A 194,615-nucleotide genomic window follows, 5' to 3' on the forward strand; every position below is an offset into this window, starting at 1 on the left:
ACGTCGTGAGACAGTTCGGTCCCTATCCAGCGTGGGCGTAAGAAATTTGAGAGGACCTGTCCTTAGTACGAGAGGACCGGGATGGACATACCACTGGTGTACCAGTTGTTCCGCCAGGAGCATAGCTGGGTAGCTAAGTATGGAAGTGATAAGTACTGGGAGCGTCTGAGTGAGAAGTTTAAATAAAGATAAGATTTCTTAAAGTACGTAAAGAAAATACGTTTGATAGGTCCAAGGTGTAAGTGCAGTAATGCATTTAGCTAATGGATACTAATACTTTTAATCTTGACTGGAAATATTGTTGAGAGACCTAACCCAATTCATCAAAAATGAATTGATGGTAGGTCCTCGTTCAGAGTGTCCCAATGGTTAAGACCAAAAGTCTTAAGCTTGGCAGACACTTACGAACCAATCGTATGGATAATCAATCCGTATGATGGTAAGTTTAACTGAGCGGCTATTTAATAGGTTCAAAATATTATATAGTGACAATAACAATGAGGATACACCTGTTCCCATACCGAACACAGAAGTTAAGCTCATTAACGCCGATGGTACTCGGAGGGTGACCTCCCGGTAGAGTAGGAAGTTGCTAAACATCTAATACATACTAGCCAATATGGCTAGTAAAGTATTAAATGTAAAAAATGAAATTTAAATTAAGTATAAATATATATGCTTAGGTAGCTCAGTGGTAGAGCATCCGGCTGTTAACCGGCAGGTCGTGGGTTCGAATCCCACCCTGAGCGCCAAAAATCGCCTATCAGGCTTGATACGAAATCTATTTATGAAATTATGGTATTGATTAAGAGTAAACTATTTGCTAGTATAGTTTATTGTAGGTGATTAAAATGTTATTTATGCCGGGGTGGCGGAACTGGCAGACGCACAGGACTTAAAATCCTGCGGTGGTTAAACACCGTACCGGTTCGATTCCGGTCCTCGGCACCAACTTATATGGTTTGTTACTTTATAATGACTATATGACGCGGGATGGAGCAGTTTGGTAGCTCGTCGGGCTCATAACCCGAAGGTCGTAGGTTCAAATCCTGCTCCCGCAACCAATAATTACATAAATTTAAAAAAAAGACTTGCAATAAGAAATAAAATATGTTATACTTATTAAGTCGTTTAATAAGGCCCTATGGTCAAGCGGTTAAGACACCACCCTTTCACGGTGGTATCCCGGGTTCGAATCCCGGTAGGGTCACCAATAAGCAAGCCCCTCCGGCTCATGGAGGAGTCGTGCAACAGCACGAAATACCGCAGGACGAAGTCCGAGGACTACAAAAAGTTCTGTGAGTATTGCCTATATGGAAGTATAGCTCAGTTGGGAGAGCATCTGCCTTACAAGCAGGGGGTCACAGGTTCGAGCCCTGTTACTTCCACCACTACTTAACTTATGTAGTTAAAAATATGGCTCGGTAGTTCAGCTGGTTAGAATGCCGCCCTGTCACGGCGGAGGTCGTGGGTTCGAATCCCATCCGAGTCGCCATTTGGATTGCAATAGTGATCCAATGTGCTGATGTAGCTCAATTGGCAGAGCAATTGATTTGTAATCAATAGGTTGTAGGTTCAAGTCCTATCATCAGCTCCAATTAATTATTTAATAGTAATTAATCAAAAAAATCATATATGGGGATGTTCCAGAGTTGGCCAAATGGGACGGACTGTAAATCCGTTAGCTTTGCTTTCAGTGGTTCGAATCCGCTCATCCCCACCATTTAATTTTTATCTATTACATAAAGATGAAATTTGTTTTACCATTATAATCCGCATAATGCGGGTGTAGCTCAGTGGTAGAGCCCCAGCCTTCCAAGCTGGTTGCGAGGGTTCGATTCCCTTCACCCGCTCCATGCGCCCTTAGCTCAGCTGGATAGAGCAACGGACTTCTAATCCGTGTGTCCCAGGTTCGAATCCTGGAGGGCGCGCCACTAACAAATCTTTTTTTAAGAATTGTTAAAAAAACCTTACAAAAAATTTGGTTATTTTATAAAAGTGTGGTATAATATATTTTGTTACTGCACAAAACAACTAATATTGGGATATAGCCAAGTCGGTAAGGCACCAGACTTTGACTCTGGTATGCGTAGGTTCGAGTCCTGCTATCCCAGCCAATATGATCCATTAGCTCAGCCGGTAGAGCACCTGACTTTTAATCAGGGTGTCCGGAGTTCGAATCTCCGATGGGTCACCAAATTAGAAAAGCCTATTTCATTTGAGATAGGCTAATCTAATACAAAATAATAGGCGAAAGTCATTAAATTGGCTTTAAAACTTTTAGCCATTTGATTACTTACAATATAATAAAAATCTTATTTAAAAATATAAGTACATATGGAGAGGTACCGAAGCGGTCATAACGGGGCGGTCTTGAAAACCGTTAGAGTCTTTCGGCTCACAAGGGTTCGAATCCCTTCCTCTCCGCCAATGGAGAAGTACTCAAGTGGCTGAAGAGGCTCCCCTGCTAAGGGAGTAGATCCTTTCAAAAGGGATGCGAGGGTTCAAATCCCTCCTTCTCCGCCAAATTAATATATATGCCCAGATAGCTCAGTCGGTAGAGCAGAGGACTGAAAATCCTCGTGTCGGTGGTTCGATTCCGCCTCTGGGCACCATAACTAGTCTGTGCGACTGATGGATTACTCTCCATGAGATGGTCGTCGCAGACGATGCAAAGCCTGTCCGGCTTAAGGAGGACTCGTGCCTAAGCACGAAATAACCGCAGGTCCTAACGGACCGAGGACCCTCTATAGGGTCTTATTTTTTTCAAAATTATAGGGGAGTAGTTCAGCTGGTAGAACGTCGGTCTCCAAAACCGGATGTCGCGGGTTCAAGTCCTGTCTCCCCTGCCAACAAAATTTTATACTATAATTTATTATGGACCTGTAGCTCAGGTGGTTAGAGCGCACGCCTGATAAGCGTGAGGTCGGTAGTTCGAGTCTACTCAGGTCCACCAGCAAGACCTAGCCACATTTTGCATAGCAAAATGTCTGGCAGGTCGGCCGTCAGGCTTTCCCAAGAGCACGAAGTGCGATTGGTTAGAAAGCTACGACGTTGTTAATAATTCGTGGGCCTCTAGCTCAGTTGGTTAGAGCGCCCGGCTCATAACCGGTAGGTCCAGGGTTCGAGCCCCTGGAGGCCCACCAGACTAGCACCACATTAGTGGTGCTTTTCTTTTATTTAAATTTAATACTCCGTTTTAGGAACCGGTTATGAGTATCTCATAACAGTTTTTTGGGTTCACTATGTTCACCACAAAAATTTTAAATGCGATGCATTTAAAACCCCTCGGGGGACTTTGCCACAGGGTTCGAGCCCCTGGTGGCCCACCATGTTTAGCACCCCATTAGGGGTGCTATTCTTGTATATAGAATTAAATTCATTGTTTCAAGAACCGGTTATGAGCCTTTCGGCTCCTAACAGCTCTTTGGATTCGCTATGCTCATCTCAAAGTTTTCAAATCCTCTGGATTTGAAACCCCAAAGGGGGCTAGGCCACAGGGTTCGAGCCCCTGGTGGCCCACCAGACTAGCACCACTAATGTGGTGCTTTTCTTTTATTTAAATTTAATCTTCCGTTTTAGAAAGCGGTTATGAGTACCTAATAATAGTTTTTTGGGTTCACTAAGTTAACCACAAAAATTTTAAATGCCATGCATTTAAAACCCCACGGGGGGACTTGGCCACAGGATTTAATCTTCTAAATGTATAGCTAACTACCATTCCTTATATAGTGATTTTTTCGCTCAAATTTATTTTCTTATGTGAGAATATAGTTAGAAGTTTTTATAATAGATTTTATGGCTTACTAGGTTTACTCCAAAGTTTTAAATGCAATATTTCCAAAATTTATATGCTCATAAAAATATGCTTCTAACTAAACGCTCATATGCTAGGTAGTGAATTTTAGGGTTTTATTAGATTATAGAGTTCATGCCTCTGGAAATCCCTAGAATAACTTTATCTTTGATTGTGTTTTTTATTTCAATTCTTAATACCTTTTAGATTTTCTATACTATTTATAAGATTTAAAATTTAAACTCTGTTACTCAGCATAGTACATAAAAATATGCTATTATTGATGCTCTTACTTGCTTTTCCCTTATAAAAATGCTCTATTCTTATATATAAAATTACATTTATTATTTTAGGAACTAACTATAGTTACTCATAACAGATTTTTCTGTGTATCATTCAAAAGTTTCAAGCAATTTTATATTTAAAACATCGCACACATCTAAAAGTTTAAATAATATAGTAATTCTCATTACCCACCTTTAAAAATACTGGTAGCTATATTAAAATAATTGTATGAATTTATTTCTATTTATTAATTTTAATGAATTTAATGTTTCTTAAAATGGGAGTTTTTATGGATAAATTTGATTATAAAAGTGCTGAAGAATTTATTTTACAAAGGCCACCGGCTAAGGGTGAGCATAGCTTAGAAAAAATTAGAAGGTTATTAAATCTTTTTGATAATCCCCAGGATAAGATAAAGGCCATCCATGTAGCGGGTACGAACGGAAAAGGGTCTACTAGCAAAATGTTAGCTAAAGCCTTCTCTAGCCAAAATAAGGTGGGTATCTTTACTTCTCCTTATATAAGTAGAATAAATGAAGCTATTGCAATTAATGGCTGGCAGATTAGTGATAAAGATTTTGCTGATTTAGTTAGTAGAATCAAAAATCCGGTAGAAAATTTAGATAAGGAAGGTGTTTACTTAACCTATTTTGAGGTCCTTACAGCTATAATGTATATATACTTTTACGAGCAAAATGTAGATATAGCTATTGTTGAAACTGGCCTTGGAGGCTTACTAGATAGTACAAATATTATCAGAAAACCTATAGCATCTGTAATTACTACTATATCCATGGATCATACAAACATACTAGGTAATAGCATAGAGGAAATAGCCTACCAAAAAGCTGGAATAATAAAAGAAGGTGTACCCGTTTTTATTTATCCTCAGACAAAAGAAGCAATGGATGTATTATTAGACAAAGCTAGAGAAACTAATAGTAAGGTCTATACTTTTAATAAAGATGAAATAGAAATAGAACGAGCAGATGAAAAGGCTAATATATTTAACTTCAGGACCTACAAGGATGTCCATCTAAGATTGCTAGGAATTCATCAAATATATAATGCCTCTTTGGCCTTAATGATTTTAGATTATTTTAAAGATGAGTTTTCCTTAGATGAAGATACTATTAAAAAAGCTTTAGCAAAGGCAGAAAATATTGGGAGACTAACTGAAATTAGCAAGGAACCTAGGGTTATCGTAGATGGCAGTCACAATAAAGAGTCTATAGATGCGTTAAAAGAAGCTTTAAAAACATTTACTTATAAAAGACTCATTATAGGTTTTTCAGTATTAAAGGATAAGGACTATACTTATATAATTGATAGCCTTAATGACCTGGCGGATGAGCTTGTAGTTACAAGTATTGATAATCCTAGGGCCTTTAGCTTAGAAGAACTTAAGGATATTGTAGGTCAAAAAAGAAAAGATTTTATAGCTATTAAAGACAATATTAAGGCCTATGAATACTCTAAAAGTCTATATCAAAAGGGCGACTTGATAGTGTGGTGTGGGTCCTTATATTTAATAGCTGACCTTATAAACTATGAAAATCAGACAAAAAGTCAGGAGCTATTAAAATAATTTAAATTTCATCGGGAAAAAACTCCATATTTTTCTATATATAAGTGTAGGGCCCCTACAAAAGAAAAATTTTAAACATATGGAGGATATATGAAATTACAAATCAAATTTAAAGCACCATCTGCTGATGGATCTGATAGAAAAGTTACTAAAACTTTTTCTAAAATCAATGAACTAGCAACAGAAGATCAACTAAAAGATTTTGCCCTTGCCTATACTTCACTTTCTGAGGCTAGCGATATCGAAGTTTATCTTGTAAGATTGGAACAATTATAAGGAGGATATAAATGGCTAATAGAAAATTAAAATTATACTTTAAAGACGCATCACAAAACCAAAAATCAGTTTCTGTAGACTATCCAAAAACTGACTACACTCCAGCTGAGTTAAAAGCTACTATGGATAGGATGCTTGCATCAAATGTTCTTATCACAAAATACGGTCCTGTAACATTAAAAGATAAGGCAGAACTAGAAACTGTTACAAAAAGAGAATTAGAAATAGCCTAAGCTTTATAATAACCCCAAAGTCCCATGTGGATTTTGGGGTTATTTTTGTATTAGTTTATAAGTTTTCTCTTAAAATCTTAAGGGCGATGCTAGCTTTGTTGGCAATAGTCTTATAGGAAAGACCTGTTTTTGTGGCAAGCTCATCATTGGTCATAGCCAAAAAATACTTACCTACAATTATTTTTCTTAAATCATCAGGCAAATTTTCTATAGCTTCATAAAGTTCTTTATATTTTTGTCTATCTTCTAAATCTTTTCCCAAATCATAGTCATCCTTTAGTGAATCTATCAAGGGGGTACCTTCCTTATCAAAATCATCTAAGGAAGATATTTGCTCTTTTTTACATTCATCTAAAAAGTGGTAGTAAAGCTTTTGTTTTAGGTAGTTACCAAAAGTTCCTTTACTATCATCATATTCTAAAATTGCATCTATAAGGATAATTCTTGACTCATCTACTACTTCCTCATAGTCTAGGGCAGAGAATTTTCTGGCATTGGCTATGATTAGGGGCATATAAGCATCCATTACTTGCTTTGAATTTTCTAAACTTATTTTCATAATAAATCCTTTCAAAGCGCGCGCTTATTATTTTATTTTGTCGACAGGATTATCATAAGATAAAATAGCAAAAAAGTTTAATTAGCTAAAGGGCAGAAGATATAAGAAAAATTTGTATATTTTAATTTTGGCTAAGGCTTAAGAAAGGGTAAAAAGTAAATGGCAAAAAGCTTTCAGTTATAGGCAATAAATAGTATAATTTAGTTATTATTGTCTTTTTTAAGTCATGATTATGATAAAAAAAAACCAAGGAGGACTTATGAAAAAATTTGGAAAATTCCTACTTGCTCTTATTTTAGTAGCAGGGGTAGGATTTACAGGTTTTACTCTCGGTCAAAATGCTAACTTTACGAGTCAAACATCTACTCGTGATGCTGAACATATTGCTGAGATGGAGGGGCTAAAAAGTCTCTTAGACCAAAACTTTCTTTTTGATTATGAAGAAGATCAAATATATGAAGGTTCATTAAAGGGTATGTTTGCAAACCTAGGCGACCCATATACTTCTTATTACACACCTGATGAGTTTAAAAAACTTATGGAATCTTTAAATGGTCGTTATTCAGGTATTGGCCTATCTGTGCAAGCTAGTAAGGAAGGCTACATTAAGGCAGTATCTGTGTTTGATAACTCTCCAGCTAAAGAAGCGGGTATCCAGTCTGGTGATTATATTGTTAAAGTAAATGGCGAATCCTTTGGTGCTAACCAGCTAGAAGAAGCAGTAGCTGAAATTAAAGGAGAGCCTGGAACTGATGTAACTCTTACTGTTTTAAGAACAGAAGAAGGTAAGACTGATAGTAAAGAATTTGATGTAAAAGTAACCCGTGCGGATGTAAATGTAGATACTATAGATGATGATATCCTTGAAGTACGTGGCAAAAAAATAGGTTACATCCACATCAAAGCCTTTGATGATATAACTTGGCAAGACTTTTCAGATAGCTATAGTAAGTTAATGGCCCAAGATATCGATGGCTTAGTTTTAGATGTAAGAAATAATCCGGGTGGAGCCTTAGATGTAGTTATAAATGTAGCTGATAACTTTTTAGATGAAGGTGTTATTGTAACTACTAAAGATAAAAATGGCAAGGAAGTAACAGAAAAATCTGATGCCTCTGCCAGTGATATCCCTATGGTAGTTTTACAAAACGAAAACTCAGCATCTGCTAGTGAAATCTTAGCTGGGGCTATGAAAGATCGTGGACGAGCTAAAGTTATAGGAACTCAATCCTTTGGTAAGGGTGTTGTTCAAAAAGTATTTAACTTAGATAATGGAGCTGGTGCAAAAATCACTATTAGTGAATATTTCACACCAAATGGAACACAAATAAATAAGGTTGGGGTTACTCCTGATATAGAAGTAGAAAGTGATGAAGACCTAGACCTAAGTAAGATGGACTTTAAAAACGATAAGCAATTTGTAACTGCCCTTAATGAATTGCTTAAAGAATTAGACTAATGAGGTGATTTATGGATCAATATAAATCAAGAGAAGCTAGAATAGAAGAACTTAAATATCTACTAGCAGATAAAAAGTTAGATGAATTATCTGACCTCCTTAATAGGACAAATCCAGTTGATATCGTAGAGTGCATCGAAGACCTAACTGCTGAAGAGGCCTTAGTTTTATTTAGGCTATTAAAAAAAGAAGATGCAGTGGAAGTATTTGCTGATCTTGACCAAACAGAGAAAGAAAAGCTTCAAGAGGGTTTAAATGAAGATGAGTTTAAAGAACTTTTAGATGACTTAAACTTTGACGATATGATCGATACCCTAGAAGAGATGCCAGCTACTATGGTCCAAGAGATTTTAAAAACTTCTGATAGCGAGACTCGTGACCTAGTAAATGAATACCTACAATTTCCAGAAGACTCTGCTGGTACCTTGATGACCACAGAGTTTGTGGAAGTAACAGCAGATATGACTGTAGCAGAAACCCTAGCTATGTTAGAAGAAGTTGGTAAGGATAAGGTAACAGTTTACACTTGCTATGTTACAGATGGCACTCACAAACTTTTAGGTTATGTATCTTTAAGAATGATAGTGACTCGTGAGCCAGATACAAAAATTTCTGAGCTTATGTATGAGGATGTAATTTATGTTCTAACTACAGATGACCAAGAGGATGTAGCCCATACTTTCCAAAAATATGGGTTTACAGCCCTACCTGTTGTAGATAATACCAACCGCCTAGTTGGAATAATTACAGTAGATGATATCATGTGGATTATCGAACAAGAGGATACCGAAGACTTCCAACGTATAGCAGGTACTACTCCAGAAGAAGAAGACTATTCAAGAATGTCTCCTTGGCAACTGGCAAAAAACAGGATTCCTTGGCTAATGTTTTTGATGATTTCAGGTGCCTTTACATCTACTATTTTAAGACGTTATGAAGATGTCATCCAAACAGTTATAGCCCTAAATATGTTTATTCCAATGCTAACAGGTTCTGGTGGTAATGCTGGTAGCCAGGCTTCAACCCTTGTTATTCGTGCTATGGCAACCCATGATATAGAACCAAGTGATTGGGCAAAGGTTGTTATAAAAGAAATCACAGTAGGGCTTATCTGCGGGCTGGCCCTAGGTGCTGTTGCGTTTTTAAAATGTTATTTCTTTGATAAGGTAGCTGTAAATGTAGCCCTAGTAGTAGCTCTTACAATACTTGCTATAGTTGTTCTTGCTAAGGCAATCGGTGCACTTTTACCAATTGTTGCAGAAAAATTAGGCGCAGACCCAGCTATTATGGCAAGTCCACTAATTACAACTATTGTAGACTCACTTGGACTTATTGTTTACTTTAACATCGCTCAAGCAATCTTGCCTGGGCTTGGCGTTTAAGAAGGGAGGCAAAAATAATGTACACTTACAAATCTAGTGAAAATAGGTTAACAGAACTTCATTATCTTTTAGATAAAAAAAGACCAAATGAATTATCTCAACTACTAAGACGTACCAACCCTGTTGATATAGTAGAATTTATAGAAGAACTATCAGCAGAGGAAGCCCTAGTTGTCTTTAGATTACTTAAAAAAGATGATGCAGTAGAAGTTTTTGCCGAACTTGAAACTGAAGAAAAAGAAAAACTCCAAGCAGGATTGCAAGAACGTGAGTTTAAAGAGCTTTTAGAAGACCTAAACTTTGATGATATGATTGACACCCTGGAAGAGATGCCAGCGGCTATGGTCCAAAGGATTTTAAAATCATCTGATAAAGAAACTCGTGCCTTAGTAAATGAGTACCTAAACTTCCCAGAAGATTCTGCGGGAAGGCTAATGACTAATGAATTTGTAGAGTTAAAACCATATATGACAGTAAAAGATGCCCTAGCCCATATTAAAAAGGTAGGCCATGACATGGTTACTTTATACACTTGCTATGTTACAAGCCCTACAAAAGAGATTTTAGGCTATGTTTCCCTTAGGTCTATTGTAACCAATAAACCAGATACTCTAATAGATGATTTGATGTTTCAAGATGTTATCTATGTCCATACAACAGATGACCAAGAAGATGTAGCCCACACCTTCCAAAAATATGGGTTTACAGCCCTACCAGTTGTAGATAAGACTGATCGTTTAGTTGGATTAATAACAGTAGATGATATCATGTGGATCATCGAGCAAGAGGCTACAGAGGACTTCCAAAGAATCGCAGCAACCACACCAGATGAGGAAGCTTATTCAAAAAGAACTCCCTTATCACTGGCAAAAAATAGAATTCCTTGGTTAATGTTTTTGATGATTTCAGCAACCTTTACCTCAACTATTTTAAAAAATTACCAGCATGTAGTTCAAGCAGTTATTGCTCTAAATATGTTTGTACCAATGCTAACTGATAGCGGTGGAAACGCTGGTAGCCAGGCATCAACCCTTGTTATCCGTGCCATGGCAACCCATGATGTGGAGCCACATGATTGGGCAAAGGTAGTTTTAAAAGAGGTAACAGTTGGTTTTATCTGTGGACTAGCCTTGGGTATAGTAGCATTTTTAAAATGTTATTTCTTTGATAAGGTGGCTATGGATGTATCTTTAATAGTAGGACTTACTATTGTATTTATAGTTGTGTTAGCTAAAGCAGTTGGGTCACTTTTACCAATGGCAGCAGAGAAGCTAGGCTTTGACCCAGCTATTATGGCAAGTCCACTTATTTCAACTATAGTAGACTCCCTTTCATTAATAGTTTATTTTACAATTGCTCAGATAATTATTCCTGGGATTTAAAAAGTAATAATTAAAGTAAAATAAATCGCTGTACCGACTTCAAAATTGAAGAATTCATAATTTTGAAATTCTAAAAATTGCAAACTCGCTTGCGCTCAAACAGTGCAATTTTTGATCGAATTTCTTCAATTTGAATTCTACTCAATTTTTGCGAACGGATGCTTATTTATTTTATTTTTAATATATAAGTAAAAAACAATCACACCAAAACTGGTGTGATTTTCTTTTGCAAAAAAATAGCTTTAAAATATAATAACTTCAGAAAGAAGGGTTTTTATGTCATATAGTAAAAAAATTAAAGTTCCATATATGCTATGCGATAGATATGAAAATTTATCTATGAGAAATTTAGTTAGTATTATAGGTGATGTTTCTTTAAGTCATTCCTACATATTAGAAAAGGGTTTTGATATGGCAAAACTTAGGTGGATAGTTTATTCTTGGGATATAGAAATTTTAAAAGTTATAAATGAAAATGATGAACTAGAGATAAGCACCTATGTAGTAGATATGAATAAATTTTATGCTTATAGAAATGTGATTGTAAGACGAGATAATGAAATAGTTGTAAAGGCCTATGGAGTCTTTTTATTAGTTGATATCGATAGGATGCGCCCTGTAAAGATGCCAGCTGCACTTTTAGAAGCTTATATCAAAGATGATCTAATTTATAAAAAGCCTAAGTTAACTTATAAAAAAGATTTTGCTAATTCTAAAGAGATTATGATAAGATATACAGACATTGACAGTAATTTTCATGTAAATAATGCTGTTTATTTTGACTACATTATTGACCTATGTCAGATAGATACAAAAGATATCAACTTTTTTAATATAGTCTATAAACATGAGATTAGAAATAAAGAATCTATTATTGGAGAATACACAGAAGAAGATGGTCAAATAGATTATAGGCTAAGGTCAGTAGATGGTAAAACAATTTATACTTATGGAAAGATTATAAGAAATGTATAAGGAAAATTTTGGAAATATACCTAATAAAGATAAGATAGTTTCATACTTAGAAGAAGGATATAAAAATAATCCCGGTAAGTGGGTTTTGCATTTATGGATTATAGGAAAGACTGCCCAAAATATGGCAGAAGAACTGGGCCTTGATCCTGATATAGCTTTTGCTTGTGGAGCCCTTCATGATATAGGAAAATCTACTGGAGCAAAAGATGCTAAGCACTTTTATGAAAGTTATAAGATTTTAAGATCTGATTCTTATTTTTTTCCAGCTCGTATAGCTTTAACCCATAGTTTTCAGATAAAAAATGTGGATGCCTATGTAGGGGAGTGGAATATAGCAGCTGATAAAAAGTCTTTTGTGGCTGACTTTTTAAAGTATAACAAGTACACAGACTATGACCTGCTAATCCAATACCTAGATGGAATTATAAAAACAGAATACTTAGGCATAGAAAAGCGCGCGGAAAAAACAGCAAAAAAACACGGAACAAATCCATATTTTGACCAAAGAAAGCAAAGACTTTATGAACTAGAAAAATATTTTACTAGCAGATTAGAAAAACCTGTAGAAAAATACTTGCCAAGACCAAGGTGGTATAAGTTTCCTTATAATCTTTTTAGAGAAAGTGGTAACTAGACTTGCAAAACAAATGCTGAGGTGTATATTATAAGTGAATTTATTTTACCACCCGTTGGAGGCTCACATGCCTCCAACTTTTTTATAGTCAAATGAATAAAATACATTTTTTTCTATAAAATTTAAAAAAGTATTTGACAATTATTTTAAGGCGTGGTAATATTTACTTATCGAATAGTTTTACAAAACCATATGAGAAGAAGAGTAGTCTAGATGGATATTCTACAGAGAGCCCAGTTTTGGTGAGATGGGCGAATAAAAGTTTAGATGAAGATGGCCTTTTCTTGGGGTGAGTCGATAGTTAGACTTGCACGGGACTTCCCGTTACAGAAGTAGAGTATGGAAGTACTTGATGAGTGTATGTATGCGTGAGTATACATAAAATAAGGTGGTAACGCGAATAATATCGTCCTTAAATTCTAAAAAATAGAATTTAAGGGCGTTTTTTTATGGCCTATTTTAGAAAGAGGACTAATAATTAATGAGTAGTAATGAACTTATAAAATCAAAAATAGAAGAATATTTTGAGCAAACAGTAGACTGGAGAACTTACTTACACGAAAACCCAGATGTAAGTGATAAGGAATACGAAACTGCAAAATATTTAAAAAATGAATGTGAAAAATTAGGGCTGCTTGTAGAAGATGCAGCAAATACAACAGGTTTTACAGCCTTACTAGATACTGGTAGACCTGGAAAAACTTTAGGAATTAGAACAGATATAGATGCTTTACCAATCCATGAGAGCGAGTACAATAAAAAATTTAAAAAATCTGTTATTTCAAAAAATGATGGTGTAAGCCACGCTTGTGGTCATGACTCACACATGGCAACCCTGCTAACCACTGCAAAAATTCTGACTGATTTAAAAGATGAAATAGACGGCAAAATTTATTTTATCTTTGAGGAAGGTGAAGAAACAGGCGGTGGTATCGAGGCAATGGTAGAACATTTAAGAGATAAAGGACTAGATGCTTGCTATGGTAACCATCAAGCTTCATTTTTAGAAGTTGGAGAAATTAGAGTTATTAAAGGACCATCCCATGCAGGTTGTGCTGGTGTAGAATTTGATGTCATCGGCAAGGGAGGACACGGATCTCGTCCAGACTTATGTATCAATCCACTAACTGCTACTGCAAATATTGTAACAGCCCTTACAACTGCTTGGGTTAACCAACTAGATGTAAAAGAAAAAGTTACCTTTGGACTGGGATCAATAAATGGTGGAGCTGCTTCAAATGTTATTCCAGATAGATGTAATGTAAAAGGTACATTAAGATTTTTTGATGATAAGGCAGGAGAAGATGCCTTAGAAGTCTTAAAGGAAGTAACAGAAGCAACTGCCAAGGCTCATAAGTGCGAAGTAGAGTTTTCTGATTATACAAGAATAGTTGCCTATCCAACTATAAATGATCCAGACCTTGCTGAAGAAGTTATAAAATCTTTAAATGATATTTATCCAGGCTCATATAGAGATGGTAAGCCAACCTTTGGATCAGAATCATTTTTCGGTTATTCTAGACTTTGCCCCTCAGTTTATACTAAATTTGGCGTAAGAGATGAAGAAAATGGAATCACAGCAGGAGCTCACACACCAGAGTTTGACCTAAACCCAGAAGGCCTCAAATATGCAGTAGGATTACAAGTAAAATTTGCCACCGATTTTTTAGGAGGGGCCAATGATTGATTTAAAAAATATAACAGTTGACTTTGACGGATTTAAAGCTGTAGATAACGTAAACTTAAGGGTTGAAAAAAATGATATCTACGGCATTGTAGGATTTTCCGGAGCTGGAAAATCTACCTTAGTTAGAACAATAAATCTTTTGCAAAGACCATCAGCGGGAGAAGTTCTAATAAATGGAGAAAACCTCCTAGACCTATCAAACAAAGAACTTAGAGAAAAAAGAAAAAATATAGGGATGATCTTCCAACACTTTAACCTTTTAAACAATATCACAGTCTTAGATAATGTAATCTACCCTATAAAAAAACTTAATATCTCAAAAGAAGAGAAGGAAAAGAAAGCTCGTGAACTTTTAGAAGTAGTAGGTATAGGTGATAAGGCAGATAATTATCCTCGTGAATTATCAGGTGGTCAACAACAAAGATGTGCAATAGCTAGAGCGCTTGCATCAGAGCCAGAAATCTTACTTTGTGATGAGGCAACCAGTGCCCTAGACCCAAAAACCACCAAGCAAATTTTGAAACTTTTAAAAGAGATTAACCAAAAATTGGGACTTACAATAGTAATCATCACCCACCAAATGGAGGTTGTAAAAGACCTTTGCAATAAATGTGCGGTAATGCAAGATGGTAAGGTTGTAGAAAATGGATCTACTCTAGAAATATTTGCCCATCCAAAAGATCCGCTTACAAAAGAATTTGTCGAAACTTCTACAAATGTTGCTGAAACTATAGAGGAAGTTAAACAAAATATTGGAATCTTAAAGGAAAATGAACTTTTAGTACAGCTAAATTATATTGGTGAAGCTACTACAGAGCCTCTTATAAATGATTTATATGAAAGATTTGGAGTAAAAACCAATGTCCTTGCTGGGAATATAGAATTTATTACTGGAGTACCAGTAGGAAACCTTATAGTTACTCTATCAGGAGATAAGGAAAATTTAGGAAAAATTGGAGATTATCTAGCAGAAAAAAATGTTGATACAGAAGTTTTAGGAGGTAAAGATGGGATTTTTTGATTATTCCTGGTCCATAAAAGATAGGATATTTGATGATTTTAAAACTACCCTTTACATGTTGTTTTTTTCAGCCATATTTGCAGGATTACTTGGTTTAATCTTAGGAATTATAATGGTTGTCACAGATCGTGGGAGAATACTCGAAAACAAGGTGGTTTATAGTATCCTTGATAAACTTACAAATATATTTAGGTCCATTCCTTTCGTTATTTTATTAGCTCTAGTAGCACCACTTACAAGATTTATTGTAGATACTAGGATAGGACCAAAGGCAGCTATAGTTCCTCTAGTAGTTTCTTGTGTGCCATTTTTTGCAAGACAAGTTGAACAAGCTCTTGCAGAAGTAGACCCAGGGGTTATAGAAGCAGCAGAGGCTATGGGGAAATCACCTTTTGAAATTATTACTTCAGTTTATTTAAGAGAAGGACTACCAAATTTAATTAGGGCTGGATCTATTACACTTATTTCACTTTTAGGATTAACAGCAATGGCAGGATTAATAGGGGGAGGAGGTATAGGTGACCTTGCCATATCAGTTGGTTACAATAGATATAAAGATGATGTTGTACTAGTATCAGTAGTTTTAATTCTACTTGTAGTATTTATCATCCAAGCTATAGCAAACTACCTAATAAGAAAAACCAAACACTAAAATATAAGGAGAAACAATGTCACAATTTAGGAAAATTGCCCTAAGTCTAGGACTTTTACTAGGATTAACTGCTTGTGGAGGAGCAAACACAGGTAATGATGCTCCAGCTAAAGAAGCAGACACTGCAAATAATACTCAAGTAGAAGAGAAAGCTGAGCCTAGAACTTTAAAACTTGGAGTAGTTGGAGAACGTAACGAGCCTTGGCAAGAGGCTATCAAAAAATATGAGGCAGACTCAGGAAATAAAGTTGAACTTGTAAGATTTTCAGACTATAACCAACCAAATGATGCCCTAAAAGATGGAGACATCGATTTATCATCATTTGCAACAAGAATATTTATAGAAGATTATAACAAAAATCAAAATGCAGGTTTTTACTATATTGCAGATACAGTTATAGCTCCAATGGGAATTTATTCTAGCAAGCTAGAAGATTATAAAGATATCCCAGATGGAGGAACAATAGCCATTCCTGTAGAAGTTTCAAATAACTCTAGGGCTCTATACATACTAGATGCCGCAGGAATTATAAAGGTAAGAGAAGATGCAGGAGATTTCATCACCCTAGATGATATAGCAGAAAATCCAAAAAATATAGAATTTATAGAATTACCTGCTGACCAAGTATCAAGATCTCTAGAAGATGTAGATGCAGCACTTATAAACTCAGACATGGCCATGGAAGCAGGATTTATCCCAACTGAGGATGCTATATATCTAGAAGATCCAGAACATGAAAGATCTAAAAACTTTATAAACGTAATAGCAGTAAAAGAAGAAAACAAAGAAGACCCAGATATCTTAGACCTTGTTAATAATTATTTCTTAACAGATGAAACAAAAGAAGTATATGAAAGAGAATACAAGGGATCAGTAATTTGTATGTGGTAATAAAAACAATTAAAGGAGAGAAGAAATGAATATCATAAAAAAATCAGCTTTAGCTTTAAGCTTATTAGTAGGACTTGCAGGATGCTCATCAAATAATGAGCAAGCAGCAAACAAGGATGCAGCAGATACAGCCCCAGAAACAAAAGTAGAGGAAAAAACAGATAGCGAGCCAATCAAAATTGGTGTAGTAGGTGAGAAAAACGAAGTTTGGGAAGAAGTTATCAAAAGATATGAAGAAGGAACTGGCAAAAAAGCAGAGCTAGTAAGATTTTCTGACTACACTCAACCAAACGAAGCTCTAGCAAGTGGAGATATAGATGTGAATAGTTTTCAACACTACTTATTCTTAGGAGAATACAATAAAGAGCAAGGCGAAGAAAAACTAGTAGCTATTGGTGATACAATGCTTGCACCAATCGGATTTTTCTCTAATCAAATAAAAAGTCTTGATGAACTAGAAGACGGCGCAAAAGTAGCTATACCAAATGACCCAACAAATGGACCAAGAGCTTTATTCTTACTCCAAGAACAAGGACTTATAAAAGTAAACGGTGAGCCAGGAGATTTAATTACAGTAGATGATATAACAGAAAATTCAAAGAACTTAGAATTTATAGAAATGGATGCTGCTCAAACAGCAAGAGCTCTAGATGATGTAGCAATAGCAGCTGTAAATGATAACTACGCTCTAGATGCAGGATTAAGTCCAAGTCAAGATGCTATCTGCCTAGAAGATCCTTATGGTACAGGTACAAAAATTTATGTAAATGTTATTGCAGCAAGAAAAGAAGATGCAGATAACGAAGATTATAAAGAGCTTGTAAAATATTATCAAACAGAAGAAACAAAAGCAGATTACGAAAAATACACTAACGGAGCATGGATCCCAGCTTGGGAAGATTAAGAGGAGAATATAAATGAAAAGTATTAGCAAAAAATTTAGCCTAGGTCTAGCATTAATTTTAGGACTTAGTGCATGTGGAGCAAATAATAACGAAACTGCAAATAACGAAGCACCAGCAGAAGAAAAAGCGCAAACAGAAGTTGTAGAAAAAGCAGAAGAAACTGAAGATACAGAAAATTCAGAAGACCCATTAGCAGATAAAGATGTAATAAAAATCGGTGTGGTGGGCGAGAAAAACGAAGTATGGGAAGATATCATCCAAAGATTCGAAGAAGGTACAGGAAAGAAAATTGAGCTTGTAAAATTCTCAGAATATAGAGAACCAAATGAAGCATTACTAGCAGGCGATATAGATGCAAATGCCTTCCAACACAAAAAATTCTTAGAAGACTTTAATGAAAGTTCAGGATCAGATATCGTTGCTGTAGGAGATACTTTAATCGCACCTTTAGGAATTTACTCATCAAAAATAGAAAATATTGAAGACCTAGAAGATGGAGCAAGAATTGCTATCCCAGATGACCCAACAAATGGTGCAAGATCACTTTTCCTTTTACAAACAGCAGGACTTATAGAAGTAAATGGTGAAGAAGGAGATGCTATAACCGTTGATGATATAACATCAAACCCACGTAACTTCGAAATTATTGAACTTGCAGCAAGTCAAACAGCAAGAAGTCTTGATGATGTAGATATAGCTTGTGTAAACTCAGGTATAGCTGTAGATGCAGGTTTAGTGCCATCACAAGATGCAATCTTCCTAGAAGATCCAGAAGATACAGATAAGCAAATTTATGTAAATATAGTAGCAACAACTCAAGATAAAAAAGACAGTGCTACACTAAAAGATCTTATAGACAATTACTACCATACAGACCAAACTAAAAAAATCGTAGAAGAAACATCAAAGGGATCAGAATTCCCAGTTTGGTAAAATGAATTTTCATAATACCCTTCCTTATAGTTAACATAGATAAAAAGCAGGAGCTAAGTCCTCCTGCTTTTTACGTGGATAAGTATTTTAAAAGTCTCAAATACCTTTAAATGTTATAAAAATAACGTATAATAAATGTATAATAAAAGGAGTTTTTATGACTACAATTTATGATTTTATAGTAAAAGATAACCAAGGAAATGATGTTAGCCTTGATAAATATAAAGGAAAAGTTCTTCTAATAGTAAATACAGCGACAGAATGTGGCTTTACCCCTCAATATGATGGTCTAGAAGAAATTTACAAAAAATATAAAGACCAAGGATTTGAAATCTTAGATTTTCCTAGCAACCAATTTGGAGGCCAAGCTCCAGGTACAGATGCTGAGATAGAAAATTTTTGCACAGCAAGATTTGGCACAACCTTTGATAGATTTGCAAAAATAGATGTAAATGGCGAAAACGAAGATCCACTTTATACCTACCTTAAAAAATCCCAAGGAGGACTTTTGGGCGATAAAATTAAGTGGAACTTTACAAAATTTTTAGTGGATAGAGAGGGTAATGTAGTAGAACGCTACTCATCTCAAAAGAAACCAGAAAATTTATCAAAAGAAATAGAAAAATTATTGGATAAATAAAATGAGTGATTTAGTAAAACTTGCCAAAGAGTCCATAAAACATTACTTGGAAACTGGCAAATACCTAACAGAATATGATGAGAGTTTAAAAAATAATAACAATGGAGTTATTGTAATAGTAAATAAAGATGGAAAAACAGAAAGGAGTGGATCTATCTACCCAACTAGATCTGATATAGGCCTTGATGTTATTCATGAAGCAGTAAACGTGGCCGTTTTTAACAACGCCATAGACCTATCAGATATAAAAATAGATGAGCTTTATATTTCTGTTTATGAAGTTACAAAAATTAAGCAAATCCAATATATGGAAGAATTTGGTATGTACCATGGTCTATATTTAAAATACAATAACAATTCTGCTCTCGTTTTTAGAAGCGACTATGAGTCAGACTATCAAATGTTTGAAGATGCTATAAAAATAGCTAATGTAGATAGCCATGATGTATTTACTCTAGAGAAATTTAAGGTAAATAAACATATCTAGCTTGACTTAAAAAAATTAATAAGTATTATAAAAATATAAATATTATACAAATGTTATAAAGACCAGTAACTTTTATGGAAGCTTTAGAGAGGCACGATTGGTGGGATGTGCTAGTGAAAATAAAAGTGAATATCATCTTTTAGTTTAGTAAGTGAAAGGTAAGTAGCTTATTACGAAAACCAATCGTTAAGAGTAAATTTAGGAAATAAGTGGACCGTCTATATGGACGGTCCCTTTTTTAGTAAGGAGAAGAATATGAGTGAGTTTAAATCTTTAAATACTAATGACACAAAAAGCCGTGAGGCTGATGTAGAAAAATATTGGCAAGAGATTGACCTATTAGATCAAACTTTTAAAACTCGTGAAGATGCTGAAGAATACATAATCTATGATGGTCCTCCAACAGCAAATGGAAAACCAGGTATCCACCATGTTATAGCAAGAACACTAAAGGATATGACCAGCCGCTATAAAAATATGAAAGGATATAAGGTCCTTAAAAAAGCTGGTTGGGATACTCATGGTCTTCCAGTAGAAATTGAAGTTGAGAAAAAGTTAGATTTTCACGATAAAAATGATATTGAAAACTTTGGTATAGAAAAATTTAATAAATTATGTCAGGAGTCAGTGTGGACTTATTCTGATATGTGGCGCGATATGTCAGACCGCATGGGATTTTTATATGACATGGACCATCCATATGTAACAATGGATAATGACTATATTGAAACAGAATGGTGGCTATTAGATAATGCCTTTAAAAAAGGATACATCTATGAAGGTGCAAAAGTTATGCCATACTGTCCAAGATGTGGAACAGGGCTTGCAAGCCACGAGGTAGCTCAAGGTTACCAAATGGATAAAACCATTACCCTTACAGTTAAATTTAAGAAAAAAGATACTGAAAATGAATATTTCCTAGCATGGACAACAACACCATGGACCCTACCATCAAACGTGGCTCTTTCAGTAAATCCAGACCTTGATTATGTAAAAGTCTATGACAAAACAGATGATGCTTACTATTATATGGCTAAGTCCCTTTGTGAAAAACTTATGGAAGATCACGATTATGAAGTGGTAGAAACTCTAAAGGGTGCTGATATGGAATATATGAAATATGAGCAATTACTTCCATATGTTGATGTAGATCCAGACCATGCCTTTATAATTACCTTAGCTGATTATGTTTCTGCAGAAGATGGTACAGGTATCGTTCACTCTGCACCAGCCTTTGGTGAGGATGACTACCAAATCGGACGTAAATATGACCTAGCCTTCATCCAACCAGTAGATTTAAAGGGTAACTTTACAGAAACCCCTTGGGAAGGCCAATTTATCTTTGATTCAAACGAAGATATATGGCATCACCTAGCAAATGAAGGCAAAGTATTTAAAAAACAAACAATTGAGCACAATTACCCACACTGTTGGAGATGTAAAACTCCACTTGTTTATTATGCAACACCATCTTGGTATATAGAAATGAGCAAATTCTCAGACCAAATGGTAGAAAATAACAATAGTGTAAACTGGTTCCCAGAAACCATAGGTGAAAAACGCTTTGGCAACTGGATAGCAAATGTTAAAGATTGGGCAATATCTAGAAGCCGTTACTGGGGAACACCTTTAAATATTTGGAGATGTGATGATTGTGATCACACTCGTTCAGTAGGCTCTAGAAAAGAATTAGCAGATCTTGCTATAGAAGATATAGATGAAAATATCGAACTTCACAGACCATATGTAGATAATGTATCTATAAAATGTGAAAAATGTGGTGGTACTATGCACAGAGTTCCAGATGTAATTGACGTTTGGTTTGATTCAGGAGCTATGCCATTTGCCCAACTGCACTATCCATTTGAAAATAAAGAATTATTTGAAAACTACTATCCAGCAGACTTTATCTGTGAGGGAATCGACCAAACTCGTGGATGGTTCTATTCATTAATGGCTATTTCTACAATCACTATGGGAAAAGCACCATACAAAAATGTACTTGTAAATGACCTAGTAGTAGATAAAAACGGTCAAAAGATGAGTAAATCTCGCGGTAACACCCTTGATCCATTTGCTCTATTTGATAAATACGGGGCAGATGCAGTTAGATTTTATTCTTTATATGTATCACCAGCTTGGATGCAAACAAAATTTGATGAAGCTGGCCTTGTAGAAGTAAAAAATAACTTCTTTAGAACTTACGAAAATGTATATAACTTCTTTACCTTATACGCAAATACAGATGGTTTAAGTGTAGAAGACCTACAAAATATAGGCGAAGTAAGACTTGAAAAAATCGATAAATGGTTATATTCAAGACTAAATACCCTAATCAAAAATTACTATGAAGAAATGGAAATATTTGAATTCAACAAAGTAGTTCATATAATTTCTGACTTTGTAGTAGAAGACTTATCAAACTGGTACATCCGTCGTAACAGAAAAAGATTTTGGAATAGTGAACTTACTGACTCTAAAAAAGCAGTTTACAAAACTACTTATGATGTGCTAACAACTCTTGCAAAATTAATAGCACCAATTACACCATTTATAGCAGAAGAAGTTTATAGAAACTTAACTGGTGCAAAAACTGTCCACACAGAATTACTACCAGAAGTAAATGAAAACTTAATTGATGAAAACCTAGAAGCTGACATGGAACTAGTTAGAAAAATAGTTAACCTAGGACGTGCTTCTCGTGAGAAAGAATCTATCAAAGTTCGCCAACCACTAGCTAAAATCATCGTTGATGGAAGCTACAAAGATCAAATTTTAGACCTTGATGGCCTAATCAAAGAAGAGTTAAACGTAAAAGAGATAGAATTTGCAGAAGACCTATCAGAATTTATGGACTACTTCTTAAAACCAGATTTCAGAGTAGTAGGACGTATTTTCCAAGCAAAAGTAAATGACTTTGCAAAATATCTAGTAAATGTTGATGCCAAAGACTTTGTAGCAAGCGTTGAAGATGGCCCAGTAGAGATAGATTTAGATGGCGAAAAATACGAAGTATCTAAAGACTACCTAGATATCAGAATCTCCGCTAAAGAAGGTTTTGATGTAGAAATAGATGGCAATGTTTTTGTGGTACTTGATACAGAAATTACAGAAGACTTATTAGATGAAGGATATGCTAGAGAATTTATCTCTAAAATCCAAAATCTAAGAAAAGAAAGTGGATTTGAAGTAACAGACCACATCGAAATAGCTTATGAAGCTGATGAGGACTTAAACAAAGCTATCGAAAAATTTGCTGATGAAATAAAAGCAGAAACATTAGCAGATAAATTAACAAATGAAAATGTAGATGCTAGTCCAATAGAATTAAATGATAAAAATATAAGTGTAAAAGTTACACGTATCTAAGAAGTAAAAGAGTAAATATCTAATATTTACTCTTTTTTTAAAGGTGAATTATGAAAACTAGACTGATGAATATGATAAAAATAACAAATCCTCATACAAATGAAGTAGTAGTCCTAGATAAGGTAAAAAAAGAAGGTTGGGAGGGACTTACTTTTCCTGGTGGTAAGGTAGAAGAAAACGAATCCTTAATGGCTGCAGCCATTAGAGAGGCCAAAGAAGAAACAGGTCTTGATATAAAAAATCTAAAATTTGTAGGCTTTATAACTTGGCTTGGTAAAGAATATAAGGATACTGGCCTTCTCTACGAAACAAGTGATTACAAGGGAGATTTAGTAGCTGAAAATCGTGAAGGAAATCTTTCATGGATAGACTATGAAGATTTTAAAAAAATGGATGGAATGAGCCTATCTATGGATAAGATTTTAAAAATTTATGAGGGTGAATACAAAGAAATATTTTGGGATATAAACACTGACCAAATAACTTATATTAAATAAAGAAACTTTAAGCAGATTTTTATCTGCTTTTTTTTATTGTCTTATTAAATATATATAAAATATAGATTTGATTGCAAATCTAAATGCATGATGATATAATCCTCTACAAATAGTGTGTGGTGATTTCTATAACACTATTTATAATATATTTTGAAAGCAGTAAATATACATAAATTATGGAGTCCACATGGCACTTATTGAAGTACGCGATTTAAAAAAATACTATAAGGTTGGCGGCAATGTTATAAAGGCGCTAGATGGGATAAATCTCGATATTGAAAAAGGAGAATTTATTGCCCTACTGGGTACAAGTGGGTCTGGTAAATCAACCCTATTAAATATGCTAGCAGGCCTAGAATATCCCAGCAAAGGATCTATAAAATATGGCAATATAGTTTTAAATGAGCTAAAAGAGACTGATATTACAAAATTTCGTAATTTAAATATAGGTTTTGTCTTTCAGTCCTATAATCTCTTGCCATATCTTACAGCCTGGGAAAATGTGTCTTTACCTTTAACCTTTAAAGGGATTGATAAAAATGAACGCAAGGAAGAAGCCTATAAAATTTTAAAACAAGTAGGCCTTGAAAACAGGATGAATAATAGGCCCAACGAATTATCCGGTGGCCAGCAGCAAAGAGTATCCATTGCTCGTGCCTTTGTAGGTACACCAAAAATAATTTTTGCCGATGAACCTACAGGAAATCTTGATACTAAAACAAGTTTTGAGGTCATGCAGCTAATAAAGGATATCACAAGAAAGAACAAACAAACTTTTATCATGGTAACTCATGATGATGAAATGACAGAATTTGCTGATAGAACACTTTTTATGAGAGATGGAAAGATAAGAAAGATCCACAAAAATTTAACTATTGATGAGGTTTTAGAAGATGACATACTACCAACAAATAAATAATGGCGATCAAAATACAGGGGCGGATGCAGCTACTGAGGTAAACGACTCCCCAGTCCAAGTTAGAAATCAGCCTAAATTAATAATTTCAAACTATACAATAAGCCCAAAAACTGTTGAGGCAGGCGAAGACTTTAACCTAGCCTTTACCCTTTATAATACAAATAATAAAAATACTATTTATAACCTGAAAGTAAGCATCGACCAGCAACTAGCAGCCCAACCTCAAGCCAGTGGTGAAAATAATGCTCTAGTAAGCGATGGATCAGTTTTTGCTCCAGTGGATACATCAAATAGTTTTTATGTATCAGCCCTTTACCCACGGAATACTACAACTAAATATGTAAATATGAAAGTAAATCCAAATGCGGTTGCAGGAAACTATGTCATAGGCCTAACCTTAGAATATGAAGACTATGATGGTAATCAATACCAAACTAAAGAATCAATTGGCATCCCAGTTGTCCAAAGGGCAAATGTAACTATTGGCGAAGTAAAGCATGAAGACTTAATGGCAGGCGGACAAACCCAAGTAAGTGTAAATATTTATAACACAGGAAAAGATAATTTAAACACCTTTATGTGTGATGTAATTGGTAAGGGTTTTACTATAGATAATGATAGAAAATTTATAGGAAATTTTAATTCTGGAACTACAGAAACTTTCACCTTCAATGTAACCCCAGAACGTGAGGGAGAAGTAGAAGGTAAAATTATGCTAAGTTATGCAGATTCTGCAGGAAATATGCACACCCAAACCAAAGATTTTTATGCAGATGTAACTGGTATGGGAGCAGAAGATATGGAGGGCGGCATGATAGAAGATCCTGAAACTGGAGAAATGATTCCGGTTGATCAAGGGATGAATCAAGATGCAAATGAAAGCGGTAGCTTACTATCATCTCCATTTTTATGGATTGGATTAATAATTATCCTAGCCTTAGTTGCACTTTTACTTAGAAAACGCAATAAAAATAAAAAAGATGAGGAGCTAATAATAGACGATGAGGATATCTGATAGATTTATCATGGCCCTTAGAAATCTGTGGCGCAGGAAATCTAGGACGATCCTTACTATCTTATCAGTAGTCATAGGCTCCACATCCATAATTTTGATGCTAGCCTTTGCGCAAGGAATTTCTAATTCACAAAAAGAAATGATAGAGTCTTTTCAAGGGCTTACTTCTATAAATATCATAGATGAAAGTGGTGCCGGCTTAGATATAAATGATTCAGTTATAAACAAGCTAAAAAATATTGAGAATGTAAAGGCAGTTGTTCCTAGTAAAAATATTTATGCAGATTTTAAAATAGTAGATAATGATGAATATGAAATAGATGGTTCAATAAATGTCGTACCAGATAATATTTTTTCCTTGCTAACAGATGATATGTTAGAAATGGGAAATATACCTAACCCATCCGAGAATGACACCATTCTTTTAGGACCAAATATTGCAGCAAGTAAAATGACTGACACAGGTGATGGCGGATTTTATGCAGAACCTGTGGAAGACTTTGACTATCTAGATAATGAATATTTTATCCGCCTAGGATACAAAGATGAAAGTGAAGATGATGGGGTAAATTTTGGTAAAGAAGAAAATCCTTTAGATAGCGAAGGTAAAGAAATAAACAAACCCCAAACTGTGGATGTACCTATAAAAGTTGCAGGTAAATTAAATAACACTTCAATATTAAATAGTTGGGGATCATATATTTCAGAATCTACCTATAAAAAACTAAAAGAAGAAGATGATAAATTAGCCACTCCAACCCTAAACCAAGACTTTGATGAGCAAGGAAATCCTATCCAAACAACCGATGATAAGATAAAATATGACAATCTCCAAGTTGTAGTAGATAAGCCTGAAAATGTAAAACAAGCTGAGCAAGACATCAGAAAACTAGGTTATCAGACAAATTCTATGGCTGAAGCGAGTAAAGAGATAGAAAGTCAAACCAATACTATTATGATGATTTTAGGTGGTATAGGATCCATTGCCTTTATAGTATCTGCCATAGGTATTATAAATACAATGCTTATGAGTATCTATGAACGTCAAAAAGAAATAGGGGTTATGAAAGTAATAGGAGCCTCCATTTCTGATATCCAAACCATGTTTTTAATAGAATCTGGTTTTATAGGATTTTTTGGAGGAGTCCTTGGCCTTTTAATTTCTCTTTTAGTGGGTAATATAATTAACAACGCCTTTGCAGGCATGAATCCTGATATGGTAAGTAAAATAATAATCATACCAGCATGGCTAGCTTTAGTTGGAGTAGGATTTTCAGCCTTAGTTGGAGTACTCGCAGGATATCTACCAGCTAGACGAGCTACAAAACTATCTGCCATTGATGCTTTAAGGGCAAATTAAGGAGGATATTATGAAAAAATTTGTACCAATCATGGCCTTATCATTGGCCCTAGTCGGGTGTAACAATACTGATGCCCCAGCTAATGAAGTAAGCCCACAAGAAAAAGTAGAAACAAATGAAGATAATGATAGTACTCAAGTAATAGATGTAAAAAAAGCAGAAGATAATAAAGAAAATAGCGAAGAAGCTGAAAATACAGATAGCAAAGAAGTAGAGCAAACAGAAGACTCCGAAAACGATCAAAAAGAAGAAGATGAAGAAAAAACAGAGGAAGAAACTGAAGATAAAGAAGTTTCTGATGAGGAAGTCAATAAAGATGACTTATTCTTTAACCCACTAGGACCATTTTCAAGCGTAAATGAGAATGGAGTACTTGTAGATGAAAATGGAAATGAAATAACAATTGATAATACAGACCATTATGATTATGTAAAATACACTAACAATGTCTTTGTAAAATCTAAAAGTGATATTTATGACCAAGTCTTAATTGTGAGAATGAATGATAAAAATGTAGAGACCCTATTTGAATTCCCTGGAGTTGATGATTTTAGACCACTGGGTATGATTGGTGATAGGATTTATGGTTTTCATCAAAAGCAAAGTAAGGCTGAGATAAATGGAACACCTACCTTAGATACAGAAAAATCTGCAATTGGTTATGTAGATTTAGCTACTGGTGAAGTACACGATTTTGAAGCAACAGTTGATGAACTAACAGGTGGGGCTGTAGTAATTGATGGCGAATTACAATTTACCAAACCTGGTGATAACAGCGAGCAAGATGCTTATAATTATGATTTGTACAAGCTAGATTTATCAAAAGGAGATGACCAAGAAGCAGAGTTGGTTGAAAAAGATTTTAATCTGCAGTATTTATTTGGACAAAAAAGATTTGAAAATGGTAATCCAGTTTGGAAAATATATAGGGCAGATAACGATAACCTTTATGCCAACGACCAAGAGTTTCCATTCCTATGGGCAGAACAAGGTATGCAAGAGATTATAGGAAACAATATCTTTTATTATGAGTCAAGTGAATCTGAAGATAGATTATCTAGACCAATTAAGGTCATAAATATGACAAGTGGAGAAACTGTTTTAGACACTCAAATTAGGGGTTTAAAAATTTCAAACAATAAGCTTTATTATATAAATACAGACAATGAGCTAGAGTCAGTTGATATAGAACTTTAAATATAAAATGAAAATTAGAACCACAAATGTGGTTCTTTTCTTATATTTCATAGTATAATGAATTTATGAAAAGATTTAAGATTTTGTTGGGATTTTTATTTGTTTTTCTTGTAGGATGCCAGACTACTACTCCAAATGTCACCCTTACAGGAGATCCTATGGATACAAACAAAGTGCAAATATACTATGACCCAATTGATAAAAAACTAGTAAAATTTAATCCAAATGGCAATCAAAGTGAAACAATCAATAAAGCCGATAGCGATTTTGCCTATGATATAAATAATGCAGACAATCTTTTTGTTATGGGTGATAGTGCAAATCATAAATACAAATTAGTAGAAATCGAAGAAGAAGAGGTTAAGACCCTTCACGAATTTAACCAAGGGGAGGAAATATTTCCAATAGGTTATAATAATGGAAGTATTTACTTTATCCATAGTTTCTATGATAAAAATGGTGAAGATAAAGATAAACGAACCATAAGTCTCATTGACCTGAAAGAGTTTAACATAGCTGATATAGAAAGTGTTGGAGGATTTTTGACAGATGGGATTGTCAGTCCAAATAATATTTATTACACAGTTTTTAATAGCGAAAATAATTATTATGAACTTCACAGAAAATCTATCGAAGAAGGCAAAAAGGGCGAGGCTCCTGAGCTAATTAGTGTGGGTTATGAAACTCCAGAAGTTTATTTATCCAAAGACTTAGAAAATGAAAAGGAAATTATAAGTCTTTATGCTTCTGATAAAACCAGGATATATTCTAAAGATGAGTCGTGGGATAAGCACCAGGCCAATTATTTTACCCCAACTTCTGTAATAGGAATAGATAAAAATCCAGATGGAACTATGAAAATTACCTTTATGGATAAAAGAACTCGCGAAGAGATTAATGAAGTAGAGGATGTAGTTGGCATCCGTTTTGAAAATAATACTATAGTTGTAGCAACTTCAAAAACTGGAGCAAGCAAGTATTAAAAAAAGACCACAAATTAGTTTTTGTGGCCAACCACCAAGACATAGGGTGGGTTGTTGATTTTATTTACAAAATTCATTTTTAAAACTGTATATTTCTTATAATCAAGATTTGCTGAAAATTCAGTGATTTTTTCAGATTCTAGCTCACCTGCTGGATGACCTGGATAGACTGTTATAAAAATTTTGCCCCTAGGACTTAAAATTTCTAGGGATTTTTTTATGGCAGTAATTGTGCTATCCCATGTTGTAGTAATATTTTTATCACCCTTGGGTAAATAACCTAGGTTAAAGATTACTAAATCAACTTTTTGCTTTATATATTTATCTATATTAGCGTGGCTATCTAGGATAAAGGTAAAGTTTTCTTTATCACCCAGTAAATTTTTTGTACTTTCCTGAGCCATTTTTTGGATATCAAAGGCAAAAAGTTTTTTTGGCTTTAGCTTATCTAAAATAAATTTAGAATCGTGTCCGTTTCCTGCGGTCATATCTACTGCTATATTTATATCTTTTTCTCTTAAAAACAATTCTTTTATTATTTCTGTTGCATGATCTATCATTCTAAGTTCCCGTAAAATTCATCTCGTCCGTCAATTTTGGTGAAAAATTTGGAATCAGCTATATTTTTATTTACCGGCAGTCCCATCCTGTGCATTTCATTGAGCTTAAAGACCATGAGATTTACATTTACATCATAGAGGCTAGCTAGTTGGTGGTAGGTGTAGCCTTCTTTGATGTCTTCCATTAGTTTTTTTTCGTCTAAAAGCAAGTGGGCTGCAAAAATATTGGCCTCAATTTCCATTTCTGTATTGATGTCAAAAAGTTCGTACTCTGCAAAACCATCTTTGGCCTGACTCTGGTGGTAAATATCATGGCCTAGTTCGTGGGCTAGAACCATATTTATTATTCTTTCATCTACAAAAGGATTGTAAAATACAAAACGGTTTCGCATAATTATCTTATACATACCTAATATAGTTGTAGGGGATGAGAAAGGAATTATAAAAACACCACGACCTTCTAATATTTCCTTAGGATCACGAGTTTTGTATTTTTCTATCAAATTTTGACTATCCGTATAGATTTTATCATAAGAAGATAACATTATTTTCTCTTACCTGCTCCATACTTTTTATTTTCATTTTTTGCTATATAGTAAGCTTCGCTAATAGCATCAAGGATTGCTTTTTTATCCTTTTCTGGTAAGTCTCCACCAGCCATAAGCCCTATGACGCCTTGGACTAACTCTTCAGCATCACGACCAGCAGCATTTCCATATCTTTCTCTAGCTGATAAAACAAAGTCTTCTTCATCAGTTACTAAATAATCGTGGCTAGTATCGAGTGCTTCTGCTAGGGCATCGTAAGTTTTTCTATATCTAGGTTTAGATTGGCCAGCCTCATAGCGGGATATGGTTTTTAGGGAAACATCACACATGTTTGCAAGTTCTTCTTGGGTTAGATTTTTTGCTTCTCTTAGATCTCTTAATTTGTTAGCAAATGCCATTATATCTCCTTTAGTCAGTAAGTGACTGTTAATTTTATAATTTTCCTTGACATAAGACTTCTAATGTCTTACAATAATTCTAAAGTCATTTAATGTCTTAATTATACATTAATAGTCATCTAAAATCAATAGGAGTTTTTATGAAAAGAGTAATACTACATTCTGATATGAACGCTTGCTATGCATCTATCGAAGCAAAACTAAACCCAAAATTAAAGGGCATACCCATGGCCGTTGCAGGCAGTCCAGAAAATCGCCATGGCATTATCCTTGCTAAAAGTGAAGAAGCAAAAAAAATGGGAGTTAAAACTGGAGAGCCAATCTGGCAGGCCCAAGCCAAGTGTCCAAATATAACCCTAGTGCCACCTCATTATGAAGAATATTTAAAACATTCTAAAATGGCTCGTGATCTTTATTACGAATACACCAACCAAGTAGAACCCTTTGGCCTTGATGAGTGTTATCTAGACGTGACAGGCACTACCCATCTTTTTGGGTCTGGAGAAGAAATTGCTAATGAGATTAGAAAACGAATGAAAGAAGAATTAGGGATATCAGTAAGCATTGGAGTTAGTTTTTGTAAAATATTTGCAAAACTTGGCAGTGATATGAAAAAACCTGATGCAGTTACGATAATAAGCGAAGATAACTTTAAAGAAAAAGTCTGGCCTTTAGGTGTCCGTGAAATGGTAGGCATAGGTAAAGCTACAGAAAGCAAATTAAATAAAATTGGTATTTTTACTTTAGGTGACCTAGCCAAAGCTCCAGTTGATATGTTAAAAAATCTTTTGGGAATAAATGGTGTCTACCTCTGGCAATATGCAAATGGCCTAGATGTCCGCCCAGTAGTAGACCGCGATCACACAGAACCTATAAAATCTATTGGCAATAGCTCAACTTGCAAACGAGATTTAAATAATAATAAAGAAGTTTTTAATGTCATGCAAGAGCTTTCCTTTTCTGTTTCTAAAAGATTAAGAGAAGCAAAACTTGAAGCATGCGGGGTAGAAGTTTATGTTAGAAATAATGAATTGCAAAGCTGGAATTTTGCGGCGCCCTTGGAAATGGCTAGCCAAAGCTCCATTATTCTAGTAAAAAGTGCTATGGAAACTTTTAAAGAAAAATACAAGTGGGCCCTGCCAGTCCGAGCTGTAGGTATAAGGGCTATCAAATTGCGAAATGAAGGTGGAGGCAGCCAAATGGATGTATTTTTAAACCACGAAAATTTTAAGAAAAGCGAAGACATAGACACCACCCTTTATAATATAAGAAAAAAATACGGTAAGGATTCTATAACTTTTGCAGCTCTCAAGCGTGATATAGGACTTCCAAGTGATCTTACAGAAATAGTCACCCTACCAGCCCGTCATTATAATATGTAAAATGGGTAAGAGTATATAAAGAAATAAAAAAAGAGGTGAGGTCATGCCCTTTGATAGAAGAAATTATCCAAACTCAATGAAAAATTTGGACAAAGAAGTCCGCGATAAGGCAATTGATATAACAAATGCTATGCTTAAAGAAGGTTATGATGAAGATAATGCTATCCCTATAGCTATTTCTCAAGCCAAAGATTGGGTAAATGATGCCAGCAATGAAGAATTAAAAGAAATTCGTAAAAAAGATTTAAAAGACCATAAAAAATCTGCTAGCAAATCCGGTGCCCGCTTGCAAGATGCTGATGTAGAAGTTTCTTACAATTATGATGAAGAAAAATGGCAAGTAAAATCAAAAAAAGCTAGCCAGGTAGAAGGTTATTATGATAGCAAAAAAGAAGCCATAGCTAGGGCGGAGGAAATTGCGGAAAACAGAGAAAGTAAGGTAATCACAAAAACCAAGGAGGAGTCAAAGTGAGTGAACTAAGTAGAAAATTATTAGAAGAATTTGAAAGCCAAGGTTACGATATAAATCAAATAGCAGCAGAAATTGATAAATTAAAAGTAGAAGTAATTAGAGATTTTCTAAAAAAATCAGATGATAATAAAGTATACGTAATAAAAAGAAGTGGGAACTTAGAAGAATACATTCCAGACAAAATAGCAAGGTCAATTAAAAATGCAGCAGACCGCAACGGCAAGCAAATAACCAGCTCAGATGTTGAAATTTTAATGCAAGATATAGAAAAAAGTATTGAATCTTTAAATAGAAAAGTATTTAGAACAGATGAAATCAAGGAATTTGTAAAAAATGCCTTAGTAGAGGAAGGCTATAGCCAAATTTATGATTCATACGTATCATATGTACAAGCACAAAACTAAACTCAATCGCAAGATTGAGTTTTTTTAAGGAGAAAAAATGGACATAAAAATAATAGCAGTAGGGAAAATCAAAGAAAAATTTTACAAAGAAGCCATAAATGAGTACCTAAAAAGAATGCAGGCCTATAATAAAATAGAAATAATAGAAGTACCCGACGAACAAGCTCCAGAAAATTTATCAGATAAAGAAATCGAACAAGTAAAAGAAAAAGAAGGGGAAAGAATACTAGGAAAAATAGAAGATAGCGACTATGTGGTAAGTCTAGAAATCCTAGGCAAACAAGTAGATAGTGTAGAATTTGCAAAATTTATAGAAAATGAGATGCAAGAGGGTTTTGGTAGAAACCTAGTGTTTGTAATAGGTGGTTCAAATGGACTTTCAAAAGAAGTAAGCAATCGTTCAAACTACAAATTATCATTTTCAAAAATGACCTTCCCCCATCAGTTAATGAGAGTTGTTCTAATTGAGCAGATTTATAGGGGTTTTAGAATAATAAACGGGCATCCGTATCATAAGTAGTCCCACCATCATGGGTGACAGAGCTTTGCTCTGTCATCTGCGAGATGAACGTAGAAGCTTTGCTTCAAGTGAGTCCGCAGAACTAAGCGAGGGCGCAAGCCGAGCGCACTACATTTTATATGTGGGTGGCAGAGCTTTGCTCTGTAAAGTAAATAAGCTTATAAATATTAAATTTTAGATTGAATTATGTAATAATAGATACTTCCCAACGAGCAACGCAAGTTACCTCATTGTCATCTCGACCGCAGCGAAGCGGAGTGGAGAGATCTATCTAAGAGTCAGACATTCCAAACCGTGGTTAAAAAATATATTAAATTAACATCTTAAGGCTATAAAACACATAAGTCAAAGAAAGATTTCTCCATTCCGAAAATCAAAGATTTTCTCCAGTCGAAATGACAATGGCGAGAACCTAGATTTATTTAGTAAATAATCTTACCAACTGAGTACTTTCCAACCAGTAAGTAAGGCTATAACAATAGAACAAATAAGATACTCTATTGAAATCTCGACCACATAAAAGCCCATTGATTTTGGGCTTTTATGCCGAAAATCTAGTGCGGTAGCACAGAGGAGCTTCTTTGAAGCGAGTTTTCGTAGCGAAGCGAAGTGGAGAGATCTACCAGAGAGCTAAACATTCCAAATCACAGTTAAAAAAATATATCAAATTAACATCTTAAGTCTATAAAACACTTAAGACAAAGAAAGATTTCTCCATTCCGAAAATCAAAGATTTTCTCCAGTCGAAATGACAAAAGGGAGAATAAAGTCGATTCAGAAATTAATCTTACAAATATCCACTACAAGTTCTAATGCAAGTTAAAGTAAATAATAAACTTTCCAATAATAAACGAATACCACCACACAGTGATTTCGAGTACATAAAAAGCACATAAGTATTACCTATGTGCTTATTATTTATCTTCTTAGTAAATTTTATATCTATACCTACTCAAACAAACTTAAATACTTTCCGTATCCTTCTTTTTCCAAATCTTCTTTAGGCACAAATCTTAAAGCAGCACCATTAATGCAATATCTTAACCCACCTAATTCTTGTGGGCCGTCTGGGAAAACATGACCTAGGTGGCTGTCGACATTTTTACTTCTTACTTCTGTTCTTACCATGCCGTGGGATAGGTCTTCTTTCTCATTTATTTCTGTCCCCTCAACTGGTTTTGAAAAGCTTGGCCAACCGCAGCCTGCATTGAATTTATCCTTGCTTGAGAAAAGTGGCTCCCCAGATATTTTATCTACATAAATCCCTTCTTCATAAAAGTCATCATATTCTGATGAGAAAGGTCTTTCTGTGCCTGCATTTTGGGTTACTTCATATTCTAAATCTGTAAGTTTTTCTCTAAGTTCTTCATCACTTGGTTTTTTATACATATTATTCTCCTTCATCTTTTTATTATTTTTACCCATTTTATAGATTTGATTTTTTAACTAAAGGTAGTACATTATAATTGTAATTAGCAATTAGCACCATCGAGTGCTAAGAGTATTAAACTAAGGAGTTAAATATGCAATTAAAACCTATCGGAGATAGAGTAGTTATAAAAAAAGCAGAAGCTGAAAAGACAACTCAATCAGGTATCGTGCTTCCAGAAAGTGCTCAAGAAAAACCTGTTTATGCAGAAGTTGTAGCTATTAGTGAAGATATTTTAAATGATGAAAAGAAAAAAAATTCTCTTTCTGTAGGGGATAAGGTAATTTATTCTCAATATTCAGGAACAGAAGTTAACTTAGATGATACAGATTATATAGTTGTAAAATATATTGATATTTTAGCAGTTGTAAAATAGTTTATAGGAAGGATAGATAATTATGGCAAAAGAAATTAATTATGGAAAAGATGCCCGTGATGGTTTAGAACGTGGTATTGATAAACTTGCAGATGCTGTAAAAGTTACTCTTGGACCAAAAGGACGTAATGTAGTTATAGATAAGTCTTATGGTGCACCAACAATTACAAACGACGGTGTAACTATTGCCCAAGAAATCGAACTTGAAGATAGATTTGAAAATATGGGAGCTCAACTTGTAAAAGAAGTTGCTACAAAAACAAACGATGTTGCAGGTGATGGTACAACAACAGCTACTGTTCTTGCTCAAGCAATTATCAAAGAAGGTCTTAAAAACTTAGCAGCAGGTGCAAACCCAGTTGTTTTAAATAAAGGACTTAAAAAAGCGACAGATGTAACAGTTGATTACATCAAAGAAAATAGCCGAGACATTGTAGATAAACAAGCTATCGAAAATGTTGGTACAATCTCATCAGCAGACCCAGAAATTGGTAAATTTATTGCAGATGCTATGGAAAAAGTAGGCAATGATGGGGTAATTACAGTTGAAGAATCAAGAACAACTGATACCTACTTAGATGTTGTTGAAGGTATGCAATTTGACAAAGGATATTTATCACCATACATGGCAACAGATAATGAAAAAATGGTTGCAGAACTTGATGATCCATATATCTTATTAACAGATAAAAAAGTTTCAAATATCCAAGATTTACTACCATTACTAGAACAAATTGTCCAAGAATCACGTCCATTATTAATTATTGCAGATGATGTAGATGGCGAGGCACTTACAACCCTTATCTTAAATAAATTAAGAGGAACATTTAACGTTGTAGCAGTAAAAGCACCAGGCTATGGTGATAGACGTAAGGCAATGCTTGAAGATATTGCAATTCTTACAGGTTCAACAGTTATTTCAGAAGACTTAAACATGGACCTAAAAGATACAGATATTTCTATGCTAGGATCTGCTAAAAAAGTTAAAGTTGATAAAGATAATACAACAATTGTTGAAGGAAAAGGCGACAAAAATGCCCTAGAAGAAAGAGTAAGCCTAATCCGCCAACAAATTGAGTCTGAAGAAAGCTCATATGAAATAGAAAAACTACAAGAAAGAGTAGCAAAACTTGCAGGTGGTGTTGCAGTAATTAACGTAGGTGCAGCAACAGAAACAGAAATGCAAGAAAAGAAATACAGAATCGAAGACGCTTTATCAGCAACAAGAGCAGCAGTAGAAGAAGGTATTGTTGCAGGTGGTGGAGTAGTTTTAATCGGAGCTATCAAAAAAGTTGCAGATTTAAAAGAAAACTTAGAAGGTGACGAAAAAACAGGTGCAGCAATCATAGAAAAAGCCCTAGAAGCACCACTAAGACAAATAGTAGAAAATGCAGGAATGGACGGATCAGTTATAGTTCAAAACGTAAAAGAATCCGATAAAGACCAAGGTTACGATGCATATAACGATGAATATGTAAATATGTTTGATGCAGGTATCGTAGAACCAACAAAAGTAACCAGAAGCGCCCTACAAAACGCAGTAAGCGTATCAGGAATGATACTAACAACAGAAGCAGCAGTGGCAGATATACCAAAAGAAGAACCAGAAATGCCACAAATGCCTATGTACTAAGAAAGCCCGTCCGGCCAGGAGAGGACCCTCCATGGAATGGTCGCAGGAGCGAAGCGACGAGAAACGCCTGGCCGGCTTCCCTAGAGGCCTCGCGAGTTTTCTGGATTCGCAAAGCTCATCTCAGAAATGAAAAATACTTCGTATTTTCCACCCGAAAATTCCGGGACTAGCGCGAAACAACCGCAGAAGCGAAGCGCCGAGGACAAAAATTCAAGCGGTGCCTGAGTGATTAAAATCCTGCCCGGCGTCCTTAGAGCACCCGTGAGTTTTCTGGATTCGCAAAGCTCATCTTAGAAATGAAAAATACTTTGTATTTTTCACCAAAAAATTCTGGGACTAGCACGGAAAACCGCAGCGAAGTAAGGACAAAAAGCCCAACGGCGTTTGAGTGATTAAACTCCAAAAGCTTAGTTTTCTATAAGACTAGTGAGTTTTAAAATTTACTAGATTACTATAACTAAGCAAATGAAATCATAATAAAACACACAAAAAAACACCCTAACTGGGTGTTTTTATTTTGCCTGTAAATCAGTTATCTTATAAGGCAGTGACATTTTATATTTGTTATAAATATGTTATAATAACCATGGTACATAATAGTGATTAAGGATATAGTAAATCATTTTACCATATTACTTTATCACACTATCTTGTATATCTATGCTAACAAACGTTTTCTAGTTTGTTATAGTTAGATAAAATATTTTATAGGAGGAATTTATGGAAAAAGAACTTTCTAGCAAGAAACCCTTTGGGTTTTATGCGGCGTGTATTGCTTTTTCACTGGAACGCTTTGCCTTTTACTCAGCAAAATGGTTGATGACAGTTTTTGTTGCTGCATCTATCATGGATGGTGGGCTAGGTCTTAGCACTGGTGAAGCTGCAAGAATGAGTGCAAACCTTGTTGCATTTACTTATTTATTGCCACTATTTGGTGCTTACATATCAGACTATCTAGTAGGAGCTAGATATTTAATACCTATTGGTTTATCCCTTATGGGAGCAGGATATTTAGTGGCATGGCAGGCAACTAGTGCCACTGCAATAAATATCATGGTTATTTTAGTTTCTATAGGTACAGGACTTTTTAAATCACAAAATAATGCGATAATCGGTAGATTATTTACTGATAAAAGCAAGCTTGATGAGGCCTATTCTACCCAATATTCTTTTGTAAATATTGGATCTTTTATAGGAACTACTATAATTGGTATCTTAGCGGCTAAATACGGCTACAGATTTAGTTTCTTAGTTTGTGCGATTATTGTATTTATAGATGCTATTTGGTACATAGTAAACTACAAAAACTTTGGCAATGCTGGTAAAAAACCATTTAAAATTAATGAAAATGCTGATCCAAATGAAGCTGTAAATGAGGAAAAAGTACCTTTAACAAAACTTGAGAAAAATAGAATTTTTGCTATTATCCTAGTTTCATTTTTCTCAATCATTTTCTGGATATTCTGGTACTTAGCATCCCTACCAGTATTATTCCACTGGGCTGGAGAAACTGCAGCAGCAGATTGGACTATAGGTTCATTTGAAGTACCAACAGCTTGGTTTGACTCCCTAAATGCTATTTTATGTATCATCCTTGGACCAATCCTTGGAGCTTATTGGACTAAAAAAGCAAAATCTCCAAAAGGAGACTTTAATATGTTCCAAAAAACAGCCCTAGGTATATTTTTACTAGGTTTATCTTATATAGTTTTTGGTGCAGCAGAAGTAGTACGTGGTAATAGCCAAGCGTCACTAATGTGGATTATAGTTTTTGGTATATTACTAACTCTTGGAGAAATGGTATTTTCACCACTTGGGAACTCATTTATAGCTAAATATGCTCCACCAAAACTTATTACAACCATGATGAGTGTATGGGTTGTAGCAGTATTTTTCTCAGGAAAATCTTATGGTGCTATTTATGAATTTACTCAACAATTCCCATTTGATAAGGTAATGTTTACTATTGCTGCAATTGCAATTATATCTGCAGCTATTCTTTGGATATTTAGTAATAAACTACAAAGACTTGTAGAACCAAACGAAGCTGATAGAAGAGAATATGCAAAGCTTCATGGCAAAGAAAATACCAATAAAGACCAAACAATGACCTTTGAATCAGAAGATAAAGATAACTAAGGAGTTATAAAATGACTGATAGATTTAAAAGAGTTTTAGACAAGATGGAAACAGAGGGTTTAGAGCAAATTATTGTTACAGATCCTATTGCTATTTATTATTTAATCGGCAAAAAAATTAATCCAGGCGAAAGAATGCTCGCTCTTTATCTAAATACAGATGGGGATAAAAAGCTTGTTATAAATGAACTTTTTCCTCAAGAAGGAGACCTTGGAGTAGATTTAATCTGGTATAACGATATAGAAGATCCAATTGATTACCTAGCCAAAGAAATAAAAGATTATGAAAAAATAGGTATAGATAAAACTTGGCCATCTGGATTTTTATTAAGATTACAAGAAAGATTTCCAGATAAAAAGTATGTAAACTCATCCCTTTTAATCGATGAAGTGCGTCAGATAAAAGATAGCGAAGAAATTGATTTGATGAGAGAATCTTCTAGAATCAATGATGAAGTCATGGATGAAGTTATTCCTTGGGTTACAAAGGGGCTTACAGAAAAAGAACTATCAGCAAAGGTAAAAGAAATTTATAAAAATCATGGCATAGAAGAAGTTTCCTTTGAGCCAATAACAGCCTACGGAAAAGGCGGAGCTGATCCTCACCATGAAACAGATAATTCTAAAGGAAACCTAGGCGATAGCGTAGTTTTAGATATCGGTGGCTTTTATAAGGGCTATGCCTCAGATATGACAAGAACAGTTTTTATCGGAGAAGTATCTGATAAAGCGCGTGAAGTTTATGAAATAGTAAAAGAAGCTAATCTTCGCGGTATAGAAGCAGCAAAACCTGGCAATAAAATGAGTGATGTAGATAAAGCCTGCCGTGATTATATAGAAGAAAAAGGCTATGGAAAATATTTTACCCACAGAACAGGCCACTCAATAGGTCTAGAGGACCACGAATATGGTGATGTTTCTAGTGTAAATGATGCAATTATAAAACCAGGACAAATTTTCTCAGTAGAACCAGGCATTTATTTAATGGATGAAGGCATTGGTGTAAGGATAGAAGATTTAGTAATCATCACAGAAGATGGCAATGAAGTTATAAATCACTATACAAAAGATTTAATTGTGGTAGATATAGATGATTAATGAAGGCTATATGTCTTTTAAGGATTATAAAACTTATTATAGAATTGTAAATCCGGAAGGCAAGAAAACTCCACTGATATTAATCCACGGAGGACCAGGGTCAACCCACAATTATTTTGAAGTTTTTGATGACTTTGCCTATAAAAATGACAGGCCAATAGTAATGTATGATCAAATTGGCTGTGGCAATTCTTTTGTAGATGGTGATGAAGATTTATTTAATGCAGATGTTTGGATGGAGGAATTAATTTCTCTAAGAGATCATCTAAAATTAGATGAGGTTCACATCTTAGGCCAATCTTGGGGTGGCATGCTTTTGATTTTATATGCCTTAACTAAACCAAGGGGTGTAAAATCAATTATTTTATCATCCACCCTTTCTTCTGCAAAACTTTGGAGAAGTGAGCAGCTTAGAAGAATATCTTACATGGATGAAGAGTACAAAATTCCGCTTTTAAAAGCAGAAAAAACGGGCGACTATGATTCAAAAGAATATCAAAAAGCCCTGGATGTTTTCATGGAAAAATACTCAGCAGGCCCATACGGGGAAAATGATCCAGAATGTCTTACTAGAAAAAAGAAATCAGGAGCAAAATCCTATGTAGTAGGATGGGGAGAAAATGAATTTTCTCCAACAGGAACTCTAGCAGGTTTTGAAGTGACAGATAGGCTACATGAAATAGCAATCCCAACTTTAATTACAAGTGGGGCAGAGGACTTATCTTCACCAATCATTGCAAAAACTATGCACGATGAGATTAAAAACTCAAAATGGGAACTTTTTGCCAATTCTCGCCACATGCCCTTTGTAGATGAGCATGACAATTACAAAAAAGTATTAGAAAAATGGCTTTATAAAGTAGAAAGTTAAAAATATTAAGCAGGTAATTGATAAAATTGCCTACTTTTTTGTGTTATAATCGTAAAAAAGGATGCTTTAAAAAGAAGGAGAGATTTATGGATGTTTACGAAAAAGCCTTAGAAAAACACAGAGACTGGCAGGGGAAAGTAGGGACTGATGTAAAGGCAAAAGTTACAAACCGAGAAGAATTAACCTTTGCCTACACGCCAGGAGTTGCAGAACCTTGCAGAGAAATTGCCAAAGACGAAACAAAAGCTTATGAATATACATCAAAAGCAAACACAATTGCAGTTATTTCTGATGGATCTGCAGTATTAGGATTAGGTAATATCGGGCCAAAGGCTGCCCTGCCTGTTATGGAGGGAAAAGCAGTGTTATTTAAAGAATTTGGTGGAGTAAATGCTGTGCCAATAGTGCTTGATACCCAAGATGCAGATGAAATTATAGAAACCATAAAAAATATTGCTCCGGGATTTGGCGGTATAAACCTAGAAGATATTTCATCACCTAGGTGTGTGTATATTGAAGAAAAGTTAAAAGAAACCCTAGATATTCCAGTATTTCATGATGACCAACACGGTACAGCCATTGTAACAGTTGCAGCTTTGATAAATGCCCTAAAATTAGTTGATAAAAAGCCTCGTGATATCAAACTTGTAGTAAGCGGGGCAGGAGCAGCTGGATTTTCTTGTGCAAAACTTATCCATGATTTGGGAGTGAAAAATATAATAGTTTGTGATTCACGCGGGGCCATTAATAAGATGATGCTAAATTCTGGTAACCCAGTTAAGGCGCAAATTGCAGAAATGTTTAATCCAGATGATATAGAAGGGTCTGTAAGCGATGTTATAAAGGGAGCGGATGTTTTTATAGGGGTTTCTGCACCGGATATATTAGATGAAGAAGATATCAAAAACATGAATAATGATGCTATTGTATTTGCTATGGCAAATCCCATTCCAGAAATTGACTACCATGTGGCAAAAAAAGCTGGGGCAAGGATTGTAGCTACAGGTCGTTCTGATTTTCCAAATCAAATTAATAATGTCCTAGCTTTTCCAGGTATATTTAAAGGAGCCTTAGAAGCTCGCGCTCCACAAATAACAGACCAAATGAAAATGGCAGCAGCAAAAGCCCTAGCAGCCTTTGTTAAAGATGATGAATTAAATGAAAAATACATCATCCCTTCAGCCTTTGAACAGGGAATTGCAGAAGCTGTAAGTGATGCTATTAAGACTTTAAAATAATTGAAATGATAAGATAATTATAACGATAGATGTTTTTTAGAAAAATTGCGTGTTTGTTATTTACAAATATTGAGAGTGGTGATATATTTATTTTGTGATAGTTATCATTATGAGTTTATTAATTAGAATACTTTATTAGCTAGTAATTATAAAAATCATAAATTTATCTATGGGGAGATGATTGTTGCGTATTATAATTTGGATATCAAGTAATGCCATTATATTATAAAAAATAGGATGACACTATTAATAAAATGTAAATTCATAACAATTGGGATATTAATATCAATAAAAAAATAAAATATATTATGGTTTTGTAATCTTAATCTTGCTCCCTAAAGTTTCATATGCTCAAGAATCTTATAATGTCAGAATGAAAGTTAATAACAAAGATGGAGCAATTATTAATGTAGCTTCACAAGCTAATGCTCTAGATTCTCTAAGTCAAGCAGAAATAAAACAAATGCTTGACAGCAATAATTTAAGAGATGGTGGTACAATAACAATTCATAAAGTAAGTGATGGTATGAACCCTTGTATTCTAAATAATAATATAAGAAATATTAGTACGTTTAACAATGTGAGTACAAATTTATTCAGCGGATATAAATATAAAACTTCTAAAGTTTTAAGTTCAGAATATGCTGCTAATAATACTAGAGAGTTTAGAGTGCAATTTTACGCGAAAAAAGTATCATTCACTCAATATAAACTAAATAGTTCTAACAATCAAGTAATTGCTACTAAATCTGGAAAAGCTGCTGTACCTACACGTTTTGCTTTGTACGGTATTGATAGAAAATTAAAATGAGAGGTTCTCAAATGAAAAAAATAATAAGTATTCTTTTTATTATTTTATTCATATTTGGTTTGTATATGATAATTGAATCAGGCAGTGGAATGTTTGGTGATCATATATCATCAATAATATCTGGTGGTATACTTTCTGTATTTTCGGGTATATGGATCACTATTACACTACACTCTTTATTCAGAAAAAGTAATGATAAAAAAATTGATTAAAATAGATATGAAAGTAAAATAAAAGAAGAATGTTAAGGGACTGGTTATTACAATCAGTCTTTTTTGTATGTAAAAACAAATGAGGTCTTATGAATAAAGATATAAAATTAGTTGCTATTGACTTAGATGGGACACTTTTAGGATCTGATGAGAAGATAGTAGAAAAAAATATAGATGCAATAAAGAAAATAAAAGAGAAGGGCATCGAGGTTGTAATAGCTACCGGGAGATGTTTTAATGGTTTTTGGTGGGTCCGCCAAGAGCTTGGCCTAGAAGGTTTTGATGATTACTCAATTTGTAATACTGGAGCCTTTGTAAGATGCAATGCAACTAGCAAGGCCATTATAGAAAATCCCTTAGAAAAAGAAGATTACGAAAAAATCACCTCCTACCTGGGGGACTATGATTTGCAAGTAGGAATTTTTACCAAGGATGTTCTTTATAATAACGAAGAAGTAGTCAATGATGGATTTAAAAAAGACCAAGAAGTTATGAAACTTCCACGTTTAAAATTTAAAGATTTTGATGAGATCGAAGAAAAAGTAGCTCGCATCAATTTTATGGGGAATCAAGATGAGCTTGATAAGTTTTATGAAGAAAACAAAGAAGCTTTAGAAAAAGACTATATGACTATGAGAAATGAAACATATTCTCTAGAAGTTCTTAAAAAATCTTCTGGAAAAGCCAATAGTCTAAAAAAGCTTTGCGAATATTTAGATATAGATTTAACAAATGTTGCCTACTTTGGCGATGGAGCAAATGATATAGAGGCTATAAAACTTGCAGGACTTGGTATAGCTATGGGAAATGCAAAAGAAGAAACTAAAGAAGCTGCTGACTATGTAACATCAACTAACGATGAGGCAGGTCTAGCAGAATTTTTAGAAAAAATATTTGATTAGAGGTTTTAATGGATAAATTTGCAATCCTTTCATCAGGATCGTCAGGAAACTGCTTATTTATCGAATATAAGGGCAGTAAAATCTTGGTGGATGCAGGATTTTCAGCGCGAAAAATAGAAAATTTATTAAAAGAAATAGGTAAAGATGCCAACGAATTAGATGCCATTTTTCTAACCCATGAGCATGCTGACCACACAAAAGGGGCAGGAACTCTATCCCGCCGCTACAATATTCCTATATTTGCCAATGGAGGCACATGGAAGGGCATAGAAAAATGTGTTGGCAAGGTGAAAGATGAAAATATAAGAGTTTTTGATAGTGGCAAGTTTTTATCCTTTGGGTCAATGGATATTATGCCCATAAAAGTCCACCACGATGCCAATGAGCCGGTGGGTTTTGTTCTTTATTTAGGCAATCAAAAAATATCAATTTTGACCGATACAGGCATAGTTGATGAAAATATGGCCTATGAGATAAAGGGATCTGATGTTTATTATATGGAGGCCAACCACGATTTAGAAGCTCTAAAACGTGGACCATATCCATATCCTCTAAAACTTAGAGTAATGAGCAATATGGGACATTTATCAAATGACCAATCAGCAGAAGTTTTAGCAGATGCCTTAGAGGGTAAAAGAGAAAAAGTTTTTTTAGGTCACCTATCAGAAACAAATAATACACCAGAATTATCAAGGCTTACAGTAGATAATTATCTAACAAGTCTTGGTTTAGATACAAGAAAAGATATACTTTTAGAAGTGGCAGATAGGTATGTACCTTCTGGCATAGTAGAATTATAGAAAGTTAAATTATGGAACTAATAGATATTGAAAGATCAATTATAAAAAAATATAGAAAACAAATTTGGTCCCCCTTTATTAAAGCAATCAAAGAATTTGAATTGATAAATGATGGGGACAAGGTAGCAGTTGCAATCTCTGGGGGTAAGGATTCGCTATTACTTGCAAAAGTAATTGAAGAACTTCATAAGCATAGCAAGGTAAACTTTGATGTAGTATACATATCAATGGACCCAGGCTATGACCCTAGAAATCGTGAGCAATTAGAAAAAAACTTAGACTATTTAGGAATAGATGGGCAGATATTTGACACAGAAGTATTTAAAATAGCAGAAGAAGTTTCCAAAGGCGAATATCCTTGCTATATGTGCGCAAGAATGCGTAGGGGTAGCCTTTATGCCAAAGCCCAAGAGCTAGGATGCAATAAAATCGCCCTAGGTCATCATATGAATGATGTTATAGAAACTATAATGTTAAATGTCCTTTATGCAGGTAAGTTTAATACAATGAAACCAAAGCTTAAAGCACAAAATTTTGAAAATATGGAACTAATTCGTCCATTTTATTATGTAAAGGAAGAAGATATCATAAAATGGCGTGATCATGTAGAGCTATTTGCCCTAAATTGTGCATGCACAGTTACAAAATCACAAGAAGCTTATACAAGAAAAATGATAAAGCAAATGATAGCTCAAATGAAAGAAAACAATCCTGAAGTGGAGATGTCTATTTTAAGGTCTGGAGAAAATGTAAATTGTGATATGGTTGTAGGTTATCAACTCCATGGACAAAAACATTCGTTCTTGGAGGAATTTGATGATTGAGTTTTTAAAAGTTTTAATCCTCTCCATAGTAGAGGGTGTAACAGAATTTTTACCAGTATCATCCACTGGCCACCTTATTTTGGTAAATGAATTTGTAAAACTAGATCCGCCAGAATTTTCAAACGCCTTTAATGTAATTATTCAATTAGGTGCCATTATGGCAGTTGTAGTCTTATATTTTAAAAAGCTAAATCCTTGGGATCATGAAAAGACTTACAAATATTATCCAAAAAACTATGATAAATTAAATGGACAATCAAGATTTTACTATAGGTTAACCCACCCAGATGAAAGAACAATAGAGCTTTGGAAAAGAGTAATAGTTGGGGTAATCCCAGCAGGGGTTTTAGGTTTGCTATTTGATGATTATATAGATGAACATTTATTTAACCCAATGGTAGTTGCAACCATGCTACTTGTTTGGGGTGCTATAATTATTTTTGTTGAAAAAAGAAATAAAAATAAAAACAAAAACGGTTTTGTAAATGATAATATAATAAATGTTTCCTATAAAACTATAATTGCCATTGGATTTTTCCAAGCCCTTGCGATGATACCAGGAACATCTAGATCAGCTGCAACTATTATGGGAGCTATGATTTTAGGGCTTAGCCGTGAAGCTGCTGCAGAATTTTCTTTCTTTTTAGCGATTCCAACCATGCTTGGAGCAACTTTATTAAAAGTAGTTAAAAATGTTCATGGTTTTACGGGAAGCCAATGGTTATTGATTTTAGTCGGTATGGTTTTAAGCTTTATAGTAGCTTACATAGTTATTAAAAAATTTATGGAATACATCAGCAAGCACGATTTTATTCCATTTGGAATATATAGGATAATCTTATCTATCATAGTATTTTTATACTTTGGGATTATAAAATAAAAAAAGAGTCTAGATTTTCTAGACTCTTTTTTAAAGTGAAAAAGTAAATCTAACTAAAACGCCCGGATAAAGATTTTCAATATCCATTGTTCCATTGTGAAGCTCGCAAATTTGCTTAGAAATAAACAAGCCAAGACCATGAGTTTCAATATTTGAGATATCGGATTTAAATAATCTTTGTATTATTTCATCAGAGATATGACTATCTTGATTTATTACTTCAACTATAAAATTTTCTTCATTATTTTTAGTGTGTATTGCTACTTCACCTTTAGAATATTTTAAACTATTTTCTACAACATTAAAAAGCATCCTATAAAATAAATGTTCATCCATTTTTAATTTAATAGAAGTGCTTGTTAAATTTTCAAAGTTTAAATCTTTATTTTGATGTTCATTTAATTCATTAACTATTAATTTTCTTATAATAATTAAGGGATCTGTATCGACAAAGTAATCTTTATTTATAGTATCTAGTCTTTCTGTAAGGTTAAGATCTTCTATGATTTTACTTATACTTTGGATTTGATTATTCATTATCAAGATTTGCGCTTGATTTTGATTGGTTTTTATTTCTTCTAGCCCCCAACTTAATTTTGTAAGAGGTGTCCTTATATCATGGCTTATACCTCTTAACCAATTTGTTCTACTATTTTTAATTTTCATATATTTTTTATTAGCCTCATTTATAGTCTTTGAAATCTCTTTTAATTCTCCATTTTCATCTAATCTTGCATAATCATCTTTAAATAAGTTATTTATAGAATCTAGGAGAGGGTTTAAATTCTTATACAATTTCTTTATTTCGAAAATATAAAACAAATAAATTATAATCAAAAATATTAATACAGAAAATATGATTATATAAAAGTTATTTATAAAGACATCATAATTGTAATAGTTAAAGGGCAGTTTATCTAATGATTTCTTAGGATAAGCGAAAACTATTAGTCCATCACCAGCTACAAAAGTAAAGACAGGATAATCATCCAGGTAATATCTTGTAAATTGACCAACATCTGCAAGAGTAAATTTACTTTTTACTTCTGCTGGCTTATTAAAGCTTTCTACAACTTCTCCGTTCTCATTTAATCGTATAGCCCATATATTTTTGTTTTTTAAATATTTGCGGTTATTATCTGTTAGATAGGTATTATCTTTTTTGTTTTCTATTATATAATCATATATCAGATTTGGATTATTATATTGTTTAAATAGTTTGTAACTAGTATATAAAATAGCACTGATGGTTACAATAGTAACCAAAATAAAAGCTAGACACAATTTTATAAATTTTTTATATTCTTTTAATAAATAGTTTATCATAGCACGCCTTTAAGTTTGTAACCTAGACCTTTTATAGTCACTAGTATTTTAGGGTTGGATGGATCATCTTCTAATTTTTCTCTTAGTCTATAAATATGAGTAATAAGAGTATTCTCATATCCAAATGTGTCCTCCCAACACTGTTCTATAATTTGATCAATGGATACTATTTTATTTAAATTTTCAGACATATAATCTAGTATTTTAAATTGCTTAGCTGTAAGTGGTATTTCTGTAGTTTCTTTAATTAATATGGCTCTTTCTCTATCGAATATCACTCCGTTAAGATTAATTTTATCTTTATTATATTGTTTATAACTTCTTCTAAGTACTGCCCTTATTCGCCAAAGTAAGTCTTCTGGTAAGAATGGTTTTACGATATAATCATCTGCCTCTAGGTCAAAACCGGATTTCATATCATCCCTGCCATCAAGTGCAGAAAGCACTATCACTGGTATTTTAGAAGTTTTTCTAGTCTCGCTTAATAAATCAAAGCCACTACCATCAGGTAGCATTATGTCTAAAACTATTAGGTCCACTTTATTATTATCTAATTTAAATTTTGCTTCTTTTATATTTTTTGCTGTCAGTACATTGTGGAAGTTATTTTTTATTAAGAATTTGTACATACTTTTTAAAAGCTCTATTTCATCATCTACAATTAATAGACATACATCATCATATGAATTCATTATTTACCTCTTTTCCTATTAATTGTATCAAATAAAAGTTTAATTTGTTATTTTGTGATGTAAAAGTGAGGATAGTAAAATATTAGATTCATCTAAATATTCTATACTTATATCAGTAAAACAAAAGGAGCTTAAATGAAAAATATATTAGAGATTGAGAACTTAAAAAAATCTTATAATCAAGTTCTCGTTTTAGATGAAGTTAGTTTAGAAATTGAAAAAGGAACCATATATGGACTTATAGGAAAAAATGGTGCAGGAAAGTCTACCTTAATGAAGACAATTTTAGGATTAGTTAAGAAAGATTCTGGAGCTATATCATTATATGGCAAAAAAGTAAATGAAAAAAATCAAAAAGAAATAAACAAGAGCATTGGATCTTTAATTGAAAATCCTTCGTTTTATGACCATCTGACAGCCTATGAAAATTTAGAAATTATTTGCAAACTAAAAGACATAAGTACAAAGGATATAAATAGAATATTAGAATTAGTTAATTTGAGTAAGCACACAAATAAAAAAGTCAGAGAGTTTTCACTAGGAATGAAGCAAAGATTAGGAATTGCTATAGCCATTATAGGTAATCCTAAGCTATTAATTCTTGATGAGCCTATTAATGGACTAGATCCTTATGGTATAGAAGAGATGAGAAATTTATTTATGAATATAGTAAAAAATAGTGAAACAAGCATTTTAATATCTTCTCATATCCTTGATGAGATTGAAAAAATTTCTACTCATATAGGTATATTAAGAGATGGCAAACTAGTATACAATGGATCACTTGATGATTATAGGAAACTTCATCCACCAGTTATATCAATTGTAACTTCTGATAATATCCTTGCTGCTGAATTATTAGGTATGGATAAATCTAATATTATAAATGAGAAGTTGGTCCTTGGTAACAAGCCTAAGGAAGAAGTTTCTAGAATCATAAAATTTATAATAAATAACGTAAGCGTATATAGGGTGGAAGAAGAGAAAGAAAGCTTAGAAAAATTATTTATAAGTGAAACAAATTAAGGTATTGATATGAAGAATTTAGAAATAAAAAAGAATAAGGGTTTAGGCTTAAATTTTATGCTATTGATTGAATTTACAATTCATATGTTATTTATTTTAGTTGCAGTTTTAGGAAAAAGTTTTGGAAAAAGCTCTTATCCCTTATATATGATTTTAGATAATTATTTTATGACTTGCCTATTAATAAATCCTATTATTATCTCTACAATTGCAAAAAAGGTAATTGAGATGGAAGAAAAAAATAATATGTGGCAGCTACAGACCAGTCTTGGTGAGTATATTTCAAATATTTTGGTAAACAAAATTGCCATTTTAGCTATAAAAATTGGTACTTTACAAATTATTGAGTGGATAATCATTTTGCTTTTAGCAAACCGAAATCCAAATTTAATTCTTGGTACCAGTACAATCAAAAGATTAGTTATTTATTTTTTTAGTGAATATTCTATAAATTTATTTTTATTAAATTTATTTATGATAGTAGAAATGAAGAGTAATAAAGTGTATTTCTCTTTATTTTTCTCAATAATAGGAGCAATGACTGGTATTATTTGTATGCTAACTTCTAAAGTTTTATCACAGATAAATCCATTTGCTTGGTTTGTAAGTATGCTTAATATATCTTATACAAAACAAGGCGGTGAATTTATTCAAAGTGTTAATGATATTAATTACTTAACTTTTATAATTAGTTTAATATGTATAATAGTTGAATTTATGATTTTGAAAAATATTAATAGCTATTCGCTAAATAAGGATTTGTAAAGGAAGTAAATATGTTAAATATAGAAATGAAAAAATTAAAACTAAGAAGATTATTACTAACAATCCTTATTATTCCACTATTGGCAAATATATTTGGGGTAATAAATTATAAAGGTAATATTGAAGTTTTGACTAATGAGTGGCAAAGTTTGTGGACTCAGGTATCTTTATTTTACTTCATGTTCTTTCTAATACCTTTAATTGGGATAGTTGTATCAAGTTTATGGTCTGTGGAGCATAAGGCTGGATTAAAATTAATTAGAACAAGCCCTAAAAAAAATATAAATTTTGTTGTCATTAAGGCTTTTATTACCTTTGTAATTGTTGCTATAGCTCAGTTATACTTTCTAGGACTATTCATATTTTTTGGGAAAATTGCCTGTAATCTTCCAACAACAAATTTTAAACTCTATTTCTACTATGTAGGATTTAGTATAATTTTGTCCGTTCCTATAATTTTTATAATGTCAGCCCTAAGCGTAAAAATAAAATCACTATCTATAGTAGTTTTAATATCAGTGGGAATTTCAATCTTAGGATTTATGCTATGTGCTCAAAATATATTTCCCCTTTTGAACAATATAATTGCTATTAGTAATTTAGCTTTAAAAATGAATAATTTTAGTTATATGTATATAGATGAAGTATTTTATATATTGCTAGTAGGTATAATTGAAATTATAGTATTTTTAAAAATGTCTAGAAAATTTTTAAAATATGAAGGCTAAATCTAATTCATATATATTAAAACAATGCCTTAGTAAATAAAAAGTACCTCATTTCATCTTTCTGAAATGAGGTACTTTTAAGTCTTTTTACTTTAAGAAATTTATAAAAAATGTAATCACTATGGGGTTAAATAAATTAACTGCAATGGCTAAAACTATTGGAAAAATAAACATTGCCACATCTGCTGGACCTTCTTTTTCTATAATCGCTTCCATATTTGCAATAGCATTTGGTGTTTGACCAAGGCCTACTCCGCAGTGGCCTGCAACCATTACTGCTGCATCATAATTTCTTTCTAGTAGGTTAAAGGTCACAAGGGAAGTATAGATAGCAATAAATATTGCCTGAGCAACCATTATTACAAGCATTGGTAAGGCTAGATTTAGCATGGCACTTATATTTAGATTGATTAAAGCCAAGGATAAAAATAAATTTAGGGAAATATTTCCTAAAATATCAATGCTTTTTGTATTTATATCTTTTTTTGCTATATCTAATATATTGCGAGTTACAAGACCTCCAAATTGACAGCCTACATAGTAGGGAAAATTTAGAGAAGTAAGGGCTAGTAGGCGGTTAATAAAGGTTCCTAAAAATGATGCTAGGGCAATGATTACAATTGCCTCCATTAAAGTTTTTTGGTTGATAAGGTTTATATTTTTACCATCTTTATTTGCAATTTGTACGCCAGTTGACTTTAACTTATGAACTCTTATTAGCCTACTTGCAACAGGACCGCCTACAAGAGAACCTATTAGCATACCAAAAGTTGCTGCTGCTACTCCTATGGAAGTATTATTTAAAGCTCCATAGCCTTCCATAATTTTTCCAAAACTTACAGCAGAGCCTATGCCACCTGTCATGGATGTAGATCCCATAGCTACTCCATGGAGAGGATTAATCCCCATTGTTTTTGCAAGACCAACGGCTAATGCATTTTGCAAAGGTAAAAGCAAAATAATGGCAATGGCAAGTTTTATACCAAGCCAACCACTTTTTTTAAGGACCTTAAAACTACATGCAAGACCAATGCAAGTGAAAAATATATTCATGAAAAAATCTTGAATAACATCATCAAACTTAAAAAATCCTAAACCACTTTGATTTAAAATAAGATTTATAAGACTTATAATAAGCCCACCAATTACAGGTGAGGGGATAAAGAATTTTTGAAAAAACTTTACCCTGTTTTTTATAAAGACTCCTAGCATATAAGCAATGATTGCTACACCCAAGGATTCTAAAATATCTAACTGTATTTCCATAATTACCTCAATTCAAATTATTTACCTATCTATTATATAAGAAATATTGCTATAATCATAGATTTTTTATATAATACTGACAGAATAGAGGAAAAAATGAAGATAATATTTTTTATAGCAGGATTTGCAATTTTTTATGCAATGGTTGGTTACCCGATTACTCTTTTGATTTTAGAAAAAATCTTAAAGAGAAAAAATACCAAGGACTTATCCTATAAGCCCTTTGTTTCAGTAATCATATCAGCATATAACGAAGAAAAAGTAATAGAAAAAAAATTAGAAAACATAATAGCAACAAGCTACCCATCCTATGAGGTAATAGTTGCCAATGATGCATCTAGTGATAGGACTGTGCCGATTGTCGAAGATTTTATAAAAAACCATCCAGATAAAAACATTAGACTAAATACAGTTGAAAATCATCTGGGAAAAACTAATGCCCAGGATGAGGCAGTAGAGGTAGCAGAGGGAGAAATAATTGTATTTTCAGATGCTAACTCCATGTTTAAGACTGATGCCATAGATGAGCTAGTAAGCTTTTTTATAGATGATAATATAGAATATGTCTGCGGATCATTGATATATAGTAAAGATGATGATATAGCATCAGTTGTGGCAGAAAATTCTTACTGGGATGTTGAGCTTCTTATGAGAAAAATTGAATCGGAAATCTCAACTATAGCTGCTGGTAATGGTGCTATATATGCAGTAAGAAAAAAAGATTATAGGCATTATAATTTGGTATCAAGTCATGATTATGAGATGCCACTTGCAGCAGGACTAAATCACAAAAGAGCCCTTTATAATCCAGCTGCCATAGCAGTTGAAAAAGCTGGCGCAACAACCAAAGATGAATTTAAAAGAAAAGTTAGGATGCAAAGAAGAATCCTTACCAATCTTTTTACTAACCTTCGCCGCTTAAATATTTTTAACTATGGTTGGTTTAGCTTTTTTCACTTTAACCACAAGACCTTAAGATTTTTACAAGCCTTTAACCATATAGTCTTATTTATTACAAACCTAGCTCTTTTAAACCACGGTTTATTTTATAGGTTATTTTTCCTAGGCCAAGTTGCCTTTTTTACCCTAGCAGCTATAGGAAAACTTACTGAGTCAAAGGCAAAAGTATTTTATTTCCCAAGATACTACACTATGATGATGCTAGCTCAAATAAAGGGAGCTATCAATGAAGCGACTGGAAAAAGTAAGCCAACGTGGGAAAAGGCAGAGACAACTAGGATGTAAGATGAATATTGAAGTACTAATTTCAACAATGAATGAAAATTCCATTGATTGTTATAAGAGATTTAATTTAGAAACAGATGCCCTAATTATAAATCAAACTGACCACAATAACTATGAAGAAAAAATAGTAGCTGGCAATAAAATCAGGATGATTTCTACTGATACTAGGGGCTTAGGTGTTAGCCGTAACTTAGCTTTATTAAACTCAAAGGCTGATATATTAGTTTTTTGTGATGATGATGAAGTTTTCGAAAATGGCTATAAAGATAAGATTTTATCAAGCTTTGAAAAGCATCCAAATGTGGATTTTTTCGTATTTAAAACTATAATATATCAAGATGGCAAAGAAATAATTAAGGTAAAAGAAGAAAAAGATTTATCTATATATAACTCGCTAAGATACGGGTCAGTGCACTTTGCCTTTAAAAGAGAAGTCCAAAGAAGAGAAAATATTTGGATTTCTACTTATTTTGGGGCAGGCACACCAAATGGATCTGGTGAAGATAGTATATTTATAAGCGACTTTATAAGGTCTGGTAAAAAAGTGCGTACCAGCAACAAGCTTATTGCCAAAGTTTATAACGATGGGTCAACTTGGTTTGAAGGCTTTAATGAGAAATTTTTCTATGATAAGGGAAAATTATCCAAGGCCCTTTTCCCAAAAACCTATAGACTATATATAGAACAATTTTTAAGACGCCATAAGGAAATGACAAGAGAAATAGATTTAAAAACAGCCCGCAAACTTATGCTTGCTGGGGCGAAAGATTTTGGAGGAGAAAATGGAAAATAGAAAGTCATTATTTTCAGCAATACCACCTGCAATTATTGCTGGAATAATTATTGGGATGATTACTTATTTTGGCCTAAATTTTGGAGGCTATAAGGAATACCAAGCCCAATCAAAAGTAGTAACAACAAATATAGAAAACTTAGATGAAGCAAGTGGAACAGCTGCAACCTATGCTGCAACTATTAACAGCCCAAAAATCAAACAAAAAACTCTAGAGACTTTAGGAATAGATTGGAATGTTGGTAAACTTGACTCAAAACTAGAAATTAAACCAATCGAAAATACTTCTATAATAGATATTGTAGTTACAGATACTAACAAATTAAGAGCAGAGGACTTAGCTGACCAATATGCTGATTATACAGTAAGAGTTATCAATAATATTTATAATTCTGGTGCCAAGGTTATGGAATATTCCTACGGATCTGCGAGTGCTATTGATAATACATTAAGATATGCCCTAATTACAGGTGGACTTGGATTTATTCTTTGGACAATTATAAAAATGATTAGAATAAATTCCTACAATAACAAACTTGCAAGATCTTATGCAAACACAAAAGCAGAAAATGAAGTAGGAGAAGTAAGAGAAGTAAAAGAAAAACCAGCCCAAAAAATTAAAAAGTCAGCTAGCAAATCAGCTACAAAAAAAACTAGCAAGGTAGATAGTAATAGCATGGCCTTTGAAAGTGGATCTACAAAGGTAGTTAATAGCAAAGAAGTAAACAGACAAGCTGACCTAACTGAAACTTCATCAAGCAAATACGAAGTTTTAGGTAGAATTCCTTCTTATGATAAAGGAGACTTAGATGTTTAGAAAAAAAACAAATGAAAAAAGAGAAATTGCCCTTCAATCTTTTTATAACTTAGAAGATAGGCTAACAGAAAAATTAGGTACTAACCTAGTAACTGTTGCTTTTACTGCATCAAGTAATAATACAGATAAGACCCTCCATATTTTAAATATGGCTAAGCACCTAGCAGAAGATGGGGATAGAGTTTTAATTATCGATGCAAATCTTAGAGAATCTCATCTGCCAGCTGTTACAGGCAAAAGCAAAGAACGTGGTTTTGTAGATATAATCCTTGGAGACTATTCTATAGATGATGCCCTTATACATGATGATAGCTATGATGACTTATCCTACATTTTTGCAGGAGAAGTTGCTGACTATGCTGATAAATTTTTAGAACCAGAAGCTATTAAGGCCTTTTATAATGATGTGCGCGATAGATATGACTATGTATTTATAGACCTATCACCAAATATCGATATTCCAGAAGCAAATATGTTTGCAGGCAATGCCGATGCTGCAGTTGTTTTTTCAACCTATGATAAAAGCAACAACCCAGTTACTCGCGATAGCTTAAAACAACTTGAAAAAGCCAATGCAAATATTCTTGGAATAATCATCACAGATTATTTATATGCAGAAGAAGAACTTGATGAGCTATTTGGAGGAGAAGATGAATAAGAGAAAATTATTATTAGCCTTAACTCTAACTCTTGCTCTAACTGGTTGTAGTGATGATAATTATGTATCAAAAAGACATCCAGAAGGAGAAGTAAGGGAAGTAACAGAAGAAGATATGCAAGAGCAATCTGAAAATCCAGAAGAAACACAAACTGATAGTCAAGATACCGAAGATACTAGCAACGAAGAAAATCAACCAGAAGAAGCGGTAGATGATGGTATCAACTACACAGTAGAAAATACTGTAAATGTTAGGGTAGCCCCAAGTGAAACCTCAAATGTAATGACAACTGTGGAAGCGGGAGATGATATCTTAAAACTAGGAGAGTCTGATAACTGGACTAGAATAAGTATAGATGGTCAAACAGGCTATATTAGAAGCGACCTATTAGTTGCAAAATAAAATAAAGAAGACTCTAGGAAATTATTTCCTAGAGTTTTTTTGTGTTATAATAATAAAAATAGAGGGAGGATAGAATATGGAAGCTTCATTATTATTAAGCAATATGATATGGCCAGCTTTACTAACTATAGGAGTTATTAGTTTATTAGATTATATACTAGACCGCAAAAAAGCTAGTCGCAATTGTTCATTAGTATTTATGATCCTAGGTCTTGGAGCACTTGTTTATTTTATTATAAATAGAAGAGGATACATGTTCCTTCAAGTTTATTTATTTATGTTTTTACTTTCCATATCTTTAGTTATCCTTGCCCTAAAAAAGAGAATAGACGCCTTTACCATAATTGGTATTATTCTTATGGTTATCATGCTTATCTTACTTTTAAGATTTACTTTAATAGAATAAAAAAGCTAGGAAAAATCTCCTAGCTTTTTTAGTACTTATATTTATTTGTTAATTGGATTTTCAACTGCATCTATGATTAGTTGTAGATAGTGAGCTGTATCAACTAAAGTAGCTCCAGAAACTGCATCTATTGCTTCGCCTTCTTTGGCACCTTCAATAGTTTCTTTTATTTCATCAATAGTTTTGCCAGCTACGAAATTTTCTATAGCTTCAAAGTTTTCTACGATAGTTGTTGTAGATCCAGCTTTTTCTGCCATTAAGTCAGAATAAAGATCATTATTTTCAAGCTTACTTGCTAAAACTGTCTTGCTATCAGCATAGTCTTTTGCAAAGTCGCTTCCTTCACCTTGTTTTGTAATTCCTTCTTCAATGTATTGGTATTCATCAATACTTGCAGCAACTATTTTATCACCTTCTACAGCTACAACTGCATTAGCAAATGATTTTTCACCGTGTGGCGCGCCTAGTACATATCTTAATTCGATATCTTCAGGATTTTCCGCATTACCAGAGATTGCAAATGCATCATCTTTTGCTGCTTCTACTACGTATTTTAATAAGTTTGGTGTTGATTTAAATGTTGCACCACTTAAAGCATCGATGATTTGTTCATCATCGTTTTCATTTAAGAAGTCTTCAAGTTCTGCAATTGTTTTACCCTTTACAAAATCAGTTACTGCGTTGTAGTTATCCATTAGTGTAACTTCACCACCAGCTTCTTGCATAGCTTCAGAGTATAAATCTTTGTTAGCAACTTTAGAAGCTAGAACTCTACCTTCTTTAGCACCCTTACCAAATTCTGTATCAGAGTTTGGTACTGCTTGGTAGTTTTCATCTTTATCAAAGTATTGGTACTCATCGATAAAGGCACCTACAATTTTATCACCACTTGTAGCTACAACTACATTTGTAAATGATCTAGAAGCTTCATCTGGATAAGCTCTGTGTAAAACTACATTTCCTTCTTCAGCATTATCATCACTTGTTGCTGATTGCTCATCTTCTTTTTCTCCCTCATCAGATGATTCAGTAGTTTCTTCAGTTTTTTCTTCTTTAGTATCAGCTTCTGTATCTGTTTCTTCAGTTTCTGCTGTTTTATCAGCTGTATCAACAGTTTCCTCAGCCTTTTCTTCTACTACTGCTTCTTCTTTAGTGTCAGCTTCCTTAGTTGTATCGTTTGCACAACCTACAAAAGCTAATGATGTTGCAAGCATAAGTGTCGCAATATTAAACTTTTTATTCATATATTCTCCTCCATTAATTATATAAATATTATCGTTATTTAAATAACTTGTTTAGAATCATTATAATATATATGATAAATTTTGGCAAATTTAAAATTTTATCCTCAATTTATAATACATGGGTATAATCTTGGTATATAAAAATTTAAGGAGACTTTATGCAAGTTAATGTTGATAGAAAATTAGCCTTTAAAATAGCAGGTAAAGGTTTTACTATAAAAAATAGGGAAGATGTTAGTGAAATAAGATCAAGTTTTTTAAAAGAATATAAGAATATTTTAAAAGAACATGGGGCGGCTTATGGTCTTATGGAATATAATGCGCTAGAGCAAAATTATAATTACTTTATCGGTTTTGAGATAGCTGATAAAGATACTATAAATCAAAATGATTTTATAGTTTACGAAGTAGAAGAGTCTGATTACTTAGAAGTACCAGTTGAAAGTTTAGATGGCTTAAAAGAGGGCTACATCTATACTTATAAAGAGTATTTTCCAAACAAAAAATATTTCCATGGTCTAGGTCCAGATATAGAATTCTACCAATATGATCAAGATAATGATAGTATTGCTAGTGCAAAATTATTTATTTGCCTTAGAGAAAATCCTCACGCCTAAGTCTTAGAAAAGCTAAGATAGGGTATCAATAATATAAGTAAAAATATAAGACTAGATATTGCTTTATTGATAATTTAGGTCAAAATTTTAAATGTGAACTGAGGATCATATGAAAAAATTATTATTAATTGCTCTTATGGGCCTAAGTCTTAGCTCGTGTATGATGTTTCCTGATAAGTACTCAGATCAGGAAATAATTTATGGAGATAGCTTAGCGGAAACTCGTGAGATACCAAAATATAAACGCATCAACTCATCTTTTACTTACAATCCTGAGGATGATGAAGAAGAATGTGAAGAATGTCAAACTTTAAGATAAAATGGGTATATAACTAAAATAAAAGGAGATTATTATGGGAAAATTAAAAACAATTGCAAAATTAGCACAAATCAATAACAAACTTGGCTTACTAGATGCAGGTGATATTATAGGACTAGCAAGCACAGCTCACAAAGTAAGAAGCTTTAGTCCAACAGATCACTTACCAGATTTCGAACTAGACTTTTGGGAAAGAGAAGAAATAGAAAAAGCACAAAGAAGAAATGCTATCCTAGCTGCAGCTGCAATCGGTGCAGGTGCTTATCTACTAACTAAAAACCGTGATAAAATCGCAGATTTAGCTGGTGATGCTAGAAGTAAGGGTAGAGAAATTGCTAAAGATGCTCAAAAAAAAGGTGAAGAAGCTCTAGAAGTTGGTAAAGACCTTGCAGAAGAAGCATCTGATAAACTAGACAAAAATGGTAATACAATTGATGCAAAAGAAGTAAAACACAGTTTTTACGACAATTACTAAAATAAAAAATAACCCAAAGTTTTAAAACTTTGGGTTATTTTTTATATATTAGCTAAAAATCCTTTAATATCTTCTTCATTAGTTCTATAAGTTGTAACAAAACGTGCAATTTTTTTATTATCCATATCACCCATTAGCTCAAAGGCTGCAAAATCTTTAAATTTTTCGACTTCACTATCAGATAATTTTACAAAAACTTGGTTAGATTCGAAAGGATAGGCTAACTCATAGCTCTTAGTTAAAAATCCATTTGCTAAATTTTCAGCCATTTTATAGGCGTGGTCAGCACCAGCTGTATAACCATCTTCCTTTGAAAAAATTGTTTCAAACATTATTCCAGGTATAAATCCTTTTGCTAATAGATATCCCTTTTGCTTTTGTAAATTTATAAAGCTTTTCTTTAAATCATCATTTACTATTACAAGTGCTTCTCCAAACATCAAGCCATTTTTGGTACCACCTAAATAAAAAACATCGCATAGCTTGCAAAATTCAGATATATCATAATCACATTTTTCGCTAGCTAGGGCTGCTGCAAGTCTTGCCCCATCTATAAATAAGTAAAGGTTATTTTCCTTACAGAAATTATAAATATCTTCTAACTCTTTTTTAGTATAAACCTCTCCAAGTTCTGTAGTGTTTGATATATAAACTTTTTTAGGAACTGTAACTAATTCTGAGTTAAAGTTTGCTAACTTTTCTTCCAATAGCTTTCTTGTGAGTTTACCAGTTGGAGTTTTTATAGTTTCTATTTTTATACCGGTAGCTTCGATAGATCCTGCTTCATGGCCTTGTATGTGGCCACTTGTAGCAGCTATTACAGAATTTTCTTGTCTCATACCACAAGTAACTCCCAAGACATTTGCAGGAGTACCACCTGGCACAAAATGAATATCTACATTTTCGTTTTTTAAGGATTTTTTTATTAAATTTCTAGCGTTTTCACTATGGCTATCAAAACCATAGCCAATATTGTATTCGTCTTTAGCCTTTAAAATAGCTTCTAAAATTTCAGGTCTGCCTATATCGTTATAATCATTTAAGAAAAAATACATATTAGTCTCCTTTCGCTGTATTTAAGAGTGACTTATCAATGGCTTCATTTAGTAACTTTAAGTAAGCTTCATAGGCCTTAGTTTGTCCGTAAAAATGAACTCCGTCGGTACCTTCATAAAAGCTTGGATTTTTTATAGCATAGTCTTCCCACTCCATAAGGGTTACAAATTCATATTTTTTGGCTATTTCTTGCATAGCTTGACTTACTGGATGAGGCTGTGGATATCTGTTGTCATAGCATGTCACAAGTATAAGCCTTTTACCTTCTGGAAAATCATTTATAATTTTTTTAAGACTTGACATCGGAGATTTTTCTGCATTTGTCCCTAGGGCAAGGATTACAATATCACCTAGGTTGCCAGTATTTTCCATCTCAGCTATAATTTTTGCCCCATCTTCTAGCGGTCTGCTGCCTTCGGCGTTAATATATAAATTGGAAATATTATTTGCTAAATATTCACGAGGCCCCAGCATTACGCTATCTCCGATTAGAGTTAGAGAAGTTTCTTCTTTAGCTTCTTTTACAAATTCACTATTATTTTTATTTATAAAATTATCCAGTTCTTTTTTGTCGAGTTTTATCTTTTCTAAATCTTGATTTACTGATTCTTTTAAGATTTGCTTTTCTAAACTCATCATGGCACCAGCATTATCTCCTATAGCATAACTTAGAGAAAAGCTTGTGATAATCATAAAAATAAGGCTGGCTTGGAAAAGAATACCGTATTTTTTGTAGTTTATTTCATATTTTTTATCCATGTATTTAAGAGGAATTAAGTTTTTACCTTTAAAAATAGGTTCAAAAACATGGTGGTTAAATAAAACTAAAATTATGGTAACTAAAATTGCTATTATAAGTCCCTTGCTAGTTTTATTAAAATTGCTTACCAAAACCCACACTGGCCAATGGAAGATATAAAAACCGTAGGAATATTCAGCAAGCCTACTAACAAATTTATTTTCCATAAGATTTGGATTGGCAAAACCTACTAAAATTAAAAATCCTGTTATAAGATCTGTAAGTAAAAATCCTAAAATATAGGTGATTTTGCTATCATAAGTCATGGTAAGAGCCATTAAAAATATAAGACCAATGCCCACCAAAGTTGGTTTATTATAAGGAATTTTCTTAAAGGAAAATCTTTTTACAAAACTTGCTAAAAAGCTACCTAGCATAAAAGAAGCCATACGTGTGAGGTCAAAAAAGTAGACAATACCTGTATCAACTTTTTTAATAAGGGTTAAAATGAACATTAAAACAAAACCTATAATAGCTAAGTAAAAGGTGATTTGTAAAAATAAATCGGAAAATCTGCGTTTTATAGCGCGTTTTTGCCTAGCCTTTTTATATAAAAAACCCATAACCCATGGCCATATTAGATAGAAATGAATTTCTAAGGCTAGCGACCAGGTATGCATAAAAATCCCCCTGATAAATTGACCTTCATAGGATCCGCCTCGTAAAATTTCATAGAAATTATAATTAAAGGTAAAGGCTGCTAAAAATTGGTCAAAAAACCCTACACTGTAATCATCATTTATGCTAGGAACAAATAAGGTAGATAAAAACATCATTAAAAGAAGGGCTGGAAATATCCTAACAAAACGTTTGGTATAAAATTTTTTGTAATCAATATTTCCAGTTTCAAATAATTCATCAATTAAGTGGTAGCTGATTAAAAAACCTGAGATGACAAATAGGATGCTAACCCCGAGGAATCCGCCAGGCAGAGCAGCAGGGAAGTAATGGTAGCATAAAACTAAAATCATCGCATACACTCTTAGAAAATCTAAACCCTTAATTTTCATTTTTTTCTACCTCATTAAAACCATCACTAGTTTTTTCATAAACTTTGTCATTTTTCAGTTTTATTTTTATATCACTATTACCAGATTTATGGTTAAAGTTTGCCACATAGGTGTAATCATCATTTATAAAGCCACCCGACCCATCAAATCTTGAGTTTTTAAAAGAACCCTTATAAATACCATCAGGACTTGTTAATATACCCTCACCCTCTAATTTATTTTCCCTAACAGTACCGGTGTAGTAGGTATTATCATCAATTTTATAGTCTTTGACATCCTTACTAGGCCCCTTACTTACAAAGTAAAGTAGGGATATAGCCATCAAACCAACAAGACTTAAACCCATATAAGAAATAAATTTTTTATTTTCCATAATATCCTCTCAATATATTCTGTTTATATTATATCAAAAACTTAAAATTTGTAGATAGCTTGCCTATAATATAACTTTTAAATATTAGCTAATAATTTTGTAAAATATTGGGATTATAAAAAATATTTTGAAAATTTTGCGTATTCTAAATTATAAATATGAGTAAAGTAAGTTTATTTGTTGATATATACAAGTTTTCGTGTATTAGTATTATTACAAATTTTTATAATATGATATTGATTATCATTACTTTATGTGTTATACTTTAATCACATTAAAAGACCATCGGTTTTGTAGAAATATTTTAATAAAATATAAAAACTGTTGTTTTAAGAAATTAAGTAGCTATAGTCTACTTACATATACGCAATTAGTTGTCACGGAGGAAATTATGAAATCTTTAAAAGAAGCGCAAGTTGGCGAAAATCTAAAGATAGTAAAAATCAATGGGCAAGGTCCCATAAAAAGAAGAATAATGGATATGGGTATTACCAAAGGAACGGATGTTTTTGTAAGAAAAGTAGCTCCTTTAGGAGATCCTATCCAAATAAGCCTAAGAGGTTTTGAACTAACTATTAGAAGACATGATGCACAAAATATCTTAGTGGAGGAAGTATGAGTTTTAAAGTAGCCCTAGCGGGCAATCCCAATAGTGGTAAAACTACACTTTTTAATGCTCTGACAGGATCTAATCAAAGAGTAGGTAACTGGCCTGGAGTAACTGTTGATAAGAAGGAAGGAAATCTAAAAGGTCACCAGGATATAATTCTCCAAGACCTACCTGGTATTTATTCCCTATCACCATATACCCTAGAAGAAAAGGTTGCTAGAACCTATCTAGTAGATGAAAAACCAGACTTATTAGTAAACCTAGTTGATGGATCAAACCTAATAAGAAATCTATACTTAACCAGCCAGTTTATAGAGCTAGGTATTCCTACAATCCTTGCACTAAATATGGTAGATATAGTAAGGGATAGGGGAGATGATATTGATAAAGATGCCCTAAGTGAGCTAGTAGGGTGTCCTGTAGTAGAGATAGTAGCAAGCAAGGAAGAAGGGATAGATGAATTAATCAATGAGATTAACCATGCTAAGGATAATATTTATTATCCAATACCCCTAGAATATTCTTATGATTTAGAAAATAAGCTTGCTGATATTAGAAATATAATAGACCCTTATGTAGAAAAGGACCTTAGAAGATTTTATACTATAAAGACCTTTGAAGATGATAGGGCCATGATAGATAGGATTGGCCTATCCAAAGAAGATGAGGAAGAGATAGATAAAATTCGCGAGGCTTGCGAGAAATTCTTTGATGATGATGCTGAGTCAATCATTACAAATGAACGTTATGAAAGACTTGATGCTCTAGAAGATAGGGTTTTAAAAAAGGGTGGACCAAAAATATCTACCACAGAAAAAATAGACAATATAGTTACATCAAGGCTATGGGGACTTCCTATTTTTGCCCTAGTGATGTTTTTAGTTTATTCCCTATCAGTATTTAAGTATTCACCTGGAACCCTTGGTACTGACGCTGTAAATGGATTTTTTGGAGATACTCTAGTACCAGCGTCTGCAAGCTTTTTAGAAGCAATAAATATAAATGAAATGCTAATCGGTCTTGTGACTGATGGTATGATAGCAGGTGTTGGGGCGGTATTAGGATTCTTACCACAAATGATGGTATTATTTGCCCTACTTTCAATCCTTGAAGATGTTGGATATATGTCTAGGGTTGCCTTTATTATGGATAGGCTCTTCCGTAGATTTGGCCTATCAGGTAAGTCCTTTATACCAGCAATGATTTCAACAGGATGTGCAGTACCAGGGATCCAAGCATCCCGTACCATAGAAAATGACAGGGATAGAAGGATTACTATAATGACTACATCCTTTATGCCATGCTCAGCTAAACTTCCGGTAATAGCCCTTATAGCTGGGGCATTTTTCCCAAAAAACAGGGCCCTAATTACCTTTAGTTTTTACTTTATTGGTATAGCAGCTATCATAACAAGCGGGGTCATCTTAAAGAAATTTAAGACACTCCAATCAGATCCATCTCCATTTATTATGGAACTACCTCCATACCATGCCCCAAGAGGCAAGTCTGTGCTTACAGATGTATGGAATAAGACAAAATCATATGTAAGACGTGCAGGAACAGTTATCTTACTATCTGCAGTTCTAATATGGTTTTTAATGAACTTTGACTTTAGTTTAAACCTAGTAGCAGAAGATTCACAAGACTCAATCCTAGCAGTACTTGGTTCCCTTCTTGCCTTTATCTTTAAGCCACTTGGTTTTGGTACATGGAAAGCAGTTGTTGCTACCATATCAGGCTTTATTGCAAAGGAAAACATAGTATCAACTATGGGAGTATTACTAGAACTTGGAGCAGAAGTTACAGAAGAAAGTGGAGCACTGCTTACTGCCTTTGGTGGAGCTATAGGAAGCCCTATAGCAGGATATTCCTTCCTATTATTTAATATGCTATGTATGCCATGTTTTGCAGCAGTTGGTGCTATCAAGACAGAAATGGGAGATAACAAGTGGACAGCCCTTACAGTAGCATATCAAATGGGATTTGCATGGGTAATAAGCTTTATATTTTATCAATTTGCCAATTATATTGCTTATGGGGAACTTACAACAGCAACATTAATAGCAGGAATTTGTTTTATAGGTCTTTTATACCTAATATTTAGACCATCTCACCAAATTAAAGAAAATAAGTCATATAGGACTGAACTTGCATAAGGAGCATTATATGAATATACAATCATGGATACTTTTAATCCTAATCATCCTACTTTGCTCATACATTGTTTATAATAGATTTATAAAAGATGATGCAGTAGGTGGATGTAAGGATTGCCCAGGTCATAATCCTAAAAAGGGATTTAATAAAAATAAAATATAAGAGTTTCTAGAAAATATATGAAAGCTCGTATAAATTATTACGGGCTTTCAAAAAATTTTAATTAATTTATGATATTGATTATCACTATTGTATAGTTTGATAATAAAAAAAGAAAAGGAGAAATAATATGTCAAAAGTAGCAGTAATTTATTGGTCAGGAACAGGTAACACAGAAGAAATGGCAAATGCTATAGTAGATAGACTAAAAGAAAAAGAAATTGATATAGATATATATCAAGCAAGTGGATTTGATGCTTCAAAGCTAGCTGATTACGATGGATTTGCCTTTGGTTGCCCAGCTATGGGAGATGAATCATTAGAAGATGGTGAATTTGAACCTATGTTTGAATCGGTAGAAAGCAAATTAGATAGTAAGCCAGTAGTAATATTTGGTTCATATGAATGGAATGATGGACAATGGATGCTAAACTGGCAAGAAAGATGCAAAAAGCATAATATTAATTTGGCAGCAGACGGTCTTGCTGTATACGATAGTCCAACAGATGGGGATATCAAATCTTGTCATGATTTAGCAGATGAGCTAATCAAACACTTATAAAGATGGGATACGAGTTATTATCCCTTTATTGTAGCCAAGTTTTAGCAAATATCAAACCATCAAACTTATTTACTGTATCTAATATAGTTTATGATGTGGATAAGCTTATTGAAACTTGGAATGATGATTTTAATAAGTACGGAATCTATTTTCATATTATAGCAAAAAGAGAGAGAACATCTTCAATTTTATGTTTTAGAAAAGATTTATTGCAAAAATCTCTTAGTTATGAAAAGACAAAGTGTTTTTTAAAAACTTGTGGTTATGATATAAGTAATATCGATTCTTGTACTAGCTGCTTAAAAAAGAGATTTTTAGAAGATGAATTTCCACATGAAATAGGCTTGATTCTCGGTTATCCCTATGATGATGTAAAGGGATTTATTGAAAATAAAGGAAGAAATTACCTTTATAGTGGTTATTGGAAAGTTTATAAAGGTAAGGAAGATAAGTGTAAATTATTTAACTTATATGATAAGATTCGACGTATCTATATAGAGGCTAATGGAAATAAGTATAAACTTATGAAATTAGTAGAAATAGATACTTCATAAGTAAATCTATTTTAACAATTATTCTAAAGTCTATCAAGTTCATGCAAGATCTCCTAAAAAAAATATAGACTTGGTAGATAAATGCGTAAACATACCGAAGTAATTTTATAATTACTCAAAAAAAGCAACCAAACCTGGCAAATCTAGGATGGTTGCTTTTTAATTTAATATTACTTGCATAATACCTAGCTTTGACTATAATGATATAGATAGGTAGCGCACAGAAAGTTTATGTATATTTAACTACAAATATATTAATAAAAGGAGAGGAATATGACTATTAAAAACAATGCTAAAGAATTGATAGGAAATACTCCATTACTTAAGCTAAATTCCCTAAAAAAAGAGGGTAGAGCTGATATCTATGTAAAAGTAGAAAAAAATAATGTAGCAGGATCTGTAAAAGATAGAATCGCCCTTTATATGATAGAAGAAGCAGAAAAATCTGGAAAAATCAAACCAGGTGATACCATTGTAGAGCCAACAAGTGGTAATACAGGTGTAGCTCTTGCAGCGCTTGCAGCAGCAAAAGGATATAAATTAATATTAACTATGCCTGCATCAATGAGTGAAGAACGTGAAAAACTAGCAAAAGCTTACGGCGCAGAAGTTATAAGAACAACAGAAGGAGCTTTAAAAGGAGCAGTAGATAAGGCAAAAGAACTAGCAGAAAAAGAAGGATATTTCTTCCCAGACCAATTCTCAAACCCTGCAAATATTAAAGCACATTATGAAACCACAGGTCCAGAAATACTAGCAGAAATAACACCAGATGCCTTTATAGCAGGAGTTGGTACCGGCGGAACAGTATCAGGAGTTGGTAGAAAATTAAAAGAAAAAGATAGTAATATAAAAGTATATGCTATCCAACCAGCAGAAAGTCCACTCTTATCAGGTGGTGAAGCAGCAGGCCACAAAATCCAAGGTATAGGTGGTAACTTCATCCCTAAAAATCTAGATTTTGATGTAGTAGATGACATTGTAAGCGTATCAAGCGATGATGCAATAAAAATGAGCAGACAAATTGCAAAAGATGAGGCTCTTGCAGTAGGTATATCTTCAGGAGCAAATGTTGTAGGTGCTATAGAAATTGCAGACAAACTAGGAGAAGGCAAAACAGTGGTAACAGTATTGCCAGATACAGGAGAAAGATACCTATCTACAGACCTATATCCTAATGATTAGTTATGAAAAATATAAAGAAGAGCTTTTAGAAGCTGCCCTTAAAAAAGATCCAGCACTAAAAAGTAAAGAAGAAGCCATTCTTTACTCGCCAGGGATTAAAGCACTTTTAAGTCACTTTAGGGCCCACAAATTGTGGCTTTTAGGCAATCTATATGAAGCAGATGAAATCGCCTATAAGTCTAGGATAGAAACAGGAATAGAAATCCATCCTGGAGCAAAAATAGGCAGAAGAACATTTATCGACCATGGCATGGGCATTGTAATTGGTGAAACTGCAGAAGTAGGCGAAGACTGTTTAATATATCACGGTGTAACCCTAGGTGCAGTTGAAAATAAAAAAGGCAAAAGACACCCAACAGTAGGAAACAATGTTATGATAGACGCAGGAGCGGTAGTCCTTGGTGCTATAAACATAGGTAATAATGTAAAAATAGGGGCTAATGCAGTTGTTTTAGAAGATGTGGTAGACAATGCAACAGCAGTAGGTGCTCCTGCTAGGGTTATAAAAAATAAATGATTTTTAAAAACTTCTAAGTGAGACTTTAAATTCTTATTTAGAAGTTTTTTTATATAAATTTGTGGGGTATAAAATGTTAAGAGGATAGATAAAGGGAGGTTTATATGGCAAAGAAAACTCAGTTTGCATTTTTTTTCGCATTTGGTATCTTGCTTTATTTTTTGCTTTATCAAAGTCAGATAGTTTTTAAAAATACTATTCCATTACTGATAATACTTGGAGCAGGATTATATTATAATGATAAGTTAAAGATGAAGAGAAATGGTAACATCTTTTTGTTTCTGCTAATGATAATTTTGTCAGGCTCAGTTATTTTTAGAGATACTCATAATTTAACTTACCTTACAGCAAGTCCAATAATGGATGGGATAATTTTAGCCCTTATAACTTTTGTGTTTCATAATTACTTCATTTATGAATAAATTTACAACAAAAAAAGGGGCAAGTTCGCCCCTTAAATTTTTATCCTAAAAGTATTCTGTGGAAATTTTTCTTTCCTTTTTTGATTATTATTTTATCATCTTTAAATAAATCTTCTGTAACTTCAAGGCTTGGGTCAGATACTTTTTCATCATCTATAGAAACTCCGCCTTGTTTGATAAGTCTTCTTGCTTCACCATTTGACTGAGTAAGCCCTACATCTGTCATTAGTTGTAATAAACCAATTGGTAGATCAGCTTTTGAAATTTCTGTTGTTGGCATAGCATCTTCGTTACCCTTTCCTGCAAATAGTGCTTTTGCTGCATCTAGAGCTTCTTTGGCTTTTTCTTCACCGTGGATTAGTTTTGTAACTTCAAATGCTAGTACTTCTTTGGCATGGTTTATATCTGCTGCATTAGTTGCAGAGCCTAGCTTTTTACATTCTTCAGTTGGTAGGAAAGTAAGTTGGAGTAAGAATTTTGTAACATCCCTATCATCAACATTTCTCATATATTGGAAAAGTTCGTATGGGCTTGTTTTTTCTTCATCTAGCCATACTGCACCTTTTTGAGATTTACCCATTTTTACCCCATCTGCAGTTGTAAGTAGGGAGAAGGTCATACCGTAGGCTTTGTCATTTTCTTTTTTGCGAACTAAGTCTACTCCACCGATGATGTTTGACCATTGGTCAGATCCACCGATTTCTAAAGTACAATTGTGGCGGCGGTAAAGTTCTAAAAAGTCATAGGATTGTAAAAGCATGTAGGAAAATTCGAAAAATGTTAGTCCACCTGCTGCCATACGGTTTTTGTAGGCATCTTTTTTAAGCATTTCTCCTACTAAAAATTCGTTACCCACATCGCGTAAAAATTCTAGAAATTTTAGTTCTGTAAGCCATTTTTTATTGTTTTCTACTATGGCTGCATCCTCGCCAAATTCTAAAAATCTTTGGAATTGAGAATAAAATCTTTCTGCGTTGTTATCAATTGTTTCTTCTGTCATTACCTTTCTCATGTCAGAACGACCAGATGGGTCACCGATTAGAGTTGTTCCACCACCTAAAAGGGCAATTGGTTTGTGACCGTAATTTTGCATACGAATCATAACCATAATTTGGATAAGATGGCCTACTGTTAGTGAATCAGCAGTTGCATCAAAACCACAATAAAAAGTTAGTTTTTCATTTTTTAATTTTTCTTTTAGTTCAGCCTCGTCAGTAGCTTGCTCGTAGTAGCCACGTTCTACTAGCTCATCAAAAACATTGTCGTATTCTTTTTCGTAAGTGTATCTCATAATCTCCTCCTAAAAATTGGCATAAAAAAAGAGTATAAGAGGGCAGAAATCTGCGGTACCACCTCTTTTTATACTCGGTTTCTTTTACACAAAGAATAGTGTTAAACTCAATGAAAGTGTAATTCGGGATATAAATCCTTACTGGGTTTTCATTATCAAGTTTTATTTAATTAGTTTTAATATACCTTTGTTTTGATAAATCTTCAATTAAGATAGGTGCTAACAAAGGAGCCAATTTCTGCTATTAGCATTAAGCTATAGCAAATAATAAAAATAGTTCCCAATTTTTTACTAAATATTTTTCCAGAATAGATGCTATAAATAATTAATATGTATCCAATAACTTGCGAAATGAAATAGTCAGTACCTGCTAAAAACCTGTTTCCAAGTACTAGGATAAGAGCAGATATGGAAAATAGTACGGTCATTGCTTTTTGTGGGTGTCTATATCTTTTTTCATATCCTATGGCTTCCTTTTTAGTTACATTATATGTAAATGTAAAAGTTAATCAATACTTAACTATGAGTATTATAAGATTTGAAGTATGATATATTTATATATTTTCTAAAAGAAAGGATAGCTTATGACAGAAAAAAAACCTTATTATATAACAACTCCAATATACTATCCTAATAGTAACCTGCATATTGGAAATACTTACACATCAATAATTGCTGATGTTTTAAAAAGATACAAAAATTTAAATGGCTATGACACCTACCTTGTAACAGGCACTGATGAGCACGGGCAAAAAATCATGAGAACTGCAATTTCTCATGGTACTAGCCCTCAAAAATTTGTTGATATCATAGCTGATGAAACAAAAGTACTTTGGAAAAAACTTGAAATTGACTATGATACCTTTGTTAGATCTACCGATCCACAACATGAGGAAGATGTAAAAAATATCTTTACAAAACTTTATGAAAAAGGGGATATCTATAAAGGTGAGTACAAGGGGTATTACTGTACACCAGATGAGACATTTTGGACTGAAAGCCAGCTAGTTGATGGTAAGTGTCCAGAATGTGGTCGTGATGTAGAATACCAAGAAGAAGAAACTTACTTTTTTAGACTATCAAAATATGAAGATAAGCTAAAAGAATTATTTAAAGACCATCCAGACTTCCTTGAACCACAATTTAGACAAAAAGAGATGCTAAATAACTTTATTGATAAAGGACTTTCTGATCTTTCAGTTACAAGAAATACTTTTGATTGGGGAGTAGATGTTCCTTTTGATAACGAACATGTGGTTTATGTATGGATAGATGCCCTATCTTGTTATCTATCTGCAATTGGCTATGGGGATAATAAAAAGAAATTTGAAAAATACTGGCCTGCAAGTGTGCATTTAATAGGAAAAGATATTGTAAGATTCCATACTATTATCTGGCCTGCCCTTTTAATGGCCCTTGATTTACCGATTCCTGAAAAAGTTTTTGCCCATGGTTGGATACTTTTTGATAATGATAAGATGAGTAAGTCAAAAGGAAATATTATGTACCCAGAACCACTTGTAGAACTTTACGGTGTGGATGCTTTAAAATATTTTGTTCTTCGTGAGTTCCACTTTGGATCAGATGGAAATTTCTCTAGTCAAAAATATATGGAAAGATATAATTCTGACCTAGTAAATGACCTAGGAAACCTAGTTTCTAGAACTACATCAATGATAGATAAATATAATGGTGGTCTAGTTGCTAAAGGAAGTGAAACTGATACTTACGATGAAGAATTAAAGGCCCTTGCAAAAACAACCTACGATGACTTTGTAAGCCAAATGGATGACTTTAAGTTTAATGAAGCTTTACAAACTGTATGGACATTCATCAGACGTGCTAACAAATACGTAGATGAAACTGAACCATGGATTTTAGGCCGCGATGAAGCTAACAAGGATAGATTAAACACAGTTTTATATAACCTAGCAGAGTCACTAAGAATAGTTGCTCAACTAATCGAGCCAGTGATGAAAAATACCAGCAAAGAAATTCTTAAAAAACTTGGTACAGACAATAAAGGTTTTGCATCTGCAGGAGAATTTGGTCTTTTAGAAGAAGGAGCAAAAGTTACTAAGGGAGCAAACCTATTTGATAGATTAGATGTAGAAGTAGAGCTTAAAAAACTTCACGACCGTAACAATGAATTAATCGCCCAAAGACTAAAAAATAGCGATGATAAAAAAGAAGAGGAAGAAAGTAAGGCAGAAATAAGTTTTGAAGACTTTACTAAAGTTGAAATGGTTGTAGGTAAAATTCTTGAAGCTAAAGAACACCCAGATGCTGACAAACTTTTAGTCTTTACTATAGATGTGGGGGAAGAAAATCCTCGTACAATTATTTCTGGTATCAAAAAATGGTATGAACCAAGTGATTTAGTTGATAAAAATGTAATAGTTGTCAAAAACCTTGCCCCAAGAAAAATGCGCGGAATCGAATCCCAAGGCATGATTTTAGCAAGTGATTTTGAAGATGACCTATCACTTTTAACAACTCTTAAAGATATGAAACCAGGAAGTAAGGTTAGTTAATGAGATTAATAGATTCACACTGCCACCTTACAGATGAAGCTTTTGATGATGACAGGTTATTTATTTTAAATGACCTGTCTAATTTTGGTATAAAGGCAATCATAAATCCTGCTACAAATCTAGCTGATAGTAAAATGGCAATAGAACTTTCTGAAAAATATGATAATATTTATGCCATGGCAGGCATCCACCCAGAAGAAGTAGATGAAATTACTGAAAAAGACCTGGATGAGTTAGAAAAACTTGCTCAAAATGAAAAAGTAGTTGCTATTGGCGAAATAGGCCTTGATTATTATTGGAAAGATGATAATAAAGCCCGCCAAAAAGAAATCTTTATCCACCAACTAGAATTAGCTAGAAAATTAGCAAAACCTGCTGTAATCCATGTTAGAGACAGTAAGGATGATGTAATAGAGATCTTAAAAGACTTCCAAGATTTAAAAATTCAAATCCATTGTTTTTCAGATGACCTAGAAACGCTAGAAAAATATATAGAAATGGGTTTTTATATTTCAATTGGGGGAGTAGTAACCTTTAATAATGGTACAAATGAGCAAAATGCAGCAAGAAATGTGCCAATTGAAAGGCTTATGCTAGAAACAGATAGTCCATATCTAACCCCAGAGCCTTATCGTGGCCTTCGCAATGATCCTCGTAGAGTAGTAGAAGTTGCTAGAGTTGTTGCAGAATTGCGAGATATGAAAATAGATAAGCTTGCCAAAAGGACCTACAACAATACCAAGGAGTTTTTTAACCTATGATAAAAGAAACTATAGTTGTTGAAGGAAAAGATGATATAGCCAATGTAAAACGAGCTGTTGATTGTGAGATAATTGCAACTAATGGCCTTGCCTTTGGCAAAGAATTGATAGACCGTTTAGAAAAAATAAATGAACGCACAGGTATTATTATCCTTACAGACCCAGACCATGCTGGCAAAAAAATTAGAGAAAAAATTGCAAGGCACATCCCAGATGCCAAGCACGCCTATATAGACAGAAAGCTTGCCATAAAGAAAAATGACCTTGGTGTAGAAAATGCTGACCCTGAGGTTATTATAGAAGCTTTAAATAATGCAAAAGCAGAAACGGTTGAAAAAAGAAATGAATTTGTCATGGCAGATTTGGTAAATAATGGTCTTTCGATAGGAAAGGGTGCCAAAGAAAAAAGAGAGAAACTTGGAGATATCTTAGGCATTGGCTATTATAATTCTAAGCAGCTTTTAAGTAAACTAAATTCTTTTGCCATCAGCCGCGAGGAATTTGAAAGGGCGGTGGAAACTTTATGAAAAAACTATATTCACCAAAAGTGGTTAGAGAAATAATCGACCTTTATGACTTCAACTTCAAAAAATCACTTGGCCAAAACTTTTTAATTGATAAAAATTTTGTAGATAAAATTGTAGATGCCGCAGATATAAAAAATCAAAATGTCCTAGAAATAGGGCCAGGTATAGGAACTATTAGCTATGAAATGGCAAAGCTTGCAAAAAAAGTGGTTGCCATAGAAATAGACCAGACTCTAATACCCATACTTGATGAAAACCTAGAAGAATTTGATAATGCAAAAGTAATCAACCAAGATATTTTAAAAACTGACCTTAAAAAATTAGTAGAAGAAGAATTTGATGGGGAAAGCTTTAAAGTAGTATCAAACCTACCTTATTACATCACCACCCCTATTATAGAAATGCTAATTACAACAGGTCTTCCTTGTGATGATATGACTATTATGGTCCAAAAGGAAGTGGCTGAGCGCATGGTTGCAAGTGAATCTGACAAAGAGTACAGTTCATTATCGGTATTTATAAAATTTTATACTGAGGCAGAAGTTATTACAAACTTGCCAAAATCAGTATTTATGCCCCAACCAAAGATTGACTCAACTATTTTAAATCTGAAACTAAGAATTTATGATGAAAATGTCAACCAAGACCTACTATTTAAATTAGTAAGGGCAGGCTTTAATAAAAGACGTAAGACTATTCTAAATTCATTATCAGATGTAGTAGAAAAGGATAGATTAAAAGAGGCCCTTGCAAAAGTTGATTTGGCAGAAAATCTTAGGGCAGAAAATTTATCTATCGATGATTTTATAAATTTAACTAATGAATTATCCTAAATGGGTATAAGTATATAAGTAGAGTAAAAGTGAAGGAGTTAAAGATGGCAGATATTAAAATTTATACATCAAATACTTGTGTTTTCTGTAAAGCAGCAAAACAATATTTCAATGATAATGACATTGAATTTACAGAATTAAACATAGATGAAAATCCAGATGCAGTAGAATACCTAGTATCTAAAGGATACAGAGGAGTTCCTGTTATCAATATCGATGGCGAAGACATCGTAGGATTTGATAAACCAGCTATTGAAGCTAAATTAGGTTTATAATAAAAAAAGGGCGTTTAGCCCTCTTTTTTTATGCATATTTTAAGTGCAGGTAAAAATTTATATTACTTATAGCTAGATAAGCTTTCATTAGGGATTATCTCTACTCCAGCAAGTTTGCCCTGGTACATGGTAAAGATTGCTACATATTGTCCGTTTAGATACATATAGTACTGGTCGTTTTGAGCATCCTTAGTATTTTGCCTTAGTTCTATAATTTCTTTATCAGCAACTTTTGTTTCTATTTCATAAAGAGCATCGCCAAATTTTATATCCCCTAGGCTAAAATCCATATTAGTTAGTTCAAAGTTTGAAATTTCTATATAATTAATCTGTGCATCTAAGATATTTATATCAGATCCGCTAGTATTTGTAGCTTTTACATAAATTTGATTATCATCTTTTTTTAAGTAAATATCAGCAGTCTTGCCAGCTGGGATGGTTTCTAAGTTTTCTCTTTGAGCTTCTCCATCGAGGCTAGCATTATAGGTAAAGCCATTTTGTACAAAACGTCCTACATTCGGTGGGAAAGTATAACCAAAGTCATCTAGTTTAAAGTCTCCTTCTATATTTTTTCTACTATTTTCATCGGCCATATCTATATTTTTTTGTAAAGAAAAATTTTCATACATAAAATCTTGAGCTGTTTCACATGAGTTAAGGGATAGGGCCACCAATATTATCAAAAGTATCTTCATTTCTTCCCCTTTCGTTGCTTCTATTTTATCAAAGTTTACTCCATTATAAAACTGTTTTATATTTGTCAATAAATTGTTATAATCATCTATGAAAGGAAGTGTATTATGTTTGATTTTAATAATGCTAAAAAAAGACTAGATGAGGTTATAAGTCCAACCCACTTATTTTATTCAGAATATTTTTCTGATATTGCTTCTAATAACGTTTACATAAAACCGGAAAACTTACGAAAAACTGGTTCCTTTAAAATAAGAGGAGCCTACAACAAATTATCAAAACTAGATGATGCTTCAAAAGAAGTGGGTATTATTACAGCTTCTGCAGGTAATCATGCCCAAGGAGTAGCTTATTCTGCAAACAAACTAGGAATTAATGCAACTATTTGCATGCCAGAGCAAACCCCTATGATAAAGGTAGATGGTACTTTAAAATATGGTGCTAATGTAGTTTTATACGGAGAAAACTTTGATGCTTGTAAGGACCATGCTATAAAGCTTGCTGAGGAAAATGGCTACACCTTTATCCCTCCTTTTGATGACTTGGATGTTATAGAAGGCCAAGGAACTATAGGGCTAGAAATAATAAATGAATTAGAATACGTAGATTATGTAATTGTACCAGTTGGTGGAGGAGGACTTATTGCAGGAATTGCCAAATGTATTAAACAAATAAGTCCACTTATAAAAGTTATTGGAGTTGAGCCATATTCTGCTCGTTCTATGCAAGAATCTATCAAAAAAGGTAAAATAATTAAGTTAGAAGGTGTTGATACAATAGCTGATGGTACAGCTGTTGCAGAAGTTGGATCATATACATATGACATTGCCAAAGACTATGTGGATGATTGGATAACAGTAACTGATGAGGAAATCCTAATGGCTTTTATAAACCTAATGGAAAAACATAAATTAGTTGCTGAACCATCTGGGGCCCTAAGTCTTGCAGCTCTTAATAAACTTAATTTTTATAATAAAAATGTAGTTTCTATTATAAGCGGGGGCAATATCGATATGAGCTTTATTTCTCAACTTATAAATCGTGGACTATACGAAACAGGTCGCATAACAAGAATAAACTTAGAAGTACCAAACATACCAGGTAAACTTCAAGCGCTTCTTGCAGATATTGCTTATACTAAGGCAAATATCATATCCATAGACCATGATAGTCTAAAAGAAGCCAGCAGATTTAAAAATATAAATGTAGAAATCACCCTAGAAACAAACGGTCCTGACCATGTTAAAAAAATCCACGATGTCATAGCTAAGAAAGGATATATAATACATTGACCTTTGATAGTTTAGTAGAACAAATTGACTATATAGATATTAAAAAACAAAATGATAATGAAATAAAAAGTGTAAGCAATAATTCAAAATTAGTAGAAGAAGGGGATATATTTGTAGCTGTTTTAGGGAAGCTAAGCGATGGCCACAAGTATATCGACGATGCCATAAAAAATGGAGCAAAGACTATAGTTTACCAAAATGATATAGACTTTAAAGATGAAATAAACTATATAAAAGTAGCAGATAGTAGGTATGCCCTAGCCCAAATATCAAATGTCTTAGAGGGTTATCCATCAAAGAAAATGACCGTTGTAGGAGTAACAGGAACAAATGGTAAAACTACAACTGCAACTACTATTTATTATTTGATGAAAGAAATCTATGGCAATGCTACAAATATTGGTACTGATGGTACATTTATAGGTGATGAGAGATCAGATACTGCCAATACTACTCCTGATATTTACCTTTTAAATAAAATATTTAATCAGAGTTTAGAAAAAAATATCGACCATGTAGTCCTAGAAGCATCTAGCCACGGCCTCATCCAAGACCGCCTAAACGGTATAGATTTTAACTATGGAATATTTACCAATCTTTCCACAGAACACTTAGACTACCACAAAACAATGGATGAGTATTTTGCTGCAAAGATGATACTTTTAGAAAACTCAAAAAAAAGAATTGTAAACATAGATGACCCATACGGCAAAAAAGCCAAGACGAAATTTACCGATTGCCTCACTTTTGGTAAAGAAAAAGAAGCAGACTACAGGGCAACTGATATAGTAAAAAATGAAAAAACTACTGATTTTAAGGTAAATGGAGTAGATTTTACTATAAATTCTATAGCAGATTATGAAATTTATAACAAACTTGCTGCTATAGCAACCTTAAATAATATGGGAGCAAGCCTTGAAGAAATTTCTGAAAAACTAAAGTCATTTAAGGGATTGCCATCCAGATTTCAATATGTAGAAAATGATTTAGAAAAAAATATTATCATAGACTTTGCCCACACACCAAGAGCCTTTGAAGCTATTTTTGAATCTATACCAAAAGATGTAAAAACTTATGCAGTTTTTGGCATCAATGGAGATAGAAATACAGAATTTAGAAGACTTATCGGCAATGCTTGTGCAAAGAATGATGTTTTTGCAGTAATTACAACTGATGATCCAAAATTTGATAACTATGAGCATATCACTGATGAGATTGTAGCAGGCATTGATGAAATCGGTGGAGAATACGAACGCATAGAAGACCGTTTAGAAGCGATGACCTTTGCTATAAAAAAGGCAAATCCTGGAGACTATATCCTTATGCTTGGTAAGGGTGAAGAGCACTTTATGAAATTTCATGGAAATGAAAAAACTCCTTACAATGAAATGGAAACAGTAAAAAAGGCTATTGATAGGCAATGAAAATTTTAGTAATTGGGGCAGGTGTGGCAGGCTTGTTTTTTGCCTCCTTTATGGATAAGCATGAAGTAATAGTTCTTGATAAAAATGAATTTGCAGGCAGAAAACTTCTTGCAACTGGAAATGGACGTTGCAATTTTACCAACCTAAATTTTGATAGGGAAAATTTTAAGGCAAATAACCAAGAATTTATAGACCGTACAATAAAATATTTTACTAATGAGGATTTGATAAAATATTTTAATGAAATAGGCATAGCTACAACCAACCTACCATCTGGCAGGTGCTATCCAAAAACTATGAGCTCAAAGACTGTAAGAAATGCCCTCTTTTTAGAAGCTAAGGAAAATGCTGATTTTATCTTTGAAGAAGATGTATCAGATATTGACTTTAAAAATAAAAAAGTAAAAACTAAGGGCAAAACTTATGCTTATGATAAATTAGTGATAGCAAGTGGGGGTATTACCCTGAAAAATTCTGGATCTGACGGTAAAATTTTGGATTTAATAAAAAAAGAAATTCCAATAACTCAAATGACCTATGCTATAACAAATTATGAAACACGCGAAAAACTTTCAAAAAAAGCCAAGGGAACCAAGGTTACTGCCAAAGCTAGTCTATATGTAGATGGTAAATTTATAAAATCTTCTATAGATGATGTAATTTTCCAAGATTATGGGTTAACTGGAACTGCGATTTTAGATATATCAAACGACTTATCTCAAAATCTTATGGAGCAAAATTCCTCTCATATATATATAGACTTTTTCCCAGAATATTCCCGAGAAGAGTTTGCTGGTTATCTAGCAAGCCTTATCACAAAATTTGCTAAAAGGTCCATAAAAGATATACTAATTGGTGTAATAAATGAAAAATTACTAGATGATATACTAAAAATATCCCATATAAAGTCTCATAAAAAAGGCTTTGAGATTAATGAAAGGGATTTTGAAAGTTTAGTAAGTACTTTAAAAGAGTTAAGATTTGAAGTTTTAAAAATCCATGATATAGAAAATGCCCAAGTAACTCTTGGTGGGGTTGATAGTAATTTTATTAATCCTAAAACTATGGAATCTACAAAACAAAAAGATGTATTTTTCATAGGCGAATGCCAAGATGTAGCTGGTGATTGTGGGGGATATAACATTTCCTGGGCAGCCTCCAGTGCAAAAGTAGCCAGTGATTATTTAAGGAGCTTAGATGTTTAAAATAAGTAGAGAACTAAATGAAATGAAATATAATGGAGAGTCAATCAAGCTTGCCATAATGGGTGCTGGAAAAATGGGTACTAGCCTTATTTCCCAACTATCTAATATGGATGCTATGGAAGTTAAGCTTGTTTTTGATAGAACTCCTCAAAAAGCAATCGAAGCTTTGAAAAAAGCAGGTATTGCTGAAGATAAAATTATTTATACCGATGACTATAACGAAGGTTATGAAGTTTTAGAAAAAGGCTATGTTTGTGTTTCAACTAACTATAGACTTTGCTACAAACTTTTACAAATAAATGCTGTCATAGATTGTACAGGCAACCCAGCTTTTGGAGCAGTAATAGCTAGAAAAACTATCCAATACCACAAGCACATGATTTCCTTTAATGTAGAGTGTGAGGCAACAGTTGGTCCAGTTTTACATGATATGGCCAAAAAAGCTGGTGTAGTTTACACAGGAATCCTAGGTGATGAACCAGGTGCGATTATAGATCTTTGCGAAGATGCCTTTGGTATGGGATTAGATGTATTGGTAGCTGCTAAAGGTAAAAATAACAGACTTGATGAGTACGCTACTCCAGAAACATTAAAGGAAGAAGCAAGAGAAAAACAACTTTCTCCAAAAATGCTAACAAGTTTTGTGGATGGTACAAATACTATGCTTGAGCTAACAAGTGTTTGTAACGCCTTAGGATTTTTACCAGATACCTTTGGCTGCCACGGTATAGAAACCAGTCCAGAAAAAGCAGTAGAAGATTTTAAGCTAAAGCAAGATGGCGGAAATCTTGATAACTACAAGGTTGTAGAATTTTCAAAAGGCATGGCACCAGGAGTATTTATCATAGTAACAAGTGATAAAGAAGATGTCCGTGACTTGATGAAATTTTTAGGATTTGGAGATGGGCCAAACTATCTAATGTATAGACCTTACCACCTCACAAGCCTAGAAGCGCCAATTACTATTTATAAGGCAGTTGTAGAAAATGAAGCAACGATAGCTCCTATCCAAGGGCAAGTAGCAGATACAGTCACTATTGCAAAACGAGATATTAAAAAAGGTGAAACACTTGATGGTATAGGAAGTGAAAAAGTCTACGGGAAAATCACTAGCCACACCAGATCTATCCAAGAAGCCCTACTACCAATAGGTATGATAACAGAAAAAACAGTAGCAACAGTTGATATTCCAAAAGATACGCTAATAGATATGACGATGGTAGAAGTAGATGATAGGGCAACTATAACAAGACTAAGACATAGACAAAACTCAATGAAACTGTAATTAAAAAAATCGAAATGGAAGGTCCATTTCGATTTTTTTGTTTGGGTTTATAAATTAAAATTGACAAGCAATTTATATAGTCAGCTACAAATTGTAAAATAGATTAATAAATTTTTCTATTTAAAAAGTTCTCCAAGTTTTGTCTCTTCCAAGTCTTTTCCATTAAATACAATATCTTTCACATCATTTTGATACTTGATATCTCCCCAAAGGATACCACCTACAAATGTATCATCTAATTTAAATAACTTGTAGATATTACCGTCTCTTTCAACTTTTAATTCCTCAATACCTTCTGCTGAACTAAGACCTGCTGAAAATATTTTTGTATCTCCTATGGTAAGTAATGAGAATGGTTTTGGTTTTTCGTAAACTTGGCTATCTCCAACCATATTATTTCCGGCAATTTTTCCCATTTCCATACTGCTTGTCCAAAGACCTATAGTAAAATCACCTATTTGTGCACAGTCTCCTGCTGCGTAGACATTATCATATTTTGTTTTTAGACTATCATCTACAATGACACCACGTTCTACATCTAGGCCAGATTCTTTGGCTACATCAACGTTAGAACGAATACCAGCTTGGACCATAATTGCATCTGCTGGGATTTCTGTACCATCAGCAAGTTTTATTCCCTTTACAATTCCATCTTCTGCTAGGATTTCTTCTGTAAATTTACCAGTATAGGTTTTAATGCCCATATCATTTAAAGTTTTTTCTAACTTTTCTGATAGGTCTTGGTCTAACTGGCGAGAAAGTAGGTAGTCAAAGCTTTCTATAACTGTTACATCTTTACCCAAAAGTAGGGCAGCGTGGGCTGCTTCAAGACCTAGTATCCCACCGCCGATTACTACAACCTTATCTTTGCCATTTACATAGTCTTTAAAGTTCATCAAGTCATCAATAGTTCTAATAGCGAAAACACCCTTGCTATCGATATTTTTAATAGGTGGCACAAATGGTCTAGCTCCAGTTGCTAATAAAACTTTACCATATTCTATTTCTTCTTCATCACAAAGAATGGCAACGTTTTTTTCTGTATCAATTTTTTTAATGCAACATTCAAGTCTTTCGTCTATCTTTCTTTCATCATACCAAGGTTGTTTTTTTACAAATAAATCATCTTTATTAAACTCTTGGCTAATTAGATGAGAAAGTCTTGTTCTCCAATAGGTGCTAGATTTTTCTTCTGAAACTATAAGTATAGTAGCATCACTGTCTTTTTTTCTAATTTCTTCTGTCGCTGAAAGGCCGGCTATACCGTTACCTATAATTAAATAATCGTACATAATAATCCCCTTTATAAGTAAGTTTATAATCTATATGTACTAATACCCGATTTAATAGAAAATATATAAACTAATAAAAAGGTATAATATTTGTATGAAAAAAGCAAGTTTAAAAGATTTAAAAAATATTATTAATATAATTGATCAAGCAAAAGAAGCTCTAAAAAATGATGGAGTTGACCAATGGCAAAATGGAAGCCCAGATAATATGCTAGTAGGCAGGCAAATTACTAGTGGAAATTCCTATGTCTATGAAAGGGATGAAAATATCCTAGCCTATGCCTATCTTTCAGAAGAATATGAACCAACCTATGCTTCTGTTATGAATCTAGTAAAAGGAAATAATGCTTATACCATTCATACTTTTTGTGTAGCAAATGAAGCTAAGGGCAAAGGAGTTGCTAGTAAATTTTTTGATGAAATAATAGCTTTTGCTAAGGAAAATGGAAAAGACTCTCTAAGAATAGACACCCATGAGGATAATTTTAAAATGCGTGGATTAATTGAAAAAATGGGTTTTGAATTTTTAGGTCAAATTTATATCAAAGATAATGGTAAGACTAAACCACGCCTAGCCTATGAATTATTGCTATGATAAATGAAGCTCAAAAACTAATTATAGAAGAAGGAAAGACTCCAGCTGCAGTTATAGCAGGACCTGGAACTGGAAAGACTTTTACCATTGTAAAAAAAGTTGTAGACCTAGTAAAAAACCACAATATCCCTGCCAATAAAATATTGATAACTACCTTTACAAAAAAGGCTGCAGCAGAGCTTAATACTAGGATAATTACAGAATTTAAAAAAGAAGGAATAAATACAGACCTTGCCGATTTAAAAATTGGCAACTTTCACAATTTGGCCAATATTTTTCTAGCAAACTATAAAAAACTTGATGATAAATTTTTTGATAATAAGGTAATAGAGCCTCAAATGGAGGGTTATTTATTAGAAAAAAATATAGAAAAGTTTTATCATATAAAAGGCTTTAAGGACCTAATAAATGGCTATGAGATTTATACTATCCAAGATATTTTTGCAAAAATAACCAATAACCTCATAGATGTTAAGATCTTAGAAAATTCATCTAACAAAGATGACAAGCTAGCCTATGAAATTTATAAAACTCATTTAAAAATTTTAGAAGAAAACCACCTTTTAAATTTTCAGATGATTTTAAAAAACTTTTACGATTTACTTTCTGATCCTAAAATAGGTCCTCAAATACGAGAAAATATTGATTATGTAATCATTGATGAATACCAAGATACCAACTATATCCAACAGGAAATAGCCTTTAAGCTATTAAAAAATAAAAATATTATGGTATTTGGAGATGATGACCAGGCTCTTTATAGGTTTAGGGGAGCAGATCCAAAAAACTTATTAAATTTTAATGAAGTTTGTAGAGAAAAATTGGGAGAGCCTGCAAATTTTTACAAGCTAAATGTAAATTATAGGTCAAACCAAGCAATTATAGACCTTGCCCAAAATTTTATAAATAATAACGAAAAAGAAAAAGAATTTACTAAAAATCTAGTGGCTGCAGAGGGTGAAAAAAATCAAAATACTATAGTAAGGGCCAAGGCAGAGAATCTAGAAAACCTTACAAAAATAATAAAGATTTTAAATAAGGATATAAATCTTAATCAAATAGCCTTTCTATTTCCCACTTTAAATAATACCTATGCTAAAAATTTACAAAATTATTTGGAAAAACAAGGTCTACCAGTTATAAATAAATCCAGTACCAATTTTTTTGACTCCTATGAGATAAAAATTTTAATGTATATCTTTGCTAAAACTTTTACAGCCTACCCATCAAACTTAGGCTACCAAAAAGATTTGTCCAAAGATGAGCTAGATAAGCTTTATTTTAGAAGATACATAGCAAATTTATTTGATGACCAATCTTTCAAGTCTACTAGGATGGATAAATTTATAGCAGCTTTTCAAAACGCAAAAGATATTAGCCTTAGTGAAGTTTTATATAAGTCTTTTAATTTAGATATTTTAAAAGAGATTTTAAATCAAAAATTAGACAGTCTGGGAAGCCAAAAAGCCTTAAACAATATTGCGATTTTTAGCCAAAAAGTAAGCGAATATGAAGAACTTTTTGATAAAAAAAGTGATACTTACTACATAGAATTTATCTATGGCTATTTATTCTACCTTTATAAAACCAAGGCCATAAAAGAATTTGAAGACCAAGCAGAGGCAAGTGATGCCATAAACTTTATGACTATACACAATGCTAAGGGACTAGAATTTGATGTAGTATTTGTATCTGGGCTAAATGACTATCCAAGACCTGATAGAAAATCTTTTTTATCAGCCTATGAAAAAACAAGTGCCAATGATGATAGCGGCGAGCGTGACTTTTATAGGAAGTACTACACAGCCTTTACTCGCGCTAAAAAGCTTTTAGTTGTTTTAGATAATTCTAGAAATATTAATCTAATTAATTTTGCAAATACTCTGCCAGATAGCTCGGCACTTAAAACCATAGATTTTAAAAAAGATGAGCCAAAAAAGGAAAAACCAATCCTAGCTTATACTACAGATATAGAAGTATATGCTGCTTGTCCTTTAAAATACAAGTTTTTAAGGAAATTATCCTTTAGGTTGCCCTTAAGTAAAAGCCTAGAATTTGGTACAAATGTCCATAAGCTTAGCGAATATTTAGCAAAAAATCCAGAAATAGATTTAGAAAATAAGTTTTTTAAAGACTTATTTAAAAATAATCCTGCCTACAAGGATCCCTTAGAAAACTTTAAAAATAAGGATTTTGCTGTAAAGGCAAGTGAGGTAAATTTTAAGGCTGATAGAAATTTTTATATCCTTCAAGGTAATGTAGATATTATCCTAGAGGATGGTTCTATTTTAGATATAAAAACTGGAGATTATGATATAAATACCTTAGAAAAATACCAAAACCAAGTCCTTACCTACAAGTTTTTAATGGAGTATAATAGGGAAGATATAAATAAGCTTTACCTATATTTTGTAAATAAGGATGAATTGAAAGTAATAGAAGACACGAGTTTTGCTATTGATTTTATAGATGATATTGCAAAATCAATCATAAATGATGATATATATAGGAAAACTTCTGACAAGAATGAATGTAAGTACTGTCCTATGAAATATTATTGTGATAGATATTGATAAAATCCTACTATGTTATACAATATAGTTAGGTGATAATATGATAGAATCTCAAATGTTAAAAGGCGTTATAGAAGGAGTTATCCTTCATATTATAAAAAATAATGAAACCTACGGATATGAAATTGTAGAAGAGCTGAAACGCAGTGGTTTTTATACTATGACTGAGGGAACAGTCTACCCAATTTTGACCAGACTTACAAAAAAAGGTTATATTTTAGGTGGCTACAAAAAATCAGAAATAGGTCCCAAAAGAAAATATTATTATATTACAGCAAAGGGTAGAGAATATCTAACAAATTTTTATGTAAACTATGAGGAACTTAACCAAGCAGTTTATAAGGTAATAGAAAAGGGGAACAAATGAGAGTAGATAAGATGATAGGCAATTCCAAGCTAGATACTAGACGCAATATAAAAAGAAATGCAAAAAAGGGTGCCCTAGTTATAAATGGTGAGATTGTAAAAGATACATCAACTCAAGTTGACCCAAATGTTGATGAAGTTTACTACCTAGGTCAATATGTAGAATACTTTGAAAATATTTATATAATGATGAACAAACCAGCTGGAGTTTTATCAGCTACAGTAGATCAAGATGAAACTGTGATAGATTTGCTAGATGATTTTTACCAAATGCTTGACTTATCTATAGCTGGTAGGCTTGATAAAGATACAACAGGGCTTTTGCTTTTATCAACTGATGGAAAATTTGTACACACTATTACTAGTCCAAACTCAAATATAGAAAAAACTTATGAAGTAGACACACGTGATCCTATAGATGAATCTTTTATAGAAGCATTTAAAGAAGGTGTGGAAATAAAAGAAGAAGGCTATATAGCCCGTCCTGCCAAACTTGAAATAATAGATGAGAAAAAAGCAATCGTAAAAGTTACCGAGGGCAAATTTCACTTGGTAAAAAGATTATTTTCAAATCTAGGCAATGAAGTAGTAGGGTTAAAACGCATAGCCATAGGAAATTTAGAATTAGATCCATTTTTAGCAGAAGGATCTTATAGAGAGTTACATGAGGAGGAGCTAAGTCTTTTCCCCAATTAAGATGCATAAATAAGGAGGGTTATATGTATCAAAAATATATAAAAAATATTCTGGATTTTTTATTAGCCTTAATACTACTAATCCTTCTTAGTCCCTTATTTTTGATAATAGCAATCATTTCAAAAATAGAAGAACCAGATGGGACAGTTTACTTTAAGCAAGAAAGGGCCGGTATGTACAATATGCCTTTTTTATGTTATAAGTTTAGGTCTATGAAAATGACTGCTCCAAAAAACGCTTCTACATGGGAGTTAGAACATCCAGAAGAATTCATAACTCCTTTAGGAAAATTTTTAAGAAAAACATCTTTAGATGAGCTTCCTCAATTAATAAATATTTTAAGAGGAGAAATGAGCTTTGTAGGTCCTAGACCAGTTATTTTAAAAGAAAAAGAACTTTTAGATTTAAGAGCAGCAAATGGAGCATACGTTGCAAAACCAGGTATAACTGGACTTTCTCAGATATCTGGCAGGGATAATCTATCTCCGAAATTAAAAGCTGAGACAGATGGCAAATATGCGGAAAATATTAGTTTCATCAATGATTTAAAAATTCTTTTGATGACCATACCAAAGGTTTTGTCAAGTGAAGGAGTAACTGAAGGCAAACAAAACTTCTAGACTAAAGTTTTAAGGAAAATATTTGCAATCCTTGACAAATTATGTTAAAGTATGGGTGTAATAATATGAGTGATGAGAACGAGCCAAGTAAATATTTTAGGGGCTCGTTTATATATTATTGGGAGGATATATGCCAAACGAAAGTATTTTCGAAGAACTATATAAAAATCCTGTCATTATGGCTATAAAAAATAACAAAGATTTTAATAAGTGCCTGGAAAGTGAAAATAAAATAGTATTTGTACTTTATGGAAACCTTGAAACTATTCCAGTCATCGTTAAAAAATTAAAGGCTAATGGTAAGATTGTAATAGTTCACGAAGATCTTATCGAGGGTCTATCTAGCTCAACTTTTTCAGCAAGTTTTATAAAGAAATATACTGAAGCAGACGGGATTATCTCTACAAAACCTGCAAACGTTATTTACGCTAGAAAACTTGGGCTTTTTGCAGTTTTAAGATTTTTTGTATTTGATAGCATGAGCTATGAAAATATGAAACAGACTATAAAAGATATAAACTGCGATGTCATAGAAATTCTACCTGGCATAATGCCAAATATGATAGCAAATATAAAAAAACGAACTAATAACCCAATTGTAGCTGGTGGTCTAATATCTTCAAAAGAAGAGGTCATGGCTGCTATAAATTCTGGAGCGCTTGCAATCTCATCATCAAATTATAATGTATGGCAAATGTAGGAGGATAATATGAAAGATTACATTATGGCCTTAGATGCTGGTACAACCAGTAACAGAGCGATTATTTTTAACAAAAAAGGTGAAATTATTTCTGTTGCACAAAAAGAGTTTACCCAACATTTTCCAAAACCAGGTTGGGTAGAGCATGATCCATCAGAAATCTGGTCAACTCAACTTGGAGTTTGTACAGAAGCTATGGCAAAAGAAAATATTGATGCTTCTGAAATTGCTGGTATTGGTATTACCAACCAACGTGAAACAACCATAGTTTGGGAAAAAGAAACAGGCCGTCCTGTATATAATGCAATCGTTTGGCAATGTCGTCGTACAGCTGATATGGCTGATAAACTTGTAGAAGATGGCTATGGCAAAATGATTAAAGAAAAAACTGGTCTTGTAGTTGACCCATATTTTTCAGGTACAAAAATTAGATGGATTTTAGATAATATTGAAAATGGTCAGCAAAGAGCAGAAAATGGCGAATTATTATTCGGTACAGTTGATACATGGTTAGTATATAACCTAACTCGTGGTGAAGTTCACATAACAGATTATACAAACGCATCAAGAACTATGCTTTATAATATCCATACTTTAGAATGGGATGATGAGCTTCTAGAAATGTTAAATATTCCAAAGTGCATGCTACCAGATGTAAAACCATCTTCCTACGTTTATGGTGAAACAAGCGATAGATTATTTGGCTCACCAATTCCTATAGCAGGTATTGCAGGTGACCAACAAGCAGCACTATTTGGACAAACATGCTTTAATGCAGGTGAAGCAAAAAATACTTACGGAACAGGTGCCTTCCTACTTATGAACACAGGAGAAGAAGCGGTAAGAAGTGATAATGGGCTTATTACTACAATTGCTTGGGGACTAGAAGAAGGAAAAGTAAACTATGCCCTAGAAGGTTCAATTTTCGTAGCAGGATCTGCTATCCAATGGCTAAGAGATGAGCTTAGAATAGTAGATGCTTCAGATGATACAGAATATCTTGCAACAAAGGTAGATGATACAGATGGTTGCTATGTAGTTCCTGCCTTTACAGGGCTAGGCGCTCCATACTGGGACCCATATGCCCGTGGAACAATCGTTGGTATTACAAGAGGAACTAGCAAATACCATATCGTTCGTGCAACTTTAGAGTCCCTTGCATATTTAACAAATGACGTACTTTCAGCCATGTCTATAGATTCTGGAAATGAATTAAAAGAGCTAAAAGTAGACGGTGGGGCAAGCGCAAATAACTTCTTAATGCAATTTCAATCTGACATGATCCAAACAAGTGTAGAAAGACCAAAAACATTAGAAACAACAGCCCTAGGTGCAGCGTACTTAGCAGGTCTTGCAGTAGATTACTTTACAAGCTTAGATGAAATTATTGAAAATCGTCAAGTTGATAAAGTCTTTACTCCAGAGATTTCTAGAGAAGAAAGAGATAAAAAAGACTATAACTGGCAAAAAGCAATTTCAAGATCAGTGGACTGGGCGAAGGATTTGAAGTAGAATAATAATATATAACAAAATAGTTTAGAGAAAAGAGTTACTTTGACAGATATAGGCGTACTTTACCCAAAAGTACCTAGCAAAGTAGCTCTTTTTTGTTTTATATAAAGGAGAAAATAATGAAAGACGTTGTTATAATTGGTGCAGGTGTCACAGGAGCATCTGTAGCTTATAATCTATCCAAATATGAGGGAGATTTTTTAGTAGTAGAAAAACACTCAGATGTTTGTGAAGAAACAAGTAAAGCAAACTCTGGTATCTGCCACGGTGGTTATGATGCTAAACCAGGCTCTATGAAAGCAAAAATGAATGTGGAAGGTAATCACATGATGGAAGCTCTATCAAAAGAATTAGACTTTCCATACCATAGAATCGGTACCTTAGTTTTATGCCACAAGGAAGAAGATTTTGATAAATTACAAGCCCTATACGACCAAGGTATAGAAAATGGCGTTGGCGGTATGAAAATTATCTACAATGAAGAAATACTAGAAATGGAACCAAATGTAGAAAAAGATGTATATGCCGCTTTACTTTGTGAGGAAGCTGGCATTGTAGATCCATTTTTAATGAATATTTCCTATGCAGAAGGCTCAAACTTAAATGGAGTAGACTATAAATTTAATACAGAAATTACTGGTATAGAAAAAATCGATGACCATTACGTATTAACAACTCAAAATGGTGAAACAATCGAAACACGTTCAGTAGTAAATGCAGCAGGTTTATACTCCGATGCCATCCATGATGCTATTATGCATGATGATAAATTTGAAATAAGAGCCCGCCGTGGAGAATATTTACTTTTAGATAAGGCAACTCGTGGTTTTGTAAGCCATGTGTTATTTAACTTACCAACAGAAAAAGGAAAGGGAATCCTAGTTACTCCTACAATCGATGGCAATACTTTAATCGGCCCTACATCTGACTTTGTAGATGATAAGGCAGATTTAGTAACTACTCAAAAAAGAATAGAAGAAGTGATAGAAAAAGTAGAAGATACAGTAGAAAATGTTCCAGTTCGCCAAGTAATTACTTCATTTTCTGGAAACAGAGCTCATGAAAGTGGTGGAGACTTTATCCTAGAAGAAAGTCAAAAAGGTTTTTTTGACTGTGTAGGTATCGAATCCCCAGGCCTTACCTCAGCACCAGCAATTGGAAAATATATGGCAAATTTAGTAAAAGAATCCCTAGACTTAGCAGATAATAAAGCATTTAAAGCAGGTAGAAACCCTATCCCAAAAACAAGTGAGATGAGTACAGAAGCTCACAATGAACTTATAAAAGAAAATCCGCTTTACGGAAAAATCATCTGTAGATGCGAAAAAGTAACAGAAGGCGAAATTGTAGATGCCATCCATAGTCCACTAGGTGCAACAACAGTAGATGGTATAAAAAGACGTGTTCGTGCAACAGCAGGTAGGTGCCAAGGAGGCTTTTGTTTACCATCAATAATAGAAATTTTGGCCCGTGAACTGGGAGTAGATGAAGAAGAAATTACCAAAAAAGGTAACAATTCTTATTACATTGAAAAAAGAGCTAAGTAAGGAGAGATAAATGCGCGATTATGATTTAGTAATAATAGGGGGAGGCCCTGCAGGACTTTCCGCAGCAGTAAAAGCCTATGATGAGGGAGTAGAAAATATCCTAGTTGTAGAACGTGATGATAAACTAGGTGGGATTTTAAACCAATGTATCCATAATGGTTTTGGCCTTCAAAGATTTAAAGAAGAATTAGCTGGCCCAGAATATGCCCAAAGATTTATAAAAGAAGCTAGGGCTCGTGATATCGACATAATGATGAATACAATTGTCTTAGAACTACGCGAAGATAAAACAGTTTTACTTATGAATGAAGAAAACGGCATGTTTGAAATAAAACCAAAAGCAGTTATCCTAGCTATGGGTTGCCGCGAAAGACCAAGAGGAGCGCTAAATACACCAGGTAGCAGACCAGCAGGAGTTTATAGTGCAGGAACAGCCCAAAAACTTGTAAATATAGATGGATATTTGCCAGGTAAAAAAGTTGTCATCCTTGGATCAGGTGATATAGGTTTAATAATGGCCCGTCGTATGACCCTTGAGGGAGCAAAAGTAGAATGTGTTGCAGAAATAATGCCATTTTCAGGAGGATTAAAAAGAAATATAGTCCAATGCCTCCACGATTATGACATCCCACTTTACTACTCAACAACTATTTCCGGTATAAAAGGAACAGATAGGGTAGAAGGAGTTTACCTATCAAAAGTGGATGAACATATGAAAGTAATCGAAGGCACAGAAAAATTTGTAGAATGCGATACAGTTTTACTATCCGTAGGCCTCCTACCAGAAAATGAACTAAGCCAAGAGGCAAACATCAAACTAGATAGAAAAACAAAGGGTGCCTATGTTTCAGATAAGCTTATGACAAGCATTGATGGAGTATTTGCCGCAGGAAATGTTCTTCATGTTCATGATTTAGTAGACTTTGTATCAGAAGAAAGCGAACAAGCAGCAGTAAACGCAGCAAAATATATCAAAGGCGACTTTAGCACGACTGGAGAAAATAAAATAGATATAACAGCAGGAGATGGCGTATCTTACACCATGCCCCAATACATTGACTATGAAAATATGGATGATTCAATCATAGTTAAATTTAGGGTAAATAACGTATATCCATCCAGAAAACTTGCTATCTATGCAGATGATAAGTGTATAGTAGAAAGAAAGAAAAAAGTCCTAGCGCCAGGAGAAATGGAACTACTAAGACTTAAAAAAGAAGATATAGATCCAGATACCAAACAAATCACAGTAAAATTGGAGGAAATATGAAAAAACAATTTACCTGCATAAACTGCCCCATGGGTTGCCAAGTAGTAGTAACCATGGATGGGGAAGAGATAACAAATATAGAAGGCAATAACTGCAAACGTGGTCAAAACTACGTAAGAGATGAAGTGAAAAATCCAAAAAGAATGGTAACTTCAACAGTAAAAGTAACAGATTCAAAAGCCTACAGCGTCCCAGTAAAAACAGAAACTGCTATCCCAAAAGGCCTTATATTTGACTGCATGAAAGAAATAAACAAGGCAGAAATAAAAGCTCCAGTTCATATAGGAGATGTAGTTATAGCAAATGTTCTAGATACAGGAGTAAATATAATTGCCACTGATGAGAGGGCATAAGAGATGACCAAGTTATAAAGCTTGGTCTTTTTTTATATTTTATTTTATTCAGTGAATATATAAATTAACGTTGAATTTTAAAAAAAAGAGTCTATAATAAAAAAAGAGAAAGTAAATTAATAAGGATTTCAAATGAAAAAAAATAATAATTTAAAATGCTACACAGTACCACTAGCATTGGGTTTAGGATTAGTCTTAACTCCAAATAATGCTCATGCCGATGATACACTTATTTTAAGTAACGAAGTCGTAACATCAGATACAACTCAAGTAGATGAAAGCAAAGTAACTTCTGAAAGCTCAAATGGTGCCTCAGAACAAACAACTGATCAAGAGCCTGCATTTGCAATTGATAATACAGAATTAAAAGAAGATTTAGTAGACACAAATAATCAGTTACATGAAAATGAAAATAGTATTTTACCAAGTGATGAGAAGTCTTTAGATACTCAAAATGAAGCTGATAAAAATATAGAGTATTTAAATTCAGTAATTGATAATAAAAATGAAAGTGATGAAAATCTTTCTGATACCAGCTAAGCACAGTCTGATGCTAACGCAGATTCAACAAACAATTTAAAAACTAAAAATATAAGTGTATTTGCATTAAGTCCAGCAGCAAATACAGATAATTCTACAACTCCATCAGAAAATATAAATACAGATTTAAAAGATTATACAGATATTCAAAAAAGAGAAAAAGTTTATGACGATCCAAATGAAGGGTTAAAATACGGTAATATCCAATATAAAAGCTACGATTCTGAAAATAAAGAATTAAATTTAGTGACTGAAGTATATGCATCAAGAAAACCGGGTAATTGGAAAAAGAGTAACAACGACCCTGATGCGGGTACTATAAATCTTACATTCAGAAATCCTGATTTTGCGTCAAAAATTGAGAAGATAGTAATTACCGGCAATAATGGTCAAGAGCACGAATTTACAGCCGAAGAAGCAAATAAAGCAAATTGGCAATTTAATATTGATAATCTTGGAAATATTGAAGGAAATACCGAATACGCATATCCTGTTAAAATAAAATTAAAAGAAGACATGGCAGATAATTACAAAAATACTTTAATGGAGATGGTATGGATTAATAAAGAATCAAAGTATGATCCATATTCAAAAGCAACCACAACATTTGATGATAGTGGTTTTGATACCTCTAAGCCAATCACTGATAAAAATGAATGGGTAAATGAAAGCAATCCAGTTGTTGGAAGAGTGATTTATGATAAGGGAAATAATTCCTTTAAAACTGTTCATGCGTTAACACCTAATAAAGATTTGTCAGACCCTTCATTTGAAAATTCTACTATATATTTAACAGATTATGTGCCAAAAGAATTAGTTCCTTATCTATACAATAACGTAAAAGCATATAGATCTATATATAATGGTGATATGGAACCTGAAAATAATAATAGAGTTTATAACATTCCTTTAAATGAGGACGGTTCAGCATCTACAAAATCAAATCCAATAATTGGAGAAAGTGCCGAAATAGACGCTTCTAGAAATGAATTAAATTTAAAATCAGAAAGTGACTTAGGTCTATTACATGCAGATACTATTGCTGGTAAAACTTATCCTATTGAATATACTTTCGAATATAAAATCAAAGATGAAAGCCTAGCAGCTTTTAATAATGAACTTAGAAAACTAACAAGTGCTGGAAAAGCAAATGTATATAGTGAACAAGAAATAATAACAAAAGAAAGCAAAGAAAATGGTGAAAGTGCTAGTGTTATTAATAACTCTAGACATTTTATGGCTTTTCCAATTATTAAACAAAAAGAAATTTTAGACAGTGGATTTATCAAATTTAGTGATGATGGAAAAAGGCTAAATACTATCTACGAAGTAATTAACGATAGGACTGGTGAAAAACACATAATAGCAACTGATGAGAATGGAAAATATGTGTTTAAAAACACAGAAGAGATAGATAGCAATAAATTAAATCACAATGATAAATTTATAGATAGCTCTGATCTTTTATATTATGCAGGATTTATTCCAAATAATCCTATTGAATTTAATGATTTAAAAGAAAATGATACATTTACTATAAATGAGCTTAGGAGCGAATCAAATTTAAATCATAATCTTGAAAGCTTTAAATATAAATTAGAAACACCAGAAGGTAAAGACTATCAAATAAGAACCTTTACGGATGCAGAAGGTAATCCTTTAAATATAGCTAATACTGAAGAAATTGAAAATATTGACAAACAGATAGATAAATTAAAAGAAAAACAAAATCAAGTTAAAAGACTTAGAGATTTGTACAATTTACTGAACCTAGATGTAGTAAAAGAGGGCATGATGCCTATTAATGTTTATGAGTTTGAAAACAAATGGCTTAGTACAATCTATGAGCAAAATGTTTCCAAAGATAGATTAAAGATGTATCAGGGAGCCCTAGGTAAAGAAATTGAAGAAATAGATCTTAAAAAGGAACCTAGCGAAAATTATTATGATGATGTTACTTATGCTCCATACTCTGAATTCATAGACTATACTTATCCTGATTTTCAAAATTACTTAAGTGATGAAAAGGATACTTACGGTGTCTTCCAACTAACTACAACTGATTCAGAGGATAATAACGAAGTTATAGAGTTTATAGTATATTATCCGCAGCAATATGTTTATGACGAAGTAAGTGGTAGCTGGCAAGAATATCAAAATCAGGTTCCTAAAAACATCGATAATTTAAAGGGTCTTTATGAAGGCGAAAATAAGACTATATCATTGGTAATACCTCTAGAAGAGTATCAAAACTTCTCACCTGACTATAAATCAATTATGCTAAACATGCTTAATCGACCTGATGATAATCGTGATAATTATGAAGACTCTGATTTACGTCAAGAGTTAGGCAAATCTGATATCACTCAAGATCAGCTTAGCAAATTTATTAGAAAAGATACATTAGAAGGCTTATCAAATGATTATTTATTAAATATTGCAAACAATTTTAGTGATTTTGTAAAAGAAGGAGTTAAAACTACTACAGATTTAGCGGTAAATGAAACTAACAGAATAGTTGAACAACCTGATAAGACAATATTTTTACAAGCTATTGACTTTATCAGAAGTGATTTTGAAAGCAATTATGACAACTTGGTTAACGAATATGGAAGATTTGAGGGAACTTATAAATATTTTGATACACTAAATGACAGAGTAAACAAAGCTTTGGAAGAGCCTATAGAAAATTATACAGGTATGAATGAAGATCAATATAAGCAATACATCAAGAAATACCTTCACAAGTTATTGGAAGAGGATTCTTCCACTATTGGATATTCTAATGCATTAGATGATGATGCTATTTGGTGGGGTGATTATTATGGTAGCCCTGAGAATGGTCAAACATCTGACATAGTTTTTGGACTTTATACCAAATACCATGATGAAATATCAAACTTTTTATTTAAAGACCCATATCAAAAAGAAATAGATGAACTTGAAAAATCTAAAGTTAAACTATACAAAGTTGTTAACGAAAAAATGATTTTTGTGACAGATACTTTTGATAAAGCTGATAGCGATAAAGAGATATACATTGGAAAATCTTCTGAGATATATGATAAGGTTAGCTATGATAAATTTAATGTAGGGTCTAACTATGAATTTAAGGGTTATATTGTAGATAAACAAACAGGTAAAGTTATAAAAGAGTTTGAACCCATTTCTCACAAGATAACACAACAAGATGTACGTAACGGAGAAGTTACCTTAAAATACGTATTTGATAGTAGCCATTACGAAGATGGTGATGAGTTCGTTATTTTTTATGAAGTTTATGAAAATGGAAAACTGGTTGCAGTAGAAGAGGATATCAATAATGCTGGACAAACTTTTAAAGTTAGGAAAAAAAATCAGCCACAACCTCAACCTAACCATCCAATTGTCGTAGAAGAAAGTTACATTCCTTGGGAGGAATTAATACCTGCTAAGGAAATAATTCCATGGGTTGAATTAACCCCAGCAAAAGAAATAATTCCATGGATTGAATTAACCCCAGCAAAAGAAGTTATTGGATGGATTGATTTAGTACCTGCAGAAAAAATAAATGAAATCCCACTCACTCCTCTAATTCCTGCAGAAAAAACAACAACAACTAAAGAAAGTATACCATTAGTAGATTTAATACCTGCACAAGAAAGTACAGATTCCGAAACTGATAATAATCCAGAAAAAATTATTGTCCCTAGTAGAGCGTTTAAAAATAAGACTTCTATAGCTATGTCATCTACAGTTAAGTCTAATCCAAAAACTGGTATTACAGGATTAAATTCTGTATTTGCTATATTAGCTACTTCTATTGCTGGCCTATTTAAAACTAAAAAAAGAAATTAATTAAACAAAAAAATCCCTTGCACTAAGCAAGGGACTTTTTTATTTATTCTTCTTCCTTTTCTTCTATCTCTTCTTTAGAAGTTTCTTTCATTTCTTTTATTAGTTCATTAACTCTTTGTTTATTTAGTCTTGATAAACCGTTTCTTTCTGTATCGTACATATCATCTAGAGGCTTTTTGCCTAGTTCATCTTCCATTACTTCTAGGACTCTTGGTTTACAAAATTGTCCTTGACAAAAGCCCATGCCTGCTCTGGTCCTACGTTTTATTGCATCTAGAGTTTCTACTGGTATGCCGCGGTTCATGGCATCTCTGATTGTTTTTTCACTGACTTGTTCACACCTACAAACAATCCTATCTGGATCGCCAAGTGGTAGGTCTAGGCGGTCTTTGATTTTATTCATATCTTCTAGTTCTTTGTACTCAATGATTGGCTCTCTGTTTGGGTTATAGTCTGGGTCTTCTTCTAGATTTAATCCGGATTCTTTTAGGATGCTTTCTACAATTTTTGCTATCTCTGGGCTTGCGGTGATTCCTGGTGATTGGATACCTACTACATTTATAAAGCCAGCTACATTTGATTCTTCGATGATAAAATCGTGGGTAGAGCTTGCTGGACGCAATCCAGTAAATGATCTGATAAATTCTCTTAGGTTTATTACATCATCTTTTACAGATTTTTGAGCTTCTTCGTAGATATATATAAGCCTATCTTCGTGGGTTGATAGATCGATTTCATCTTCATCTATGGCATCTGGTCCTAAAAGCAAGTTGTTGTGGTAGGTCCTTGTTGCAAGAATGCCTTTGGATTTTTCTGTTGGTACTTGGAAAAGTACATTGTTTAATCTTTTGCCTGTTCCTTTTTGGAAAATTAAATATTCTCCGCTTCTAGGGTGGATATCAAAATCTGTTTCAGCTATCATTTCTGAAACTATGGCTCCTTCTAGGCCTGAGGCATTTACTACATATTTTGCTTCTAACTCTTTGCCATCTTCTGTTTTTACTACAAAGTGGTCATTATCTTTTGCTATATCACAAACTCTGGAGTTTAAAAATAAATCTGCACCATTGGCAACGGCATTTTCTGTAAGAGCTACTACATATTCATAAGGTGAGCAAACTCCAGCTCCCTTACACCATAGGGCTGCTATAGCATCATCTGAAACATTTGGCTCAATTTCGCGTAACTTTTCTTGATCAATTATTTCCATATCTGGCAGACCGTTTTCTATACCCATGTCATAAAGCTTTTCCAAAGTCTTTATTTCATCTTCTTCAAAGGCTAAGACTAAGGAGCCATTAGCTACAAAACCAAAATGTAATTCATCTTCTAATTCCTCAAACTGGGTACGGCCTGGATAGCAAATCCTGCCGCGCAGTTCATCATGGGGCTCTGCATAACCTCCGTGGATGATAGCAGAGTTTGCTTTACTAGCTCCCATACTGACATCATTTGCTTTTTCTACGATGGCTATATCAAGTTTATATCTGGATAGGCGACGGGCGATGGATGCGCCAGAAACTCCCGCACCTATTACTAAAACATCATACATACTTTCCTTCTTTCTATCTTTGTATAAAAAGACAAAGAGCAAGTATAAAGTTATACTTGCTCTTACTCATTTGTTATTTATTATTTATATAATTATTATATTACAAATGATAAAATTTTCAATAAAATTTAAAATACGATATTGTATAAAACTACTGCCAATAGACCACCTATAATAGGTCCAACAATTGGTATCCATGCATAGTCCCACATAGCATCAACTTTTTTCCTAAATGGCAATATTTGATACATAATTCTAGGCCCTAGGTCACGGGCAGGATTTATAGCATAACCTGTAAGTCCCCCTAGAGACATACCAATTGAAACGATTAGACCATACACAAAAATTTTATCCAAACCAACAGTGCCAGCACCATCAACATTTCCAAAACCTAAAATAGCAAAAACTAAAACAAAAGTACCGACGATTTCAGATAATAAATTTCTCCAAGTATTTCTAATGGATGGAGCTGTACAAAAACATCCTTTAACTATTGCAGGATCTTCATCACATGTATCATCAAAATGATCTTTAAATAGTAGGTAAACTAAAAGTGCTCCAAGCATAGCACCAAGTATTTGTGCTCCGATGTAATAAGGAACGGTGTTCCAACCAATATCACCCTTATAAGCAAGTGCAATAGTTAAAGCTGGATTAAAGTGGGCGCCACTCATAGCTCCAAAAATGGCTGCAGGAATCATAACTGCAAGACCCCAAGCAATAGTGATTTGTACTGGTCCCCCTCCGTACATCCCAGATTTACGGGTCAAAACATTGGCTACCACACCATCACCCAATAAAATTAGCAAGAAAGTTCCTACTAATTCTGCCACAAAAATATCTCTCATAATAACCTCCTGATTTTAAAAAGAAAAAGTCAGTAGCAAAACTATATTACTATTTAATTTTGTTAAATAGGTAAACCTTTTCTCAGATAAGTATAGCATCTTTGTTATTTATTTGCAATGACTTTTGCAAACATTTCTTTTAAAATTTATTCAATCAAATATAAATGATAAATTAAACTTATAACTTTTAAATTATATAAAGAAATAAGTTAAAAATTTGTTATTTATAGACAAAATAGGCTATATGTATTAAAATTAAGGCATAAAGTAATATTTTTTGGGAGGAAGAGATGAAAATTAAAAACTTTATGTCAGTTGCGGCAGCTCTTTCATTATCTTTAGTTCTAGCTTCATGTGGGGCAAATACAGATGATGCTAATAAGGAAACAGCTACTGATAGTGAAACAAAAGTAGAAGAAACAGTGGATGAGACAGCTGATAAAGCAGAAGAAACAGAAGAAAATACAGCTGATGCTCCAGAAGAAGAAAAAGATGAAGAAGAAACAGCAGCTAATCCAACAGGTGAAGAAGTTAGCCTAACAATGGTAACAGACTTTGGTGGAGTAAATGATAAATCATTTAACCAATCAGCTTATGAAGGATTACAAAAAGCTGAAGAAGATGGAGCAGCTACATTCGATTATATCGAAAGCCACAAAGAAGCAGACTTTGTGCCAAACTTAGAATCAGCTCTTGATTCAGAATCAGACTTAATTCTTACAGTAGGATATGCACTATTCCCAGCTACAGATGAAGCTGCAGAAGAAAACCCAGAACAAAACTATGTTATCATTGACAATGCAAACGAAAATGATAGAGAAAATTTATTAGGTGTTACATTTGCTGACCACCAAAACTCATTCTTAGTAGGATACATTGCAGGTATGCAATCTGAAACAAATAACGTAGGATTTGTTGGTGGTATCAAAGGTGTAATCGTAGATAGATTTGAATACGGTTTTAGAGCAGGTGTTGAACAAGCAGCACGTGAAAAAGGTGAACCAATCACAGTTCAAGTTCAATACGCAAATAGCTTTGATGATCAAGCAGCAGGAAAAAATATTGCTGATAGAATGTACCAAGAAGGTGCAGATGTAATCTTCCACGCAGCAGGCGGTGTAGGAATCGGTGTTATCGAAGCAGCAAAAGAAAATGACAAATGGGTTATCGGTGTAGACCGTGACCAACAAGATGAAGCTCCAGATAACATGCTAGTTTCAACTGTAAAAGGTGTAGGCGATGCAGTAAGACAAATTATTGACGAATACGCTCAAGGAAACTTTGAAGGTGGAGAACAAACATTTACTTTAGCTGATGGTGATGCAGTAACAATTGCATATGCAGATAATGGTATTGTTGGCCAAGTAATTAAAGATAAAGTAGAAGAAATTAAACAAGACATCATCGATGGCAAAATTGAAGTTCCAGAAAACGAAGAACAAGCTATCGAACAAGAATGGATTGAAAAATAATTTTAAAATTTAAGACCTCATTTTGGGGTCTTTTTATTTGCGAAAAATCCTACTACAAAACTTAGATTTATGATATTATTATGTATATACACTAAAAAAGCGAGGATATTATGGATAAACATTTTAATGAAAATCCTGTAGTATCTATGAGAAATATTAGCAAGTCTTTCGGAGATAAAAAAGTATTATCAAATGTAGATTTTGACCTACATAAATCCGAAGTGCATGCTTTGCTTGGAGAAAATGGTGCTGGTAAGACAACACTTATGAATATTTTGTATGGGATGTTTCCACCAAGCGATGGAACTATAACTATCAATGGTAAAACATATACAAGTATGACTCCAAAAATGGCCATAGATGCAGGTATTGGGATGGTTCACCAACATTTTATGTTAATAGAGCCTCTTACAGTTACAGAAAATATAATTCTAGGTTATGAAGAAGATACTGGCCTATTTTTAGATAGGAAGACAGCTAGAGAGAAAATTGAAAATTTATCTAAAGAATATAGACTAATGATAGATCCAGATGCAAGAGTAGAAGATATTACAGTTGGTCAACAACAAAGAGTAGAAATTTTAAAGGCTCTTTATAGGGGAGCAGATATATTAATATTTGATGAGCCAACTGCAGTTTTAACTCCCCAAGAAATTAACGAATTTATTGAAATTATAAATAAACTTACAACCATGGATAAGTCCATAATAATTATCACCCATAAGCTTGCTGAAATCAAAGCTATGGCTGATCACTGTACAATTATTAGACGTGGAGAATATATTGATAAACTAAAAGTAAAAGAAGTTGATGAAAATATATTAGCTGAAAAAATGGTAGGTCGTAATGTTAGCTTTAATGTAGATAAAAAGATTCAGCAAACAGGTGGAGTTGTTCTGAAAGTAGAAGACCTTTGGGCCAAAGATCGCCGTGGTGTAGATATCTTGAAAGGGCTTGATTTAGAACTACGAGCTGGAGAAATTTTGGGAATTGCTGGTGTAGATGGTAATGGTCAAACAGAATTGATTGATTGTTTAACTGGTATGGCAAAGTCAAATAGAGGAACAATTACTCTAAATGGCAAAGATATTACTAACACATCCCCAAGAAATATCCTAGATACTGGTATGAATTCTATCCCAGAAGATAGGCAAAAAAGAGGTCTTGTTTTAGAATATCCTATAAAAGATAATCTAATTTTAGAAAATGTGCAAAAAGAGCCTTTTTCTACAAGAGGTAAGTTAAACTTTAAAAACATTGAAGAAAATGCTAGAACACTAGTAGAAAAATTTGATGTTAGACCAAATGATATCAATGAAAAGGCAGTTGCCCTATCTGGTGGTAACCAGCAAAAGGTAATCATTGCAAGAGAAATATCAAATAATCCAGATGTTTTAATTGCAGCTCAACCAACAAGGGGGCTAGATGTAGGTGCTATAGAATTTATCCACCAATATTTAGTAGAACTTAGAAACCAAAATAAGGCTGTTTTATTAATCAGCTTTGAGCTAGATGAGGTAATGGATTTATCAGATAGAATTCTTGTAATCTATGATGGGCAAATAGTTGGTGAAAAAGATCCTAAGAAAACTGATGAATTTGAACTAGGAAGACTAATGGCAGGTGCAAAATGACAGAAAATACAAATCAAGTACAAGCTAAAAGAAAACTTGCACGTGGCAATTCCAAGCTATTATTTACCATAATTTCCATTTTATTAGGGTTTTTAGTAGGTGCAATTGTTCTTTTAATATCAGGTTATGATCCGATAGAAGGTTACCAAGCTCTTTTCCAAGGTGTATTTAAAACTCCTAGAAATATAGGATGGGCAATTGTTACCTCAACTCCAATTATTTTAACAGGTCTTGGTGTTTGCTTTGCTTTTCAAACCGGACTATTTAATATGGGAGCTGAAGGCCAATTTATAATTGGTACTATTGTTGGATTTTTAGTTGGTTATAAATTGCCACTTCCACCAATTATCCATCCAATTGTTGCAATTATTTTAGGAATGCTAGCAGGAGCCTTATATGGAGCCTTGGCAGGATTTATTAAAGCACGTTTTGGTATCCATGAAGTAATTTCAACTATCATGTTAAACTGGATAGCATTTTACTTTCAAAACTTTATAGGCTATGCCAACCAGCAGCCAAACTCTATGGCTTCTTTTGATGTATTAGATAGTGCTAAGATAAATATATTTGATAAGGCAACAGTAAAAACTTTTGGACCATTTTTCAAAAAGTTTTTTAAAGCACCTATCCATTATGGAACAGTCCTTGCGATTATTGCAGTAATTGTAGTTTGGTATATTTTAAAAAAAACTGTTTTAGGTTATGAGTTAAAGGCAGTAGGTCTAAACCGTGAGGCCAGTGAATACGGTGGTATTGATTCTGGTAAAAAAATTGTCCAATCAATGGCAATTTCTGGAGCAATTTGTGCCCTGGCTGGGGTTACACAAATACTAGGTTTTACCTATGCACTTTCAATAGTATCTGCTATGGATAACTATGGTTTTGATGGACTTGCTGTTTCACTTTTAGCTGGAAATAATCCAATAGGAGTAATATTCTCAGGTTTGTTTTTTGGATCTTTAAAATATGCAGGAAGCAATATACAAAGAGTAATGGGTGTTCCAACAGAAATTATAAACATTATTATAGGAACTATCATCCTATTTACAGCTGTACCTCTAGTATTTAGAATTATTCGTGCAAAAAGTAAAAATAGAAAAACTGCTAAAAAATTAGCCCAACAAGAACAATCTCCAGTATTGGTAAGTGAAGAAACACCTTTAGAAACTAAAGATAAGAAAGTAGTCAAAAAGGAAGAAGTCAATATTGATGGAAAAACTATTGACCAAGATAAAAGTATAGAAAATATTGCGAATAAAAGTCATGTAAAAAATGACCTTCCACCAAATATAATAAATGAAACTGGGGAAGATATTATTGTAAGAACTGTAGAAAGTGAGGAGGAGTAAGATGAATTTAGTAATGCTCGCTTTAATAATCGGAAATACTTTTTCAAATGCTGCCCCAGTACTTTTTGCAGGTCTTGGAGGTATGATTAGTGAAAAATCTGGTGTTGTAAATATCGGTCTTGAAGGAATGATGACCATAGGAGCCTTAGTTGGAGCAACTGTTGGATACAAGCTAGGAAATCCTTGGCTAGCATTTTTGGCTGGGGGACTTGCTGGAGCTTTTTTTGGTCTAATCCATGCCTTTGTTTCAATTTCATTAGGTGGGGACCAAACTATATCTGGTATTGCCTTAAATACTCTAGGACCTGGTTTATCTTTATTTTTAGCAAGATTATTTTTTGATGGAGCTAGCCAAACTCCATCTATACCTTTAGAAAATAAAATTCCAAGATTATTTAGAGGAACTAGTAACCAAGCTATCCTAAATATTTTTGGTCAATATGCAACAGTCTATATTGCCCTAATAATGGTAGCTCTTCTTTATCTTTTTCTTTATAAAACTAAATGGGGACTTAGAGTTATTGCAGTAGGAGAGCACCCAAAAGCTGCCGAAACTTTAAATATATCAGTTAAAAAAGTGCGCTACTGGTCTGTAATCTTTTCTGGATTTATGGCAGGCCTTGGAGGAGCAAGTATGTCTCTTGCAGTAGTAAGTAGCTTCTCCCAATCACTTATAGCAGGTCAAGGTTATATTGCCCTTGTAACTGTAATATTTGGTAACTGGAAACCACAAGGTGTACTTATAGGATCACTATTCTTTGGTCTTGCCCAATCAATAGCAACCTACCTTGGAGGATCAACGGTAAATATACCAATAGAATTTATATCTATGATTCCATATGTAGCTACATTATTAATCCTAATAATATTCCAAAGAAGGTCAAAGGCGCCAAAGGCATCCGGTAAACCTTATTTAACTATAGATAATATATAAATAATGAAGATATAAGCCCTTAATAGGGTTTATATTTTTGTCTAAAAGTTGTATATTATAATATATAGCTTTAAAAGGAGCAAGTATGAATTGTACTAATTGCGGTGCAAAAGTAGATGACAGTGCAAGATTTTGTCCTGTATGTGGCCATAAACTAAAATCAGATGGAAATAATAATTTTAATAAGACCACAAATGTGGATAAACCGAGTGTAGAAAAATCTACTTATGAATCGATTAAACAGAGTGAAAATTTAATAGAAGATAATAAAAAATCTGATCATCCTACAAATAAAAATAGTAGGTTAATGAGGTTTGTAAGTTCTTTTACAAACAAAAAAAATCCAAAGGATAAAGATATCAATCACAAAGGTGAGGATATTGCTGAAGAAATTTTTGATAATGACAATAATTATAGTCATCTAAATCAAAAAATTGAGCCTCAAAAAGCTTATACTAGTGATATCCCACCATCTTATTATGGATATAACCCTGTAGATGATAGGAAGAGAAAAGAACTTAGAAATCCTGGTTTGAGAAACGATAATCCTACTGATTATGTTCAAAACAAAGTTTTAAATAGTAGAAATGAAAAAGATCCAAAGACTTCTGATGAAAATATTAACCCAAAGCAATTAGAAAATGAGAGTAATCTTTCTGCTCAAAAGCGCATTGCTCAAAACTTAGCAAAAGCACATGGTTATACAAATGTAGAAAATGAGAAAGCTAGTGAGCCTAAAAATCAGAAAGTTTCTTATGATGACATACCAAATGAATTTGTAGAAGCAAGGATTGCTAGGCAAATAAATGGTGGCGTACCTAAACTAGCTAATAATAAGCCAGTGAACGATTTTTATGAAACTACTGGCAGGACCAATGCAGCTAATAGACCAATAGCAGAAGAAAAACCAGAAGTTACTAGCTATGAGCCAGCAGCCAATAATGATGATAATCTTATAAAAGAAAACCAAGAAGTAAAAGAAGATACTATTAAAAAAGAAAAAGAACCTTTCAAATTTAAACCTATTTATCTTTTACCTTTATTAATCATAGCTCTTGCTCTGGCTGGCGTATATTTTTTAAAAAATCGTAAGGCGCCAGAAGTAGAAGTAGATCTTAGCGAATATATAGATGTAACTTATAACGGAGATGATGGAGCAGCTAGTCCAAGCGCAATATTAAATACATCAAAATTATTAGCAGATCATGGAAATGATATAGCCTATGTAAATAAAGATAGGAAAGATGACCAATATTCATCACCAGCCAACCAATTTGTAGAAGATTTAGAAAAAAGCACTACCTTCCAATTTAGTAAGGATAGTAACCTCTCAAATGGTGAAGAAATCACAGTCGTAGCGAATGTTTCTGATAGTTCAATAATGGATGATTACAATGTAATGTTTACAAATACTATAAAATCAGTAATTGTAGACAATCTAATCACCCAAGAATATGTAGACGCTTTTGAATATCTGGATGTAAAATTTGAGGGAGAAAGTCCAAATATTACTCTTTCAGCAAACTTTAGAGAAGATGCTCCAGAATATTTACAAAATATAGAAATAGTCCCAAGTAAAACTAGTCAATTATCTAGTGGAGAAGAAGTGAACATTAGCCTAAACTACGATGAAGAAGAATTATTTAATTCCTATGGAGTAAGGCTTGATCCAACTGATAAAACTTTCACAGCTCCAGGAGAAGCAACAAATGATAGCGAAGAAGCTAGTGAAGAGACACCAGCTGCTGGAGATTTAGAAGGTGGATATATTTCTACAATTGATAATCTAAATGAAGAGTTATTAGGTACTTTAAAATACAATGCAGGCCAATTAATTAGAGAAACATTTGGTGGTAGATCATTTACAGAAATAAGTGATATAAATTACTTAGGTGCTATCACAGGTTCAGATGCAAGTGCGGATTTAAAAAATAGAGTAATGCTCATCTATGAAGTAAAAGCAAATGAAGATTATGAAAGTCGTTATAAAAATCAATTTACCTACTACACTTTTGTAGAATATCAAAATGTAAAAGATAATAAGGAAGGTGATGGTAAATTTTATCAAGAAGGACCTATCACGACAGATAACGAAATCTTCCATAAATTTTTTGTAGAAGATGATTATACCTATTATGAAATCCCATATTATGGTTTTGCTTTCTTAGAAGAAGTAATCACAAGAGCAAATAATGCCCTTTCAGGACTAAACGTTGAAGATTCTATATCAGTAGATGTTTCAAAATATTTTGCAAAATCTGATGGAGTCTCCGGAGAATATCAAGGCAATGGAACAAGGTTGTCATTAAAGGATGATGGGACTTTAAGATATAAATTAGATCAAAGAGTTCATACAGGAAAATGGCAAGAAAACGGATCAGATGTGACCCTTACTATAGAGGGAGTAAATGTCGATACACCAATCAATGCGAAATTTGAAAATGGAGCATTAAACGTAGCAGAACAAGGTGAGATGGCAGGACAAACATTTAATAAAATGGAATCTTATTAAGGATAAAGTCGATAAGGTAAAACTTGTCGACTTTATTTTTTTATAAAATATTAAAATTGAGCAAAAAAAACCAATTTTTAAAAGTCACATAAAACAAAAAAAGATTTCTCCACTCCGCTTCGCTACGGTCGAAATGGCAATGAGGGTGCTTAAATTTATTTATAAAGCATTCTTATAAACTAATATTATTTTGTATACAATAAAAATATAAAAGAAAGCAAACTTAATCCAAAGAAAAACACTGCATTGTCATCTCGACCACATAAAAGCCCATTGATTTTGGGCTTTTATGCCGAAAACGTAGTGCGATAGCACGAAGGAGCTTCGAAAGAAGCGAGTTTTCGTGCGTAGCGCACGGAGAGATCTATATAAGAGTCAGACATCCTTAATTGTAATTATTATATTAAATATTAAGATTAATAAAAATAATAATTAAAGTTCAAAAGTCACATAAAACAAAAAAAGATTTCTCTATTGCGCTTTGCTCCAGTCGGAATGACAATGGGGGCTTAATTATCTAAATAAGAAATCTTATAAATTATTTTTAGTTTGCATTCAAATAAAAAGAATGAAAAATAAGGTTAAAAAAAAGAACTTAATAGGAAAGCTAGACCAGAACGGAGCATGCAACTGTATTGTCATCTCGACTAAACGTAGCGCACGGAGAGATCTATATAAGACTCAGACGTCCTTAATTGTAATCATTATATTAAATATTAAGATTAATAAAAATAATAATTAAAGTTCAAAAGTCACATAAAGCAAGGATAGATTTCTCCATTCCGCTTCGCTCCAGTCGAAATGACAATAAGAGAACTTAAATATTGAAATAAACAGTCTTATACACTAATATATCTCTTGTTGGAATCAAGAGTCCAATATAACAATAAAAAGTCCTTTAAAATATTAAAAAAGAGCAAAAAAATAAGCGGTTATACCGCTAAAATAATTGGGCGTGGTGAAAGGGTTGGAATCTTTGAGCCTCATCTTCTCAAAGCTGTGAGCTGGCAATTGTATTTATGATTAAATAATAAAGAGCAAAAAAATAAGCGGTTATACCGCTAAAATAATTGGATGGAGTAAAAGGGTTGGAATCTTTGAGCCTCATCTTCTCAAAGCCAAGAGTTATCAATTGGATTTTTAATTTAATAAAAAAGAGCAAAAAAATAAGCGGTCATACCGCTAGATTAATTGGTCGGGGTGAAAGGGTTGGAATCTTTGAGCCTCATCTTCTCAAAGCTGTGAGCTGGCAATTGTATTTATGATTAAATAAAAAAGAGCAAAAAAATAAGCGGTCATACCGCTAGATTAATTGGTCGGGGTGAAAGGATTCGAACCTTCGACCTCATGTTCCCAAAACACGCGCGCTACCAAGCTGCGCCACACCCCGTTAAGTGATTACTATATAAGTATACACTCTTTTTTTTATTATGTCAAGGGTTTGTAAAAAGTTTTTTAAATAATCTTTACAAAGCTAATTTTAGACCTTTTTGTAAGAAGTCTGTTATAATAATACCATAAGAAAATTAGAATGTAAAATATTTTAATATTTAAGGGAATTGTATGATTGTTTTAGATGCAAAAGATTTTTCTAGCCAGGAAAAGTTTTATAAATTATTAAATGAAAATATTGAATTTTACTATTATGTAGAAAATTTAGATGCCTTATATGATTTTTTGGTTACTACAGATTATGATATAAGGATAATAAATTATAGGTATATGTTTATAAATTTAGGAGAATATGGACAAAGACTTGTAACTGTTTTTATCGATGCAGTTAAAGATTACGGTGCAAAAGTAAGTTTGGAGTATTGCGATGGCATATAAAAATAAGCAAAGGCAAATGAGAGATTTTGTTATAACAGAACTTATAAAAGGAAGGCTTAAATATGGCAATCCTCTTTTTGAAAAAAAGTTTTTTACAAGTAAGTTTAAAGTAAATCCCTCATACGTAGATGATGTTTTAAAAGACTTAGAAAAAGAAGACATCATCAGAAAAAATGGGGATAGTTATATAGTTTTTGCAAGTGATGAAAAAATTGCTTGGCTAAAAGATGAATTTTTACATGAGTATATAAATGATTTTTTAGCAAACTTAGATAATATAAATGTAAGTTTAAATCAGGCAATTGAAGTTTTAGAGCAAAGGAATATGGCAAATGGCTAAGGCAATAGAAGTTAAAAATTTTACAAAAAAATACAAGGATGTCATTGCCCTAGATGATGTTACGATAAATATTAATCTAGGAAAGATAACAGGAGTGATGGGGCCAAATGCCTCTGGAAAAACTACTTTACTAAAAGCTTTAGCTGGTTTTATCCGCCCGGATAATGGAGAAATACTCTTTGCAGGAGAAAAGATAAATAAATTTGATAAAAACAAACTTGCTTATTTGCCAGATGAGAAATTTCTTTTTGATTATCAATCTATAAAAGAAGCGGGGTTTATGTATAAGGACTTTTTTGCTGATTTTAATTATGATTTATTTGAAAAAACTTTGGAATACTTTCATCTAAATCCACAAGCAAAAATAGCAGGTCTTTCCAAAGGAGATTATAAAAAGCTAGGACTTTGTTTAAATTTAGCGCGTAATGCTGAGCTTTATATATTTGATGAACCGCTTGATGGTCTTGATCCTATATCAACTACAAAAATTATAGATTTAATAATTGATAAGATGAATGATGAAAAAACTTTTATAATCTCAACCCACCAGATAGCAAATATTGAAAACTTATTTGATGAAGCAATTTTCTTATCTAGGGGGAGTATCCATGATTTTGGTGATGCTAGAAATATTAGAGAACGCCATGACATGGATTTGGCAGATTATTATGATGAGATTTATTTAGGATAGTTATGAATAAGTTAGTAAAATATGATTTAAAAGCGAATAGTAGATTTATAAAAAATATACTAATCCTACAAATAATTTTAGTAGGCCTAAGCTTTCTAGGCCACGGACTTTTGAGTACCAATTACTTGACCAACCCAGTTTTTGCCAATGGAATATTTACTATATCTATTTTATTTTTTGTAATAATTAATCTTATCTATATGGTAAAACTTCTTAGCAAGGACTTTAAAAAGGGAACAATATTAAGATTTTCCCTCCCTCATGCTTTAAACAAAAGCATAGGGGCAAAAATAATAAACCTAGCCTTATTTTATATAGTAAATATGGTTTTGCTTTTTATATTTTTATGGGCCTTAAGGTATAAAATAACATCAGATATTATATATTTCCTAGTCTTAGGCCTAATGTGGCTATTAATTTGTGCAAATCTTGTTTACTTTTTTATGCAAATTAATAGATTTAGGCAAAAAAAATCTTATAAAGTCTACGGATTTTTAATAATCCTTGCCATTTTTGGTCTAGGTTTTATAAGCTGTAAATACTTTTCATTTGTCTTAGTAAATGGAGCTATCCAGCATGCAGGACCTATGAATTATGCCTTTGTTTTTCCATTTGCAGTGGGAGCCATGGACCTTTATAAAAATATAACACCATTGGTTTATTATTTTATAATTTTGTTAGTAGTTATTTTAGTAAATAAGAAAAATATGCAAAACAATATAGATTTATCATAGGAGCTATAATGAATGAAGTAAAAGAAATTATAAGAGATTCAAATAATATAGTATTTTTTGGCGGGGCAGGAGTTTCTACTGCTTCTGGTCTTCCAGATTTTAGGTCAGCAACTGGCCTTTATAATAAGGAAAATAATTCTAATTATTCTCCAGAATATATGCTAAGCCACGATTTTTTTGCAAGTCATCCAGATGAATTTATGAAATATGTAAAAGAAAATCTGATGATAGAAGGAGTTTTGCCAAATGACTGTCACTATGCTTTAGAAAAGTTAGAAAAAATGGGAAAGCTTCAAGGGATTATTACCCAAAATATAGATGGTCTCCACCAAAAGGCTGGAAGTAAAAATGTTATAGAGCTTCATGGAACATTAAATGATTATTATTGTGTTTCTTGTGGCGAAAAATATGATTTAGCCTATGTAAATAAATTCACAGATGTGCCAACATGTGAAAAATGCGGAGGTATTGTGCGTCCTGATATTGTCTTATATGGGGAAGGGCTAGATCAAAATAATATTTCCCATGCTATAAATTTAATATCTCATGCAGATGTTTTAATAATTGGTGGCACATCACTTGCAGTATATCCTGCAGCAGGCCTAATTGATTTTTATAATGGTAACAAGCTTGTTTTAATCAACAAAGATGATACAGGCAGGGAAAGTGCAGCTGATTATGTTATTAAAGGAGATATTAGTAAAATAATGAGAGAGTTAGTTGAGGATATTGATGAAAGATAGATTTAATATAGATGAATACGGCATATTTTTGATATGGCTTGGGATTATTTTTAGTCTTTTAGCCTACTTTACCCATTCACAATTTTTAGATGCCTTAGCTTTAGTAAATGTAATCTATGCTATATTTAGATTTTTTTCTAGGAATAAGGCCAAAAGAATGGCAGAAAATATGCAGTTTAAACAAAGATTTTTAATTCCTATTAAAAAATCATTTAAAGGCTTTAAAAATGAAACTGTGGGAGATAAAAAATTTAAATATGTTTCTTGCCCTCAGTGTGGCCAAAAATTACGTATACCAAAGAAAAAAGGAAAAATAAAAGTAAGATGTCCAAAGTGTGGAACTAAGTTTGATGCTAGAAGTTAATTCTAGCATCTTTTAAATTAAAGCGATAAGTTGTATAATTTTTCTAGAAAGAGGGGTTAAAAATGGAAAGAATAATAGGAACAAGATCACTAGGACTTCGTGCACCAATTATTGAAAAAGGTGATAATTTAGAAGATATAGTTTTTGAAATTGTAAAAAAAGCAAGTGAAAACCACGATATTACAATTAATGATAAGGATGTAGTCTGTGTAACAGAATCTCTTGTAGCGCGCGCTCAAGGAAATTATGCAAGTATTGAGCAAATTGCAAAAGATATCAACAACAAATTTAGTGGAGATGAATTAGTAGTTTTATTTCCAATCTTATCTAGAAATAGATTCTCTATTTTATTAAAGGCTATAGCTTTATCTGGCAAAAAACTACATATTTGCTTATCTTATCCACAAGATGAGGTAGGAAATTACTTGATGGATGAGATGGATTTATTTAATAGCAATATAAATCCTTACCAAGATGTATTAGATATAGATCAGTTTAGAAAAATTGCAGGAGAATATAGACACACCTTTACTGGTATGGACTATCCAGCTTTATATACAGAGCTTGCACCAAATTCTGAAATACATTTTCTAAACAATCCGGTAGATAGCTTAAAGTTTGCTGATGAAGTTTTAGTTTGTTCAATCCATACTAGAAATATTATAAAAAGACAATTAAAAGAAGCAGGTGGGAAAAATATCCTATCTCTTGATGAGATATTAACTGAGCCTGTAGATGGATCTGGTTTTAATAAAGATTATGGTTTGCTTGGATCAAATTTATCTACAGAAGGTGAAGTAAAACTTTTCCCAAGAGATGGAGAAGACTTTGTAGCAAACCTACAAAAGAAATTGGTAGATCATTTTGATAAGAAAATCGAAGTTATGATTTATGGAGATGGGGCTTTTAAAGATCCTGTAGGAAAGATATGGGAACTAGCAGATCCTATCGTATCTCCTGCATTTACTAAGGGTCTTGGCGGAACTCCTAGCGAATTAAAAATAAAATATATAGCTGATAATGAGCTAGCAGATTTATCTATAGAAGAGAGAACATCGGCTATGGTAGATAGAATTTCTAAAAAAGAAAAAGAATTAGTCGGCAAAAACGAAACACTAGGAACAACTCCAAGGCAAATTACCGATCTTTTAGGTTCTCTTGCAGACCTTACATCAGGATCAGGGGATAAGGGTACACCTATTGTTCTAATCCAGGGATATTTTGACAATTATTCAGATAATTAATTTTAAGGAGCTTTAGCTGTGGATGGATCTGAGCGCCAGGAAAAGAAAGATAACAAAAATTTTGGCAAAAAATTTGTAAATGATTATATAGAAAAAAGAGCAGAAGCAAAATACAACCACGACCCTATGGATGAGCTAGAAAGGTATCTTATGATGTCTTTTGCGGCCATTCTTATGGCTTGTGGTACACATTTTTTTAAATATCCGAACTCTTTTGTAATTGGAGGGGTAGAAGGGATGAGTATTATTGCATCAACTTTTGTGCCCTTTACCCGCCCTCAAATTACTCTATTTATAAATATAGTTTTACTTACTATTGGATATTTTGTTTTAGGCAAGCACTTTGCTTTAAGAACAGGTTATGTAGCAATATTAAATTCACTAACAGCTTTGGGTCTTGATTATATAGCACCCATAGCTGGGCCACTTACTGATAATAATTTGTTAGAGCTTATTTTTACCTTGCTAATTTCAGCTTTTGGTTCAGCAATATTATTTAACCTTGCTGCAAGCTCTGGTGGAACTGATATTATTGCTATGATTATTAAAAAATACTCTTCTTTAGAAGTTGGAAAAGCTCTTTTATGTGTAGATAGTGTTTTTACGGTAGCTTCTATTTGGATATTTGACATAGAAATTGGGCTCTTATCTATCCTAGGCTTACTTTTAAAAGGTGTTTTCGTAGATGTTATAATCCAGTCACTAAATACAGATAAACTTTTTATAATTATAACTACAAAACCAGAAGAAGTAGGCAGCTTTATACGTGAGGACTTAAATAGGTCTGCTACTGTTATGAATGGGGTAGGACTTTATAAAGGCATCCACAGATTTGTATTTTTATTAGTATTATCTCCTAAAGAAGCACCATTATTTAGAAACTATATAAAAGGAGTAGATCCATCAGCCTTTATTACCATCATCAATACATCAAAAATAATTGGTAAAGGATTTTACTTAACCAGTGATAAAGAGTAGGAGTAACTGTTGAATATATTAGTAAGTTGTGACACAAATTATATAAAACCTCTAAAAACTATGTTTTATTCGTTATTTTTAACCAATAAAACTGATATAGATATTTATATCATGCACTCATCTATTAGTGATGATGATATAAAAGATTTAGAAGAATATGTATATAAAAAATCAAATAATAAAGCAAGGTTAATAAATGTAAGGGTAGAAGATGAATTTTCAAATGCCCTCACAACTTTTTATTACACAAGTGAGATGTATTATAGGTTGATTGCCTATAAATATTTGCCAGAAGATTTGGATAAGATTTTATACCTAGACCCTGATATTTTGGTATTAAATTCTTTAGAAGAACTTTATAAGCAAAGTTTTGATGGCAACTTATTTATGGCTGCTATCCATACAACTCCAACTGTCCAATCAGCCAATAAGGCTAGGCTTATAGTAACCAGTGAAAAAAGAGATATAAATAATTACTATAATTCTGGGATACTAATGATAAATCTAGCTAAGGCTCGTCAAAATTCTTATGAAGATAAGATAATAGCATATGTAAATTCTACATCTAAAGCGGGGTTAATGATGCCTGACCAAGATTTATTAAATGTAGTTTTTAGAAATGAAATAAAAGAAATACCCGAGCTTAAATATAATTATGATGCAAGGAGATTTTCTACTTATAAAATTCTTTATAATTATGAAATAGAAGATGTGATGGCAAAGACATCCATATTACATTTTTGTGGCAAAAGAAAGCCTTGGCATGAGAATTCCTTAGGGAAATTTAACTCACTATACAAATTTATGTGGCAAAGAGCACTCTATAATTAGGGTGCCTTTTTTAATTGAAATGTGTAGAAATTAAGTGTAAAATAAGAGTGAGAAACTATGGATGGAGAATGATATGAAGTCAAAAAACAAAATTTGTAAATGTCTTTGTCTTTTAGTGGCTTTAGTTAAAATTCAACCATCCTATGCTGAGGAAAAAGAGCCGGATAGCTCAGTAACTCAACAGACAGATATAAAAAGTGGGGATGAGATAACTATTACTGAAGTAGAACCAGAACAATCTACTAAAGCTCCTGCCCCTATTACAGTTGAAGAACAAAAGCCTCAAAAGCCAGCTGGTAAAAAACCAGTAGAAAAGCAAACAGAAAATGTAGAAACAAAAACGCCAACAACACCCACTGTTGATCCTAGAGCAGCTGAGGTTAATGAAAGAGTAAATCAAAAATATAGAGAAGAGCAAAAAGCTAAACAAAATCAAAAGACAGAAACTAAGACACAAGCGGCTCCTAAAATAGAGTCAGCTAAAAAACCAAAAAATGAAGAAATATCTAACGGTGAAATAGATGCTTTAATAAAAGAGCTAGAGGAAAACACATCAGCAATTCAATCCCAGCTAAAAGATACAAATTCAGTTCAAAGAAAATCTAAGCCAGTAGAGGATTACACAAAAGCAGTCGATCGTGTAAATAACACAATAAAGTCTAATAATATTAGCAAGGAAGATAGCAAAAAAATTGCTGATACTACCAGTAAAATAGTTGCAGAATATAACAAGAAAATAGAATCAGCAAAGACTGCAGAAGAAAAAGAGGCCTTAGTCAAGGAAGCAAGCCAAAAAATAAATGAAAATTTGGCAAAAGTATCAGAAGACCTTGTTCAAATGAGTAAAGAAAATCCATCGCTCTACGATCAAAAAAATGAAACCCTTGTTTTAGAAATAGAAGCTACTGATAAAGAAAACAGTGATAAAAATCATAAGAATACTACTGTATCAAAAACTAGTTCTGTTGAGAAATCACCGAAACTTGCTAGCGAAAATAAGTACGATCAGTTTTTTAAATTTGCCATTGCTATATTTGTAGTATTTTTAATATCGTTATCAATTAGTTTAGCACATGTATTAAGAAAAAAAGATAAAAACAACCCATAAGTCCTGAGGGACTTTTTTTATTAAAATAAAAAGAGGCTTAAAAAAGCCTCTATCGTTTTAATATTATTCTTGTGGTTCAAACATATCTTTGCCTACTCCACAAATTGGGCAAACCCAATCTTCTGGAAGTTGGTCAAATTCTGTACCAGCTTCGATTCCGTTATCAACATCTCCTTCAGCTGGATCATAAATGTATCCACATGCTGTACATACGTATTTCATATCAATGTCTCCTTTCATTGTTATTACATATATATTATACCACTTTTTGCAAATTTTAATACATTATTTACGATTAAGATAAAAATTTGCCTCTTTGGGTATAAAGTTATTAGCTTAAGGAGTGTATTATGGAGATTATTAGAAATCTCATACATAGTGACCTGGATATTATAAAAGAGTTTAGAGATGAGACTATAGACTTTTTAAAAAATTCAAATTATGATGATGATATCATTTTTAAAATTAGGTTAGTTTTGGATGAACTTATCACAAATTCTTATAAGCATGGCAATCAAAAAAAATATGAAAAAATGATTGACATTATAATGCTTTTAGACAGGAACTATTGTATGATAAAAGTAAAAGATGAAGGTGATGGGATAAACTATACCAACGAAGGCGATATTTTATCAGACCATGGTAGGGGTATAAAACTTGTCTATAACTTAGCTGACAATTTAATAGTACAAGATAATATTATATCAGCATTTTTACTTTTAGATAAATAAAAAAGTTAGTTAAAACACCTGGGATTTTTTTTAGCTAGGTGTTTTTTTATTATGTTTATTGATAATATATCCACAATCGATATAATATATTGATAGAATTTATAAGTTTGAAAGAAGGAATTATGAAAAGAGAAGATATAAGAAATGTAGCCATTATTGCCCACGTTGACCATGGTAAAACTACCTTAGTAGATGGACTTTTAAGAAGTTCAGGTACTTTTAGAGAAAACCAAGAGGTAAATGAGAGAGTAATGGACTCAAACAGTATTGAAAAAGAAAGAGGAATTACAATTCTTTCTAAAAATACTGCTATTCACTATAAAGATACAAAAATAAATATTATAGATACACCAGGCCACGCGGACTTTGGTGGAGAAGTAGAACGTGTTTTAAATATGGCTGAGTCTGTTGTTTTAGTTGTAGATAGCCACGAAGGACCTATGCCTCAAACAAAATTTGTTTTAAGAAAAGCAATCGAACTTGGATTGCCAGCTATTATTTGTATAAATAAAGTTGATAGACCAGACCAAAGAATAGATGAAGTAGAGGATGAAGTTCTAGATTTATTTATCTCCCTTGATGCAGATGAATCATATTTAGAAAGTCCATTTATCTATGCATCAGCCAAAAACGGATGGGCATCTTTAGAAAAAGGCACTGTAAAAAATGATATGACAGACCTACTTGATACAATCATTGACTACACACCAGCCTTTGAAGCAGATGAAAATGCTCCATTTAAAGTCTTAGTATCAACAACTGACTACAACTCATTTTTAGGCTCTATTGCTATCGGTAAAGTTGAACAAGGTGTTATAAAGAAAAATGCCAATGCAGTAATTACAAATTATAACGAAGAAGACCGCCACCAAAAATCAAAAATTGTTACAATTTACGAATTTGACGGACTTGAAAGAGTAGAAGTAGAAGAAGCAAAATTTGGATCAATAGTTGCCCTATCAGGTATGGAAGATATATCAATAGGAGATACTATTGGTACAGAAGAAGATAGTGATCCAATTGAGTTTACAAAAATATCTGAACCAACACTTTCTATGACATTCTCAGTAAATGATTCACCATTTGCAGGTCGTGATGGTAAATTTGTAACCAGCCGCCACTTAAGAGAAAGATTATTTAAAGAAAAAGAAACTGATGTTTCATTAAAAGTAGAAAACACTGATTCTACAGAAAGCTTTAAGGTTTCAGGACGTGGAGAGCTACACCTATCAGTTTTAATTGAAAACTTAAGACGTGAAGGCTACGAATTCCAAGTTTCTAAACCAGAAGTTATGTTTAAAGAAATTGATGGAAAAAGAAATGAACCCATAGAAATTGCAACAATAGATGTTGATCAAGAATATACAGGATCAGTTATAGAAAAATTAGGTCGCAGAAAAGGTGAACTAATAGATATGACTCCAACCTCATCTGGTTATACAAGAATGGTATTTAGAATCCCAGCTCGTGGTCTAATAGGTTATAGAACAGAATTTTTAACAGATACAAAAGGAACTGGTATTTTAAACTCAGAGTTTGAAGAATATGCTCCATACAAGGGAGATATCGAAACTCGTCAAGATGGATCACTTATTGCAAGTGAACAAGGAATTGCTAGAGCCTACGGTCTAAATTCTGCCCAATCACGTGGACTTTTATTCATAGAGGCAGGAGAAGAAGTTTACGAGGGTGAAGTAGTTGGTATGAATGCCAAAGGTTTAGACATAGATGTAAATGTCTGCAAAACTAAAAAATTAACCAACACTCGTGCTTCAGGATCAGATGATGCCATAGTCTTAACTCCTCCAAAGAAAATGAGTGTTGAAGAAATGATGGAATTTGTAGAAGATGATGAGCTTATAGAAGTAACTCCAAACAATTTAAGAATTAGAAAAAGAATTCTAGATAGTAATTTAAGATATAAGTCAAAGAAAAATAAATAAGAGGTTCTTATGGATAGAAGGTTTGAAAGAACACTTAGCCAAATCTTAAGTGTTGTAGTACTGCTAGTGTTTTTAATAACTATAATATCAGCAAATTTTAATATATGGCTTATTAGCTATATCTGGTCAGCAGGTTTTATCCTAGCTTGGATTTTGATGCTTATTTTTGGGCTTCATGTATTATTTCAAAAAAATTCTTATGGTACGTCCATTTTTGTAGCGATTATTACAGCATTAGCCTTTGCTGGTTTAAGTATTCCAGCAATCTTAGTATTAGCTAGATTTATTCCAGGTTTGCCTGTTGGACTTAACTTTAATAATCAAATTTTAAATACTTATAGTCAATTAGCTACCTATACTTTGCTTATAGTAAGTTACTTTGCGCATGTACTTAACTCTATAAGGCTTAAAAATAAAATTGAAGAGCATTTAGAATATCATACTGAGCAAACTTTAAATAGAAGTGAACTTAATGAAAATTTAGAAATTAACGAAAATTTGCATAATGATAGTGAAGTTGAGTATAATATAACAAAGGACGCAGAAGAAAAAATAGTCTTTGAAGCAGATGATAGTAAAGATTCTACTTATAACACTGAAAAAGTAACACTTGTAGAAGACTTAACAGATGAAGATTTAAAATTTAGGAAAGATGAGGATAATAATGGCTAAAGACAATGGAGTATCATTATCGGTTATAAAAAGATTACCTAAATATTATAGGTATCTAGAAAGTATAAATGATCGTGGGATAGTAAGAGTATCATCCAAAGAATTATCAGAAATTACAGGACTTACAGCTAGTCAAATCAGACAAGATTTAAACCACTATGGCTGTTTTGGCCAACAAGGTTATGGCTACAATGTCCGTGAGTTAATGGATGAGTTATCAAAAATAATTGGTGTAGATAAAAAATATAAAATGGTATTAGTAGGTTTTGGTAATATAGGCCATGCCCTTTACCAATATAAAACATTTAAAGATTTAGGTTATAACATCGATGCAGTTTTTGATTTAGAAGCTCGTGAATCTAACGAAAATGATCCAGAAATCCTAGATATAGAAAAACTTCCACAATACTTAAAAGATAATAAAGTTGATATAGGTATTATTTCAACTCCAAAAGATGCCAGCCAAGGAGTATGTGATATACTTTGTGAGGGTAATGTATCTGGTATATGGAACTTCTCACCAGTAGATATAAAAACAAAAAATGATGTAGTACTAGAAAATGTCCACCTTGATGAGTCATTATTTACCTTGACATACTTCATCAATTCGCCAGAGGACTTTAATTTTTAAAAATGAATATACTTACAGCAAGCAATTTGAGTAAATCATATCCGACCAAGGATATATTTTCAAATGTTAGTTTTAAGATTGAAAAGGGTGATAAAGTTGGCCTCATTGGAGTAAATGGGGCCGGCAAATCCACCCTTTTTAAAATTCTCATGGGAGAAAATGAAAAAGATAGTGGGGAAGTCTATATACCCAATAATGTCAAGGTAGGGTATTTAGAACAAATACTAACTATCGATTATAGTATCAGCATATACGATTATTGTATGAGAGTATTTGATAATATAATTGAAATAGAAGCAAATTTAAGAAAAATAGAGCAAAAACTAGCTAATCCTGATATAGATCCAGAAAAAATGGAAAATCTTTTGGCAGAACATACCAAACTTTTTGAGCAATTTGAAGAAAAAAATGGTTATGCTATAAAATCAGAGCTAGAAGGTACACTAAAAGCCATGGGCTTTAGTGAAGAAGACTTTGATAAAGATATTACTATGCTTTCTGGTGGCCAAAAGGCAAGAGTGGAACTCGCTTATTTACTTTTAGAAAAACCAGACTTAATTTTACTAGATGAGCCAACCAACCACTTAGATATAAATGCTATTAGGTTTTTAGAAAACTTTATCAAAAACTATAGTGGGTCAGTAATAGTAATCTCCCACGATAGATATTTTTTAGATAATACAGTAAACAGGATATTTCTTTTAGAAAATGGTGGGCTTGCAACTTATGATGGGGACTATACAAGCTTTGTAAAAAAACGTAAAAAAGAACTTCAAGTTCGCATGCACCAATACAAAAACCAACAAAAAGAAATAGACCGCCAAGAAGAAATCATTGACCGTCTAAAAAATCAAGGAGGGTCCAAAAGAAAAAGAGGCATTTCCCAGTCCCGTTCCCGCCAAAAGTTATTAGATAAAATGGAAAAAATTGAAATGCCAGAAACCATTCAAAACTCTATGAAGTTAAAATTTACCCCACGTATCCAAAGTGGGGAAGATGTGCTAAAGGTAGAAAATTTAGAAAAATCCTTTAATGATAAGGAAATTTTTAAAAATATCTCCTTTAATCTTTATAGAAACGAGCGAACAGCCATCATTGGAGAAAATGGAGTTGGAAAAACAACTCTATTTAAAATAATCATGGGCGAAGAAATGCCAAGTGCTGGTAAGGTAAAAATAGGACAAAGTGTAAATATTGGATATTTTGATCAAGAGCAAAAATCTTTAAATTTAGAAAATACTATTTTTGATGAGATAAGAGAAACTTATCCTATGCTTACAAATTTTGAAATCAGATCATACCTTGCAAAGTTTATGTTTTATGGAGATGATGTTGATCGTGAAATAGCAGAACTTTCTGGTGGGGAACGTGCTAGGATTTCACTTTTAAAATTAATGATATCAGATACAAATTTTATCTTAATGGATGAGCCGACCAACCACTTAGACATTGACTCCAAAGAAATTTTAGAAGATGCTATTCTAGATTATGAGGGAAGCATGCTAATTATTAGCCACGACAGGTATTTTTTAAATAAGATTGCTGTTAAAATATTAGATATGAAAGCTGATGGGATGGATGAGTATTTGGGTAACTATACTTATTATGAAAATAAACAAAAAGAGCTAAATGAAACTAGTGATCAAGCTCCAACCATTAGCAAGACCCGACTTGTAAAAGAAAAGAAAAAACAAAATCTAAAGAAAAACGAAATTAAAAAAATTAAGAATGATATTAGAGATGCAGAAAATCAAATGGAAGCTATCGATAGTGAAATAGCAAAGCTAACTGATTTGACCCTAGCTGATAATTTTTACTCTGATCAAGAAAATGTAGTAGAGACCTTTGCCCGTATTAAAGATCTTGAAAATAAAAAAGAAGAACTTGATGAAAAATGGCTAGAGCTTAGCCTGAGCCTTGAAGATTGATATCGTTGTGAGGAAAATAAATGAAGTTAAAAGAAAGAAAAGAATTAGACCAAAAATCAAAAAATAATTTAAAAGTAGGGCTTATCTTACTTTTTACATTTTTTGCTGTTTGGTATATAGAGCCTATTGGTAAATTTTTATTATCGACCTATGCAGTTTTAAGGCCTATTATCCTAGGTTTTGCCATAGCTTTTGTAATAAACCTACCTATGAATTTTTTCCAAGAAAAAGTTTTTGGAAAGATAATAGACCCATTAAAACATAGAAAAGTTGTAGTAGCCCTATCACTTATAGTAAGCTGGCTATTGTTTTTTGCAGGTGTAACTATCCTTTTAGTTGTAGTTATTCCCGAGATAATAAATGCTGTGCAAGCTGGTATTACTAACCTGCCATTATTTTTGGATCAGCTTTTAGAATATACTGAAAAGTTCCCAGCAGTTCACAAACAGGCTGTAGAATTTAAAGACTATTATCAAAATATGGATGTAACAAAAGTTTCAGATGCAGTAACATCTTATATCAGTGGTGATAGCTCAGATTTATTAAATAGAGCTCAAAATATCCTATCATCAGTAGGGTCAGGCTTAGTAGCTGTTGCCATGGGGTTTGTATTTTCAATTTACGTTAGTGTAAATAAGAAAAGTCTAAAGCAAAATGCCAATAAACTTTTATACGCAAACTTTAGTGTAGAACGAGCTGATCATATCAACTATATATTTAAATTAACCTATGATTCATTTTCAAAATTTTTGGATTCAAGAATTATATCTTGTATCTTACTAGGAATATTTAACTATATAGGCATGAAAATATTAAGATTGCCTTATGCTGGTATGATTTCAGTATTAGTGGGTGCTATGGATATAATTCCATATTTTGGGCCGATTATTGCCGGTGCCTTTGGTATGATTTTGATATTTATACAATCTCCAATCCAATCGATTATTTTTATAGTATTTTTAGTGGTTTTACAACAAGTTCAAGAAAATATAGTTTATCCACTATTTGTTGGGAAAAACTCAGGTTTACCTGCTATTTGGATTTTCCTATCAGTATTTTTAGGTGGAAGATTATTTGGTATCCTTGGTATGATTTTATTTATGCCACTAGCTACAGTTATCTACACCCTCATTGAAGATAATACCTATATAAAACTTAAAGAAAAGAATATGGATAGAATAACAGTAGCAGAAAAATCCAACCAAACGGTAGAAGAACTAAGAAAAAAAGAAATAGAAAAAAACCAGTAAAAATAGCCCCTTGATAGGGGCTTTTTTATATGGACCTATCTTCAAAAATAATTAGAAGATAGCCACTAGCTACAGATATTTTAAAGTCTTTTTTTACTGTTTCATTTGATACGCCGAGGGCATTGTCATTGGCTAGGTCAAAATTATTTAACTCGTAATATAGACCTTTTATGTCAACTCCCTTTACAATTTCAGATAGGGCAAAGATTGATACATAAAAGTCATCTTCATCTTTAAAATCATAAGTCAACTCATCATCAACTATATAAAAGCTTTTATTTTTAGATTTTAAAGCAACATTTATTCCCTTTTTTTTAAATTCTAGGGCATTGCTAATATTGGCAAAGGTGTGAGAATCACGTCCACCTAGTCCGCCGTAAATAACAATATTTTTATAACCCCAATCCTCTGCTACCATTAGGGCTGCCTTGGTATCTGTGTAATCTTTTATAGGATTTAATTTTATAACCAAATCTCCCTCAGGTTGATTAGATGAGTCAAAGTCTCCTATTATCATGGTAGGAGTAATTCCAGCTTCTCTTGCATGGATATATCCTTTATCAGCTGCTATTACCATATCTTCTTCATTTATCTGATCAAAAAAACCATCAAATTCGCCACCAGCGATTATATAACATGTTTTCATACGCTCTCCCTTTATCTTATCTCTTTTCATTATATCAAAACTCATAATAGAATAAAAAAATTTTCTAGGGTAAAATTATATTAAAGAAAGTTTAAAAAGAATATAGGATTATAATGAAACTAATACACAGTAAAGTAGGAGAATTTGTTCCAGTAACTACAAAAAAAGGTCTCTACTATGGAGGCTATCAAAATGCTCTCGGAGAATTAGGAGTATCAAAATTTTATAGGGATAGGTCTTGTGTAGTGACAGCCTTTACAAATGTATATTTATATTTGTATCATCCAGGTGAAAAGTTTAGCTTAGAAGAATATAACCACTACCACTATGATTTTTATAAAAAAATTCGTCCCCATATAAATGGCGTGCCCACTGCTAAAGCTCTAAATTATAGAGTTAACCGTATCAGGCGTGATCGCAATTTAACTCTTAATGCTCATATTATGCAAGAGTATTTGGTAAGAAGACACACAACTGAAGAAAAACTCGCCTTTATCAATGAGGCACTTCGTAAAAATTGCCCAGTTATTTTTATAAATTGGATGAGCAAAAATGTAAAAGTACTTGCCCACCATGGAGTAACTATAACAGAATGCAATGACATGGGGGACTACCACGAGCTAGTCATATCCAGTTGGGGTAATGTTTATAAAATAAATTTTGAAATTTTTGATAAACAAATAAAATCATATAGCGGTCTTATTTATTTTGAAAGGAATGATTATGAAATACATTAAGGTAGAAGTTTTTGTCCCAGAAGAAGATAAGTGGCAGGTAATAGACGGGTTAAATGAAAAAGAAATTTTAAAAGATAATGGCTATGATTCTGTTTTTGCAGAAAGTAAAGTGACAGGACATTTTACTCCTTTAGAAGGCTCAAATCCTGACAAGGGAGATATTGGCAAGCACACTACTGTTGATGAAGTGAAACTAGAATTTAGAATAGATGCAGCAAAAAAGGGTGAGGTTTTTAATATTATAAAAGCAAATCACCCTTATGAAGTGCCAGTTATAAACTTTATAGAATTATTATAGGAGAGATGATGCAAAAAAGACTTACTAGATCAAATGGAGTAGTCATGCCAATTTTTTCCCTTCCCTCAAAGTATGGGATAGGAACTTTTGGCAAGGCTGCTTATGAATTTGTCGATTTTTTATCAGAAGCATCTATAAAATATTGGCAAATCTTACCCCTAGGACAAACTTCTTATGGAGATAGTCCTTACCAAGCTTTTTCTTCCTTTGCTGGCAATCCATATTTTATAGACTTAGATATGCTTATAGCAGATGGTTTGCTAAATGAAAGTGACCTTGAAAATATAAATTTTGGAGACAATGACAGATATGTCGACTACGCTATCCAATATAACATCAGGTACCGTATTTTAGAAAAAGCCTTTGAAAACTCAAAGGGCAAGCTTGATGATGAAATAGCTGACTTTAGAAAAAAAGAAAGTTTTTGGATAGAAGATTATGCCCTATTTATGGCAATAAAACATGATCAGCTTGATATTAGTTGGGTGGAGTGGGATGAAGACTTACGTGATAGAAATCCTGAGGCGTTAGCTAGTTTTAAAGAAAAACACAAGGAAGATATAGATTTTTATATCTTTATCCAATACGAATTTTTCACCCAATGGCAAAAATTAAAAGAATATACCAATAGGCGAAATATAGAAATCATTGGAGATTTACCAATTTATGTAGCCTATGACTCCTGTGATGCCTGGGTTTATGCAGATATTTTAAAAATAGATCAGGAAACTAAAGAGCCTCTTATAGTAGGAGGCGCTCCACCAGATGCTTACTCAGAAGATGGTCAGCTTTGGGGAAATCCTGTTTATGATTGGGAAAAAATGAAAAATAAAGGCTATGATTTTTGGAAAAAAAGACTAGCCATGGCCCTAAAAACTCATGACCTTTTACGCCTAGACCACTTTAGAGGTTTTGAAAAATATTATGCCATTCCAGCTACAGATGAAAATGCCAAATTTGGAACTTGGGAGCCTGGTGGTGGTTACGAATTTTTCGATGAGATTTTAAAACAGTATCCAGACAAGCAATTTATAGCTGAAGATTTGGGGTATATCACTAAAGAAGTCGATGCTTTAAAAAATCATTACGGTTTTCCAGGAATGAATGTCATTCAATTTGCTTTTGATGGCACTTTTGCTAGCAATTATTTGCCACACAATTACGAGAAAAATTCTGTGGTATATTCATCTACCCACGATTCTTCTACATTAAAAGGATGGTTAGATTCATTGGATGACGAGGAACTTTTACTAGTAGAAAAATATTTCGGTTTAGAAAATAAAGAAGAAAATGATTTTGTATGGGAAATTATTAGGTCTCTTATGGCATCAGTTGCTGATGTAGCAATTTTTGAAATTCAAGATTTTTTTGAAATGGGAGATCAAGCAAAAATAAATACTCCTTCTACTCTAGGTAATAACTGGAAGTGGAGGGCTAAAAGTGAAGACTTTACAGATGATTTGGCAAGAAAAATAAAAGAAATGTCAAGATTATACGGGAGATATAATGGATAAGTTAGAAAAAAATAAGTTTACCGAAGACTATATAGAAAACCTACAGAGGGTAACTCTTAAAAATTTTGATGATACAAGTGAAAAAGATAAGTACGATGCTCTGTGCGATACTATAATGGAGCGTATCAACCAAGAGTGGAGAGCAAGCAAAAATAAATCTAGATACGAAAGAACTGCCTATTATTTTTCTGCAGAATTTTTAATAGGTAGATCTTTAGGAAATAATCTTATAAATCTAGGAATTTATGATGAAGTAAAAGAATTATTGGATGAACTAGGTATAGATTTTGAAGCTATAGAAGATTATGAAGATGATGCAGCCTTAGGAAATGGTGGTTTGGGTCGTCTTGCAGCTTGCTTTATGGATTCTGCTGCAACACAAGCTATAAATATGTATGGCTATGGAGTTCGCTATCGTGAAGGACTCTTTAAACAATCATTTGAAAATGGCTTTCAGATTGAAAAAGGAGATAGCTGGATAAAAGATGGGGATGGTTGGTCTATAAGAGTAGATTCTGATTCTAGAATTGTAAATTTTAAAGACCAACAAGTAAAGGCTGTTCCTTTTGATATGCCAGTAGTAGGCTATCAAAATGGTAAAGTAAATACCCTAAGACTATGGCAAGCAGAACCTTTTGAAGAATTTGAATTTGATAAATTTAATAATTTTGAATACGATGCGGCAGTTAGAGAGAAAAATAGGGCAGAGGATATTACCAGAGTCCTTTATCCAAATGACATGCAAAGGGCAGGCAAGGTCTTAAGATTAAAGCAACAATATTTCTTCGTATCAGCATCTATCCAAGACTTAGTTGCCAAATATAAAAGGTATTTTACAGACGATTTACGTTTTAAAAACTTCCACAAATACCATGTCATCCAGTTAAACGACACCCATCCAAACATTGCTATTCCAGAGTTAATTAGGGTTTTAGTAGATGAAAATGGCTTAGAATTTGAAGAAGCCTTAGACATTGCTAAAAAAGTATTTGCCTTTACCAACCACACAGTTTTACAAGAAGCCCTAGAAAAATGGCCTATAGATATAGTTGAAGAGGTATCTCCAAGATGCCTAGAAATTATCTATAAGATAAACGATATGCTAGTAAAAAGCTTTAAAGAAAAAGGACTTACTGAAACTGAAATTGATCCATATCGTATAGTTATTTATGATCAAGTTCATATGGCAAATCTTGCTATTTATGTAGGATTTTCAGTAAATGGTGTAGCAGCCCTTCATACAGAAATTTTAAAAGATGATACCTTTAGTCACTGGTATAAGATTTTTCCAAATAAATTTAATAATAAAACCAATGGTATCACTCCAAGAAGATGGCTAGTTTATGCAAATAGACCTCTTTCAAGCTTTATTACAGAAAAACTTGGAAATGATAATTGGAAATATAATTTAGATGAGCTAAAAGCTTTAGAAAAATTTGTGGATGATGAATCAACATTAAATGAACTTTGGAATATCAAACAAGTAAATAAAAATAGGCTTGCATCTTATATCTTAGAGCATGAAGGAATAAAAATAAATCCAGAATCAATTTTTGATATACAAGTAAAAAGAATTCATGAATACAAACGACAACATTTAAATGTATTGCATATTATATACCTTTACCATCAGTTAAAGAAAAATCCTGATATGGACTTTTATCCAACAACATTTATATTTGGTGGTAAAGCAGCACCAGGATATTTTAGAGCAAAGGGTATAATAAAGCTTGCCAATGAGGTAGCAAGAGTCGTAAATAATGACCCAGATGTTAATAAAAAATTGAAAGTAGTATTTGTAGAAAACTTTAGAGTATCATATGGTGAGAAAATCTATCCTGCAGCAGATGTTTCAGAGCAAATCTCAACAGCAGGCAAAGAAGCATCTGGTACAGGAAATATGAAATTTATGTTAAATGGTGCACCAACCTTAGGAACTCTTGATGGAGCAAATATAGAAATTTTTGACCATGCAGGTGAAGAAAATAACTATCGTTTTGGAGCTACTGTTGAACAATTAAATGAAATTGAAAGTAGCTACAATCCACGTGGCATCTATCAAACAAATAAAGATATAAAGGATGCAGTTGATGCTTTAGTAAATGGGGAATTAAACGACAATAATTCTTATATGTTCCTTGATATTTACAATGAATTGATAAATCCTCAAGATGGATCTCGTGGAGATAGGTACTTTGTATTAAAAGATTTTCAAGATTACAAAAATGCTCACGAAAAAATAAATAAAGATTATAGAGATAAACTAGAATGGTCTAGAAAATGCTTAATGAATATTGCAAATGCTGGTTATTTTTCATCAGATAGGACAATAATTGATTATGCAGATGATATTTGGAAAATAGATTCTCCAAATTATTAGGAGTAAGTATTAGGAGTAAGAATGAACAAAGATGTTATACTTGGTTTGCTTGTCCCATTTTTAGGTACATCCCTAGGCTCTGCCATGGTTTTTGTAATGCGTGATGAGTTAAACGAAAAAGTACAAAAAGGATTATCAGGATTTGCTGCTGGAGTAATGGTAGCTGCAAGTATCTGGTCTCTACTTATCCCATCCATGGATATGGTAGAGGAAAAAATGGGCAATATGAGCTGGGTGCCTGCAGTTATAGGGTTTCTAATAGGTATTTTATTTTTACTATTATTAGATAATGTAATTCCTCACCAGCATATAGATTCAGATGCCCCAGAAGGACACAATAGTGAAAATATGCGCAGAACTACAATGATGGTTCTAGCAGTAGTTATTCACAATATCCCAGAAGGAATGGCTGTTGGAGTTTCTTATGCAGGAGCTCTTTATGGCACAGAAAGCGTAAACCTTGCAAGTGCTTTTGCCCTTGCAGTTGGAATTGCTATTCAAAACTTTCCGGAAGGAGCTATAATTTCTATGCCGCTAAATGCAGCTGGTATGAATAAGGCTAAATCTTTTTGGGCAGGAGTTGGCTCTGGTGCAGTTGAGCCAATAGCAGCAGTAATTACAATTTTATTATCACAAATTATGATACCAATATTGCCATATTTATTATCATTTGCGGCTGGAGCAATGTTTTATGTAGTAATAGAAGAACTTATTCCAGAAGCAACTGGTGAAGGAGAAAGCCATACTAATATAGGTACACTTGGTTTTGCAGCAGGATTTGCAATAATGATGATCTTAGATGTAATGCTAGGATAAACTAAACACTTAACACCTATTTACTAGGTGTTTTTTATTTTTTTTAAAAAACTACCCACTTATCCTAATAAATAGTAATATATTATTAGGAAAGGAATGGGGGATAGATGAATTATTTTACAGATTTTATTAACTCTTTGGCCCTTATAAGAGTTACAGATATTATAGATATAGCAATTATATCTTTTGCTATATATAAATTGTTTTCGCTATTAAGAAATACCCGTGCTGAGCAAGTTTTATATGGACTTATTATTGTTTTAGTTTTTGCCTCAATTGCAGATATTTTAAGCCTAAACACAGTTAGTTGGGTCATGAACCAGTTTTTGACAGTTGCCCTAGTATTTATAATAGTAGTTTTCCAACCAGAATTAAGGTCAGCTTTAGAGAGAATCGGACGTGGTAGGTCAATTTTTACCGGGGAGCGCGTCTTAAAAAGTGAAAATACTATTGATGAGCTAACTCGTGCTATGTCATCACTTGCCCGCCAAAAAATTGGTGCTTTAGTGGTTTTAGAAAGAGAAGTTGGTTTAAATGATATAGTAGAAAGTGGGACAAGACTTGATGCAGATGTATCAAGCGAACTTTTGATAAATATTTTTATACCAAACACTCCTTTACACGATGGTGCAGTTATAATAAATAATGAAAAAATCATAGCAGCTGCTTGTTATTTACCACTTTCTAATTCAAATTTGATTTCTAAGGAACTAGGTACCCGCCATAGGGCAGCAGTAGGGATATCTGAAAAATCAGATGCCATAGTAATTGTAGTAAGTGAGGAGACAGGAAATATTTCTGTAGTAGAAAATGGCCGTATAGATAGGTATTTTGATGAGGACTCTTTAAAGCAAAGATTACAAAATGACCTAGTTTTAGTAAAAGAGGAAGCCCACAAAGAAGATAAGAAGGAAGAAGACGATGAATAATAAAAATGATACAAAATTAAAAGCTCTTTCAGTTTTAGTAGCCATTTTTATGTGGACTTTTGTAATAAATTCTACAGATCCAACTGCAAATAAAACTTTCCGCAACATACCAGTAGTTATCAAAAATCAGGATGTTTTAGAAAAGTCTGGGTACACTATAGTAGGAAAAGAATCTTCCTATGGTACAAATGTTAAATTAAAAGGATCTAGGGAAAAATTAATCAGCCTAAAACCTACAAATATTTATGCTAGTGTCGATATAGCTGACTTAGAGCCTGGTGTGCAGTCCTTAGATATAGAAGTAGATACTCCATCTGGAGTGAGCGTAGATGAGGTAGATCCAGGTCAAATAAACTTAAATATTCAAGAGGTTTTAGAAAAATCTTTACCAGTGAATCTAGTTTATTCAGATCAAGTAAAAGATGGTAAAATTGTTGATGTTAACGAACTTTCACCAAAAAGTATTACAATAAAAGGCCCTGCCAGCATTATAAATAAAGTTGATAGGTTAGAACTAAAAATAGATGACCCTAGTGTTTTAGATGGAAAAATCCATAGCCTACCTATAAAAGCTCTTGATAAAAACGGCAATGTTATTTCGGATTTAGATATTTCTCACGAAGAAGTAAATGTTTCATTTTTCGTATATGCTACAAAAGAAGTGAAAGTAGTTATGGAAACTAGCGGAAACATTGATAAAGATTATGAGGAAGTATCCAGAGAAATATCACCAGAATCTATTATTATCAAAGGACCGGAATCAGTAATCCGAGACATAGATGCCATCTATACTTTGCCAATAGATTTAAAAAATCAAAAATCTTCTACAAGTGGAGAAGTAAAATTATCTCTTCCAGATTCAGTAGAAGTTTATAATGGTGATAGCGTTGTAAATTATAAGATAGAAATTCAGAAAAAATCAAAAAGTAAATAAAAATGACCGATAATATAATTGACCAACTAGAAAATGCTGGCTATGAAAGCTATGCAGTAGGTGGTTGTGTAAGAGATGAACTTTTAAATCGAGAAAATTTTGATATAGACATAACCACAACTGCAAGACCAGATGAGATAAAAGAAGTTTTTAAAGACTATAAAACTATCGATATCGGAGCAAAGTTTGGTACTATAAAAATTTTGGATGGGGATAGCGAATATGAAATTACAACTATGAGACGTGAGTCAGGTTATTCCGATAAGCGCCATCCAGAAAAAATCGCTTTTACCGATGATATAAGAGAAGATTTAAAAAGGCGTGATTTTACTATAAATGCCATGGCCAAAAGAAATGGCCAGATTTTAGATATTTTTAATGGTAAAAAAGATTTGGATGAAAAAATTATAAGAGCAGTAGGAAATCCATATGAACGCATCAAAGAGGATATGCTAAGGTCACTTAGAGCAGTAAGGTTTGCTACAAGCCTTAACTTTGAAATAGCAGAGGATTTAAAACAATCCATTAGAAAAAATGCAGTATCTATTGATGACATATCAAAAGAGCGCATCCAAGTAGAACTAAACAAAATTTTACTAGCAGATAATCCAAAAGTGGGAATAAGGTTATTAGATGAGGTAGGACTTTTGGAATACATATTTCCAGAAGTTTACAATACAAAAGACTTTGACCAGCATTCGACCTTTCATGCTGAGGATTTATACCAGCATACCTTAAGTGTTTTAGAAAAAACTCCACCAATACTTGAAGTAAGGATGGCTGCCCTTTACCACGATGTAGGTAAAATTGATACATTTTTCATAGATGAAAATGGCGAAGGAAGGTTTTTTGGCCACCAAAGTGTTTCAGAAGAGCTTTTAGTAGACCGCCTTAAAAAATTAAAGTATTCTAAAAAGTTTATAGAAATTACTAGAGTATTGGTAAAACGCCACATGGATAATACCAATACCTATACCAAAAAGTCCATAAGAAAACTTTTACGAAATATAGGTGAGGAAAATTTATTAAACCTTTTTAAGCTGCAAAGGGCAGATGTGTTATCAACCAAACATAATGATGACTCAAATATTGACCTAGGTCTAAGACTTTTAGAAGAGGTAAAAAAAGATAATATCCCCACTAGTAAAAATCAGATAAAGATAAATGGCAACGATCTAAAAAAACTGGGTTTTAAAGAGGGCAAAGAGCTTGGCCAAACTCTAAAATTGATAGAAAATTTAATCTACGATGAGAAATTGAAAAATAATAAGGAAGATATTATAAACTACATTAAATCTAACCTTTTAAATGTTGATTGATAGACATAGATGTAGTATATTAAACAAATGAGTAGCTATATAAGCAGGAGGAAGATATGACAGAATTAAAATCTCATGATAATAACATTGCAAAATTTGAATTTGACGTAAAATACGATGATTTTGCAAAAGCTGTAGATACAGTTTATAAAAGAAATAAAAAAAGATATAGAATTGATGGATTTAGAGCAGGACACGTTCCAAGAAAAGTACTAGAAAAAATGTACGGTCCAGAAATTTTCTATGATGAAGCTATCCAAATTGTGTTCCCAGAACCATACGAAGCTGCAGTAGAAGAACTTGAACTTGAACCAATCGACCAACCATCAGTTGATCTTGATGATATAGAAGCTGGTAAAGATATTACTTTCAAAGTAGAAGTAGAAACAAAACCACACCCAACTCTTGGTGATTACAGCGAATTAATCATCGAAGATATCCCATCAGAAGTAACAGATGAAGATATCGATGCAGAGCTAGCTCGTCAACAAGAAGAAAATGCTAGACTTATCCCAGTTGAAGATGGCGAAGCAAAAATGGGTGATACAGTAAATATTGACTTTGATGGTTACCTAGATGGAGAAAGATTTGAAGGCGGAAAAGCTGAAGATTACGACCTAGAACTAGGATCAAACACATTTATCGAAGGCTTTGAAGAACAAGTTGCTGGACACAAAGTAGGAGATAAATTTGATGTAAATGTAACTTTCCCTGAAGATTACCAAGCAAAAGAATTCCAAGGCAAAGATGCAAAATTCGAAGTAGAAATTAACTCAATTACTACAAAAGAACTACCAGAACTAGATAATGAATTTGCAATGGATATTTCTGAATTTGAAACTCTTGATGAACTAAAAGCTGACTTAAGAGAAAAATTAAAAGAAGATAAAGAAAACTTTGCAACAAATATGAAACAAAACCAAGCTATCGATGCACTAGTAAAAACTAGTGAAGTTTCAGCACCAGAATCACTTGTAAACCAAGAAATCGATGTTGAAATGCAAAACTTAGACCAAAGATTACAACAAATGGGTATCGGTCTTGCTCAATACATCGAAATGACACAAATGGATATTAACCAAGTAAGAGACCAATACAGACAACAAGCTGAAGATAAAGTTAAAGCAAATCTTGTAATTGATGAAGTAGCTTTAAAAGAAGGTTTTGATGTAACAGCTGATGAAATCGAAGAAGAAATCAATGAATCAGCAAAAATGTACGGTGTAGATGATATCGAAAAATTCAAAGAAATCTTTAGAAAAAATGTATCAGAAGATACAATTAAAGAAAATATCAAACGTCGTAAAGCTGTAGAACTTTTAGTTAAAAATGCAAAAGCTCTACCACACGAAGAATACCATAAAGCAGTTGGAGATGATCATGAGCACAACCATGACCATGACCACAGCGAAGATTCTAAAGAAAGCGAAGAAAACTAAGATATCATCCTTAAAAAATTAAGGAGATAATATGCAAACTAGAAATTACTTAGTACCAACTGTAGTAGAATCAACAAACAAGGGCGAAAGAGCCTATGATATATATTCTAGACTTTTAAAAGATAGAATTATTTTCCTATCTGGGGAAGTAAATGACCAAATGAGTGATATAATCATTGCTCAGCTACTTTTCTTAGAAAGTGAAGACCCAGATAAAGATATTCAATTTTATATCAACTCTCCAGGTGGAGTTGTAACAAGTGGTCTTGCTATTTTTGATACAATGAACTACATCAAACCAGATGTATCTACAATTTGTATCGGGCAAGCAGCAAGTATGGGAGCAGTTTTACTATCATCAGGTGCAAAAGGTAAGAGATTTTCTCTACCAAACTCAAATATCATGATTCACCAACCAAGCGGTGGTGCTCAAGGACAAGCATCTGATATTGTAATCCAAGCTGAGCAAATCTTAAAAATAAAAGATAGATTAAATCATATCTTAGCTGAAAATACAGGCCAAGACCTAGAAAAAATTGAAAAAGATACAGATCGTGACTTTGCCATGACAGCTCAAGAAGCCCTAGAATATGGTCTAATCGATCAAGTTATTGAAAGTAAGTAGGAAATAGATGGCAAACTTCGAAGAAGAAGATGTAAAATGCTCGTTTTGTGGCAAAGATAGTTCTCAAGTAGAGCGCATCATTGCAGGGCCAAACGCCTACATTTGCAATGAATGTGTAAGTCTTTGCGACGAGATAATAAATGCAGAAGTAAAATTTGACGAAGACTACTTCGATGAAAATGGAGATATAATCTTATCTACTCCAGCTGAAATAAATGATTTTCTAAATGAATATGTAATTGGCCAAGATGATGCCAAAAAGACCCTAGCAGTTGCTGTTTATAACCATTATAAAAGGATAAATGCTAACAAAGAGGATATAGATGATGTTGAACTTAACAAATCTAATATCCTTATGCTAGGACCAACAGGTTCAGGAAAAACCCTTCTAGCCCAAACTCTTGCTCGTAAGCTAAATGTTCCATTTGCAATTGCAGATGCAACTAGCCTTACAGAAGCAGGCTATGTGGGTGAAGATGTAGAAAATATTATTTTAAAACTAATCCAAGCAGCAGACTATGATATAGAAGCTGCTGAACATGGGATTATTTATGTAGATGAGATAGATAAAATCACAAGAAAAAGTGAAAATCCTTCTATAACAAGAGATGTATCTGGTGAAGGTGTCCAACAAGCCCTTTTAAAATTAATTGAAGGAACTGAGGCAAATGTTCCACCACAAGGTGGTAGAAAACACCCTAGCCAAGAATATATCCAAGTTGATACAAGCAATATTTTATTTATCCTAGGTGGTGCCTTTGATGGTATCGAGGATATAATAAATCGCAGACAAGCTCAAAAGACCATAGGTTTTGGCGCAGAAATAGTAGCAGCAGACCATAAGGCAAATCTAGCAGATGTAAATACAGAAGACTTGCTAAAATTTGGGCTTATACCCGAATTTATAGGTAGGGTGCCAATAATTGTAACCCTAGATAGTCTAGATGAAGAAGCACTAATTCGCATTTTAGAAGAGCCTAAAAACTCACTAATCAAACAATATCAAAAATTATTTGAATTAGATAATGTAAAACTTACCTTTGAGGATAAGGCCTTGCATGAGATAGCTAAAGAAGCTATAGCTCAAAAAACAGGAGCGCGTGGGCTTAGAACTATACTTGAGGATTTATTACTAGATGTGATGTATGAAATCCCATCAAAAACAGATATAAAAGAAGTAGTTGTAACTAAAGATTCTATTAAGGATCGCTCAAAACTAAAATACAAGAAAAGATAAGGGGAGTGGCTAGCCATTCCCTTTTTTATACGGGAGTTAATAATGGCAGATGTTTATAAAATAAGCAGAAACGAATATCCACTCGTACCCCTTAGGGGACTCTGGGCATATCCAAATACAATTTTAAATTTTGATTGTGCAAGACCCATATCAAAAAATGCAATTGATAATGCAAATGTAACTAACAAGGATGTTTTTTTAGTAAATCAAAAAAATGTTTTTGATGAAAATCCTAGGTCTGATGACCTCTACGACTATGGTATGGTTGTAAGTATTAAAGAATCATTTAGCCTACCAAATGGAGATATCAGGGTTTATGTGCAAGCAAAATCAATTGCAAAAATAAAAGAAGTAAGTACAGGTGAGGGCTTCTATAAAGCAGTAGTAGAAGAATACGAATATATAGAAGAAAATGAATCTGAAACAAATAAAAAAGAAGCCCTTCGTAAAATGCTAATAGAAGATTTTAAAACTTATATTGAGCTAGATGGCTCAAATTTTGACGAGTCAGTATCTTCTATAGGAGAGGTGTATAACCTTCAAAGATTAGCTGATATTATAATTTATCACTTAGATTTAAAAGCTGAAGAATACTATGCACTATTAAAAGAGCTTGATACAGAAAAAAGACTATCATTGCTGCATAGTATTTTATCAAAAGAAATAGAGCTTAAAAATTTAAGCATTGAAATAGAAGAAGATGTTCAAGAAAATATAAACCAATCTCAAAAAGAATATTATCTTAGAGAAAAAATAGAAGCAATTCGCCGTGAACTTAGCGAAACAACTGGAGATTTTGAAAGTGAAGCTCAAGAATTAATTGATAAAATAAATAAGTTAAGTATTGATGAGGATAGTAAAAAATCTTTATTAAAAGATGCTGAAAGATTAGAAGCTATTCCAGAAATGAGTCCTGATTATGGCGTAATAAGTGCTTATTTAAACTTTGCAGTAAATCTTCCTTGGGATGAGAAAACAAAAGATGTCCTAGATATAAAAAATGCTAGTGAAATTTTAGATCAAGACCACTATGGTCTAGATGAAGTAAAAGAAAGAATCTTAGAATCTATAGCAGTTAGAATAAAAAATAACAACAACCAGGGAACAGTTATATGCCTAGTAGGCCCTCCAGGAGTTGGTAAAACTTCTATTGCAAAATCAATAGCACGTGCCCTAAACCGTGAGTTTGTTTCAATGAGACTCGGTGGGGTAACTGATGAAAGTGAAATACGTGGTCACAGAAGAACTTATGTAGGAGCTATGGCTGGTAGACTTTTATCAAATATTAACCGTGTTGGTGTTAATAATCCAGTTTTTCTTTTAGATGAAATCGATAAATTAGGTTCTGATTTTAGGGGAGATCCATCATCAGCCTTACTTGAAGTTCTAGACCCGGAGCAAAATGATAAATTTATAGATAGATATGTAGATGTACCCTTTGATTTATCAGATGTATTTTTTATTACAACTGCAAATGATGCAAATGAAATTCCAGATGCTCTTTATGATAGGCTAGAAATGATAGAAATATCTGGCTATACCAATAGTGAAAAGTTAAATATAGCTAAAAAATATCTAGTATCTAAAGAAATGGAAAAAAATGGTCTAAATGAAGATGAGCTAACTATATCTGATAATGTTATAGAAGTAATAATCAAAAACTACACTAGAGAAGCAGGGGTCCGCGAGCTAGAAAGACTTATTGCAAGGATTTGTAGAAGGGCTGTAAAAGAAATTCTAGAAGGCAAAGACCAAATACGAGTTACTATGTCAAATTATAGTAAGTATCTTGGTAAAGAAATATTTTTTGATGACCATATCTCAAAAGAAGATAAGGTTGGAGTAGCAAATGGCCTTGCATGGACTTCTGTAGGTGGTACTATGCTTACTATAGAAGCAAGTACTATGGAAGGTAAGGGTAATGTAGAATTTACTGGATCTTTGGGTGATGTTATGAAAGAATCTGGCCAAGCTGCTATGTCATACATTAGAGCTCATGCCAAAGACTTAGGCATACGCGGTAAATTTTATGATAACAAAGACATCCACGTTCACGTTCCAGAAGGAGCAACTCCAAAAGATGGTCCATCAGCAGGGATTACCATGACAACAGCTATGGTTTCATCTTTAACTGGTAAAAAAGTTAGAAATGACCTAGCCATGACTGGAGAAGTTACTATAACAGGTGATGTATTGCCAATCGGAGGTCTAAAAGAAAAAGCACTTGCAGCCTATACTTACGGCATCCATGATGTAATTATTCCAAGATATAATAAAAGAGATATAGAAGATATTCCAAAAGAAATAAGAGATAAAATAAACTTTATAGAAGTAGATAATGTTTCTGAAGTAATAGATAGGGCCTTGATATGAAATTTAACCAAATAGAATTAGAGCAAGTAGCAGGATTTAAATCTCAATGGCCAGCGGAAAATCTTGAAGAAATTGCCTTTGTTGGCCGTTCAAATGTAGGTAAGTCATCCTTTATAAATGCTTTTTTAGGCAGGAAAAATTTAGCAAGAACTTCCTCCAAACCTGGTAAAACTCGTACTATAAACTTTTATAATATTGATAATAAATTTAGATTGGTAGATTTGCCGGGCTATGGTTATGCAAAAGTTTCCAAGGCTGAAAAAGCAAAATGGGATAAGCTAATAAATGAATACCTCCATGATAGAGAAAATCTAAAAGAAGTTTTCCTTTTAGTAGACATTCGTCATGAGCCAACTGCTCTAGATGTGCAAATGTATGATTGGATAATAGACTCAGGATTTACTGGATTTGTAATAGCTACCAAGTATGATAAAATATCTAAAAATAAGTTATCTAAGCATATTAAAGCTATAAAAAATAAACTAAATATAAATGACGAAGGACTTATCTTTGCCTATTCATCAGAAAATAAACACAACCTTTCTGTTATTAACGAACAGGTAGAGGTTATCGTAAATAATTAATCACACAAAGGTGTGATTTTTTATTTGCTAAATATTAACTATCTTTAACAACTATATGCTTTAATACATTGCATAAAACGTTTTTCTTTGATAATATAATTACATAAGTAAAATTTTAAAAATGGAGGAGTTATGAAAAGAAATAGAATTTTACCTTACATATTATCAATGTCACTAATCTTTTCTGCTTGTGGTGCAAATAACACAGCCCAAGACACAGAAGATAAATCTACAAATACAACAGTAAGCGAGCAATCGACTGAAGAGACAAAAAAAGTAGATGAAACAAAAGAGGAAAAAGAAGAAAAAGATACTTCTAAAGTTGATCCAGATGCTATTGATGGACAAGCTAAGGGATACAAGGGAGATGTTATCGCTCATGTAAGCTTTGATGGTGATAAAATCTCAGACATAAAAGTAGACCACGAAGAGACAGAAGGTCTTGGAGCAGCTGCTATTGAGAAAATGGTTCCACAAATCATTGAAAATCAATCTGTAAATATTGATTCAGTATCAGGAGCTACATTCTCATCAACAGCTCTTATAGAAGCAGTTTCAGCGGCAATTACTGAAAGTGGCCACAATCTAGAAGATTATAAAAAAGACTTTACTAGCAAGGATAAAGAAAGAACAGATGCAACAAAAGATGTAGATGTTGTAGTAGTTGGTGGTGGTGGAGCTGGTTTTGCAGCAGCAGTTACCGCAAAAGAAAATGGAGCTAATGTAGTATTACTAGAAAAAATGCCACAAGTTGGTGGAAATACATTAATTTCTGGTGGAGAAATGGCAGCTCCAGCTAATGAACTTCAAGAAAAAGAAGGTATAGAAGATAGCAAAGAATTATTTGCAAAAGATGTAAAAGAAGCTGGTGGTAACCCTGAACTAATCGATGTTCTAGCAGACCATGCTACAGAAGATGCTTACTGGTTAAGAGATGACATCGGAGTAAAATGGCTAGATAGCTTAATGTTCTTTGGTGGTCATTCAGTAAAAAGATCACTTATCCCAGAAGCTCACTCAGGTAATGAATTAATTAAAAATTACCTTAAAAAATGTGAAGAACTAGGAATCGAAGTAATCACAGAAGCAGATGTAAAAGAAATCTTAACTGAAGATGGCAAAGTAACAGGTGTCAAAGCTGAAACTCCAGATGAAAACCTAACAGTAAATGCTAAATCAGTAGTACTTGCAACAGGTGGTTTCGGTTCAAATGACGAAATGACTTACGAAAATGACCACGAAATAGATGAACATATTAAATCAACAAACTCACCAGGAGCTACAGGTGATGGTATCATCATGGCAGAAGCACTAGGTGCAGATACAGTTGATATGGACAAAATCCAACTTTACCCAGTATGTGACCCAGAAACAGGTAGACTACTTTATGTAGGAGATACAAGACTTGTTGGTGGTGCGTTACTTGTAAATAAAGAAGGGGACAGATTCGTTGAAGAACTTGCAACAAGACGTGAAATTTCCCTTGCTATAAAAGATCAAACAGACCACGTAGGATACCTACTATGGGATGAAAAATCAAATGAAACCACAGGAACAATGGCATCTAATCCACAAGAAGCTGAAGAACAATTTGAAAAAGGAAATTTAGTAAAAGCTGATACTATAGAAGAATTAGCAGAACATTTTGATATAGACAAAGATGAGCTACTAAAAACAGTAGAAAGATTTAACGAAAATTCCAAAAAAGAAGAAGATCCAGACTTCAACCTAAGAATGTTAGGATGGACAGTAGAAGAAGGACCATTCTACATGCTAAAAGCAGCTCCAGCAGTTCACCACACAATGGGAGGACTAAAAATTAATAAAGAAGCTGAAGTGTTAACAAAAGATGATCAAGTAATCGATGGTTTATACGCAGCAGGAGAAGTTACAGGTGGTATCCACGGATCAAACAGACTTGGATCAGCAGCTATAGCAGATATTACAGTATTTGGTAGAATAGCTGGTAAAAATGCAGCAGAACATGCAAAATAAATAAAAAAACAAGTAGCCTATATGGCTACTTTTTTTGTACAAAAAAACCAGGATAAACCTGGTAGTTAAATTATTCAGCAAATTCTATTTTGCCATCTTCAAGTTTTGCAATTCTAGCTAGAGAATATATTTCTACGCCCATTTCTTCAATAATATTGCGTCCATTTGAGAAAGATTTTTCTATAACTATTCCACATCCTACTGGATTTGCTCCTGCTTGACGGATGATTGCTATCATTCCTTTTGCAGCTTGGCCGTTTGCAAGGAAGTCATCAATCATTAGGACGTTTTCTCCTTCATTGATAAATTCTTTATTTACTATAAGTTCATTCATAACTTGTTTAGTAAACGAAAATACGCTTGAATGATATACATCTTCGCTAGTTGTTAAAGATTGTTTTTTACGACCGAAGACACATTTTACTCCAAGCTCGCTTGCAGTTGCTAGGGCTGGAGCGATACCAGATGATTCTACTGTAAATACTTTGTCTATTTTTTTATCCTTGAAATGCTCAGCAAATTCTTTGCCCATTTTCTTGATTAGTTCAACATCAATTTGTTGGTTTAAAAAAGAATCTACTTTTAAAATGTCATCTCCTAGAACTACACCCTCTTCTAAGATTTTATTTTCTAATTCTTTCATCTTAACTCCTTATATTTTTATATGTATAACTTATTATTACTATTATAAGGATAATAGCTAAATTAGTCAAAAGTCTCTCTTTAATTACTTTATAGATACCCAAAACGAAGATGGGTAAAATAATATTATGAATAGTTTAGAGTTTAGTAAAGATTTAATTAAATTTATAGATAGTAGTCCATTAAATTATTTTGCAGTAGTAAATGCAAAAAATATTTTGTTAAAAAATGGCTTTAAAGAGCTTTCAGAAAATACCAGATGGGAGATAGAAAAAAATGACAAATACTTTGTCACTCGTAATGATACTGCTCTAATTGCCTTCACTATAGGAGATGACCTAACAAAGGGGTTTGATATAATAGGATCTCACACAGATAGCCCTACATTTAAGGTAAAATCAAATGCAGAAGTAAATGATAGCGGATATTTAAAAATAAATATTGAACCCTATGGTGGGATGATTTATTCTACATGGACAGATAGGACATTATCTCTTGCTGGTAAAGTTTCCTATAAAAAGGATGGAGAAATTAAAAGTGAATTGGTAAGTATAGATAAAGATTTACTCACCATCCCAAATGCAGCCATCCATATGAATAGGGAGGTAAGTAAGGGATTTGAACTAAATCCGCAAGACCACTTATATCCAATTATCCAAACCATCGAAGAAAATTTTGAAAATGGTTATCTAGAAAAATTATTGGCTGAAGAAATTGGCATAAATGCTGATGATATTTTGGATTTTGACTTAGGTCTATATGATAGGCAAAAGGGTGCAATAATAAATAATATGTACCAAATAGGCCGTATAGATAACCTAGGCTCTGTCCATGCATCTTTAATGGCCTTTGTGGATGCAAAAGCTAACAAAAACAATGTTTTAGTTTTAAATGATAATGAAGAAATAGGGTCTAGAACTCCAACTGGTGCATTTTCACCATTTTTAAGAGATACTTTAAAAAGATTAGCGGATAATACCTGCTATGATGATGAAGATTTTTATATTGCTCTAGCAAATACTTATCTCATCTCAGCTGACCAAGCCCATGCTATTCACCCAAATTTTAAAGACTACCACGACCCAACCAATCCCATAAAGATGAATGGGGGACTGGTAATAAAAACTGCAGCAAATGGTGCGTATTCATCAAATATTACTTCAAATGCTAGATTAATTGATTTAGCAAATAGCATTGGCTGTAAGCTACAAAAATTTCATAACAGAAATGATAAGGCTGGTGGGTCTACCATAGGGCCAATTGCTTCAACAGGACTTGGAATAAATTCTATAGATGTCGGCGAACCAATTCTAGCTATGCATTCTATAAGAGAGCTAGGCGGGATAGAAGACCACTTTGATGCTTATAAGATTTATAAGGCATTTTACGAAACAAATTTTTAAGGAGATAAATTATGGCAATAATGGAAATATGTTTAATACCAATAGGTACAAAAGAAACTTCAGTTAGTAAATATGTAGCAAGCGCTAGCAAAATTTTAGAAGCTGAAGGTGTAAAACACAAGCTAAACCCAATGGGCACTGTTATAGAAGCTGATGCTGATAAGTGCTTTGAAATTGCAAGAAAGATGCAAGAAGAAGTATTTAAAGAAGGATCAGATCGCGTTTATACAGTAATAAAAATGGATGATAGACGAGATAGCGACCATGATATGGATTATAAAGTAAAATCTGTAGAAGATAAATTATAAGAAAAAAAGATTGCCAAATAAAAATGGCAATCTTTTTTATTTATACAAATAAAGGAGCTATATATCTTAATAAAAAGATAATTGCAAGACCATATACTAAAGGACTTACTTCTTTTCCTCTACCTGTTAGTAGTTTAATACCAGCATAAGAAATCATTCCAAAAGAAATACCTTCTGCAATAGAATATGTTGCAGGCATCATTAGGATAGTCATAAATGCTGGGAAAGCTTCTGTTATATCTGAGAAATTAATTTCTACAACAGTTGAAAGCATAAATAATCCTACCACTACAAGGGCAGCTGAGGTAGCTTGGGTTGGTATAATTGAAAATAGTGGAAAGAAAAATGCAGCAATTGCAAAACAAACTGCAGTTGAAAGTGTAGTTAATCCTGTCCTACCACCTTCTGCAACACCTGCAGAACTTTCTACAAATGTTGTGATTGTAGATGTTCCTAAAAGTGAACCAAGAGTTGTACCAACAGCATCAGCTAAAAGTGCCTTTGATCCATCAGGTAAGTTGCCATCTTCATCAAGCATATTAGCTTTTGTAGCAACCCCTGTTAAAGTTCCTAGAGTATCAAATATATCTACAAATAAAAATGAAAATAATACTGAAAACATTTCAAAAGAAAAAATATTTGAAAAATCTAGTTTAAAAGCAACTGGAGCAATAGATGGTGGCATAGATACTATAGCATTTCCTTCTGGAAGTGATGATACTCCTAAGAAAAGTGAAATAACTGTAGATGCAAGAATTCCCCAAAGTAAGGCTCCTTTTACATTTTTAGCTGTAAGAACAACCATAATAATAAGAGCAAAAAAGAATACAAACCCTTCTTTTGATGCTATATTACCAAGTTGTAGGGAAATATCACCAACACCAACTATACCAGCATTTAATAAACCAATGAGGGCAATAAATAAACCTATGGCAACAGAAACTGCTTTTTTAAGATTTATGGGTATTGCATTAAATAAGGCTTCACGAACTCCTGTAAAAGAAAGAATAATAAAAATAATACCTTCTAAAAATACCGCAGTAAGAGCAAATTGCCAGCTCATACCCATTTGCATAACAACTGTGTATGTGAAAAATGCATTTAGACCCATACCAGCAGATAAACCAAAAGGCATATTCGCATAAAAGGCCATAATTAACATAGCAATTACTGAAGCAATTATTGTTGCAGAAAATACAGCACCAGCATCCATACCAGCATCAGAAAGTATAGTAGGATTTACAGCAAGTATGTAGCTCATTGTCATGAAAGTAGTAATACCAGCCATAATTTCAGTTTTTTGATCTGTACCATGTTCGCGTAACTTAAAAGTACGCTCATTAAACGACTCAAGCGCCATTACATCCTCCTTAAAATAAAAATGATACAAAAGCTATTATACGCAAATTATTTATTTTTGCTAAAAATCTTTATTTTTCATTTTTCTCTACTATAATAAATATATATCTAGGAGGATTTATGTCGACGAGAAATCTCATACAACTTATTGTAATTATTATAGGCCTTATATTATCAGCGTTCTTTTCCTCATCAGAAACTGCGCTTACAAGTGTAAATGTATTTAAAATAAGACAAATGGAAAAAAATGGAGTAGAAAAAGCTCCCTTAGTAAAAAGATTAGTAGATAATATAGGATCGGTCTTAACAACAATATTAATTGGAAATAATATAGTAAATATAGTAACCACTACTGTAGCTACCATATTTTTTACAGAAGTAATGGGGCCAAAGGGGGCGGTAATATCACCAATTATTCTAACTATAGTAGTTCTTATTTTTGGTGAAGTTACTCCAAAAAATATAGCAGCTGCTAATAGCGAAAAACTAGCCCTAGCTGTAGCAAGACCAATTCGATTTTTAGATATTATCTTAAAACCTATAAATTTTGTTTTAGGAAAAATAACTGGAGCTATAACTAAGGCCTTTGTAGGAGAAGAAGAAAGCTCAAATCTTGTTACCGAAGAAGATTTAAAAACTATAGTAGATGTTTCTGAGGAACAAGGGGTTATTAATAACGAAGAAAGCGAAATGATTAATAATGTATTTGAGTTTGGTAATTCATATGTAGCAGATATTATGACAGCCAGAACAAATATGGAGGCCATTTCAGTAGAATCCACTCCTGAAGAACTAAATGAAATGCTAAAAGAAACCAACCACTCAAGAATCCCAGTCTATGGTAAAAATATTGACAATATCGTAGGTATTCTTCATATGAAAGATATAGTTTCGACTATAGCAGATGGGAAAGATTTAGTTTTAGAAGAATTAATCAGACCTGCTTTCTATGTTTATGATAATATGCATATATTTGATTTATTTACCAATATGAGAGGAGAAAATGTCTCCCTTGCTATAGTAATAGATGAGTATGGTGGAACAAGTGGACTTGTAACTATAGAAGACATAGTGGAAGAATTGGTAGGCGAGATAGATGATGAATATGATAAAGATAATCAAGATGTATTTAAATTAACAGAAAATTCTTATCTAGTAAAATCATCTATGCACTTAAATGATTTTAATGATTACTTTAATCTGAACCTAGAAGAGATAAAAAATGACTCTATAGGAGGATTTGTAATAGACCATCTGTCGAGAATCCCAGAAGCAGGTGATAGTATTAAGATAGATAATGTTATAATTACTGTAGATGAAGTTGATAGATATAAAATAGAAATGTTAAAAATAGAATTTATTTAAGGAGATAAAATGAGAGAAACTGTATATATCAGTGGGCACAAAAACCCAGATACTGACTCAATTATATCTGCAATATGCTATGCAGATTTAAAAAATAGGCAAGGAGATATAAATGCCATTCCAATTAGACTTGGAAATCTAAGTCCAGAAACAAAGTTTGTCCTAGATTACTTTAAGGCAGAGGCTCCTGTTTTAAAGGAATCAATGATTTTACAGGTTAAAGATTTAAATATAGATAGATCTTATGCCATAGATCCAACTATTCCTGTAAGAGTAGCTTGGGATATTTTTCAAGAAGGTCTTACAAGCTCTCTAGCTGTAGTAGATAATGAAGGAAAAATAACAGGTATTGCATCTTTATCAAATATTACTAAATCTTATATGGATGTTTGGGATGATAAAATTATAGGAAGAGCCCATACTCCAATAGAAAATATAATAGATGTTCTAGCTGCAAAAACTTTATTATTACCAGAAAATCCAAGAGCCTTTGATGGAAAAATGACTGTCATGGCTATGAATGATGAAGATCAAGAATTTGATTATTACTTTAGCGAAGGCGATATAGTAATCGTAGGTAATCGTACAGATTATTTAGAATATCTGATCACCCGTAAAGTAGGTCTAATAATTTTAACAAATGGGTCTAAAGTTAGTGAAGACTTATTAGAATATGCTGCTGAAAATAGGGTAACAGTCATATCAACAGATTATAATACCTTTATGACATCTCGTTTATTGCCAATGACTATTCCAGTTAGCCATGTAATGACAGAAGATGATTTAGTTTATTTTTCAACTAATGATACCCTAGATATAGTAAAAGAAACTATGGCCAAATCAAGATTTAGATCATATCCAGTAGTTGATGAAAATAAAAAAGTAATAGGATCTATATCAAGATACCATCTAATTTCATCAAATATGAAAAAATTAATTTTGGTAGACCATAACGAGAAAAACCAATCTATAGATGATATAGACCAAGCAGAAATAATAGAAATCATTGACCACCACAGGGTAGCAAATATTTCTACAACTGCTCCATTATTTTATAGGGCAGAACCAGTAGGATCAACAGCTACAATCATTTCTGAAATGTATTTAGAAAGTGGGCTAAGACCATCAAAACAAATTGCAGGATTACTTTGTGCAGCAATTATTTCAGATACACTTTTATTTAGATCACCAACAACTACAGATATTGATAGAAGAATTCTAGACCGTATGAGCAAAATTGCAGATTTAGACCCAGAAGATTTTGCAAATAAGATGTTTAAGGCAGGTACTAGCCTAAAAGAAAAATCTCCAGCTGATATAGTAGAAGGAGATGTAAAAACATTTACCATAGGTGGAGAAGATGTAAGAGTTGGCCAAGTAATGACCATGAACCCAGAAGAACTAGAACCACTTCGTGATGAAATAACAAAATTAATGCAAGCAAAAATCGAACAAAAAGGTGAAACAACCTTCGTTTTAGTGCTTACAGATATATTTAATGAAACAAGCGAGCTATTAGTAGTGGGAGACCATGTGGAAGATATCGAAGAAGAATTTGGCCACAAGGTAGAAAATGGAACTATTTCTGCTCCAGGAGTTTTAAGTCGTAAAAAACAAGTCATCCCAAGACTAACAAATGCCTTTATAAAAGCAGAATAAAATTTTCCTAGCTTAGGCTAGGATTTTTTATTTATATAATATATGGGGTAAAAACTTATTAATAGGAGTGTGAGTGTATGGATGAAATAATGGATTTATATGATGAAAATAGGCAAAAAACTACAAAAACTTATATAAGAGGATCAGTTCAGCCCAAGGGTTTTTATAGGATGGTTGTTCATGTGTGTATCTTTAATAGTAAGGGAGAACTTTTGATACAACAACGTACTTTTAATAAAAAAATGCCCGGCCTATGGGATGTCACATGTGGGGGAGCAGTTTCTACAACAGAATCATCGTCAGTAGGTGCGCAAAGAGAATTGTTTGAAGAACTTGGAATAAAAATAGATTTTACACATATAAGACCAAGCCTAACTGCAAACTTTGCTCAAGGCTTTGATGATTTTTATATCTTACATAGGGATATAGATTTAAATGATTTAATCTTGCAAAAAGAAGAAGTAGCTGATGCAAGGTGGGAAAATTTAGAAGGAGTCCTTGACTTAAGAAGGGCCAATAAATTTGTAGGCTATAAGGAAAATTTTATTAGATTTTTATTTGATTTATCTTGTGACAATAGGTATGTGGAGATATAATTAGAAGAAAAAACAGGTGATTTTATGAAAAAAACTGATTTTAACAAGGCTTACCTATTACTTAGGATAGCATTTAGTTTATTAATAATCATTGGAATGATAAATCTTAAAAATTTACCTGACCTTATACCAATCCATTGGGATGGCAGTGGATCCGTCAATAATAGTATAGAAAAAGGTCACTTTCTGCTTAGTATTTGGTTAATTTATTCAGCTACAATTTTAATAGATAATATAGTCTCCAAGAGAGACGATTATAGGAATAATAAAACTAGCAATATTATTATAATAATTGTTTTAACTATGTTTCTTTTAATTTTTGCTTACTTATTATTAAGAAATATATAAATAAAAAACTCGAAGCTTTTAGCTTCGAGTTTTATTTATTTAATTCCTCAAGTAGGTATTCTGGATCCATACCGTGTACCATGCATGCTTCATCTAATGTTTCATATAGTGAAGATGGACATGATATACAACCCATACCTGCCATAAGGAGTGTGTTTATTGATTCTGGTTTTGCTTGGATGATTTCACCGATTAGCATATCACGTGTAATCTCAACTTTACCAGTAGTTTGTTTAGTATCTTCCATTATAGTACCCCCTTATATATATTTATCGTACTTCAAAAACCACTATTAGCAAGTGGTTTACTAGGGATTAAACTTTTACCAACAATAAGTATAATAATAGAAAAATACAGAAAGGTCAATATCTTATGGAAAATAAAAAACTTTTAACAGATGAAATTTTAAGTTTAAGAGAAGAACTTAAAGAAAAAAATGATATGATAAATAACTTAGGGTCAAGTGTATCCTTTGTGCAAGTGTTTGTAATTCCCCTTATAACAGCAGCCATCACTACATTTATAATTAGTAAACTTTCTTTAAGCTCTAACCAAAGCGTAGGATTTTTTATAGTTGTATTTATCCTTAGCATAAGTATAGCAACTATAAAGAATAAAAAAGAACTTGCAAAGAGAAAAGAAGAATTAATAGAAGAAAGGTTAACCATACAAAAAGCTTTGGTAGAAAAAGGTAAAGAGCTGAGTGAGCTAGAAAAATAATTGAAAAATAGGTCCTACTAAGTATAATATTAGCAGTTAAACTACTAGAGTGCTAAGGAGGATACATGAAACAAGAATTTAAAGCTGAAGCCAAAAAAGTAATGGATTTGATGATTAATTCTATCTATACAAATAAGGAAATATTTTTAAGAGAACTAATTTCAAATGCATCAGATGCCTTGGATAAGCTATATTATGAAGACTTAAAATCAGAAACTGAAACAAACAAAGCTGACTACTATATAGAGATAATACCAAATAAAGAAAAGCGCACTTTAACTATAAAAGATACTGGAATTGGTATGGATGAAACTGATTTAATAGAAAATCTAGGAACTATCGCTAAATCTGGTACAGCATCTTTTAAAAGCTCTGTAGAAAATTCTGATATCAAAGATTTAATCGGTCAATTTGGTGTAGGATTTTATTCTGCCTTTATGGTTGCCGATAAAGTGGCTGTAAAGACTAAAAAATATGGGCAAGATACTGGATATCTTTGGGAAAGTGAAAATGCAGATGGTTTTGAAATAACAGAGTCTGACAAAAAAGATAATGGTACAGAAATCACACTTTTCCTAAAAGAAAATACAGAAGATGAAAACTACGATGACTACCTAGACCAATTTAGAATTAGAAATCTAGTAAATAAATACTCAAACTACATCCGCTATCCAATCAAAATGGAAGTCACAAAAACAAAACTTGCAGATGATAGTACAGAAGAAGAGCCAAAATACGAAGACTACAAAGAATTAGAAATCCTAAACTCTGAAACCCCTATTTGGAAAAAAGATAAAAATGATTTAACTGATGAAGACTACATCAACTTCTACCAAGACCAACACTTTGGTTTTGATGAACCCTTATCTTGGTTACATTTTAAAATAGAAGGGGCAGTGCAGTTTAGAGCTTTAATCTACATTCCCAAAAAAGCTCCTTTTGATTACTACTCAAAAGATTATCAAAAAGGCCTACAATTATATACCCACGGTGTAAAAATAATGGATCGTAGCGAAGATTTAGTAGAAGATGCCTACTCTTTTGTAAAGGGTGTGGTAGAAAGTGATGATTTAACCTTAAATATTTCCCGTGAAACCCTCCAACAAGATAGGCAATTAAGGGTCATTTCTAAGCAAATAAACAAAAAAATTAATAGACACTTATTAGATTTACAAAAAAATGAGCCAGAAAAATACGCTGGCTTCTTTAAAGAATTTGGTAATAATATAAAAATGGCTATCTATGAATCCTTTGGAGCTAATAAAGAAGATCTACAAGACTTACTTCTATTTTATTCTAAAAATGAAGATAAACTAATTTCACTAAGAGAATATAAGGAAAATGCAAAGTCTTCTGCAGAAAATATCCTTTATGCTACGGGAGATTCTCTAGAAAAAATTAAAAACTCACCAGCCTTATCCATGGTTGAAGATGATCAAGATGTGCTTTTATTAGATGAGCCAATAGATGAGTTTTTAATCAAAATGCTAGAAGAATATGATGGACTTAAATTTAAATCCCTTGCAGAAGAAGATGAAGACCAAACAAGCGATGAAGATAAAAAAGACTTAATCGAAAAACTTTTAGAAAAACTACCGGATGATGTTGTAGATATTAAGTTTAATGAAAAAATGGGAGACATCCCAGCTATGATTAAGCAAAGGGGAGATATTTCTATAGAAATGGAAAAGGCTCTTAAAAATAATCCCCAAGGTCCGGCTGTAAAAGCAGAAAAAGTTCTAGAAATAAATAAAAACTCTAAGGCCTATGAACTTTTAGAAAATGCTAAGGATGATGAAAGAAAAATTGAAATTGCAAATTTACTTCTAGACCAAGCAAAATTAATTGAAGGATTAGAAATAGAAGACCCAGTAGCTTATACAAAAAATATTTGGAAACTCATATAAGGAAAATTATGGAATATAAAAGAAAAAATGTTTGGTTAAATATTGACCAAGACCAAAAAGATGAATTAGAGAAAATCTCAAAGGACTATATAGACTTTTTAAATGTAGCAAAAACAGAAAGACTTGCTACAAATGAAATTATAAAAAGAGCAGAAAGAGCAGGCTTTGTAAGTCTTGAAGAAAAAATAAAAGAGAATGCTTTAAAAGCTGGAGATAAAGTTTATACAGTTAATAAAAACAAAGCAGTTGCTTTATTTGTAATCGGTAGTGAGGACTTGGAAAAAGGTATGAGCATTGTTGGTGCTCATACTGATGCTCCACGATTAGATTTAAAACCAGTACCTCTATCAGAAGATAATAATATTGCATATTTTAAAACTCATTACTATGGCGGGGTTAAAAAATACCAATGGACAACTATTCCTCTAGCTTTGCATGGAGTAATTTTTAATAAAAATGGCGAAAAAATCGACGTTTCTATCGGAGAAAATGACGATGAGCCAGTATTTACCATATCAGAACTTTTAATCCACCTTTCAAAAAAACAATTACAAAAACCAGCTAGCGAAGTAATTGAAGGTGAACAGCTGAAAGTAATAGTAGGATCAATCCCCCTTGTGGATGAAGATGATAATCCTGTTAAGAAAAATATTTTAAATATTCTTAAGGAAAAATATGGAATTGATGAAGAAGATTTCATAAGTGCAGAATTTGAAGTTGTCCCTGCCATTAAAGCAAAAAATGCAGGTTTAGATAAGTCTATGATAATAGGCCATGGTCAAGATGATAGGGTTTGCTCCTATAGCGCTTTAAATGCAATTTTATCACTAAAAAACCCAGCAAAAACTGCAGTAGCACTATTTGTAGATAAGGAAGAAATAGGCTCTTATGGTGCAACTGCCATGACTTCACAATTTTTTGAAAATGCAGTTCTTGAAATTTTAAACATAGAAGGCAAAGCAAATTTAATTAGCCTAAAAAGAAGCCTTGCAAATTCAAAAGTATTATCTGCGGATGTAACCCTAGCTTATGATCCAAACTTTAAAGATGTATCAGAAATAGATAACTCAGCTCAATTTGGCTGTGGAGTTGCCCTTACCAAATACACTGGTAGTGGTGGTAAAGGTGGCTCAAATGATGCCAATGCAGAATATCTATCAGAAGTAAGAATGGCCTTTGCAAAAGAAAACGTAATCTATCAAACCGGTGAACTTGGAGCAGTAGATGCAGGAGGTGGGGGAACTATTGCCTTTATCCTTGCAGAATATGGTATGGATGTAGTTGACTGTGGTACACCAGTTATTTCCATGCACGCTCCAACTGAACTTGTAAGTAAGGCTGATTTATATGAAACTGTTTTAGCCTATAAGGCTTTTTATAAAAATATTTGACACACACTAGGACATTTAGTATAATATTACGCTTCCTTGACTTAAGTGCTTTATGGACGTATAATCTATATTAGCATTTAATGAGAGGATGATATAATGGAACAAAGATCAGTAAATGACATCAGACAGGAAGTTAAGAATAATATCGGTAAAGAAGTGATTCTAAAAGCTGATATGGGACGTAAACGTATCAAGACTAAAACAGGTGTCATTGTAAATGCATTTCCTAGTGTCTTCACTGTAAAAGTTAATAATGATTTTGATGTTGAGCGTACAGTATCATATTCATATTCAGATATTTTAACATCTACTGTAGAGTTGATTTCTGCAGAATAAAAAAAACTGATTGGAATTCCAATCAGTTTTTTTAGTTATCATTATTTTCTTCATTCTCTTCCTCTATACTGTCATCATTAGTATCAGCATCTGTTTTGTTTTTATCTTCTTTATCAACCTCTATAATAGTTGTAGTAGTTTCTGTTGGATGCACCTCTTCTTGCTTTTTCTCACATCCAGATACAATAACCAGCATTAAAAAAGCTGGCATTATTATTTTATAAAGTTTTCTCATTTTTCCCTCTAAATTTTTAAATCTACCCATTTTCCTTGCTTAAACCTATGTCTAAGTCCTATAAATCTACTTGCTTGATCTGTAAGAATTGCTATCCAAATTCCATCTAAGCCTAGCTTTAAAATATTTACTAGAACAAGAGTTGCCACAGATCTTACTATTGTTACAGAAATAATGGCAACAAATAAGGTGTATCTTACATCTCCAGCTGACCTTAACGATCCTCCAAAAATCACCTGTAAGATTTGGAAAATAACTATAAAGCCAATATACCTAATAACTATATCACTTTTTTCTATTAGACTTATATCATTAAAAAATAAACTAAAAATTGATCTCCCAAATATCATAAATATTAATGAAATTATTATTCCCATGGCAAGTCCAATTTGTTGGGAGGCTTTACCATATTTGATAGCTTCATCTTTCCTACCAGCACCTAGGTTATTTCCAGTTAGGGTAATTACTGCAACACTCATCCCATCTCCAAGAGAAAATGAAAGTGAAAGTAAGTTCATGCCGACATTGTGAACGGCAAAGTAATCAGTACCAAGTCTTGCAGCAGTAAGGGCAGTTATAAAAAAACCTATTCTCATGGACATAATTTCAATAAAAATATTTACTCCAAGATTTGAAATCTCTTTAGTAATTGTCTTGCTAATTCTTATGCCAGTAGTAGCCATTTCTTTTAGATTTAGGTAAGACCTTTTTTTCCTAAGAGAATTAAAGCACATAAGAGTAGATACTGCTGCACCAATGACTGTAGCAATTGCTGCTCCTTTGGTACCTAGGGCAGGAAAGCCAAGGTTTCCAGTAATTAGCAAATAGTTAAAAAATATATTTATGATAGATGATACTAGGTTGGTTATAAAGGCTATCCTAGTGTTCCCAGCACCCCTATGAGCAGCATTTATAATCATAGAAATAGCATTAAAGATAAGACCAAGCATGATAACATTAAAATATTCTTTGGCCATGCGGTGGGTACTATCATCACTACCAGCAAAAATTAAAATAGGATCTGCAAATCTTATCATAATAATTGTAGTGACTGCCACAAAAATCAAAGAAATAAGTAGAGCAGTCACCAAGGTTTGGTTGGCTTTTTTGCGGTCTTTCTCGCCTTGGCGCCTGGCAACTAAGGCAGAAACTGCACTAGATATTGCAAAAAAAGATGTGATTGCCAACATTTTTGGTTGGGTGGTAAGCCCTATTGCAGCAATAGCCTCTGGCCCTAGAGATGAAATCATAAAAGTATCTATGATTCCTGCAAGGGCTATAAAAAAAGATTCAAAAACTGCTGGCCAAGCTATTTCTAAAGCTCTTTTATAATATTTCTTATCCTGCAAAATTTCCTCCATCATCTAATAAATATAAATATTTTTCTATGTGGATATCAACATCAGCTGAATAGTCATTTTTATTTTTGTCTAAGATTTCATATATCTTATCCACAGCAAGAAAGAATGCCTTATTAAAATTATTAGTTTTTAAATAATAATTTATAAAAAGTGCATCTAAAAGATCTCCAGTACCTGCAAAATCATGGTCAATTCTCTTATAATATTTTTTATTTATGTCTTTATCTATGGCTAAGTTGAAAAATCCTTGCTCATCTTTTAGACTAGTAAATATGTATTTTTTATCATCTTTTATAAGCTCTTTATAATTATCTAAACCTAAAAAATTAGCCTCAGTTACATTTGCTAAAACTAAATCGGATATTGATAGAAACTTTTTATAAATATCTATTTTTTCTTCACCAACACCATTATATAATTTACCATCATCACCCATAATAGGGTCTAAAATAACAATAGGTTTATAAGAAAGACTATCTATATAAGAAAAAATGATTTCTTTTTGTCTTATATCATTTATAAATCCTATAAAAATTATATCAAAGTTAAGATTAAGCTTATCCCAGACTTTTAGGCAATTTTTCATATGCTCACTTGTATCAAATATAGTCACTTTACCTAAAGAAAAATTATTAGAAATTAAGGCAGAAGGTAAGAAAAAAACATCATGGCCGCTATAAGATAAGACCGGCTCTATAATATTGCCGGCAATTTTGCCCTTAGACACAAAATCACCTATCAAAAGAATTTTACTCATTATTTACTCCTTTATTAATATGATATTAAAATTAGGCCTTTTGTCAATTAACTAAAAGGTCAAAATTTGCTATAATAAGACTATGAATGAAGATAGCTTTAATATAATAGAAAAAGTGAATAAAAATAAATACGTCAAAAAAACCAAGAAGTCTTTAATATCTTTGCTTTTTTCTAGGGCAGGAGTATTTTTTATATTAATTTTAGCGCAGATTGCAGCTATGTTTTACTTATATAGGCATTTAAAAATTGATCCCACTGTACTGATAGGAGGAGATACGGTCTTAAGCCTAGTGGTTATGCTTATAATTTTAAATATGGATACTATAAAAGCTTCTTATAAGCTATCCTGGTTTATGCTTATAGCCCTTATACCATCATTTGCTACAATAGTATTTTTACTAGCTTATTTGAGCTTAGGATATAAAAAAGAGCAAAGAAAAATCCTTGAAATAGAAAAAGTATCCAGAAAATATCGTGATAGAGATATAGATATGATAGATGGTCTAAAGGAAGAGGAGCCAGGCTTATATAATATGCAAAATTATTTCTATGATCTGGGTGGTTTTACCCTCCATGAAAATACAGCTGCAAAATATTACCCAGTAGGGGAAGATATCTTTACAGATATATTGGCAGCCATTAAAGGAGCTAAGGAATTTATATTTATAGAAATATTTATAATCGACTATGGATATATGTGGGGAACTGTCTTAGAAGAGCTGGTAAAAAAAGTAGAAGAAGGAGTGGAAGTTAGGTTACTAATCGATGGAACCAATCTGCTTACCAGAGTAAACTTAAATTTCCCTGAGGAAATGGAATCTATGGGGATTAAATGCAAAGTTTTCTCACCCCTATACCCAATAATTTCTACATATTATAATAATCGTGACCATAGGAAAATTTTTGTAATAGATAATGAATACGCCTTTACCGGTGGGATAAATCTAGCAGATGAATATATAAATGTTTATGAAAGGTTTGGTCACTGGAAAGATTGTGGAATCCGCTTAAAAGGGGAAGCAACCCAGTCATTTACCATAATATTTTTACAAATGTGGAATGCTATTGGGTTGGATATAGAAGATTTTACCCCATACTTACCAAGAAAAATGGCCATGGATGGTCAAGGTCTTGTTATGCCATTTTCAGATAGTCCAATGGATAATGAAGACTATGGGAAAAATTCTCTCCTTTCATTTTTAAATAATGCCAAAGACTACGTTTATATAATGACCCCATACTTTATAGTAGAAGAAGATATAGTCGATGCCTTTACCAATGCTTCAAAAAGAGGAGTAGATGTTAGAATTTGCTTGCCTCATATCCCAGATAAAAAAATAGCCTTTGCACTAGCAAAATCTCACTATAAAAAATTAGTAGAGAACGGGGTAAAAATTTATGAATACACACCAGGGTTTTCCCATTCTAAAGTGTGGTTATCAGATGATGCCTATGGTTTTGTAGGAACCATAAATCTAGATTATAGAGCATTATATTTAAATTTTGAGTGTGGTGTATGGATGAAAGAAACCCAGGCCATAGTAGAGATGAAAAGTGACTTTGATGTATTTTTTAATATAGCGACCAGAGTAACAATGGAAGATGTAGCAAAAATGCCACTAACAACCAAGGCCATAGGAAAACTAGCAAAACCTTTTGCAACCTTATTTTAAAAGAGTACAATTCGTACTCTTTTTTTATTTGCAAAAAATATTAATAATGCTATAATAATATTACTGTATGGTGGAGTGTATAACACTTACTAGGAGGTATATTTTGTTTGAATTAAATCCAAACTCTGAAACACCTCTTTATATGCAAATTGTTGAACAAACGAAACTGGCTATTGCCAAGGGTTATTTTAGAAATGGCGATAAGTTTCCCTCTGTTAGGGAGCTTTCTCGTCAGCTTTTAATAAACCAAGCTACAGTTTCCAAGGCATTTAGAGAGTTGGATAGGCAGGGAATTATAGAAACCAAGGCTGGTATTGGTACATTTATTTCCTTTGATGATGAAAAAATAAGTCAAAGGTTTGAAGATATTACTAAAAGACTACAAGATGACTTAATAGAAGCCAGATACCTAGGGGTAACCCTAGATGAAGTCATTGCTATGTATAAAAAGGCGGGTGATTATAATGATCGTTGAGGCAATTAATATAAATAAAAGCTTTGATAATAAAAAAGTTTTGAATAATGTAAGTTTATGCTTAGAAAAAGGTATGATTACAGGCTTAGTTGGTAGAAATGGATCTGGAAAAACTACATTACTTAAAATTTTAGCTGGAATTTATAATGAAGACTCTGGAAAAATAAAAATAGCCGGAAATTCTTTAAAGGTTAATCCAAAAACGATAAAGCACTTAGCATATTTACCAGATAGGTTTGACTACTTTAATTATTATAAGATAAATCAGCTACCAGAATATTATAAAATTCTTTATCCAGATTTTGATAGTAAATTTTTTGAAAGCGAAATAAAAAAGTTTTCATTTAATCCTTCATCTAATATTAGAAATCTATCAAAGGGTGAGAAAAATATATTGGGATTGATTGTAATGTTAGCATCAAATGCAGATGTTATCTTAGTAGATGAAGTTTTAGATGGAATGGATGTATTAAATAGACGACGCATTAGTGAGTACTTATTAGATGCAAAAGAAAAAGGATGCGCAGTATTTATATCAAGCCATGAGCTAGCTGAATTATCTAATATATGTGATTTTATATATTATTTATCAAAAGATGGAAATCTAAAAGAAACTAGAGAGGATAATGATAGTTCCTTGCATAAATTACAAGTGGTTGTAAAGGACCACTTGCCAGATAGTATTGCTAATAAATCTGTCATTATATCTAATCTAGGAAGAGTGTATACTATTTTAATAGATGCTAAAGATGATAAATTAAATGTACTTTTATCAGATGAGCAAATTGTTCAATATGATAAGTTGGAAGTAAAAATTGAAGACTATTTCTATTTGGAAGAAGGAGCTAGATAATGACAGACTTTAAAAATTTATTTAAAATTATTTTTAAAAGATTTGGCATATGGATTTTGCTTTTATCTCTATTAATAGCAGCTGTAAATGGAGTTCAGACCAAATATCGCTTAGCAAATGATTCTATTCAGCTTAAAAAAGCGGTAGATGAAATGTCAAAAGATACTGGAATAAAAATAGATAATAATCAAAAAATATCTAAGGATTATATAAAAGAGGCTGATAAAATAGCTGAAGAATATGCTAGCAAATACAATATAAAATCTGATGATGAATTAAATCAAATGCCAGAAAATGAATTTATGGCTTACAATGAAAAGCAAGAAGAAGCTTATAATTCAAGATACTGGGAATTAGAATCATATTATAGAACTTACGAAAGTATTAAATCAACAAGTCAAGATGATTCTTTAGGGGTTAATGATTATATAATAGGTATGACATCTGGTATAGCAGTTTTAGTTGGTATTATATCAATGATTATTACAAGTCTTGAACAATCCTTGCCCTATTATGAATTTAGTTTGATGCTTCCATGGAAAAAAAGAGATGAAGTTTGGATGAAGGCCATAATTGTATTTATTATTGGTCTAGGTATATTTTTGATAAATCTTATAATAAATATGTTTATGATTTCTGCTTCAGACCTATCACCATTATTAAATATTGGAAGCTTTGGAAATACCATATTAAAATCACTATTATTGATACTTGGTACAAGTATAATTAGTGTAGCAACAGGTATGATTGCTGGAAATTTCGTAGGCCATGTAGGTCTTATGATTATAGCGGTTGGTTCAATTGAGTTAATCAAAATTATTTTGGATACATTTTTCGGTATTTTTAATCCAGACCTTGTAATGAAGCTTGACCAACAATTTATAAATTTTACAGAAAAAGTTCCTGAATTATTAAAACCATTTTTTAGCCTAATCCATGTTAATATGAACTATGAAAGTTTAGCGGGTTTTATAATAATAGCAGTTCTTTGGTCTATATTGGCTTATCTAGTAAATTGTAAAAATTCTAGTGAAAACGCAGGATACTTAGTAATATCAAAACCAATATCAAATATTACAAAAGTATTAGGAATACTTACTCTAGCAAGTGTATTATCTGTAATAGGAGCAACAACTGTTATGGGTGAGTCAAGTATTATTATCCAACTTTTAATTTATATATTAGCTCTGTTGATTAGTATAAAACTATTTGATATCCTATTTAAGATAAGACTTAAGTTTTAGTTATTAAGGAGAGATATATGGCAAAAGATCGATTAACTTGGGATGAATATTTTATGAATCTTGCTACTACAGTTTCACAAAGAGGAACTTGTGATAGGGCCTATGTAGGTTGTGTAATAGTAAATAATGAGCATAGGATAGTCACAACTGGGTATAATGGTTCTATAAAAGGCAATCCACATTGCGATGAAATAGGACATACCATGCGTGATGGTCACTGCATAGCAACCATCCATGCAGAGATGAACGCGCTTTTATATTGCGCCAAAGAGGGCATATCTGTAAAAGATTGCATATGTTATGTAACCCATTTTCCATGCTTAAACTGTACTAAAAGCTTAATCCAAGCGGGTATTAGCAAAATTTATTATGGGGAAGCATATAGGATGGATGAATATGCAGTAGAACTTTTAAATCGCAATAACATAGAATTTATAAAAATTGAATTGCCATAAATCAAATAGGAGCAATTATGAACTATAGTGAAGATAATAAGCAGTACCATATCGGTGTTGATGAAAATGATATAGGAAAGTATGTAATCCTTCCTGGCGATCCAAAAAGGTGTGAAAAAATTGCAGCCCACTTTGATGATGCAAAATTAGTAGGCGACCGTCGAGAATATGTAACCTATACAGGATATTTAAATGGAGAAAAAGTTTCAGTAACATCCACAGGTATAGGTGGTCCATCAGCAGCTATTGCTATGGAAGAGCTTGTAAAATTAGGTGCCCATACTTTTATTCGTGTAGGAACTTGCGGAGGTATGCAAGAAAACATAAAAAGTGGGGATGTTGTAATAGCAAATGCTGCCATAAGAGCAGAGGGAACTAGCAAGGAATATGCACCTATAGAGTTTCCTGCAGTAAGTAACTTTGAAGTAACAACTGCCCTTAAAAATGCTAGTGATAAGCTAAATCAAACAAGCCATGTTGGAGTTGTCCAATGTAAGGATAGCTTTTATGGCCAACATGAGCCAGATAAAATGCCTATTTCTTACGAACTTGAAAATAAATGGAATGCTTGGCTAAAAATGGGCACTCTAGCAAGTGAGATGGAATCAGCAGCCCTTTTTACAGTTGCAAACTACCTTGGAGTAAAAGCGGGCTCTTGTTTTTTAGTTGTAGCCAACCAAGAAAGAGAAAAAAAGGGTCTAGACAATCCTGTTGTCCATGATACTGAAATGGCTATAAAAGTAGGAGTTGAAGCTTTAAAAGAATTGATTGACCTAGATAAGAATAGATAAGATTTTAAAAGCTGGTTAATGAATTATAATAATCCTAACCAGCTTTTTTTGAAAGGAAAATCATGGAAATACTTGGAAAAATACTATATTTTGTTGTAATGATGCTTGCTATAAAATATTTTGATGTGATTGTGGGCAAGGCAGAGTCTAAAAATATCAGTCGAAGAAAGCGAACAGTCATTAGAGCGATTGTAATAATCGTATTTCTAATAGCCATAGTATCACTTTTTGCTTATAGCATTCTTGCAGCTGAAGAAGGAATGGCAAGAAGGGTCATATCTGGTATCCTTGCCCTAGTAATGCTAATTTATTTGATAAATTTAATAAGAAGATATAGGGAAATAAAATAATAAAACGAGAAGCTTAAAAACTTCTCGTTTTTATTTATCATAACCATAGCTAATCTCCATGGCTTCTATCTTCTTATTATATAAGTCCACATCTTCCATATTTTTATTTTCTACTTCTTTAGTTATTATCATAGCTAATACGGAAACTGTCAATTGATACTTTTCCATCTTTTTCTATAATATTATTAAATTTAGAAATCTCAGTATCTTTATCAATTACAAAATATACCTTGCAAATTTCGGGCTTTCCTGCAATTAGTAATATATAGTCCTTTCTGATTTCCTTGCCATTACTATCAGTGGCTGAGAAATCTAGGGTGTGATCAAAATTTGGACTGCTAATTTCTACTTCCATTAGGTATATCAATTGATCAGTCTCTAAATTATTAAACAATTCATTTAGCTTTTGATTATTTTCTAAAGAATTTTTATCTTCGATTATCCCGTGGTTTACTAGCTTGATTTCTAGGTCATCTATTTGTACAATATCTTCCTCAAAGCTTGTGTTCATAGTCTTAGGAGAACTTGAACAAGCCACTAATAAAGGAGCTATTAGAAATCCTATAATTATAGATTTAAGTTTCATCATACTACCTTTCATTTAAATAGTTAGATTTTATTATAAATTTATGTAGAAAAGAGGGGTTGTCCCTCTAGTTGTTTTTTACTTATTCAATTTCTTTTATTTCCACATAATCAAGCATGGTTACTATTTGGTCATGGGTTGGTAGGTCTATGACTCTGGCTGTTGCAGATGCGGAGGCTACTGCCATCCTGTAAGCTTCTATTGGATCATTATCTTTGGCCATATTTGCCAAAAATCCTGCTATCATTGCATCACGGCAGGCATTTGTATTTACAATTTCTCTACCATCTTCTATTTCATTTGATTCATATACCTTATCTTCTGTAAAGAGCATAGAACCATTGGCCCCATAAGAAATGATTACATTTTTGGCACCCATTTCTATTAGTTTTTTGCCATAAGGGATGTAGTCAAATTTTGATTTTATATTGGCATCAAATATCTTTGTTATATCATAGCCATTTGGTTTTATTAAAAGAGGTTTTTCTTTTACCATGTTTAGCAGATATTGGCTAGGTACATCTGCCACAAATTCTGCTCCGTTGGCTCTGGCAACTGATAGCAACCTATCATAGATATCCTCATCCATATTTTCTTGCATAGGTGGGACCGATCCACCAAAGATAATAGTATCTCCTTCGCGAACTCTGGATAGGTAATATAAAAGCTCATCTACTTCTTCAGAGGATACCTTTGGTCCAGGGAAGCTTATATAGGTTTCTCTTTTATTTTCGTAAATTTTAACGTTTGTACGGTTTATCTCCTTCATCTCAACAAAGTCTGTCATGATATCTTCATTTTGTAGCCAGTCTTTTATAAATTGACCTTGAAAACCACCAACAAAACCTGTTGCAATGGTTGGTATTCTAAGGGCAGATAAGACTCTTGATACGTTTAGGGCCTTACCACCAGGTAGGATACGTTCACTTTTTACATCATTTCGCTCACCTAGTTTTATTTCGTCTAGGCCAACGAATAAGTCTATAGATGGGTTTAAGGTTACTGTGTAAATCATTATTACTCCTTAAATTTTAAGTTTTTTAACACATTCTATAATTTCTTCCATGTGCATGCCATGGCTACCTTTTACTAAAACCAAGGATGATTTTGTAATAAGTTGTTTAAGCTTATCACAAACATCGGCCTTCGATTCAAAATAAAAGGCGCGAGTGGTTGGGAAATTTTCTAATGCACCCTTATACATTTCATAGGATAATGGTCCAAAAAAAAGGGCATAGTGGATTTCGTTTGGATCTATTTTTGTTCCTACATCATAGTGCAGCTCTTTTTCATTTTCCCCAAGTTCTAGCATATCTCCTAAAACTACAATTTTATTTTTATAGCCCTTTAGGGTATAGGTTGTATTTAGGCCGGTTAAAAGAGCCTGCGGATTTGACTTGTAGGAATCATCTAGGATATCAAAACCATTTAGTTCTAATATCGCAGATCTATTACTGCTACCTTTAACTTTTTTTAGACCATCTTGAATTTGTTTTTTATCTAAACCCAAGATTTGAGCAATCATTGCTGTAATGCCACCATTATATATTTGGTGATCACCTAAAAGAGGTACCTTATAGATTGTATCTTCATTTATAAATTCAACACCAGATCTGTTATTTTCTAATGGAGATATTTTAAAATTGGCCTTATCACTTGTTCCAAATGTTAGGACTTTTTGGCTTACATCATAAGTAGGGATTTCTTTTGATAAAATCGGGTCATCTATATTATATATAAAAATACCATCTGCTGATAAACCCTCAGTTATTTCCATTTTTGCTTTTGCTATTCCTTCTCTTGTTTTTAAATTATGAAGGTGGCTATCACCAATATTTAAAATAGCAGCTATATCTGGCTGGGCTATACGAGTTGTAAGGGCAATATCACCAAAATTGTCTGTACCAAGCTCTATTATTCCTATTTCGGTATCTTCGTCTAGTGAAAGAATAGTTTTTGGTACACCGATTTCATTATTTAAGTTACCCATTGTTTTTTGAACTTTATATTTTTCTTTTAAAGTAGATTCTAGTAAATCTTTGGTAGTTGTCTTTCCATTTGAACCAGTAATACCTATTATTTTGATATCTAGTTCGTTTCTATAAGCTCTTGCAAGATCTCTAAGGGCTTTTCCTGTATCTTCTACTAATATATAAGGAATGGAAATATTTTTATTAATCTCAAAGTCCCTATCTATTAGAAAAGCTGCTGCTCCCTTATTTTCACATTCTTTTATAAAAATCCTGCCATCAAATACTTCACCTATTAGGGGAATGTAGAGGTTATTTTTGCTAATAGTTCTAGAATCTGTTGACACACCTTCTATAAGTATATCTTCTTTGCTAGGGTCAGAAATTTCCCCGCCCAGCATTTGTGTAATATGACCTAGTGTTCTTTTAATCATTTAAATCTCCTAAAACCATCATCTATTAATTTATCAAGGACGAAATCAAAATCTTCTCCATACATATCCATAGCAAGTCTTGCAAAAAACGAAGTAGGGGTAAAGCCTGGGAAGGTATTTATTTCATTTATAAAAAATTTATTTTCCTTGGTATAGAAAATATCTACACGGGCAAAACCTTCACAACCTGCTGCCTTATAACATTCCTTGGCAAAGTTTATAGCTTCTATTTTATATATTTCTTCCATTTCATAAGGCACTTGGGCTATGGTTTCTTTATCAAAATATTTTGCATCATAGTCTAAAAATTTATGATTGGTAATATAAGCTGCAGGAGCTGAAACATCTAAATTGTTACCTTCTCCAATAATAGCAATTTCTATTTCTTGCCCATCTATTAACTCTTCAACAAGGGCCTTTTGGTCGTATTTTAAAGCTTCTTTAATAGCATCTTTTAATTCTTCTTTATTTTCAACTTTGCTAACTCCAACAGAAGATCCATTGGCTGATGGTTTTACTATTAAAGGAAGCTCAATCTCATTAATACATCTTTTTATGAAGTCATCATCAAAACCTTCTTTATATGTATAAAGATATTTAGCTTGGGAAAGTCCATTTTTTTCAAAAATATCATTAGTAGTTACCTTATCCATGCAAAGGGCAGAAGATAATAAACCGTTACCTATATAAGGAAATCTTATACAATCTAAAAATCCTTGGATAGTTCCATCTTCACCATAAGTTCCGTGGATGGCTGGGATAATTATAGTATTTGCTGGGTCATAGTCTTTTAAAATTTCTAAAAATTCTGCAATAGATCCAGCTACATTTTTATTAGTTTCTTTTACTAAATCAAATTCATCCTTAGTTTCTATAACATCATAGGGTTTAGAAAAAGCCCCGTTTTTATCTATATAAACTATTTTGGTATCATATTTACTTTTATTTAAACTTTGACTAATATTTAGAGCACTTCTTAGAGAAATCTCATGTTCACTAGAAGGGCCTCCACAAAGTAGAAAAACGTTGATCATTTAGTTCTCACTTTCTTCTATAATTAATAAAATTTTACTACATTAGAAAAAACTGGGCAAATTTAAGGGTTATTTAATGTTAATATATAATACTTGTAACAAAATGGTTACTTATCATTTATATATAAAATTACAGAAATTTACAAAATCTTTTAAAAACAAAATAAAATTTAGGTAAATATTTAAAGCTGCAAATAAAAAATAATAAGGTAAAGCATTGCAATTGCTTGATTACATACTATATAGGATAAAAACTTAAAATATTTGTATCTACATAATTACTACACAATTAGCTTGTATAATAACACTTGTCAAAACAAGATGTTAACAATTTGTAACCTTTGTTACAAAGAATATTAAATTTAAAATGAAAATTGAGCCATAAAGGCTATTGAAAGGATATATTAAATGATTAACTTTAAAAAATACGCTCTTGCAGCAGCGCTAGTAATTCCATCTGTAATTGGATTTGGAGCAAAAGATTCAGAAGCTGCAAAACTTGCAATAGATAAAAATCTAGCCCAAGGTGTAAATGTTAGAACAGAAGCTAAAGTAGGCGATAATGTAATCGGTCTTATCGATGATAGAGAAAAAGCATACGAAGTTATTTCTGAAGAAGGAGACTGGACAAAAATTGACTTTAATGGGAAAGAAGCTTACGTTGTTTCAAGATGGTTCCACGTACTTGAAGATACAAAATTAGTTGCAGATGCAAACTTTAGAGATGCTGCTAATCTTGATTCAAAAGTAATTGATGTTTTAAAAGCAAATACAGAAGTAGAAGTACTAGGTCTTGCTGAAAATGGTTATGTAAAAGTAAAAGTAAATGATAAAGAAGGATATGTATACCACGATCTATTAGAATCATTTAGACAAGCAAGAATTGAAAATGAAAAAGCTCAACAAGCACAAGCTCAAAACCAAGCTACAAATAACAATAATAACCAAGTGGCTCAAAGACAAACTACAACACAAACACAAACTCAACAAACACAAACTTACCAACAACCAGCTCAACAACAACAATCTTACCAAGGTTCTTCAAGCTGGGCTAAAGAATGGATTGCTCAAAGAGAAAGTGGTGGTTCATACTCAGCTTACAACCCAAATGGCGGATACTATGGTAGATATCAATTAAATCCATCACTAGTACCTTATGGTGCAAGCCCTGCTCAACAAGAAGCAGCAGCTGATAACTATGTTGCACAAAGATACGGATCATGGGAACGTGCTCAACAATTCTGGGCAGCTAATGGTTGGTACTAAAATTAAATAAAAATTATAAACTAAAGCTTTAAGGTAACCTTAAAGCTTTTTTTGTAATAAAATATATCTAGACTAAGATGTTTTAAGTAGAAATTTTGACAAAGGAGATACATGAAAGAAAAGATGGTAAAGATTTTTATAGCATTATTAATTTACATACTAATATTTTCTAGCCTACCTTTTATAAAACAAAAAAGTGTAGATGAAAATTATAAAAAAAACTTTGATATAGGTAAATTTTACCAAGATGATGGATCTATAGCCTATGCTCAAGTTATAAGGGATAATGAAAACTCTAGTATAGAAAAAATTAGAGCCATAGATAATGCTAAAGATAAGATTATGATTGGCAATTATAGGTTCCTTATGGACCAAGAAGGCAAAAAATATATGGCAAGCCTAGTGGCTGCTGCTCAAAGAGGAGTAGAAATATACATAATCTTAGATGGTAATACTCTTTTTATGAATGCTTTTAAAAACAACTATTACCTAGCCTTAGAAAGTTTTCCAAATGTGCATATTAAAATATATAATCCTATGAATCCACTAAAACCATGGTCACTTATGGGTAGGATGCATGATAAGTATATGATTGTGGATGATAAGATAGGTTTTGTAGGTGGTAGAAATATAGAAAAAAGATTTTTACAAAATAAAGGTAAGATAAGCTATGATTGGGATATCTTAGTTTACTTTGAAAAGAGAAGTCAAAAAGATGGTCTAGGAGAATTAATAGCTTACTTTAAAAATATTTATCAAAATGGACAGAGAAATAAAGATGTAAAAGATGCGGCTATTTTTACAAGTTCTAGAAAAAGTAGAGAGCTTATAAGTGAACTAGAGAAAATTTATAGGAACGATAAAAGTTTTAATCCTGATAATTATAAACAAGTTGATTACAAAAAAACTCTTACAAGAGTAGGTAAGGTGAGCTTAATCACAAATCCTATTGATGTATATAGTAAACAGCCTTTAGCCTTTTATCAAATAAGTGAGTTGATGAAAAATTCAAAAAGCAAGGTAATTATTCATACTCCATATTTTATAGGAAATGAACTTATGTTTGAGAGTCTAAAGACGATTGCTAGTAACAATCCCACTACCTTATTTACTAACTCACCTGCTACAGGGGTAAATCTAGTTGGAGTAGGGGAATATTTAATCCATTACCAGAAACTTATAGATACAAAGGCAAATATATTAGAAAATGAAAAGCCATATTCTTACCACGGCAAGGCCTTTACTATAGATGATAACCTAGCAGCTATTGGTAGTTTTAATTGGGATATGAGATCTGTCTATATTGACACAGAGCTGATGCTCGTAGTAGAGGGTGAGGACTTTTATAAGGAAGTTGAAAAGGAATTAAATTATTATCAAAAGGATGCAAGTAAAGTTTTAGAAGATGGGGGTAAAGAAAATTTATCTGGTAAAGAAGTTTCCAAAATAAATTTTCTAAAAAAACTAGGCTCTATTATTTTTATAATACTATTCTATCCATTTAGATTTTTATTCTAAGGCTATTTTAGATGATTTAACATAAACTTTACAAATTAATGATATAATCATTATAAACCAATTGGTTTTTGAAAATGCTAGGGGGACGAATGAATAAAGCTAATAGTATAAAGAAGAAACTAAATAGACTTAGTAATGAAAATAAAATCCAAACACTTTTCTTTGATGAAGAAAGTGATGTTCTTATTATATTAGATTTAGAAACTATTGAATACGAAGGTGTTTATCTAAAATATGATGATGAGGGTAGTGTTGTAGAAATAAATACTGCTACAAACAGCTTAAAAGTAAATGATGATGGAAAGATATCTAGAACAAAGATAGATCCGCTTATTAGAAAATCTTTGGATAAGGTAGCTGTAAGTAAATTTAATGTCAAAAAGATAGATGAAGACTATTTCTCAGACTTAGAAGATATATTTAAAGATGATATAGAGGCTATCCAAGATGAAGAGAGCAAAGAGATTTACAAAACGGTAAAAGAAACTATCAAAGAAATCCATGATAAGGACTACGACAAAGACTTTATAGTTAGCCAAATTAAAAGATTTGAAATAGTTGATAAAAAAGATCACTTCAACCTAGAAAGATATATAGGCGCTTCGAAAATAAAGTATAACTCAGCTAAAAATAAAATAACGGTAAGAAATAACTATAACTTTAAGGAAAAATTCACTTTTACAGATGTAGTAAATAATTTTAATACAGCAGTGTTTTTAGAAGTAATAAGGGATTATTATCGTAAGATAGAATTTGATAAAAGAAGATTAAGTTTAGATGATGCCTTTGTAGATGGCTATCCAGTATTTACCCACACAGCTGCCCTTGGGGATAAAGATAAAGATTACGATGATGAAAAATCAAACTAATGTTTCTTTTAAAGGAATTTTGGATATAAATTATATATCAAAAATTTAAGGAAAGAGGTAAATATGACTAATCCAATAGTTACATTTGAAATGGAGAATGGAGATATAATCAAAGCTGAATTATATCCTGAAATAGCACCAAATACCGTAAATAACTTTATTTCACTTATAAACAAGGGCTACTATGATGGCCTTATTTTTCATAGAGTTATAAAAGGATTTATGATTCAAGGGGGAGACCCAGAAGGAACAGGTATGGGTGGCCCAGGTTATGGCATCAAAGGCGAGTTTACATCAAATGGTTTTAAGAATGATTTAGCTCACGAAGCAGGAGTACTATCAATGGCAAGATCTATGATGCCAAACTCAGCCGGCAGTCAATTTTTTATTATGCACAAAGATAGTCCACACTTAGATGGTGACTATGCTGCTTTTGGTAAAGTAACTGACGGCATGGATGTGGTAGATAAAATTGCTGAAAGCAAAACTGACAGATCTGATAGACCAGTAGATGAAGTAAAAATTAAAAAAGTAACAGTAGATACATTTGGTGAAGACTATCCAGAACCAGAAAAAATGTAAGTAAACAAAAAAGATGCGAGTAGAAAAAATTTACCGCATCTTTTTTATGTCCATTTATAAGTCTTTTATCAATAATTAATTTAAAATTTAGAAATATCTTTACCACAGTATGGACAGTATTTGGCTGGTTTTAATAAATAATCATTAATTAGACTATTGCAATATGGACATTTATTAGCAGCAAAATACAAGATAAAACCAACCACAGCAATTATAACCGCAAGAAATATATTCCAAGTGATACCCGTAGCAAAAGGATTATTAAAGGCTAAAATTAAAATCAAAGCTACAATCCACAAGGCAATAGATATTAGGTTGTAGTGTTTTCTTTTCATACATTTCTCCTATAAATTATCGTACTTTTCTAAGAGTTCTTCTAAAACTTCTATTCTTTGTCTGATATCTTTACCTTCATCTGTATCTTTTATAAGCATCCTAGGATGGAGAACTTCTATTTCTTTTATATTTGGCCTATAAGAGCTAACTTCATCTGTGATTGATTCGTAATTGTTATGCTCAGCTAGGGAAACTGCATGGGAGTTAAATACTAGGGTGTAACCAGAAATACCTGTTTTAGCGTGATATGGTTTTGCTATACCACCATCGATTACATATAATTTGCCCTTGGCCTTTACCGGTAACTCTCCCTTTTTTGTTTTTACTGGCACATGGCCATTTACAATTCGCCTACGAGTTGCTGTTACTCCAAATTCATCCAGGATCATGTCTACTATTTCTTCTTGGTTGGATAATTTGTAGTAAGGGTTGTAGATTTCTTTTCTTAGTTCTTCCTCTTCTATAAAGATATTTTCAAAGTAGGAAAACTGTGATTTACCAAAAAGTGGGGATTGCTTGCCGTAAAATAAATACCAAACTATATCTAAAGAAGCTTGGTCGTTATTATAATAAGCAGACCTAGCAATTTCATCAAATTTATCAAATAGGGCCTTGCCTGAATAATTCTTGCCCCATATTTCCACATCCATAAAGGTTCCGTCTTCGTTTAGAGGGATGCAACCATGAAATAATAGGGAACCATTTTCGATTTTATAAATTGCCCCATGTTCGTATAAAAATTCTATGTGGCGGTTTAATTTTACTCCTCGTTTAAAGTCTAGGGCTAGGGCATCAATTACTGCTTCTTCTGATGTGGTTAATTTTAATGGATCTTTTGGATCAACGGTAGGGAAGTGGCCATCTTTTAAAGAAGCTCCCTTGTAGGTTTTATTTTCAAAGTCTATGATTTTTAGGAAGTTTCTATCTTCCATATTAAAATCAGGATTACGTTCTAAAAGTTTGCCATCAAGCTTATAACGGATGATTGATATGGCCTTAAACATCTTGGCAGCTATTTCTGAGCTGATGTTATCATAAAGATTTTTATCAAATATCCTTGGCATAAATAATTCGCATGGATCATCCTTATAAGTTATGATTGCAAATTCATAAAGCGGTCTTAGATTTATTCCGTAACCATCTTCTAGCATATCAAAGTTATTGTAGGAAATGGCATTTGCTATACAAGCTGCAACTAGCGCTTTATTACCAGCTGCTGCTCCCATCCATTCTATATCGTGGTTGCCCCATTGGATATCAACGTTTGGAAAAGTTAAAAGTTCATCCATAATTATCTGTGGGGAAGGACCGCGGTCATAAATATCCCCTACGACGTGGAGTTTGTCTACACTTATTCTTTGGATAAGAGTTGTTATAGTTACTATAAAATCTTGAGCATTATCGTATCTTATAATATTTTCTACTAGCTTATCGTAGTATTGTTTTTTATTAAACTCAGAATCGTTAGTGTATAAAAGCTCATCTACAATATCTGTAAATAGGTAGCCAAACTTTTTCTTTACATAGCTTTTGGCATACTTAGTAGAAACGAATCTAAATAAACTTATTAGCCTATGAATGGTTATTGTTAGATAATCTTCTGTCAGTTCCCCATTCATCTCCATATCGTGGAGGACTTCTTTGGGATTATAAATTAATTCACAAAGCTTGTCTTGTTCTTCTTTTAAAAGAGTTTCTCCAAAATGAATAGAAGTTTTTTCTCTAATATTTCCTGACGCAGATTTTAAAAGTTGCAAGAAAGCTGGTGCTTCTCCGTGGACATCGGAAAAAAAGTATTCGGTGCCCTTTGGTAAATATAACTTTGCATTTAAAGTTATAAGCTCGTCTTTAATAGCAGCCTTACTGGGATAATATTCTTTTAGAAGTTTAAAATAATTTTCATCCATAACCTACCTCAATTTTTTAAATTTTTATTTTTTATCTTTGTTAATATCGTCTATCTTTATTCTAGTAAATTGGGATTTGTCAAAAACTTTATCTTCTTTTTCTTTCTTTATCTTAACAGCTTCATCTTTTCCATAAATTTCTCCGTCTTTTTCTTTGTTTTCATAAGAAGTTTTATTGGTAGTAATTTTTGGAATTTTTTCTTCATTTTTACTAGTAGCTTTATCATTACTTTCAAAGACCATTTTTTGATCTTTTTCTACTAGCTTGCGATTGGATACTTTATTATTTTTAACTATTTTCTTTTGGTCAATAGATTTGGTTTCTTGGTTTACTTTTGGATTTTTATCGGTTGATTTTTTATTATCCTTAACTACCTTTATCTCATCTGTATTTTCTACAACTGTGCCAACTTCTATATTTTTATTTGTTTGATTTTCTTTTTCGCCTGCAACATCATCAAATTCTATAAAGTCATTTACTCTACTAGCTTCACTTTGATAGTTATTTTCTTTTAGATATAGACCGCGAGTCTTAGCTATCAAACCCAAAAGTGAATTTAAAACTAAAAGTCCATTTAGGGCAAATATAACAAATATTATATTTGTAGTTAGATTTCTAAATGTTATATAGAAAAATATTGTAAGTGCTAAAAATAATAAGCCAAATACAAAGTTTGATAGGTGATATTCGCCAGTATCACCAGCCTTATATATGTGTCTAGTGATTATAAAGTTTACTATAAATAGTAGGGCAAAAATCAATATAAATATTGGCTTTACAATACTAGGTGATATTCCTTGAAAACCTAGTAAATCTAAAAATGATATTAGTAAGCTAGTATCAACTAAGATAGTAAATCCTATCCCTAGTAAAAATAAAATAGTAACAAGGGACCTATATATTCCGGTTATTATACTAAATAATTTAACTGTATCTTTCATATCTCCTCCATTGGTCTCATTATAACATAAAAGGCCTATATTTAGGATTTATTTATCAATAAAACTAACAAAATCAGGTCGCAATAATAGCTTAAATTCGTATAGTAATAGTAAAGTGAGGTAATTTATGGATTTTTATGAAGTATTAGAAAAACGAGTTTCTACCAGAAAGTATACTGATGAAAAAGTATCAGAAAAGGATATTGAAAAATTAATAGATGCAGCCTACAAAGCGCCTATTGGATTAGGAGCATATGATAACTCTCGATTAACAGTTATTAAGGATAAGTCTTTAATAGAAGAAATTAGCAAAGAGTATATGCAAAAATTAGATAAAAAGGCTGACCCTTTATTTGATGCTCCGTTGTTGATTATATTTTCATCTGATAATAAAGAAAATGACCTAAGATTTCAAGATGCTGGATGTGTTTTAGAAAATATTCATCTTGCTGCAACTAGCCTTAACCTAGGTTCTTGCTATATTAGAGGAGTTTTTCATAATTTGGGTGATAATGCCAAATACATTGAAAAATTAAATCTTGATGAGGGATTCTACCCAGTAAGCGGCATTGTAATAGGTCATAGCAAAGATGAGCTATTAGGTAAAGAGCATACTATAAAAACTAATATTATATAAATTAGAAAAATTACTTGACAAATCCTAGTTAAACATAGTATAATTAAGCATTGCTAGAAATCTACACACAAAAGATTTTTATTCGTTATTAAGGCTAAGATATTTGCGTATTTTTAGCCTTTTGTGTTTTTAAAAGATAAGGAGTTTTTAATTAATGGCCCAATATCACAATGAGATGTTTGGAAGAACTGAGAGAGTGAGCTTTTCCAAATTCCCTCAAGTCTTAGATCTACCTAATTTACTAAAAGTTCAAAAAGATTCATATGAATGGTTTTTAAATGAAGGTCTTGGCGAAATTTTAGAAGATATTTCACCAATAGAAGATTATAATGGAAACTTAATTTTAGAGTTTGTTGGATATGAATTTGATGAAGAAACAAAATACACTATCCAAGAAACAAAATATAAAGATACAACATATTCCCGTGACCTAAAAGTTAAGGCAAGACTTATTAATAAAGAAACTGAAGAAGTAAAAGAACAAGAAGTTTTCATGGGAGATTTCCCAATGATGACAGATTCTGCAACTTTCGTAATAAACGGCGCAGAAAGGGTAATTGTAAGTCAACTTGTTCGTTCTCCAGGAGTTTATTATGCAGAAGAAACAGATAAAGCTGGGGATAAATTATATTCTTCAACTGTAATTCCAAATAGAGGAGCTTGGATAGAGTTTGATACAGATGCAAGCCACACTGTAAATGTACGTCTTGATAGAACTCGTAAACTACCAGCAACAACTCTAGTACGTGCACTTTTATTTGAAACTGATGATGAAATTATAAATGCACTTGGAGATACAAAACATCTTAGAACTACCTTAGAAAAAGAAAATTCTGAAACTAGTGAAGAGGCTTTAATTGAAATTTATAGAAAATTAAAACCAGGAGACCCAGCAAGTTTAGAATCTTCTCAAAATCTTATAAATAACCTATTATTTGATGATAGAAGATATGATTTAGCAAAAGTAGGAAGATATAAATACAACTTAAAACTTGCCCTATGGCCAAGAATTGAAGGCAGAGTTGCAGCAAATGACGTTATTGATGGACAAACAGGAGAGCTTTTCGTAAAAGAAGGCGATAAAATCGATCGTCAAACAGCTATTGCAATTGAAAATGCAGGTATAAACTCTGTTGACATTATAAAAGTAAACAATGATGAGGAAGACCAAGTCTTAAGAATAGTTGGTAACCACTTTGTAGATATCACTTCTTTTGAAGAACTAGAAGATGTTGACTATGATATAGATGAATTCTCAGAAAAAGTTTACTACCCAGTAATGAGAGAAATCATTGACCAATATGACAATGCGGAAGAAATTTTAAATGCAATGAATGCCCGCAAAAAAGAATTATCTCCAAAAAATGTTACAAAAGCAGATTTACTTGCAATTGTAAACTACCAATTTAACCTATTTGAAGGTATTGGTGAAGTCGATGACATCGACCACTTAGGTAACCGTAGAGTTCGTGGTGTTGGAGAATTACTACAAAACCAATTTAGAGTTGGTTTAGCTCGTATGGAAAGAGTTGTTCGTGAAAGAATGACAACTCAAGACCCAGATTTAGCTACACCACAAGGGTTAATCAACATAAAACCTGTAACAGCTGTTATAAAAGAATTCTTTGGTAGCTCCCAACTTTCACAATTCATGGACCAAACAAATCCTATGAGTGAGCTAACCCATAAAAGAAGATTATCAGCGCTGGGACCAGGTGGTTTATCAAGAGATAGAGCAGGAGTTGAAGTACGTGACGTCCACGATTCTCACTACGGTAGAATTTGTCCAATAGAAACTCCAGAAGGACCAAATATCGGTCTTATAACATCTCTTACAACCTATGCAAGAATTAATAAATATGGATTTATCGAAACTCCATATAGAGTTGTAAAAGAAGGTGGAGTTGTTACAGATGAAATTGATTATCTAACAGCAGATACAGAAGATAACTACATCATTGCCCAAGCCAACGAACCTCTTGATGATGAAAATAGATTTATAAACGAAAGAGTATCAGGTCGTGGTCTTAACGGTGAAAATGATATTTATCCAAGAGAAAAAATCCAATACATGGACGTTTCTCCTCAACAGATCGTATCAGTAGGAGCATCACTAATCCCATTCTTAGAAAACGACGATAGTACTCGTGCGCTAATGGGTGCCAACATGCAACGTCAAGCAGTTCCACTACTAAAAGCAGAAGCTCCAATCATTGCAACGGGAATTGAGCATAGAGCTGCAAAAGACTCTGGTGTTTGTATAGTTTCTAAAAATGCTGGAGAAGTAGTATATGTTGGTGATAATCAAATCAAAGTAAAAAGAGATTCTGATGGAGAAATTGACTCTTATGAATTATTAAAATTTGAAAGAGCCAACCAAGGTACAACAATTAACCAAAGACCACTTGTAAGAAATGGTGATAAAGTAGATGCCAATGAAATATTAGCAGATGGTCCTTCTACTAAAGATGGAGAACTAGCTTTAGGTAAAAATATCCTAATTGCCTTTACAACATGGGAAGGTTACAACTTCGAGGATGCTATGCTTCTAAACGAAGAATTAGTAATCGATGATGTACTAACATCAGTTCATATAGAAGAACACGAATGTGAAGCACGTGAAACAAAACTAGGTGCAGAAGAAATTACCAAAGATATACCAAATGTCGGCGAAGATATGAAAAAAGACCTTGATGAAAATGGGGTTATAAGAATCGGAGCTGAAGTAAAATCAGGAGACATCCTAGTTGGTAAAGTATCTCCAAAAGGAGAAACAGAACTTTCACCAGAAGAAAGATTACTAAGAGCAATCTTTGGTGAAAAAGCACGTGAAGTGCGTGATACATCACTAAAAGTACCACACGGTGAAGAAGGTATTGTAGTAGATGTAAAAGAATATAATAAGAAAGATGGAGATGAACTATCTCCAGGTGTAAATAAAGTTATAAGAGTTTATGTAGCAACCAAAAGAAAAATCATGGTTGGGGATAAAATGTGTGGTCGTCACGGTAATAAGGGGGTTGTTTCTCGTATATTACCACGTGAAGATATGCCATTTTTACCAGATGGTACACCAGTACAAATCTGCCTAAACCCACTAGGTATACCAAGCCGTATGAACCTTGGACAAGTACTAGAAGTTCACATGGGACTTGCTGCAAGAACTATGGGATGGAAAGTTGCAACACCAGTATTTGATGGTGCAACAGATATAGAAATCGAAGATGCTTTAGAAGAAGCAGCACAAACTGCTCCATACATCAATAAAACAGGAAAAATTGAACTACGTGATGGTAGAACAGGCGAAAGTTTTGAAAACCCAGTAACAGTTGGGGTAATGTATATGCTAAAACTTCACCACATGGTAGAAGAAAAAATTCACGCAAGATCAATAGGTCCATACTCACTAGTAACCCAACAACCTCTAGGTGGTAAGGCACAATTTGGTGGACAAAGATTTGGAGAAATGGAAGTTTGGGCGCTAGAAGCATACGGAGCAAGCCACACCCTACAAGAAATCTTAACTGTAAAATCAGATGATGTTACAGGACGTGTAAAAACATATGAAGCTATTGTAAAAGGTGAAAATATCCCAGAACCAGGCACACCAGAATCATTTAAAGTATTAGTAAAAGAACTACAATCACTTGCCCTTGATGTTGAATTACTTGACCAAGAAGGAAGTGTTATAGAGCTAAAAGAAAATGTTGACGAACAAGATAGATTTAGCCAAGTAGATAAAATAGATGCATCAAAAATTAAATCCCAAACCAGATCTTTAACTCAAAACTCAACTGAGGAAGTTTCAAATATTGAAACAAATCAAACTGCTGTAAAAGATGAAGAAAATGTCGAAAGCAGTGATGATATCCTAGCAGATGGTGAATTTGAAACAAGATATGAAGAGACTGATAGCGAAGGATTTAGTATCGAAGAATTAGAATAGGGAGATTTATGAGCGAATTAACACAATTTGACGGGATGAGGATGAAAATCGCATCCCCTGAAAAAATCAGATCCTGGTCTCATGGTGAAGTAAAAAAACCAGAGACAATAAATTATAGAACCCTTAAACCAGAAAAAGATGGTCTATTTTGTGAAAAAATCTTTGGACCAACAAAAGATTACGAATGTTCTTGTGGTAAATATAAAAGAATCAGATATAAAGGCGTAGTTTGTGAAAAATGTGGTGTTGAAGTTACAAAAGCAAAAGTACGTCGTGAAAGAATGGGCCACATAGAGCTTGCAGCTCCAGTATCACACATTTGGTACTTTAAAGGTATCCCATCAAAAATGGGACTACTTTTAGATATGAGTCCAAGAATTCTTGAAAAAATTCTATACTTTGCATCATATGTAGTAATAAATCCTGGTGAATCTGGATTCGCCTTTAAAGAAGAAATCTCAGAAACTCAATATCAAGAAGCTATCGAGCTACACCCAGATGATATGGAATTTCATGCAGCAATGGGAGCAGAAGCTGTAAGAGAACTTCTTGCTAGCATTGATCTAGAAAAAGAATACGAATTATTATTAAAAGAGCTAGAAGAATCTACAGGTCAAAAGAAAGTTAGAATCTCAAGACGTCTTGAAGTTGTAGATGCCTTTATGACATCTGGCAACAGACCAGAATGGATGATTTTAGATGTGCTTCCAGTTATGCCACCAGAACTAAGACCAATGGTACAACTTGAAGGTGGTAGATTTGCTACATCTGACCTAAATGATCTTTATAGACGTGTTATAAATAGAAATAACAGATTAAAAAGACTTTTAGATATCGGTGCTCCAGAAATCATCGTTCGTAACGAAAAAAGAATGCTTCAAGAAGCAGTAGATGCCCTAATTGATAACGGTCGTCGTGGCCGTGCTGTAACTGGTGCATCAAATAGAAATATGAAATCACTTTCTGACCTACTAAAAGGTAAGTCAGGTAGATTTAGACAAAACTTACTTGGTAAACGTGTAGACTACTCCGGTCGTTCAGTAATCGTAGTAGGTCCAGACCTTAAATTTAACCAATGTGGTCTGCCACAAGAAATGGCCCTTGAATTATTTAAACCATTTATAATGAACAAGGTAGTAGACCGAGGTATGGCTCACAATTTAAAATCTGCTAAAAAAATGGTAGAGAAAAAAGACCCACGAGTTTATGATGTCCTAGAAGAAGTTATAAAAGACCATCCAGTTTTACTAAACCGTGCTCCAACACTACACAGACTTGGTATCCAATCATTTGAACCAGTTCTAGTAGAAGGAAAAGCAATTAAACTTCACCCACTTGCATGTAACGCATTTAACGCCGACTTTGATGGGGACCAAATGGCTATCCACTTACCTTTATCAAATGAAGCGCAAATCGAAGCAAGACTTTTAATGATGTCTACAAACAACATCCTTGGTCTAAAAGATGGTAAACCAATCACATCTCCTTCCCAAGATATGGTGCTAGGTGCTTATTACCTAACAACTATTAAAGAAGGCGCCAAAGGTGAGGGCATGGTATTTGAATCTACAAATGAGATGAAAAAAGCTCTTCTAGCAGGAGATGTAGAATACCAATCAAGAGTAAGTGTTAGAGTAAAACACTCACCAGAAGATCCAGGAAAAATTGTAGAATCCTCAGTAGGTAGATTTATCTACAATGAAGGAATTCCACAAGATTTAGGTTATGTAAATAGAAAAGAAGATCCATATTCTCTAGAAATTAACCAAGTAGCAGACTCTGGAGTTTTAAAAGATATTGTAGATAGATGCTTTAGAAGACATGGAAATATAAAAACTGCAGAAGTTCTTGACTACATCAAACAAACAGGTTACAAATACTCAACTTTATCAGGTCTTACAGTATCTATGGCCGATGTTACTATTCCAAAAGAAAAATGGGATATCATAGCAGAAGCTGATGCTGAAGTAGATAATTACGAAAAATTATATAGACGTGGTTTAATCACAGATGAAGAAAGATATGAAAAAGTTATTGATATCTGGAGAGAAACTACAGATAAAGTAACAGAAGCCCTATTAACTGATTTACGTAGTGATAACAACATTAAAATCTTTGCTGATTCTGGTGCCCGTGGTTCTACAAACCAAATCAGACAGCTAGGTGGTATGCGTGGACTAATGAGTCAGGCCGATGGTAAAACTATCGAAATCCCAGTAAAAGCGAACTTCCGTGAGGGACTTTCTGTACAAGAATACTTTATTTCTTCTCACGGTTCTCGTAAGGGTCTTACAGATACAGCTTTAAGGACTGCTGACTCAGGTTACTTAACACGTCGTATGGTAGATATTTCCCAAGATGTTATTGTAACAGAAGATGATTGTCATACAAATGGTTATGTAGAAGCTTACGAATTTAAAGATGGTAACGAATTAATCGAAAATCTTTACACTCGTATAGTAGGTCGTACATCATTTGAAGATATCAAAGATGAAAATGGTGAAATCTTAGCTGCCAAAGACCAATTAATCGATGAAGATACAGCAGAAAAAATTGTTGCAGCTGGAATTAAAAAAGTAAAACTTCGTTCAGTATTAGAATGTAGAGCAAAACAAGGTGTTTGTGCTGCATGCTATGGACGTAACCTTGCAACAGGTAAACCTGTAAATATCGGGGAAGCAGTAGGAATTATTGCTGCCCAATCAATCGGTGAGCCAGGTACTCAGCTTACAATGAGAACCTTCCACTCTGGTGGTATCGCAGGTGTAGGAATTACATCAGGTCTTCCAAGAGTAGAAGAGTTATTTGAAGCACGTAAACCAAAAGGTCTTGCTTATATTGCAGAAAATAGCGGGACAGTAACCCTTATCCAAAATGAAAAGAAAACAGACGTAGAAATCGAATCAGAAGATGGACACGTACAAAAATACAATATTCCATTCGGTTCTAGAATCATAGTTCGTGATGGAGATGTAGTAGAAAAGGGCCAACAACTAACAGAAGGTTCCCTAGATCCACACGATGTTTTAAATGTACTTGGTAAAATTGGTGTCCAAGACTATATTACAAAAGAAGTTCAAAAAGTATATAGAATCCAAGGGGTAGAAATCGACGATAGACACATCGAAGTAATTGCCCGCCAAATGCTTAAAAAAATTAAGATTGATGAATCAGGGGATACAGAATTCTTACCAGGTTCCCTACAAGAAAGACGTGATGTTGACCTTGTAAACGAACAAATGATTGAAGAAGGAAAAGAGCCTGCAGAATATACCCAAGAATTACTTGGTATTACAAAAGCATCTCTTGCAACAGATTCTTGGTTATCAGCAGCATCCTTCCAAGAAACTACAAGAGTTCTTACAGATGCATCTATAAAAGGTAAAGTAGATGACCTAATGGGTCTAAAAGAAAATATCATTATAGGTAAACTTATACCAGCAGGTACAGGTATGAAACGCTACAATGATGTAGAAATAGACTATGAAACAAAAGAACTAGAAGATGCGCAAATTGCTATGAACATAGAAGAAGCTGAAAACTTAGAAGCTGATGAGCAATTACAAAAATAAATAAATTTTTAAAACAACCGATTAAAGTCGGTTGTTTTTTTATGGTTAACTTTATTATGCTAAAAATAGGGTATAATTATCAAAAATCACAAAGCAATTTATAAAAAATTATGGGAGGACCTATGGATGGATAAAGAATACTCAGTTTTTAAAGCTAAATCTATTGAATCTTTGAAAATTTATAAAATAATAGCCGGAATAATTACTAGCCTTATATTTATAATTTCTTATGCTTATCCAGTTTTTCTAGATATAAGTAGTTTTGACCCTAATCAGGGAAATTTTATAGTACATATTATATTAAGTCAGATTAAAATTCTAATAGCCTACGTAATAAGTATTCTAATCCATGAGCTAGGACATTTGTTTTTTGGTCTAATCTGTTCTAGGAAATTTGAATCGATTAGTATATTAGGCTTGACATTTAAAAAAGAAGATGGAAAATATAAATTTACTAAATATAAATCCAAAAACCCAGGTATAGGGCAAGTAGTTACTACAAATTATGGAAAATATGATAATGCTAAATTTATCCTATACAATCTAGGTGGACTTATATTTTGGTTTATTACTTTAATTATATTATTTTCCACTAATAAGGGCCCATACCTTAGATCAATTACCTTAGGCCTTACTCTAATAGAATTAGTGCCGATGAGATATGCAAGTGGATTGGGTGGAAATGATATTTACAATGTCTTATCCTTAATATTTTCTCCAAATATTCGCTCATCCTTTAAAGTTTACGAAGAAATGGACCCCTTATATGATGATGTAAGCTATAGCTATGAAGATTTAAAAGAAATTGAAGATTGTCTGCTTAATTCTGGCTATCTTTTTAATGAACATTCATTATATATTTACTATGCAAGGTATTTTCTTAAAGAAAGAAAAATACCAGAAGCAATACACTATTTAAATCTTGCAAAATCAATGGAGGCTGATTTTCCAGATGGAGAAAAGTTTTATTATTTAGAGGATGATATAGAAAAGATAGAAAATGAGTTGGCCTTAGTAGAAAAAGTTAATTATTAAACAAAAAACTGACCTTAGAAATTAATCATAAGGTCAGTTTTTTTGTCTATATTATTTAAATATTTCTTTTAATGCCTTGTAGGTATTAATTCTATTATCTACTCCGTAAATAGGGGTGAAGGCTAGGATTTCATCTAGTTCAAATTGGTCTACTTCATCATGGAGGATGTTAGCAATTTCTTTTTTGCTACCCTTTAGGATAAATCTATTATCATATGATTGTTTTAATAAAGCTTGTTCATTTAAAGTAAATTCATAGTCTTTTACCATTTCTGGATCGATAAGACCTTTGGATGCTCCTCTTGCTTGTTGCAAGTGGAAATAATCAAAGGCCTTACCTAAGTATTCTAATTCTTCCTTGTTATCTGAAATTAGCATCTTATAAGACATAGAAATATAAGGCTTGTCAGCAAAGCTAGATGGCTTGAAATTATCTTTATATTGGCTAAATAAGCTAGCTGGGGTTTCTACTGCAAAAAATTTAGCGTGAGAGTAAGGAAGTCCCCACTCGGCAGCCATGCCCATGGCTTGTCCTGTAGATCCTAGCATCCATGGCATAACTAATTTTTCGTTATTATTTGGCATTGCTTTTACTCTTTTATATACTGGGTCATCTGGAGTTTTATCTTCCAGGTAATCCAGAATTATCTTTATTTCCTCGTATAAATTGCGAGTTTTGCTAGGAAAATATTGATTTAGGGCGCGCATTTCTAAAGGACCAGATCCTGGTGCACGGCCTATACCTAGGTCAACTCTGCCAGGAGCAAGTTCTGCCATAGTTTTAAAAGTTTCTGCCACTTTTAATGGAGAATAGTGCATGACCATAGTTCCGCCAGTACCTATAATAATATTTTCAGTTTCTGATAAAAAATAAGTTGCAAGAATCTCAGGTGCAACTGAAAGCAGATTTTCAAATCCGTGATGCTCTGCAAACCAATATCTATCATAACCAAGTTTATCTAACTCTGCTACCATTTTCCTGGTATCATTAAATACATCTTGATTTGTTTTTCCTTGTTCTCTTAACAATAAATCATGAACTCCAAGTTTCATATTTACCTCCTTAAAGTTTTAGAAAATTGTTAACATTATTATACTCTAAGTAAGTTAATATTGGCATAAAAATATCAACCCTACTCTTATGTAAAATAGGATTGATAAAAAAATTTAGCCTTAATCAAATATTTCTTTTAGTAATTTATATGTTTTTATTCTATTATCTACACCAAATATAGGAGTAAAACATAAGATTTCATCTAAGTAAAATTCTTCAGCTTCATCTGCCAAAATATCTGCTATTTCTTGCTTAGTTCCCTTTAATAAAAATCTATTATCATAGCCTTTTTTTAGAATAGATTGTTCATTTAAAGAAAACTTATAGTCTTTTAATTCTTCTGGATCTATTACTCCAGAAAAATCACCCTTTGTCTGTTGGATGTGAAAGTATTCATATGATTTTGATAGATATTCTAGCTCATCTTTGTCATCGCTTATTAAAATCTTATAGGACATAGAAATATATGGTTTATCTGCAAAAACCGATGGTTTAAAATCAGACCTATATTGTTTAAAAATCTCAGCTGGTGTTTCATAAAGAAAGAATTTTGCATGAGAGTAGGGTAGACCAAATTCGGCAGCCTTTGGAGCTGCTTTTCCTGTAGATCCTAACATCCATGGATGTACTCGCTTTTCATTATTCATAGGAACTGCTTTTACAAATCTATAAACTGGGTCTTTTGGTTTTTTATCTACTAGATAGTCTAGTAAGATTTCGATTTCGTCAAAAAGCTCAGGGGAATTTCCATCGAATTTGTGGTTTAAAGCACGTGTTTCAGAAACACCACATCCTGGAGCACGTCCTATACCTATATCTACTCTTCCTGGAGCAAGCTCGGCCATAGTTTTGAAATTTTCTGCAATTTTTAGAGGAGAATAATGCATTACCATACATCCACCAGCACCTATTTTAATATTTTCTGTTAGTGCTAGAAAGTGGCTGGTAATTACCTCAGGGGCTACTGATAATAGACTCTCATAGCCATGATGTTCTGCAAACCAGTACCTATCATAACCAAGTTTGTCTATTTCTAAAACTAATTTTTTGGTATCATCGAAAGCTTCTTGGTTAGTCTTTCCTTGCTGTCTTAACATTAAATCATGAACTCCAAGCTTCATATATACCTCCTAAGCTTTAATAATATTAAATTAATTATACCATAGCTAAGCATTATTATTTAATTAATTTGTTATTATATTGATTAATATATCTTTAAGTTTGTTAGAAAAATTGATTATTATATGTTAATATAGCTAAATATTATGCTTGAAAAGTAATGTATAATAAAGGAAATGGTTATCAAAGTGTTTCAATATAAAAATATAGAAATTTAAAGTTTTTGTTAAGAGAAATTAAACAATAGTATATGAGGAATTAATATGAAAGATTTTAATTCGCAAGAAAACTTTATAAATGGGCTTAAGAGTGAGGTTAAGTCTGATAGGAGCTCTCTTGTAGGTGAAAAATTTAATATAATTTCTATGATGGGTGAAGTGAAATACGAGGTTAAGGTCAAAAAACTTATAGGTCAGGGTGGATCTTCTCTTGTGTATGAAGTTTGTGTAGATGATAATTATCCTCCTTTAAAAAAGATGATAATGAAAGAATTTTACCCAAACTATAACCCAGATTATATAGTTGCTGAAAGAAATCCTATAAATAGGCTAGAACTCTACTTTGATGCAGATGATAGGAAAGATGAAGAAAGAGTAAAAAAAGATCGTGATAAGTTTATAGATTCCTATAATAAGCACATAAGAATCCTTGAGATGGATTCTTATTTAGATGGTAGGATTGTAAGACCTTATAGGGTTGAGATTGATAATTCTTACCTATTTTCCCTATACGAAGTAGATACTGCTACAAGTGTAGATAAGTACTATAATCTAGATTTGGCTAGGATTGTAGATATTTTAATCCAAACTACTGATATTTTAATCCACCTTCATAATAACAACATCATATACATGGATCTTAAGCCTGCAAATATTTTATATGATTATAATAATAACAAGGTAAAGTTATTTGATTTTGATGCAGCTATAGACTTAAATGAACTAGACTCTATAAATGAATTCTTTATGCCAAATGAAAAGGCTCTTATACCACCTGAACTTAGATTTATATCTGATATAAGCAAAAGAAAAGAAATATTTATTACAGAAGAAATAGATTTATACATGCTAGGAGCAACCTTTTTTACACTGCTAGTAGGCAGGACTCCTCTGAGTATGGAAAATGAAGATATGGATTTTCTTGAAAGAAATATCAGGGATGTTTTAAACCATAAGTCTAATAAAATCTTGATAAATGAAGTAGCTGAAGATGAAATTGTAAAACTACTAAAAGATAGCCTATCTATGCACAGATTAATAGATGCCGCAGACTTTAAAAACAGGCTATTAAAGATAGAAGAAAATCTAAGGTTTAAGAATAATAAAGAATTTTCTAATATAATATCGGCAGCATATTTTCTAGTTTATAATAGGCTCTATAATTATATTACTGAAGATAAGAATGGTAAAAATATCGATGTGGCCATAGTTGGAAATAATGATATATCAAGAATGTTTTTTACTTTTATATTTTCCGTTGTAAATATCAAAGATGTAAAATTAAATATTAGCTTGTATGATAAAAATCCCAAGGTATTTTATAAGCAAATGCTAAGCGAAAATCCACTCCTAGCAGAAACAGCAAATATTTCATTAAATGGGAAGGAAGTAAATAAATACATCAACCCAGATATAACCGATACACCTTATGCTTATATAAATTTTTTATCCTCTAAAGAAAGAATAGATCAATCATATATTTTGATATTAGATGAAACGGGTTATGATTACTACCGCTTAGCGGATATATTATATAAAGAATTTAAGGATGATGAGAAAAAAAGAATAATATTAAACTACTCTAGAAATAACCATGAAGTAGATATAAGACAGGATAATAATATATCTCTTTTTAACCTTGATTTAGCTTCAACCTCTACATTTAAAGATAGAGACTTTAACGATAAAATATTAGATGAAGCTTATGAGTATTATTTGTATTATATAAGAAGTAATTATGGGGAAAGGGTAGATTATGCAAATACTTGGGAAAAGTTTACTAGGGATGATTTTTATAATTTGAAATCATCATTAAGAGTAGCCCTTTCTATAGAATATTATAAATATATGGCTGGAATAAAAGATGATGATAATGTGGCTAGTAATTTTTATAAACAAGTTTTAAATCCAAAAGATTCTGATTTAACAACTATGCGAGATGTATTAGCCGATTATGAACATCAATCATGGAATAGGTTTATGATAGTCCAAGGATTTAGAGTACCTAATGATAATCAACTTGCAGCCTATGCCTATATTGATCAAAAAAACCATGTAGATTATCAAAAAAAGTTTCACCCGCTTATAGCTAATTCCAGTACTAAAATTATAAAAAGTGGGAGTGTTGATAAGCTTACTGCAGCCAGCATAAGAGTAAATAAGCTAATAAAAGAGAAAATAATATCCAAACAAGAACAAGTTAAATCTAGGATGCTTAATATTTTAAATAATACCTTATGGGATGATAATAAGTATCTTGTAGAACTTAGACCTTTGTGGATAGACCTAGTAAAACTAGCAAATAATATTATAGAAAATGAGTACTATGCTGATAATTCTTTAAACATTCTGACTTACGAAATAGAAGAGATATTAAACCAAGCAAAGCCAGACTTAGCAGTATTATCCTATGACTACTACCAAATTAGAGATGACTTAAATCTAATTATAAAAAGAAATAAGAAATATGACATAAAGGATATTGACTACATGGTAATAGATTCTATACCTCTTATATCTTCAGCCAGAATAAAAACTATTTATAAACCCTTTGTAGCTAATGATGAAAATTTATGGGCAAATATTATTGCTACTATAAAATTCCATCCAGAAAAACTCGTTTTCCTAAGCGATGATCCAGTAGATGAAAGGAAATTATGCAGGATAGCCAGTTTTCTAAAAAATAAGAGATTACAAAAATCTCTTAATATTGAGCTTATTACTTATGAACAGCTTAAGTATTATAGTAAAGAAAATGCGGTAGTGGATTTAACCTTAAATACTCATGCAGATGGGAAAAGACCGGAGCTAGATGGTTTAGAGTATGTAGAGTATACAGGTTCTAACAAATGGTTTGGTAACTATAAGGCCTTAGATTTTTATAATAATAAAAGTTCTTTAACTGTAGAAGAAACTTTTTTTCTAAATAATGCGACTATTCATGATAATGGCGCTTTAACAAGTATTACTAGATTAGTTGATTATTTTCCATTAATATGGGATACCTATCTAAGTCTAAACTCCAGAGACTGGAAAAGATTTGTGGATGCTATAAAATATAGTCAAAATTTTTATAGGCTAAATTTAGATGATTTTGAAATAATGGAGAATCATAGCCTCATAGAAGCAGGGGATTTTATATTTAGAAAGGATGATTTGGTAAAGTATACATCTTTAAAAAATCTTTTAGATGATTTGGTAAAAGAGGGGATTCTTATAGAATATCAGTTACCAGTTAATCCAGGAAAATTAAAATTACATTCATATAACGATGACCTATCTATAAAGCTGGGTGATTTTATTTCTAAAAATATGTGGTCCTATAACCAAGACTTTAAGTTGGTAAGAGAAGAGCTCGCGGAAAGAAATTATGAGTATAGTTATAGCATTTACTCAGACAAGTTATCTTTTAATTATAAATACTGCATAGATAATCCAAAAGAGTTTGTCCTAAAAACAAATGATATTATGAATTATATGGATAGAAATAATGATGGCAGTACTACTAGAATATTTAACCAAGTAGACGATAAACCTTATCTAGACTATAAAAATGGAGAAGTAATATTAAATTACGAATATGGAGACGTTTCTTTTAGAGAATTTTTTAGTAGAAAAGGGAGTTTACTTAGAGTTTATAGCTATTTTGAGCTAATAAAACATTCTAATTTCTTTGATGATATCAAATTAAGAGCAAACCTTAGGTGGAAGGCCTATGGAGATTATAGAGAAGATAGCTTGCCAATCCAAAATACATTAGATATTGTATGTACAAAAGGTTTTTCAACTATTATTATTTTGACTATAGAAGATAACATTAAAAATGAAGATCTCTATGAGATAAATAATTATACCAAACAATTTGGAATAGATGCTAAGCCTGTACTAATTACTTCAAATACTGATGATGATACCAGTCAAATAAAAATGATTGCAGCTGCTGGTGGAGTATATCTTATCGATAGGCAAATGTTAATAGAAAATAGTGTAGCAGACTATGTAAAAAATATAGCTACTGGTAAAGAAGACTGGCAAAATATATAAAAATATAAAAAACCTCATCATTTTACGATGAGGTTTTTTTCTTAGATTAATTTTTTTACTTCTTCTAAAGCTTTGTCAAAGTCTACTTCATTTGTTACTTCAGGAACATATTCTACGTAAGCAACTTCTCCATTTTTATCAACAACTACTACACCACGAGCTAGAAGTTTGTTTTCTTCCATCAAGAAACCATATTTTTCTCCAAATTCACGGTCTTTGTAGTCTGAAATCATTAGATTGTTTTCGATTCCTTCGTTTGAACAGAATCTTGCTTGAGCAAATGGAAGGTCTTCTGTAATTGTTACAACATTTACTCCTTCAAGTGAGCTAGCTTCTTTGTTGAATTTTTTAGCTTGTAGAGCACACACATCTGTATCAAGAGATGGAGCTACGGAGTAAATTACTACTTTGTTATCACAGCTTTCGCTTGACCATTCGCTTAGGTCATTATTTGTTGCTTTAAATGCTGGTGCTTTGTCACCAACTTTTATAGGTTCTCCGACTAAGTTTACTTTATTTCCTGCAAATGTTATATCCATTATTTAAATTTCCTCCTAAAACAATTCATTATACATATATCTTATACCCAAAAATTATGATTTTAAATTTTTCATAAAATCTTTAGCCATTTGTTCACTAGAAATTAAGACTGATCTTAAATCATTGTTAGAAATATCAACGCTTTCTGTCCACATACCATTTAAGTACAAATTTTTTATTTGCCCATATTTGCTTGTAAGGGGGTTATAAGAGGGATAACTTACATTAATATTCTTATTAACATCAGCCTCTATTAGCTTATTATTAAATAAATTTTTGAGTAAATCATCATTTTCGATGGCTTTGGTTAAATCTTTTTCAAAACCTTGAGCATTATAAATCTTATCTATTATAAATTCCTGATTATTTTCAGTTACAACCTTAAATTTGCCCTCTATATAATTTATCTTGTCGGTATCTTCTATAACCTTAATTTTGCCTGCTTCTAAATAATCTAAAATTTTTTCTATAGTAATAGCTGGAGTCTTAGTCATAAGATAAACAATTTTTGGTAAATATTCTTCTCTAAATTTTATTTGGTCTTGCCCATAAAATGAATTATAAAGTTTACTGCTGACATACCATAGTTCTAGGGTATAGCTTTGGCAAAATTCTAGCTTAAAATCTTTATCTTCTAGGGCTTTTTTAGAAAGTTCTGGGCTATTATCTTTATAATAATTATAAACCTCATCAAAATCTATTGATGCATTTTTAAAATCAGACCTAAAAGCTTTTTCAAAATCAGAAAGCTTTACAAAACCTTGCTCATCATTATGGTCATCCACCCAGGCATCATCAATGGAACAAATATTTTTTGGATAATGGTTGGTTATTTCTGGTAGGGCAAAGAAGGTACTGTTTGTAAAAAAATATAAGGGGTTTTTAAAGTCAAAATTTTCCCTTAGATACCTATAAATATCAATAGCAGTTGGACCTGTTCCAATTATTCCTATCCTATCATTATCTTTTATATCAGAAATCTTTTCTCTAAGGGGATAGGGATTTGCAGTGTAGTTTTTATATGCGTTTAGATTATAATCATCCTTATAATATGATTGCCCAATAGTTAGAAAAACTGCTTGGTAGGGTCCATAAGATTTATTGTTAGTTTCTAAATTAAATATGTCTTTATTTTTAAAAATATTTTTAACCTCTGAATGGTGGATAGACACATTTTTATGGTTAATATATTTTTTATAGCTATCTTTGGCATATTCTCCAAAAATTGGACGGGGTATTTTCCCCTCATAAGTTGGTAGAGAATCATAATTTTTCTCTAGCCAATTTTTAAACTCATTTTTATTATCCAAATTTATATTCATATGTCTTATAGGCGTGTTTAAGATTTTACATAAACTATCATCTTCATAAGCTCTTCCTACAGCAAGCTCACTACTATTTTCAAATACATCTATGTAAATATCTTTGCTAAATTTTTTATCTTCAATTATATTTTTTAGGACATTTGCCCCACTTATACCACAACCAACTATAGCTATTTTCATAAAATCTCCTCATTCTTTTGATGATAATTATATAATATATATACCAATAATTAAATAAGGATATTTGTTTTATAAAAGATTTGACATCAAGGACTTAAGATAGTACACTTATTAAGTATTGGCAACGGATATGCCAATTTATTAAATTTTAAAAGAAAAGGAGGTGCATTATGCCTACAATCAACCAACTTGTTAGAAAAAGTAGAAAAAGTACAGAAACAAAATCTAACACACCAGCATTAGGTTACAACTACAATACTTTAAAAGGTAGAATTACTCCTAACCAATCACCACAAAAACGTGGCGTTTGTACATCAGTAAGAACAGTAACACCTAAAAAACCTAACTCAGCTTTACGTAAAGTTGCCAGAGTTAGACTTACAAATGGTGCTGAAGTACTTTCATACATCCCAGGAATTGGTCACAACCTACAAGAACACAGTGTTGTACTAATCAGAGGTGGAAGAGTAAAAGACCTTCCAGGTGTGCGTTACCACATCATAAGAGGTACTCTTGATACTGCAGGAGTAGATGGACGTAAACAAGGTAGATCTAAATACGGTGCTAAAAAGAACCAAAACTAGAATCTAAAGATACAAGTGCATAATGTACCTATAATTAAGATATAAATTATTAGAAAAATTATGGTATAGTCATGCACACTAACGACAAATATTAGTCGAGTACTAATGATATTACACATAATTGGTAAAGGAGGGAAGCAAAGTGTCAAGAAAGGGACATATACCAAAAAGAGAAGTAATGCCTGACGCTAAGTATAACGATAGAGTTGTAACAAAACTTATCAATAACGTTATGCTTGATGGTAAAAAAGGCCTTGCAACAAGAATTGTCTACGATGCATTTGCCATTGTAGAAGAAACAACAGGAAATGACGCACTAGAAGTATTCTACCAAGCGCTTGAAAACATTATGCCTACACTAGAAGTTAAAGCAAGAAGAATCGGTGGTGCTAACTACCAAGTTCCTATGGAAGTTAGACCAGAAAGAAGACAAACTTTAGCTTTAAGATGGTTAGTTAATTTCTCAAGAGCTCGTGGTGAAAAAACTATGGTAGAAAGACTAGCAAAAGAAATTCTAGACGCATCTAACAACTCTGGTGCAGCTGTAAGAAGAAAAGAAGAAATGCACAGAGCAGCAGAAGCTAACAAAGCCTTTGCACACTACAGATATTAATAGGGGGAAAATTTGGCTAGACAAGTTTCACTTAAAGATACCAGAAATATCGGGATTATGGCTCACATCGATGCCGGAAAAACTACTACAACAGAAAGAATCCTATATTACACTGGTAAAATTTACAAAATAGGTGATACTCACGATGGTACAGCAGTAATGGACTCCATGGACCAAGAAAAGGAACGTGGTATTACAATCGGTTCAGCTGCAACCACAGCATTTTGGAAAGATCACAGAATTAATATTATCGATACTCCAGGACACGTGGACTTTACTGTAGAAGTAGAAAGATCACTAAGAGTACTTGATAGTGCTGTAGCATTATTCGATGCTAAAAGTGGGGTAGAACCACAATCTGAAACTGTTTGGAGACAAGCTGATAAATACCACATTCCAAGAATTTGTTTTATTAACAAAATGGATGCTACAGGTGCAGACTTCTTCATGGCAGTTGAAACAATTAGAGATAGATTAAAAGCAAATGCAGTACCTATAGAAATTCCAATAGGATCTGAACAAGAATTCCAAGGTGCAGTTGACTTAATTACAATGGAAGCTGTAACTTACAACACAGAAGACTTAGGTGCTCACCCAGTATATGGAGAAATCCCAGCAGATCTTAAAGATCAAGCTGAAGAATACAGAAACAACCTTTTAGAAGAATTATCAGAAATTGATGATAACATCATGATGAAATACCTAGAAGGTGAAGAAGTTACTGTAGAAGAAATTAAAGCTGCAATTAGAAAAGGAACAATCGAACAAAAGATTTTCCCATGTCTATGCGGTTCAGCATACAAAAACAAAGGTGTTCAACCACTTCTAGATTCTATCATTGAATTTATGCCAAGCCCATTAGATGTACCAAGCATTAAAGGTATCGATCCAAAAGATGAATCAGTTGAAATGGAAAGAAAAGCAGATGATAATGAACCAACAAGTGCATTAGCATTTAAAGTTGTAACTGATCCATATGTAGGTAAATTAATCTATACAAGAATTTATTCAGGTACAATTGAATCAGGTTCATACATCTACAATGCAACAAAAGGTAAAAGAGAACGTGTTGGACGTATCATGCAAATGCACTCTAATAAACAAGAAGAAATCGAAACAGCATATGCTGGAGATATCGTAGCTTTATTAGGACTTAAAGATACAACAACAGGGGATTCATTATGTGATCAAGATAATCAAATTATCCTTGAAAAAATGGAATTCCCAGATCCAGTTATCTCAGTTGCTATCGAACCAAAAACAAGAGCTTCACAAGATAAGATGATTGTAGGTCTTCAAAAACTAGCAGAAGAAGATCCAACATTCGTAACAAAATCTGATGAAGAAACAGGTCAAACAATCATCTCAGGAATGGGAGAACTTCACCTTGAAGTTATCGTAGATAGACTACTTAGAGAATTCAAAGTAGAAGCTAATATCGGTAACCCACAAGTAGCTTACAGAGAAGGTATCTCACAAGAAGCAGAAGCACAAGGTAAGTTTGTAAGACAATCAGGTGGTTCTGGTCAATACGGTGATGTTCACTTAAGAGTAATCCCAGGTGAAGAAGGATCTGGTATCACATTTGAATCACAAATTGTCGGTGGTTCAGTACCAAGAGAATACATCAGACCAGTTGAAGAAGGTGTACGCGAAGCAGCAGCAAATGGTATCCTAGGTGGCTACCCAATGGTAGATATGCATGTTATCCTTTATGATGGTTCATACCACGAAGTTGACTCATCAGAAGTAGCATTCCACGTAGCAGGATCTATGGGTCTTAAAAATGCAGTTGAAAAAGCTAAACCAGTACTACTAGAACCAGTAGAAAAAGTAGAAATTACAACACCAGATGAATATCTAGGAGATGTAATGGGAGACGTATCAAGCCGTCGTGGTAAAATTGATGGAATGAATCCAAAAGATGGTATCCACGTACTAGATGCATTTATCCCACTTTCAGAAATGTTTGGTTATGCAACAGACCTAAGAAGTAAAACACAAGGTAGAGCAACATACTCAATGCAATTTGACCACTATGCTCAAGTACCTGAATCAGTAAAAGAACAAATATTAGATAAATAATTAATAGGAGTTAATAATGAGTAAAGCACAATTTGACAGAAGTAAACCACATATTAATATCGGAACAATCGGTCACGTAGACCACGGTAAAACAACAACAACAGCAGCGATTACACAAGCTCTAAACAAAAAATACGGTACAGGTGAATTCGTAGACTACGAAAACATCGATAAAGCACCAGAAGAAAGAGAACGTGGAATCACAATCAACACATCAGTAGTAGAATACGAAACAGCAAACAGACACTACGCACACATCGACGCTCCAGGCCACGCTGACTACGTTAAAAACATGATCACAGGAGCAGCACAAATGGACGGTGCAATCATCGTAGTAAGTGCAGCCGACGGTCCAATGCCACAAACAAGAGAACACATCCTACTAGCACGCCAAGTAGGAATACCAAAAATCGCAGTATTCCTAAACAAACAAGACCAAGTAGATGATGACGAACTAATCGAATTAGTAGAAATGGAAGTAAGAGACCTACTTTCAGAATACGAATACGATGGAGACAACGCACCAGTAGTAGTAGGATCAGCACTAAAATCCCTACAAGAAGGTGGAGAAGGCGAATGGTCAGACAAAATCCTTCAATTAATGGAAGAAGTAGACAACTACTTTGATATTCCAGAAAGAGACAACGACCAACCATTCCTAATGCCAGTAGAAGACGTAATGACAATCTCAGGACGTGGTACAGTAGCAACAGGTAGAGTAGAAAAAGGAACACTAAAAGTAGGCGATACAGTAGAAATCGTAGGCCTAACAGACAAAACTTCAGAAGCAGTAGTAACTGGAGTAGAAATGTTCCACAAATCACTAGACCAAGCAGAATCAGGAGATAACGTAGGAATCCTACTAAGAGGAGTACAAAGAGACGAAATCTCAAGAGGACAAGTACTAGCAAAACCAGGAAGCGTACAACCACACACAGAATTCGAAGGCCAAGTATACGTACTAACCAAAGAAGAAGGTGGACGTCACACACCATTCTTCAGTGGATACAGACCAC

At 32.8% G+C, this 194,615-nt stretch carries 179 protein-coding genes, 19 tRNA genes, 2 rRNA genes, 1 pseudogene and 1 other annotated feature; of the genes and pseudogenes, 164 read left to right on the forward strand and 37 right to left on the reverse strand.

The features are described from left to right. The 23 genes from ACCQ40_RS07155 to ACCQ40_RS07265 form a co-directional block, all read left to right on the forward strand. Positions 1 to 293, forward strand: a 23S ribosomal RNA gene (locus tag ACCQ40_RS07155); the annotation flags it as partial. A 188-nt stretch (positions 294 to 481) separates the two neighbouring features. Then, a 5S ribosomal RNA gene (rrf, locus tag ACCQ40_RS07160) occupies positions 482 to 598 on the forward strand. A 79-nt stretch (positions 599 to 677) separates the two neighbouring features. Then, positions 678 to 752, forward strand: a tRNA-Asn gene (locus ACCQ40_RS07165). A 110-nt stretch (positions 753 to 862) separates the two neighbouring features. Continuing rightward, positions 863 to 951, forward strand: a tRNA-Leu gene (locus ACCQ40_RS07170). 36 nt (positions 952 to 987) lie between these two features. Continuing rightward, positions 988 to 1,064, forward strand: a tRNA-Met gene (locus ACCQ40_RS07175). A 74-nt stretch (positions 1,065 to 1,138) separates the two neighbouring features. Beyond that, positions 1,139 to 1,213, forward strand: a tRNA-Glu gene (locus ACCQ40_RS07180). Between the two features lie 102 nt (positions 1,214 to 1,315). Further along, positions 1,316 to 1,391: transfer RNA gene (locus tag ACCQ40_RS07185), tRNA-Val, on the forward strand. 27 nt (positions 1,392 to 1,418) lie between these two features. Further along, positions 1,419 to 1,495: transfer RNA gene (locus ACCQ40_RS07190), tRNA-Asp, on the forward strand. A 26-nt stretch (positions 1,496 to 1,521) separates the two neighbouring features. Beyond that, positions 1,522 to 1,597 (forward strand) — tRNA-Thr (locus ACCQ40_RS07195). Between the two features lie 40 nt (positions 1,598 to 1,637). After that, a tRNA-Tyr gene (locus tag ACCQ40_RS07200) sits at positions 1,638 to 1,723 on the forward strand. A gap of 59 nt (positions 1,724 to 1,782) precedes the next feature. After that, positions 1,783 to 1,856 (forward strand) — tRNA-Gly (locus tag ACCQ40_RS07205). A 1-nt stretch (position 1,857) separates the two neighbouring features. Further along, positions 1,858 to 1,934 (forward strand) — tRNA-Arg (locus tag ACCQ40_RS07210). Between the two features lie 107 nt (positions 1,935 to 2,041). Beyond that, positions 2,042 to 2,117: transfer RNA gene (locus ACCQ40_RS07215), tRNA-Gln, on the forward strand. A gap of 4 nt (positions 2,118 to 2,121) precedes the next feature. Then, positions 2,122 to 2,197, forward strand: a tRNA-Lys gene (locus tag ACCQ40_RS07220). Between the two features lie 142 nt (positions 2,198 to 2,339). After that, a tRNA-Ser gene (locus tag ACCQ40_RS07225) sits at positions 2,340 to 2,430 on the forward strand. 2 nt (positions 2,431 to 2,432) lie between these two features. Further along, positions 2,433 to 2,526: transfer RNA gene (locus ACCQ40_RS07230), tRNA-Ser, on the forward strand. Between the two features lie 13 nt (positions 2,527 to 2,539). Then, a tRNA-Phe gene (locus ACCQ40_RS07235) sits at positions 2,540 to 2,615 on the forward strand. A 161-nt stretch (positions 2,616 to 2,776) separates the two neighbouring features. Further along, positions 2,777 to 2,852, forward strand: a tRNA-Trp gene (locus ACCQ40_RS07240). A gap of 27 nt (positions 2,853 to 2,879) precedes the next feature. Beyond that, a tRNA-Ile gene (locus tag ACCQ40_RS07245) sits at positions 2,880 to 2,956 on the forward strand. Positions 2,957 to 3,069: 113 nt separating this feature from the next. Beyond that, positions 3,070 to 3,146: transfer RNA gene (locus ACCQ40_RS07250), tRNA-Ile, on the forward strand. Between the two features lie 1,224 nt (positions 3,147 to 4,370). Further along, the gene (locus ACCQ40_RS07255; protein ID WP_410033196.1) at positions 4,371 to 5,669 is read left to right on the forward strand and encodes a bifunctional folylpolyglutamate synthase/dihydrofolate synthase; all 1,299 of its coding nucleotides are present in this window, start codon (positions 4,371 to 4,373) and stop codon (positions 5,667 to 5,669) included. A 90-nt stretch (positions 5,670 to 5,759) separates the two neighbouring features. Next, positions 5,760 to 5,945, forward strand: coding sequence for a DUF1659 domain-containing protein (locus ACCQ40_RS07260; protein ID WP_394268394.1), 186 nt, complete (start codon positions 5,760 to 5,762; stop codon positions 5,943 to 5,945). An 11-nt stretch (positions 5,946 to 5,956) separates the two neighbouring features. Beyond that, positions 5,957 to 6,178 (forward strand): DUF2922 domain-containing protein, encoded by a 222-nt coding sequence (locus tag ACCQ40_RS07265; RefSeq protein WP_394011039.1) that lies wholly within the window; start codon positions 5,957 to 5,959, stop codon positions 6,176 to 6,178. Positions 6,179 to 6,233: 55 nt separating this feature from the next. Here ACCQ40_RS07265 and ACCQ40_RS07270 read toward each other — a convergent pair whose 3' ends face one another. Next, on the reverse strand, positions 6,234 to 6,737 hold the full coding sequence (locus ACCQ40_RS07270) for an RNA polymerase sigma factor (RefSeq protein WP_410033197.1): 504 nt from the start codon (positions 6,735 to 6,737) through the stop codon (positions 6,234 to 6,236). A 259-nt stretch (positions 6,738 to 6,996) separates the two neighbouring features. Between ACCQ40_RS07270 and ACCQ40_RS07275 the strand changes: the two genes are divergently transcribed. From ACCQ40_RS07275 to ACCQ40_RS07370, 20 genes are all read left to right on the forward strand, one after another. Beyond that, positions 6,997 to 8,196, forward strand: coding sequence for a S41 family peptidase (locus ACCQ40_RS07275; RefSeq protein WP_410033198.1), 1,200 nt, complete (start codon positions 6,997 to 6,999; stop codon positions 8,194 to 8,196). A gap of 11 nt (positions 8,197 to 8,207) precedes the next feature. After that, positions 8,208 to 9,578: a magnesium transporter gene (gene mgtE, locus ACCQ40_RS07280; protein ID WP_410033199.1), complete on the forward strand. Its 1,371-nt coding sequence runs from the start codon at positions 8,208 to 8,210 to the stop codon at positions 9,576 to 9,578. A 17-nt stretch (positions 9,579 to 9,595) separates the two neighbouring features. After that, positions 9,596 to 10,960, forward strand: a complete 1,365-nt coding sequence (gene mgtE / locus ACCQ40_RS07285; protein ID WP_410033200.1) for a magnesium transporter — start codon at positions 9,596 to 9,598, stop codon at positions 10,958 to 10,960. Between the two features lie 276 nt (positions 10,961 to 11,236). Next, positions 11,237 to 11,935, forward strand: a complete 699-nt coding sequence (locus ACCQ40_RS07290) for an acyl-[acyl-carrier-protein] thioesterase (RefSeq protein ID WP_410033201.1) — start codon at positions 11,237 to 11,239, stop codon at positions 11,933 to 11,935. Next, a complete protein-coding gene (locus ACCQ40_RS07295) occupies positions 11,928 to 12,569 on the forward strand; it encodes an HD domain-containing protein (RefSeq protein WP_410033202.1) in 642 nt (213 codons plus the stop codon). Before ACCQ40_RS07290 ends, ACCQ40_RS07295 begins: the two co-directional genes overlap by 8 nt. Before the next feature lie 183 nt (positions 12,570 to 12,752). Next, positions 12,753 to 12,986: a binding site (T-box leader), on the forward strand. A 64-nt stretch (positions 12,987 to 13,050) separates the two neighbouring features. After that, positions 13,051 to 14,256, forward strand: coding sequence for an amidohydrolase (locus ACCQ40_RS07300; protein WP_410033203.1), 1,206 nt, complete (start codon positions 13,051 to 13,053; stop codon positions 14,254 to 14,256). Continuing rightward, a complete protein-coding gene (locus ACCQ40_RS07305; RefSeq protein WP_410033204.1) occupies positions 14,249 to 15,277 on the forward strand; it encodes a methionine ABC transporter ATP-binding protein in 1,029 nt (342 codons plus the stop codon). Before ACCQ40_RS07300 ends, ACCQ40_RS07305 begins: the two co-directional genes overlap by 8 nt. Continuing rightward, complete coding sequence (locus ACCQ40_RS07310; protein ID WP_410033205.1) at positions 15,264 to 15,929, forward strand: methionine ABC transporter permease; 666 nt, start codon at positions 15,264 to 15,266, stop codon at positions 15,927 to 15,929. The genes ACCQ40_RS07305 and ACCQ40_RS07310 overlap by 14 nt, the downstream gene beginning before the upstream one ends. Positions 15,930 to 15,945: 16 nt before the next feature. Continuing rightward, positions 15,946 to 16,821: a MetQ/NlpA family ABC transporter substrate-binding protein gene (locus tag ACCQ40_RS07315; RefSeq protein ID WP_410033206.1), complete on the forward strand. Its 876-nt coding sequence runs from the start codon at positions 15,946 to 15,948 to the stop codon at positions 16,819 to 16,821. A 25-nt stretch (positions 16,822 to 16,846) separates the two neighbouring features. Beyond that, positions 16,847 to 17,725, forward strand: a complete 879-nt coding sequence (locus tag ACCQ40_RS07320) for a MetQ/NlpA family ABC transporter substrate-binding protein (protein ID WP_394019027.1) — start codon at positions 16,847 to 16,849, stop codon at positions 17,723 to 17,725. A 13-nt stretch (positions 17,726 to 17,738) separates the two neighbouring features. Beyond that, entirely contained in the window at positions 17,739 to 18,659 is a 921-nt protein-coding gene (locus ACCQ40_RS07325) for a MetQ/NlpA family ABC transporter substrate-binding protein (RefSeq protein ID WP_410033207.1), read from the forward strand. 157 nt (positions 18,660 to 18,816) lie between these two features. Then, positions 18,817 to 19,299: a glutathione peroxidase gene (locus tag ACCQ40_RS07330; RefSeq protein ID WP_410033208.1), complete on the forward strand. Its 483-nt coding sequence runs from the start codon at positions 18,817 to 18,819 to the stop codon at positions 19,297 to 19,299. Between the two features lies 1 nt (position 19,300). After that, entirely contained in the window at positions 19,301 to 19,786 is a 486-nt protein-coding gene (locus ACCQ40_RS07335) for a hypothetical protein (protein ID WP_410033209.1), read from the forward strand. 255 nt (positions 19,787 to 20,041) lie between these two features. Beyond that, positions 20,042 to 23,155, forward strand: a complete 3,114-nt coding sequence (gene ileS, locus ACCQ40_RS07340; protein WP_410033210.1) for an isoleucine--tRNA ligase — start codon at positions 20,042 to 20,044, stop codon at positions 23,153 to 23,155. A gap of 50 nt (positions 23,156 to 23,205) precedes the next feature. After that, complete coding sequence (locus ACCQ40_RS07345) at positions 23,206 to 23,652, forward strand: 8-oxo-dGTP diphosphatase (protein ID WP_410033211.1); 447 nt, start codon at positions 23,206 to 23,208, stop codon at positions 23,650 to 23,652. A 187-nt stretch (positions 23,653 to 23,839) separates the two neighbouring features. Further along, positions 23,840 to 24,571: an ABC transporter ATP-binding protein gene (locus ACCQ40_RS07350; RefSeq protein WP_410033212.1), complete on the forward strand. Its 732-nt coding sequence runs from the start codon at positions 23,840 to 23,842 to the stop codon at positions 24,569 to 24,571. Beyond that, positions 24,546 to 25,586 carry a COG1361 S-layer family protein gene (locus tag ACCQ40_RS07355; protein ID WP_410033213.1) on the forward strand — a complete coding sequence of 347 codons (1,041 nt, stop codon included), beginning with the start codon at positions 24,546 to 24,548 and terminating at the stop codon, positions 25,584 to 25,586. The genes ACCQ40_RS07350 and ACCQ40_RS07355 overlap by 26 nt, the downstream gene beginning before the upstream one ends. Continuing rightward, positions 25,573 to 26,946 (forward strand): ABC transporter permease, encoded by a 1,374-nt coding sequence (locus ACCQ40_RS07360; protein ID WP_410033214.1) that lies wholly within the window; start codon positions 25,573 to 25,575, stop codon positions 26,944 to 26,946. The genes ACCQ40_RS07355 and ACCQ40_RS07360 overlap by 14 nt, the downstream gene beginning before the upstream one ends. A gap of 10 nt (positions 26,947 to 26,956) precedes the next feature. Next, a complete protein-coding gene (locus ACCQ40_RS07365; RefSeq protein ID WP_410033215.1) occupies positions 26,957 to 28,144 on the forward strand; it encodes a hypothetical protein in 1,188 nt (395 codons plus the stop codon). 158 nt (positions 28,145 to 28,302) lie between these two features. Beyond that, complete coding sequence (locus tag ACCQ40_RS07370) at positions 28,303 to 29,127, forward strand: hypothetical protein (protein ID WP_410033216.1); 825 nt, start codon at positions 28,303 to 28,305, stop codon at positions 29,125 to 29,127. 14 nt (positions 29,128 to 29,141) lie between these two features. Here ACCQ40_RS07370 and mnmM read toward each other — a convergent pair whose 3' ends face one another. From mnmM to ACCQ40_RS07385, 3 genes are read right to left on the reverse strand one after another with little or no spacing between them, the layout of a single operon-like run. After that, a complete protein-coding gene (mnmM, locus tag ACCQ40_RS07375) occupies positions 29,142 to 29,687 on the reverse strand; it encodes a tRNA 5-(aminomethyl)-2-thiouridylate-methyltransferase MnmM (RefSeq protein ID WP_410033217.1) in 546 nt (181 codons plus the stop codon). Further along, positions 29,684 to 30,232: an ImmA/IrrE family metallo-endopeptidase gene (locus tag ACCQ40_RS07380; protein WP_410033218.1), complete on the reverse strand. Its 549-nt coding sequence runs from the start codon at positions 30,230 to 30,232 to the stop codon at positions 29,684 to 29,686. The genes mnmM and ACCQ40_RS07380 overlap by 4 nt, the downstream gene beginning before the upstream one ends. Continuing rightward, complete coding sequence (locus ACCQ40_RS07385; RefSeq protein WP_115594778.1) at positions 30,232 to 30,633, reverse strand: helix-turn-helix domain-containing protein; 402 nt, start codon at positions 30,631 to 30,633, stop codon at positions 30,232 to 30,234. Before ACCQ40_RS07385 ends, ACCQ40_RS07380 begins: the two co-directional genes overlap by 1 nt. A 140-nt stretch (positions 30,634 to 30,773) precedes the next feature. Here ACCQ40_RS07385 and dinB point away from each other — a divergent pair, with 140 nt between their 5' ends. Genes dinB through rlmH form a run of 4 tightly spaced genes read left to right on the forward strand, consistent with a single transcriptional unit; the run spans position 30,774 to position 33,411 of the window. Next, positions 30,774 to 32,015 carry a DNA polymerase IV gene (dinB, locus tag ACCQ40_RS07390; RefSeq protein ID WP_410033219.1) on the forward strand — a complete coding sequence of 414 codons (1,242 nt, stop codon included), beginning with the start codon at positions 30,774 to 30,776 and terminating at the stop codon, positions 32,013 to 32,015. Between the two features lie 43 nt (positions 32,016 to 32,058). Further along, a complete protein-coding gene (locus tag ACCQ40_RS07395) occupies positions 32,059 to 32,487 on the forward strand; it encodes a DUF2188 domain-containing protein (protein ID WP_410033220.1) in 429 nt (142 codons plus the stop codon). Continuing rightward, positions 32,484 to 32,891: an ATP cone domain-containing protein gene (locus ACCQ40_RS07400; protein WP_394011066.1), complete on the forward strand. Its 408-nt coding sequence runs from the start codon at positions 32,484 to 32,486 to the stop codon at positions 32,889 to 32,891. The genes ACCQ40_RS07395 and ACCQ40_RS07400 overlap by 4 nt, the downstream gene beginning before the upstream one ends. Positions 32,892 to 32,928: 37 nt before the next feature. After that, positions 32,929 to 33,411, forward strand: coding sequence for a 23S rRNA (pseudouridine(1915)-N(3))-methyltransferase RlmH (gene rlmH, locus ACCQ40_RS07405; protein WP_410033221.1), 483 nt, complete (start codon positions 32,929 to 32,931; stop codon positions 33,409 to 33,411). A gap of 948 nt (positions 33,412 to 34,359) precedes the next feature. Here rlmH and msrB read toward each other — a convergent pair. Beyond that, positions 34,360 to 34,800, reverse strand: a complete 441-nt coding sequence (gene msrB, locus ACCQ40_RS07410) for a peptide-methionine (R)-S-oxide reductase MsrB (RefSeq protein WP_410033222.1) — start codon at positions 34,798 to 34,800, stop codon at positions 34,360 to 34,362. Positions 34,801 to 34,934: 134 nt separating this feature from the next. Between msrB and ACCQ40_RS07415 the strand changes: the two genes are divergently transcribed. The 11 genes from ACCQ40_RS07415 (at position 34,935) to ACCQ40_RS07465 (ending at position 46,623) form a co-directional block, all read left to right on the forward strand. Next, on the forward strand, positions 34,935 to 35,216 hold the full coding sequence (locus tag ACCQ40_RS07415; protein ID WP_410033223.1) for a co-chaperone GroES: 282 nt from the start codon (positions 34,935 to 34,937) through the stop codon (positions 35,214 to 35,216). Between the two features lie 22 nt (positions 35,217 to 35,238). Further along, the gene (gene groL, locus ACCQ40_RS07420) at positions 35,239 to 36,849 is read left to right on the forward strand and encodes a chaperonin GroEL (RefSeq protein ID WP_410033224.1); all 1,611 of its coding nucleotides are present in this window, start codon (positions 35,239 to 35,241) and stop codon (positions 36,847 to 36,849) included. A 720-nt stretch (positions 36,850 to 37,569) separates the two neighbouring features. Further along, positions 37,570 to 38,988, forward strand: coding sequence for a peptide MFS transporter (locus ACCQ40_RS07425; RefSeq protein WP_410033225.1), 1,419 nt, complete (start codon positions 37,570 to 37,572; stop codon positions 38,986 to 38,988). Positions 38,989 to 38,999: 11 nt separating this feature from the next. Then, positions 39,000 to 40,085 carry a M24 family metallopeptidase gene (locus ACCQ40_RS07430; RefSeq protein ID WP_410033226.1) on the forward strand — a complete coding sequence of 362 codons (1,086 nt, stop codon included), beginning with the start codon at positions 39,000 to 39,002 and terminating at the stop codon, positions 40,083 to 40,085. Next, a complete protein-coding gene (pepI, locus tag ACCQ40_RS07435) occupies positions 40,078 to 40,956 on the forward strand; it encodes a proline iminopeptidase (protein ID WP_410033227.1) in 879 nt (292 codons plus the stop codon). Before ACCQ40_RS07430 ends, pepI begins: the two co-directional genes overlap by 8 nt. 86 nt (positions 40,957 to 41,042) lie before the next feature. Next, a complete protein-coding gene (locus tag ACCQ40_RS07440; RefSeq protein WP_410033228.1) occupies positions 41,043 to 42,194 on the forward strand; it encodes an NAD(P)-dependent malic enzyme in 1,152 nt (383 codons plus the stop codon). A gap of 373 nt (positions 42,195 to 42,567) precedes the next feature. Continuing rightward, complete coding sequence (locus ACCQ40_RS07445) at positions 42,568 to 43,005, forward strand: hypothetical protein (protein WP_410024536.1); 438 nt, start codon at positions 42,568 to 42,570, stop codon at positions 43,003 to 43,005. Positions 43,006 to 43,306: 301 nt separating this feature from the next. Further along, positions 43,307 to 44,119 carry a Cof-type HAD-IIB family hydrolase gene (locus ACCQ40_RS07450; RefSeq protein WP_410033229.1) on the forward strand — a complete coding sequence of 271 codons (813 nt, stop codon included), beginning with the start codon at positions 43,307 to 43,309 and terminating at the stop codon, positions 44,117 to 44,119. A gap of 8 nt (positions 44,120 to 44,127) precedes the next feature. Continuing rightward, complete coding sequence (locus ACCQ40_RS07455; protein WP_394011076.1) at positions 44,128 to 44,919, forward strand: MBL fold metallo-hydrolase; 792 nt, start codon at positions 44,128 to 44,130, stop codon at positions 44,917 to 44,919. Positions 44,920 to 44,930: 11 nt separating this feature from the next. Continuing rightward, on the forward strand, positions 44,931 to 45,743 hold the full coding sequence (locus ACCQ40_RS07460; RefSeq protein ID WP_410033230.1) for a tRNA 2-thiocytidine biosynthesis TtcA family protein: 813 nt from the start codon (positions 44,931 to 44,933) through the stop codon (positions 45,741 to 45,743). Further along, positions 45,736 to 46,623, forward strand: a complete 888-nt coding sequence (locus tag ACCQ40_RS07465; RefSeq protein WP_410033231.1) for an undecaprenyl-diphosphate phosphatase — start codon at positions 45,736 to 45,738, stop codon at positions 46,621 to 46,623. Before ACCQ40_RS07460 ends, ACCQ40_RS07465 begins: the two co-directional genes overlap by 8 nt. A 30-nt stretch (positions 46,624 to 46,653) precedes the next feature. Here the strand turns inward: ACCQ40_RS07465 and ACCQ40_RS07470 are convergent, their stop codons facing one another. Together ACCQ40_RS07470 and ACCQ40_RS07475 are read right to left on the reverse strand one after the other, a co-directional pair. Then, positions 46,654 to 47,949 carry a HAMP domain-containing sensor histidine kinase gene (locus ACCQ40_RS07470; protein ID WP_410033232.1) on the reverse strand — a complete coding sequence of 432 codons (1,296 nt, stop codon included), beginning with the start codon at positions 47,947 to 47,949 and terminating at the stop codon, positions 46,654 to 46,656. Further along, positions 47,946 to 48,641, reverse strand: coding sequence for a response regulator transcription factor (locus ACCQ40_RS07475; protein WP_410033233.1), 696 nt, complete (start codon positions 48,639 to 48,641; stop codon positions 47,946 to 47,948). Before ACCQ40_RS07475 ends, ACCQ40_RS07470 begins: the two co-directional genes overlap by 4 nt. Positions 48,642 to 48,776: 135 nt before the next feature. Here ACCQ40_RS07475 and ACCQ40_RS07480 point away from each other — a divergent pair, with 135 nt between their 5' ends. Genes ACCQ40_RS07480 through ACCQ40_RS07490 form a run of 3 tightly spaced genes read left to right on the forward strand, consistent with a single transcriptional unit; the run spans position 48,777 to position 51,160 of the window. Beyond that, a complete protein-coding gene (locus tag ACCQ40_RS07480; protein WP_410033234.1) occupies positions 48,777 to 49,667 on the forward strand; it encodes an ABC transporter ATP-binding protein in 891 nt (296 codons plus the stop codon). 9 nt (positions 49,668 to 49,676) lie between these two features. Then, positions 49,677 to 50,432 carry a hypothetical protein gene (locus ACCQ40_RS07485; protein WP_410033235.1) on the forward strand — a complete coding sequence of 252 codons (756 nt, stop codon included), beginning with the start codon at positions 49,677 to 49,679 and terminating at the stop codon, positions 50,430 to 50,432. An 11-nt stretch (positions 50,433 to 50,443) separates the two neighbouring features. Further along, positions 50,444 to 51,160: an ABC transporter permease gene (locus ACCQ40_RS07490; protein ID WP_410024542.1), complete on the forward strand. Its 717-nt coding sequence runs from the start codon at positions 50,444 to 50,446 to the stop codon at positions 51,158 to 51,160. An 87-nt stretch (positions 51,161 to 51,247) separates the two neighbouring features. Here ACCQ40_RS07490 and ACCQ40_RS07495 read toward each other — a convergent pair whose 3' ends face one another. Next, complete coding sequence (locus tag ACCQ40_RS07495; protein ID WP_410033236.1) at positions 51,248 to 52,426, reverse strand: sodium/glutamate symporter; 1,179 nt, start codon at positions 52,424 to 52,426, stop codon at positions 51,248 to 51,250. A 96-nt stretch (positions 52,427 to 52,522) separates the two neighbouring features. On the opposite strand from ACCQ40_RS07495, the gene ACCQ40_RS07500 reads away from it, so the two are divergent. From ACCQ40_RS07500 to ACCQ40_RS07525, 6 genes are all read left to right on the forward strand, one after another. Continuing rightward, entirely contained in the window at positions 52,523 to 53,671 is a 1,149-nt protein-coding gene (locus ACCQ40_RS07500) for a glycosyltransferase (RefSeq protein ID WP_410033237.1), read from the forward strand. 1 nt (position 53,672) lies between these two features. Next, positions 53,673 to 54,464: a glycosyltransferase family A protein gene (locus ACCQ40_RS07505; protein WP_410033238.1), complete on the forward strand. Its 792-nt coding sequence runs from the start codon at positions 53,673 to 53,675 to the stop codon at positions 54,462 to 54,464. Next, entirely contained in the window at positions 54,454 to 55,281 is an 828-nt protein-coding gene (locus ACCQ40_RS07510; protein WP_410033239.1) for a YveK family protein, read from the forward strand. Before ACCQ40_RS07505 ends, ACCQ40_RS07510 begins: the two co-directional genes overlap by 11 nt. Next, the gene (locus ACCQ40_RS07515) at positions 55,274 to 55,939 is read left to right on the forward strand and encodes a CpsD/CapB family tyrosine-protein kinase (RefSeq protein WP_410033240.1); all 666 of its coding nucleotides are present in this window, start codon (positions 55,274 to 55,276) and stop codon (positions 55,937 to 55,939) included. Before ACCQ40_RS07510 ends, ACCQ40_RS07515 begins: the two co-directional genes overlap by 8 nt. Further along, positions 55,932 to 56,342, forward strand: a complete 411-nt coding sequence (locus ACCQ40_RS07520; RefSeq protein WP_394018960.1) for an SH3 domain-containing protein — start codon at positions 55,932 to 55,934, stop codon at positions 56,340 to 56,342. Before ACCQ40_RS07515 ends, ACCQ40_RS07520 begins: the two co-directional genes overlap by 8 nt. 76 nt (positions 56,343 to 56,418) lie before the next feature. Then, positions 56,419 to 56,748, forward strand: a complete 330-nt coding sequence (locus ACCQ40_RS07525; protein WP_394018958.1) for a hypothetical protein — start codon at positions 56,419 to 56,421, stop codon at positions 56,746 to 56,748. A 41-nt stretch (positions 56,749 to 56,789) separates the two neighbouring features. Here the strand turns inward: ACCQ40_RS07525 and ACCQ40_RS07530 are convergent, their stop codons facing one another. After that, positions 56,790 to 57,992 carry a peptidoglycan-binding protein gene (locus ACCQ40_RS07530; protein ID WP_410033241.1) on the reverse strand — a complete coding sequence of 401 codons (1,203 nt, stop codon included), beginning with the start codon at positions 57,990 to 57,992 and terminating at the stop codon, positions 56,790 to 56,792. Between the two features lie 158 nt (positions 57,993 to 58,150). Between ACCQ40_RS07530 and ACCQ40_RS07535 the strand changes: the two genes are divergently transcribed. From ACCQ40_RS07535 to ACCQ40_RS07545, 3 genes are all read left to right on the forward strand, one after another. After that, the gene (locus ACCQ40_RS07535) at positions 58,151 to 58,609 is read left to right on the forward strand and encodes a GyrI-like domain-containing protein (RefSeq protein ID WP_410033242.1); all 459 of its coding nucleotides are present in this window, start codon (positions 58,151 to 58,153) and stop codon (positions 58,607 to 58,609) included. 109 nt (positions 58,610 to 58,718) lie between these two features. Beyond that, positions 58,719 to 58,928, forward strand: a complete 210-nt coding sequence (locus tag ACCQ40_RS07540; protein ID WP_410033243.1) for a hypothetical protein — start codon at positions 58,719 to 58,721, stop codon at positions 58,926 to 58,928. Positions 58,929 to 58,962: 34 nt separating this feature from the next. After that, positions 58,963 to 59,403, forward strand: coding sequence for a hypothetical protein (locus ACCQ40_RS07545; protein ID WP_410033244.1), 441 nt, complete (start codon positions 58,963 to 58,965; stop codon positions 59,401 to 59,403). Positions 59,404 to 59,444: 41 nt separating this feature from the next. Here ACCQ40_RS07545 and ACCQ40_RS07550 read toward each other — a convergent pair whose 3' ends face one another. The 3 genes from ACCQ40_RS07550 to ACCQ40_RS07560 are packed head-to-tail and all read right to left on the reverse strand — an operon-like array spanning position 59,445 to position 62,641. After that, positions 59,445 to 60,458 (reverse strand): threonine aldolase family protein, encoded by a 1,014-nt coding sequence (locus ACCQ40_RS07550; protein ID WP_410033245.1) that lies wholly within the window; start codon positions 60,456 to 60,458, stop codon positions 59,445 to 59,447. A 1-nt stretch (position 60,459) separates the two neighbouring features. Next, positions 60,460 to 62,268, reverse strand: a complete 1,809-nt coding sequence (locus ACCQ40_RS07555; RefSeq protein ID WP_410033246.1) for an acyltransferase family protein — start codon at positions 62,266 to 62,268, stop codon at positions 60,460 to 60,462. After that, positions 62,258 to 62,641 (reverse strand): hypothetical protein, encoded by a 384-nt coding sequence (locus ACCQ40_RS07560; RefSeq protein ID WP_410033247.1) that lies wholly within the window; start codon positions 62,639 to 62,641, stop codon positions 62,258 to 62,260. Before ACCQ40_RS07560 ends, ACCQ40_RS07555 begins: the two co-directional genes overlap by 11 nt. Positions 62,642 to 63,032: 391 nt before the next feature. Between ACCQ40_RS07560 and ACCQ40_RS07565 the strand changes: the two genes are divergently transcribed. The 8 genes from ACCQ40_RS07565 (at position 63,033) to ACCQ40_RS07600 (ending at position 68,807) form a co-directional block, all read left to right on the forward strand. Further along, a complete protein-coding gene (locus ACCQ40_RS07565) occupies positions 63,033 to 63,260 on the forward strand; it encodes a FeoA family protein (RefSeq protein WP_394011104.1) in 228 nt (75 codons plus the stop codon). Continuing rightward, positions 63,257 to 65,407, forward strand: a complete 2,151-nt coding sequence (feoB, locus tag ACCQ40_RS07570; RefSeq protein WP_410033248.1) for a ferrous iron transport protein B — start codon at positions 63,257 to 63,259, stop codon at positions 65,405 to 65,407. Before ACCQ40_RS07565 ends, feoB begins: the two co-directional genes overlap by 4 nt. A gap of 10 nt (positions 65,408 to 65,417) precedes the next feature. Beyond that, complete coding sequence (locus ACCQ40_RS07575) at positions 65,418 to 65,570, forward strand: FeoB-associated Cys-rich membrane protein (RefSeq protein WP_394011106.1); 153 nt, start codon at positions 65,418 to 65,420, stop codon at positions 65,568 to 65,570. A 127-nt stretch (positions 65,571 to 65,697) separates the two neighbouring features. Further along, the gene (locus ACCQ40_RS07580; protein ID WP_410033249.1) at positions 65,698 to 66,129 is read left to right on the forward strand and encodes a flavodoxin; all 432 of its coding nucleotides are present in this window, start codon (positions 65,698 to 65,700) and stop codon (positions 66,127 to 66,129) included. Between the two features lie 2 nt (positions 66,130 to 66,131). Continuing rightward, positions 66,132 to 66,683 carry a DUF3793 family protein gene (locus tag ACCQ40_RS07585; RefSeq protein WP_410033250.1) on the forward strand — a complete coding sequence of 184 codons (552 nt, stop codon included), beginning with the start codon at positions 66,132 to 66,134 and terminating at the stop codon, positions 66,681 to 66,683. A gap of 273 nt (positions 66,684 to 66,956) precedes the next feature. Further along, complete coding sequence (cysK, locus tag ACCQ40_RS07590; protein WP_410033251.1) at positions 66,957 to 67,868, forward strand: cysteine synthase A; 912 nt, start codon at positions 66,957 to 66,959, stop codon at positions 67,866 to 67,868. Beyond that, entirely contained in the window at positions 67,861 to 68,385 is a 525-nt protein-coding gene (epsC, locus tag ACCQ40_RS07595; RefSeq protein WP_410033252.1) for a serine O-acetyltransferase EpsC, read from the forward strand. The genes cysK and epsC overlap by 8 nt, the downstream gene beginning before the upstream one ends. Positions 68,386 to 68,489: 104 nt before the next feature. Beyond that, entirely contained in the window at positions 68,490 to 68,807 is a 318-nt protein-coding gene (locus ACCQ40_RS07600; protein ID WP_410033253.1) for a hypothetical protein, read from the forward strand. Positions 68,808 to 68,847: 40 nt separating this feature from the next. On the opposite strand, the gene tyrS is transcribed toward ACCQ40_RS07600, so the two are convergent. Further along, complete coding sequence (gene tyrS / locus ACCQ40_RS07605) at positions 68,848 to 70,098, reverse strand: tyrosine--tRNA ligase (RefSeq protein ID WP_410033254.1); 1,251 nt, start codon at positions 70,096 to 70,098, stop codon at positions 68,848 to 68,850. 584 nt (positions 70,099 to 70,682) lie between these two features. On the opposite strand from tyrS, the gene metG reads away from it, so the two are divergent. The 5 genes from metG to ACCQ40_RS07630 are packed head-to-tail and all read left to right on the forward strand — an operon-like array spanning position 70,683 to position 75,028. Next, on the forward strand, positions 70,683 to 72,632 hold the full coding sequence (gene metG / locus ACCQ40_RS07610; protein ID WP_410033255.1) for a methionine--tRNA ligase: 1,950 nt from the start codon (positions 70,683 to 70,685) through the stop codon (positions 72,630 to 72,632). Continuing rightward, positions 72,632 to 73,393 carry a TatD family hydrolase gene (locus tag ACCQ40_RS07615; protein ID WP_410033256.1) on the forward strand — a complete coding sequence of 254 codons (762 nt, stop codon included), beginning with the start codon at positions 72,632 to 72,634 and terminating at the stop codon, positions 73,391 to 73,393. Before metG ends, ACCQ40_RS07615 begins: the two co-directional genes overlap by 1 nt. Then, a complete protein-coding gene (gene rnmV / locus ACCQ40_RS07620) occupies positions 73,390 to 73,920 on the forward strand; it encodes a ribonuclease M5 (RefSeq protein ID WP_410033257.1) in 531 nt (176 codons plus the stop codon). The genes ACCQ40_RS07615 and rnmV overlap by 4 nt, the downstream gene beginning before the upstream one ends. Next, positions 73,917 to 74,753 carry a 16S rRNA (adenine(1518)-N(6)/adenine(1519)-N(6))-dimethyltransferase RsmA gene (gene rsmA, locus ACCQ40_RS07625; RefSeq protein ID WP_410033258.1) on the forward strand — a complete coding sequence of 279 codons (837 nt, stop codon included), beginning with the start codon at positions 73,917 to 73,919 and terminating at the stop codon, positions 74,751 to 74,753. The genes rnmV and rsmA overlap by 4 nt, the downstream gene beginning before the upstream one ends. A gap of 44 nt (positions 74,754 to 74,797) precedes the next feature. After that, on the forward strand, positions 74,798 to 75,028 hold the full coding sequence (locus ACCQ40_RS07630; RefSeq protein ID WP_394011118.1) for a glutaredoxin family protein: 231 nt from the start codon (positions 74,798 to 74,800) through the stop codon (positions 75,026 to 75,028). Positions 75,029 to 75,090: 62 nt separating this feature from the next. Here ACCQ40_RS07630 and ACCQ40_RS07635 read toward each other — a convergent pair whose 3' ends face one another. Next, positions 75,091 to 75,792, reverse strand: a complete 702-nt coding sequence (locus tag ACCQ40_RS07635; protein WP_410033259.1) for a hypothetical protein — start codon at positions 75,790 to 75,792, stop codon at positions 75,091 to 75,093. Positions 75,793 to 75,828: 36 nt separating this feature from the next. Here ACCQ40_RS07635 and ilvA point away from each other — a divergent pair, with 36 nt between their 5' ends. From ilvA to ACCQ40_RS07655, 4 genes are read left to right on the forward strand one after another with little or no spacing between them, the layout of a single operon-like run. Then, positions 75,829 to 77,013 carry a threonine ammonia-lyase gene (ilvA, locus tag ACCQ40_RS07640; RefSeq protein WP_410033260.1) on the forward strand — a complete coding sequence of 395 codons (1,185 nt, stop codon included), beginning with the start codon at positions 75,829 to 75,831 and terminating at the stop codon, positions 77,011 to 77,013. After that, the gene (locus ACCQ40_RS07645) at positions 77,010 to 78,437 is read left to right on the forward strand and encodes a UDP-N-acetylmuramoyl-L-alanyl-D-glutamate--2,6-diaminopimelate ligase (RefSeq protein WP_410033261.1); all 1,428 of its coding nucleotides are present in this window, start codon (positions 77,010 to 77,012) and stop codon (positions 78,435 to 78,437) included. Before ilvA ends, ACCQ40_RS07645 begins: the two co-directional genes overlap by 4 nt. After that, complete coding sequence (locus tag ACCQ40_RS07650; RefSeq protein WP_410033262.1) at positions 78,434 to 79,642, forward strand: aminoacetone oxidase family FAD-binding enzyme; 1,209 nt, start codon at positions 78,434 to 78,436, stop codon at positions 79,640 to 79,642. The genes ACCQ40_RS07645 and ACCQ40_RS07650 overlap by 4 nt, the downstream gene beginning before the upstream one ends. Further along, positions 79,635 to 80,927, forward strand: coding sequence for an NAD(P)H-dependent oxidoreductase (locus ACCQ40_RS07655; protein ID WP_410033263.1), 1,293 nt, complete (start codon positions 79,635 to 79,637; stop codon positions 80,925 to 80,927). Before ACCQ40_RS07650 ends, ACCQ40_RS07655 begins: the two co-directional genes overlap by 8 nt. 116 nt (positions 80,928 to 81,043) lie before the next feature. On the opposite strand, the gene ACCQ40_RS07660 is transcribed toward ACCQ40_RS07655, so the two are convergent. Beyond that, on the reverse strand, positions 81,044 to 82,219 hold the full coding sequence (locus ACCQ40_RS07660) for an NAD(P)/FAD-dependent oxidoreductase (RefSeq protein ID WP_410033264.1): 1,176 nt from the start codon (positions 82,217 to 82,219) through the stop codon (positions 81,044 to 81,046). A 94-nt stretch (positions 82,220 to 82,313) separates the two neighbouring features. On the opposite strand from ACCQ40_RS07660, the gene ACCQ40_RS07665 reads away from it, so the two are divergent. From ACCQ40_RS07665 to ACCQ40_RS07720, 12 genes are all read left to right on the forward strand, one after another. Further along, positions 82,314 to 82,814 (forward strand): GNAT family N-acetyltransferase, encoded by a 501-nt coding sequence (locus ACCQ40_RS07665; RefSeq protein ID WP_410033265.1) that lies wholly within the window; start codon positions 82,314 to 82,316, stop codon positions 82,812 to 82,814. Next, positions 82,811 to 85,387, forward strand: a complete 2,577-nt coding sequence (locus ACCQ40_RS07670; RefSeq protein WP_410033266.1) for an ATP-dependent DNA helicase — start codon at positions 82,811 to 82,813, stop codon at positions 85,385 to 85,387. The genes ACCQ40_RS07665 and ACCQ40_RS07670 overlap by 4 nt, the downstream gene beginning before the upstream one ends. Before the next feature lie 40 nt (positions 85,388 to 85,427). Next, a complete protein-coding gene (locus tag ACCQ40_RS07675; RefSeq protein WP_410033267.1) occupies positions 85,428 to 85,754 on the forward strand; it encodes a PadR family transcriptional regulator in 327 nt (108 codons plus the stop codon). After that, positions 85,751 to 86,449, forward strand: a complete 699-nt coding sequence (locus ACCQ40_RS07680; RefSeq protein WP_410033268.1) for a pseudouridine synthase — start codon at positions 85,751 to 85,753, stop codon at positions 86,447 to 86,449. The genes ACCQ40_RS07675 and ACCQ40_RS07680 overlap by 4 nt, the downstream gene beginning before the upstream one ends. A gap of 23 nt (positions 86,450 to 86,472) precedes the next feature. Beyond that, the gene (locus tag ACCQ40_RS07685; RefSeq protein ID WP_394011129.1) at positions 86,473 to 87,069 is read left to right on the forward strand and encodes a sugar transferase; all 597 of its coding nucleotides are present in this window, start codon (positions 86,473 to 86,475) and stop codon (positions 87,067 to 87,069) included. A gap of 130 nt (positions 87,070 to 87,199) precedes the next feature. Then, entirely contained in the window at positions 87,200 to 87,769 is a 570-nt protein-coding gene (locus ACCQ40_RS07690) for a glycerol-3-phosphate responsive antiterminator (RefSeq protein WP_410033269.1), read from the forward strand. A 9-nt stretch (positions 87,770 to 87,778) separates the two neighbouring features. Further along, a complete protein-coding gene (glpK, locus tag ACCQ40_RS07695; RefSeq protein ID WP_394011131.1) occupies positions 87,779 to 89,281 on the forward strand; it encodes a glycerol kinase GlpK in 1,503 nt (500 codons plus the stop codon). 119 nt (positions 89,282 to 89,400) lie between these two features. Continuing rightward, entirely contained in the window at positions 89,401 to 90,828 is a 1,428-nt protein-coding gene (locus ACCQ40_RS07700; RefSeq protein ID WP_410033270.1) for an NAD(P)/FAD-dependent oxidoreductase, read from the forward strand. Between the two features lie 10 nt (positions 90,829 to 90,838). Further along, positions 90,839 to 92,098 (forward strand): NAD(P)/FAD-dependent oxidoreductase, encoded by a 1,260-nt coding sequence (locus tag ACCQ40_RS07705; RefSeq protein ID WP_394011133.1) that lies wholly within the window; start codon positions 90,839 to 90,841, stop codon positions 92,096 to 92,098. After that, positions 92,095 to 92,451, forward strand: coding sequence for a DUF1667 domain-containing protein (locus ACCQ40_RS07710; RefSeq protein ID WP_394011134.1), 357 nt, complete (start codon positions 92,095 to 92,097; stop codon positions 92,449 to 92,451). The genes ACCQ40_RS07705 and ACCQ40_RS07710 overlap by 4 nt, the downstream gene beginning before the upstream one ends. A gap of 132 nt (positions 92,452 to 92,583) precedes the next feature. Further along, entirely contained in the window at positions 92,584 to 92,991 is a 408-nt protein-coding gene (locus ACCQ40_RS07715; RefSeq protein ID WP_410033271.1) for a hypothetical protein, read from the forward strand. A gap of 246 nt (positions 92,992 to 93,237) precedes the next feature. Beyond that, positions 93,238 to 96,828, forward strand: a complete 3,591-nt coding sequence (locus ACCQ40_RS07720) for a VaFE repeat-containing surface-anchored protein (RefSeq protein ID WP_410033272.1) — start codon at positions 93,238 to 93,240, stop codon at positions 96,826 to 96,828. A 43-nt stretch (positions 96,829 to 96,871) separates the two neighbouring features. On the opposite strand, the gene ACCQ40_RS07725 is transcribed toward ACCQ40_RS07720, so the two are convergent. Beyond that, entirely contained in the window at positions 96,872 to 98,380 is a 1,509-nt protein-coding gene (locus ACCQ40_RS07725; protein ID WP_410033273.1) for an NAD(P)/FAD-dependent oxidoreductase, read from the reverse strand. 128 nt (positions 98,381 to 98,508) lie between these two features. Beyond that, on the reverse strand, positions 98,509 to 99,228 hold the full coding sequence (locus ACCQ40_RS07730; protein WP_410033274.1) for an MIP/aquaporin family protein: 720 nt from the start codon (positions 99,226 to 99,228) through the stop codon (positions 98,509 to 98,511). A 290-nt stretch (positions 99,229 to 99,518) separates the two neighbouring features. Here ACCQ40_RS07730 and ACCQ40_RS07735 point away from each other — a divergent pair, with 290 nt between their 5' ends. The 5 genes and pseudogenes from ACCQ40_RS07735 to ACCQ40_RS07755 all read left to right on the forward strand — a co-directional run bounded on the left by ACCQ40_RS07735 (position 99,519) and on the right by ACCQ40_RS07755 (position 107,129). Then, positions 99,519 to 100,700 carry a BMP family lipoprotein gene (locus tag ACCQ40_RS07735; RefSeq protein ID WP_410033275.1) on the forward strand — a complete coding sequence of 394 codons (1,182 nt, stop codon included), beginning with the start codon at positions 99,519 to 99,521 and terminating at the stop codon, positions 100,698 to 100,700. Positions 100,701 to 100,810: 110 nt separating this feature from the next. Then, positions 100,811 to 102,334: an ABC transporter ATP-binding protein gene (locus ACCQ40_RS07740; protein ID WP_410033276.1), complete on the forward strand. Its 1,524-nt coding sequence runs from the start codon at positions 100,811 to 100,813 to the stop codon at positions 102,332 to 102,334. Next, positions 102,331 to 103,443 (forward strand): annotated as a pseudogene (locus tag ACCQ40_RS07745) (ABC transporter permease); the annotation flags it as partial. The gene ACCQ40_RS07740 and the pseudogene ACCQ40_RS07745, both read left to right, overlap by 4 nt. Before the next feature lie 241 nt (positions 103,444 to 103,684). After that, complete coding sequence (locus ACCQ40_RS07750) at positions 103,685 to 104,617, forward strand: ABC transporter permease (RefSeq protein WP_394011140.1); 933 nt, start codon at positions 103,685 to 103,687, stop codon at positions 104,615 to 104,617. A gap of 85 nt (positions 104,618 to 104,702) precedes the next feature. Further along, positions 104,703 to 107,129, forward strand: a complete 2,427-nt coding sequence (locus ACCQ40_RS07755) for a zinc ribbon domain-containing protein (RefSeq protein WP_410033277.1) — start codon at positions 104,703 to 104,705, stop codon at positions 107,127 to 107,129. Between the two features lie 1,313 nt (positions 107,130 to 108,442). On the opposite strand, the gene ACCQ40_RS07760 is transcribed toward ACCQ40_RS07755, so the two are convergent. Beyond that, positions 108,443 to 108,519, reverse strand: a tRNA-Pro gene (locus ACCQ40_RS07760). Between the two features lie 173 nt (positions 108,520 to 108,692). Between ACCQ40_RS07760 and ACCQ40_RS07765 the strand changes: the two genes are divergently transcribed. The 10 genes from ACCQ40_RS07765 (at position 108,693) to ACCQ40_RS07810 (ending at position 115,992) form a co-directional block, all read left to right on the forward strand. Beyond that, positions 108,693 to 108,959 carry a barstar family protein gene (locus ACCQ40_RS07765; RefSeq protein ID WP_410033278.1) on the forward strand — a complete coding sequence of 89 codons (267 nt, stop codon included), beginning with the start codon at positions 108,693 to 108,695 and terminating at the stop codon, positions 108,957 to 108,959. Further along, on the forward strand, positions 108,949 to 109,299 hold the full coding sequence (locus tag ACCQ40_RS07770; RefSeq protein WP_410033279.1) for a GntR family transcriptional regulator: 351 nt from the start codon (positions 108,949 to 108,951) through the stop codon (positions 109,297 to 109,299). The genes ACCQ40_RS07765 and ACCQ40_RS07770 overlap by 11 nt, the downstream gene beginning before the upstream one ends. Continuing rightward, positions 109,292 to 109,990 carry an ABC transporter ATP-binding protein gene (locus ACCQ40_RS07775; RefSeq protein ID WP_410033280.1) on the forward strand — a complete coding sequence of 233 codons (699 nt, stop codon included), beginning with the start codon at positions 109,292 to 109,294 and terminating at the stop codon, positions 109,988 to 109,990. Before ACCQ40_RS07770 ends, ACCQ40_RS07775 begins: the two co-directional genes overlap by 8 nt. Before the next feature lie 2 nt (positions 109,991 to 109,992). Further along, positions 109,993 to 110,724, forward strand: a complete 732-nt coding sequence (locus ACCQ40_RS07780; RefSeq protein ID WP_410033281.1) for a hypothetical protein — start codon at positions 109,993 to 109,995, stop codon at positions 110,722 to 110,724. Positions 110,725 to 110,732: 8 nt separating this feature from the next. Further along, positions 110,733 to 111,467, forward strand: coding sequence for an NAD-dependent protein deacylase (locus ACCQ40_RS07785; RefSeq protein ID WP_410033282.1), 735 nt, complete (start codon positions 110,733 to 110,735; stop codon positions 111,465 to 111,467). Continuing rightward, positions 111,457 to 111,831, forward strand: coding sequence for a zinc ribbon domain-containing protein (locus ACCQ40_RS07790; protein WP_410033283.1), 375 nt, complete (start codon positions 111,457 to 111,459; stop codon positions 111,829 to 111,831). Before ACCQ40_RS07785 ends, ACCQ40_RS07790 begins: the two co-directional genes overlap by 11 nt. Positions 111,832 to 111,893: 62 nt before the next feature. After that, positions 111,894 to 113,075, forward strand: coding sequence for a coenzyme F420-0:L-glutamate ligase (locus tag ACCQ40_RS07795; protein WP_410033284.1), 1,182 nt, complete (start codon positions 111,894 to 111,896; stop codon positions 113,073 to 113,075). A gap of 18 nt (positions 113,076 to 113,093) precedes the next feature. Next, positions 113,094 to 114,053 (forward strand): YitT family protein, encoded by a 960-nt coding sequence (locus ACCQ40_RS07800; RefSeq protein ID WP_410033285.1) that lies wholly within the window; start codon positions 113,094 to 113,096, stop codon positions 114,051 to 114,053. Between the two features lie 9 nt (positions 114,054 to 114,062). Further along, on the forward strand, positions 114,063 to 114,884 hold the full coding sequence (locus ACCQ40_RS07805; RefSeq protein ID WP_410033286.1) for a glycosyltransferase family 8 protein: 822 nt from the start codon (positions 114,063 to 114,065) through the stop codon (positions 114,882 to 114,884). Positions 114,885 to 114,999: 115 nt separating this feature from the next. After that, on the forward strand, positions 115,000 to 115,992 hold the full coding sequence (locus ACCQ40_RS07810) for a hypothetical protein (RefSeq protein WP_410033287.1): 993 nt from the start codon (positions 115,000 to 115,002) through the stop codon (positions 115,990 to 115,992). Between the two features lie 63 nt (positions 115,993 to 116,055). On the opposite strand, the gene rd is transcribed toward ACCQ40_RS07810, so the two are convergent. Further along, complete coding sequence (rd, locus tag ACCQ40_RS07815) at positions 116,056 to 116,214, reverse strand: rubredoxin (protein WP_101540267.1); 159 nt, start codon at positions 116,212 to 116,214, stop codon at positions 116,056 to 116,058. Between the two features lie 128 nt (positions 116,215 to 116,342). Here rd and ACCQ40_RS07820 point away from each other — a divergent pair, with 128 nt between their 5' ends. The 6 genes from ACCQ40_RS07820 to ACCQ40_RS07845 all read left to right on the forward strand — a co-directional run bounded on the left by ACCQ40_RS07820 (position 116,343) and on the right by ACCQ40_RS07845 (position 123,147). Beyond that, positions 116,343 to 116,723 carry an ATP-binding protein gene (locus ACCQ40_RS07820; RefSeq protein ID WP_410033288.1) on the forward strand — a complete coding sequence of 127 codons (381 nt, stop codon included), beginning with the start codon at positions 116,343 to 116,345 and terminating at the stop codon, positions 116,721 to 116,723. A 122-nt stretch (positions 116,724 to 116,845) separates the two neighbouring features. Continuing rightward, the gene (gene typA, locus ACCQ40_RS07825) at positions 116,846 to 118,666 is read left to right on the forward strand and encodes a translational GTPase TypA (protein ID WP_394018854.1); all 1,821 of its coding nucleotides are present in this window, start codon (positions 116,846 to 116,848) and stop codon (positions 118,664 to 118,666) included. Between the two features lie 9 nt (positions 118,667 to 118,675). Then, the gene (locus ACCQ40_RS07830) at positions 118,676 to 119,338 is read left to right on the forward strand and encodes a hypothetical protein (RefSeq protein ID WP_394011154.1); all 663 of its coding nucleotides are present in this window, start codon (positions 118,676 to 118,678) and stop codon (positions 119,336 to 119,338) included. Then, entirely contained in the window at positions 119,331 to 119,969 is a 639-nt protein-coding gene (locus ACCQ40_RS07835) for a redox-sensing transcriptional repressor Rex (RefSeq protein ID WP_394018850.1), read from the forward strand. The genes ACCQ40_RS07830 and ACCQ40_RS07835 overlap by 8 nt, the downstream gene beginning before the upstream one ends. Positions 119,970 to 119,971: 2 nt before the next feature. After that, positions 119,972 to 121,897, forward strand: coding sequence for a ribosomal protection-like ABC-F family protein (abc-f, locus tag ACCQ40_RS07840; protein ID WP_410033289.1), 1,926 nt, complete (start codon positions 119,972 to 119,974; stop codon positions 121,895 to 121,897). Positions 121,898 to 121,917: 20 nt separating this feature from the next. Beyond that, positions 121,918 to 123,147 (forward strand): AI-2E family transporter, encoded by a 1,230-nt coding sequence (locus ACCQ40_RS07845; RefSeq protein ID WP_410033290.1) that lies wholly within the window; start codon positions 121,918 to 121,920, stop codon positions 123,145 to 123,147. Between the two features lie 25 nt (positions 123,148 to 123,172). On the opposite strand, the gene ACCQ40_RS07850 is transcribed toward ACCQ40_RS07845, so the two are convergent. Next, a complete protein-coding gene (locus tag ACCQ40_RS07850; RefSeq protein ID WP_410033291.1) occupies positions 123,173 to 123,793 on the reverse strand; it encodes a thiamine diphosphokinase in 621 nt (206 codons plus the stop codon). 113 nt (positions 123,794 to 123,906) lie between these two features. On the opposite strand from ACCQ40_RS07850, the gene ACCQ40_RS07855 reads away from it, so the two are divergent. The 14 genes from ACCQ40_RS07855 (at position 123,907) to ACCQ40_RS07920 (ending at position 140,973) form a co-directional block, all read left to right on the forward strand. Continuing rightward, complete coding sequence (locus tag ACCQ40_RS07855; protein WP_410033292.1) at positions 123,907 to 124,530, forward strand: hypothetical protein; 624 nt, start codon at positions 123,907 to 123,909, stop codon at positions 124,528 to 124,530. Beyond that, entirely contained in the window at positions 124,517 to 124,828 is a 312-nt protein-coding gene (locus ACCQ40_RS07860; RefSeq protein WP_394011160.1) for a YqfO family protein, read from the forward strand. The genes ACCQ40_RS07855 and ACCQ40_RS07860 overlap by 14 nt, the downstream gene beginning before the upstream one ends. A gap of 8 nt (positions 124,829 to 124,836) precedes the next feature. Then, positions 124,837 to 126,342 (forward strand): 4-alpha-glucanotransferase, encoded by a 1,506-nt coding sequence (gene malQ / locus ACCQ40_RS07865; RefSeq protein ID WP_410033293.1) that lies wholly within the window; start codon positions 124,837 to 124,839, stop codon positions 126,340 to 126,342. Beyond that, positions 126,335 to 128,722, forward strand: a complete 2,388-nt coding sequence (locus ACCQ40_RS07870; protein WP_410033294.1) for a glycogen/starch/alpha-glucan phosphorylase — start codon at positions 126,335 to 126,337, stop codon at positions 128,720 to 128,722. The genes malQ and ACCQ40_RS07870 overlap by 8 nt, the downstream gene beginning before the upstream one ends. 21 nt (positions 128,723 to 128,743) lie before the next feature. Then, positions 128,744 to 129,538: a ZIP family metal transporter gene (locus ACCQ40_RS07875; protein WP_410033295.1), complete on the forward strand. Its 795-nt coding sequence runs from the start codon at positions 128,744 to 128,746 to the stop codon at positions 129,536 to 129,538. A 107-nt stretch (positions 129,539 to 129,645) separates the two neighbouring features. Next, positions 129,646 to 130,467 (forward strand): diadenylate cyclase CdaA, encoded by an 822-nt coding sequence (cdaA, locus tag ACCQ40_RS07880; RefSeq protein WP_394011164.1) that lies wholly within the window; start codon positions 129,646 to 129,648, stop codon positions 130,465 to 130,467. Continuing rightward, the gene (locus ACCQ40_RS07885; protein WP_394011165.1) at positions 130,460 to 131,401 is read left to right on the forward strand and encodes a CdaR family protein; all 942 of its coding nucleotides are present in this window, start codon (positions 130,460 to 130,462) and stop codon (positions 131,399 to 131,401) included. The genes cdaA and ACCQ40_RS07885 overlap by 8 nt, the downstream gene beginning before the upstream one ends. Positions 131,402 to 131,403: 2 nt before the next feature. Then, positions 131,404 to 132,720 carry a CCA tRNA nucleotidyltransferase gene (locus tag ACCQ40_RS07890; RefSeq protein ID WP_410033296.1) on the forward strand — a complete coding sequence of 439 codons (1,317 nt, stop codon included), beginning with the start codon at positions 131,404 to 131,406 and terminating at the stop codon, positions 132,718 to 132,720. 56 nt (positions 132,721 to 132,776) lie between these two features. Continuing rightward, positions 132,777 to 134,159: a trigger factor gene (gene tig / locus ACCQ40_RS07895; protein ID WP_410033297.1), complete on the forward strand. Its 1,383-nt coding sequence runs from the start codon at positions 132,777 to 132,779 to the stop codon at positions 134,157 to 134,159. 31 nt (positions 134,160 to 134,190) lie between these two features. Beyond that, entirely contained in the window at positions 134,191 to 134,784 is a 594-nt protein-coding gene (clpP, locus tag ACCQ40_RS07900) for an ATP-dependent Clp endopeptidase proteolytic subunit ClpP (protein ID WP_262122918.1), read from the forward strand. Between the two features lie 7 nt (positions 134,785 to 134,791). Beyond that, positions 134,792 to 136,021 (forward strand): ATP-dependent Clp protease ATP-binding subunit ClpX, encoded by a 1,230-nt coding sequence (clpX, locus tag ACCQ40_RS07905; RefSeq protein ID WP_410033298.1) that lies wholly within the window; start codon positions 134,792 to 134,794, stop codon positions 136,019 to 136,021. A gap of 42 nt (positions 136,022 to 136,063) precedes the next feature. After that, positions 136,064 to 138,394 (forward strand): endopeptidase La, encoded by a 2,331-nt coding sequence (gene lon, locus ACCQ40_RS07910; protein WP_410033299.1) that lies wholly within the window; start codon positions 136,064 to 136,066, stop codon positions 138,392 to 138,394. Next, positions 138,391 to 138,978: a ribosome biogenesis GTP-binding protein YihA/YsxC gene (gene yihA, locus ACCQ40_RS07915; RefSeq protein ID WP_410033300.1), complete on the forward strand. Its 588-nt coding sequence runs from the start codon at positions 138,391 to 138,393 to the stop codon at positions 138,976 to 138,978. Before lon ends, yihA begins: the two co-directional genes overlap by 4 nt. Positions 138,979 to 139,110: 132 nt before the next feature. After that, complete coding sequence (locus ACCQ40_RS07920) at positions 139,111 to 140,973, forward strand: flavocytochrome c (RefSeq protein ID WP_410033301.1); 1,863 nt, start codon at positions 139,111 to 139,113, stop codon at positions 140,971 to 140,973. 70 nt (positions 140,974 to 141,043) lie between these two features. Here ACCQ40_RS07920 and ACCQ40_RS07925 read toward each other — a convergent pair whose 3' ends face one another. Beyond that, positions 141,044 to 141,616, reverse strand: a complete 573-nt coding sequence (locus ACCQ40_RS07925) for a xanthine phosphoribosyltransferase (protein ID WP_394011172.1) — start codon at positions 141,614 to 141,616, stop codon at positions 141,044 to 141,046. A 127-nt stretch (positions 141,617 to 141,743) separates the two neighbouring features. On the opposite strand from ACCQ40_RS07925, the gene ACCQ40_RS07930 reads away from it, so the two are divergent. After that, positions 141,744 to 143,018, forward strand: coding sequence for a M18 family aminopeptidase (locus ACCQ40_RS07930; RefSeq protein ID WP_410033302.1), 1,275 nt, complete (start codon positions 141,744 to 141,746; stop codon positions 143,016 to 143,018). A gap of 11 nt (positions 143,019 to 143,029) precedes the next feature. Beyond that, positions 143,030 to 143,326 carry an MTH1187 family thiamine-binding protein gene (locus ACCQ40_RS07935; RefSeq protein ID WP_394011174.1) on the forward strand — a complete coding sequence of 99 codons (297 nt, stop codon included), beginning with the start codon at positions 143,030 to 143,032 and terminating at the stop codon, positions 143,324 to 143,326. A 40-nt stretch (positions 143,327 to 143,366) separates the two neighbouring features. Here the strand turns inward: ACCQ40_RS07935 and ACCQ40_RS07940 are convergent, their stop codons facing one another. Next, positions 143,367 to 144,686, reverse strand: a complete 1,320-nt coding sequence (locus ACCQ40_RS07940; RefSeq protein ID WP_394018815.1) for an NCS2 family permease — start codon at positions 144,684 to 144,686, stop codon at positions 143,367 to 143,369. A 119-nt stretch (positions 144,687 to 144,805) separates the two neighbouring features. On the opposite strand from ACCQ40_RS07940, the gene ACCQ40_RS07945 reads away from it, so the two are divergent. From ACCQ40_RS07945 to ACCQ40_RS07960, 4 genes are all read left to right on the forward strand, one after another. Next, entirely contained in the window at positions 144,806 to 146,050 is a 1,245-nt protein-coding gene (locus ACCQ40_RS07945; protein ID WP_394018813.1) for a hemolysin family protein, read from the forward strand. A gap of 9 nt (positions 146,051 to 146,059) precedes the next feature. Further along, positions 146,060 to 147,709, forward strand: coding sequence for a putative manganese-dependent inorganic diphosphatase (locus ACCQ40_RS07950; protein ID WP_410033303.1), 1,650 nt, complete (start codon positions 146,060 to 146,062; stop codon positions 147,707 to 147,709). A 77-nt stretch (positions 147,710 to 147,786) separates the two neighbouring features. Then, a complete protein-coding gene (locus ACCQ40_RS07955) occupies positions 147,787 to 148,305 on the forward strand; it encodes an NUDIX hydrolase (RefSeq protein WP_410033304.1) in 519 nt (172 codons plus the stop codon). A 24-nt stretch (positions 148,306 to 148,329) separates the two neighbouring features. After that, the gene (locus tag ACCQ40_RS07960) at positions 148,330 to 148,653 is read left to right on the forward strand and encodes a DUF1648 domain-containing protein (RefSeq protein ID WP_410033305.1); all 324 of its coding nucleotides are present in this window, start codon (positions 148,330 to 148,332) and stop codon (positions 148,651 to 148,653) included. A 31-nt stretch (positions 148,654 to 148,684) separates the two neighbouring features. Here ACCQ40_RS07960 and ACCQ40_RS07965 read toward each other — a convergent pair whose 3' ends face one another. After that, entirely contained in the window at positions 148,685 to 148,900 is a 216-nt protein-coding gene (locus tag ACCQ40_RS07965; RefSeq protein WP_394011180.1) for a DUF1858 domain-containing protein, read from the reverse strand. Between the two features lie 125 nt (positions 148,901 to 149,025). On the opposite strand from ACCQ40_RS07965, the gene ACCQ40_RS07970 reads away from it, so the two are divergent. From ACCQ40_RS07970 to ACCQ40_RS07985, 4 genes are all read left to right on the forward strand, one after another. Further along, a complete protein-coding gene (locus ACCQ40_RS07970; protein ID WP_394018809.1) occupies positions 149,026 to 149,373 on the forward strand; it encodes a hypothetical protein in 348 nt (115 codons plus the stop codon). A 65-nt stretch (positions 149,374 to 149,438) separates the two neighbouring features. Beyond that, a complete protein-coding gene (gene htpG / locus ACCQ40_RS07975) occupies positions 149,439 to 151,280 on the forward strand; it encodes a molecular chaperone HtpG (protein ID WP_410033306.1) in 1,842 nt (613 codons plus the stop codon). An 8-nt stretch (positions 151,281 to 151,288) separates the two neighbouring features. Beyond that, complete coding sequence (locus ACCQ40_RS07980) at positions 151,289 to 152,671, forward strand: aminopeptidase (protein ID WP_410033307.1); 1,383 nt, start codon at positions 151,289 to 151,291, stop codon at positions 152,669 to 152,671. A 96-nt stretch (positions 152,672 to 152,767) separates the two neighbouring features. Continuing rightward, positions 152,768 to 153,007: a Veg family protein gene (locus ACCQ40_RS07985; protein WP_394011183.1), complete on the forward strand. Its 240-nt coding sequence runs from the start codon at positions 152,768 to 152,770 to the stop codon at positions 153,005 to 153,007. A 31-nt stretch (positions 153,008 to 153,038) separates the two neighbouring features. Here ACCQ40_RS07985 and ACCQ40_RS07990 read toward each other — a convergent pair whose 3' ends face one another. Genes ACCQ40_RS07990 through ACCQ40_RS08000 form a run of 3 tightly spaced genes read right to left on the reverse strand, consistent with a single transcriptional unit; the run spans position 153,039 to position 155,360 of the window. Beyond that, a complete protein-coding gene (locus ACCQ40_RS07990) occupies positions 153,039 to 153,242 on the reverse strand; it encodes a hypothetical protein (RefSeq protein WP_410033308.1) in 204 nt (67 codons plus the stop codon). A gap of 8 nt (positions 153,243 to 153,250) precedes the next feature. Further along, the gene (locus ACCQ40_RS07995) at positions 153,251 to 154,591 is read right to left on the reverse strand and encodes an MATE family efflux transporter (protein ID WP_410033309.1); all 1,341 of its coding nucleotides are present in this window, start codon (positions 154,589 to 154,591) and stop codon (positions 153,251 to 153,253) included. Then, positions 154,581 to 155,360 carry a carbohydrate kinase family protein gene (locus ACCQ40_RS08000; RefSeq protein ID WP_410033310.1) on the reverse strand — a complete coding sequence of 260 codons (780 nt, stop codon included), beginning with the start codon at positions 155,358 to 155,360 and terminating at the stop codon, positions 154,581 to 154,583. Before ACCQ40_RS08000 ends, ACCQ40_RS07995 begins: the two co-directional genes overlap by 11 nt. An 82-nt stretch (positions 155,361 to 155,442) precedes the next feature. Here ACCQ40_RS08000 and cls point away from each other — a divergent pair, with 82 nt between their 5' ends. From cls to ACCQ40_RS08035, 7 genes are all read left to right on the forward strand, one after another. Continuing rightward, positions 155,443 to 157,035: a cardiolipin synthase gene (gene cls / locus ACCQ40_RS08005; RefSeq protein ID WP_410033311.1), complete on the forward strand. Its 1,593-nt coding sequence runs from the start codon at positions 155,443 to 155,445 to the stop codon at positions 157,033 to 157,035. Positions 157,036 to 157,138: 103 nt separating this feature from the next. Further along, complete coding sequence (locus tag ACCQ40_RS08010; RefSeq protein ID WP_410033312.1) at positions 157,139 to 157,510, forward strand: GntR family transcriptional regulator; 372 nt, start codon at positions 157,139 to 157,141, stop codon at positions 157,508 to 157,510. Then, the gene (locus ACCQ40_RS08015; RefSeq protein ID WP_410033313.1) at positions 157,500 to 158,363 is read left to right on the forward strand and encodes an ATP-binding cassette domain-containing protein; all 864 of its coding nucleotides are present in this window, start codon (positions 157,500 to 157,502) and stop codon (positions 158,361 to 158,363) included. The genes ACCQ40_RS08010 and ACCQ40_RS08015 overlap by 11 nt, the downstream gene beginning before the upstream one ends. Continuing rightward, positions 158,363 to 159,607 (forward strand): ribosome-recycling factor, encoded by a 1,245-nt coding sequence (locus ACCQ40_RS08020; RefSeq protein WP_410033314.1) that lies wholly within the window; start codon positions 158,363 to 158,365, stop codon positions 159,605 to 159,607. Before ACCQ40_RS08015 ends, ACCQ40_RS08020 begins: the two co-directional genes overlap by 1 nt. 17 nt (positions 159,608 to 159,624) lie before the next feature. Then, entirely contained in the window at positions 159,625 to 160,062 is a 438-nt protein-coding gene (locus ACCQ40_RS08025; protein WP_410033315.1) for a deoxycytidylate deaminase, read from the forward strand. Positions 160,063 to 160,079: 17 nt separating this feature from the next. Beyond that, a complete protein-coding gene (gene udp / locus ACCQ40_RS08030; RefSeq protein ID WP_410033316.1) occupies positions 160,080 to 160,853 on the forward strand; it encodes a uridine phosphorylase in 774 nt (257 codons plus the stop codon). 62 nt (positions 160,854 to 160,915) lie between these two features. After that, complete coding sequence (locus tag ACCQ40_RS08035) at positions 160,916 to 161,203, forward strand: hypothetical protein (protein ID WP_410033317.1); 288 nt, start codon at positions 160,916 to 160,918, stop codon at positions 161,201 to 161,203. Between the two features lie 118 nt (positions 161,204 to 161,321). On the opposite strand, the gene ACCQ40_RS08040 is transcribed toward ACCQ40_RS08035, so the two are convergent. The 4 genes from ACCQ40_RS08040 to ACCQ40_RS08055 all read right to left on the reverse strand — a co-directional run bounded on the left by ACCQ40_RS08040 (position 161,322) and on the right by ACCQ40_RS08055 (position 165,227). Further along, positions 161,322 to 161,804, reverse strand: a complete 483-nt coding sequence (locus ACCQ40_RS08040; RefSeq protein WP_410033318.1) for a hypothetical protein — start codon at positions 161,802 to 161,804, stop codon at positions 161,322 to 161,324. A 67-nt stretch (positions 161,805 to 161,871) separates the two neighbouring features. Next, the gene (locus ACCQ40_RS08045; RefSeq protein ID WP_410033319.1) at positions 161,872 to 162,804 is read right to left on the reverse strand and encodes a 1-phosphofructokinase family hexose kinase; all 933 of its coding nucleotides are present in this window, start codon (positions 162,802 to 162,804) and stop codon (positions 161,872 to 161,874) included. A gap of 9 nt (positions 162,805 to 162,813) precedes the next feature. Then, positions 162,814 to 164,193 (reverse strand): UDP-N-acetylmuramoyl-tripeptide--D-alanyl-D-alanine ligase, encoded by a 1,380-nt coding sequence (locus ACCQ40_RS08050; protein WP_410033320.1) that lies wholly within the window; start codon positions 164,191 to 164,193, stop codon positions 162,814 to 162,816. Continuing rightward, positions 164,190 to 165,227 carry a D-alanine--D-alanine ligase family protein gene (locus ACCQ40_RS08055; RefSeq protein ID WP_410033321.1) on the reverse strand — a complete coding sequence of 346 codons (1,038 nt, stop codon included), beginning with the start codon at positions 165,225 to 165,227 and terminating at the stop codon, positions 164,190 to 164,192. The genes ACCQ40_RS08050 and ACCQ40_RS08055 overlap by 4 nt, the downstream gene beginning before the upstream one ends. 408 nt (positions 165,228 to 165,635) lie before the next feature. On the opposite strand from ACCQ40_RS08055, the gene ACCQ40_RS08060 reads away from it, so the two are divergent. From ACCQ40_RS08060 to ACCQ40_RS08075, 4 genes are all read left to right on the forward strand, one after another. Next, positions 165,636 to 166,493, forward strand: coding sequence for an aggregation-promoting factor C-terminal-like domain-containing protein (locus ACCQ40_RS08060; protein WP_410033322.1), 858 nt, complete (start codon positions 165,636 to 165,638; stop codon positions 166,491 to 166,493). Positions 166,494 to 166,604: 111 nt separating this feature from the next. Next, on the forward strand, positions 166,605 to 168,011 hold the full coding sequence (locus ACCQ40_RS08065) for a phospholipase D-like domain-containing protein (RefSeq protein ID WP_410033323.1): 1,407 nt from the start codon (positions 166,605 to 166,607) through the stop codon (positions 168,009 to 168,011). An 89-nt stretch (positions 168,012 to 168,100) separates the two neighbouring features. Further along, on the forward strand, positions 168,101 to 168,880 hold the full coding sequence (locus tag ACCQ40_RS08070; RefSeq protein WP_410033324.1) for a hypothetical protein: 780 nt from the start codon (positions 168,101 to 168,103) through the stop codon (positions 168,878 to 168,880). A 63-nt stretch (positions 168,881 to 168,943) separates the two neighbouring features. Further along, the gene (locus ACCQ40_RS08075) at positions 168,944 to 169,462 is read left to right on the forward strand and encodes a peptidylprolyl isomerase (protein WP_410033325.1); all 519 of its coding nucleotides are present in this window, start codon (positions 168,944 to 168,946) and stop codon (positions 169,460 to 169,462) included. An 80-nt stretch (positions 169,463 to 169,542) separates the two neighbouring features. Here ACCQ40_RS08075 and ACCQ40_RS08080 read toward each other — a convergent pair whose 3' ends face one another. From ACCQ40_RS08080 to ACCQ40_RS08090, 3 genes are read right to left on the reverse strand one after another with little or no spacing between them, the layout of a single operon-like run. Continuing rightward, positions 169,543 to 169,797, reverse strand: coding sequence for a hypothetical protein (locus ACCQ40_RS08080; protein ID WP_410033326.1), 255 nt, complete (start codon positions 169,795 to 169,797; stop codon positions 169,543 to 169,545). A gap of 9 nt (positions 169,798 to 169,806) precedes the next feature. Further along, positions 169,807 to 171,705 carry a fructose-bisphosphatase class III gene (locus tag ACCQ40_RS08085; RefSeq protein ID WP_410033327.1) on the reverse strand — a complete coding sequence of 633 codons (1,899 nt, stop codon included), beginning with the start codon at positions 171,703 to 171,705 and terminating at the stop codon, positions 169,807 to 169,809. Between the two features lie 24 nt (positions 171,706 to 171,729). Further along, entirely contained in the window at positions 171,730 to 172,647 is a 918-nt protein-coding gene (locus ACCQ40_RS08090; RefSeq protein ID WP_410033328.1) for a CvpA family protein, read from the reverse strand. Positions 172,648 to 172,774: 127 nt separating this feature from the next. Here ACCQ40_RS08090 and ACCQ40_RS08095 point away from each other — a divergent pair, with 127 nt between their 5' ends. The 4 genes from ACCQ40_RS08095 (at position 172,775) to ACCQ40_RS08110 (ending at position 181,837) form a co-directional block, all read left to right on the forward strand. After that, complete coding sequence (locus ACCQ40_RS08095; RefSeq protein ID WP_410033329.1) at positions 172,775 to 173,284, forward strand: nitroreductase family protein; 510 nt, start codon at positions 172,775 to 172,777, stop codon at positions 173,282 to 173,284. Positions 173,285 to 173,438: 154 nt separating this feature from the next. Continuing rightward, on the forward strand, positions 173,439 to 177,230 hold the full coding sequence (gene rpoB / locus ACCQ40_RS08100; protein ID WP_410033330.1) for a DNA-directed RNA polymerase subunit beta: 3,792 nt from the start codon (positions 173,439 to 173,441) through the stop codon (positions 177,228 to 177,230). A gap of 8 nt (positions 177,231 to 177,238) precedes the next feature. Continuing rightward, a complete protein-coding gene (gene rpoC / locus ACCQ40_RS08105; protein WP_410033331.1) occupies positions 177,239 to 180,802 on the forward strand; it encodes a DNA-directed RNA polymerase subunit beta' in 3,564 nt (1,187 codons plus the stop codon). A gap of 126 nt (positions 180,803 to 180,928) precedes the next feature. Next, positions 180,929 to 181,837, forward strand: coding sequence for a zinc metalloprotease (locus ACCQ40_RS08110; protein WP_410033332.1), 909 nt, complete (start codon positions 180,929 to 180,931; stop codon positions 181,835 to 181,837). Between the two features lie 51 nt (positions 181,838 to 181,888). Here ACCQ40_RS08110 and ACCQ40_RS08115 read toward each other — a convergent pair whose 3' ends face one another. Beyond that, positions 181,889 to 182,890: an MsnO8 family LLM class oxidoreductase gene (locus tag ACCQ40_RS08115; protein WP_410033333.1), complete on the reverse strand. Its 1,002-nt coding sequence runs from the start codon at positions 182,888 to 182,890 to the stop codon at positions 181,889 to 181,891. A gap of 120 nt (positions 182,891 to 183,010) precedes the next feature. After that, the gene (locus ACCQ40_RS08120) at positions 183,011 to 184,012 is read right to left on the reverse strand and encodes an MsnO8 family LLM class oxidoreductase (protein ID WP_410033334.1); all 1,002 of its coding nucleotides are present in this window, start codon (positions 184,010 to 184,012) and stop codon (positions 183,011 to 183,013) included. A gap of 261 nt (positions 184,013 to 184,273) precedes the next feature. On the opposite strand from ACCQ40_RS08120, the gene ACCQ40_RS08125 reads away from it, so the two are divergent. Next, complete coding sequence (locus tag ACCQ40_RS08125) at positions 184,274 to 188,272, forward strand: protein kinase domain-containing protein (protein WP_410033335.1); 3,999 nt, start codon at positions 184,274 to 184,276, stop codon at positions 188,270 to 188,272. Positions 188,273 to 188,313: 41 nt separating this feature from the next. Here ACCQ40_RS08125 and tpx read toward each other — a convergent pair whose 3' ends face one another. Both tpx and ACCQ40_RS08135 read right to left on the reverse strand, forming a co-directional pair. Continuing rightward, positions 188,314 to 188,811 (reverse strand): thiol peroxidase, encoded by a 498-nt coding sequence (gene tpx, locus ACCQ40_RS08130; RefSeq protein ID WP_394011211.1) that lies wholly within the window; start codon positions 188,809 to 188,811, stop codon positions 188,314 to 188,316. Positions 188,812 to 188,865: 54 nt separating this feature from the next. After that, the gene (locus tag ACCQ40_RS08135; protein ID WP_410033336.1) at positions 188,866 to 190,317 is read right to left on the reverse strand and encodes an FAD/NAD(P)-binding protein; all 1,452 of its coding nucleotides are present in this window, start codon (positions 190,315 to 190,317) and stop codon (positions 188,866 to 188,868) included. A 170-nt stretch (positions 190,318 to 190,487) separates the two neighbouring features. Here ACCQ40_RS08135 and rpsL point away from each other — a divergent pair, with 170 nt between their 5' ends. From rpsL to tuf, 4 genes are all read left to right on the forward strand, one after another. Then, positions 190,488 to 190,901, forward strand: a complete 414-nt coding sequence (rpsL, locus tag ACCQ40_RS08140; RefSeq protein ID WP_394011213.1) for a 30S ribosomal protein S12 — start codon at positions 190,488 to 190,490, stop codon at positions 190,899 to 190,901. A gap of 142 nt (positions 190,902 to 191,043) precedes the next feature. Further along, on the forward strand, positions 191,044 to 191,514 hold the full coding sequence (gene rpsG / locus ACCQ40_RS08145; protein ID WP_394011214.1) for a 30S ribosomal protein S7: 471 nt from the start codon (positions 191,044 to 191,046) through the stop codon (positions 191,512 to 191,514). Between the two features lie 12 nt (positions 191,515 to 191,526). Further along, positions 191,527 to 193,599 (forward strand): elongation factor G, encoded by a 2,073-nt coding sequence (gene fusA / locus ACCQ40_RS08150; protein WP_410033337.1) that lies wholly within the window; start codon positions 191,527 to 191,529, stop codon positions 193,597 to 193,599. Positions 193,600 to 193,615: 16 nt separating this feature from the next. Then, positions 193,616 to 194,615: elongation factor Tu (gene tuf, locus ACCQ40_RS08155; protein WP_410033338.1), on the forward strand; the 1,000-nt coding region annotated here is incomplete at its 3' end.

Origin of the sequence: Anaerococcus cruorum (genome assembly GCF_046365495.1) — a bacterium.
Lineage (GTDB): Bacteria > Bacillota > Clostridia > Tissierellales > Peptoniphilaceae > Anaerococcus > Anaerococcus cruorum.

Coding starts and splice junctions, on each gene's coding strand:
- ACCQ40_RS07255 (WP_410033196.1), top strand. CDS start 4,371: ATGGATAAATTTGATTATAAAAGTGCTGAAGAATTTATTTTACAAAGG.
- ACCQ40_RS07260 (WP_394268394.1), top strand. CDS start 5,760: ATGAAATTACAAATCAAATTTAAAGCACCATCTGCTGATGGATCTGAT.
- ACCQ40_RS07265 (WP_394011039.1), top strand. CDS start 5,957: ATGGCTAATAGAAAATTAAAATTATACTTTAAAGACGCATCACAAAAC.
- ACCQ40_RS07270 (WP_410033197.1), bottom strand. CDS start 6,737: ATGAAAATAAGTTTAGAAAATTCAAAGCAAGTAATGGATGCTTATATG.
- ACCQ40_RS07275 (WP_410033198.1), top strand. CDS start 6,997: ATGAAAAAATTTGGAAAATTCCTACTTGCTCTTATTTTAGTAGCAGGG.
- mgtE (WP_410033199.1), top strand. CDS start 8,208: ATGGATCAATATAAATCAAGAGAAGCTAGAATAGAAGAACTTAAATAT.
- mgtE (WP_410033200.1), top strand. CDS start 9,596: ATGTACACTTACAAATCTAGTGAAAATAGGTTAACAGAACTTCATTAT.
- ACCQ40_RS07290 (WP_410033201.1), top strand. CDS start 11,237: ATGTCATATAGTAAAAAAATTAAAGTTCCATATATGCTATGCGATAGA.
- ACCQ40_RS07295 (WP_410033202.1), top strand. CDS start 11,928: ATGTATAAGGAAAATTTTGGAAATATACCTAATAAAGATAAGATAGTT.
- ACCQ40_RS07300 (WP_410033203.1), top strand. CDS start 13,051: ATGAGTAGTAATGAACTTATAAAATCAAAAATAGAAGAATATTTTGAG.
- ACCQ40_RS07305 (WP_410033204.1), top strand. CDS start 14,249: ATGATTGATTTAAAAAATATAACAGTTGACTTTGACGGATTTAAAGCT.
- ACCQ40_RS07310 (WP_410033205.1), top strand. CDS start 15,264: ATGGGATTTTTTGATTATTCCTGGTCCATAAAAGATAGGATATTTGAT.
- ACCQ40_RS07315 (WP_410033206.1), top strand. CDS start 15,946: ATGTCACAATTTAGGAAAATTGCCCTAAGTCTAGGACTTTTACTAGGA.
- ACCQ40_RS07320 (WP_394019027.1), top strand. CDS start 16,847: ATGAATATCATAAAAAAATCAGCTTTAGCTTTAAGCTTATTAGTAGGA.
- ACCQ40_RS07325 (WP_410033207.1), top strand. CDS start 17,739: ATGAAAAGTATTAGCAAAAAATTTAGCCTAGGTCTAGCATTAATTTTA.
- ACCQ40_RS07330 (WP_410033208.1), top strand. CDS start 18,817: ATGACTACAATTTATGATTTTATAGTAAAAGATAACCAAGGAAATGAT.
- ACCQ40_RS07335 (WP_410033209.1), top strand. CDS start 19,301: ATGAGTGATTTAGTAAAACTTGCCAAAGAGTCCATAAAACATTACTTG.
- ileS (WP_410033210.1), top strand. CDS start 20,042: ATGAGTGAGTTTAAATCTTTAAATACTAATGACACAAAAAGCCGTGAG.
- ACCQ40_RS07345 (WP_410033211.1), top strand. CDS start 23,206: ATGAAAACTAGACTGATGAATATGATAAAAATAACAAATCCTCATACA.
- ACCQ40_RS07350 (WP_410033212.1), top strand. CDS start 23,840: ATGGCACTTATTGAAGTACGCGATTTAAAAAAATACTATAAGGTTGGC.
- ACCQ40_RS07355 (WP_410033213.1), top strand. CDS start 24,546: ATGACATACTACCAACAAATAAATAATGGCGATCAAAATACAGGGGCG.
- ACCQ40_RS07360 (WP_410033214.1), top strand. CDS start 25,573: ATGAGGATATCTGATAGATTTATCATGGCCCTTAGAAATCTGTGGCGC.
- ACCQ40_RS07365 (WP_410033215.1), top strand. CDS start 26,957: ATGAAAAAATTTGTACCAATCATGGCCTTATCATTGGCCCTAGTCGGG.
- ACCQ40_RS07370 (WP_410033216.1), top strand. CDS start 28,303: ATGGATACAAACAAAGTGCAAATATACTATGACCCAATTGATAAAAAA.
- mnmM (WP_410033217.1), bottom strand. CDS start 29,687: ATGATAGATCATGCAACAGAAATAATAAAAGAATTGTTTTTAAGAGAA.
- ACCQ40_RS07380 (WP_410033218.1), bottom strand. CDS start 30,232: ATGTTATCTTCTTATGATAAAATCTATACGGATAGTCAAAATTTGATA.
- ACCQ40_RS07385 (WP_115594778.1), bottom strand. CDS start 30,633: ATGGCATTTGCTAACAAATTAAGAGATCTAAGAGAAGCAAAAAATCTA.
- dinB (WP_410033219.1), top strand. CDS start 30,774: ATGAAAAGAGTAATACTACATTCTGATATGAACGCTTGCTATGCATCT.
- ACCQ40_RS07395 (WP_410033220.1), top strand. CDS start 32,059: ATGCCCTTTGATAGAAGAAATTATCCAAACTCAATGAAAAATTTGGAC.
- rlmH (WP_410033221.1), top strand. CDS start 32,929: ATGGACATAAAAATAATAGCAGTAGGGAAAATCAAAGAAAAATTTTAC.
- msrB (WP_410033222.1), bottom strand. CDS start 34,800: ATGTATAAAAAACCAAGTGATGAAGAACTTAGAGAAAAACTTACAGAT.
- ACCQ40_RS07415 (WP_410033223.1), top strand. CDS start 34,935: ATGCAATTAAAACCTATCGGAGATAGAGTAGTTATAAAAAAAGCAGAA.
- groL (WP_410033224.1), top strand. CDS start 35,239: ATGGCAAAAGAAATTAATTATGGAAAAGATGCCCGTGATGGTTTAGAA.
- ACCQ40_RS07425 (WP_410033225.1), top strand. CDS start 37,570: ATGGAAAAAGAACTTTCTAGCAAGAAACCCTTTGGGTTTTATGCGGCG.
- ACCQ40_RS07430 (WP_410033226.1), top strand. CDS start 39,000: ATGACTGATAGATTTAAAAGAGTTTTAGACAAGATGGAAACAGAGGGT.
- pepI (WP_410033227.1), top strand. CDS start 40,078: ATGATTAATGAAGGCTATATGTCTTTTAAGGATTATAAAACTTATTAT.
- ACCQ40_RS07440 (WP_410033228.1), top strand. CDS start 41,043: ATGGATGTTTACGAAAAAGCCTTAGAAAAACACAGAGACTGGCAGGGG.
- ACCQ40_RS07445 (WP_410024536.1), top strand. CDS start 42,568: ATGAAAGTTAATAACAAAGATGGAGCAATTATTAATGTAGCTTCACAA.
- ACCQ40_RS07450 (WP_410033229.1), top strand. CDS start 43,307: ATGAATAAAGATATAAAATTAGTTGCTATTGACTTAGATGGGACACTT.
- ACCQ40_RS07455 (WP_394011076.1), top strand. CDS start 44,128: ATGGATAAATTTGCAATCCTTTCATCAGGATCGTCAGGAAACTGCTTA.
- ACCQ40_RS07460 (WP_410033230.1), top strand. CDS start 44,931: ATGGAACTAATAGATATTGAAAGATCAATTATAAAAAAATATAGAAAA.
- ACCQ40_RS07465 (WP_410033231.1), top strand. CDS start 45,736: ATGATTGAGTTTTTAAAAGTTTTAATCCTCTCCATAGTAGAGGGTGTA.
- ACCQ40_RS07470 (WP_410033232.1), bottom strand. CDS start 47,949: ATGATAAACTATTTATTAAAAGAATATAAAAAATTTATAAAATTGTGT.
- ACCQ40_RS07475 (WP_410033233.1), bottom strand. CDS start 48,641: ATGAATTCATATGATGATGTATGTCTATTAATTGTAGATGATGAAATA.
- ACCQ40_RS07480 (WP_410033234.1), top strand. CDS start 48,777: ATGAAAAATATATTAGAGATTGAGAACTTAAAAAAATCTTATAATCAA.
- ACCQ40_RS07485 (WP_410033235.1), top strand. CDS start 49,677: ATGAAGAATTTAGAAATAAAAAAGAATAAGGGTTTAGGCTTAAATTTT.
- ACCQ40_RS07490 (WP_410024542.1), top strand. CDS start 50,444: ATGTTAAATATAGAAATGAAAAAATTAAAACTAAGAAGATTATTACTA.
- ACCQ40_RS07495 (WP_410033236.1), bottom strand. CDS start 52,426: ATGGAAATACAGTTAGATATTTTAGAATCCTTGGGTGTAGCAATCATT.
- ACCQ40_RS07500 (WP_410033237.1), top strand. CDS start 52,523: ATGAAGATAATATTTTTTATAGCAGGATTTGCAATTTTTTATGCAATG.
- ACCQ40_RS07505 (WP_410033238.1), top strand. CDS start 53,673: ATGAATATTGAAGTACTAATTTCAACAATGAATGAAAATTCCATTGAT.
- ACCQ40_RS07510 (WP_410033239.1), top strand. CDS start 54,454: ATGGAAAATAGAAAGTCATTATTTTCAGCAATACCACCTGCAATTATT.
- ACCQ40_RS07515 (WP_410033240.1), top strand. CDS start 55,274: ATGTTTAGAAAAAAAACAAATGAAAAAAGAGAAATTGCCCTTCAATCT.
- ACCQ40_RS07520 (WP_394018960.1), top strand. CDS start 55,932: ATGAATAAGAGAAAATTATTATTAGCCTTAACTCTAACTCTTGCTCTA.
- ACCQ40_RS07525 (WP_394018958.1), top strand. CDS start 56,419: ATGGAAGCTTCATTATTATTAAGCAATATGATATGGCCAGCTTTACTA.
- ACCQ40_RS07530 (WP_410033241.1), bottom strand. CDS start 57,992: ATGAATAAAAAGTTTAATATTGCGACACTTATGCTTGCAACATCATTA.
- ACCQ40_RS07535 (WP_410033242.1), top strand. CDS start 58,151: ATGCAAGTTAATGTTGATAGAAAATTAGCCTTTAAAATAGCAGGTAAA.
- ACCQ40_RS07540 (WP_410033243.1), top strand. CDS start 58,719: ATGAAAAAATTATTATTAATTGCTCTTATGGGCCTAAGTCTTAGCTCG.
- ACCQ40_RS07545 (WP_410033244.1), top strand. CDS start 58,963: ATGGGAAAATTAAAAACAATTGCAAAATTAGCACAAATCAATAACAAA.
- ACCQ40_RS07550 (WP_410033245.1), bottom strand. CDS start 60,458: ATGTATTTTTTCTTAAATGATTATAACGATATAGGCAGACCTGAAATT.
- ACCQ40_RS07555 (WP_410033246.1), bottom strand. CDS start 62,268: ATGAAAATTAAGGGTTTAGATTTTCTAAGAGTGTATGCGATGATTTTA.
- ACCQ40_RS07560 (WP_410033247.1), bottom strand. CDS start 62,641: ATGGAAAATAAAAAATTTATTTCTTATATGGGTTTAAGTCTTGTTGGT.
- ACCQ40_RS07565 (WP_394011104.1), top strand. CDS start 63,033: ATGAAATCTTTAAAAGAAGCGCAAGTTGGCGAAAATCTAAAGATAGTA.
- feoB (WP_410033248.1), top strand. CDS start 63,257: ATGAGTTTTAAAGTAGCCCTAGCGGGCAATCCCAATAGTGGTAAAACT.
- ACCQ40_RS07575 (WP_394011106.1), top strand. CDS start 65,418: ATGAATATACAATCATGGATACTTTTAATCCTAATCATCCTACTTTGC.
- ACCQ40_RS07580 (WP_410033249.1), top strand. CDS start 65,698: ATGTCAAAAGTAGCAGTAATTTATTGGTCAGGAACAGGTAACACAGAA.
- ACCQ40_RS07585 (WP_410033250.1), top strand. CDS start 66,132: ATGGGATACGAGTTATTATCCCTTTATTGTAGCCAAGTTTTAGCAAAT.
- cysK (WP_410033251.1), top strand. CDS start 66,957: ATGACTATTAAAAACAATGCTAAAGAATTGATAGGAAATACTCCATTA.
- epsC (WP_410033252.1), top strand. CDS start 67,861: ATGATTAGTTATGAAAAATATAAAGAAGAGCTTTTAGAAGCTGCCCTT.
- ACCQ40_RS07600 (WP_410033253.1), top strand. CDS start 68,490: ATGGCAAAGAAAACTCAGTTTGCATTTTTTTTCGCATTTGGTATCTTG.
- tyrS (WP_410033254.1), bottom strand. CDS start 70,098: ATGAGATACACTTACGAAAAAGAATACGACAATGTTTTTGATGAGCTA.
- metG (WP_410033255.1), top strand. CDS start 70,683: ATGACAGAAAAAAAACCTTATTATATAACAACTCCAATATACTATCCT.
- ACCQ40_RS07615 (WP_410033256.1), top strand. CDS start 72,632: ATGAGATTAATAGATTCACACTGCCACCTTACAGATGAAGCTTTTGAT.
- rnmV (WP_410033257.1), top strand. CDS start 73,390: ATGATAAAAGAAACTATAGTTGTTGAAGGAAAAGATGATATAGCCAAT.
- rsmA (WP_410033258.1), top strand. CDS start 73,917: ATGAAAAAACTATATTCACCAAAAGTGGTTAGAGAAATAATCGACCTT.
- ACCQ40_RS07630 (WP_394011118.1), top strand. CDS start 74,798: ATGGCAGATATTAAAATTTATACATCAAATACTTGTGTTTTCTGTAAA.
- ilvA (WP_410033260.1), top strand. CDS start 75,829: ATGTTTGATTTTAATAATGCTAAAAAAAGACTAGATGAGGTTATAAGT.
- ACCQ40_RS07650 (WP_410033262.1), top strand. CDS start 78,434: ATGAAAATTTTAGTAATTGGGGCAGGTGTGGCAGGCTTGTTTTTTGCC.
- ACCQ40_RS07655 (WP_410033263.1), top strand. CDS start 79,635: ATGTTTAAAATAAGTAGAGAACTAAATGAAATGAAATATAATGGAGAG.
- ACCQ40_RS07660 (WP_410033264.1), bottom strand. CDS start 82,219: ATGTACGATTATTTAATTATAGGTAACGGTATAGCCGGCCTTTCAGCG.
- ACCQ40_RS07665 (WP_410033265.1), top strand. CDS start 82,314: ATGAAAAAAGCAAGTTTAAAAGATTTAAAAAATATTATTAATATAATT.
- ACCQ40_RS07670 (WP_410033266.1), top strand. CDS start 82,811: ATGATAAATGAAGCTCAAAAACTAATTATAGAAGAAGGAAAGACTCCA.
- ACCQ40_RS07675 (WP_410033267.1), top strand. CDS start 85,428: ATGATAGAATCTCAAATGTTAAAAGGCGTTATAGAAGGAGTTATCCTT.
- ACCQ40_RS07680 (WP_410033268.1), top strand. CDS start 85,751: ATGAGAGTAGATAAGATGATAGGCAATTCCAAGCTAGATACTAGACGC.
- ACCQ40_RS07685 (WP_394011129.1), top strand. CDS start 86,473: ATGTATCAAAAATATATAAAAAATATTCTGGATTTTTTATTAGCCTTA.
- ACCQ40_RS07690 (WP_410033269.1), top strand. CDS start 87,200: ATGCCAAACGAAAGTATTTTCGAAGAACTATATAAAAATCCTGTCATT.
- glpK (WP_394011131.1), top strand. CDS start 87,779: ATGAAAGATTACATTATGGCCTTAGATGCTGGTACAACCAGTAACAGA.
- ACCQ40_RS07700 (WP_410033270.1), top strand. CDS start 89,401: ATGAAAGACGTTGTTATAATTGGTGCAGGTGTCACAGGAGCATCTGTA.
- ACCQ40_RS07705 (WP_394011133.1), top strand. CDS start 90,839: ATGCGCGATTATGATTTAGTAATAATAGGGGGAGGCCCTGCAGGACTT.
- ACCQ40_RS07710 (WP_394011134.1), top strand. CDS start 92,095: ATGAAAAAACAATTTACCTGCATAAACTGCCCCATGGGTTGCCAAGTA.
- ACCQ40_RS07715 (WP_410033271.1), top strand. CDS start 92,584: ATGAAAAAAAATAATAATTTAAAATGCTACACAGTACCACTAGCATTG.
- ACCQ40_RS07725 (WP_410033273.1), bottom strand. CDS start 98,380: ATGTATGATGTTTTAGTAATAGGTGCGGGAGTTTCTGGCGCATCCATC.
- ACCQ40_RS07730 (WP_410033274.1), bottom strand. CDS start 99,228: ATGAGAGATATTTTTGTGGCAGAATTAGTAGGAACTTTCTTGCTAATT.
- ACCQ40_RS07735 (WP_410033275.1), top strand. CDS start 99,519: ATGAAAATTAAAAACTTTATGTCAGTTGCGGCAGCTCTTTCATTATCT.
- ACCQ40_RS07740 (WP_410033276.1), top strand. CDS start 100,811: ATGGATAAACATTTTAATGAAAATCCTGTAGTATCTATGAGAAATATT.
- ACCQ40_RS07750 (WP_394011140.1), top strand. CDS start 103,685: ATGAATTTAGTAATGCTCGCTTTAATAATCGGAAATACTTTTTCAAAT.
- ACCQ40_RS07755 (WP_410033277.1), top strand. CDS start 104,703: ATGAATTGTACTAATTGCGGTGCAAAAGTAGATGACAGTGCAAGATTT.
- ACCQ40_RS07765 (WP_410033278.1), top strand. CDS start 108,693: ATGATTGTTTTAGATGCAAAAGATTTTTCTAGCCAGGAAAAGTTTTAT.
- ACCQ40_RS07770 (WP_410033279.1), top strand. CDS start 108,949: ATGGCATATAAAAATAAGCAAAGGCAAATGAGAGATTTTGTTATAACA.
- ACCQ40_RS07775 (WP_410033280.1), top strand. CDS start 109,292: ATGGCTAAGGCAATAGAAGTTAAAAATTTTACAAAAAAATACAAGGAT.
- ACCQ40_RS07780 (WP_410033281.1), top strand. CDS start 109,993: ATGAATAAGTTAGTAAAATATGATTTAAAAGCGAATAGTAGATTTATA.
- ACCQ40_RS07785 (WP_410033282.1), top strand. CDS start 110,733: ATGAATGAAGTAAAAGAAATTATAAGAGATTCAAATAATATAGTATTT.
- ACCQ40_RS07790 (WP_410033283.1), top strand. CDS start 111,457: ATGAAAGATAGATTTAATATAGATGAATACGGCATATTTTTGATATGG.
- ACCQ40_RS07795 (WP_410033284.1), top strand. CDS start 111,894: ATGGAAAGAATAATAGGAACAAGATCACTAGGACTTCGTGCACCAATT.
- rd (WP_101540267.1), bottom strand. CDS start 116,214: ATGAAATACGTATGTACAGCATGTGGATACATTTATGATCCAGCTGAA.
- ACCQ40_RS07820 (WP_410033288.1), top strand. CDS start 116,343: ATGGAGATTATTAGAAATCTCATACATAGTGACCTGGATATTATAAAA.
- typA (WP_394018854.1), top strand. CDS start 116,846: ATGAAAAGAGAAGATATAAGAAATGTAGCCATTATTGCCCACGTTGAC.
- ACCQ40_RS07830 (WP_394011154.1), top strand. CDS start 118,676: ATGGATAGAAGGTTTGAAAGAACACTTAGCCAAATCTTAAGTGTTGTA.
- ACCQ40_RS07835 (WP_394018850.1), top strand. CDS start 119,331: ATGGCTAAAGACAATGGAGTATCATTATCGGTTATAAAAAGATTACCT.
- abc-f (WP_410033289.1), top strand. CDS start 119,972: ATGAATATACTTACAGCAAGCAATTTGAGTAAATCATATCCGACCAAG.
- ACCQ40_RS07845 (WP_410033290.1), top strand. CDS start 121,918: ATGAAGTTAAAAGAAAGAAAAGAATTAGACCAAAAATCAAAAAATAAT.
- ACCQ40_RS07850 (WP_410033291.1), bottom strand. CDS start 123,793: ATGAAAACATGTTATATAATCGCTGGTGGCGAATTTGATGGTTTTTTT.
- ACCQ40_RS07855 (WP_410033292.1), top strand. CDS start 123,907: ATGAAACTAATACACAGTAAAGTAGGAGAATTTGTTCCAGTAACTACA.
- ACCQ40_RS07860 (WP_394011160.1), top strand. CDS start 124,517: ATGAAATACATTAAGGTAGAAGTTTTTGTCCCAGAAGAAGATAAGTGG.
- malQ (WP_410033293.1), top strand. CDS start 124,837: ATGCAAAAAAGACTTACTAGATCAAATGGAGTAGTCATGCCAATTTTT.
- ACCQ40_RS07870 (WP_410033294.1), top strand. CDS start 126,335: ATGGATAAGTTAGAAAAAAATAAGTTTACCGAAGACTATATAGAAAAC.
- ACCQ40_RS07875 (WP_410033295.1), top strand. CDS start 128,744: ATGAACAAAGATGTTATACTTGGTTTGCTTGTCCCATTTTTAGGTACA.
- cdaA (WP_394011164.1), top strand. CDS start 129,646: ATGAATTATTTTACAGATTTTATTAACTCTTTGGCCCTTATAAGAGTT.
- ACCQ40_RS07885 (WP_394011165.1), top strand. CDS start 130,460: ATGAATAATAAAAATGATACAAAATTAAAAGCTCTTTCAGTTTTAGTA.
- ACCQ40_RS07890 (WP_410033296.1), top strand. CDS start 131,404: ATGACCGATAATATAATTGACCAACTAGAAAATGCTGGCTATGAAAGC.
- tig (WP_410033297.1), top strand. CDS start 132,777: ATGACAGAATTAAAATCTCATGATAATAACATTGCAAAATTTGAATTT.
- clpP (WP_262122918.1), top strand. CDS start 134,191: ATGCAAACTAGAAATTACTTAGTACCAACTGTAGTAGAATCAACAAAC.
- clpX (WP_410033298.1), top strand. CDS start 134,792: ATGGCAAACTTCGAAGAAGAAGATGTAAAATGCTCGTTTTGTGGCAAA.
- lon (WP_410033299.1), top strand. CDS start 136,064: ATGGCAGATGTTTATAAAATAAGCAGAAACGAATATCCACTCGTACCC.
- yihA (WP_410033300.1), top strand. CDS start 138,391: ATGAAATTTAACCAAATAGAATTAGAGCAAGTAGCAGGATTTAAATCT.
- ACCQ40_RS07920 (WP_410033301.1), top strand. CDS start 139,111: ATGAAAAGAAATAGAATTTTACCTTACATATTATCAATGTCACTAATC.
- ACCQ40_RS07925 (WP_394011172.1), bottom strand. CDS start 141,616: ATGAAAGAATTAGAAAATAAAATCTTAGAAGAGGGTGTAGTTCTAGGA.
- ACCQ40_RS07930 (WP_410033302.1), top strand. CDS start 141,744: ATGAATAGTTTAGAGTTTAGTAAAGATTTAATTAAATTTATAGATAGT.
- ACCQ40_RS07935 (WP_394011174.1), top strand. CDS start 143,030: ATGGCAATAATGGAAATATGTTTAATACCAATAGGTACAAAAGAAACT.
- ACCQ40_RS07940 (WP_394018815.1), bottom strand. CDS start 144,686: ATGGCGCTTGAGTCGTTTAATGAGCGTACTTTTAAGTTACGCGAACAT.
- ACCQ40_RS07945 (WP_394018813.1), top strand. CDS start 144,806: ATGTCGACGAGAAATCTCATACAACTTATTGTAATTATTATAGGCCTT.
- ACCQ40_RS07950 (WP_410033303.1), top strand. CDS start 146,060: ATGAGAGAAACTGTATATATCAGTGGGCACAAAAACCCAGATACTGAC.
- ACCQ40_RS07955 (WP_410033304.1), top strand. CDS start 147,787: ATGGATGAAATAATGGATTTATATGATGAAAATAGGCAAAAAACTACA.
- ACCQ40_RS07960 (WP_410033305.1), top strand. CDS start 148,330: ATGAAAAAAACTGATTTTAACAAGGCTTACCTATTACTTAGGATAGCA.
- ACCQ40_RS07965 (WP_394011180.1), bottom strand. CDS start 148,900: ATGGAAGATACTAAACAAACTACTGGTAAAGTTGAGATTACACGTGAT.
- ACCQ40_RS07970 (WP_394018809.1), top strand. CDS start 149,026: ATGGAAAATAAAAAACTTTTAACAGATGAAATTTTAAGTTTAAGAGAA.
- htpG (WP_410033306.1), top strand. CDS start 149,439: ATGAAACAAGAATTTAAAGCTGAAGCCAAAAAAGTAATGGATTTGATG.
- ACCQ40_RS07980 (WP_410033307.1), top strand. CDS start 151,289: ATGGAATATAAAAGAAAAAATGTTTGGTTAAATATTGACCAAGACCAA.
- ACCQ40_RS07985 (WP_394011183.1), top strand. CDS start 152,768: ATGGAACAAAGATCAGTAAATGACATCAGACAGGAAGTTAAGAATAAT.
- ACCQ40_RS07990 (WP_410033308.1), bottom strand. CDS start 153,242: ATGAGAAAACTTTATAAAATAATAATGCCAGCTTTTTTAATGCTGGTT.
- ACCQ40_RS08000 (WP_410033310.1), bottom strand. CDS start 155,360: ATGAGTAAAATTCTTTTGATAGGTGATTTTGTGTCTAAGGGCAAAATT.
- cls (WP_410033311.1), top strand. CDS start 155,443: ATGAATGAAGATAGCTTTAATATAATAGAAAAAGTGAATAAAAATAAA.
- ACCQ40_RS08015 (WP_410033313.1), top strand. CDS start 157,500: ATGATCGTTGAGGCAATTAATATAAATAAAAGCTTTGATAATAAAAAA.
- ACCQ40_RS08020 (WP_410033314.1), top strand. CDS start 158,363: ATGACAGACTTTAAAAATTTATTTAAAATTATTTTTAAAAGATTTGGC.
- ACCQ40_RS08025 (WP_410033315.1), top strand. CDS start 159,625: ATGGCAAAAGATCGATTAACTTGGGATGAATATTTTATGAATCTTGCT.
- udp (WP_410033316.1), top strand. CDS start 160,080: ATGAACTATAGTGAAGATAATAAGCAGTACCATATCGGTGTTGATGAA.
- ACCQ40_RS08035 (WP_410033317.1), top strand. CDS start 160,916: ATGGAAATACTTGGAAAAATACTATATTTTGTTGTAATGATGCTTGCT.
- ACCQ40_RS08040 (WP_410033318.1), bottom strand. CDS start 161,804: ATGAAAGGTAGTATGATGAAACTTAAATCTATAATTATAGGATTTCTA.
- ACCQ40_RS08045 (WP_410033319.1), bottom strand. CDS start 162,804: ATGATTTACACAGTAACCTTAAACCCATCTATAGACTTATTCGTTGGC.
- ACCQ40_RS08050 (WP_410033320.1), bottom strand. CDS start 164,193: ATGATTAAAAGAACACTAGGTCATATTACACAAATGCTGGGCGGGGAA.
- ACCQ40_RS08055 (WP_410033321.1), bottom strand. CDS start 165,227: ATGATCAACGTTTTTCTACTTTGTGGAGGCCCTTCTAGTGAACATGAG.
- ACCQ40_RS08060 (WP_410033322.1), top strand. CDS start 165,636: ATGATTAACTTTAAAAAATACGCTCTTGCAGCAGCGCTAGTAATTCCA.
- ACCQ40_RS08065 (WP_410033323.1), top strand. CDS start 166,605: ATGAAAGAAAAGATGGTAAAGATTTTTATAGCATTATTAATTTACATA.
- ACCQ40_RS08070 (WP_410033324.1), top strand. CDS start 168,101: ATGAATAAAGCTAATAGTATAAAGAAGAAACTAAATAGACTTAGTAAT.
- ACCQ40_RS08075 (WP_410033325.1), top strand. CDS start 168,944: ATGACTAATCCAATAGTTACATTTGAAATGGAGAATGGAGATATAATC.
- ACCQ40_RS08080 (WP_410033326.1), bottom strand. CDS start 169,797: ATGAAAAGAAAACACTACAACCTAATATCTATTGCCTTGTGGATTGTA.
- ACCQ40_RS08085 (WP_410033327.1), bottom strand. CDS start 171,705: ATGGATGAAAATTATTTTAAACTTCTAAAAGAATATTATCCCAGTAAG.
- ACCQ40_RS08090 (WP_410033328.1), bottom strand. CDS start 172,647: ATGAAAGATACAGTTAAATTATTTAGTATAATAACCGGAATATATAGG.
- ACCQ40_RS08095 (WP_410033329.1), top strand. CDS start 172,775: ATGGATTTTTATGAAGTATTAGAAAAACGAGTTTCTACCAGAAAGTAT.
- rpoB (WP_410033330.1), top strand. CDS start 173,439: ATGGCCCAATATCACAATGAGATGTTTGGAAGAACTGAGAGAGTGAGC.
- rpoC (WP_410033331.1), top strand. CDS start 177,239: ATGAGCGAATTAACACAATTTGACGGGATGAGGATGAAAATCGCATCC.
- ACCQ40_RS08110 (WP_410033332.1), top strand. CDS start 180,929: ATGGATAAAGAATACTCAGTTTTTAAAGCTAAATCTATTGAATCTTTG.
- ACCQ40_RS08115 (WP_410033333.1), bottom strand. CDS start 182,890: ATGAAACTTGGAGTTCATGATTTATTGTTAAGAGAACAAGGAAAAACA.
- ACCQ40_RS08120 (WP_410033334.1), bottom strand. CDS start 184,012: ATGAAGCTTGGAGTTCATGATTTAATGTTAAGACAGCAAGGAAAGACT.
- ACCQ40_RS08125 (WP_410033335.1), top strand. CDS start 184,274: ATGAAAGATTTTAATTCGCAAGAAAACTTTATAAATGGGCTTAAGAGT.
- tpx (WP_394011211.1), bottom strand. CDS start 188,811: ATGGATATAACATTTGCAGGAAATAAAGTAAACTTAGTCGGAGAACCT.
- ACCQ40_RS08135 (WP_410033336.1), bottom strand. CDS start 190,317: ATGAAAATAGCTATAGTTGGTTGTGGTATAAGTGGGGCAAATGTCCTA.
- rpsL (WP_394011213.1), top strand. CDS start 190,488: ATGCCTACAATCAACCAACTTGTTAGAAAAAGTAGAAAAAGTACAGAA.